Here is a 217,638-nt window from a genome sequence, read left to right as displayed (position 1 = left end):
CGACCTCTACGCGCATCAGGCCGACGCGGTCGACGCGGTCCGTTCGGGACGGGACGTCGTGCTGGCGACGCCAACGGCCTCGGGAAAGTCGCTCGCGTACACGGTGCCCGCGTTCGAACGCGCGATGGACCGCGTGGCGACGACGCTGTACGTCGGCCCGCAGGTCGCACTCATCGACGACCAGCGGGAGACGCTCGCCGACCTCGCCGGTGGACTCGGGTTCGGCTCGCGGGTCACGGTCGACGCGTACACGGGTCGGCTGAGCCGTTCGGAGAAGGAGGCGGTACGCGACCGCCAGCCGACGGTGCTTCTGGTGACGCCGGACATGCTCCACTACGGGATTCTCCCCCACGCGAACCGCCTGTGGGACTGGTTCTTCCAGCGGCTCGAAACGGTTGTCGTCGACGAGGTCCACGCCTACCGGGGCGTGTTCGGCAGTCACGCCGCGCTCGTCTTCCGCCGGCTCAACCGACTGTGCGAACGGTTCGGCGCCGACCCGGAGTACGTCTGCTGTTCGGCGACCATCGGCAACCCCGTCGAGCACGCCGCGACGGTGACGGGCGGCGACGCCGACTCGTTCGCGCTCGTCGACACCGACGCCTCCGCGTCCGGACCGCGCCACTGGCTGTTCTGGAACCCGCCGACGTACGACGACGGGCCCGGTGGTTCGCCCGGCAGGGAAGACGGCTCGCGCCGCCGGTCGTCGCACGTCGAGGCGAAGCGACTGTTCTGTGACCTCGTCGCCGACGGCCACCAGACGGTCGTGTTCACCGCCTCCCGACAGACGGCCGAGCGGTACGCCACCGAGTCCTCGAAACGGCTCCGCGAGCGCGGCGAACACGACGCCGCGGGCGCGGTCCACGCCTACCAGGCGGCGCTCGGAGACGAGCGGCGGGGGGACATCGAGTCGGGGCTGAAATCCGGCGACGTTCGAGGCGTCTGGTCGACGAACGCGCTGGAACTCGGGGTCGACATCGGGGGGCTCGACTGCGTCATCCTCGACGGCTACCCCGGGACCCGGATGAGCGCGTTCCAGCAAGCCGGCCGCGCGGGCCGTGGGACCGACCCCGCGCTCGTCGTCCTCGTCGGCGGCGAGGACCAACTCGACCAGTACCACATGGCGAACCCCGACGCCTTCTTCGAGGGCGACCCCGAGCGCGCGGTGTCGAACCCCGAGAACGACCAACTGCTTCCGGACCACGTCCGGTGTGCCGCCCGCGAGAACTGGCTGAAGCCCGACGACGACGCTCACTTCGGAGGGTCGTTCCCCGACCTCGTCGCCGAGATGGAGGCCGACGGACAGCTAGAGCGGCGGTCGACGGCCGACGGCACCCGCTGGCTGGCCGGCGGCGGCGGCAGTCCCCACCACGAGATGAGCCTGCGGACGATGTCGGACCGCGACATCGACCTCCGGGACCGGCGGAGCGGCGAGACCATCGCCTCGCTCCCGTTCGCCGACGGCCTGCGTGACGCCCACCCCGGCGCCGTCTACCACCACCAAGGAGGGACGTACGAGGTGGTGAGTCTGGACGTCGACCACGGCGTCGCCGAACTGGAGCCGACGTGGGCCGACTACTACACGCGGACCCTTCACGAGAAGACGATGACCGTCGAGCGCGACCTGCGCGAGCGGACGCTCCCGGGCCGCGAGGACGTGCCCGTCCGGTTCGCGGACGTGACTATGCGCAAGCAAATAACCGGGTTCGAGCGGCGCGATTCGGGGTCCGGGGAGACGCTCGGCCGCGAGGAACTGGAGCTACCGGAGACGACGCTCCGAACCCGCGCGCTGTATTTCACGGTGCCCGAGGACCTCGAACGCGCGCTCCGGGACGGTGGCGACCTGCCGGGCGGCATCCACGCCGCCGAGCACGCCATGATAGCGATGTTTCCGGCGGAACTGCTGTGTGACCGCCGCGACATCGGAGGGCTGTCGACGCCGCTTCATCCCCACACCGGGCGGCCGACGATATTCATCTACGACGGCTACCCCGGCGGCGTGGGACTGGTCCGCGACGGCTACGAGTCGGTCGGCACCCACCTCGAGCGGACGCTGTCGATGCTACGGGCCTGTCCCTGCGAGGCCGGCTGTCCGGCCTGCGTCCAGTCGCCACACTGCGGGAACGCGAACGACCCGCTGGACAAGGAGCTCGCGACGACGCTTCTGGACGGCCTGTCCTAGAGGGCCGCGCCGCCGTGGTCGTCGTCGTGGTCCTCCGGTTCGCTCAACACGTCGCGCATGTAGTGGATGCCCGCGACGGTGAGAAGCACCATCCCGACCACCGACACCGCGATGAGGGCGAGGGCCGCTGTCTGTGTCATATTCGAGGTTGGTACGTACCTCGACAAGTAACTGTCCATCCCGGCCGCGAATCCGCGGCTCAACGCTTTAGGCCGCGTCGGCGGACAGAACGGCCGTGCGCCGACGCCGACTGCTTGCGACCGCGGCGCTCGCGGCGACGGCTGGCTGTAGCACGTCCCGGACTCCGACGGCGACACCGACCCCCTTCGACTACCGCGGGCGGTTCGAGACGACCCTCGCGTTCCGCGACGTGGAGCCGACGCGGCTCGTCGTCGACGGCGGCGTCGTCCGCCTCGCGTACGGCGTCGACGATGCGACCGAGGAGCAGGTCCGCGAGACGGTCCGGGCCGTCGCCAACGCCTACGCCATCACCGTCGGCTACGGCTGGGAGGTTGACCGACTGCGGGCGACGGTGACAGTGGAGGGCGACCCCGTGGTCCGCTACCGGGTCGAGACCGAGTGGGCCGAGCGGTTCAACCGCGGCGGCACCGCCGGCGAGTTCGGCGAGAAGATAGCCGCGACCGTCGAGCGGGTGGCGCCCGAGGGGTGACGCCGGCTACTCCGACGTGCCGGCGCCGTCCCTGAATCGCGCGGCCAGCCCGGCGGCGCGGTCGGCCGCACGCGAAGCGTGCCCGACTGCGGCGGCTGTCCCCTCGCGGACCGTCGCCGCGGTACGACGGAGTCCCGACAGCAGGCCGCCGCCGGCGCTTCGCGCGCCGACGTTCGCCACTACCAGCGCCGCGATAGACATCGCGGCCACCGCGGTGCCGTAGCGCCGGCCGCCACGGGCCACACGGGCCGCCGACCGACGGAGACGACCGATGCCGGCCGCGAGCAGGCGCCGCGTCTCGCGGCCGAGAGCACGACCCCGGACCGCTACCGCACGCAGGGCGGCCCCGCACGCCGCCGCCGCGACGACGGCCCGGTCCGCGACCCGGCGTCTCCCCCGGTCGACGCGAGCGACGGCCCCGGCGTCGCTCCCGGTGGCGTCGGAGCCGGCCGCCGCGCCGGAACCGGTGGCGGCCCGCCCGGTCGCGGCCGGCGGCTCGGTCCGGAGGTCGTCGAGCACCCGGTCGGCGACCGCGTCCGCGCCGTTCTCGAACGCCGGAGCCTGGGGTGGCGACGCCACGGCCTCCAGCACGTCGAGCGGCTCCTCGGCGACGGTGAACCCGGTCACGTCGAAGCGGTCGAGCCAGTCCGCGACCGCGTCCTGCTCGTCCGTCGCGGGGTAGACCACGCAGGGCGTCCCGGCGACAGCCGCGTCCATCACCGTCGAGTAGCCCGAGCAGACGACGACGTCGGCCGCGCGGAGATACGGGAGCAACGCGGGGACGGTCTCCCACTCGTCGCTTCCGACATCGAGCACCTCGTACCCCTGTCGGGCAAGGTGGTCCGCGATGCGACCGAGTTCCGAGTAGGCGCTCGGCACGACGACGACGTCGGCCGGCGGCCGGTCGGTCGCGTCACCGTCGAGCGCCACCGGCGGCACGTGGGTCACGCCGTCGGGGTCGTCCTCTGAGGACGGCCACACGGTCGGATAGAAGAACTCGCGGGCGGCCGACAGCTGAAACGAGGTGTGGAACGCCGCGCCCGCCCGCTCGATGCGGTCGCGGTACAGCGCGGGTACGTCGTGTTTCAGCACGTACAGCGGCACGTCGGTCCGGGTGGCGGCTATCGCCGCGAACATGTCGTCGGTCACGAGCGCGTCCGGTTCGGTATTGCGGAGCCACGCGACGTACTCGGCGACGCGGGCGGCCGTCGCGGGCACGCTCTCGGCGAGCACCTGGCGGACGGAGCCACCCTGGTACGTGTCGATGTAGTCGACCGCGGTCGGTTCGAACTCGTCGTAGCCGTTGAGCGCGACGAACGCGGTGCCGGCGCCGCCGCCGGCCATCTCGACGCTCGCACCGCGCTCGCGGAGGGCGTTGGCTATCGCCAGCATCCGTGTCGCGTGGCCCGCTCCCTCGGGGTAGTGGGCCACCGCGACGGTTGGAGGGCCTGTCATCGGTGAGACACGTTCGACGTGAACCGGCCATAGAATCAGTGTTTCGGTGCCGAGAGCGGCTCGCTACGCTCGCCGTTCGGCTGTCCGAGGCCCTCCCGGCGGTCGGGCCTCGTCGAGCGTCGGGTGGGATTTGTACCACGGTCGGAGCGAAGCTCCTCCCTGGTTCAAATCCTGCCGCGCTCTCTGCTCGCGGTGCTCGCAGAAGAGCTGCGGGTGGGATTTGAACCCACGAATTCTCGATTACAAGTCGAGTGCTTGAACCGCCCAAGCTCCCGCAGCGCAGGCGTCCGTTAGCCGCCGTCCCTTGTATCGGTTTCGCGTTCGAGTTCCACCCGATGCGGCTCGTAGCCGTGTCGGCGGTAGAACCGCCGGGCGCGCTCGTTGTCGGCCATCGCCTCCAGGGCCAGCACCTCGACGCCGTCCGCGATTAGTTCCTCCTCGGCGGCCTCCAGAAGCGTCGAGCCGATGCCCTCGCCGCGCCGCTCGGGGACGACGTAGATGTTCTCGACGATGCCGCGCTGGACGTCCTGCTCGAAGCTCCCACCCTCGGGGTAGAAGCTCACGAACCCGAGAACGTCGCCGTCCTCGCGGGCGACGAGCAGACCGCCGGTCAGGGCATGGCGCAACAGCGACTCGCGGGCCTGTTCGCGGTTCTGTGCGGCCAGCAGATGCGAGCCGTGGTCGCGCTGGCCGGTCGCGAGGTCGACCCACAGGTCGGCGAGCGCGTCCGCGTCGTCGAGGTCCGCGGTGTCGACGTTCACCGCCCGAGCGCGTCGACGGCCGGTAGCGGGTCGCCCGTCAGCATCCGCAGGGCGGCGCCCCCGCCGGTCGAGACGTGGCTGAACCCCTCGATGCCGAGCCGCCGGAGCGCCGCCGCGGTGTCGCCGCCGCCGACGACGCTGTACTCCGCACGGAGTGCGGCCTCGTACAGTTCGCGGGTGCCGTACTCGAACAGGTCGTCCTCGAACACGCCCGCCGGACCGTTGAGGATGGCGGTGCCGGCGTCCTCCAGCACGTCGGCGTACGCCGCGACGGTGCGGGCGCCCACGTCCATCGCCGGCTCCTCGGCCGGAAGCTCGCCCACGTCGAGTTCCATCCGCTCGCCGCCGCGCTCGACGGCCACGTCGCGCGGGAGATAGATGCGGTGGCCGTAGTCGTCGAGCAGTTCGCCCGCGCGCTTGACCGCCTCCGTCGACCGCTCGTTGACGACCTGTGCGGAGGCGGCCCCGAGCGTGACGCCGTCGGCCAGGAGGAAGGCGTTGCCGACGATGCCGGCCGTGAGCACCGAGTCCGCGAGCCCCCGTTCGAGTACCGAGCGGGCCACGTCGATGGAGTCGACCACCTTCGCGCCTCCGAGCACGTACACGCGGGGCTCGGGCGACTCCTCGATGCTTCCGAGCACGTCGAGTTCCCGCTCCATCACCCGGCCGGCGTAGCCGTCGAGCCGCTGGGGGAACCCCACGAGGGAGGGCTGGGAGCGGTGGGCCGCCGCGAACGCGTCGTTGACGTACGCGTCCAGAACCGGCGCGAGTTTGGCGACGAGATGCGTCTCCGCGGCCTCCGCGGGCTCCCACTCCATGTACTCCTCGCTGTAGAACCGGGTGTTCTCCAGCACGACCGCCTCGCCGTCGTCGAGCCCCCGGACGGCCTCGCGGGCGTCCGCCGAGAAGGTGCCGTCGCAGTAGTCGACCGGAGCGTCGAGCAGGTCGTCCAGCAGGGCCGCGTGTGCCTCCAGCGTCTCGAACTCGTCGCCGCCCGGGCGGCCCTGGTGGGCCAGCACCGCGACGCGGGCCCCGCGGTCGAGCAGTTCCGAGAGCGTGTCGACGTGGGCTCGTACCCGCGCATCGTCCGCCAGCCCACCGTCGTCCAGCGGGCTGTTGATGTCCACTCGGACCCCGAGTGCCGCCCCCCGGGCCTCGAGGTCGTCGAGCGTCCGTATCATACCCACGGCTCCCGGTGGTTCGTCCATAGGTGTTTCCTTTGCGGCGTCGCATCGCGCCGGTCATGGCGGGACGTTGAAACTACCGAATCGGGCAAGGAGCGACACTTCTTTTACCACCGTCACCCCACCACTCCGTGAACAGTACTCATGGGCGTAACTGAATCACAAACGGGTGACAAGATACGGGAGGTGCTCGGGAGCCCCGCCGTGGCGCTTCTGGCGTTCGCGTGCGTGTATCTGCTCGCTGACCTGATCGCCAAACTGGCGGGATTCTCGATCTCCGTCGCCAGCGTGCAGGTGTTCGGGGGCAACATCGCCGTCTCCCAGGTGTTCACCTTCGTCATGGACGGGCTAATACTCGGGCTCATCGTCGGGCTGGCCGGGGTCGGACTCTCGATGACGTACAGCATCCTCAACTTCGCGAACTTCGCACACGGCGACTACCTGACCGCGGGGGCGTTCTCCGGGTGGGCGACCGCGTACGTCATCGCGTTTCTCACCCTCAGCATCGACGCCTCGTTCGGGAGCATCATCCTCCTGAACTCGCCGTCGCTGGTGTCGGTCGCACAGACGCCGATAGCGGTCGCCGCCGGCCTCGTCGTCTCGGCGGTGTTCACCGTCGGACTGGTGCTCGCGCTCGACCGGGTCGTCTACCGACCGATGCGCGACAAGGAAGGCATCTCGTTGCTCATCGCGTCCATCGGGGTCGCGCTCGCGCTTCGATACAGCATCGTGTTCATCTGGCAGACGAGCACCCGCGGGGTCACCTCGACCAACCCCGCGTCGCTCCCGTCGTTCACCTTCCCGGTCGTCGACGGCCAGTACACGCTGAACCTCCACGAGGTGACGATGATCGTCGCCGCGGTCGCGCTGATGCTCGGCGTCCACTTCCTGCTACAGCGCACGAAACTCGGGAAGGCGATGCGCGCGATGTCCGACAACAAGGCGCTCGCGCAGGTGACGGGCATCCCGACCGAGCGGGTCGTCCGCGCGACGTGGGTCATCGGCGGCGGCCTCGCCGGCGTCGCCGGCTTCCTCATCATCCTCGAACGCGGCGTGCTCTCCTTTAACTTCGGCTGGCGACTCCTGCTTTTCATCTTCTCGGGCGTCATCCTCGGGGGCATCGGCTCGGTGTACGGCGCCATCGGGGGCGGCATCATCATCGGCGTGGCCTCGCGGCTGGCACTGGTGTGGCTCCCATCCGGGTTCCCCCGGGTCGCGGCGTTCTCGGTGATGATACTCGTACTGCTGTACCGGCCGTCGGGCCTGTTCGGCGGGGTGACGACCGCATGAGCCTCACCCAACGCGCCTGGAACGCGGTGCCCGAGTCCATCAGGAACGACGACACCCGGATGATCGTCGCCCTGCTGGTCTCGCTGTCCGTACTGTACGCGCTCATCGGGGCGGCACAGGCGGTGCTCGCGAACGCGGCCGTCGTCAACGCCGCCGCCCAGACGGTCCAGTCGGTCATCTTCCTGTCGGGCGTGTACGCCATCCTCGCGCTCGCGTTGAACCTCCACTGGGGGTACACCGGGCTGTTCAACATCGGCGTCGCCGGCTTCATGGCCGTCGGCGTCTACACGATGTCCATCCTCGCGGGCGACCCGAACGGCCTGCCGCCGGGACTCGGCCTCCCGGTTCCGGTCGCCATCGTCGGCGGCGTCGTCATGGCGGCCATCGTCGGCGGCATCGCCGCGCTCCCGGCACTGCAACTGGACGCCGACTACTTCGCCATCGTCACGGTCGGCTTCTCGGAGATAATCCGGCTGACGCTGACCGCCGACACGTTCTCGGGCACCGTCACCGACCCCAGTTCCGGGAGCTACAACGTCGTCAACATCTTCGGGCTCTCGTTCGGTACGGGCGGGGGGCGGGGGATAACCACCGCGCTGAACTCACCGCTCAACTTCCTGTTCGAGGGGCCGCTGTCGTTCATCGGGGAGACCCTCATCGCAGTGGGCGGTGCCATCGGCATCAGCGGCCCGGTCGTGCAGGCGATGACGTACACGGCGTTCATCCTCGTCGTCGTGCTGACCGGCTACTACGCGCTGGTGAGCCGCATCGGTAACTCGCCGTTCGGCCGCGTGCTGAAGGCCATCCGCGAGGACGAACTCGTCGCCCAGTCGCTCGGCAAGGACACGCGTATCTTCAAAATCAAGGTGTTCATGGTCGGGAGCGCGATGATGGGGCTCGCGGGCATCCTCTGGCAGGGGACCCGCGGCTACGTCAACCCGAACACGTTCAAGCCGCTCATCACGTTCTACGTGTTCACCGCGCTCATCGTCGGCGGTTCCGGCTCCAACACCGGTAGCGTCGTCGGCGGGGCGGTGTTCGCGTCCCTGCTGTTGCAGGGTCCCCGACGGCTCGCGGGGCTCATCAACGCGCTGGCGCAGTTCATCACGGGCGGCTCGTTGCCGGCGCCGAGCAACTTCTGGGTCGCGCTCACCTCGCTCGACCCGGCGGCGTATCTCGGCTACGCCATCGCCAACATGCCGAACCTCCGGTTCATCTTCCTCGGGGTCGTGCTCGTGTACCTGATACAGAACCGCTCGCAGGGGCTGTTGGGCCACCGCAAGGAAATCGCCTCCAGCATCGACCTCTCGAAGCGGACCGACGGGGAGGAGACCGACACGTTCGGCGGCCGCCCCGCCACCGACGGGGGGAACGGAGGTGAGACCGATGAGTGAAGCCGACGACGCGCCCGTCCAGACGAACGCCCCGGACGACGTGGACGTCGAGGACGTGGAACCCGAGTCGGGCGACTCCGACATCGAGGAGAGCGCCAAGGAGACGCCGCGGGGGCTCCCGCTTCGCGTCCGAAACCTCGAGAAGCATTTCGGGGGTATCACCGCCGTCGACGGTGCGAGCTTCGAGGTCGAGGAGGGGTCGCTGACCGGCCTCATCGGCCCGAACGGCGCGGGCAAGTCGACGACGTTCAACTGCATCACCGGCGTCCACGAACCCGACGGCGGCACCGTCCTGTTCGAGGGCGAGGACGTCACCGGCCTGAAACCCCACGAGATAGCCAACCGGGGGCTGGTCAGGACGTTCCAGATAGCCCGCGAACTCGAGGAGATGACCGTGCTGGAGAACCTGATGCTCGCCCCGCAGGGACAGGAGGGCGAGAAACTGGTGAACGCGGTCACGCCCGGCCTCCGCGACGGCGTCAAGCGCGACGAGGAGGCCATCCGCGACGAGGTGTGGGACACCCTGGAGTTCTTCGAAATCGACCACCTCGCCGAGGAGCACGCGGGCAACCTCTCGGGCGGCCAGCGCAAACTGCTGGAGATGGCCCGTGCGCTGATGACCGACCCCGAGATGATGCTTCTCGACGAGCCGTTCGCCGGCGTCAACCCGACGCTGGAGGAGAAACTGCTCGACCGCATCCACGACCTCCGCGAGCAGGGGTACACGTTCCTGCTCGTGGAACACGACATGGACCTCATCATGGAGCACTGCGAACACATCATCGTCATGCATCAGGGCGAGGTGCTCGCCGAGGGAACAGCCGACGACATCCGTAACAACGAGCAGGTCGTCGACGCGTACCTGGGTGAGGACGTATGAGCGCCGAACAGGAAGACCGCCATCCGGTGACGCTCTCCGATGGTATCCTCGAGGTGCGGGACCTCGATGCCGGCTACGGCGACCTCCAGATACTGGAGGACGTCGACCTCGACGTCGCGGACGGCGAGTACGTCACCATCGTCGGTCCGAACGGTGCCGGCAAGTCGACGCTGATGAAAAGCGTGTTCGGGCTGACGAACTACATGGGCGGCTCCATCGAGTTCGACGGCAAGGACATCGCCGGCAACAAGCCGGACGAGATAATCCACGAGGGGCTCGGCTACGTCCCGCAGAACGACAACATCTTCGGCACGCTCACCGTCCGCGAGAACCTCGAGATGGGCGCGTACATCCTCGACGAGGTGCCCGAGAGCCGCATCGAGGAGGTGTACGACTACTTCCCCATCCTCGAGGAGCGACAGGGACAGAAGGTCGGCTCGATGTCCGGCGGCCAACAGCAGATGGTGGCGATGGGCCGGGCGCTGATGCTCGACCCCGACCTGCTGATGCTCGACGAACCGTCGGCGGGGCTGGCGCCCGACCTCGTCGACGAGATGTTCGACCGCATCGACCGTATCAACGACGACGGGACCGCCGTGCTGATGGTCGAGCAGAACGCCAAGGAGGCGCTCCGTCGCTGTGACCGCGGCTACGTGCTCGTGCAGGGACAGAACCGCTACATGGACGCCGGCGACGCCCTGCTCGACGACGAGCAGGTCCGCCAGGACTTCCTCGGCGGCTGAGCCGCCGGCCGTTCTCCTCGCTCGCTCCGCTCGGGAGCGGTCGCTATCGGACGTCGAAAGAAACGAAGGTCGGGGTGTTACCCGCCGAACTGGACGCTCTCGGTCTCGGTGAAGTCGCGGTCCTCGACCTTGAAGATGCCGTAGGAGACTGCCTTCATGTCGCCCACGTCGTCGAAGTTACACGCCGAGGAGGCGCCCTGGTAGTTGATGTCGTCGCCGGCCGCGGCGGCCTCGAACGCCTCCGCGAGGTTGCTGGCGTTGAACTTCTCGCCCCCGGGGTTGGCGGCCTTGCGCATGTTGTCGCGGACGGTCGACCCGGAGTTCTCACCGGCGTAGACGTTCGCCAGCAGGCAGATGGCCGTCGCGTCGTAGGCGTGAGCGTTGAACACGCCGGGCGAGCGGCCGTACTCGTCCTGATACATCTGGTCGAACGCGTCGCGACCCGGACCGGACGCCTTCGGCGCCGTGCCGGTGACGTTGGCCATGTCGTTGTCGACGTTGTCCGGAAGCTCGTTGTCGATGAGCCCGTCGGTGACGACGATGTCGTGGCCGGCGTCGTAGTTGCTGTAGTAGTCGCGGAACAGCTGGACGCCCGACGCCGGATAGCCGATGACGACGAGCATACCGGGGTCGCCCGCGAGCGCCTCCTCCAGCTGGGAGCTGTACGAGGACTGCTCCTTCTGGAAGGCTATCTGCTGGAGCACCTCCCCGGAGAACGAGTCCGCGAACGACTGGGACAGTGCCTGGCCGTACGAGTTGTTGACGTACATCGTCGCGGCCGAGGAGTTGCCGAGGTTGTCGCTACCGACCTGCGCGATGACCTGCCCCTGGAGGGCGTCCGACGGCGCCGTCCGGAAGACGTAGTCGTCGTCCTCGAGGTCCGTCACCGCCGGCGACGTCGACGACGGCGAGTTGCCGACCGCGCCCTTCGGGATGAGCGACTGGCGGGTCACCTGGAGGTTGACTCCCGAGGATGCCGGCCCCGTCACGGACGGGTAGCCGTTGTTGATGAGAGTGTTCGCCCCCTGGATACCGGCCTGCGGATTCGTCTCGGTGTCCTCCTCGCGGAGGTCGATAGTGAAATCGATGTTCCCCTCGAGCTGGGAGCGTGGGAGGATGGCCCCGTCCCGGATGAGCTTCCCGAGCGACGCGAGGTCACCCGTGAGCGGGAGCAGTACACCGTGTTTGAGCGTGCGGCCGCCGCCGCCACCGCCACCGCCGCCGATCATGTCGGTACAGCCGGCGAGGCCAGTGAGCCCCGCGACGCCGGCACCCTTGAGCATGGTCCGACGGTTGAGTTGTTGTGACATACCGGGCGACGCTTACGCACCAGTGAACATAAAGCTGACTTACCGCGCGAAGCGGGTTTCACGTAAAAGCCGGAGTGTGCCGTCTCAGGCGAACTCCACGTCGGTCCCCTCGTACCGGCAGTCTTCCAGCGCGTGCTTGGCGGCCATCCCCGCGTCCTGTGCGGTGCGGGCCTGCCCAACCCCCACCTTCAGTTCCACGTCCACCTCCTCGCGGACGTGGGCGATGGCGTCGTGGTAGCCGTCGGCGTCCATCGCCGGACAGACCGCGATGATGTTGTCCCCGCCGACGAAGAACGACAGCGCGTCGTGGGCGCGGCGCATGTACCGCATCAGCGAGGCGTACCCCTGCTCGATGTGGATGAACGAGTCGAACGCGTTCAGCTCGTCGGTGTACTTGCCGGTGGCGTCGTTCACGTCGAAGTGGGCTATCTGTACGTCGTCGGCCGCGCGGTCGCTCTCCGCGAGCGGGTCGCCTTCGAGTATCTGGGTGCGGTCGGCGTCCTGTGCGGAGCCGGCTTCCTGCAGATAGTCGGTCGCGCGTCCCAGCGCCGCCGCCGGCGAGGGGTCGACCGCGACGCCGAGCGACAGCGTCACCGGGTAGCGGTTCGCCACCGACTCCTGGATGAGCGCGTGGGCCTCGCGGTCGAGGCCGTTGGTCACCGCGACCATGTTGTCGAACCGGGTGAAGAACACGTACCCCTCGCGGTTGCCGAACAGTTGCGAGAGGTCCGCGTACAGCCGCGACTGCAGCGTCTGCAGGTCCACCTCGCGGCGGGGTTCGGGCTCGACGGTCCACGGCCCGTAGTTGTCTATCTGGATGAGGGTAACCTGCGTGTTGGTCACGCTCGCGGCTTCGGGTCGCCCCGGTAATTGCGTTTCCATGTCGGCCGGCGCCGCCGTCAGCCGGGGACGACGTTCAGCCCGGTTGCCGTCTCGAACGCGAAGACGCCGCCGAAGAAGTAGCCGAACACGACGACCGCGGGGACGGCGGCGGCGGCGGCCGCCCGCGGGAGCGAGACGTCGTGGACGGTGGCGATGCCGACGACCAGTAGGGCCGTTCCCCACAGCGCCAGCAGGAGTCGCCACACGGCGACGACCGTCTCCATCCCCCCGACGCCTGCGAGCGCCGGGGAGACGCCCACGCCGGCGAGCACCATCGGCGCCGTCGCGTACGCGATGACCTGCACCGTCTCGGAGACGCCCGCGCGGTCGGGGACGAACAGCATCAACAGCACCACCTCGAGAGCCGCGACGAGATGAAGCGCCAGCGGCGCTATCAGGAACGCGGCGACCAGCAGGCCGAACGCCACGGAGGCGGCCTCGCTGGCGAAGAACTCGGGGCGCGTGGACGGCACGAACAGGAATCGCGAGGCGACGTACGCGACGGCGACCGCGACCGCGAACACGAGCCCCGGTGCCTGGTCGCCCGGAGCGATGCCGTTGTGGAAGAACCGCCGCGGTCGCACCAGCACCTCGACCCACGCGCGCACCAGTCCGCGGGGGCCACGGTCGCGGCCACCCGTCGGGTTCTCGACCCACGTCGTCACTACACGGGGTAGGGCATCGACCGCTTTCACGGTTGCGACAGCGGCGTCACTCCTCCAGCAACGGCTTCAGTTCGGTCACCGTCACGGCGTAGGTACAGCCGCAGTCACACTCCAGGCGGTCGTTGCCGCCGTCTATCTCGTGGGTCCGGCCGCAGTCACAGGCGATGGTTATCGAGTCGGCAGACATCGTGTCTCTCTGTCGGGCGTGGTGGCCCTCCACCGACGGTCCGTGCCTCGGTCACTAATACTCCCGACCGCGTTTTCCGTTCCTGAGAACTCGCCCCGAATAAAACGGTGGCCGCCGGACGCGTCAGTCCCGCCGGACGACGTGGCAACTGCGACACCGCGCCTCGTACGACTCCTCGGCGCCGACCATGATCGTCGGGTCGTCGTAGTGGGCCGGGTCGCCCTCGATGAGCCGCTGGTTCCGCGTCGCGGGCTCCCCACACTGCGAGCAGATGGCCTGGAACTTCTCGACGTACTCCGCGGTAGCCATCAGCTCCGGGATGGGACTGAACGGCTCGCCGCGGAACGTCTGGTCGGTGCCCGAGACGATGACACGCCGGCCCTCGTCGGCCAGGTCGCGGCAGACCTCGACCAGCGGCTCGGAGAAGAAGTTCGCCTCGTCGACGGCGACGACCTGCTCGCCGTTCAGGTCCGCGTGGATGTCCGGGGCGGGGTCCTCCGGGTCGACCACCCGTGCCTCGATGCGGCGGCCGGCGTGACTGCCGATGGTGGCTGTCCCGTACCGGTCGTCGATGGCCGGGGTGAACGCCGCGACGGACTGACCCGCGATTTCGGCACGACGGACGCGACGGAGCAGTTCCTCGGTCTTCCCCGAGAACATACAGCCGGTGACCACCTCGACCCACCCGCTGTTCGTGATGGCGTGCACGCCGGGTCGGGTACGGGCGCGGGATTAACGGTTGCGGTCAGCGGTCGCCGCCGGCGACCCCGACTCACTCGGCCCCGACGTTCGATGCCGCCTCGAACGTGCGCGGGTCCGGTTCGATGTTGGCGTACTCGACGCACCGGCGGCCGAGCGTCTCCACCCGGTCGCGGAGGTCGTCGTCGACCAGTTCGCCGCCCTCGAAGTGGGAGCCGACCCGGGGAAGCGCCGCCTGATGCGGGAGCACCCACGCGTTGAGCGCGCGCATCACCACCCGCAGGTGGTCGAGCGTCGCCGTCGGGAACGAGCCGCCCGCGACCGCGAGCAGGCCGACCGTCTTCTCCTCGAACTCGTCGAAGCCACAGTAGTCGAGCGCCGTCTTCAGCGGCGAGGCGTACGAGCCGTGGTAGACGGGCGTGCCCAGGACGACGGCGTCGGCGGCCCGGAGCCGCTCGCGGAGGTCGGCCGCGTCGCCCGCGTCGTCGTCGTCGCCGTCGTACACCGGGAGGTCGAGCGCCCGGAGGTCGACGAGGTCGGTCGTCACGTCCCGGTCCGCCTCCGCGGCGTCGAGCGCGACCCGGACCGACGCGCGGGTGTAGCTCTCGTCGCGGAGACTGCCGGCGATGGCGGCGACGTGTACGTCGCTCATACCGGACCGAGAGCCCGCCCCCGTATATGCTCCCCGCTGTGACGGCTCAGTTCGGGGGCCGGCTCCGCCGGTGCTCGATGAACAGGTTGCCCGCCGCGAACAGGACGCCGACCAGCGCCGCCAGCGGCAACAGCGCCGCCAGCGGCATCCCCTGTACGAGGCCGACGGCGAGGGTGCCAAGCGCCGCGGCGACGAACCCGATGAACGCCGGCCGGAGGTCGACCGTCATCGCGCCAACCGGGCGCGGTCGCCCTCGACGGCGACGAGGCCGTCGGATTCGAGGTCACCGAGCAGGTCGCGGAGCCACTCGCGGCCGTACTCGCCGTCCGGCGCGTAGTCGACGCGGACGCGGTGGCCCAGCGCGTCCAGGTCGAGTTCGCCGTGCTCGCGCAGGGCCGACAGGACCCGGCCGCGCATCTGCCGGCGCGACCCCTCGAACGCCGGCTGGGTCGGCACGTCCGGCGCGGTGAAATCGCCCGTCTCGTAGGCGTGACACCACGCCCGCCACGGGCAGTCCTGCTCGTCGCAGGCGGGCGTCTTCCCGCAGGCGACGCCGCCCAACTCCATGACGGCGTTGTTCCAGACGCGGGACTCACCGTCGGGCATCAACTCGCCGGCGAGACGCTCGAACTCGGCGTCGTCGTCGGGAGCGTCGAACGCGCGGTAGAGGACGCGCTTCACGTTCGTGTCGACGACGGCGTTCCCCTCGTTGAACGCGAAGGAGGCGACGGCGTTCGCGGTGTAGGGACCGACGCCCATCAGCTCCGAGAGCCCCTTCGGAGTGCGGGGGAACTCGCCGCCGTGTTCGTCGACGACCTGTCCGGCCGCCTCGTGGAGGTACGTCGCCCGGTTGTTGTAGCCGAGCGAGTGGTCGGTCCAGAACCCCACCACGTCGGCGCGGTCGGCGGCCGCGAGCGCCTCGACGGTCGGCCACCGGTCGAGGAACGCGTGCCACGCCGACTCCACGCGGTCGAGTTGCGTCTGCTGGCTCATCACCTCGCTCACGAGAATCGGGTACGGGTCGGTCGTCTCGCGCCACGGGTACGAGCGATGGTCGGCCTCGTACCACGAGACGAGCGCCTCGCGGACCGCATCGACGTCTTCGGGCAACTGCGCGGCCTCGCTCATTACCCGGTGTAGGGCGGTCCCGCGCTTAGTGGTGGCGTTCCCGCCGGCTCACTCCACCCACTGCATGACCGTCAACCGCGACCGCTCGCCGTCGACACGGACGTACCAGCCGTCCGCGGGGCCGGGGAGCCGCGCGTCCTCGGGCAACTGGTCGAGGAGTGCGTCGAGCCCATCGGGCGCGGGTTCGCAGGCCTCGTAGCCGGCCTCGCCGCCGGCCCGCTCGTACGCGTCGCGTGCCGCCTCCGACAGCGAGAGGTCGACGACGAACTCCTCGCCCGCCCACGCCCGCAACCCGGCGTCGTCGTCGGCCACCTGCTCGGCGGCGTACCGGTAGGTGTGCCGCTCCGTCGACGTCCGCTCGCCGGTCGAGACGCGGTACTCGCGGTCGTTCCAGCGCACCCAGACCGTATCGCGGGCGAGCAGTTCGGAGTCGTCGCCGCCCTCCGGGTACGGGACGGGACGCTCCCTGATGGTCAGCGACTCCGAGGGGTGGCGTTCCCCCTCCTCGCTTCCCTCCGGGGCGACGAGCAACTGCATCGCCTCGCGGTCGCTCTCCGGGAGGTCGGCGTACGCGATGACCGTCGCGTCGGCCGGAGCCTCCCGTCCGTACTCCCACGAGCAGTCGAACAGGTACGCGGGTACCTCGGTCGCGCTCGCGGCGGTGATGGAGAGCCAGTAGTACGTGTCCTCGTGGGCGACGACCCCCTCGTCGAGCGGCTCCTGGCCGTACGTCTCGTAGGTGGTCTCGCCGTCCGCGACGGCCGCGGCGACCACCTCGCGTTCGACCGCCCGGTCGAGCGTCGCGGGGAGGTCCTCGACCGGTGTGAACGGGTAGCGGTCGACGTAGTAGCCGGCGGTACAGTCGTCGGGTGTCCCGGTCCCGGGGTCGGTACCGTCGACGGGCGACCCCTCGGAAGCGGCGTCGTCCGACAGCACCGACGTACAGCCGCCGAGCCCCGCGGCCGCGGCGACGACGAACGCTCTGCGCGTGGAGGGCATACTCTCACCTGTGACGGTCCCCGATAAAGCTCTTGTAGTGGCACAAAGAGCCGCTGTATCTCCCAAAGGCCCTTGCCCGTGCGGACCGACTCGGCGACCGTGCACCCCCGCTCGCTGGCGCTTCTCGGGGCCAGCCTCCTCGTCCCGGCGCTCGCCGTCCTGTTCGGGGCGCTGTGGCTCCCAGTGGGTCTGCTGTGTCTGGTCGTCGGCACGGCGCTATGGGCCGTCAAACGCTACTACGTCGACCCTCGGACGACGCCCGGGGAGCCGTAAGCCGTATCCGCCCCGCTCCCCCACCGGCGGATATGAGTCTCGACCACCTCACGACGGACGTGGAGGACGCGTACGCCGACCTCGGCGAGGACCTGGACGTGTCGCTGGACCGCGAGACGCGCAACGAACTGGCGATGCTCGTCTCCGCGTACGACCCCGACGACGCGGACGAACTCGTCCGGCGTGCGGTCCACGAACTGTTCCAGCGGGCCGTCGAGACGGGCAACCTCGACTTCCACCTCCGCTCGTCGTACGACTGCACCTACGACGAGTATCTCTCGGGGATGACGTTCGAGGAGATGACCGGCCAGGACCAGTACCCCGACATCGAGGACGACCGGCGCTACCAGTTCTGAGCCGTCAAAGCGGCGTAAGAGCCCTCAGGCGACGCTTTCGACGGCCTCGGCCAGCAGGTCACAGCCCAGCCGTATCTCCCGTTCGGTCACGTCCAGCGGCGGAAGCAGGCGGAGCGTCTCGTGGCCACAGCCCAGCGTGAGCAGGCCGCGCTGGAAGGCGGCGTCCATGACCGCGTTTCGCCGCTCCTTGCTGTCGAACTCGACGGCCAGCATCAGCCCCTGGCCCCGTACGTCCACGGCGTTCGGGAGGTCGGCGTCGCGGAGCAGTTCCTGTGCCTGCCGTCCGCGTGCGGTGGCGTTGTCCAGCAGGTCCAACTCGTGGATGGCGTCGATGGTGAGCGCACCCTGCATCGACGCGACGAGGTCGCCCGCGCCCCACGTCGAGGAGAGCCGCGACTCCTCGGCGGGAAACACCTCCTCGCTCGCGATGGTCGCGCCGACGCGGGCACCCTTCGCGGCCGCGATGACGTCCGGGTCGAGCGCGGAGTGGTCCGACGCCCAGAACTCGCCGGTGCGGCCCATCCCCGACTGTATCTCGTCGGCTATCAACAGGAGGTCGTGCTGGTCGCAGACCGCCTGCAGTTCGTCGGTGAACGCGTCGCTGGGGAACCGGTAGCCGCCCTCCCCCTGGACGGGTTCGACGACGACGAACGCCACCTCGTCGCCGTTGACCCACCCCCGCTGGGGGTCGAGCATCCGCCGGAGCTGTGAGACGCCGTCCGCGAAGAAGCCACACGAGCAGGTGTCGGGGTCACAGGTCCGGTCGTCGCAGTAGGGGACGTCGTGGACCGACGGTATCTCCGGGAACTCGCGTCGGTATATCTCCTTCGAGCGGTTGAGCGACAGCGCCCCGAGTGTCCGCCCGTGGAACGCGCCGTGGAACGTGACGCCGTACTTCCCGCCGGTGTCGTCGTAGCAGATTTTCAGGGCGTTCTCGACGGCCTCCGCGCCGGAGTTCGAGAGGAACACGGTGTCCATGCCGTACTGGCTCGACACCTCGGTCAGCCGGTCCATCAGCTCCGCGGGACCGGGAAACTCCGGGTCCGCGGGGTCGCCGGCGGTCGTGTAGAAATCCTGGCCGGCGATCTTCAGCGGGTCGACCAGGTCGAACGCCTCCATCCGCTCCAGCAGATAGGGGTGGTTGTAGCCGAGCGGCGCGGCGCCGACGTGGCTGGTGAAGTCCATGAGGACGTTGCCGTCCGCATCCGTGCAGAACGGCCCCGTCGCGTCCTCGAGGACGTCCCAGACGAACTCGTAGACGTAGGTGCTCGGTGCCGCGAACTCGCCGTGGTACTCGACCCGTTCGGCCGCCTTCGGTCCGGGGAGGCTCCGGACCGTCGGCTCGGCCGTGTCTCGGTCCATGAACCGGCGTAGGGAAAGCCATTAGTTAAGAACACCGATGGTAACGGCAACACTTACATCGCGCGTCACAGCGCCAGAAGCGCCGTCGCGCCCGCCGCCGCCAGCAGCGCGAGGCTGTAGCCGGCGACGCGAGTGGTGAACTCCCGGTTGGGGGCGACGGTCGTCAGCCCGGCCTTCACCCCGATGCTGGTGGCCGTCCCGAGCAGGATGGCGATGGCGGCCACCTCGCCGGTGACCGCGCCGTCGCGGTACAGCAACACGACCGAGGTGGTCGCACCCGCGGAGGAGACGAGCCCCGCGAGGGCGGCGGTGACGTACAGTCCGAGGGTGCCGAACTGTCCCTGGGCGACCCCCCCGACGGCGACGATGACCAGAAACACCGCGCCGAACCCCAGCGCGTAGCGCATCCGGAACGGCGTGTCGAGGTCGAACTCCACCTGCTCGTCCCAGTCGGCCGCGACGAAGGCGACGACGGCGCTCCCGACGACGACCGTCCCGAGCGGCAGTATCACCTGCGTCAGCAGGCCCGCCCCGAGCGTAAAGGCGAGCGCGATGGCGAGGTTGCGGGCCGCCATCGCGGCGTTGGCAAGCAGGACCGCCGCCACCGCGTAGGAGGCCGCTTCCGGCCGCTGGCGGACGTGGTCGAGCATCGTCCCGACGACCGCCGTCGAGGACGCCAGGCCGCCGAAGAATCCAGTGACAGCGACGCCACGACCCCCGTACGACTTCACGATGGCGTAGTTGACGATGCCGATGCCCGCGACGGTGACGACCATCAGCCAGACGACCCGTGGCTCGACCGAGAGGCGTATCTGGCCGACGTTCACCGCGACCGACTCGGCGGGCAACACCGGGAACACGACGAACGCGAGGATGGCGAACTCGCTGGCCGACCGTACCTCCTCCCGGGAGAGTTCGTGTGCGACGGAGTGGAGTTCCCGCTTCAACACGAGCAACAGCGAGGAGACGACGGCGACGGCCACCCCCTCGACGAGGAGGCCGCTCCCGACGAGCGCGCCGACGCCGTACGCCACCAGCATCGACGCGCCGGTCGTCAGCGACAGCCCTGCGCCCTCGTCGAGTAGACCACGCGCGGCCAACAGCGCTCCCTGGACGACGACGAGGACGCCGCCGACGACGAGCAGGGGTTCGCTGTCGACCACGACGAACACCGCACCCAGCAGGCTGACCAGCGAGAGAGTTCGGATGCCCGCCGCCTTGTCCGACCACTCCCGCTCCAGCCCCAGAAACAGGCCGAGTGCGGCGGCCAACACCAGCCGAACGACCTGGGCGTCGAGGACACTGCTCACCCCACCGCCTACAGGGCACAGCCGGATAATACTTCGTTCCTCGTTTTCTCTCACCGTGAAGTGTCTGCAAGATACTTATGTGGCTCGTCCCCGTGGCCCACGCCATGAGCGAGGCTCCGGAACGGGCGATTCGACCGGCGGCGTCGGACGAGCACGTCGTGCTCTCGGAGCGACAGCTGTTCGAACTCGCCGGGGGCGATGCAGTCACCGTCGAACTGGACGGCCCGACGGGGCCGGCGGAGCTCACCCTGACCGTCGAACCTGCCGCCGGGAGAGCGACTCCGGAGTGAAGCGGAGATTTATACCGGGTCGCGCGGACCTTCGAGTATGCTGACGAGCGACGTGGACCGGGGACGGGCGACCTGGTGGGTCATCGGTGCGGTGCTGGGAGCGGCACTGCTGTTCGTCGCCTACTCGTTCGTCGGGACGCTCGTGCTCGCGGCGTTCGTCTACTACGCGACCCGGCCGGTGTACACCCGGCTCAAGCGCCGAGTCCGCCCCCCGTCGCTCGCCGCCGCCGCCTCGTTGCTCACCGTCGCGCTCCCGATTCTCGCGCTCGTCGCGTACGCCATCGCAATCGGCCTCCAGGAGTTCAACAAGGTGACGAATCGGGTCGACCTCGGCAGTTACGAGGCCGCACTGGCCCCGTACGTCGACGTGTCGACGGTCGTTGACGACCCGAGTTCGTTGCTCGACGACCCGAACGTGGTCGACACGCTCGGCACCGTCGGGTCGGACGCGCTGACGTACGCGGGCTTCATCGGCAACGGCCTGTTGCACGCGTTCGTCGTGTTCGCCATCGCGTTCTACCTGCTCCGGGACGGCCCGCGGCTCGCCCGCTGGCTCCAGAGCCGGTTCGCCGACGACCGGGGCGTGTTCGTCGCGTACGCACGGGCGGTCGACCGCGACCTCTACAAGGTGTTCTCGGGCAACATCCTCAATGCGGTGTTCACGGGCGCCATCGGTGCCATCGTCTACTCGGTGCTGAACTTCTTCGCACCGGCCGGTTCGGCCATCCCGTACCCCGCCCTGGTCGGCCTGCTGGCGGGGGCGGCGTCGCTCATCCCCGTGGTCGGGATGAAACTCGTGTACGTGCCGGTCGCCGCCTACCTGTTCGGCACCGAGTATCTCGCCGCCGACCCCGTCTACTGGTTCCCCGTGGCGTTCGTCGCCCTCTCGTTCGTCATCGTGGACACCATCCCCGACCTGATACTGCGGCCGTACGTGTCGGGCCGGAACCTCCACGTCGGGCTGGTGATGTTCGCGTACATCTTCGGTCCCCTCCTGTTCGGCTGGTACGGCATCTTCCTCGGACCGATGATGCTTGTGGTCGTCGTCCACTTCGCCCGACTCGTCCTGCCGGAACTGGTCGGCGGGGCCGACATCAGACCGTTCGCCGTCGACCCCGGAACGCTGACGGAGCTACCGATGGAGCAGTCGGAGCCCGTCGACGCGCCCGCGGCCGAGGAGGCGCCCGCCGAAGATTAATCGAGTTCGGTGCCGTCACGAGGGCAGTAGTTGACCGACTCGTCGGTCGGCTCGAATCCACAGGCCGGACAGCGTCGCACCGACTCGTCGCCGCGGTCCCACAACAGGGGCACGAACGGGACGAACAGGAACACCAGAACGGAGTCGGTGAGCAGATACAGCGCGACGCTGACGGCGAGACTGGCGAGCAGTCCCGCCGACGCGACGGCCCACCGCGGAACCCCGCTCATGGGCCGGTCGCTACTCCAGGTCGACGTACTGGTTCTCCCACTCGCGGCGCGCCTCTATCTCCCGGCGCCCGCGGCGGGTCAGCGTGTAGTAGTTGGTCCGCCGGTCGCGCTCGCCTTTGTCAACGAGCCCCTTGTCAACGAGCGTGTCGAGGTTGGGGTAGAGGCGTCCATGATGGATCTCCTTCTCGTAGTAGTCCTCAAGTTCCTCCTTGATGGCGAGACCGTGCGGCTCGTCACGCCCGGCGATGACGTACATCAGGTCGCGCTGGAACCCGGTGAGATCGTACATCCTTGTCTAAACTATCCATTTCCGACCGAATAAATATATCGACCCTGTTACATCCACGGACGGTGGGTCGTCGATCTTCGACCGAAACCACTGGAGTGCAGTCGTTCAGGCCGGGAATCTCGTGACATACCCCATCGTCAACGACCGGTCACTCCAAAGGTCCTATCACGCACGTGTCGTGACCGACAACGGTTTGCCCTCGTGCGGTGTAGCTCCCGTATGGAAGAGATACTGTTCGAATCCGAGCGCCGACTTCCCCGAACCGAAATCGCCAGCCTGCTCCGCACGGTAGCGGACAACCTCGACGCCGGCGAGGCAATCTCGCTGTCCGCGGGCGAGAGTAGCTACTCGGTCGAGGTGCCCGAGAATCCGGAGTTCGAGGTGAAGGTGGAACGCGAGACCGGCAGTTCGGGGTCGGAACTGTCCATCGAGTTCGAGATGGAGTGGGACGAAAACGGCGGCGACGGCGGCGCTCTCGACATAGAGTAGTCACGCCCGACGCCGATTTTTCCCGGTTCGGTCAACGTGTATCGATGGAGCCGTGGCTACTGCGTGTATCTCATGGACGCCACGGAGCCGTCGCTGTGTCACGTAGCAACGAGAGGAAAGCGACCCGGCCGGCGAAAATCCGGCCGGGCGCTTGCCGCCCTGAATTGGTCCCCGCTGACGCTTCGGCCCTCCAAAGCGAAGCGTCACCTGAGCCAAGGAGGTGGTTTCACTTAAAGATACCGCCCGCGGAACCGCCCGACAGGGAACCGCTCGTCCGACCCGGTCTAGATGTACTCTTCCTCCAGCACCCACCCCAGCGCGCGCTTGTAGTAGGTGAACATCTCTCTGACCCCCTGATGGTTCATCTCCTCGTGTTCGAGTTGCTCCTTGAGGAACTCGTACTGCTCGCGTATCTCCGCTTCGTCACGCATACCCGCGCTTCGGCCGCGAGGTCCCTAAAACCCCGGCGAGGCGGCGAGGCTACCGACGCTCCAGCCGCGAGAGCCCGTGCCAGATGGCGTCGACCAGTCGCTGTTCCCCGGTGGCCTCGGTGTCGTCCCAGCCGCGCGCGAGCGCGTCCTCCAGCATGTCGAGCGAGTGGTTCTCGAAGTTGTTCATCCCCCGGAACGCCTCCAGCGCCTCGCGGGCCTCCTCGTCGAACTCGCCAGAGGGCGACCCCTCGTAGAACCCCAGGTCCGCCAACACCGCCTCGACGGCCTCGGCCGTCTCCCCCGACAGCTCCCGGGTCTCCTCCGGCGGGACGCGCTCCAACAGCGTCACGTCGTACAGTTTGAACACCCGCTCCAGTTCGTCGATGGGCGCGTCGTGGTCGTCGACGCGCACGTCGACCCAGCGGTCGTTGCCGCCGTCGTAGCCGCCCTCGGGCTTGGCGACGTACAGCGCCGCGGACTGCTCGCCCCGGGAGTCGCCGCCGGCTTCGTTGCCCGCGTGCAACGCCGCTATCAGCCGCTCGGGGAGCCCTCCGTCGGTGTCCTCGAACGTGTCGGCCATCGCCGTGAGCGTCGCCTCGTTCTCGAGGATGTTCCCCTGGACGGTGTAGTTCTCGCCCTGGACGTCGCCGGCCACATCGAAGCAGTCGTCGCCCGTGAACGCGGCGACACTCCCGTCCCGGCCGACGACGCCCACCTGCCGGGAGTCCGCCTCCGCGTCGCGGGCGGTGAGCGTGTTCACGACCGCCTCCGCGTCGTGGCCTCGGCGCAGGAGGTCCAGCCCCTCGGGGCCGTACTCGACGTTGGCGAACGACTGGGTGGCGACCGCGCCCGCGTCGGCCGACACGAACGGGACGACGCTGCCGACGCTGACGAACTTCGACTGGACGGCGACGCCGACGGCCCGCGTCTCCGGGTCGCGGGCGACGATGGAGAACGTCATGCCCGGAGCGTGGGCCGCCGCCGGCTAAAAGCTACAGTTTGCGGACGGTCAGCGGCTGGCGGCTGGCGAGTTCGCAGTCGAACGCCGGATGCTCGACGACGTGCCGGAGCACCATGTGGCGCCGCCCGCCGGTCAGCCCCGTCCGGCCCAGCGCCTCGGCGGTGAACTCGTCGGGCAGTCGCTCGTACAGTCGCTCCAGCCGGTCGAACGAGTCGAACACCTTGCGGTGGCCGGAACTGTCCGCGCCGCGGCGCGCGACGACGTAACTGCCGTCCTCGCGGTGGGTGCCGCTGGTGTGGACGAACGTCTCCTCTCTCGTCAGCGCGTCGCCGAGCGCGTCCCGCAGGTGGGCGGCCTCCTCGCGCTCGAGAACGTACGACTCGTGGCCGACGTGCAGTACCAGGTCCCCGGACTCGACGGTGACGGAGCTATCGGGGGAGAATTTCTCGACCAGTCGCCTCGCGGCGACTTACTCTATCCTCGTGAGAGGGTGCGGATGACGACATCGCATCCGATCGTTGCCGCGACAGGGGCATAAACCCTGCCGGTCGTGCAGGATCGACTGCCGAACCTCAGTCGTTGCCCGTCGCGCGTATCCAGTCGACGAGGTCCGCGACGACGTGCGGTTCGACGTTCCCACCGAAGTACAGCGCGTCCATCGTGGTCGGCGTCGGCCCCGCCTGGAAGTAGTGGTCGACCGTCTCGTAGAAGACGACCCGGCCCCCCGCCGGGAGGTCGACATCGCGCCACGCCTCGACGTTCTCCTCGAGGAACGCGACAAGTTCCGGCTGACGGGCCTCGTCGGCCCGGCCGGTCTTGGCGACGAACGCGGGCGCGTCGAGCCCCGCGGCGGTCTCCGCGGGCTCACAGTCGTGCATGCTCCGGTGCCAGATACCCGGTTTGCCCATGAGCGTCTCGCTGTCCTCGAACTCCTCACTGGCGATGCGCCGGAACGTCTCGCGGCGCTGTTCGAGCTGTTCTGCCTGCTCGTCGGTCAGGTCGCCGTCGGGGTCGAAACTGTACCGCATGAACGCGACGTCGTCCGGTTCGACCATCGGGTCTGCCGGCGCGTCGAGCAGGAGGACGCCCGCGAGTCCGCCGTGGCGCTCGGCGATGCGGGGCGCGGCCATCCCGCCCTGGCTGTGGCCGGCGACGAACAGGCGGTCGGCGTCGACGGCCGCCACGTCGGCGAGTTCCTCGACGGCGGCCACGGCGTCGTCAGTGACGACCGTATCGAGGGTGTACGACTCGTCGGGCACCTCGTGGTCGTGCAGGCGCTTGGCGTACCGGAGCGTGGCGATTTCCTCGGTGGCGAACCCCCACGCGAGGTCCTTCAGTATCTTCGAGGTGCCCGCCGTCCCGTCGGGGTCGTGGAGTCCCGCGCCGTGGACGAGCACGACGCCCGGGAACGGCCCGTCGCCGTCGGGCATCGCCAGCCGGCCGTCGAGAGCCACGTCGCCGGCATCGACCGACAGGTCGCGCTCGGTGATGGCGTCCCGGTCCACGTAGTCGGGCGTCTCGTACGAGGGGTTGAACGCGACGCCGGCGACGCCGTCGTCGTCCAGTTCGAGCGTCGCGGTCTCCGTGGCACCGCCGAACGCGAACGTCGCGGTCGCCTCCGCGCCGTCGACGCTCACCTCCACGTCCTCGGGAGGCCCGTACTGGCCGTACAGCCCCCACCAGTACCCTTCGATGGCGGCCTCGGCGTCGAACGGCGGGTCCCGGAACGCCTCGGGGTACGCGTCGACGACCCGCTCGCGGCCGGCCTCCGAGAGCAGGTCGGCCGCCTCGGTGGCGGTAGCGGCTTCGCTCGCGGCGAACCTGCGCGCGAACTCGCGTGCCGTCTCGGGGTCGCGGCTCATGGCCGTGCGTTCCCGCCCGCCGGCAAAAGGATTGAGGTCCGGGAAAGGGTCGCCCGCCCGGGAGCCGCGGGAGTTAACCACCGAGCGCGCCAACCGGCGGCCATGAAGGTCCGCGGGACCCGCGAGTGCCAGTCGTGCGGCCAGCGGTGGTCGTACTACGAGACGGGGAGCGTCGAGTGCCCGAACTGCGGGAGCATGCGGAGCGTCGGCGTCGAGGAGGAGCGGCGCCTCCACACGGCGTCGCCCGCCAGCCTCGACCTCTCTGCGGCCCGCAACGCGCTCGACGAGGGGGAGAGCCTCCGCCGGGTCGCCGAACGGGCCGCCGAGGAGACGCGTCCGTTCACCCGCCAGCACGGCTTCGTCGACGGCGGCGACCTCCGACCGCTCGACGACACCTACCTCGCGGCGACGGAACTGCTTGCGGTCGCCGACGCCGTCGGCCGCGCGACCCGCGTCACCGACGACGAGGAGGTGTACTTCCTGTCGCTGTTGCGCGGCGCCGACCACGGCGAGCGACCGGCCGTCGCGGAGGTGCCGAAGTCGTTGCGCGACTCGCGGGGGCTGGCGTACGCCGACGCCGTCGACGCCTACCGGAGCGACCTGCGGGCGTATCTCGACGAGCACCCGGACCCGCTTGCCGCCGAGCCGCTGGCGACGCTCCGCGACCACGTCAGGCGCGTGCAGGCGCTCGACGGCGACGTGCCGGTCTCGGAGTCCGAGCAACTGGTGACGGCGGCCCGCGACCTCGGCGAGTATCTCGTCGCCGACGACGAAGGGGCGCTCGCGGACGCCCGCGACCGCCTGGACCGGCTGGGCTGAGGTCACTCGGGGAGCGGCGGCCACGTCGTCGCCACCGTCTCCTCGACGAGGTGGGTCTGCGCCCGGCGCAGACGCTCGGAGAGCGCGGACGCCGACACCTCCAGTTCCGCCGCGACGGCCTCCAGCGACGCCTGCCGCGGCACCTCGAAGTGGCCCATCTCGTAGGCGGTCCGGAGCGCCTCGCGCTGGCGGTCGGTCAGCCCGTCGCCCGGCGGTTCGGGCTCGCCGTCGCGCGTGAGCCGGTGGAGGCGGAACCCCGCGTTCCGTTGCCAGAACGTCCGGAACTCGTGGAACGTCGCGCGGTCGGCGAACCAGCCGGTCTGCGTCCAGCCGTCGGCGCGCACCTCGATGCGCTCGATGATGGCGTCGGCGCCGGCCAGCGCCTCCAGCCCCGACAGGTCGTCGAGGTGGTCGCCCAGTTGCTCGTCGAGGCTGAGCGCGGGCGTCGCCTTGTACCGGCGGACCTCCCCGGCCTCCCCGACCAGCGTCCAGCCGTCGACGTCGCGCGTCTCCGACAGGGCCGCCTCCACCGTCGGCGGGTCGCCGTCGGTGACGGTGGCGACGAACATCGGTCGCTCGCCGTGGTTGAACTGCAGGTCGAGCCGTATCGACGCCGACTGGGCGGCCGCCGCCACGTCGGTCAGCGGCAGCGCCGCACAGTCGACATCGTACTCCGCGACGAGACCCATGCGCGTGGCTGTGCCGGCGGAGGGAAATGTCGGTCGGTTCAGCCCTCCAGCACCGTCTCGACCATCTCGCGCTGGAAGACGTCGGCGGGGAGGGCGTCGTGCCACGCCGCCGTCTCGATGGACTCGTCCGCGAGCCCCGGGTCGTCGTCGACTCGGGTGTGTTCGGGCGTCGCGCGGAACGCGGCGAACGCGAACGGGAACGTCTCGCCCGTCTCGGCGTGCTCGAACGTCTGCTCGACGACGGCCCCGAGGTCGGTCACCTCGACGGGCACGCCGGTCTCCTCCTCCACCTCGCGCGCGGCGCCCGCGGCATGGCTCTCCGTCGGTTCGAGCATCCCCCCCGGGAGCATCCACTGGCCACGCTGACGGACCAGAAGCACCCGCCCCTCGGCGTCGGTGACGGCCGCGCCCACCCCCCAGCGAGCGAGGTCGTCGCGGCTCCGGCCGGCCGCCCACTCGGCGGCCGACAGTTCGTGTGTCTCCTCGAAGCGGGCCGCCCCGTCCCACTCGGCGAGGAGTTGCTCGGGCGTCACGGCATCTCGACGTCGACGCCCGTCTGCTCGCTGGCCGCCTTCACCGTGTTCCACAGCAGCATCGCGCGGGTCATCGGACCGACGCCGCCCGGCACGGGCGTGATTTTGCCCGCCACGTCTTTCGCGGACTCGTACTCGACGTCGCCGATGAGTTCGTACCCCTTCTCGGTGTCGGCGTCGACGCGGTTGATACCCACGTCGACGACCGTCGCACCCTCCTTGAGCATCGACCCGTCGATGAACTCCGGGACGCCCGCCGCGGCGACGACGATGTCGGCCTCGCGGGTGTGCGCCGCCAGGTCCCCGGTGCGGGAGTGACAGACCGTGGTGGTCGCGTTGCCGAGGTCGGACTTCTGAATCAGGAGGTTCGCCATCGGCTTGCCGACTATCATCGACCGGCCGACGACGACGGCCTCCGCGCCCTCCGTCTCCACGTCGTAGTGCTCGAACAGTTTCTGGATGCCGTGCGGGGTACAGGGCTTGAACCGCTCGTGGCCCGCAACCATCCGGCCGACGTTTTCGGGGTGGAAGCAGTCGACGTCCTTCTCCGGGGCGACGGTCCGGAACGCCTCCCGCGAGTCCACCTGCTCGACGAGCGGACTCTGGACGAGGACGCCGTGGACATCGTCGTCCGCGTTCAGGTCCTCGATGGCGTCGTACAGGTCGGCGGCGGGCGCGTCGGTGTCGAGTTCGACGTGGACGCCGTCGATGCCGACCTCCTCGCAGTCCCGCTGTTTCATCGACACGTACGTCTCGCTTGCGGGGTCGTCGCTCATCAGCACGGTCGCCAGCCCCGGCGTGACGCCCTCGCGTTTCAGCGTCTCGATAGCGTCCCCGAGCGAGTCCCGAACGTCCGCGGCGACGGCGTCGCCGTCGATGACCTCGGTCATTACCGGAGCGTCGGGCGTCGGCCGTAATCAACCCCACGAATCCGTGCGTACATTCGGCCATATCAACCACCAGAGTATGCACGGACATGGCCATCGACTGCGTCGAGCCACGGGACAGGAGCTAAGCGGAGCGACGTGGACGATTCCCCCATGTCCGTTCCGCGCGTCGGTCGTGCGAGCCACCGGCGGTCGCCGGACGACTGATGGCAGACGGCGACCTGCGGACCGAGCCACGCGGCGGGCCAGCGGGGGCTCCCGAGTGGCACGCGGCGCCGCTGGAGACGGTGTACGACCGCCTCGACACCGACGCGACGGGGCTGTCGAGCGCGGAGGCGGGGCGTCGCCTCGACGCGTACGGCCCGAACGAACTCGCGGGCGAGGACGGCGTCTCGCCGCTCGCGCTGTTCGTCACGCAGTTCCGCGACGCGCTCATCGCCCTGCTCGTGGTGGCGGCGGCGCTGTCGCTGGCCGTCGGTCTGCTCCCGGGCGAGTCGCCCAACTACGTCGACGCGGGGCTCATCCTGCTCATCCTGCTTGGCAACGGCGTCTTCGGGTTCGTGCAGGACTACCGCGCCGAGAAGTCGATGGAGCGGTTGCGGGAGATGGCGACGCCCGAGGCCACCGTCCTGCGCGACGGCGAGCGCGTGGCGGTGCCGGCAACTGCCGTCGTGCCCGGCGACGTACTCCTGCTCGAACAGGGCGACGCGGCGCCCGCCGACGCTCGCCTCGTCGAGGCGACGGAGCTGTCGACGATGGAGGCGGCGCTCACCGGCGAGAGCACGCCCGTCTCGAAGTCGGTCGACACGCTCCCCGAGGAGACGCCGCTGGCCGAGCGGACGAACACCGTGTACGCGGGCACGACCGTCGTCGCCGGTCGCGGGCGGGCCGTCGTCGTCGCCACGGGGATGGACACAGAGATGGGCGAGATTGCGGCGACGATGGCCGCCGCCGAACGGGAGACGACGCCGTTCCAGCACGAGATGGACGACCTCGGGCGACGGGTCGGCTCCGGCGTCGTCGCGCTCGTCGGCCTGCTCGCCGTGGTCCAACTGCTGTTGACCGCCGCCGGCCCTGTCACCATCGCGCTGACGGCCATCACCCTCGCGGTCGCGGCCGTGCCCGAGGGCCTGCCGGCCGTCGTAACGCTGACGCTGGCGCTTGGCGCCCAGCGCATGGCCGACCGCAACGCGCTCGTCCGGCGGCTGTCGGTCATCGAAAGTCTCGGCGCCGTCGACGCGATACTGACCGACAAGACCGGCACCCTGACCGAGAGTCAGATGACTGTGACCCGACTCTGGTTCGGCGGCGAGCAGTTCGAGGCGACCGGGACGGGCCTGCGAGCCGAGGGGACGTTCCGGCAGGACGGCACGGAGGTCGACCCCGCGCGGCTCGAGCCCCTGCTCCGGTGTGGCGCGGTCTGTAACAACGCCGAGCGGGCACCCGAGAACGACGACCGGGATTACTTCGGCGACCCGACGGAGGTGGCGCTCGTCGTCTCGGCGGCGAAGGCCGGCGTCGACGGCGACGCCGAGCGACTGCGGGAGGTGCCGTTCTCGTCGGCCCGCAAACGGATGAGCGTCGTCGTGCGCGAGGCTGACGACGCAGTCTGCTACACGAAGGGCGCACCGGAGACGGTGATGGAGCGGTGCGGCTCGGTGCTGGTCGACGGCGAGCGCGAGCCGCTGACCGACGACCGGCGCCGCGATATTCTGGCCGCAACGGAGTCGTTCGCGGGCGACGCGCTCCGGGTGCTGGGGTTTGCCCGCCGGGAGGGCGTCGACCCGGACGCCGACGCCGACCGGCTGGAGTCGGGGCTGACGTTTCTCGGCCTGCAGGGGATGCTCGACCCGCCCCGCGGAGAGGTGCGCGAGGCCGTCGCGGACTGCCGGGACGCTGGCATCCGGGTCGTGATGGTCACCGGCGACAACCTCGCCACCGCCCGCGCCGTCGGCAGGGAGGTGGGGTTCGACCCCGCGGGCGCGCTGACCGGGCCGGACCTCGATGCGATGGACGACGCGGAACTGCGCGAGGCCGTCGAGGAAGTGGAGGTGTTCGCCCGCGTCTCGCCCGACCAGAAGGTGCGCGTGCTGGAGGCGCTCCAGGCGAACGACCGCACCGTCGCCATGACCGGCGACGGCGTCAACGACGCGCCCGGCCTCCGGCACGCCGACGTGGGCATCTCGATGGGCGTCCGCGGGACGGACGTGACGAAGGAGGCGTCGGACATGGTCCTTCAGGACGACGACTTCGCCACCATCCGCGACGCCGTCGCCGCGGGCAGAGGTATCTTCGACAACATCCAGACGTTCGTCAACCTCCTGTTGTCCGCGAACGCGGGCGAGGTGCTGACGGTGTTCGTCGGCGTCCTGCTGGGGAGCCTGCTGTTCCCCCAGGCGTTCGCAGGCGACCCGGAGGCGCTAGTGTTGACGCCGGTGATGCTACTGTGGATAAATCTCGTCACCGACGGCCTGCCGGCGCTGGCGCTGGGCGTCGACCCAGTCGCGGAGGACGTGCTCGACCGGCCGCCCCGCGAGGCCGGCGCCTCGGTCATCGACCGCGAGGTGGCCGTCTCGGTGCTGACCATCGGGGCCACCGTGGCCGTCGCGGGGCTGGCGCTGTTCTTCGACACGCTCGCCGCGACGGGGTCGCTCCGCCGCGCCCAGACCCTGCTGTTCACGTTCTTCGTGGTCGCGGAGATGGGCATCATCCAGGTCATCCGCCACCGGTTCGGCCAGTCGGCACTGTCGAACCGGTGGCTCCTCGCGGCGGTCGCGTCGTCGCTCGCGCTTCAGGCCGCGCTCCTGTACACGCCGCTGTCCGGCCCGTTCGGTCTCGTGGCGGTCGGGCTCTCGGGGTGGGTCCGCATCGGGGCCGCCGTCGCGGCCGTCCTCGCGGTCAACGCCCTGCTTGCCGCCGCCGCGGGCCGCCTGCTCGACCGACCGAACCATTAGGGCACCGGACGGTGACGTTGCGGCCGATGCTGGTCGAACTCCTGCTGTTTCTCGGGGGGCTTGCGGCGCTTGTCGCCGGAGCCGACCGCGCCGTCACCGCGGCCGGCGACCTGGCGCTGTTCTACGGCGTCTCACCCTTCTTCATCGGCGTCACGCTCGTCTCCGTCGGCACCTCCGTCCCCGAGATGGTCACCTCCGTCTACGCGGCCTACTACGGCGCGGGCGAGTTGGTGGTCGGCAACATCGTCGGCTCGGAGACGGCCCAGATAACGCTCGCGGTGGCCGTCGTCGCGTTCGTCGCGCCGTTCGTCACGCCGCGCCGGAACGTGCTCGTCTACGGGACGGCGATGGTGCTGGCGATGATAATCATGGTGCTGACGCTCGACGACGGCGTCGTCGGCCGTGGCGAGGGGTTCCTGATGATGCTCGCGTACGCCCAGTTCGTCTACACGCTCTACTCGAACGAGGGCGGCGAGGAAATCGCCGAGGAACTCATCGAACCCGGCACGACGCCCCGGGAGGCGGTGCCCTGGATAGTCGGCGGCCTCGCGCTCGTGGTCGTTGGCGGCCAACTGATGGTGACCAACGGCGTCACGCTCGCACGGCTGTTCGGCGTCCCCGAGTATCTCGTCGGCCTGCTGACGGGTCTCGGGACGACGATGCCCGAGATAGTCGTCGCGGGCATCGCCGCCCACGAGGGACAGGGCGGCATCTCCGTCGGCTCCATCCTCGGGAGCAACATCACCGACCCCGTCTTCTCGCTGGGCGTCGGCGCCCTCTTCTTCGACGTGGTCGTCGCCGACGTGGCCGCGCTGGAGGCGTCCATCGCGTACATGTTCGCCGCCTCGCTGGTCGTCCTCGGGCTGTTCTACTGGCGTGAAGGCATCGACCGCCGGGCCGCGGTCGTCTGTCTGTTGCTGTATCTGCCGACGTTCCTGCTGGTGTGACGCTCGTCGGCGTCCGCACCACCGCTTTTGGGCATCGGCGTTGAGAAGGGACGCATGGCTCAGGTCCGGCGACTCGTCATCGACGTGTTGAAACCCCACGACCCGCCGCTTTTGGAGTTCACCGAGCGCGTGGCCGACCTCGGCGGCGTCGCGGGCGCCAGCGGCTCGCTCATCGAACTCGACCAGGAGGTCCAGAACGTGAAGCTCACCGTCGAGGGCGACGAACTCGACTACGACGCCGTCCGCGACAGGGTCGAGACGCTCGGCGGCACCGTCCACTCGGTCGACCAGGTGGCCTGCGGCGAGTACGTCGTCAAGGACCGCCGGACGCCACAGGATTAGGGATGAGTTCGACCCGCGACCGACTGGCGGACGTGCTCGGGCGGGGCGACGTCCGCTCCATCGCGCGCCGTTACTTCATCTCCAACGGGTTCGACGGCACGCTCACCTGCATCGGCGTCGTCGTCGGCGCGGTGCTGTCGGGCGTCCCCGACGGTGCGACGGTCGTGAAAATCGGCCTCGGGGCGGCGGTCGGGCTCTGTACTTCGGCGGTCTGGAGCGTCTGGGAGATAGAGCGAGCCGAGACCCGCGCGGAGATACGCCGCATCGAGCGGGCGATGCTCACCGACCTCGACGACACCCGCATCCAGCGCGAGGGTGCGAGCGCCCGCCTCCTGCACGCGCTCGCCAGCGGCGCCGGCCCGCTCGTCGGCATCCTCGTGCCGCTGAGCCCGTTCCTTCTGGAGGGCTCGCTTCTCGGGATGGTCGAGGCGGCCCTCGTCGCGGTCGCGCTCGGCGTCGGCGTGCTCGGCACGTTCGGCGCGTACATGGGCTCCATCTCCGGCCAGCGCTGGTACGTCGCGGCCGCACGGATGGCGCTCGCGGGGCTGGTCGTCGCCGTCGTCAACGTGTTCCTGCCCGCGTGAGGCTACTCGAGGCGTTCGGCCGCCTCGCGCTCGACCAGCGGCTCCGCGTTCGCCGCCGGGAGCGTCACCACCTCGTCCGAAGAGAGGTCGTACGTCCGCTCGTCGACGCCGAATATCTCGCCGACGTCCTGCAACACCTGGACGGTGGTGCGCTCGACGTCCGTGCCGTCGTTCGCGCCCGACTCGTCGCCGCGGCCGTCGTCGCGGCCGTCGTCGCGGTCGTCCGGCCTGGAGTCAGCCGTCGAGCCGCCGGCGTCGAGCGCCTCGGGCGGGGCGTCAGGCGGCACCTCGGTCCGGTCGGCGGCCGCGGCCGACTCCGCGGGTGTCGGGTCCGCCGGCGTCGCGTCGGCGCTGGCGTCGTCGGCGCCCGGCGTGGCCGCCGCGGTGTCTGTCGGCGGCGATTCGGGGCCGTCGCGGGCCGAGTCCGGTGCCTCGTCGCCACTGCCCATCATGTCGGCGGCGTCGACGGGCGCGTTCACCCCCTCGTCGGGCGTCGGGTCGATGCCGAGTTCCTCAGCGGCGCTCGCGGCGGCGTCGGGCGTCTGTTCCGTCGGCTCGTTCGCGTCGGCCGTCGACCCGTCGCGCCCCGCGCCGCGTGCACACGAGAGGTCGGAACCCTCGCCCTCGAGTACCTCGTCGAGGACGTGGGCGCGGTTGGCCTCTATCTCCGCGACGAGCGTGTCGAACAGTTCCCGCTCCTCGGCGGTGAGTCCCTCGTCGTCGGTGGGCATGTCCGCGGCGGCGATTGAGGCCATCTTCACCACCTTGCCGACCCGGCGCTCGTAGATGGCCTCGACGGTGCTCTTTGCGGTCTCGACGTCGTCGGTGAGCCGCCGCACCTCGGGCGATGCGAAGGGGTCGTCGGCGCGCTCGGCCGTCCGGTCGCGCTCGCGGATGAGTTGCTGGATGAACTCGCCGGCCTCCTGGTAGAACGACGACCGGAGGTTCTGCAGGCTGGTGGCCTGCCGCTCCCGGCTCTGTACGCTCTGTAGTTCGTCCAGGTTCATCGTTTGGCCTTCTCCGCTCGCCCCCGTGCCATCATGAACACGCCCAGGGCTTCTCGGACCTGATGCTCACCCGCCGAGTAAGTAAGGGTTTCGCCGTCGAACTCCACCTCGCCGGGCTCCGTCACCCGCACCGCGATGTCGTGGTCCGCGAACGTCCCCGGTACTGCGTCGACCAGCGGGTCGAACGCGTCGACGGCGTCGCGGTCGATGCGGGTGACCTCGAGGCCGGAGCCGCCGTGGAGACTCCCCGGCAGGCGAATCAGCCGGTTGATGTCCGTCGTCACCGGTTCGTCGATGGGCGCGCCGTCGCGTTCGAGCGTCCGCTCGAACAGCAGTTTGGCGATGCTCACGACCGCGGGGTGGACGTCGACGTTGCCCGCCGCCAGTTGCTCGTAGTTCTCCGTGGCCGCGCGGTACGCCGCCGAGGCCTTCCCCTCGCCGATGCGGGGGAACTCCCGCAGGCGGTCGAGCGCCTCCTGCTCGGGCAACTCGCGCACCTGCTCGACGAGTTCCATCAGATGTCGGTGGGTGCGGCCGCCCCATCCGCCGTCGGTCGGGAGCGTGCGCTTCTGTGTGGGGTTCTCCAGCCCCATCCCGGCGACGGCCTCGGTCCGCACGACGTCCTCGAACGCGATGTCCGGGCCACGAACGTACTCGACTATCTCGTTTCGCTGTTCGCGGTCCAGGTCGCGGACGCCCTCGTCGCGGACGTGGACGTGGTAGCCGCGCCCGCCCGAGAACACCACCGTCAGGTCCTCGAAGCCGAAGTCGTTCTCGAGGAAGTCGAGCAACCGCAGTAAGGCGTCCTTACACGTCTCCAGCATCTCCGCATACGAGTCCGCCTCGGGGTCGACGGCCGGCAGGTGGTCGGCATCGAGGTCGAAGACGAGGTCGGAGGCGCGCCACCCCTTCTCGCTCATCCGGCCGGCGCCGGGGTCGCGGTACCGGCCCGCCGAGAAGTAGACGTGGCGCGGTGCCTCCCGCGCGAGGAACTCCGAGAGCGACGACCCGCCGGTGACGTCGAGCCACGACTGGTGGCGCACCATCGTCGTCCCCGACCCGGCGGTAAAGGGGATGTGGCCCCACTCTCGCTCGTTGGCCGCGGGCGGGCCCTCGATGTCGCTCCGGCGGTAGTGGTCGCCGAACCGCCCCCGAAGGTACTCGCGCGTCCGCTCGTCCATGCTGTGGTAGCCACGGCGTACCAGCGGAAAAGGCTATCCTTCCGCTCGACCCGGACCGGTACGCCGCGCTTACGCCCCGGTCACTCCCAGAGCGCGTACATCTGGTCGCGGCCCGGCTCCGTGACCGTCTCGCCGTCGAGCCTGACGCGGGGGGAATCGGCCGCGCGGACCGTCCCGACGACGTTCGCCTCGACGCCCGCCTCGTCGAGCGCCGACAGCGCCGCCGCGGTGTCCTCGTCGGGCACGGCCGCGACGAGCGCACCCGACCCGAACGTCCGCAGGGGGTCGACGCCGACGGCCGCGCAGAGCTTCGCCGTCGCCCCCCGCACGGGGACGGCGTCGCGGTCCACGTCGAGTTCGACGCCCGCGGCGGCGGCCATCTCGAACAGGCCGTCCACGAGGCCGCCCTCGGTCGGGTCGTGCATCGCACTCGCGTACGGCGCGAGCGTCCGGCCCGCGAGGACGACGCTCACGTCGTCGAAGCAGGCCTCGCCCGCCGCGAGCGTCTCGGCGCCGACGGTCTCGGCCACCTGCTCGCGGAAGTCCGTGGCGATGATGGCGGTGGCCTCGATGCCCGCGCTTCCCGCGAGGACGAGGCGGTCGCCGGGGCGTGCGCCGCCGGTCGGGACGTACCGGTCGGCGAGGCCGAGACAAGTGACGACCAGAAGCGGCGTCGACAGCGCGGGCAGAAACTCGGAGTGGCCGCCGACGATAGCCACGTCCAGTTCGCGGGCCGTCTCGTCGAGCTGTCGGGTGATTTCGTCGAGCGGGTCGGCGTCGCCGGGGAGGAACACGGCGCAGGTCAGCCACGCCGGGACGCCGCCCGAGGCGGCCACGTCGTTGCAGGCGACGTTGACCGCGAGCGTGCCGACCCGCTCGACCGCCAGCGACAGCGGGTCGGTGTTGACTACCAGCGTCTCCTCGCCCAGCGAGACGGCCGCCGTGTCCTCGCCGTACGCCGGCCCCTGCAGGACCCGGTCGTCGGGCGCGCCCGTCCGAGACAACACGAGTTCCCGGAGCGCGTCCGGGGGAACCTTGCCGAGCATGCCCCCAGTACCGGGGGAGGGGTATTGGCTCCCGTGGTCGCGGGAGATTTACGCCGGCGGCCCTCGAACTCGGCGTATGACCGACGGACGACTGCGGATGACGCCCGGGCCGACGGCGCTCCCCCCGGAGGTTCGGGAGGCGCTGGCCCGCGAGCCGGTGAATCCGGACGTGGAGGCCGCGTTCACCGACGACTACCGCCGACTGCTGGAGAAACTCGCCGACGTGTACGGTACCGACGACGACGTCGTCGTGCTCGGTGGCGAAGGGATGCTCGGCCTGGAGGCGGCCGTCGCCTCGCTCGTCGCGCCCGACGAGACGGTGCTGTGTCTGGCCAACGGCGTCTACGGCGCCGGGTTCGCCGACCTCGTCGAGACCCACGGCGGCGACCCCGTGGTTCACGAGGTCGACCCCGCGGAGGAGTTCGCGGCCGACGACGTGGCACGACTGGTCGACGAGCACGACCCCGCGGTGGCGACGATGGTCCACTGCGAGACGCCGACCGGCCTGCTGAACGATCTCGGCGCCGCGCTCGACGTGCTGGACGACGCCGGCGTCGTCACCGTCGTCGACGCCGTCTCGTCGCTGGGCGGCGCACCCGTCCCCGTCGACGCCATCGACGTCTGTCTCGGCGCCTCCCAGAAATGCTTCAGTTCGCCCCCCGGCCTCGCCACGCTGTCGGTCAGCGACCGCGCGTGGGCGAGAGTCGACGAGACGCCACAGGACAGCTTCTACCTGAGTTTGGAGCCGTGGCGAGAGGTCGAACTCGAATCAGGCGAGCCGACGCTGCTGCCGTACACGCCGCCAGTGTCGAACCTGAACGCGCTCGAGGCGTCGCTGGACCGCCTGCTCGACGAGGGGCTCGACGCGGTCCACGACCGGCACGCGCGCGTCGCCGAGCACTGCCGGGCGCGGGGCCGCGAGATGGGGCTGGAGCTGTTCCCGCCGGCCGCGCGCGCGTCGCCCACGGTCACCGCGTTCCACGTTCCCGGGGAGGCCGAGCGGCTCCAGCGCACCCTTGCCGACGAGCACGACGTGGTGCTGGCGACGGGTATCGGCGAGCACGCCGACGACGTGCTCCGGGTCGGGCACATGGGGTACAACGCGGAGACGGAGCGGGTCGACCGCGCGATGGACGCGCTCGCGGCCCTCCGGTGAGTCAGCGGACGACCATCACCGGGCAGGGGGCCCGCCGGACGACGCTCTCTGAGACGCCCCCCAGCAGTATCCGGGCGGGCAACGACCGGCCGTGGCTCCCCATGATTATCAGGTCCACGTCGTGCTCTTCGGCGTACTCGACGATACTGCGGGCGTCCTCGCCGACGGCGGTGGCCGTGTCGATGTCGACGTCGTGGTCGGCCGCGATGGCCCGCGCACGCTCGAACAGGCGGTCGGCGTGCTCGTGCGACTCCGCGAGCCAGTCGTCCCACGTGGTCGGCGACTCACCCCACCCCCCGGGGCCGAGGTCGCTGGTCCGGAAGTCGATGACGTGGAGGACGGTCACCTCGGCGTCGGGATGCAGCGAGCAGGTGGTCTCCAGCGCCCGCTCGGACAACTCCGAGTAATCCATCGGGACGAGGACGTGCATGCCCGCGGCTTCGACGCGGAGCTACGTCGCTTTATCGGCCGTAGAGAGGCGTTACCGCCGCATGAACCGAGAAAGCTTCTCCTTCAGCGAGTTCTCGCCCAGCCGAAGATAGTAGGCGTCGCCGTTGTCCTCGTAGTAGTTGTCGACCCGGCGCTGGATTTCGAAGCCGACCTCCTCGTAGAAGTCGAGCGCGGCTTCGTTCGTCGTGCGGGCGTGGCAGGTGACACTGCTGTAATCGTCTGCCACCTCCGCGACGAGTCGACGGCCGAACCCCTCCCCGCGGTAGTCCGGATGGACGGCGAGAAACAGGATGTAGCCGTCGCGTCGCGTGGCGGCGAACCCGACGAGCGTGTCGCGGGCGCCGGGTTCGATCAGCGCGTACACCGTGGAGCGCCGATAGGCGTCGGTGAAGAAGCCCCGCCGCTGGCGCAACACCCCCTCCTCCGCGCGGATGCGCTCCTTCAGGTCCCACGCGTCGCCGACCAGGTCCTCGTCCCCCCGGCCGATGACGCGCAGTTCGATGTTGACACTCACTACCGTACCGGTAGCGAGGCGGCGAATATAGTTCCTGCGCCCCGCTCGTGGCTCGAAGCGCCGGCCGCCGGCCGCAACGCTTTCACGAATCCGCCGTGAGCATGGAGTATGGCAGGGAGGCCAGAGGAGTTCGAGGGGGCCGACGCGGACGCCGAGCCGGTCGCCAGACGTACCCCGACGGAGCTGGTCCGACAGTCGCTCATCACCGGCACCGCGATAATCCTCCCGCTTGCGGTGACGCTTCTCATCCTCGGGTTCGTCCTCAACTTCATCTCCTCGCGGCTGGGGTTCGTCACGAAAGCCATCAGGGGACTGCCGTTCGTCGCCGACACCACGCAGACGGCGCTCATCCAGGCGGTCACGATGCTGATACTCGTGGCCGTCATCTTCGTGCTCGGGTTCCTTGCGGAGTTCTCCGCGCGCGGCGACGGTCTCAGCGAGACGTTCGACGACCTGATGGCGTCGGTACCGGGCATCGGTGGCGTCTACAGCTCGTTCAACGAGATGTCGGAGATAATCCTCGACTCCGACACCGACAGCTTCCAGGAGGTGAAACTGGTCGAGTACCCAACCGAGGACTCGTACGTCGTCGCGTTCAAGACCACCGAGACGCCCGGCGTCATCGAGACCGACACCGGCCACGAGGACATGGTGACGCTGTTCATGCCGATGGCGCCGAACCCGGTGATGGGCGGGTTCGTCATCCACGTCTCGAAAGACCGGGTGACCGACGTGGATATGAGCGTCGAACAGGGGATTCGCTCCATCGTCACCTCGGGGGTCGCAATCGGCGAGGACGACCCCGAGTTCCGCGGGCTCACGCCCGGCGAGATGAAACAGATCGGCGAGGTCGAACAGGTCGGCCAACAGCTCTCGCGGGGAGAGAGGACGGCCGCGCCCCACGACCCCGACGACAGACTCGACGAGTACGACCGCAACGTCTCGCCGGAACACGCCGACACGGCCCAGAAGATAGCCGACCGACAGCGCGACGACCCCGCTCCCGACGTCTCCGAGACGGTCCCCGCCGAGGTCGGCCGTGACGCCGACGACCGTGGCGCGACCGAGACCACCCCGGCGGAGGCGTCGGGACGGGAAGAGCGGGTCCGAGAATCGACCGCCGGCACGCCCGCCGAGGAGGCCGGGCGCGACGACGATGACGAGTAGCTACCGACTCGTCGAGCACACCGCCGACGTGGCCGTCGAGGCGCGCGGCGACAGCCTCGGTGCGGCGTTCGCGGCCGTCGCTGACGGCCTGACCGCCGCGATGTGTGACGACGTCCCAGCGGCCGGCGAGCGGTTCCCCGTCACCGCGCACGCCGAATCGCGGGAGGCGCTCCTGTTCGAGTATCTCGACGAACTCATCTACCAGCGCGACGTCCGCGAGGTCCTGCCCGCCGACCACGAGGCGCAGGTCCACTTCCGCGGCGAGTGGATACTGGAGGGGTACGCCCACGGCGTGCCCCTAGACGCCGTCGACGCCCGCGAAGTGAAGGCCGTCACCTACTCCGAGATGCGCCTCGACGAGACCGACGAGGGGTGGGAGGCGTACGTCGTGTTCGACGTCTGACCCCGCAGTAGCGAAAGCTATTCCGGCGCGGCTAGCCCACCTTCGGGCATGAGCGACACCTTCGAGGCGGGCGAGTTCACCCTGCACCGCGTCCGCGAGCACGTCTGGGAGATGCCACAGGAGGGCGACATGCGCGTCCCGGCGCGCGTGCTCGCCAGTCGCCCCCTGCTGGAGGAGATAGCCGAGGACAAGACGCTCCAGCAGTTGCGCAACACCACGCACCTCCCGGGCATCCGGAAGTACGCGCTCTGCATGCCCGACGGCCACCAGGGGTACGGGTTCCCCGTCGGCGGCGTCGCAGGCATCGACACCGAAGACGGCTGTATTTCGCCCGGAGCGGTCGGCTACGATATTAATTGCGGCGTCAGAATGATGAAAACTAATCTCGTCTACGACGACCTCCGGGGCCACGAGGAGGAACTCGTCGACGCGCTGTTCGAGGCTATCCCGTCGGGGCTCGGCGGCGGTGGCGTCGTCGAGGGCGACCGCCACACGGTCGAGCAGGTGCTCGACAGGGGGATGGACTACGCGCTCGAACAGGACTGGGCCATCGAGGACGACCTCGAACACTGCGAGGACGAGGGCTACCGCCCCGAGGCCGACCCCGGCGCCATCTCGAAGAAGGCGAAGGACCGCGGGATGAACCAGTTGGGGTCGCTCGGGTCGGGCAACCACTTCCTCGAGGTCCAGCGCGTGACCGACATCTTCGACGAGAGCGTCGCGGACGCCTACGGCCTCTCGGAGGACCAGATAGTCGTGCTCATCCACTGCGGGTCGCGGGGACTGGGCCACCAGACGTGCAACGACTACCTGCGGGAGATAGAGCAGGCCCACCAGGGACTGCTCTCGCAGTTGCCGGACAAGGAACTCGCCGCGGCACCCGCCGGCTCCCAACTCGCGGACGAGTACTATCGCGCGATGTGTGCGGCCATCAACTTCGCGTGGGTGAACCGCCAACTCATCATGCACCGGACGCGGCACGTGTTCGCCGACGTGTTCGACCGCTCGTGGGAGGAGATGGAGATGCATCTGCTGTACGACGTGGCTCACAACATCGCCAAGAAGGAGGTCCACGACGTTGGCGACGAGGAGCGCGAACTGTTCGTCCACCGGAAGGGCGCGACACGGGCGTTCCCCGCCGGCCGGCCCGAAGTCCCGGCCGCCTACCGCGACACTGGTCAGCCGGTCATCATCCCCGGGTCGATGGGGGCGGGCTCGTACGTCCTGCGGGGCGGCGAGCAGTCGATGGCCGAGACGTTCGGGTCGACGGCCCACGGTGCCGGTCGGCTGATGAGCCGGACGCAGGCGAAAAACGAGTTCTGGGGCGGCGACGTGCAGACGGACCTGCGGGAACAGCAACAGGTGTACGTGAAAGCGCAGTCGGGCGCCACTATCGCGGAGGAAGCGCCCGGCGTCTACAAGGACGTCGACGAGGTGGTCCGCGTGAGCGACGCGCTGGGCATCGGCGACAAGGTGGCCCGGACGTTCCCCGTCTGCAACATCAAGGGCTGAGCGCCGGGACGCTCTGAGCGGTCGTGGCCGGCCCGAGGCGTCGATTTCCCACCAAAGAGTGATGTGAACGCCGCGTGAGCGCGGGGTATGGGACACCGCGCGTCCGAGGAGTCCGCGACCGCACCGGGCGAGGAGGCGACCGGCCGGGAGCCGTCGCGGTGGTACCGCTCGCCGGCCGTGGTGGCGACCCTCGTCGTCGACGTGCTGGTGCTGATTGTTGTGGCGGCCGGAACGACTACGCTGTTCAGGGGCGCGTTGCCGGACGGCCTGCTGACCGCACTGGACACCGGCAACGCGTTCGACGTGGCCGTCCCCTGGCAGGTGTACGCGTTCGGCGTGCTCGGCGCGTTCGGCTTCGTGTTCACGGCGCTCATCCGCGAGTTCGACCGGACGCCGCTCACGGTGGTCCAGTACCACCTCCGGGTGCCGGCGGCGATACCGCTGTCGACCGGCACCTATCTCCTCGCGGACCTTATACTGGGCGGGGCCGAATCCACACCGGCGCTGGTCGCGGGGCTGGCGTTCGTCTCGGGCCTGTACGTCAACCTCGCGTACGAGCGACTCGCGGCGCTGGCCGAGCGACTGCTCCCGGAGCGGGAGGACGCCTCAACCGGCGGCTGACGGGCGTCGAGCGAACGCGGAAAAACGGTCGGAACGTTACTGCTGGCGGGGCGCGCGCGCCTCCCGGACGCCGTTGCCGTCGCGCATCTTGTCCTCACAGTGGGGGCAGACGCGGACGCTGTCGTAGCCGTCGGGGGCGAACACCTTCACGTACTGTTCCGACACGTAAGATTCGCAGTTGAGACAACTCGCCATGTTCGGACGTGACGACGCTCGCTTCTTATGCCTTCTGACTTGACCCCGCTCGCGTCCGGCGTTTTCCGTGAACGTTCGTGTACGTTCACGGTTCCACATCCGTCCCGCGACCCAGAAGGATTTTGGCCGCCGCGAGCGAGCGCCCGGGTATGATCGACGAGACCGTCGCGGAGATCGAGGAGATGCAGACCCACTCCTCGTCGGTGGTCGCGGTGAAGGCCGCCGAGGCGCTCCGGGAACTGCTCGACCGCGAGTATCCGACCGTCGAGGAGTACGTCCGCGACCTCGAGCGGAACTCCAACGCCCTGCGGCGAGCTAACCCCTCCCACGCGTCGCTCCACACCACCCAGCACGACATCGTCAGTACCGTGAGCGAGGCCGACCCCGAAGACGTGGCGGCGGCCAAGCAGTTGACCGACGACACCATCGACGCCGTCGTCGAGCAGGTGGAGACGGCCAAACGCCGCGCCGCCGAGCACGCTAGGGAACTGTTCACCGACGGCGCGACCGTGCTCACGCACGACTACTCGACGACCCTGCTGGAGGCCATCGAACTCGCGGCCCGCGACGGCGCACACCTCGACGTGTACGTGACCGAGGCGCGGCCCCGCTATCTCGGCCGCAAGACCGTCCGGACGCTGGCGGGCGTCGACCGCGTGAACGCCACGCTCGTCGTCGACGGCGCGGCGGGCCACGTGCTCGACGACTGTGACTTCGCCGCCTTCGGGATGACCTGCATCGTCGACGACACCTACTACAACCGCATCGGCACGTTCCCCATCGCCGCGACGGCCAGCGAACTCGCGGTGCCGGTCCACGTCGTCGGCTCCTCCTCGAAGGTCATCGAGAGCGGCGGCTTCGCGTTCGAAAACGAGTTCCGCAGTCCCGCGGAGGTGATGCGCGAACCGGCGGAGGGGTTCGCCGTCGAGAACCCCGCGTACGACGCGACGCCGGTCCACCTCGTCGACAGCGTCGTCACCGACGAGGGACGGGAGACGCTCTAGGCGGGCACGCCGAAGGTGGGCTGGGCGACGACGACCGCACCGCAGTCGGGACAGACGAGCGTACCGCCTTCGACCGCTATCCAGTCGCCGTCGAGGCCGCTCTCGTGGCCACACGTCGGGCAGAACAGCGTACCCTTCGGTCGCGCTGGCCTCGACGGAGATTCAGGTCGGCTCATCGACGGTGGTAGGGGTTCGGGCCCGATAGCGCCTCCGGCCTCTTGTGCCGGGTGGTTTATGTGTTCGAGCAGTGCGGCCGGGGGGCCATCCCCCGAGTTCGTCAAGACGGGCCGGGATTCGTCGAACGTCCCGGGCGGACCACACGAGATCGGCCACGAGGACAGTACGTCCACGCCCTATATATAGGAAAATTTTTATATGAGTGATGATTCGTCCGCGTGTGTCAATATCTACCAAACCGCCGTTCACGTGGCTGGAACCGTGGCGTTCGACGCTGTTCCTCCTCGCGGGGGGGTTGTTCGTCGTGTTCGCGGGGTTCTGGGCCGTCTTCGCCTTCACTGAAACGAGTTCGGAAGTCGTGCAGGACGTGGTCGGTCCAGCCGGATGGGCCCTCTCGTTCGCCGGTCTGCTCGGACTGTATCCTGCGCTCTCCGACGGGAGTCCACGGCTGGCCGACGCGACTGCCGTCTTCGCTGCGCTCGGGTTCGTGGGAGCCACGATAACGACCGCGGGGAATCTCCTTCCGCTCGTCGGCGTCGCGGGCGAGCCGCCAGCGTCGCTGGCTCCCCTCCAACTGCTCCTGCTTCTCGGAATCGTCCTTGGATTCCTCACCGCCGGAGGTACATGCCTCAAGACATCGACGTGGTCCCGGCGCGTCGGTGTCCTGCTGCTGGCACCTGCCGGCGTATTCGTGGTGAACATGGTTCGGGTGGCGACACTGGGCTCCACAACCCCGACGTGGGCACCATTCGTCCTCGGCGGCGGGCAGGCCCTTGCCCTCCTGGCGATCGGCTATACGCTCCGAGCCGAAGCGTCCCCAGCCGACGGCGAGTCCCCGCCCGCTGATATCACTGTCCAGTGATCCTGCCTCATCCCTCCGATTCCGCTAAGTCGACCACTACACGCTCCGTACGCGAGACGGCATCCGCCGGGGGAAGGTAGTGAGCGCCGAAAGGAGCAGGCGCTGTTTTTCGCACGCCCTTGCCGGAGTCGAGCCCAGTGGGACCCCCGCGTACCGTCACATGTACATCCGGTCGTCCGAGAGCGGTCGCTCCTCCTCCTGGTCGGCGAGTCGTTCGGCGAGTTCCTCGTAGTAGGTGGACACCTCCGCGGCGAACGTCTCCAGCGGGCCGGTGTCGAGACCGAGTTCGTACACCCGGTCGACGGCACCGAGCAGGCGGAGCGCGGCCTCCGCGTCGGGCGCCTGCGGGTGTGTCGGCGTCGTGAACACACAGGTCCGGAGCGGCGAGTCGATGCCCCGGCCCGCGACGGCACCCTTCACGCCGTCGAGGAACCCGCCCATCATCGGCGTCACGTCGGCGGCCGCGAGGTCGTAGGTCGACTGGTAGTCGGGCGAGGCGATGTAGAACGGTCGGTGGTCGTCGGGGCCGTGGGCGATGGGGACACCCGAGAGGACGACCACCTCCTCGGAGCCGGCGTCCTCGGCCCACTCGAGCACCGCGTCGCCGAACGGGTCGGCGGCGAACGGCGGGACGAACAGTTCGCCGACGAGCACCGTGAGGTCGACCGCGTCGCTGGTGAACAGCCGCGTGTGGTGTCGCGGCGTGCCGTTCTCGAACGGCGTGATGGTCGGTAGCTGGTCGACCGTGATGTGGCCGACCTTCTCCAGTTCCAACTGCTCGACGAGGTAATCCGCGGCCGTGAGTCCCGCGAGGCCGTACTCCGCGAACCCACACAACAGCGTGTTGGAGGCGGTCGCGTCGTGGCTCACCCGGAACGATGGGTCGGCGGCCATGCGGCCGTGGTCGACGTACAGCTACTTAGCTGGTCGGCCCGGTGCAACGCAACCCTTTTTCACGGGGGCCGCGACGAGGCGGATATGCTTCAGGCGGGCAACACGACGGCGGCCGGAACGGGGCTCCCACGCCCTGGCTGGCTCCCCGGTGCGGTGCCGACGGCCGCCTACCGGCTGGTCGCGGCGGTCGTGTTGCTGGTCGTCGCCTACTACGTCTCCAGGCTCGCCCGGCAACTGCTCGGCAGGCGCATCGCCCGCCGGTTCCGCCGGCCGAGCGTCACCCGGACGGTCCTGCGGGCCATCCAGGGACTGATAGTGGTCTCCGCGGCGTTCGTCGGCCTCGCCTTTTTCGGGGTCGGCATCGGCGACCTCGCCATCTCGCTGTCGGTGTTCTCGCTGGTGCTCGGTTTCATCCTCGCACCCATCATCGGCTCGGTCATCAACGGCCTGTTCGTGCTCTCGGAACGCCCCTACGAGGTCGGTGACATGATACATCTCTCCGAGCGGGGCGTGTTCGGGTTCGTCGAGGACATCACGCTCCGGTACACGAAGATATTCACGCTCGACAACACGTTTCTCATCGTCCCGAACGGCTCGATGCGGGACCGGGACGTGGTGAACTTCTCGGCGGAGGACTCCCGGACGCGGCTGGAACTCGACGTGCTCGTCACCTACGAGTCGGACATCGCGGAGGCGCGCGACGTCATCGAGCAGGCGGCCCGGCGCGTCGACACCGTCATCGAGGGCGGTCCGGACATCCGCATCGGGGGGGCCCGCTACCCGGCGGCGCCCACCTGCTACATCGAGAGCTACGCGGACCACGGCGTCAACCTCCGGCTCCGCTACTGGGTGACGGAGCCGTACAAACTGCTGACGGTCCGGTCGGCCGTCCAGACGAACCTCTGGGAGTTGATGGAGGACGCCGACGTGGAGATAGCGTACCCGCACTCGCATCTCTACTTCGACGACACGAGCGGCGAACTGCAGGTGTCGATGCGCGACGCGGACGTGGAGGGACCGCGGGGCCCGGTCGACCCACCCGACGGCGACCCTACGAGGGAGTGACCGTCACCACCTTCGCGTCGAGTTCACGCCGCAGGAACGCCTCGACGTCGGGGTCGTCGACGAGGCGACGGACCATCCGCCGCCAGCGCGAAGCCTGCTTCCGCCCGATGACGACGTAGTCGGCCCCCTCGGCGGCCACCTCGTCGAGGATGGTCTCCTCGACGAGAAAGCCGGCTCGGACGACGTAGCGCACGCCCTCGAGGTGGCCGAACTCCGACTCGACGGCCCGCTTCAGTTCCGCACGGCTGACCCGTCGGTCGTTCTGATAGAGGTTGACGTGGAGCACCGTCAGGTCGGCGTCGTGCTCGCCGGCGAGGTCGATAGCCTCCGCCAGCGTCGCCTGCGAATGCTCGGAGAGGGGGTAGCGGACCGGCACCACGACGAGGCTCATTACCGGGAGTGGGACGGCCGCCCGGGTGAAGGTTACTATGTCGGCTACGTGTGTCGGATGCGGCCGTCGAGCGACGGGTCGATACCCGTCTCGCGGGCGTAGTCGGCCAGCACCTCGTACTGGGTCTCGAGCGCCTCGGCGCGGTGGCTCTCCTCGAGGACGGGAAACTCGTCGTCGCTGTGGAGCAAGTAGTCCGCGAGCGCGACCCGGTAGGTGGCGTCGGGGTCGATAGGGTCGCCCCCGACCGTCGCGGCGACGAGTTCGCCCGCCGAGAGGTCGTACTCGATGGTCGCCCCGGAGACGTGCGCGTGCCACCACTCCGGTTCGCCAAACGAGAGGCGGGCACCCTCCCCCTGCGCGAACGCCGCGGCGAGTTCCTCGCCCGTCATCTCGGCGACCGACAGCGGTTCGTCGAACGGGATGAGGCTGATGAGGTCCCCGACCGTCACGTCGCCCGAGAGCGACGGCCCCGAGCGGATGCCCCCGGAGTTCTGGAGGCCCACGTCGGCGTCGGCGTACCAGCGGTAGGCGTCCGCGACGAAGTTGCCGACCCTGGATTCGCCGCGGAAGCAGGCCGTCTCCGTCCGCTCGATTGGGTCGTCGACGTGCGCGACCACCTCGTCGACGCCCGCCTCGGCCATCCGCGCCTCGAACCGCTCGCGCACCGACTCGTCGACCGGTCCCTCGGCGACGACGTGACGGGTGACCTCGCGGTCGGGCAGGGTCACCTCCAGCAGTATCTCGCCGTTGACGCCCGGCCGCGTCAGTAGCGTGTCGTCCAGCCGTTCGACCCGCTCGGCGTGGTTGTGGCCGCCCAGCACCACGTCGACGTCGACGTTGGCCGCGAGCGTCTCGTCGGTGCGACCGAGATGCGACAGACAGACCACGTAGTCGACGTCGCGGGCCCGCAAGGCGGCGACGGCCTCCTCGGCGGCGGCGACGGGGTCGGTGAATCGAACGTCGCCCGTGTTGGGGTTGATGGAGGCGGTCCGGGGCGTCACCAGCCCGAACGCACCGACGCGCGTGTCGCCCCGCTCGAACACCTGCCACGGGCGGACGCCGACGCTCGCGCCGAACGTGTCGCCGTCGCGGACGACGTTCGCACAGAGCCACGGCTGGGGGGCCGCCGCCACGAGTTCGAGCGCGCGGTCGGGCCCGTAGTCGAAGTCGTGGTTACCGAACGTGTCGGCGTCGGGGTCGACCGCCTCGAAGAAGTCGAGCGCCTGCCCCCCACGCGTGAGGAGGGGGAGCACGCCCGGCGAGGTGTTGTCGCCGGTGCCGAAGACGAGCGTGTCGGCGTCGCGGCGGGCGTCGATGGTGCCAGCCAGCCGACCGAGTCGGTCGGGGTCGTCGTAGGCGTTCTCCACGTCGGAGTAGTGGAGGAGACGGAGGGTCATACCCGGAGGTCGGCCGGCCGGTGAAAAACGGTGTCGGGTTCGACCGGAGCCTTTTCGCCGGCCGGGGAGCTACCGGGGGTATGAGCGAACTCGACGCCGTCGAGGGGCCGGACGGCGACACGCTGTACGTCGCCCACGACGAAGCCGAACGGGGGTCGAAGGCCCCGTTCTTCGTCGCGTACCGCGACACCGACCGCGAACGGCGGTGGGGCTACTTCTGTGGCAACTGCGAGTCGTTCGTCGACGCGATGGACTCGATGGGGCGGGTGCAGTGTGACCACTGCGAGAACTTCAAGCGCGCCGACGAGTGGGACGCCGCACACGAGTAGAGCGTGGCGCGAGCGACGCAGGGAGGCGAGCGCCACGTGGATGCGAGCGACCCGAGAGTGAGCGCGCGGCGCGGACGTGACCGCGGCACTGCGCGGGGCTCTGCCGCCAAACGTCTAACACGAACGACAGGTGCAAACTGTTATTCCACCTCGGGTGGAACGTCACTCCGAATGGGAGCCGTTAGCACACCACTCATCGACAGGGCGGGAGACATCTTCCGCGACCTGGGATACGAGGTGGAGCCCGATGGGGACGAACTGCGTGCGACGCGGAAGTGGCGGGTCGTGCAGGTCACGACGGCCGAACCGGACGACGCCCGCGAGGACGGCCGTCTTCGGTGTTTCGTGGCACGCTCCGACCGTGCGAAGCGACTACAGGAAGAGCTCCGGTCGGCGACGCCGCCGTACGACTGGGCCGTCGTCTCCGTGGGAGACGAGGGGTACGAGGTGTTACATCCCGACGCCGACGTGTTGCCAGCACCCTGAGGAACTTTTGACCCGGGGGCGCGACAACCCCCCACATGATGCAAGACGTGGTCCTGACAGCGTTGCGTGCGTTCGTCGACGGGGTAGTGGCGGCGCTTCCGACGCTCGTCGCCGGGGTCGTGTTCCTCGTCGTCGCCACGGTCGGCGTCAAACTGGTGATGGTTGGCGTGCGGTTCGCGCTGGCCCGTGCGCTCCCCACCGAGTCGGCCGTCTACCGGCAGTTCGTCGCCACCATCGTCCTCGTGTTTCTCGGGTTCGGCGTCGTGCTCTCGTTTCTCGCCATCGTCGGCCTCGAGGGTATCGCCGCGTCGCTGGGGACCGCGACGGGGTTCGTCGCGCTGGGCGTCTCCTACGCGCTCTCGGGGATGATAGCCGACGCCGTCGCCGGCGTCTATCTCCTGCGCGACCCCGACTTCAACCCCGGCGACCGGGTCGACGCGGCCGGCACCGTCGGTACCGTCCGCGCCATCGAACTCCGGAAGACCCGCTTCGACGTCGACGGCGACACCGTCGTCCGTGCGAACGCCGAGATAGAGAAGAAGTGGACCAAACTCGACGGGGAGTCGGGCTGACACGCCACACGGCGGCCGCGCGACTTTTATTCGCGCGCCGGCTACGAACGGTATGTTCGTCGGCCACGGGCTTCTCGCGTTCGCGTTCGCGGCGGCGGCCGCCCACCTCGCCGGCTGGTCGCGCGAGCGGGCGCTGTTGGTGGGGGCGCTGGCGGGCGGGTTCGCGCTCGCGCCCGACGTTGACATGCTGTACGCGCCGGTGGGGCTGGTCGGTGCCCACGGGCCGCTCGACGCCGCGGCGGGGTTCTGGTCGGCCGGCAACCGCATCCACCGTGCGGTGACCCACTCGCTTCTCGTCGGGGGTGTGGTCGCCGTCGCCGCCGGCGCGTGGGCGACGGGGACCCGTTCGGGCAGGGGGGTCGCCGTAGCGGTGCTGGCGGCAGTCGTCGCCGTCGCCGCGGCCGCGTCGGGCGTGCTCGCGGCGGGGGTCCTGCTCGTGCTCGCGGCGGCGGCGCTGGGGCTCGCGACGGCCGGCACACGACGCGGACTCCGGGCGCGGACCGTCGCGGGGGCGGCGGCGCTCGGCCTGCTGTCCCACCCGTTCGGCGACCTGTTGACCGGGGAGCCGCCCGCGTTTCTCTACCCGCTGGACGCGGCACTCGTCGCCGCTCGCCCGGCGGCGTTCGCGGACCCGACGCTGAACCTGCTCGCGCCGCTGTACCTCGAGTTGGCGACGATGTGGCTGGCGCTCGGCGTCTATCTCTGGGTCGACGGCGCGCGACTCGCCGACTACCTCGCCGGCCGGGCGACGTTCGGCGTCGGGTTTGCGGCCGCGACCGTGCTGTTGCCCGCGCCGACGCTGGAGGTGTCGTACCACTTCGTGCTCCCGCTTCTGGCCACGGGCGCCGTGCTGTCGGCGCCCCTACCGGGGCTCGAAGCGCGGTCGCTGGCCGACCTGCGGGACCACCCCCTCCGGGCGGCGACGACGGGGCTGGCGGCGGTGTCGATTGCGGTCGTCGGCTACACCGTCGCGTACCTCGGCACGGCATTCTAAGGCAACGGGGGTGGAAGGGCCCGCATGAGCGCGTCAGGTATCGGTTCGGTGCTGGAGGACGCGGAACGGAACGCGGTGCTGTCGTGGCTCCTCGTGGGATTCGTCGTCGCCGTCGCCGGCGGGAGTTTGCTCGCCGGCGACCTGCTGTGGGCCGGCTTCGCGCTTTCGGTCGCCGCCATCGCCGTCGTCCCGGCGGTGACGTTCCGCGACCCGACGGCGATGCTCCCGTGGGAGGTGTTGCTTCTCGCCGTGTTACCGCTTCTGGGCAGAGTCGTAACGACCGAACTCACCGCGTTCCGGGGGAACGTCGCCTCGTACCTTTCGGTCGCGGCGCTGGCACTGGTCGTCGCCGTCGAACTCGACCTGCTGACGCCGGTGGAGATGAACCACCGGTTCGCCGTCGCGTTCGTGGTGGTGACGACGATGGCGACGGCCGGCGTGTGGGCCGTCGTCCGGTTCGCCTCCGACCTGCTTCTGGGGACGACGCTACTGCTCCCGGCTGGGGGGTTGGGCGCGCCGGAAGCGGCGCTGTCAGCCGCCGAGGAGGCACTGATGCTGGAGTTCGTCGCCTCCTTCCTCGCGGGCGTGGCCGCAGGCGCCGTGTTCCAGCTCTACTTCCGCCGACGCCGCCGGGGCGAGGAGACGCTCCCCGTCGAGGAGGTGATGCCGTGAGGCTCCGCGACCGACTCGGGCTGTCGGCCGAGCGCCAGCGACGGCTCGTCTGGCTGATGGAAGTGGGGCTGGTCGGTCTGCTGTTCGTCGGTATCGAGCGCGGCAACACCGGCATCATCGTCAACTGCGCCATCGCGCTCGGGGTGGCACAGCTCCCCCCCATTCTGGAGCGGGACTACGGCATCCCGCTCGACGCCGGGCTGACGCTGTGGATTACCACCGCCGTGTTCCTCCACGCACTCGGCACCGTCGGCGTCCCGGGCGGGGGCGGGTCGTTCTACGCGAACACGGGCTGGTGGGACCACATGACCCACGCGCTGTCGGCCAGCGTCGTCGCCGCCGCCGGCTACACCGTCGCGCGGGCCGTCGATGTCCACTCCGAGGAGGTGCGCCTGCCGCCGAAGTTCATGTTCGCGTTCATCCTCCTGTTGACGCTCGCGTTCGGCGTGTTCTGGGAGGTCATCGAGTTCGCCATCGGCGAGGCCGCCGCCCTGCTGGGAACCGGGTCGGTGCTCACACAGTACGGGCTCGAGGACACGCTACTGGACCTGGTGTTCGACACCGTCGGTGCGGTTATCGTCGCCGTCTGGGGGACGGCGTACCTCAGCGACGTGGTGGGGGCCGTCGCGGCCCGACTGGAGACGCGGACGGGGTAGCGTCCGGACCTGGGCGCCTCGGGGATTTATGCGGGCCGGAGCCCTCCAGCCGGTATGTCCGTCGAGTTCGACTTCAGCGAGGAGGTGGTGCTGGTGACCGGCGCGAGCGGAGCGCTCGGGAGCGCCGTCGCGGAGGCGTTCGCCGACGCGGGCGCGACGGTCTGTGCCGCGGACGTGCGGGCGCCGGACGACGAGGACGCACTGCTCGACCCCGAGACCGTCGAGTTTTACGAGGGCGACTTCACCGACGAGAGCGACGTGCGGGAGACGATAGACGCGGTAGTCGGCGCGCACGGCCGTCTCGACTACCTCTGTAACGTCGCGGGTACGTGGCGCGGCGGCGACCCCGTCGACGAGACGGACGCCGACCAGTTCGACATGCTGTTCGACGTGAACCTGAAGACGGCGTTCCTGGCGTCGAAACACGCCCTGCCGCATCTCCGGGAGACGGAGGGAGCCATCGTCTCGGTGTCCGCACGGTCGTCGCTGGAGGGCGGCGAGGGCGACGCGCTGTACCGCGCCTCCAAGGCCGGCGTCCGCCTGCTGACCGAGAGCATCGCCGAGGAGAACCGCGGGACAGTGCGGGCGAACGCGGTGATGCCGTCGGTCATCGACACCCCCGCGAACCGCGAGATGATGCCCGACTCGGACCACTCCAAGTGGGTCGACCCCGCCGACATCGCCGCGACGTTCATGGCGCTGTGTTCGGAGGCCACAAGCGTGACGAGCGGCGCCGCAGTGCCCGTGTACGGCGAGGCGTGAGCTACCCGGTGTGCCATTTCATCGGCCCGCCGTAGCGAACGCCGAGGGAGAGGCGTGAGCTACCCTGTGTGCCGTTTTATCGGCCCGCCGTAGCGAACGCCGAGGGAGAGGCGTGAGCTACCCGGTGTGCCGTTTCATCGGCCCGCCGTAGCGAACGCCGAGATAGCGGCGTGACGCACATACGGGCGACCGCCGTGTCGGGGTCGTGGCGGACAGCCGCCCAGTCCGTGGACGCCCTGCGTTAGCATTCCTACGGCAGTTCCGCGCCGTTTATCCGGTGCCCCCGGATACGCCTGACAGCATGGCAGACAGGGAGACGTGGGCGACGCGACTCGGGTTCATCCTCGCGTCGGTCGGGAGCGCAGTCGGTCTCGGGAACATCTGGCGGTTCCCGTTCCAGACCGCGACCAACGGCGGTGCGGCGTTCCTGCTGGTGTATCTGGTGGCGGTAGTCGTCATCGGCCTGCCGGCCATCCTCGCGGAGTTCGTGGTCGGCCGCCGGGCCGAGCGGAGTGCCATCGGCGCGTTCGACCGTCTCGGCCGTCCCGGCTGGCGGGCCGTCGGCGCGCTGGGGGTGTTCGCCGGCTTCTGGACGCTGTCGTACTACAGCGTCGTCGGCGGGTGGGTCATCCGGTACGTCGGCGCCAGTTTCACCGGCGCGTACTTCGGCGCCCCCAACGAGTACTTCGGCGCCATCTCCGTCGGCCCCGAGGCCGTCGCGTTCCACGCAGTGTTCATGGCGCTGGTCGTCGGCATCGTGGCGTTCGGTATCGAGGGCGGCATCGAGCGCGCGACGAAACTGATGGTGCCGAGCATCGTGCTCATCCTGCTGGGCCTGGCGGCGTACGGCGCGACGCTGTCGGGCGCCGCCGAAGCGTACGACTACTTCCTCAGCCCGGACGTGGGCGCCATCGTGGCGAACGCACCGAGCGTCGTCCCCGCGGCGGTCGGACAGGCGCTGTTCTCGCTGTCGCTCGGGTTCGCGGTGATGATAACGTACGCCTCCTACATCGGCGACGACGAGAGCCTGGGCGTCGACGGCGTGACCATCGCGGCGACGAACACGTTCATCGGCGTGCTCGCGGGCCTCGTCGTGTTCCCGCTACTCTTCACGCAGGGCGTCTCGCCGGAGACGTCCGGGCCGGGTGCGGTGTTCGTGGCTATGCCGACGGCGCTGTCGGCGCTGGGACTTCTCGGGCGCGTGCTCGGTCTGGCGTTCTTCCTGGTCGTCCTCACCGCGGCGCTGTCGTCGGCCATCTCGCTTCTCGAGGTGGTGGTGTCGTACCTCGTTGACAACCACGGCACCGAGCGCAAGCGGACCTCCGCGGTGCTCGGGAGCGTCGTGTTCCTCCTGGGTCTGCCGTCCGCGTGGGCTGAGGGCTGGCTCGGCTGGTTCGACAGCGTGGCGGTCGGGCTCCTGCTTCCGGTGGCGGTGCTTCTGGTCGTGTTCTTCGTCGGCTGGGTGATGGCCGAGGACGCCGTCGACGAACTCCGGACGGGGGCGGGCGACCGGATGGACGACCTGGCGCCCGCGTGGCTGTGGGCACTCAGGACGGTCGTCCTGCTGGCCGTCGTCGGGACGGTCGCGCTCAGCCTGTTCAACCTCACGGGTGCGCCGGTGTAGCCCGGAGCGTGCTATCGACTTTCGTGCGTGTCGTTTCCAACTGAACACTTATTGCTACGTAGCGCGTCTGGAACTCATGATTCCGGACAGCCCGATAACCACGGTCCACCTCGACGACGACGCCGACCTGCTGACCCTGTCTCGCGAGTTCGTCGAGCAGGCCCACGAGACCATCACGGTCGAGGGGTACACCGAGCCCGACGCCGCGCTGGCGCGCGTCGAGGAGGGCGGCGTGGACTGCGTCGTCACGGACTACAAGATGGCGACGATGGACGGGCTGACCGTACTCCGGCGGGTTCGCGAACTCGACGAGGACCTCCCAGTGGTGTTCTTCACGGGGAAGGGGAGCGAGGAGATAGCCAGCGAGGCCATCTCGGCGGGGGTCACCGACTACCTCCGGAAGACGACCGGAACGGAACAGTACCGGCTCCTGGGAACGCGCATCGCGACGCTCGTGGAGCGTCGCCGCGCACAGGAGCGGGCCGCCGAGGCGGACCGCCGCATCCGGGAGATATACGAGCGCATCACCGTCGCCTTCGTCGCGTTCGACGAGGCGTTCCGGTTCACGTACGTCAACGAGCACGCCGAGCGGCTCCTGGGGCGCCCGGCGATGGAACTGGAGGGGGCGGTGCTGTGGGAGAAGTTCCCGAGCGCCGAGGGGACGGCGGCGGCCGACGCGCTCCGGACCGCACTCTCCGACCAGCGGGAGACCCACGTCACCGACGAACTCGACATCGGCGACGAGCACGTCCACGTCGAACTACACGCCTATCCGAGCGAGGACGGCGTGAGCGTGTTCGTCGAGGACCGCACGGAGGCGGTCCACCGCGAGGCGGAACTGGAGTCGCTCCGGGCGGACCTGGAGATGACCGAACAGCAGTTCCGTACGCTCCACCAGAAGCTCTCGCGGCCCGCCAGCCCGTTCCGGTGACCGTATACCGGCAGACCCGGTGAATGCCGGAACGCCTTTTGGACACCGGGGCACACTCCAGCGTAATGAGCGTACGGTGGTCGCCGTGACGATGGACGAGAAGCGCGACGAACTGCGCGAGCGCAAGGCCGACGCCCGCAAGGGTGGCGGCGAGGAGCGGATCGAGAAACAGCACGAGAAGGGGAAGATGACCGCCCGCGAGCGGGTCGAGTACTTCCTCGACGACGGTACCTTCGAGGAGTTCGACATGCTCCGGAAGCACCGCTCGACGAACTTCGACATGGAGGAGAACCGGCCCGCGGGCGACGGCGTCGTCACCGGCTACGGCGACGTGAACGGCCGCAAGGTGTTCGTGTTCGCCCACGACTTCACCGTGTTCGGCGGGTCGCTCGGCGAGGTGTTCGCCGAGAAGGTCTGTAAGGTGATGGACCGCGCGCTCGAGACGGGCGCGCCCATCGTCGGCCTCAACGACTCCGCCGGCGCGCGCATCCAGGAAGGCATCGACTCGCTTGCGGGCTACGCGGACATCTTCCACCGCAACCAGAAGGCGTCGGGCGTCGTCCCCCAGATATCGGCCATCATGGGGCCGTGTGCCGGCGGCGCCGTCTACTCGCCCGCGATTACGGACTTCATCTTCATGGTCGAGGAGACGAGCCACATGATGATCACCGGCCCGGAGGTCATCAAGACGGTCACGGGCGAGGAGGTCACCTTCGAGGAGCTCGGCGGCACCAAGACCCACACCTCCAAGTCGGGCGTCGCCGACTTCGCCGAGCCGGCCGAGGAGGAGGCGCTCGACGACATCCAGCGGCTCCTCTCCTACTTGCCGCAGAACAACGTCGAGGACCCGCCGCGCGTCGAACCGTGGGACGACCCCGACCGCGACGCTGACGTGGCCGGCGTCGTCCCCGACGAGCCGCGGAAGCCGTACGACATCGTCGACGTGGTCGACGGCGTCGTCGACGAGGGCTCGTTCTTCGAGTGTGCGGAGAACTACGCCCGCAACCTCGTCACCGGGTTCGCGCGTCTGGACGGGCGCTCGGTGGGCATCGTCGGCAACCAGCCCCGCGTCAACGCCGGCACGCTCGACATCGACGCCTCGCTGAAGGGCGCGCGGTTCGTCCGCTTCTGCGACGCGTTCAACATCCCCATCCTGACGTTCGTCGACGTGCCCGGCTTCATGCCCGGCAAAGACCAGGAGCACGGCGGCATCATCAAACACGGCGCGAAACTGCTGTACGCCTACAGCGAGGCCACCGTCCCGCTGGCGACCGTCATCACGCGGAAGGCGTACGGCGGCGCGTACGACGTGATGGCCTCCAAACATCTGGAGGCGGACGTCAACTACGCGTGGCCGACCGCCGAAATCGCCGTGATGGGACCGAAAGGTGCGGTCAACATCCTCTACAGCGACGAACTCGAAGCCGCCGACGACGTGCAGGCGCGGCGCGAACAGCTCATCGAGGAGTACCGCGAAGCGTTCGCCAACCCGTACACGGCGGCCGAACGCGGCTTCGTCGACGACGTGCTCGAACCCGAAGACACCCGCCGGCGTCTCATCTCGGACCTCGAGATGCTGGAGACGAAACGCACCGACCAGCCCGACCGCAAACACGGCAACATCCCGCTGTGATTCCCGACGACGCCGACCCCGAGGAGGCCGCGGCCATCGTCGCGGCGCTGTCAGCGTACCTCGAGGAGGACGAGGCGGACGACGCGGCTCCGGACTGGGACGGCAAGCGGTGGGCCTTCGCCGGCCGGGTCGACGCCCTGCAGAACCGGACCGTCCGCGTCCCCCGCGAGGCGCCCACCGACGCCTGGGCCGCCAGCGGCCGCACCGACCGGTACTGAGCCAGCCGAGGCCCGCGTAAACTTCCCCGTCCGGCACGGTAAACGGCAAAAACGTCAAACTGGTTGTCTGTTGAAAATAGGCCGGTACCGACAGAATAAGGTGGACCGCGGGGCCAGTCGTCGGCAGGAATGTTCGACAAGGTACTCGTCGCCAACCGGGGCGAGATCGCGGTCCGCGTGATGCGGGCCTGTGAAGACCTCGGTGTCGACACCGTCGCCGTCTACAGCGAGGCGGACAAACACGCCGGGCACGTCCGGTACGCGGACGAGGCGTACAACATCGGCCCCGCGCGCGCCGCGGACTCGTATCTCGACCACGAGGCCGTCATCGAGGCCGCCCAGAAGGCCGGTGCCGACGCCATTCACCCGGGGTACGGCTTCCTCGCGGAGAACGCCGAGTTCGCCGAGAAGGTCGAAGACGCCGAGGGCGTGACGTGGGTCGGTCCGTCCAGCGAGTCGATGGAGCAGGCCGGCGAGAAGACCAAGGCGCGGACCATCATGAACGCCGCCGACGTCCCCATCGTCCCGGGGACGACGGACCCCGTCGACACCGCCGACGAGGTGAAGGAGTTCGGCGAGGAGCACGGCTATCCGGTCGCCATCAAGGCGGAGGGGGGCGGCGGCGGCCGCGGGATGAAGGTCGTCCGCGACCCAGAAGAGGCCGAAGACCAACTCGACGCCGCGAAACGCGAGGGGGAGGCGTACTTCGACAACGACTCCGTCTACCTCGAGCGCTATCTGGAGAACCCGCGCCACGTCGAGGTGCAGATACTCGCGGACGAGCACGGCAACGTCCGGCATCTCGGCGAGCGTGACTGCTCCCTGCAACGGCGGCACCAGAAGGTCATCGAGGAGGGGCCGTCGGCGGCACTCTCCGACGACCTGCGCGAGGAAATCGGCGAGGCCGCGCGCCGCGGCGCCGACGAGGCCGACTACTACAACGCCGGCACCTTCGAGTTCCTCGTCGAGGAGGACCCCGACCGCGAGCCGGGCGAACTGCTCGGTCCGGAGACGAACTTCTACTTCCTCGAAGTCAACACCCGCATCCAGGTCGAGCACACCGTCACGGAGGAACTGACGGGCATCGACATCGTGAAGTGGCAGATTCGGGTCGCCGCCGGCGAGGAACTCACCTTCTCGCAGGACGACGTGGACCTGGAGGGCCACGCGATGGAGTTCCGCATCAACGCGGAGGACGCCACCGACGAATTCGCCCCCGCGCAGGGGGGCTCGCTGGAGACGTACGACCCGCCGGGCGGCATCGGCGTCCGCATGGACGACGCGCTCCGGCAGGGCGACGACCTCGTCACGGACTACGACTCGATGATAGCGAAGCTCATCGTCCACGGCGAGGACCGCGAGGAGTGTATCGCCCGCTCGAAGCGCGCGCTCGAGGAGTACGACATCGACGGCATCGTCACGGTCATCCCGTTCCACCTGATGATGCTGGAGAACGACGCGTTCGTCGGGAGCACGCACACCACGAAGTACCTCGACGAGACGCTCGAGGAACTCCCCACGGAGGAGTACCAGCAGGAGTACGGCTCCGAGACCGCGGCCGGCGACGACGACGAGGAGACGGTCACCCGCGAGTTCACCATCGAGGTGAACGGCAAGCGGTTCGAGGTCGACTTAGAGGAGAGCGCGCTCCCCCAGCAGGCCCAGCGACCCGCCGGCGGCGGTGGCGGGGGCGGCGGAGGCGGCGGCTCATCCGGTGGCGGGGGCGGCGGTGCCAGCCCCTCCGTCTCCGCGGAGGGCGAGGTCGTCAACGCCGAGATGCAGGGGACCATCCTCGAACTCAACGTCGCCGAGGGCGACGAGGTCGGGTCGGGCGATGTCCTGCTCGTGCTGGAGGCGATGAAGATGGAGAACGACGTCGTCGCGGAGTTCGGCGGCACCGTCACCGAGGTGGCCGTCGAGGAAGGTCAGTCGGTCGACCAGGGCGACCCGCTGGTCGTGCTGGACTGACGCGGGACCTGCCCGGACGTAACCCACGTCGGTTTCTTCTCGCGGAGTTATTCACTTATTACTCCTTTAGGAGGATATTTGAACAGCGTTATACGCTACTGAGTGTCACGCGCTGTCATGGACGACACGGCGGTAACGCACGTCGAGAAAGCCTGCGCGTACGTCACCCGGAACGGCTCCGAGTTGCTCGTCTTCGAGGGGCCGGGTCACGAGGGGCTCCAGATACCGAAAGGCACCGTAGAGGGCGGCGAGTCGCCGCGGGAGGCACTGTACCGGGAGGTCATCGAGGAGAGCGGGCTGGCGACGCTGGGCCGGGTGCGGCATCTGGCGACCGACGTGTGGACGCGCAGGCGGTCGCCGCCAAAGCGGTACGTTCGGAGCTTCTATCACGCCCCGGTCCACGAGCCACGCGACGAGTGGACGCACGTCGTCACCGGGGAGGGCGACGAGCGGGGCGTGGAGTTCGCGTTCTCGTGGGTCGAACTCCCGGCCGACCGGCAGTTCGCGCTCGACCTGGACGACCACATCGGGTCGCTGACCGGGCGCCTCGATGGCACGCTCGCGGGCGCGGTCGTCGCCGACTGACGGCCGTTCAGTAGCCGGGGATGTCCGTCAGTTCGTAGCCGACGATGAGCTTCTGTATCTCGGTGGTGCCGTCCGGGATGGTCATCGTGCGGGCGTCGCGGTAGAACCGCTCGAGCGGGTAGTCGGTCGAGAGGCCGTTGGCGCCGAACACCTGCATCGCGTTCGAGGCGGCGTCGACCGAGCGTTCGCAGGCGTGGCCCTTCGCCAGCGACGACATCAGCCGCGCCTCCTCGTCGCCACGGTGGACGAGGTCCGCCGCGTGGTACGTCAGCAGTCGCGATGTCTCGAGGTCGCGTTTGATTTTGTACAGCAGGTCCTGAACCAGCTGTTTGCCGGCGATGGCCTCGCCGCTTATCTCCCGCCCCTTCGCGTACTCCAGGGCCTCGTCCATCGCGGCCTGCATGATGCCGACCGACATCGCGGCCATCCCGGTCCGCATGTACGAGAAGATGGCGTTGAGCGGCTTGGCGGTCTGGAACATCGGCGCGTCCGCGAGGTCCCCGTTCCCCTCCGCGACCATGTTGCCGACGGCGGTCATCAGTTTGTTCTCGGCGGGCACGCGCACGTCGTCGAAGAACATCTGGCCCGTCGGGGAGGCGTTCCAGCCGAGTTTGTCGAGCTTCCGGGTCTCGAACCCGCCAGTCTCCTTGTCGACGATGAAGAAGTCGCGGGCGTCCGCCTCGACGTCGTGGGCGACGACCAGCGCCATGTCCGCGATGGGCGCGTTCGACACCCACGTCTTCTCCCCGTTGATGACGTACTCGTCGCCGTCCTTCTCGGCCGTGGTGTTCGGGTTCGCCGTGTCGCTACCGCCCTCGGGCTCGGTGACGGCCATACAGCCGATACAGGAGCCCTCGTCTATCTTGTCGCCCAGCGCATCGCGAGTGCGCTCGCCGGCGTAGGCCGCGAACTGCACCGGGAACGACATCGAGAGCGTGACGTTCAGCGACGGCCACACCCTCGACAGCTCCTCGCTGGCGAGCGTGTACGTCATCGGGTCCGCGAACCCCTCGTCCGGGGAGCCGGGGCCGATGCCGAGTTCGCCGAGTTCCTGCTGGTAGGCGATGGCCTCCGCCTTGGTCAGCGGCTCCTCGTCGGCCTCGGGGAGGTCCGGCCGAATCTCGTCTTCGAGATACTCGCGCAACGACCGCTGTATCATCTGTTGCTCGTCGGTGAGCTGCATGTCCACTCCTGACGGTTCCGCCCCCATCTCGTGTTCGCCGCCGGTCTGCGGGCATTTATCAGCTTTCGGCGGACAACGGTTTTGGCATGCGAGCCGCTACGGCAACTGTGCGCGCGCTCCTCGACTCCGGACCGACCCGTGCCGGCGTGTTCTTCCTGGCGGCGCTCCTGACGGCGACGCTGTTCGGACTCGCGCTCGGCGACCCCCGCCAGGGCGTGACGACCGGCGTGACCGTCGGCCTCGTCATGGCGGCGTTCGGCTGGCTGTTCGTGCGACCGACCGACGACAAGGCGTGACCGACCGCGAACGCTATACCGACCCCGTGCCAACGAGGGGCATGACGACGCCGACCGAGAACGACCTCCGCGAGCGGGTGACGCGGTTCGTCCAGCGCGAGTTCCCACAGATAGCGGCCCACGGTGGGAGCCACGCCATCCAGCATCTCGACGCCGAGGCCGGCGAGGTGACCATCGCGCTCGGTGGCGCGTGTTCGGGCTGTGGCATCTCCCCGATGACGGTGCAGGCGCTGGAGACGCGGCTCACCCGCGAGATACCCGAAATACGGCGGGTCCGCGCCGAGGCCGGGCTGGGCGGGGACCCCGAACCGCGGCTCGACGGGGGCGACGCACCGTTCTGAGGACGGGATGGCCCGGCTCCCGGTCCCCGCCGTCGTCGCGGTACTCCTGCTTGCGGGCTGTAGCGGCGCGGTCACGGAGCCGTCGCCGGCGACGCCGTCGCTGACCCCGGTCGCGGTGCCCGCCGACCGGACGCCGTGGCCCATCTCGCATGCGGGCGTCCCGGACGCGGCCGCGCTGGTCGCGGCCCACGAGCGGACGCTACGGAACCGAACCGTCGCCGTCTCGGTGTACGAGCGAGCCTACGAGGACGGCGTGACCGACCACGACTACGACGCCGTCACCGACGGGAGGAACGTGTCCGCACGGCTGGTCGTCGAGCGGTTCGAGCGCCTCGACGGGGGCCGAGTCAACGAGTCGGTGACCGTCACCGAGCAGTACACCGCGTCCGGCCGCACGCTCAGTCGCGTCACGTGGCCCGACGGGAGCGTCTCGTACGACCAGCGGGTGGGCGAGGCGGCGCGGCCGGTCGACCCGACGCGGGCGGCACAGTTGCACGCGCTGTTTGCGGCCGGCGACGTGAACGTCGCCAACTCGCTGAGCTACGGCGGGAACTACCGAGTGTGGGCCGAGTCGTTCGGGGTCCGGCGGCTCCCGACGGTCGCGGGCCCGGTGACCGACGCCACAGTGACCGACCTCTACGCCACGGTGACGCCACGGGGGCGCGTCGTCGGCTACCGGTTCGACTACGCCGGCGTGCGGAACGGGAGCGACGCTCGCGGGTGGGTGACCGTCGCGTTCGAGTCGTCCGGGCCGGTCGCCCCGCCCGACTGGCACGACGAGGCGCTGGCCGCGACCGGTGGGAACGCTGAAGGAGTGACTGTTCGAACGCCCCGGCATGACCGGGTGGAGCCGTCTCGGGCGAGGGGTCGTTGTGGCGCTTCTGCTGTCGGTGGCTGGCTGTAGCACGGCCGCCCCGGTCGACGACGGCACGGCGACGCCGACGCTCACCCCCGCCGAGGTGCCCGAGGAGCCGCGAGGACCGGTCGTGGGGCCGTCGGGAGTCGGCGACGCGGCGGCGCTGGTTGCGGCTCACGAGCGGGCGCTCGCGGCCCGCGCGAACGCCACCCACTCCTACGAGGTGACGGTGCTGGGTGGCCGCTACCGGAACCCGCGGGTCGAGTATCTCCGGGCGGCGACGCGCAACGGGTCGGCCTACACCGCGCGGGTCGTCGACGCCTACTCGAACGCCACCGACGGGGGCGCGCCCCACTACGACCGATACGAGCGGCGGTTCCACACGGTGGCGGACCGCACCTACGTCCGGGTCGAACACGGCCCGAACGTCTCCTACCGGACGCGCTCCCGGGTCCCGCCTCCGTTCGAGACGACCCGCGGGTCGCAGTTGCGGGCGCTGTTCGGCGCGGCCAGCGTCACCGTCGCCGAGGGCTCCCCCGAGACGGGCGACTACCGCGTCGTCGACGAGTCGTTCGAGGCGCGACGGCTTCCCGTCCGCGGGCGCGCCGTCGCGGACGCCGAGGTGACGGAGTTCGTCGCCACGGTGACCGACGAGGGCGTCGTCCGCTCGTACAGGTTCAACTACGAGGGGTCGGTCGACGGCACGCCCGTCGCCGGGTGGGTCCGGGTGGAGTTCACGACGCGGGACGACCCCCCGAGGTCGCCCGACTGGCTCTCCGAGGCCCGGGCGGCGACGACGGCCGACGACCGGCCGGGGACGCCGACTACGACGGCCGGCGGGTGAGAACGCTCAAGGGTCGGCTCTCCCAACCGGGGGGCATGCAGGAGACCCGACGCCGCGTGCTCGCGGCGCTGTCCGACGGCCCCGTCACCGGGCCGTCGCTCGCCGACCGGCTGGACGTCTCACGGGCGGCGGTCTGGAAGCACGTCGAGGCGCTTCGCGAGGAGGGGTTCGAGGTGGAGGACGCCGGCGACGGCTACCGGCTCGTCTCGGTCCCCGAGTACGGCGAGGCGGCCGTCGCGTTCGGCCTCGACGCCGACGTTGACGTCGAGTTCCACGACGCGCTCGACTCGACGAACGCCCGGGCCCGGGACCTCGCCGCCGAGGGCCGCGAGGACGTGGTCGTCGTCGCCGCCGAGCAGACCGGGGGGCGCGGCCGCCTGGACCGCGACTGGAGTTCGCCGCCCGGGGGCGTGTACGCCTCCCTGCTCGTGCGCCCGGAGGTGCCGCCCACCAGCGCCCCCGCGTTCACGCTTGCGGCGGCCGTCGCCGTCGCCGAGACGGCCCGCGAGGTCGGCGTCGACGCACACATCAAGTGGCCCAACGACGTGCTCGTCGACACCGGCGAGGGGGAGAAGAAACTGTGTGGCATCCTTACCGAGATGGAGGGGGAGGCCGACCGGGTCTCGTGGGTCGTCGTCGGCCCGGGGGTCAACGTGAACGTCCCGGCCGAGGACCTACCCGAGACGGGCACGAGCGTCCAACAGCTGGTCGGTGCGGTGTCGCGCCGCGCGTTCCTGCAGGGGGTCGTCGAGCGGTTCGACGACCTGCGCGGCGACCTCGATGCGGTGTTGCCCCGCTGGCGCGAGCTATCGGGGACGCTCGGGCGCGAGGTCAGGGTGGAGACGCCCGGCGGCACGGTCGAGGGCGAGGCCGTCGACGTCGAGTTCCCCGGGACGCTGGTGGTCGAGACCGACGACGGCACCGAACGCGTGACCGCGGGCGACTGCGAGCATCTGCGGCCGCAGTAGTCACGCGGCGACGACCCTGTAGGCGAACGGGACGGCGGCGAACAGCGCGAGGACGCCCAGCCAGATGTTGAACAGGAGGACGGCCCCGACGAGCGCGCCGAGGGTGGCGAGCGCGACGGCCTTTCCTGTCAGCGTGAACATACGTGTGCGTCGGTACGGGGTAGCGCGAAACGGTCGGTCACTCCTCGCCGACCCGGACCGTCAACACAGGCACCTCCGAGGAGCGGACGACCCGTTCGGCGACGCTTCCGAGCAGGAGACGACTGACGCCGCCGCGGCCATGGGTGCCCATACAGACCAGCGAGCAGTCGCCGCGGTCGGCGTAACTGACTATCTCGTGGGCCGGGTTCCCCTCCAGGAGCACGCGCTCGATGGGAACCTCGGCCTCGGTCGACCGTGCCCGCTGTTCGGCGGCGTCGAGCGCGCCCTCGCCTTCCTCGCGGAGCATCTCGGAGACGCCCTCCCAGGAGGTCTCCATCGGAAGGTTCGCCACCGCGGCGGTGTTGACGACGTACACCAGTTCCAGGGTCGCGCCGTGGACGGCGGCGAGTCGCGCCGCGTGCGCGACCACCCGCCCCATCCCCTCGGACCCGTCCGTCGGGACGAGTATCCGGTCGTACATGCTACCGAGTGACACGGGGAGCCCGGATTAACCTCTTTCGGGAGCCGCGACGTTCGCGAGCCGACCAGTTCCACTTTCGGGCCGGTCGTGGCCGAGATTTTTCTTGAGGGCTCGTGTCCAGACTGACATGGACCCCCGCATCAGCCGCCACGCCGAGATACTGGTCGACTACTGTACCGACGTCGGGGCCGACGACGACGTGCTCGTGACGGCGCCGCCCGCCGCCGAGGACCTGGTCGTCGCACTGTACGAAAAACTGGGCGAGCACGGTGCTCGCCCGAAGACGGCGATGTCGAGCAGTCGAGCGGGCCGGGCGTACGCCCGGGCGATGGACGTCGACCAGTTCCGCACGAAGGAGCACGCGCTCGCGGAGATGGAGGCCACCGACGTGGCCATCTTCGTGCAGGCGGGCCGCAACGCCAGCGAGACGAGCGACGTCGACCCCGGGAAGTCGACGGCGTCGCGGCGCGCGGACCAGCCGATACTGGAGGAACGGCTCGACTCGACCCGGTGGGTCATCACTCAGCACCCCACCCCGGCGGACGCCCAGCGCGCGGAGATGTCGACGGCCGCATGGACCGACTACGTGTACGACGCCATCGACCGCGACTGGGCCGACCTGCGGGCGTTCCAGGAGCGGCTCGCGGCCGTGCTCGACGACGCCAGCGAGGTCCGCATCGTCGCCGACGGGACGGACGTTCGGATGTCGGTGGAGGGGATGGCCGCCGCGAGCGACCACGGGAAGCGGAACATGCCCGGCGGCGAGGTGTTCACCTCGCCCGTCGTCGACAGCGTCGAGGGCGAGGTCACGTTCGACGTGCCGCTGTACCGCGACGGCCGCGAGATACGGGACGTGCGACTCGTGTTCGAGGACGGCGAGGTGGTCGACTACGGCGCGGCGGCGGGCGAAGCCGTCGTCGAGGGCGTCCTCGACACCGACGCGGGCGCACGCCGGGTCGGCGAACTCGGCATCGGCACCAACCAGGGCGTCGACACCGCGACGGGAAACCTGCTGTTCGACGAGAAGATGGGCGATACGGTCCATCTCGCGCTGGGGACGGCGATGGAGGAGTGCGTGCCCGACGACCGCGAGTTCAACCAGAGCGCGGCCCACGTCGACATGCTCGTGGACGTGAGCGAGGACGCCCGCGTCGAGGTGGACGGCGAGCCGTTCAAGGTGGACGGCGAGTTCGTCGTCTAAGCGTCGAGGACCGTCTCTTTCACGTCGCTCACGCCCGCACGCCGAACGACCGCCCGGACGGTGTCGCGCGCGCCGGTGAGGTTGTGGGAGTCGCCGTCGAGCACGAGCAGGCGGGCCCGCTTCCCCTCCTCGACGACGCCGTACTCCAGCCCCGCGATGTCGGCGCCGTTGACCGTCGCCATCCGCAGGATTTCGTCGGCCGGGAGGTCGGAGTGTTTGGCCGTGAACTCCATCTCGCGGAACATGGACGGCGAGTTGAGCATCACGTTGTCGGTGCCGAGCGCCAGCGTCGTCGCCTCGCTCAGGCGCTCGAACGGGGGCAGACCGACCTTCGTGACGAGGTTCGAGCGCGGACAGCAGACGACGGGAATGTTCGCGTCCGCGACGCGTTCGAGATGTATCTCCTCGGGGTGGACCATGTGGACGAGGAAATCGGGGCCCAAATCGAGCGCGCCGTTGATGTCGTGGGGGTCGCGCTCGCCGGCGTGGATGCCGAACAGTTTGCCGGCGTCGCGGGTGCGGTTGCGCTCGCGGTCGAAGTCGCCGTCGCGGGCGCCGCTGGCACCGAACCCGTCGCCGGCCTCCATCGCTTCGACCTCCTCGCGCCCGAGGATGACGGGGTCGACGGGCACGTCCTCGGTGGCGTCGCGCAACTGCTCGACGCCTTCCACGCCGCCCTCGCGGAACTCGATGAACGCCGCGGTGCCCGACTCCTCCATGAACCGGACGGTGCGGTACATCGCGCTCACCAGTTCGGCGGGGCTGGCGTCGCGCAACAGTCGGTGTTTGAGGCCGTCCGGGGGCGCGACGAGTTCGTCCAGCGAGAGGCCGCCGCCCGCCTCCTTGGCGATGGAGTCCCCGATGTGGGTGTGGGCGTTGACGAACGCGGGACAGACGATGTCCGTCGAGTCCGTCGGCGTCTCCTCGATTCCGGCGACGCGGCCGTCCTCGACGACCACGCGGCCCTCGACCGGGTCCATCTCGCGACCGCGGAGTATCGTCCCTTCGAGTTCGCGCGTCATGCGCCGTACTCGTCGAGCGTCTGGTGGAGCCCCTTGCGCACGTCGACGACGAGCGCGTCGAGGTCGAGTCCGAGCACGCGCTCGGCGACCTGCCCCACGCGGTCGGTGGCGTCGTCGGGTGCGTACACGCCGAGGCGCCACTGCTCGTGTTGGGCGGTGCGGAGCGCCCCCACGAGCGTCGACTGGGAGCCGAGCCGTCGCACCTCGCCGTTGACGACCACCTGCGTCGACGACTCGGCCATCGCCGGTCGCCCGGGGATGTCGAGGATGACCTCGCGCTCGTCGACGCCCGCCGCCTCGGCGATGTCACCTTCGAGGTCGAGCACGCGCTCGTGGTCGGCCTCGATGAGCTCCTCGGGCACGTCGGCCCACTCCGCCCAGACGGCCCGCTTGAACAGGTCGCGCCCGTCGAGGCGGCGGGCGTAGTCGGCCGTCGGCTCGTGGTTCCGGAGCGCGACCATGAGGTCGTGGTCGTCCATCCGGCGGAACCGTTCCGGGCTCACCGCGTCGCCGACCAGCGCCTCCGTCGCGCGTCGGAGCATCCCCTTCGAGATGCGCGCGACGTGGTGCGAGTAGACGGTGGGGTTCATCAGCGCCCGCGCCAAAAGTAGCGACTCGGCGCTCTGGACGTTCCCCTCCCCGAGCACGAGTTCGCCGCCGACGACCCGGAGCGCGCGGACGAGGCGGCCGTGGTCGATGGTGCCGTAGGGGACGCCAGTGTGGTGGGCGTCCCGCACCAGGTAGTCCATCCGGTCGACGTCCAACTCCCCCGACACCAGTTGCCCGAGTTCGCCGTCGCCGGCGATGAGGTCGGCGACGCGCTCGGGGTCGAGGTCGTGTTTGATGAGCACGCGTTCGACCTCGCCGCCCTCTAGCAGGTCGTGGACGTCGTCGTGTTCCTTCCCGGTGTGGCGCTCCAGCACCGCCTCGGTGTTGTGCGAGAAGGGGGTGTGGCCGATGTCGTGCAGGAGGGCGGCCGCGCCGACCCGCTCGGCCTGCCGCCCCTCGATGCCGAGGTGGTCGAGCGCCTGCCGCGCGAGATGGTAGACGCCGAGCGAGTGCTCGAACCGGGTGTGGTTCGCGCTCGGATAGACGAGTTCCGCCGTCCCCAGCTGTTTGATGTTGCGGAGCCGCTGGACCGGCGGCGTGTCCAGCAGGTCCGCGGCCGCCCCCTCGACCGTGATGTGGTCGTGGACGGAGTCCTTGATGGTCGGCATTGGGGGGCCGTTCGGTCGGCCCCGGTAAAAACTGCTTGACGCCCGTCAGGCGAGCGTCGCCCGCAGGTCGGCCGTGGAGACGAGACCGACGATGTCGCCGTCGCCGTCGCGCACCGGGAGGTGGTTGAACCCGTACGTCTCCATCATCGCGGCCGCCTCCCCGAGCCGCAGGTCGGCGTCGACGGCCTCGACGGGCGCTGTCATCGCGTCCGCGACGGTCGCCGCGTCGGGGTCGTCGCCGGCCGCCAGCGCGTCCAACACGTCGGTGCTGGTGACGATGCCCGTCTCCGCGCTCGTGACGAGCAGGGAGTTTATCTCCTCGGAGCGCATCCGCTCCGCGGCCGTCCTGAGGCTGGCGTCCGCCGACACCGTCTCGACGGGGCTCGTCATCAGTTCCTCGACCCGGGTCTCGCCGCTGTCATCCATACCCCCACGTACCACGCTCGGCCGCTTGGGTCTTCCTCCGGTCGCAGTATTCGCGCGGCGGAGCCAGCGCGACCCGTGGACCGTCGCTGGCCGTTGGTACAGCGTGCCCTTGTGCCACCACGAACTATTCATCCGCGGCACGACTCCGCCGGGACGATGAACAGGCGCTCGTTGCTCGCGGCCATCGGAACGGTCGGACTGGCCGGCTGTCTCGGCGACGACGGCTCGACGCCGAGGGGGTCGGCATCGTCGCCCACAGCGACCGAGACGTCGGTAACCGGACCCGCCACGCCGTCGACGCCCGCGAGCGTCGAGTCGTCGTGGCCGCACCCGACCCACGACGCTGGCCTGACCAACGCCGCGCCAGCGGCGACGGCTCCCGCCGACCCCCCGAGTGAACTGTGGCGCGCGTCGACCGAGGCGTCGCTCTCGGCGCCGGTCGTCGCGGACGCGACGGTGTACGTCGGCGGCGACGACGGCACTGTCCACGCGCTCGACGCCCGCACCGGCGCGATGCGGTGGCAGGCGTCGGTCGGAGCCCCGGCGGGTACCCCCCGAGTGGTCGACGGGCGGCTGTACGTTCCGACCGCCGGGGCCGTCGTCGCGCTCGGGGCCGACGGCGCCGAACGCTGGCGCGTCGAGACGCCGGACCGGAGGGGCTTTCTCGCGGCCGGTCACGGCCTCTACTACGTCTCGGCGGGCGAGGACCCGGCGGTAGTCGCGCGAACCCACGGCGACGGGAGCGTGCGGTGGCGGGCGTCGATACGCGACCCGTGGCAACCACCGGTGTTCGCCGGCGCCGGGCAGGTGTTCGTGACGACCGGTGGCTCGTGGGACCGGCCCTGGCGGTTCGCCGCCGACACCGGCGAGTACCTCGGCACGGAGCGGCCCCCGAGCGGCGGCGCGGACTTCGTCGTCTCGCAGTGCTACCGCGACGGGACGGTGTTCGGCGCCACGGAACTGTTCTCGACGGTGAGCGCCGAATCCGTGACCGACGGCGGCCACGACTGGTCGGAGTCGGTGGACGACGCCGCCTGCTTCGGCCTCGCGGCCGGCACGGACCGCCTGTACGCCCACGCCGAGTGCGTCGACCGGACGGGGCTGTTCGCGCTGTCGCCGTCCGACGGGCGCGAACTGTGGTACAGCGACGCCGCCACCGGCGTCGTCGCCCGTCCGGTCGTCACCGGCGACGCCGTCCTCGCCCGCACCGAGGACGAACTCGTCTGCGTCGACGCGGCGGACGGCACCGAGCGGTGGCGCCGCTCGGCCGCCGACGTCGGGACCCGGGTCGTCGCGGTGGACGACCTGCTGATAACGGCGCGTGGCGGCACGGTGCGGGCACTGCGGTAGGCGTCAGTCCTCGCGGCCGAGTCGCATCGTCCACTTGCCCGTCGAGAGGACGAGGTCGGTCGCGCCGTCGCGGAACTCCGCGCGCCAGTCGACGCCGCCACCCGTCCGGAACGAGAACACGTATGGCTCCGTCTCGACGGCCTCGGGGGTCGCGGTGAACGACGTGAACGGGAGCGACACGTCGACAGTTCCCGCGGGGCCGCGCTCGACGGAGACGGTCACGGCGTCGCGGTACGCGGTGTACGTCCCCGTCACGGCCTCGATGGCGTCGTTCACGTCGAGTAGCGGCACCGCCTCGCGGGGGTCCGCGCCGGCCGCCAGCGCGAGCGCCCCCTGGCCGTACGGGACGGTCGGCTGGCCGACCGTGTTGTACGCGAGCGCCACCCCGAGACCCCGCTCGCGCAGGAGGCCGATGTAGCCGCCGCCGACGCCGATGCCGCCGCGGTGGCCGACCAGTCGCTCGCCGAGCAGGGCGTCGAGTTCCCAGCCGTAGCCGTACGCTTTCGTCTCGTCGCCGGGGAGCGTCGGGGACTGGCGGCGACACATCGCGTCGACGAGGGCAGAGGAGAGGAGCCGCTCGCCCCCGTGGCGGCCGTCGTTCAGCACGCACCGGAGCAGGGCACCGAGGTGGCGAACGGAGGCGACGAGGCCACCCGACGCGCCCGCGCCGTGGTCGACCTCCGCCGGCTCCAGGCCGTCGTCGGTCCGGCGATAGCCCGTCGCGGCGTCGGGGTCGCCCAGCGCGTCCGGGCCGACGCCCGCGCGCTCCAGGCCCAGCGGGTCGAACACCTCCTCGGCGACGTAGCGGTCGTAGGGGCGGCCGTCGACCGCCTCCAGTATCTCCGCGAGCAGGAAGTAGCCGCTGTTGGAGTACATGTAGCGGGGCCGGTCGGTGAGCCGCTGGTCGGCCGCGCCGTCGATGTACGACCAGCGGTCCTCGTCGGTCTCGTCGGCCTCGAACTGCGCCACGAAGTCGCGGGGCATCCCCGAGGTGTGCGAGAGCAACTCGCCGACCGTGATGGGGTCGCCCGGCACGTCCGAGAGCGGGTCGACGTACTCGCGAACGGGGTCGTCGAGCGCGAGGTCGCCGCGGTCGACGAGCTGGAGGACGGCGACGGCGGTGACGGGTTTGGCGACGGAGCCGACCGGAAACAGCGTGTCGGGCGTCGCTGGCGCGCTCATCTCCCGGTCGCGGACGCCGTACCCCCGTTCGTGGACGACGCCGTCGGCGTCGACGACGGCAAGGCTCACGCCGGGCACGTCGTGGCGCTCACGCCAGTCGGTCACGAGCGCGTCGATGTCGGCGGGGACGGAGTCGGACATCGTCCCGGCTTCCACCAGCGGGCCGAAAAGCGTTGCCGTCAGGGGAGACCGAGCACGTCGCGGGCCGCCTCGTGGACGGCGTCCTGCTCGTCGACGGGTGCGTACACGCCGAGGCGCCACTGCGCCCGGCGGGTGGCTCGGAGTGCCCCCACGAGTTCCGAGGCCTGTTCGAGCCGCTGGACGACGCCGTCGACGACCACCCGGGTGCGCGACTCCTTCAGGTCGGGACGGGCGGGCGCGTCGACGAGGACGTGCTCGCGGTCGACGCCCGCGGCGTCGGCTATCTCCCGGGCCGCGGCACGCTCGTCGTCGCGGTCGAGTTCGGTGACGGCGTCGGGCACGCGGTCCAGCCCGGCCCAGACGGCCCGCTTGTAGAGGTCGCGGCGCTCGACGCGGCCACCGAGCTCCGGCACCGCCTCGCGGAGTTCGACAAGCAGGTCGTGGTCGGCCATCCGGCGGAACTCGGCGACGTCGGTGCCGGCATCGAGCAGGCGCTCGCAGGCCCGCTCCAGCATCGACCCCGCGATGCGGGAGACGTGGTGGCGGTAGACGATGCCGTCCATGAGCGCCCGCGCCAAAAGCAACGACTCGGCCGTCTGGACGTTTCCCTCCGCGAGGACGAGCCGGCCGTCCCGGTAGCGCAACTCCCGGACGAGGCGGCCGTGGTCGATGGTGCCGTAGGGGACGCCGGTGTGGTGGGCGTCCCGCACCAGGTAGTCCATCCGGTCGACGTCCAACTCCCCCGACACCAGTTGCCCGAGTTCGCCGTCGCCGCGGACGAGTGCGACGACGCGCTCCGGGTCGAGTCCGTGGCGTTCGAGGACGCCGGGGAGGTCGGTCCGGTACAGGAGGTCGCCGAGTTCGTCGTGGTCGGTGCCGGCGTGCCGGCGGATGACCTCCTCGGTCTGGTGGCCGTACGGCCCGTGTCCGACGTCGTGGAGGAGCGCGGCCGCCCGGACGTGGGCCGCACGGTCGGCGTCGACGTCGAGGTGGTCGAGTGCCTGCCGAGCGAGATGATAGACGCCGAGCGAGTGCTCGAACCGGGTGTGGGACGCGGAGGGGTAGACGAGCCGCACCGTCGAGAGCTGTTTGATGTGGCGGAGCCGCTGGACCGCCTCGGTGTCCAGCAGGTCCGCCGCGACCGGGTCCAGGGGAATCCAGTCGTGAACGGAGTCCTTGATGGCGTTCATGCCCCCGGGTTCGGCCACCGCCGGCAAGTCGGTTCGGGTTGCCCACCGTGAAGTCGCCCCACCAGTTTATTACGGCCAGCGTGGCATGATTATCCAACGTCGAATCTCATGTCGACATCGCAGGAACCGATCCGGGTGCTTCACGTCGACGACAGCACCTCGTTCGTCGACCTCACTGCGGATTACCTGCGACGCGAGAGCGACCGGTTCGAGATGACCGGCGCGGCCGGCCCCGGCGCGGGGCTGTCGGAACTGGACGACGACACCGACTGCGTCGTCTCCGACTACGAGATGCCCGGGCGCGACGGCCTCGAGTTCCTCGAATCCGTCCGCGCAGACTACCCCGACCTCCCGTTCGTGCTGTTCACCGGGAAAGGTAGCGAGGAGGTGGCGAGCGAGGCAATCTCGGCGGGCGTCACCGACTACATGCGGAAGCAACCGGGGAGCGAACGGTTCGAACTGCTCGCGAACCGCATCGAGAACGCGGTGGAGGCGTTCCGGGCCCACCGGCATCTCGAACAGCGCAACCGTCGACTCGAGACGCTCATCAGCAACCTCCCGGGGATGGTGTACCGGTGTCGCAACGCCCCCGACTGGCCGATGGAGTACGTCGAGGGGGAGTGCGAGTCGCTCACCGGCTACGCCGCCGACACGATAGAGAGCGGCGGGGTAGCGTGGGGGTCCGAGGTCATCCATCCGGACGATAGAGACGAGACGTGGGCGACGATACAGGAGGCCGTCGACGCCCGCGAGCATTTCGAAGTGACCTACCGCATCGTCACGCGGGAGGGCGCCGAGCGGACCGTGTGGGAGCGGGGACGGGGCGTGTACGAGGACGGCGACGTGGTCGCTCTGGAGGGGTTCATCACGGACGCCTCGGGCTTCGAGTGACCGGTGCCGGCGACGAAACCCACAAACCCCACCGCGCGTACGGTCGGGTATGGTTACGTTCCTCGCCGGCGGGACGGGCACCCCGAAGCTCCTGTGGGGCGCCGAGGCGGTGTTCCCGCCCGCCGACACGCCCGTCGTGGGGAACACGGGCGACGACGTCGAAATCGCGGGCCACCTCGTCTGCCCGGACCTCGACACGCAACTGTTCCTCGACGGCGGCGTCCTCGACACCGAGACGTGGTGGGGCATCGACGACGACCCCCACCGGACGCACGACGAACTCGGCGCGCTCGCCGAGCGGGCGGGTCTCGACTCGGGCCCGCGCTACCTCCCCGCGGACGCACAGACCGACGGCCGAGAAATCGCCCGCTGGCGACGGTTCTCCGGCGTCGCGGAGTTCATGCACATCGGCGACCGGGACCGTGCGGTCCACCTCACGCGGACGGGGCTCATCGACGAGGGACACACCCTGACCGAGGCGACCCGTCGCCTGTGTGCGGCGTTCGGCGTCGACCGCTCCATCCTCCCGATGAGCGACGACCCCGTCGCCTCGCTGATTCACACCCCCGACGGCGTCCAGCATTTTCAGGAGTGGTGGGTCCACCGGAACGGCGACCCCGCCGTCGAGCGCGTGGAGTTCCGCGGCGCCGACGACGCCGACCCGACGCCGGCGGTGCTCGACGCGCTGGACGACCCCGTCGTCGTCGGTCCCTCCAACCCCGTCACGAGCCTCGGGCCGATGCTCGCGGTCGACGGGATACGGGAGGCGCTCGATTCGACGCCGGTGGTCGCCGTCTCGCCGTTCGTCGAGGACCGGGTGTTCTCCGGGCCCGCCGCGAAACTGATGGCGGCGACCGGCCAGGAGCCCTCCACGGCGGGCGTCGCCGACGCCTACCCGTTCGCGGACGCGTTCGTGCTCGACAGCGAGGACGGCACCGACCTCGACCGGCCGGTCGTCCACACCGACACGGCGCTCGACTCGTCGGCCGACAGCGAGCGGGTCGCCCGCGCCGTCGACGCGGCGCTCGCGGAGGTTGCGTGATGTTCGAGCCGCGTCTCGCTTTGGCGTCGCTGTCGGGCGAGTCCGACGCCGAGTGGGCGCTCGCGGGCGCCGAGTGGGCAGGCGCGGCGTTTCTCGGCGGCGTCGCGCTCGACGCCCCGACCCGGCGGGCGGCCCGGGAACTGGTGGCCCGCGACCGCACCGAGTTCCTGCCCGAGGACCCGGTCGCGTTCGTCGACCGCGAGTTGGGGAAACTGGACGACGCGCCTCTTCGCCCGGGGGTCAACGTCCGAACCACGTCGACCGACCCGCTCCGCGAGGCGGCGGTGGTCTGTGCGGACCACGGCGCGATACTGGAGGTGAACGCCCACTGCCGACAGACGGAGATGTGCGACGCCGGCGCGGGCGAGACCCTCCTGCGGGACGACGACCGACTCGCGGAGTACGTCGCCGCCGCGAGCGACGCCGGGGCCGACGTGAGCGTGAAGCTCCGCACTGAGGTTCCGGGCGTCGACCTGCCGGCGCTCGCGGCGCGACTCGAGGCCGCCGGCGCCGACTGTCTCCACGTCGACGCGATGGACTCCGAACCCGTCGTCGCCGACGTCCGCGAGCGGTTCGGCGGCTTCCTGCTAGCGAACAACGGCGTCCGCGACCGCGCGACGGTTCGCGAGTATCTCGAGTACGGCGCGGACGCCGTCTCGGTCGGCCGCCCATCGGACGACCCGCGGGTGCTGGAGCGGGTCCGGCGCGCGCTCGACGCGGAGGTGCCGGCATGAGGTCGCCGGCGAACAACGCACAGCTCGCGCTCCTGCTGGAGGTGGCGGGCACGCCGAAACCGGGCAACGTCGACCGCCACCGCGACCACCCCGACCTCCACTTCGACCACTTCCTCGCGGGGGCGGTCGGGTCGTTGTCGGGCCTGCGGCGCGCCGAGTCGGGTGCGCCCGTCGGCGAGGCGTTCGAGGCCGCCGTCGAGGGGATGAGCGACCAGCGCGGGGGCAACACGCAGTTCGGCTGTCTGCTGTTGCTCGTGCCGCTCGTGCGGACGGCCGCGACGGGCGACCTCACGCGGGAGCGCGCCCGCGAAACCTGCGAGGCCACGACGGTCGCGGACGCCGCCGACTTCTACCGGGCGTTCGAGCACGTCGACGTGGCCGTCGACGACCCGCCCGAGGGGATGGATGCGCTGGACGTTCGCCGTGGTGCGGACGCGGTGCCCGCTCTGGAGGAGCGGGGGCTGACGCTGTACGACGTGATGGGCCGCTCGGAGGGCGACGGTAACGCCGACGAGTGGACCGATGGCTTCCCTCGCGTGTTCCGGGAGGCCGAGCGGATGCTCGACGACGCCGGCCTCGCGAGCGAGCGGGGCGCGCGGGCGTTTCTCCGCCTGCTGGCGGAACGCGAGGACGGGTTCGTGCGGACGACGTCGGGCCCCGAAGCCGCACGCGAGGCTCGCGAGCGCGCGGCGGCGGCGCTCGACGGCGCCGAGGACCCCGAGGACCTGGCCGAGGAGTTCGTCGAGCGGGGAATCAACCCCGGGACGACCGCGGACCTGACGTGTGCGGCGCTGTTCGTCGCGCTGGAACGGGGGCTGGACGTGTGACCGACGCGCTCGCGGAGTGGCCGGCCGACTGGGACGGCGTCGCCGAGTCGGTGGTGACGACCCGCGGCCCGAACGACCGCTGGAACGTCGCCGCGCTTGGCCTGCACGCGCCCGACGGCGACGGTCCCGTGACCGCGCGGACCTGGGGCCGCACCCGGACGTGGCACAACTTCGGCGACCGCGGGGAGGGCTACGTCCAGTTCACACGCGACCCCGTCGACTTCGTGGAGGCGGCCTGTGCGGTGCGCGAGGAGGCCGGCCCGGTGCTCGACTCGGCGGACGCGTGGGCGCGGGTCCGGGTCGAGGAGCGCGATTCGGGCACCGAGGACGGCACCGGGTGGGTCGAGTGGGCGCTTCACGTCGAGGACTCGTCCGTCGAGCGCGAGACCGTACCGGTCGTCTCGCGGGCCCACGGCGCCGTCGTCGAGGCCACGGTCGCGGCCTCGCGGCTGGACGTCGACCGGTACGACACCGAGCGCCTCCGTGAGCGCATCCGTCACGCCGAGTCGGTCGTCGACCGCGCGGGCGGTGCCCGCGACCGGGAAGCCTGGGACCGCTTCGAGGCGCTCGTCGACTGGCGCGGGGCGTGATTCGAACGCTTTTTAGGTCGCGGTCGAGACGTTTCGGGTAACATGGCTATCAAGCCGGCCTACGTCAAGAAGATCGCCCGCACCCTCATGGAGCGGTACGACGACGCGTTCAACACCGACTTCGAGCACAACAAGGACGTCGTCGCCGAACTGACGAACGTCGAGTCGAAGGGCGTCCGCAACCGCATCGCGGGGTACATCACCCGCAAGAAGAGCCGCCCGACCGCGTAATCCGGCCTCTCCTCTCCGCTCTCTCCACCGGTGAACGGCGCCCGTCGCCTCGACAGTCGCTACGGATCCCAAGCCATTTGACTGACCAGTTAGTCAACTACGACAAGGAATGGGAGACACGTCCGAAGACATCATGGCGGCCACCTACTGCGCGCTCTGTGAACACGGCTACGCCGACCTGACGATGCAACGCATCGCCGACGAGTCGGGCAAGTCGAAGGCCGCCCTCCACTACCATTACGACACGAAGGAGGAGCTACTGAACGCCTTCCTCGAGCATCTGCTGGACCAGTTCGAGTCCCGCCTCGCGTGTGAGGCGGCCGACCCCGACGAGCGACTCGCCACCTTCCTCGATGCGGTGTTCGAGCCGGCGACCGACGACAGCGGCGAGTTCCCGGTCGCCCTGCTCGAAATCAAGGCACAGGCGCCGTACCACGACGCCTACCGCGAGCGACTGACCGCGATGGACGACCGGATGCGCGCCATCGTCGCCGACGCGGTCGCGGACGGCGTCGAGCGCGGCGAGTTCGACGACTGTGACCCCGACGAAGTCGCCCGGTTCGTCGTCACGCTCATCAACGGTGCCCACGCCCGCGAGGTGGCGCTCGGCGAGCCCCCCGCCGAGAGCCGCCGCCGCGTCGAGGCGTATCTCGACCGCACGCTCGGCCGCCGGGAGGTGTCCGCCTGATGTTCAAGGGCCAGGAGGAACTGGAGTTGACCGAGGGCGGCATCGCCAAACCGCTCTTCTTCCTGTCGTTGCCCATCGTCGTCACGAACCTGCTTCAGACGGCGTACAACCTCGCGGACACGTTCTGGCTCGGCCAGTACTCGACGGAGGCGCTGGCGGCCATCTCGTTTGCGTTCCCGATGGTGTTCCTGCTCATCTCGCTGGGGCTGGGGCTGTCGGTCGCGGGGTCGGTGCTCGTCGCGCAGAACACCGGCGCCGGCGACGAGCGCGCCGCCGAGTACGCCGCCTCCCAGACGGTGACGTTCTCGTTCGTCGCCGCCATCGTCCTCGGGATTGCCGGCTACTTCTTCGTCGACGACCTGCTGGCGTTCTTCGGGGCCAGCCCCGGCGTGCTCGATGCCGCGACCTCGTACATGCAGATCGTCTCGCTGGGTCTGCCGCTGATGTTCGGCTTCTTCATCTTCATCTCGCTGATGCGCGGCTACGGCGACACCATCACGCCGATGCTCGTGATGCTGGGCACCGTCGTGGTGAACATCGCGCTGGACCCGTTCCTCATCTTCGGGTGGGGCGTCGGCCCGCTGACGCTCCCGTTCGTCGGGTGGACGGTCGGCCCCGTCGTGTTTCCCGAACTCGGCATCACGGGCGCGGCGTACGCGACGGTGTTCTCGCGGGGGCTGGCGATGGTCGTCGGGATGGCCATCATGCTGTCGGGCACCCGCGGCGTGAAGATACGGCTCGCGGACATGCGGCCCGACCCGGTGTACCTGCGGAAGATACTCCGCATCGGCGTCCCCGCCTCCATCGAGGGGACGGGGCGTGCGCTGTCGGTCAACCTCCTGCTCATCGTCGTCGGGATGTTCCCGAAAGTGGTCGTCGCCGGCTTCGGCATCGGCATCAGGGTGTTCTCGGTCATCTTCCTGCCCGCTATCGCCGTCGCCCGCGGCGTGGAGACGATGGCCGGGCAGAACATCGGCGCCGACCAGCCGGACCGCGCGGAGGCGAGCGCGGACTTCGCCGCGAAGGCGATGTTCCTCGTGCTCGGTGCGGCTGGCGTGCTCATCTTCCTCGTCCCCGAACCCATCGTCAGCGTGTTCACGCCGGACCAGGCGGTGGTGGACGTCGGCGCCGAGTTCCTCCGGTACGTCGCGCTCACCTTCGGGTTCATCGGCGTCATGCGCGCGTACACCGGCGCGTTCCGCGGTGCGGGCAAGACGCTCGTCGCGGCGGCCATCGCCATCACGTTCCTGGGGTTCATTCGCCTCCCAATCGCGTGGCTCCTCTCGCAGGGCATCGGCGGCGCGGTCACGCTGTTCGGCTACACCGTGCAGGTGCCCCAGCTTCTCGCGCCGATGGGGCCGCCCGGCATCTGGTGGGGGTTCGTCGTCTCGAACGTCGCCGGCGCGGTCATCGCCCTCGCGTGGTACAAGCGCGGGACGTGGCGCGACGCCGACGTGCGCGGCGGCCCCGGCCCCGCCCCGGGACCGGAAGCCGACGACGTGGAGGCGGCCGCGACCGACGACGACTGACTCGGGGCGAGCGCCGCCGCGAGCACAACCGGTAACTCCCCCCGTCCGCAATCGCTCCCCGTGAGTTCCGAGCCGTCGGACGACGACCCGGCCGTTCCGGGGATGAGTCGCCGCCGGGTCGTCGGGACGCTGTTCCTCGTCGTGTTCGTCGACCTGCTCGGGTTCGGCATCCTCATCCCCGTCATCCCGCTGTACGCCAAGTTCTTCGGCGCAAACGAGTTCGTCGGGAGCCTCCTCATCGCCACTTACTCGGCGTTCCAGTTCGTCGGCGCGCCCCTGCTGGGTCGCCTCTCCGACGAGCGGGGCCGCCGGCCCGTCCTCCTGCTGTCGCTTCTGGGGAGCGTCATCGCGTGGACGCTGTTCGGCCTCGCCGGCGAGTTGGGGTCGCTCGTCGGCGCCGCCAACGGGCTTGTCGTCCTGTTTGCCGCCCGCGCGCTCGCCGGGGCGATGGGCGGCAACATCGCCACCGCCAACGCCTACATCGCGGACATCACGCCGCCCGAGGACCGGGCCCGGGGGCTGGGCATCCTCGGGGCGGCGTTCGGCCTCGGGTTCGTGTTCGGGCCCGCCATCTCCGGGCTGGTGTCGAGCGGCGTCGCGCTGTCGCTGTTCCGAGACGTGTTGCCCGCGGCCGTCCCCGTCTCCGAGTTCACGATGCCGTCGTTCACGGCCGCGGCGCTGTCGGCGGCGAACCTCGCGCTGGCGTTCGTCGTCCTGCCCGAACCGCGCCGCCGGTCGACGTCGACCGGCGCGACCGCCGCCTCGCGGCTCCGCCGCCTCTACGAGGCCGTCCGGTCGCCCGCCATCGGCTCGCTCGTCGTCGCCTTCTTCGTCGCCTCCTTCGCGTTCTCGGCGTTCGAGAGCCAGTTCATCTTCCTGACGAACGACCGCCTCGGTTACGGCACCGCGGAGAACGCCGTCCTGTTGACGTACATCGGCGTCCTCATCGCCGTCGTGCAGGGCGGCCTCATCGGGCCGCTGACCGAGCGGTTCGGGGAGTACCGGCTGGCGCTGGCGGGTGCGGCCATCCAGGTGGTCGCGCTCGCGGCGGTACCGTTCTCGCTGTCGTGGACGTTCGTCCCGTCGGTGGGGCCCGTCGAGTCGGGGGCAGTCGCGCTCGCGGCCGTCTCCACGCCCCTGGCGTTCGGCAACGCTCTGACGAACGTCTCGCTGAACGCGCTCGTGTCGCTGAACGCCGACGCCGACGAGCAGGGCGGGGCGTTCGGGCTCACGCAGTCGGCCGGGAGCCTCGCGCGGACGTTCGGGCCGGCGGGCGCCGGCCTGCTGTACGTCGCCGTCGCCTACTGGTCGCCGTTCGTCGTCGCCGGCCTGCTGTTCGTCCCGGTGCTGGTGCTGTTGGGTGGGGTCGCCCGCGAGCAGGTCCGGGCGACTCCGGAGTGACTACAGGTACGACACCGTCGTCTCCTCGACGAACACCGGCACAGAACGGGTGTGCTCGCGGCCCTCGAGCGTCACCGTCGCCCGGACCGTCCGTGGCGTCCGGGCCACGAGGCGGTCGAACGCCACGTTCGGCTCGCTCACCACCTCGCCTTCGCGGTTCCGGGTCGTCGTCGCCATCACCGAGATGACCAGCCCCAGGTACTCGCTCTCGACGCCCTTCCCGATGCCCTCCAGTTCGGTGTCGAACCGCTCGTCGAGCGCGGGCAGTACCGCCTCGGAGCCGACGCTTGCACACCGTCGCCTCGCCCACCGCTCGAACGGTTCGGTCTCGTATGCTTCGGGACCGTCGGCGCCGACGCGGGTCGGGTATCTCACTGCGTCCTCTTCGGGGAGATACTCGACCGCGTCGTCCGCGACCGCTCGCCGCGTCGAAACAGGCTCCCCCTCGCCTCTCGGGGCACCGACCACGAGTTCCGGCTTCCCGACCGCGACGCCGCCGGCAAGCGTCACGCCGCACCCGCCGAGCGCGCCGAGGAACGTCCGTCGGTTCATATCTCCCAACACGGTGCCCGGGGGAGGAATACCCTCGCTACGGTCAAACGGCCACTGAAACGGTTCCGGTCGCACCGGTCGTTCGCCCGTCTCGCGGTAATCCGTCGATACCGGCGTCGCCCGCCCGGTGAACGGACGACGCCTATTTCGCGGGGAACGTGGTGGTCGCCGGCATGGTCCCTCCGACACGACGTGACCTGCTCGGGAGCGCGGGACTCGCGGCGGCGCTCGCGCTCGCTGGCTGTACCGACGGCGGTGGCGGCGACGGGACGCCGACCGAGACACAGACAGCGACCCCGACGGCGACGACCACCTCGACGCCGACCGACGCGCCGACCGGAACCGGCGGGGCCGGCGCTGTCACCGGCGACGACTACCCCGCCATCGACCGGTGGCTGACCGAGACCGACGTCGGGGCCGCGGACGACAGCTACGACGGCACCTTCGTGGACCGGCGCGGCGACGACACGGTGACGATAGACGTGGGCGCGGAGGGCAACGGCGACTTCTTCGCGTTCGCGCCCGTCGCCGTTGTCGTCTCGACGGGCACCGAGATACGGTGGCGGTGGACCGGCAAGGGCGGCGCACACAACGTCGAGGCGCTCCCGTTCGAGCAGATCGGCGAGAGCGACTACGAGTTCAGTTCCGGCGAACCGGTCGACGCGACGGGCGTCCAGCACACGCGGACGCTCGAGGACGTGGGCATCGTCAACTACCACTGCGAGCCACACCTCGCGCTCGGGATGAAGGGCGGCATCGCGGTGGAGTGACCCGGGGAACTACGCCGGATGTGGGCGTCCACGGCCTCAACGACTGACGACGGCGACCTCAACCGCTACCGGACCAACCGACAGGACGAGGTGGACAGCGCCGCGGTGTACGCCGCGATGGCCGACGCGGAGACGCGGCCACAGCTCGCGGAGGTGTACCGGCGACTCGCGGCCACCGAGGCCGACCACGCCGAGTTCTGGGCCGGGAAGCTCCGCGAGGCCGGCGTCGAGGTGTCCGACGTGCGCCCCTCGTGGCGCGCACGGGTACTCGCGTGGGTGGCACGTCGGTTCGGCCCCGACGCCGTCGTCTCGACGATGCAGGCCGGGGAGGAGGCCGGCGGCTCCGGCTACGCCGACCAGCCGGAGACCGACGGCACCGGGATGGTCGCGGACGAGCGCTCGCACGACCGGTTGCTCGCGACTATCTCGGAGACGTCCGGCCGCGGCGCCGAGGGGAGTGTCCTCGCTCGCCTCGAAGGGCGCCACCGGGCGACCAGCGGGAACGCGCTCCGTGCGGCCGTCCTCGGCGCCAACGACGGCCTCGTCTCGAACCTGAGTCTCGTGATGGGCGTCGCGGGCGCGGCGCTCGACGCGACGGCCATCCTCGTCACCGGGCTGGCGGGCCTGCTCGCCGGCGCGGGGTCGATGGCGATGGGCGAGTGGCTCTCCGTGCAGAGTTCACGGGAGCTGTACCAGCGGCAGATAGCCGTCGAGGCGGCCGAACTCGCCGAAGCGCCGGCCGAGGAGCGGGAGGAACTCGCGCTCATCTACGAGGCGAAGGGGCTATCCCGCGAGCAGGCCGAGTCGCTGGCCGACCGCCTCGTCAGCGACGAGGCGACGGCGCTCGACACGCTCGCCCGCGAGGAACTCGGCATCGACCCGGAGGAGCTCGGTGGGTCGGCGTGGGAGGCCGCCGCCACCTCGTTTGTCCTGTTCGCGCTCGGCGCTATCGTCCCGGTCCTCCCGTTCTTCGCGCTGACGGGGCTGACGGCCGTCGGCGCCAGTCTCCTCGCCAGCGGCGTCGCGCTGTTCGCCGTCGGTGCCGGCATCACGCTGTTGACCGGGCGGAGCGTTCTCTACTCCGGCACGCGGCAGGTCGCCATCGGGCTGGCGGCCGCCGCGCTCACTTACGGCGTCGGGTCGCTCATTGGCGTGTCGCTCGCCGGCTGACTCCCGCCCGGCGAACGGTGCCGTGGGCGACACGGTTTTCCACGGTCCCGCCCCACCCCCGGTAATGGTACGAGTCGGCATCCTCGGCGCGACCGGCGCGGTCGGTCAGCGCCTCATCCAACTGCTCGAACCGCACGACGACTTCGACATCGCGGCACTCACCGCCTCCTCGGACTCCGCGGGCAGACCCTACCGCGAGGCGGCGAAGTGGCGCGTCGACACCCCCATCCCCGAGTCGGTCGCGGACCGCGAGGTCGCCGCGACCGACCCCGACGCGGTGTCGGACGACGTCGACCTCATCTTCTCCTCGCTCCCCTCCTCGGTCGGCGCGGAGGTCGAACCCGCGTTCGTCGAGGCGGGCTACGTCGTCTCCTCGAACTCCTCGAACGCGCGGATGGAGTCGGACGTCCCGCTCGTCATCCCCGAGGTGAACCCCGACCACCTCGACCTGCTGGAGGTCCAGCGCGACGAACGCGGCTGGGACGGAGCCCTGGTGAAGAACCCGAACTGCTCGACCATCACGTTCGTCCCGACGCTGGCGGCGCTCACCGACTGGGAGATCGAGACGGTCCACGTCGCCACCCTCCAGGCAGTCTCCGGCGCGGGCTACGGCGGCGTCACGTCGATGGAGATACTCGACAACGCCATCCCCCACATCGGCGGCGAGGACGAGAAACTGGAGACCGAGTCGCGGAAACTGCTCGGCGCGTTCGACGGCGCCGAACTGACGCTCAACGACATGGCGGTGTCCGCGTCCTGTAACCGCATCCCGACGCTCGACGGACACCTCGAGAACGTCTGGGTCGAGACGGCCGACGACCTCTCGCCCGAGGACGCGGCCGCGGCGATGGAGTCGTACCCGAGTCTCGACCTCCCTTCCTCGCCCGACCCGTTCATCCACGTGATGGAAGAGGAGGGCCGCCCCCAGCCACGGCTCGACCGGATGCTCGGCGACGGGATGGCCGTCGCCGCGGGCGGCATCGAGTCGACGCACTCGGGCCTGCAGTACGACTGCCTCTCGCACAACACCATCCGCGGTGCGGCGGGCGCGTCGGTGCTGAACGGCGAACTCCTGCTCGACCGCGGCTACCTGTAGCCCCGGTCGGCGTCGACCGACTCCTCGCCGCCGTCGACCGGTCAGTCGTCGACGGACTCCTCGCCGCCGTCGGTCTGTCCCAGCGGCGCCGACTCGCCGCCGGTCGCCCCGCCGGGGAGCCAGTCCCCGATGTTGGCGGCCACGTAGTCGCGAGCGCCCAGCCCGAACGACAGCCCGATGGCGAGCGCGACGCCGAGCCCCAGGCCGCCCGCCACCGCCGCGGAGAACAGATACAGGATGTCCACGTCGACACCCATCGTGTCGAGGCCGACGACGACGGCGATGAAGTAGAGGAACACGCGGAGCCCGTCCGCGAAGTACTCGGTGTAGCGCACGTCCGTCAGCGTCTGGGTCGTGCCGACGAGGTCGGCCAGCAGGTCCGCAAGCACGAATCCGAGGACGATGATGAGCACGCCCGCGACGAACGCCGGAAGGTACGACATCGCCTCCGCTATCCACTCCGAGAGCAACTCGATGGCGAGCGCGTCGGCGGCCGCCAGCACCGCCAGCGCGTAGACGAAGTACGCCGTGACGCGGCCGAGCCCACGCGAGACGGCCGTCTCGGTGCCGCCGAACATCCGACCGATGGGCGTGTCGGCCACTCGCCTGTCTATCTGCGACCGGTCGACCACCCGGCGGACGACGCCGCCGAGCACGCGGCCGAGTATCCATCCGACGAGCAGGATGAGCAGTGCGCCGACGAGCTGTGGCAGGAACGCGATGACGGCGTCGACGGTCGCGCCCACGGAGTCTGGAACCCCAAGCTGTGCCGGACCGAGCGAGTACCAGCGGTACATGACGAGGGTCGTATCGCACCGCGAGCGCATTGTTACACGCTACGTATCCCGCTCCAGCCGCGCGTATCGCTCGCCGCTCCAACCGCCGGTCCGACCGAATCGGTTCTCCGGGCGTCTCAGCTGGTCTTACCAGGTAGAAACGCCTACTTTCCGTCGGTCGTCCGTCGGTTCCGCGGTCGCGCCACTCATTCCTCTATGACGTGGTACGTCTCCCGCAACGGGGCGAGCCGCCCCGCTACCAGACCCAGCGCCGCGATGCCGGCCCATCCGGCGCCGGCGAGGCCCGCGACCACCAGCCGGCCGTGCGTGGCGACGACCGGGAACTGGCCCGCCGAGGCCGCGAGCACGTAATTGAGCCCGTGGAACACGCCGAACGGGACGTTCGCGGCGAACACGTACACGAGCGTGGCGGCGAACAGCGCGCCCGCGAGGCTCCCGGCCAGCAGGCCGTGCCACGCGCCGGTTTCGGGACCCCTGTCGGCCGCGAGGCCAGCGGCCGCGCCCGCGACCAGCCCCGTCCCGAGCAGGAGCGGCACGCCGGTCAGCCGAAGGCGGTCGAGCCCTGGGAGGAAGGCGAGCGTCCCCAGATACGCGGCGGCGGCAACCGCCCCGACTGCGACGGCGCGCCAATCGGTCATACCCGACGTTCGACGCGTGCCCTCTTGGGGCTGACGGGGGCGAACGTCGCCGGCGTCGCCGGCTACTTGCCCGTCGCCGCCCGAGCGCCGACATGGAGATACTCCACACCTGCCTGAACGTCGCGGACGCCGACCGTTCCATCGAGTTCTACGAGCAGTTCGGCTTCGAGGAGACGTGGGGGTTCGAATCCGGCGACACCGTCAACCGCTACGTCGCGGACGACGACGGCGTCGAACTCCAGCTGTCCGAGACGGCGGGCGAGACCGAGTTCGACCAGGGGACCGCGTGGGACCACCTCGCGCTCCGCGTCGACGACGTCGACGCCACCGTCGAGCGGGTCGACCACCACGGCGTCGTGAAGGAGCCGGGGCCACAGCCGGCCGCCGACGCCTACACCGCGTTCATCGAGGACCCCGACGGTCACCACGTCGAACTCATCGAACCGCTGGACGACTAACCCGGGACGACGAACACCGGCGCGTCGACGGTGGCGAGCACCGACCGGGTCGTGGAGCCGATGCCGGCATCGCCGCCGCGGTTCGGCCCGAGAACTATCTGGTCGACGCCCCGCTCGCGAGCGAACGCGACGATGACCCGGTCGGGGGTCCCGGTTTTCCGGTAGGTCCTGACTGTCGCCCGGCCGGCCAGTCGGTCCTGTGCGACGCCGGAGACTGCGGCGCGCCCCTCGACCGGGCGGGCCTCCTCCTGGACCGTCAGCACGAACACCTCGTCGCCGTCCTCGACGGTCCCGTCGAGGTAGTCGCAGGCCGCCGTCGCCGTCTCCGGCGACGCCGCGGCGACGAGATAGCGCGTCATGCCCGACCCCAACGGTCACCGCACCTAATCGCTTTCGGCCACAGCGACGCGGTTGCGGAGGCCGCGGCCGCCGGCCAGCCGCTCCACGTTCTCGGCGACGAGGTCGGCCAGTCGCTCGTAGTAGCGCGGCGTCGCGCCCGCGAGATGCGGCGTCACCTGCACGTTCTCGAACGTCCACAGCGGGTGGTCCGGGGGGAGGGGTTCGGGATCGGTCACGTCGAGCGCCGCGCCGCCGACCTGGTTCCGACGGAGCGCCGACACCAGCGCGTCCGTGTCGACGACGGGCCCGCGGGCGACGTTCACGACGACGGCGTCGCTCGGCAGGGTCACGAGCGCCGACTCGTCGACGAGCCCCCGGGTCCCGTCGGTCAGCGGACACGCGAGCACGAGGTAGTCCGTGTCGGCAAGCGCCCCGGAGAGGTCGTCGGGTCCAACGACGCTGTCGGTCGGGCCGCCCTTCTCGGGGGAGGCGCGCACCCCGATAGTGTCGACGCCGAACGGTGCAAGCCGCTCGACGACGGCCCGCCCGATGTGGCCCAGTCCCACCACCGTCACCGTCGACCCCCGTAGCTCCCCGACGGGGTAGGGCCGCCACTCGCTCCGCTGTTCGCGCCGCCAGCCCTCACGGAACCCGCGCTCGAAGGCGAGCACGGAGCCGACGACGTGCTCCGCGACGTTGGGCGCGTGGACGCCCGCGGCGTTCGTCACCGCCACGTCCCGGTCGGCGAGTGCCCAGAGCGGCAGGTGGTCGTGGCCGGCGTACGCGCAGGCGAACAGCTCCAGGTGGTCGGCGTCTCCGAGCAGTTCGGCGTCGAGCCGCGGCCCGGTGGCGATTCGCGCGTCGGTCAGTTCGTCGGCCTCGGCCGCGCGGGTCCGGGCGTGGACCACCTCGTGGTCGGGAAGTCGCTCGCGGAGGGCGGCGGCGTAGTCGGCGGCGTCGTAGCCGTGGACCCCCTCGCGGCAGACGAGCAGTTTCATACTCGCGCGTCGCGGGGCGGGCGCAAAAACCCGGGCGCTATCGCACCGCTCAAGTCCCGCCCGCTCGGAGTGCGGGCGTGCGCAGGCAGTGGTCGCTCATCGGGCTCGCGGCGGTGTCGCGGTTCTCCGGCGGCATCCTCATGGGGACGGCGCTGGCCGTGTTCGTCGAGTCGCAGGGGTCGCCGCTCCTGGCCGGCGTGCTCGCGGCCGCCTACTTCGCGGGGCTGATGGTGTTCTCGCCGGTGTGGGGCGCCGTCGCCGACGTGACCGGTCGCCGCCGGGCCGTGATGGTGGCGACGGGCTTGCTGTCGGCGGCCGCGGTCCTCCCCCTGCTCGTCGTGCGGGGCGTGTGGGCCGCCATCGGCGTCCGCGCGCTGTTCGCCGTGTTCGCGGCGGGGTACGCGCCGGTCGTGCTCGCCATCGTCTCCCACCACGGCGGCGCCAGCGGCCGGGGCCGCTCGGTGGGCATCTACAACTCCACCCGTTCCGGCGGGTTCGCGCTCGGGCAACTCGGCGCGGGGGCCCTGCTCGGGGTGGTCGCGCCCGCCTCGACCCCGGTCGTGCTCGCGGTGGCGGCGCTGTCGGTGCTGTGTGCCCTCGCCGCCGTCGGCATCCGGGACCCGACGCCCACGCCGCCGAAGGCGTCGTGGCGCGAAGTCGGTTCGGAGGTGCGCCGCCGCCTCCTGCCGGCGCCCGAAAATCGCGACCATCTCCGGACGAACGGGCTGGGGTGGCTCTACGTCGCGCTGGCGGCGCGCAACCTCTGTGTGCTGGGCGTGATGGCGCTGATGGGGCCGTACCTGCTCGGCGAGGTGGGCGTCTCCGGGCCGGTGATGGGTGGCCTGCTCGCGGTCAACCACGGCTCGCAGGTGGCGTTCATGTTCCTGCTCGGGGTGGTTGCTGACCGCACCGGCCGCAAGCCGCTCATCGCCGCCGGCATGGCCGGCTCCGGCCTCTTTGCTGTCGTCGCCGCCGGGATGACCCTGCCCGCCGCGGGCCTTGCGCGGGTCGCGGTCGCCGCGTTCGGCTTCCTCCTGCTGGGGTTCGTGTTCTCCGCGATGACGACCGGCGCGGTGGCGTTCATCGGGGATGTGGCGCCCGACGAGCGCGAGTCCGAGTTGATGGGGCTTCGCGGGACGGCGAAGGGGCTCGGCGGTGTGTTCGGCCCGCCGCTGGTGGGGCTTGCGGCCACGGCGTACAGCTACGAGACGGCGTTCGCCACCGCTTCCCTGCTCGCGTTCGGCGCGAGCGCGCTCGTCGCATTTCGACTGACGGAGTCGCGGCCCGCACGCGGGGTCGGCTCCCCCGCCGACGACTGACTCACTCCGGCGTGACGGAGTCCCCGGCCGCTATCTCCCCGCCGTCGAGGACCGTCGCCCGGAGGCCGCCCCGGTGGACCAGCGCCTCCCTGACGCCCTCGCGTTCGAGGTGCCGCTCCAGATACGAACAGGGTTCGCAGAGTTCGACGCCCACACAGAGCGCGTCGCCGACGCGGAACCGCTCGCCGACGAGGTGGTTGAGTGCGACGCCGCGGGTCGTCACGTTCCGGCGGTGGACGCCCGGGTCGAGGTCGACCCCGTAGTCGGCCTCGACGGCGTCGAGCGCCTCCGCCTCGATGAGCGTGAGGTTCGACCCCTCGCGGTCCGCGAACGTCCCCGACTCGCGGAAGTAGCGGTCGCCACGCAGGCCGCGCTCGGCGACGGCCTCGACTGTCTCGACCCGCTCGGGCGGCGCACCTTGTTCGGGCGCGACGTGGACGCGCTCGACCCGTCCCTCCTCCGCGGTCATCGACCCTGGAAGTCGGGGTCGCCGTCGGCGAAGAACGCGTCGACCCCCTCGGCGAAGTCGTCGGTTCGGGCGAGCTTCGAGATGCGCTCGGCCTCGCGTGCGAGCTGTTCGTCGAGCCCGTGGTCGAAGCTCGTGCGCAACAGCTCACGGGTCTCGGCGTACGCCCGCGTCGGCCCGCTCGCCAGCCGCTCGGCCTCCTCGCGGACGCGCTCGTCGAACTCCTCGTCCGGCACGGCCTCGGTAGCGAGGCCGACGTCGGCGGCCTCCGTCGCGCCGACCGGCTCGTCGCGGAACGCTATCTCCTGAGCTTTGCGCAGGCCGACGAGTCGCGGCAGGAAGTACGAGGAGCCGCCGTCGGCCGACAGGCCGATGCGCGGGTAGGCGAACTCCCAGCGCGCGGAGTCGGCGGCCAGCACGACGTCGCCACACAGCGACGGGCCGATGCCGCCGCCCGCGACGACGCCGTTGACCGCACAGACGACGGGCTTGTCGGCCCGGGCCAACTGTGAGACGAACTCGTGGAGCGACGCGGCGAGCCGGCGCAGGCGCGTCTCGTCGCTGTCGTCGGCCTCCAGCGTCGTGAGGTCGGCGCCGGTGTTGAACGTCGCTCCCGTCCCCGTGAGGACGATACAGCGCACGTCGTCGTCGGCCACGAGGTCGACGGTGCCGGCACGTAGCGCCTCGGCGGTCGCGGCGTCCATCGCGTTGTTCGCCTCCGGTCGGTCGAGCGTCAGCGTGCCGACCGCCCCCTCGCGGTCGACGTTCACGGAGTCGTCCATATGCGTCGGGTCGCCGGCCGCGACCTTAGGTGTACTTCTCGACCACGGTGGCCCATATCGGGTCCAGTTGGCCACACTCCGCCTGCCAGTACGGCTCTCCGTCGGGCGAGAGCTTCGCCTTCTTGATGACCCTGAACTGGGTCTGCCCGACGAACACGCGACACGTCGGCGGGTCGACCGCGTGCCAGAACAGGTACTGGCGCTCGGTGCGGTTGTGCAGGAAGTCCGTCTCCATCTCCTCGGTCGTGTTGTACGTCGCCGGCGAGGTGAGGTCCGTGCGGCCGGTGCCGAACCCGCCCATCGTCACCACCGACAGCAACACCATCGCCGTCACGGCGACGCCGAGCACGCGCCGGCTGTCGCCGGTGCCGCGGCCGACGGCGAGGCCGACGCCGATGGCGACGACCGCGAACCAGACGTAGGAGTCCGGCAGGGTGTCGAAGTCGATGAACACCATGACGAACGTGAACCACGCGGCGACGGCGACCAGCGGCCACTCGCGGCGAATCCGGTCGTCGGTTAGCGACGCGCCCAGCCCCGCGAGGCCGACCAGGATGACGGGCAACTGCCGGCCAAGCACCCGCAGGATGAACTGGACGCGGTCGCGGAACGTGGCGTTCTCCGTCGACAGAAGCGGCGTCAACACTGCCTCGGCTATCATCGCGGGGAACGACCCCATCACCACGACCGGCAGGAGGATGGCGACGCCGGCCGCCACGCCGGTCGCGACGTACCGCTTTGCGCCCTCGCCGCGCTGGAGGAACACCGCCAGCGCCGCGAGCGGGAACGCGAACGACAGTTGCCAGAAGCCGATACAGCAGGCGCCGGCGACGCCTGCCAGCCGCGGGCGCTCTCTGAGCGCCAGCCATACCACTGCGATGCCCAGCGCCGCGACGAAGTACTTGCTCTTGAACCCGATGAGCGCCCGCCAGTAGAAACTCGGGAGCGTGAACACCGCCAGCCCGCCGACGACGGCGCCGAACGTGTCGTCGGTGAGTTCGTGGACGACGGCGGCGATGGCGACGCTGGTTGCGACGATGGCGCCGCCGGTCAGCGCCAGCGCGAGCGTGTGGTAGACGGCGACGCTCCCGCCGGAGAGCGCCGCCACCACGCCCAGCAACTCGAACGCGAGCGGCGGCTTCACCTCCCAGATGCCCGTGTAGAGGTCGGTGCCGTGGGCGAGATGCCAGCCGATGTACTCGAAGATGACTGAGTCCTTCAGCACGGGCCACTCGTTGGGCCCGAGCGGGGCGTACACGCGGTAGGCGGCGTACGCTTCGAGGACGAGTGCCAGCACCGCGGTCACCGCGAGCGGGTGGTCGTCGAGGCGGGTCAGCGCGCGGTCGTACCCTGATTCGAGGGCCTCGCGATCGACCGGGAGCGCGGGGAGGGCGTCGGTGTCGGGGGCCATCCACGGGAGGGGCGAGCCCCCAGCGGCATAAGTTTCCCCGTCCCGGGCCGCGAGGTCAAGCGATTTAAGAGCGAACGGGACGCCCCACGGGTATGGACTACGACGTCGTCATCGTGGGCGGGGGGCCGGCCGGCTCCTCGGCCGGGCAGGCGGCCGCCGCCGCGGGCGCGGACGCGGTCGTCGTCGAGAAGGGCGTCCCCCGCGCGGACCGCGAGGGACTGGGCCCCGACTCCACGGACGCCGCGGGCATCCTCGACTACTGGGTCGACATGATGGACCTCGACGAGTCGGTCCCGGAGTGGGTGAAACACCGGGAGCTGTCGGGGGCGGACTTCGTCGGCCCCTCCGAGACCGTCAACCTCGACTCGACGGGAATGGAGTCGACGTACCCGAACTTCGGGTTCACGATGCACCGGGCGCGGTTCGACGACTGGCTCCGCGAGCGCGCCGAACAGGCAGGCGCGGAGTACCGCGTCGGAACGGGCGTCCGCGAGGTGGAAAGCGAGTTGACGGGCGAGCCGTCCCACACCGTCGTCCTCAAGGACGGCACCGAACTCGACTGTCGGTACCTCGTGCTCGCGGACGGGCCACAGCGCACCATCACGGGGAAGGTGCTCGACCCGCTCCTGCCGGACGGCCAGTTCGAGCAGATGGCGTCGACGCGGGCCAACCACATCGCCTACCAGGAGTACCGGGAGATACCCGACGACGTGTACGAACCCGACCGCATCAAGTTCTGGTGGGGGTACATGCCCGGCCACACCGCCTACCCGTGGGTGTTCCCGAACGACGGCAACGTCGCCCGCGTCGGCCTGACGATGCCCATTAACCTCGACCTCGATTCGGTCGAGAACCGCGAGCGGTACCGTCTCCTCCACCCGGACGACGAGCGCGTCCCACAAGGGAAGACGTACATCGAGCGGCTCATCGAGGATGCGTACCCGGACCACTCGCTCGACGAGTTCCCGCTCCAGACGGACCGCGGGAAGGCGAAGGGGACGGAGACGTACCCCATCTCCTCGACGCGGCCCATCGAGTCGCCCACCGACGCGAACGTCGCCGTCGTCGGCGGCGCGATGGGCGCGACCTCCGCGTTCCACGAGGGCGGCGACCACGTCGCCGTCCGCACGGGAAAAATCGCGGGGCGGCTGGCGGCGCTTGGCGCACTGAAGGCGTACAACAGCGAGTGGCACCGCGCCGTCGGCGACGAGGTGCTTCGGAACGTCGCCATGGCCGACCTCGTCCGCGAGTACGGCCCCGACGACTGGGACCGCGTGTTCGGCGTCGTCAACGACATCATGCCCGACGACGGCATGTACGACACGAAGGACGCGGCGTTCGCCGGCCTCACTGGTCTCAAGTACTACCTCCAGTACAAGTGGACGAAGTTCGGCTATCGGAGCGGTCGGTACGCGCAGATACGCGAGGACGACTACGCGCTGTGAGTGTCGCCGGTCGGTGCACCCTCCGGCGTTGTCCCGCCCGTCGCCAGGAACCGGTCGCGTAACCCCTTCTCGGGCACCATGCACTCCTCCTTTTTCCCGAACAGACGGTAGCGGACCGCGGCGAAGGCGTCGTAGGCGGCGTCCCGCACCGGCCGGGGAACGACCCGGAGATGCCACGCCCACCGGTACGGCGCGTCGAGGTGGCGGGCGATGCGGACGGCGCCGTCGCTCTTGGTGTACGCGCCCGAGTCGTCGAGGTAGACCAGCGAGTCGAAGTAGTCGGCCTCGAGGCCGTGGGCCGCGAGCAACTCGGCGGCGACGGCAGACTGGAGCGGGGCGAACCGCATCTCGCCGTCGTCGTGGGCGTGGATGAACCGGACGGACCACGAACAGACGTTGCAGACGCCGTCGAACAGCACCACCGGCCCCTCGTCCATACCGGCGATACGGTCCGACCGGACAAAACCGTTGGTCCGCGCCGAAAGGCGTTTGTCCGCGACCCACCGAGTACGGGGTGCACACCCCTAGTCCCCGCCCCGAGGCCGTACCAGCGCGCGATGAGGCGGCGGAGAACCCGGGTGTGCGACACGCGTTGCGCGTCAGCGCAACGGAACGTGGAACCGGCGTCAGCCGGTGACACGGGTCGCGCGTCAGCGCGACCGACCGTGGAGTCGGCGTCAGCCGACGACACGCGTTGCGCGCAAGCGCAACGGAACGTGGAGCCGACACGAGTCGGCTCCCGGATGGCACACGAGACGGGCCCGCCCCCCACGAGGGTTAGCCAGCCGACGCGGCACGCCGCCAGGGACGAGGCTGGTCGTTAGTGTCGGGGGCGACATCTCCCGAGTCCGCGTAGCGGTCGCTGGGTCCCGCACGCGGTCGCTGGGTCCCGCACGCGGTCGTCAGTGGGTGTAGCGTCGGATTACTCGGCCGACGCACGAACGTCGCGGCGACGAGGACGCCGGTAACCCGCTACTGGGTCTCGTTCGGCGTTCATAACGAAGTTCGGGTGGCGCGTCGCCCCGGTCGACGGGTGCAGACGAACAAGGAGCAGGTACGACACACATGACCGACAACAGCCACAGCCAGCACGTACAGGCGGTCGACCTCCACCGGTTCGAGGGTGCAGACGTCTGGGTCGAGGGCGAGGAGCACGCCCGGTTGCGCGGCTACTTCCCGCTGTCGCCGGGAACGCCGAACGCCAGCGAGGTAGCCGGCGAGGACCTGATGGTCGTCAGCATGGAGATAGAGCCGGGGAACCACCTGCCGAGCCACCGGGACAGCAACGAGGAACTGCTCGTCGTGACGGACGGAACCGTCGAGGTGACGGTCGGCGACGAGACGGTCCGACTCTCGTCCGGCGAGTGTGCCGTCGTCCCCGAGATGATACCCCACGGGGTCGAGAACGTCGGCAACGAGACGGCACGCATCATCGGGGTCTTCCCCGACGACGAACTGACCGCCACCTTCGAGCGGCCGCTGATGCCGTTCGAGTCGAACGTCGTGACCGTCGGGAAAGGGACGGACCCCGAGCGGGAGTAGCGACCGACCACCGCGGACGACGACGCCACAGAGACCGGGCATTCGTCTCTCCCCTGGTTCTCGCCCGCGTCCGGTCCGGAACCACACTTATACCGACCCGGGATAGCCGGCACAACGCTGAACGAGGCTACTGACCTACCGTGGCACGCTATGGCAGACAAGGAAGACCTCCGCCAGCAGTTCACCGACGCGTTCGAAGGCGCCGACTACCCGGTCAACAGCCCGATGGACCTCGTCCCCGCGCTTCCGAACGGGCCGGCGACGACGTTCGAGTCCGGCGACTTCTCGATGACCGCGATGGAACTGAACACGCAGGCCGGCGGCTCCCAGGAGTTCCCCTACGACAACGTCGACGACCTCGTCGACGACATCATGGACGGCCTCGAAGAGGAAGGCTACATCTGACGGCCGCTCGACGCGCACAGTTCTCCCGGGGGCGACGGCACCCCCGGCCACGTACCGCCGTGAGCGACGGCCCGGACCGACGACTTTATTCCGGACGATTCGATACTGCAACGTAGGATGAGCGACGACCGAGCGGCCGATTCTCCGGCGGACGTCTCGCGGCGCGCGCTGCTCGCGACGGGCGCGGCGGCGCTGGCCGCCGGCTGTCAGGTGGGTCCCCTCGAGGGCGACGACCCCGGGCGGACCGTCGCCGTCGACTGCGACCGGTCGACCGGCTGGCGCCAGTACCAGACCGACGCCGCGAACTCGGGGGTGCGGGCCGCCCGCCCGCCGAGCCTCGACGGCGACATCGAGCGGCTGGCCCCCGTGGGCGAGCGCAACGGCGGCGTCGCCGTCGGCGACGACGGCGTCTACTTCGGCGACCAGCAGTCGGTGCGAGCGCTCGACGTCGCGGGCCGGGAGCGCTGGCGCCGCGAGTTCCGCTCGCTCGTGTACGCGACGCCCGTGCTCGTCTGCGACGCCGTCGTCGTTCAGGCGTCGACGCGGACCGTCGCGCTCGACCGGGGCGACGGGACCACGCTGTGGGAGGCCGACGCAGGCGCCCAGTTCTCGGAGCCGCTGTTCGACGGCGAGCGGCTGTTCGTCGCGGGCGGCGTGACGGCCGCCGTCGACGTCGCGGACGGCACGGTCCGCTGGTCGACCGACCTCGACGTCGACCCGTGGGGCTGCTGTCTCGGCGACGGGACGCTCGTCGTCGCCGGACCGACCGACGACGGCGGCGCGCTCGTCGGCCTCGACGCCGCGTCGGGCGAGCGGCTGTGGCGGACGGACCTGTCGCGGGCGCTCAAGGCCGCGCCGACGTTCCGGGACGGCGTCGCCTACGTGCCCGACGAGGGGAACGGCGTCCACGCGGTCGACGCCGCGACCGGCGACCTGCTGTGGCAACGCCGACCCTACGACGAGATCCCGGGCGACCGGCGAGCCAGTTCGCCCACGGCCACCGGCGAGTCGGTGGTGGTCCCGAGCGGCAACGGCGGGACGACCGTCGGGGTCGACCCCTCGACGGGCGAGCGCCGGTGGTCGGTCGAGACTGGGCCGACGCTCGCGCCGCCGGTCGCCACCGGGGCGGGCGTCCTCGTGGGCACGATGAACGAGGGGCTGTTCCGTGTCGGTCCCGACGGCGACGTGCGGGGGCGGCGTTCCGACACCCGCGCCGGCTCGCAGATGGCGCTGACCGACGCCGGGCTGTTCTACAAGACCGCCGGCCTCGACCCGGGACTCGTTCGTTTCACCGAATAGAAGTATTTAACAAATCCTATTATTACTAGCTAATATGGGCGAAAACAACCGCCCGGCAAGTGAGCACGGCGAGTCGAGCGACGGACGACAGACCGGCGGCACCCGCCGCGATATGCTGAAGACCGTGGCCGCGACCGGCTTGGCCGGCGTCGGTCTCACGGGAGCGTCGGGGTCCGTGGTGGCGAGCGACCCCTGGACGGGCACGACGGTCGCGGCCTACCGCGACCGCTCCCGCGCGCTCTCGGAGGCGGACGTCCGGGACCTCCAGGACCGCGCGCTGGAGGCGTACCGCGCGGCGACCGGTGCCGAGGCACCCAGGGTCGTCGGCACGCCCGACGCCTGGTCCGACGAGGTCGAGACCGACGTCGAGGTGGTGTCGTACGCGCTGAAGCTCTACCCGGACGGTACCTCCGAATACCACGCCGGCATCGTCGAGAAGGGCAAGCCAGCGGCGAACGTGTCGCGGGCCCACGACGCGACGCGCTCAACGGCTGCCGCGCTGAAGGACGCGGACGCGGCCACCGCCACCAGCTCCGGGGTGTCGACCCAGTCGGACGACGCCAACTACGAGTACGTCGCCGGCGGTACGACGACCAACCCCGGCTGTCCGGAGGGGACGCTGTCGGTCTCCTCGGAGGTGTACGAGTTCGTCGCCGAGGGGTCGAGCCGGACGCTGTTCTCCACGCAGGCGGACTTCCAGGCGATTCCCGGCAACAAGGACCCGGACTGCAACGGCGCCTGGTACAACGGCTACACCGACCAGGCCGCCCACCAGTGGGACAAGTCGGAGCTCTCGGGCGCCCAGCAGGTCGACCACGAACCCCAGGGCGCGAAGAGCGGCACCCAGAGCGCCACGTTCTCGCTGTCGACGCAGGGGGCCGAGATATCGTGGTCGTACGACCAGCCGAACGTCGAGCGTGACGACAACAGCACCCTCGACCAGGCGAACTGGTACTACGACTACAACTCACAGGACGCGGCCGGTGCGACCTGCGTCTGGGAGACCGGTAGCGAGGCGGAGTTCGACCGGTACCAGGACCCCGACTACGGCGACAAGATAAACAAGGGCTACTTCAAGCATCGGTTCTTCGACAAGCTCAACTACGGCCGCGAGATGAAGGACCTGGCGTACGACTACCGCTACGGCTACAAGTAGGGCCGCTCGTCAGCCTTTTGTCCCCGCTCGCGAACGTCACTCCGTGAACCGCGACACGTTCGTCACCGTCGCGCTCGTCACGTTCGGGCTCGTGCTCGTGAGCTTCGTCGTGATGGGCTTCTCGCGCATCGTCCTCCCGTACCGGACGGCGCGGCTCCTGGCGGCCCCCACGACCCTGCTCGCGGCGCTTGGCGCGGCGTTCCTGTTCGTGCGGTCGCTACTCGCGGTGACCGGCATCCGCCCGCTCGAATGACTCAAAGGCCCGGTTGATGTACCGGAACAGGCTTTTCACGTCCGGCGACTACTCGCACACGATGGGACTGTTGCCGTCGCGCGTGTTCGCCGATCCCGACCCCGACGAGCCACGGGTGCTCGACATCGAGGGTGCGGACGCCGACCGGGCGTTCGAGGCGCTCTCCTCGGAGACCGCCCGCCGCATCCTCGCGGCCATCTACGACCAGCCGCGCACCCCGACCGAGGTGCGCGAGGAGGTCGGAACCTCGCTCCAGAACGTCCACTACCACCTCGACAAACTCGAATCCGCGGAGCTCATCGAGCCCGCGGGCACCGGCTACTCGGAGAAGGGTAACGAGATGACCGTCTACGCGCCCCGCAACGAGGCGCTCGTCCTCTTTGCGGGCCACGACCACGACCGCTCGCGCATCGAGTCGCTACTCCAGCGGGTCGCGTGGGCGTTCGTCGCGCTCGTCGCCGTCACCGCCGCCATCGAGTTGTGGACCCGCCGGCAGGCACAGCGGGCGACCGAGTCGGTGTCGCTGACGGCCGACGCGGTCGCCGACCAGTCGTATCAGTCACAGAGCCAGCCCGGACTCATCGAGGCGCTCGCCTCGGACCCGGCGGTCGTGTTCTTCCTCGGCGGCCTGCTGATGCTCGCGGTGATGTCGGCGTACTGGTACTGGCGGGGTTAAGCGGGCGCCTCCTCCCGCTCCTCGGCGGGCACCGTCTCGATGAGCCGCGCGATTTCCTCGGGGAGCGACTGTTCGCCGTTCTCCGTCTCGACGGTCACCATCCCGAACGGCGCGATGTCGACGACGCGGACGACCTCGCCGGGTTCGACGCCCGCGTCCGCGAGATACCGGAGTTCCTCGTCGCCCTGATGGCGGATGCGCCGCACGCGCAGGCGGTCGCCCTCGCCCGCGCTCGACAACCGCGCCGTCTCCTCGGCGTCCGGCAGTTCGAGGTCGCGGTCCGGGATGGGGTCGCCGTGTGGGTCCGAGACCGGGTTGCCCAGCGCCTCCGCGATGCGGTCGGTCAACTCCTCGGAGACGTGGTGTTCGAGGCGGTCGGCCTCGTCGTGGACGTCCGCCCAGTCGTAGTCGAGCGCCTCCGTCAGGAACGATTCGAGCAGGCGGTGGTGCCGCAGAATCTCCAGCGCGACCACCTCCCCCTCGTCGGTGAGCGTCACGCCCTTGTACTCCTCGCGGTCGATCAGCCCCCGCTCCTCCAGTTTCTTCAGCATGCTCGACACCGTGGGGGACGTTACGTCGAGGTAGTCGGCCAGCGCCGACGTGGAGACCCGCTCGCCGGTCTCGTTCTCGATGGTGTAGATGGCCTTGATGTAGTCCTCCATCACGGCGCTGAGCATCGTTGTCCCTCCTTTCGGCCCCGCGAGGATAGTTCTTTACACCGCCCCCGGTCACACACCCTCGTCCGGGTCGTACTCCCCGCGCATTCGCTCTGCCTCGGTCGCGTACCGCTCGCGGGTCTCGGGGTCGTCGACGGCCTCGAGGTTCTCCGGGGCGGCATCCACCGCGGCCGTCGTCGTCCGCGCCGGCCCGGTAAAGGAGGTGAGCGCCCGCTCCTTCCGGAGCACCTGGCGACCGTCCGGCGTCGCGTACAGCAGGATGACGATGTTCTGTTCGTCGTCCGAGAACGTCCGCTCCACGAGCCACGCCCGGACCGTCCCCTGTTCGGTACCGTTCATGTCCGGCGTACGGGACGACGACCCAAAACGTTCGCGCCGGTATCTGCGGAGGCCCGGCAAGGGACCGCTGATGGAAACCGTTTTTCGCGGCCGCATCCACGTCCGGGTATGAACGTACGAGCCGTCGCGGAGCTCTCGCCGGAGGAGCGAGCGGCGCTGTTCGAGCGGGACGCCGGCGTCGACGACGCCCGCGAGACGGCCCGCGAGATACTCGACCGAGTCCGGGAGGAGGGTGACGTCGCGCTCCGGGAGCTGTCCCGCGAGCACGACGACGTGGAGGTCGGCACCCTCGATGTCACCGACGAGGCGGAACGCGCCTACGACCGCCTCGACCCGGACCTGCGCGGGCATATCGAGCGCGCCGCCGCGAACGTCGAGGCGTTCCACGAGGCCCAGTTGCCGGAGAACTGGACCCGCGAGTTCGAGGGCCGCGAACTGGGTCGGCGCTACCGCCCGCTCGAACGGGTCGGGGCGTACGTCCCCGGCGGGACGGCCGCCTACCCCTCGTCGGCGCTGATGACCGTCGTACCCGCGACCGTCGCGGGCGTCGACCACGTCGCCGTCGCCACGCCGCCCGCCGACCAGTTGAACGACGCGACGCTCGCGGCCATCCACGTCGCGGGCGCCGACGCCGTCTACCAGGTCGGCGGCGCACAGGCCGTCGCCGCCCTCGCGTACGGCACCGAGACCGTCTCGCGGGTCCAGAAGGTGGTCGGCCCGGGCAACCGGTTCGTCACCGCCGCGAAAGCCGAGGTGCGGGCCGACTGCGACATCGACTTCCTCGCGGGGCCCTCGGAGGTGCTGGTGGTCGCCGACGACACCGCCGACCCCGAGTTGGTCGCGTCGGACCTCGTCGCACAGGCGGAACACGACCCCAACGCCGCCGTCGCCGCGGTCACCGACGACGAAGCGACCGCGGAGGCCATCGCCGAGGCGGCCGTCGAGCAGGCCGCCGAGCGCGAGCGCCGCGAGGTCATCGAGGCCGCACTCGACAACGACGCCTCCGGCGTGTTCACCGCCCGCTCGATGTCGGAGGCGGTGCTGTTCGCCGCGGAGTACGCCGCCGAACACCTCTCCATCCAGGCCGCGAACGACGAGGAACTGCTGGAGCGCATCGAGGTGGGCGGGAGCGTGTTCCTCGGCCCCTGCTCGCCCGTGGCGGCGGGCGACTACGCCGCCGGCCCGAACCACGTGCTCCCGACCGGGGGGCTGGCGCGGACGCAGGGCGGACTGTCGGTCGACGAGTTCCTCGTCTCCCAGACGGTTCAGCGACTCGACCGCGAGGCGCTCGACGACATCGCCGACACGGTGACCGCGCTCGCGGAGGCGGAGGGGCTGGAGGCGCACGCCGAGAGCGTCCGGAAGCGGTTCGAGAAGTAGCGTGGCCGACCGCAGAGAGGCCACGGAGACCGAGCGGAGGCGACCGGAGCGAGCGACACGCCAGTAGCGTCGCCAACGTTTTGTCGGTGTAGCCGAATCCAACGTACATGAGCACCGCCGACGCCACGGAGGACGCCACGGACCCCGTCCGCGCCACCGAGGACGCCGCCTCGCAGGCGCTCGAGTTGATGGACGGGGAGGGGATGGACGCCGACGTGGGTGGCCTCCGCCTGTTCGTCCAGCAGGGGGGCTGTGCGGGTCTCTCCTACGGGATGCGGTTCGAGCACGAACCCGAAGACGACGACCACGTCTTCGAGCACCACGGCCTCCGGCTCATCGTCGACCCGTCGAGCATGAACTACATCGACGGCTCCGTCCTCGAGTTCGAGGGCGGCCTCCAGGGCGCGGGGTTCCACGTCGAGAACCCGAACGTCGAGACCGAATGCGGCTGTGGCGAGTCGTTCCGGACGTAGCCGGGGCTGTCCAGTTCTCTCGCGGGGGCGATACGCTCTCTCCCCAGAGAGCCCCCGCTGGGGCGACGGCCCATCCCGCACGCGCCGTGCGGTCTCCGAGAGGTCGCTCGCGGTAGCCGGTGGCCGGCCGCGCGATGCTCCCTCGTTACTCCGCGAGTTCGAAGGCGACGGTCACCTCGGCCTGGTACTCGCGTCCCTCGACGGAGGCCACCTCGACGCCGAGTTCGTCCACCTCGACCCATTTCAGGTTGTCGAGGGTGCGCTCGGCGCGGTCGATGGCGTCGTCCGCGGCGGCGTCGAAGCTCTCCGAACTCGTCCCGATTAAGGTAATCTTCTTGAAGACCATCGCATCCGGCGGTTCGACCGCCTCGCTCGTAAAGGTATGCCCCGTGCTAGCGGGTGGGTCCCCCGTCGACCACCGGTCGCGGGCACCGTTCCGCGCCCGGGGACGGCGCCGGTGAGGCTGGTCGGTGCGTTGTCCCTTCCGACAGTCATTTATCCGCGGACCGTTGCTGGCGACGTGGATGCGACTCATCGCGCACCGCGGCTTCGCCGGGCAACACCCGGAGAACACCCTCCGTGCCGTCCGGAGCGCCGCCGAGTGCGCCGACGAGGTGGAGGTCGACGTCCGGCGCTGTGACTCCGGAGAGTTGGTCGCCATTCACGACGCCTCCGTCGACCGGGTGACCGACGGCTCCGGGCCAGTCTGTCGCCACAGCCTCGCCGAACTCCGCGACCTGCGGGTGCTCGACACCGACGAGACGGTGCCGACGCTGGAGGAAGTGCTCGACGCCGTCCCGCCGACGGTGGGCGTCAACATCGAACTGAAGGAGGTGGGGCTGGCCGACGACGCCGTGCGGCTCGCGCGCTCCGCGGAGCCGCAGGTCTGCGTCTCCTCGTTTCACGCCAACGAACTCGAGGGGTGTCGCGGTGCCGATTGCGAGGTCCCTCGTGCGTACCTGTTCGACGAGGCGTCGGACCAGGCGATGGAGTTCGCACGCGACCTCGACTGTTCGTTCGTCCACCCGAGCCTCGACTGCTGTACCGAGCGGCTGGTGGGCGATGCCCACGCCGCCGGCATGAGCGTCAACGTCTGGACGGTGCGGGAGGCCACAGAGGCCGAACAGCTGGCCGACCTCGGCGTCGACGGCGTCATCGCCGACTTCGCGGACGTGCTTCCGGAGGCCGAACCTCCCCGGTGAGGCTCAGACGTTCGTCTGCGGCCCGAGGACGTACTCGGTGCTGGTCGTCCCCGACACGGCGACGAACCCGTCGTCGGCGGTCTCGCTCGATTTCACCTCGACCGGCCCGAAGTCGTACGGCCCGGTCTGCTGGGGGCCGCTCGGCGCCTCGACGAAGTAGGTGAACTCGGCGGTTCCGTCGCCGGTCGCCGCGTTCACCTCGCTCGCGGTGAACGTGACCGTATCGCCCGCCGCGTTCGTCGAGCAGTCGTCACCGGTCGCGACGACGCTCCAGCCGTCCGGCATCGTCTCGCGGGCCGCCGACACGTCGTGGCTGAGCGTGTCGACCGTGACGGTCACCTGATTCGTCTGCCCGCCGGTGAACGCCGAGCCGTCGTCCGACCGGCTCCCGGTCGCCGAGATGAACTCCGGCTGGCTCACCGACGCCAGCCGCGTGTTCGCGGGCGCGGGGTCGTCACCTTTCTCGGCCAACTCGACGGCCGCGACGGCGTCGACCAGCCCGGCACCCGCGTTGAACGGCGTGTAGTCGGCCTCAGCGTTCGCCGTGGCCGCCTTCTCCATGATGTGGATGACCTGCTCGGGGCCGGGGTAGGTGCCCCCGTTGTTCCGGTAGTACGCCTCGATGACCTGCGCGGTGACGCCGGAGGTGACCGGACACGACATCGACGTGCCCGACAGCGCGGCGTACAGCGCGCCGGTGTCGGCCGGCGAGGCGCCGTACGTCGCCTCCGTCGCCTTCAGCGCGGAGACGCCCATCGTCGAGACGACGGCGCTCCCGGGCGCGATGACGCTCGGCCGGTAGACGCCGTAGGGGCCGGAGACGTCCGCGCCCGTCGCTTCGCCCTTCTCGGTGACCGAGACGGTCGCCTGCGTGACGACGTTCGCCCACGGGTTGATTTCGAGGACGTAGCTGTTCGCGGGGTCGGCGGCCGTCCGGATGCGCTCACCGGGACTCCCGCTCGTCGAGGAGGCGACGACGGGGCCGTCCTGGCCGCCCTCGTGCAGGTAGACGTCGAGGTCCTGCTGGCCCGTCGTCCACGACACCTCGATGTCGAGGAACTCCGTCTCGCCGGCGAGTTCCTTCAGCGACACGAACGTCGAGGGGCCGGCGCCCGGCGCGCCGGCGATGCCACCGGCGTCGGTGCCCGGCGTCACGACGGTCGACTTATCGTAGGAGTTCACCGTCGGGCGGGAACTACCGCCCGCGTGGTACGCGCGGACGTTGTCCAGCGCCGTATCGCGGTCCTCGGTCGTGTAGCCGCCGTTGGCCTCGAACTCGTCCCACCGGGCGCCCTCGCCCTGCTCGTAGTCGGCCGTGCGGCCACGCGAGGAGAACTCGGTGGGGCGTTTCGTCGCGTCGGCGCCCGACCCCTGTCCGTCGTGGCTCGCGGCCACACAGAGGATGTACGGCGCGGTCTTGGCGCCGCCGAGCGTGTTCGGGGCCGGCCCGGAGTTGCCCGCCGAGGAGACGACGACCATGCCGGCGTCGAACGCTCGCCACGTCGCCGTCTCCTGGGCGCCGGCGGGGTTGAAGTCGTTGCCGCCCGCCGAGCCGTAGGAGTTCGAGGTGATGCGGATTATCTCGTCCTCGCTGGGTGCCGTGCCGGGTGCGTGGTTCGCCAGCAGGTGGTTGTACGCGGCCACCGACTGGAGGATGGAGACCGCCGCGCCCGTCGAGTACACCGTCAGGTCCGCGTCGGGCGCCATCCCCTCGTAGTCGGGGTTGCGGTTCCCCTCGCCACACACCGACCCCGCACAGTGGGTACCGTGGCCGATGTCGTCGGTGTCGGCGACGCCGGCGTCGACCCACGAGGTGTCGTTGCTCAGCGGATTCGTGAACTGGTAGTTGTGCCGCAGGCGGTCCTGCAGGTCCGGGTGGTAGGCGTCGACGCCCGAGTCGATGACCGCGACGTGGACGCCGTCGCCCGTGTAGCCCAGGTCGAACCGCTCCTGGACATCGTCGGCGTTGGTCGCGGTCTGGGCCTCGCCGTTGTGCCACTCCAACTCGCGGTTCGCCTCGACGTAGCGGACCTGCTGGAGCTCCGCGATGCGTTCGAGGACGCCGCCCGCGGCCTTCGTGTACACCACGTCGAGCATCTCCATCTCGAACGTGCCCATCGGCAGGTCGAACCGGTCGAGGACGCCGTAGTCGGCGCCGGGTTCGAACACGACCAGCGCGCCCTGCAGGTCGTCGCTGTCCACGTCGAGCGCGTCGTCGATGTCGGGCGCGGCCGCCGCGCCGGTCGTGGCGAACAGCGACGCGCCTGCGGCCGCTCCAGTCCCCTTCAGTACCGTCCGTCTGTTCACGTCCATCTGTACGTACACGCTTCGAGTGCCCCCTAAAACGGATTCTGACAAAACCGTCAAAACGAACGTTCAGCCGAATGGTACCACATGACACGGCCCGGGTCGCAGTTGGGTCTGACGGGGGCGACGCCCGAGGGAAGCGGGCCGCGGGTGTGAGGGTCGTGCGCAAATATAGCGGGATTTAAGCGGGGTGCGAGGGTCCTTCGAGATGGAATGAAACTGCACGAGTATCAGGCGAAGGGTGTCTTCGCCGACGCCGGGCTCCCGGTCCCGGACTCGACGCTCGCGTCCACCGTCGACGAGGCGGTGGCGGCCGCGGGCGACGTCGGCTACCCCGTCGCCATCAAGGCCCAGGTACAGGTGGGCGGCCGCGGCAAGGCGGGCGGCATCAAACTCGCCGAGAACGAGGAGGAAGCCCGAGAGGCCGCCGACGCCATCCTCGGAATGGACCTGAAGGGGCTCCACGTCGACCAGGTGCTCGTCGAGGAGGCCGTCGACTTCGTCAACGAACTGTACGTGGGCGTGACGATGGACCGCGGCGAGGGCAAGCCCGTCGCCATGGTCTCCACCGAGGGCGGCGTCGACATCGAGGAGGTGGCCGCCGAGACGCCGGAGGCCATCGCCCGCGAGCACGTCGACCCCGCGTTCGGCCTCCAGCCGTATCAGGCGCGCCGCGCCGTCTTCGAGGCCGGCGTCGACCGCGACGTGGCGATGGACGTGGCGAGCGTCCTCACCACGCTGTACGACCTCTGGGCGTCGAAGGACGCGACCGAAATCGAGGTCAACCCCGTGATGATAACGGCCGAGGGCGACGTGGTCTGTGCGGACGCCGTCATGAACATCGACGACGACGCGCTGTTCCGCCACGAGGACCTCGCGGCGATGGAGGACGAGGCCGCCGAGGACGAACTCGAGGCGAAGGCCAACGAGTACGGCTTCGACTACGTGCGCCTGTCGGGTAACGTCGGTATCATCGGCAACGGCGCGGGACTGGTGATGACGACGCTGGACCTGGTCGACCACTACGGTGGCTCCCCGGCCAACTTCCTCGACATCGGCGGCGGCGCGAAGGCCGAACGGGTCGCCAACGCGCTCGACATGGTGTTCTCCGACGAGAACGTCGATTCGGTCGTGTTCAACATCTTCGGCGGTATCACCCGCGGCGACGAGGTGGCGAAGGGCATCAACGAGGCGCTCGAACAGTTCGAGGAGATACCCAAACCGGTCGTCGTCCGCCTCGCGGGCACCAACGCCGAGGAGGGGATGGAGATACTGAACACGGACCTCGTGACCGTGGAATCGACGCTGGAGGACGCCGTCCAGCGTGCGGTCGAATACTCCGAGGAGGGGAACTGACATGTCCATCTTAGTCGACAACGACACGCGCGTCGTGGTACAGGGCATCACCGGCGGTGAGGGCCGATTCCACACCGAGCAGATGATGGAGTACGGGACGAACGTCGTCGCCGGCGCGGTGCCGGGCCGCGGCGGCCAGGAGGTCGCCGGCGTCCCCGTCTACGACACCGTTCGCGGCGCCGCCCGCGAGGCGGACGCCAACGCCAGCGTCGTGTTCGTCCCGCCCGCGTTCGCGGCGGACGCGCTGATGGAGGCACTCGACTCGCCGGTCGACCTCGTGGTCGCCATCACCGAGGGCATCCCCCAGCAGGACATGGCGAAGGTGTACAAGCGCCTGAAGGAGACCGACACGGTGCTCATCGGGCCGAACTGCCCCGGCATCATCACGCCCGGCGAGGCGAAACTCGGCATCCTGCCGGGCAACATCTTCTCCGAGGGTGACGTGGGGCTGGTCTCCCGGTCGGGGACGCTGACGTACCAGGTCGTCGACAACCTCACCCAGCGGGGCATCGGCCAGACCACCGCCGTCGGCATCGGGGGCGACCCCATCATCGGCACGGACTTCGTCGACGCCCTGGAGTTCTTCGAGAACGACCCCGACACGAAGGCCGTCGCCATGTGCGGCGAAATCGGCGGCGAGGACGAGGAGGAGGCCGCCCGCTACATCGCCGAGTACATGGACACGCCCGTCGCCGGCTTCATCGCCGGCCGGACCGCTCCGCCGGGCAAGCGGATGGGCCACGCCGGCGCCATCGTCTCCGGGTCGGGCACCGGCACCGCCGAGTCGAAGATCTCGGCGCTCAACGACGCCGGCGTCCCCGTGGGCGACACCCCCGACGAAGTCGCCGACCACATCGAGGAGTTCCTGTAACCCCACTCCCCTCTCGTTCTGCCGCTCGACGACACCGACGCCGACCGTCACGACCGGCACCGACATCCGATTCACGACCGGCACCGACATCCGATTCACGACCGTCGGGTGCGGAGACGCCACTGACGAACTGACTGGTCAGCGGCGAGAAGAGTGGGAAAGCGAGCGTCAGCCGAGCAGGCCGCCGTCACCAAGCAGGCCCCCGTCCGGCGTGGGCGTCGGGGTCGGACTCGGCGTCGGCGAAGCCGTCGGCGTCGGGGTCGGAGTTGGCGTCGGCGTGGGCGACGGCGTCGGGGTGGGCGAGGCCGTCGGACTCGGCGTCGGCGAAGCCGTCGGTGTCGGCGTGGGCGAGGCCGTCGGACTCGGCGTCGGCGAAGCCGTCGGCGTCGGGGTGGGCGAGGCCGTCGGACTCGGCGTCGGCGTCGAGGCAGGTGCGGCCGGCTCGACCCGCTGTGGTCCCTGGAAGCCGAACAGGCCGGCCGTCGACGCGACGGAGACGCTGGCACCGATCATACCGACGGCGAACAGCGCGAACAACGCGAGCTTCAGGTTCGGCGCGTCGAACGTCGGGAGCACGACCCCGGGCTCGAACTCGGGTGTGTCGCCGGCCGTCTCGCCCGCGGCCTCGCTCGTCGCGGCCGCGCCGGCCGACGGCTCCGGCGAGGCCAGGTCGGCGGCCGCGCTCTCGCCGAGCCAGCCGCCGATGTCGAAGCCACCCGCCTCGAGTTCGAAGGCGGCGGACTCGGCCGTCTCCTCGACCGGGTCGGCCGACGGCTCGTCCAGCGGCTCGGTCGCGCCCTCGCCGAGCCAGCCGTCGAAGTCGAACCCCGCGACGTCGACCTCCACGTCGTCGGCCTCGGCTGTCGGCTCCTCGTCGATGCTTTCTCCCGTGTCGTCGCCGGTTATCCAGTCGGCGAAATCGAAGGCACGGTCCCCCGTCTCCTCCTCTGGAGCGTCGGCGGTGTCGTCGTCGGTGTCGTCCCACTCTGGTATGTCTGTCATGTGGCCCGTAACTGCCTCCTGGGTGGAGACCGCCGGTGCGTGCCCGACGGTCGAGCCCCTCTTGTGCGCCTCTGCTTCCGGGTCCCCCATCAGTGTGACGCCGTGCACATCGGGGTCTTTAATTCGGGAACCGGCGGACGGGCCGGGAGAGCTGAACGTTTTAGCGACTGCAGGCCCTCAGTACGGGCATGCGAGCCAAGCCGCCGGGACCGAAGGGCGTCCCCTTGCTCGGCAACACCCACCAGTACGCCCGCGACCCGTTCACGTTCATGACGGCCGTCGGGCGGGCGTACGGCGACGTGGCGCGGTTCCAACTTGCCGACCGCGAGACGTTCATGCTGACCGGACCGGACGACATCGAGCAGGTGCTCGTCGCCGGCGAATCCCAGTTCCGCAAGCCCGTGTTCGGCGACGACGCGGTCCAGGAACTCCTCGGCAACGGGCTGTTGCTGTCGGACGGCGAGTTCTGGCGCGAACAGCGGGCGCGGGCGGCCCCGGCGTTCGACCCCCGTCGAATCACGGGCATGGCCGACCGCATGGTCGCCCACACCGAGCGACACGTCGCCGACTGGGAGGCCGGCGACGTGGTCGACATCCGGTCGGAACTGGCTGAACTGACGGTGAAGATAATCGCCGACGCGATGTTCGAGACGACGCTCGACGACGACACCACCGAGCGCATCCAGACGGCGCTGGAACCGCTGGGCAAGCGGTTCGAACCCGACGCCGTCCGCTTTCTGACGCCGAACTGGGTTCCGACCCGCGAGAACCGCGAGTTCCACGACGCCGTCGGAACGCTCGAGGACGTCCTCGACGACGTGGTCGCCGAGCGCCGCGCCGCGGGCATCGACGACGACGCAGGGGACCTGCTGGCCATCATGCTCCGGGCGGCCGAAGCCGGCGACATCGACGATGCCGTCCTGCGTGACGAACTGATGACGATGCTTCTGGCGGGCCACGACACGACGGCGCTGGCGCTCACCTACGCGATGTACCTGCTCGACGAGAACCCCGAGGCCCGTGACCGGCTCAACGCGGAGATAGAGGAGGTGGTGACGGGCGACGCGCCGACGGCCGCGGAGGCCCGAGAGATGGCGTTCGCCTCGCGCGTGCTCAACGAGTCGATGCGGCTGTATCCGCCGGTGTACGTCATGTTCCGTCAGCCACGGACCGACGTGGAACTCGGGGGCTACCGCGTCCCCGAGGAGTCGATGGTGATGCTCCCGCAGTGGGTCGTCCACCGCGACCCGCGCTACTACGACGACCCGGAGACGTTCGACCCCGACCGCTGGACGAGCGAGCGGAGCCGCGACCGGCCGAACTACGCGTTCTTCCCGTTCGGCGGCGGCCCCCGCGTCTGCATCGGCAAGCAGTTCTCGCTGCTGGAGGCGCGGCTCATCCTCGGCGTCGTCTGCCAGCGGTTCGAACTCCACCGCACGACGGACGACCCCCTCGAACTACGGCCGTCGCTGACGATGCATCCCCGCGACCCCGTCGAGATGAAGTTGGTCGAGCGCTGAACCAGGCGTAGTCAGCGCCGCCGCCACTCCCCGTCCGGGCCGAGTTCGCGCACGTCGTCGAACAGGCTCCGGAGCGTGGCGACGGTCTGGTCGTCGTGCGCGTTCGGGTCCATGTGGAAATGTGCGCGGGCGCCCGAGGCCTCGACCCGCTGGGTCAGCAGGTGGACGAACTGGAACACCCGTTCGAGCTCCGCGAACTGCAGCAGCGTCGTCAGCGAGCGGAAACACAGCGCCAGTTCGCCGTCGGCGTCGTCCCACGAGGTGAGACACTGGCTCACCTTGATGCCGAGGCCGGTCAGGTCGCCGGGACTGGAGACGGAAGTGACCGACACCGAACTGCCGGGCAACGACATCGACTCACCGCCCGCGGCGGCCGCGGCGCTCCGCGTCGACTCGCCGGCCGTCACGACGGCCGTCCGCGCGGGCGTCCGCCCACAGTGACGGTCCCAGCGGCCGACCACGTCGTCGACCGTCCCGTCCAACTCGACCGCCAGGAGGTTCGCGTCGGCGGGGTCCTCCCGACACGCGAGGCCCACACAGCACGCGTCCACGTCCCGTGACATGGACGGTGCTAGCACCAGCACGCTCGCACCCTCGTCGGGCAGTGGCGGCGAGTCGGTGTCGCCGGTGCACGCCTCGGTCGTCGCAGGTCCCATCGCTTACCCAACCGTAGGAGCCGGCACCCCATAAGAGCCCGACCGTGTTATCACACGCTGAGAAGGGCGTCGGACACACGTCGAACGACCGATAGGTCGGCTACTCGTACGCCAGCCGAGTGAGCCTGTAGCGGTACCGGCGCCCGTCAGTCTCGACGACCAGCGTCAGGGTCCCGCCGTCGCGTTCGAGCCGTTCGAACACGTCCCCGAGGCTCCCCGGGTTCAGCGACGACGGCCCCGCCACGTCGAACTGGAGCCTCGCCGAGCGCCGACGCACGTCGTCCGTCTGGACCGCTCCGAGCGACACGACGGTGCCGCTGTCCCGGACGGTGACGTCGCCGGTGAGTTCCCAGGTGTGGTCACGGTACCGAACCTCCCGACCGCGGAGCGCATCCCAGTGGGTCTCGACCATAGCGGTAGCTCAACGAACCCACGTATCGGTGTTTCGCCGACGCACCCCTCACGCGAGACCCACGACCCGACCGATACAGCTATGCTACAGCGTAGCGTACCACGACGGTTGGTGACCGACATGGCGACTACCGACGACCGTCCGGGACAGACCGCCGGCGGCGAGCGACTCGTCGAGACGTTCCTGACGGCGTTCGTCGGCGGCGACCCGGACGCCGTCGCGGCGCTCGTGACCGACGACTGCGTCCTTCACCGGCCGCGCTGGCCGCTCGACACCGTGGGCCGGGAGGCCGTCGTCGAGACGACCCGGGAGATGGCGGGCACGTTCGCGGACGTCACCGTGACCGTCGAGGAGACGGTGGTCTCGGGCGACCGCATCGCGGCGTTCGTGACCGCAAGCGGGCAAAACGTCGGTCCGATGCGGGTCGAGGACCGCGAGATTGCACCGACCGGGCGGACGTTCGAGGTGCCGCAGTTCGGCATCTACCGCATCGAGGACGGACGCGTCGCAGAAGCGTGGCTACTCGCGGACGCGCTCGGCATCGTCGAACAACTCGGCAACCTGCCGACCGGACCGGGCGCGATGGTGGGTATCGCACTCCGACAGTTGCGGTGGCGACTCGGGGGCAGAAAACGGGTGGAGTGGGCAGAAAACGGGTGGAGTGAGCCACGATGGGGACCGAACGGAAGCGAGTTCGAACCGGACGACTCGGTCGTCGAGCGACGGCGTCAGAAGTGGGTCGGGGCGGATTCTCTCGCTTCGCCGTCTTGCGGTTTCCACCGCGACGACGGCTCCGCTCCCGCCGGCTCGCTCGCGCCCTTCGGACGCTCCCGTCGGCCCACCGAGGGCCGCGCCGTGTGTGGAGACCGATAACACATGGCGACCACAGACCCGCAACGACTGGCCGAACTGTTCATCAAAGACCGAACCGGCGAGAAGACCGCCTCGACCATCTACAACAATCGAGGTCACCTCAAGACATTCTACGAGTGGTGCGACGAGAATGGAATCGAATCCGTGCGCGACCTCGACGGCGAGACCTTCCTCGAATACAAGTTCTACCTCCGGCAGTCCCGTCGAGATACCACCATCCGAAACCACTTCTCGACCCTACGGACGTTCTTCCGATTCTGCGACCGTATCGACGCGACCGAAACCGACCAGAACCTCGCCACCAAACTGGAATCTCCCGACTTCTCGAAAGGCGACCTCTCCCGAGACGTGATGATGGATTTCCACGAAGTCGAACGGTTGCTGGAGTACCTACAGAAATTCGAGTACGCGACCACCCGCCACGCGATGTTCACCGTGTTCTGGCATACTGGCTGTCGGTGCGGGGCGCTCCGGGGACTGGACCTCTCCGACTACAAACCCCTCAAGCAACGGGAACACGGGCGGTACGCACTCATCCAGTTCAAGCACCGCCCCGAGACAAGGACACCGCTCAAGAACAAGTACGACGGCGAGCGGGAAGTCATTATCTGGCCCGAGTACGCCGAAATCATCGAAGACTACATCCAGATGAAACGCCCTGACCGGGAGGACGAATGCGGCAGGAAGGCGCTGTTTCCCAGTCCGTCCGGCCGGTACTCCAAGTCGAATATCCAAGCCATCATCTACGCTCTCACCCGGCCCTGCCACTACACCAACGAGTGCCCCCACGACCGGGACCAAGACACCTGCGAAGCCGCCTACTATGAATCCGCCTCGAAGTGCCCTTCCTCGCTCTCGCCGCACCCCATGCGGCGGACGGCGATTACCTACCACTTAGAGGAGAAGAACTGGACCTACGAGGCCGCATCGGGTCGGTTCGACGTATCCGGTGACGTTCTGCGGAACCATTACGACGAATCCACCGCGGAAGGCCAGCGGAAGACCCGAGCCGCGCACTTCTTCGACGGTGACCAAGGGGTCTTGTAGAAATCACTCGAAGCCGTCATGAGATTACTCTGATACATCGCCCAATGGGGTGAGTCTCTGCCTGCCGGCTACAGCAAGTACGCGGCCACCGCCCTAGACGTTACCCGAGCCGACTACCCAGATAGCCGCGGCGTTCTTGCCGAGTTCGAGATATTCAGTATCTTCGCCTGCGGACGACACTCGTTGAATCAATATTGGACCCCCGATACGTCCGTGGAAACCGAGCCACCCACTACGAAAACCCGATAATTGACAGAATTATTTAATACCCAGAAAGTTGTTATATCCTCCAAAATTCGGTCGGTTCAGAAGTCATGGAGATGCACCCTGAAGTATCCCAAAATAATACGAAAAACTCACGGATGCCCTGAGAGCGCCTGTGCGGCCCGTGGAGCCATTTCTCCCTCTGGATGATGAATCCCCTTCAGCCGATTCAAAAGTGGCTCAGAACGCATCCTCGTGCGTCTGGTAGGACATGGAGAGGGATGCAGAGTGTTCGTCAGCGAATCAGACATACTACTCCACATCTTCGGGCAGTTCCAAGGGCCGGCCTGAGGGGAGAAGGGGGAAACCCTACGGAAGGGGGTAGTGGGGAGTCCTAATAGGAACCCTCCTGTTTGGGATAGTCCTTTCTGGCAAGAACGACCCCTCCTAATGGGATAATCCTTTCTGGCAAGAACGACCCCTCCTGAACAGGGTATCCCGGGAATAGGATAAGCCTGGATAGGACTCCATTGTCTGGTTAGGGTCCCTTCTGGCAAGAACGAATCCCTTGACCTGGGCAGACGTAGTCGGGAGTTGCCTGCATGTATAGCCAGGGAGTGCTTCTGGCCAGCCTGGGTGTCTTCCTGAACAGAATCCGAATGTCACCAGGCTTGAGCAAGCAATTTATCACGGTTCCTAATATGTGACCCAAACGGTCATCAGGGTTCTGAGCAGAACTATAATTGGTCTATTTCCTTACCTATTGGCAATTGGGTAAACTTTGTGTTATAATATCGCAACGGTTCTCGTTACCAACATTACCATTCCAGTCCTCGCTACTCAGAAGCCGGCTTCCAGAAGACAACGGCCCGCGCCCCGACCTTCTTCCGGCGCAGGTCACCACGCTCGACCAACTCGTCCAACTTGTTCAGGGCCGTCCTGCGGGCCACCTCAAGCGTCTCAGCGACTTCCGTGGTCGTTCTGGGTTCGTGGTCGGAAAACACCGCTAACACGTCCTCCGGGCGGACCTGCTCGGCGTAGCGCCCTCCCTCCGTCCGCTCGCGGTCGTCTTCATCCATACGCGCACCTTCTCGCCGCAGACGAATAACCGTTGCCTTCGAAGGCACCCGGCAACTATATTACCTCTGCCTTCGTAGGCAAAGGTGAGAAGTTCGGGTCCCTCGGGGCGTTCGAAAGCGTCCGGGTGGTGGCACACCCGGAGCCGGCTTCTCGGATAGGAGAAAGCCAATGCAATCCAACACCGACGAACGCAAAAAGTGTGCCGTTGCCGAACCGGAGGCCGACAAACTCCGGGCTGACGGCGGCTGTGAGTGCGACAAAGGCGACTTCCCCTGCTTCGACTGCTTCCGGTCGGGCCGGCGGGACCTCCCCGAGTAGACCCCCGCCCCGGCGTGGGGCGGCGTCCGGGGGAAAACGGGCGGCCACCTTCTCGCACCACAAGGCCCCGTACACGTTCTCGGCTTCGTTACATCTCCCGGGCATAAGCATCGTGGAGGCCCACTTCAATCCCATCGACCATGAACGCACGTATCTATGCGTCGGAGGGGCATACGTGCAGTATGAGCACGGATAGTGAACCAGTGACGAAAGAGGAGTTGCGAACGGCTCTTGACGAACTCATTCTTGTCGCCTACGAGAATGGGGTGGACGTAGACAACGGTGGATACGCACTGCGCCACGAGGACCCGGAACTCCCTGACTGGGAAGTTGTCGTCACAAAGACAACAAAACAGGGTACCCCAGACAACTAAACCCTCTATATCGAGCCTCCGGTAGCCGGGACTCCCGACGAAACGATGAGCGCCTACCTACCGGAAGACGGCACTACGGAGCGGGGTCCGCCGGCTGTGGCTGGATAACTATGTCGTTTGGCCCGGCGACGACGACGCGGTCACCCTCATACGAGAAGGAGACGGTTGGATGCGACTCGGTGGTGGCATCGAAATCAGCCCGGTACAGTGCCTCCAGCGCATCAGGGTCGATTACCTCATACAGCGGCGTGGACAGGTCCGTCCGGTCCACCCCCCGATGAGATGCAATCGCCTCGACAACTGCATCAGGAACCCTATCCATATATTCAGTCACTACCTCCACCTCCGCCGCCTGTCTGAAAAAGTCTTGGCCTCCCAGCGCGTTATTCCCCAACGGCATCAGGCAACCGTTCGTAGCAAGTTCGATTGATAGACGTTCTGTATCGAGCCTCGGCGATAAGCAGCAAAAACCGGCAGAAGGCACTGGTTCTGGTAAGGAGAGGATTTATTTGAACGTCCTATCATGTCCAAGCCGGATGAACTGGAAGCCGGTAGTCGTCTGTGTACTGGTGCTGACGACGGCTCCGATGGTGGTGGGGGCCAGCGAGGACGAAATAGCAGAAAACTGTGACTACACAGGATACAACGTAGAGGAACAAGAGCAGAACTACGAGGCAGATGCAGTCGGGGTCGGAGGGGCAATCAACTCCCCGGGAGATAGCGATGCGATTCCGTTCATCGCGGAGGACGGCGATTACTTCGCTATCACCTTCTTCGGTGACAATATTGGGGACAACGAACGGGAGATGGTCATCGACATCGGTGTCGGCCCCTCGGCAACCGAGTTAGTCAACATGCGGTCGGTCCCCGGGCGTTCGGGGGCGTACACGATTCCCGACCTGACGAGAAACGCATCGTTCAAGGTGTATTCCGAAAGCGACGACCAACTGTGTATCACCATTTACGAAGGCGGGCCGTTCCAGGGGGAGTATAACTGGTCGTACACGATAAGCGAAAACAACGAACACCAGTGGTATCCCGCGGAGGCAGAGGCGACACCGACGCCAACGCTGACCGACACCCCACAGCCGACGGAGACACCACAAGCGACAGATACGCCCGCAGAGACGCGGACCGAAACCACGGCCCCCACCTCGGAGCCGGAGGAGACGACAGGCGAGACCGCACAACCCGACCCAGAAGATGAGACCCCAAGCGACGGGTCCGGCCCGGGGGTCGGTGTCCTCGGTGCCGTCATCGCATTACTGCTGGTCGCGGGGGGCATCCGCCACCGCTCGTAACGATACAACGTCCACCCCGTGGTCGTCGTCCGAAGCCTGTATATCAGGACTCGGTCGGCCGACTCCCAGCCCCGGGAGGTAACCGACAAGCGGCCTTACGCGCCTACGAATCCGGCAGAAATCTTCGAGTCGGGTAACGTCCCACGAAGGCCCGCCGGGAAAGTAGTGTCAAAACCGGCCCTGACTGGAAGCCGAGAGGTGCGAGAACGCGAGCGTCCCCTCCACCGTCCGACGACCCGCCCGCGAACGCGACAGGCTGACTTCGGGCGCGGCGCTTCTCGCCGTGTTGGGCGGCTGACAGCGGAGTAATACTTATGTATTCACCCGTCTCCTTCACGAAACACGCACACGGCGCGACCCCCAATCCGCCGACTTGACGGGTCCACCGACGGTGAAACCAGGTGTGGTTAAATACGCACCACTCCCGTCTGTGGGTTCACGCGAACGAAGTGAGCGAGTGGGTCGGGGCGGATTTGAACCGCCGGCTTCCTCCGTGTGAAGGAGGTGTCATAACCGGACTAGACCACCGACCCGGCGAGCAATCGTACCGCAGGCCGACGCTTAAGGGCTACGCTTCCCGCCGCACCCGGTACTCCCCGAGTCGCTCGCGGGCCGTTGCGATGGCCTCCCGTCCTTCGCCTTCCGCGCGTTGCTGTAGCTCCAGCAGGTCTGCCCGCAGTTCCTCGATGCGGCCGGGGTCGGGGGGCTGTTCGCGCCCCGCCAGTTCTCGGAGCCGGCGCTCCACCGCCCCGAGTTCCTCCGCGAGGCCCGCCTTCGCCGTCTCGCCGGCACGCTTCAGGTAGTACGTCGTATCTTCGAAATGCTTGTTCATGGTTCCGATACGACTACGCCGACAGAAAATAAAGCTATTGCGGCGACAACCTGACGATTCGTGTTCTGATATCCATACGCCGAATCAGGCAGTCGCCTTTCGGCCGAGCTAAACATAGCAAGATTTAACCCGGTTTAGGCAAACCTAAAACCACGGTCGCGTGCTGGCCATCCCCGGCCCTTCCGTGGTCCCGATGAGCGGGGTCGGGGCGCCGTCGCACGTCGGCCGCGTGGGCATCCCGTCCGGTCTGTCCCGACCGGCCTTTTCGTGTGGCTCAGTCGTACTCGGGTGCGTCCTCGGTGACGCCCTCGCGCTGGTTCACCACGCGCGCGAGCGTGAACAGCGCGTCCGACAGCCGGTTGAGGTAGGTGACGACCGCCTCGTTTATCGGGTTGTCCGCGGCCAGCGCGACGGTGCGGCGCTCGGCGCGCCGGCAGATGGCCCGTGCCTGGTGGAGCTTCGCACCCACCTCGCTACCGCCGGGGAGGATGAAGTGGTCGAGCGGGTCGAGTTCGTCGTCGAACCCGTCCATCATCGCCTCCAGTTGCTCGACGTGTTTCTCGCGGACGTGGGGAGTGTCCTCGTCGTCGGCGTCGGGCGTCGCCAGTTCCGCCTGCACGACGTGGAGGTGGTTCTGGATGCGACGGAGCTGTTCGTCGACGTCGTCGTACCCCGAGGGGCGGAGCACGCCGACGGCGCAGTTCACCTCGTCGACGGTGCCGTACGCTTCGATTCGGGGGCTCGTCTTCGACACGCGCGACATGTCTCGGAGGTCGGTCATCCCCTCGTCGCCGCGGCCGGTGTATATCTTCATACCACACACTCGTGCCGGGCGGTCTTATAGTCGGTCCCCGAGACGTTCGCCCGGGGGCCGACTCGACGCGAACGGTGGGTTACTCGACGCGCTCGATGATGGTCGCCACGCCCTGTCCGAAGCCGATGCACATCGTACAGAGCCCGTACTGGCCGTCACACTCCTCGAGCTGGTAGGGGAGCTTGCCGAGCAGACCCGCACCGGTCGCACCCAGCGGGTGACCGTGCGCGATGGCGCCGCCCCAGACGTTCGTCTTCTCCCAGTCGGCACCCGTCTCCTCGAGCCACGCCGTGATGACGGAGGCGAACGCCTCGTTCACCTCGAACCGGTCGATGTCGTCGACGGTCATGTCGTTCTGTTCCAGGATCTCGTTCGTCGCCGGAATCGGTCCCGTCAGCATCGTCACCGGGTCGACGCCGACGACGTGGGTATCGACGATGCGGGCCATCGGTTCCCAGCCGTGCTCCTCGCAGGCCTCGCCCGAGGCGACGAGCGTCGCGGCGGAGCCGTCGACGATGCCCGAGGAGTTGCCGGCGTGGATGACGCCGTCGTCGGGGGCGCGGAACGCCAGCGGTAGCTGTGACAGCGTCTCCTTGTCCGTGCCCGGCCGCGGGTGTTCGTCCTCCTCGACGACGACGCTCTCGCCGTCCAGTTCCGTCTCGACCGGCACGACCTGGTCGTCGTACTTGCCTGCGTCGGCGGCCTCGCCCCATCGCGACTGCGAGTCGGCGGCGATGGAGTCGACGTCGTCCCGGGAGAACCCCCACTGCTCGGCGATGCGCTCTGCGCCCTCGCCCTGCGTGGTCAACTCGTCGAAATGTTCGAAGTACGTGTCCGTGATGGAGTTGCCGGCCGACCCCATCGGGACGCGGCTCATGTGCTCGACGCCGCCCGCGACGATGACGTCGTGCATCCCGCCGCGAATCTGGCCGGCCGCGAAGTTGATTGCCTGCTGGCCGGAGCCGCACATCCGGTCGAGTTGGACGCCCGGCACGTCGTCGCCCCAGCCGGCGACCATCGGCGCGAGCCGGCCGATGTTGTTCGCCTGCTCGTCGCTCGGCGTCACACAGCCGTAGATGACGTCCTCGATGTCCTCGCTCCCCTCGAACCCGTTGCGCTCCTCGAGCGCCAGCAAGGGTTCGGCCGCGAGGTCCTGCGGGTGCGTGTCGGTAAACGAGCCGCCCTCCTTGCCGAACGGCGTGCGAACGGCGTCGACGATGTACGCGTCCTGCATGGTGTGTGACGGATTAGCGAGCGCCACCTTTTGCCTTCCGGTTGCCATGACCGGCCGGTTTACGTGGGGGGCCGTGACCGGCCGGAACTCCGCGTCCGATTCAGTATCGTAAGATGTAGTTTATCATCGCCAGTTCCAGCGAGCGCCCGGTCGTCGGGGCTCGTCTCCCGGGCCGAACCAGTAAGTTGAACCACGGCCAGGCGGTACCCCGAGCCATGAGCATGGAACTCGACCACTACTGTCCGAACTGCGACGACACGAAGACGTTCTATCGGTCGGCCTCGACGACGATGCATCTCGGGACGAAGGTGAAGTGGCACTGCCCGGACTGCGAGTACGGGTTCGTCCGCATCGACGGCGACGTCGACACCGGCGCCGCCGTCGACACGAGCGCGTAACGCCACCTGAGCCCCCGCGGTCGCGGACCGGCATTCCGACCTGCACCGACCCGACCGTGCGACCTCTGTGTCGTACGGTGCTTCCCCATCTGGGGAGCGACGACTCCTACCGGGCCGCTCGCACCTGCTCTGTCACCCGAGTGGGCCGCTCGTTCTTCCCGGGGCCGCTACGTTCCAACGTCCCCGCGCACCCGACTTTGCCACCGTTCTCTGCACTCCGTACGGCCGTCTGCGCTTGCCACCTCTACCTCCACCTCACCCCCGGTGTGATATTCAGCCCGCGCTCGCTCGCGCCCCTGCGCGCGAATCTTCCGCCACGCCACACGATACCCGCCCCCCCGTCACGACACACGGGGACCCGGACCCGCGTACCCCGCCACTCTGAGTCCGATACCACCCAGACACGGCTTCGGCCCCCGTCCTCGACGCCATCTATAAATCACATACTGCGATAGCAAATTCGCCGGTGAGCGAACGGACGCGACACAGCACCGTACGGATATAGACGGGCGAGCGTGTCGAAAACGGCGATTCGCTACTCGTCCCCGAGCGCCTGCCAGGAGAGCCGTGGGTTGCGGGCGGCCGACGCCTGGTCGATGCGGCGCGCGGCGGTCCGTTCGGGAGCGGCTTCGAGCGTCTCGGTGTCATCACGGCGTGCGGCGTTGAACGCCGCCGCCAGTTGGTCGAGCGTGCGCTTGCTCTCCACCTCGGTCGGCTCGGTCATCAGCGCCTCCGGTACGATTTCGGGCCACTTCGTCGTCGGCGGATGCACCCCGTAATCGAGCATCCGTTTGGCCACGTCGGCGGCGTCCTGCTCGCCCGCGCTGGCGACGAACTCGTGGTGGAACGGGCCGAACGGCACCTCGTACTCCACCTGCTCGGCGAGGTAGTTGGCGTTGAGGACGGCCTTCGCGCTGGCGTCTTCCAGCCCCGAGTCGCCCAGCCGCGCGATGTAGGCGTGGGCCTTCAGCAGCACGAGCCAGTTGCCGTAGTGGCCGTGGACCTTGCCGATGGACCGCTCGGGCGTGTAGAACTGGTATCCCTCCGGAGTCTTCTCGACGTGCGGGTCCGGCAGGAACTCGCGGAGGTCCGCGACGACGCCGACCGGCCCTGCGCCCGGTCCGCCGCCGCCGTGGGGCGTGGCGAACGTCTTGTGGACGTTGTAGTGCATGATGTCGAACCCCATGTCGCCGGGTCGAGCGCGCCCGAGCAGTGCGTTGAGGTTCGCGCCGTCGTAGTAGAGCAGGCCGCCCACGTCGTGGACCATCTCGGCTATCTCGCCGATGTCGCGCTCGAACAGGCCGAGCGTGTTCGGGTTCGTCAACATCAGGGCGGCCGTCTCCTCGGTCAGCGCCGCCTCCAGCGCCTCCAGGTCGACCCGCCCGTCGTCGTTCGAGGGGAGCGACACCACGTCGTAGCCCGCCATCGCGGCGGTGGCGAAGTTCGTGCCGTGCGCGGAGTCGGGGATGACGACCTCGCTACGGGCGTCGCCGTTCGCCTCGTGGTACGCACGCGCGATGTGGATACCCGTGAACTCGCCCGCCGCGCCGGCAGGCGGCTGGAGCGTCACCGCGTCCATCCCGCCGATGTCGCCGAGATACTCCTGGAGTTCGTACATCACCTGCAGGGTACCCTGGGCGGTGGACTCGGGCCGGTCGGGATGGATGCCGGCCTTCGGGTGGGCCGCGAGGTCCTCCGTGAACTTCGGGTTGTACTTCATCGTGCACGACCCGAGCGGGAACGGACCGCTCTCGACGCCGTAGTTCATCTCCGACAGCCGGGTGTAGTGCCGGGCGACCTCCGGCTCGGAGACGTCCGGCAGTTCGAGCGTGTCCCGCGTCAACTCGTCGGGCAGGTCCGACTCCACCTCCACTTCGCGGTTCCCCTTCTCCGACAGCAGGGGTTCGTAGCGGTCGTCCGAGCCGTCGGTCCAGCGGGCCTGGTCGAACTTCATCGGGCCACCTCCGCGACGGCCTCGACGAACCCGTCCAGTTCCGGCTCGGTCGTCTCGGTCACGCACACCTGGAGTTCGTGCTCGCCGACGACGTGGACGGCGTACCCCTCCGCGAGGAGGTCGTCGGCCACCGCCGCGGCCGGCTGGTCGGTGTGGGCGACGAACTCGCGGAAGTGGTGGCGGTCGTGGACCGGCGCCCGCATCCCGACGACGTCGTCGAGGCGGTCGGCCGTCTCGTCGGCCAGTCGGACGCAGTCGTTCGCCACCTCGACCAGTCCGTCCGGGCCGAGCAACGCGGCGTGCATCGCCGTCCGGAGCGCGACCCACGCCTGGTTCGAGCAGATGTTCGAGGTGGCCCGCTCCCGACGGATGTGCTGTTCGCGCGTCTGGAGCGTCAGGGTGTACGCGCGGCGACCCGCGGCGTCCTCGCCGGCGCCGACCAGTCGGCCGGGCACCTGCCGGAGGAACGCCTCGCGGCACGCGAACAGGCCGCTCCCGAACCCGTAGGCGCTCCCGGTGCCGAGCGCGCCCGCGTCGCCGACGACGACGTCCGCGCCGACGCTGGCCGGTTCCTCCAGCAGGGACAGCGCCACGGCGTCGGTGCCGAGGACGAACAGCGCGTCGTGGTCGTCGGCTATGGCGCCGATGTCGCCGAGTCGTTCCTCGATGGTGCCCCGGACGGTCGGGTTCTCGGCGTACACCATCACCACCTCGTCGTCGACGCGCTCGGCCAGCGCCTCGACGTCGGCGTTGGCGTCGGCCGTCGGGTACGACTCGACGGTGAGGTCGGTGCCGGCGACGTAGTTCTCGAGGACGCCCCGGCGGCCCTCGCGGAGCAGTTCCGGGACGAGCACGCGCGTGCCCGAGGTGTCTCGCACCCGGTCGGCCAGCGTCGCCGCCTCCCCCAGCGCGGTGGCGGCGTCGTACATCGAGCAGTTCGCCACCGGCAAGCCGGTCAACTCGACCAGCATCGACTGGTACTCGAACAGCGCCTGCAGGAACCCCTGTGCGACTTCGGGCTGGTACTGTGTGTACGAGGTGAGGAACTCCGAGCGGTCCGCGAGGTGGTCGACCGCCGAGGGGACGTAGTGGTCGTACGTGCCGCGGCCGAGCAGTTCCACGAGGTCGGCGTTGCGGTCGAGCGTCGCCCCGACGTCGGTGCGGACGCGCCGTTCCGAGCGCGCGTCGATGCCGTACGCACCGTCGAACCGGACTGGCTCCGGAATGTCGAAGAGGGCCTCCTCGCTGTCGGCGCCGACCGCGTCGAGCATCGACGCCGTCTCGGCGGCCGTGTGCGGCGTGAATGGACTGCCGTCGTCTGTCATGTGTAGGAAGGACGTGCGGCAATCTTGCGACGAGAGGGCCTTGAGTCCCCCGGTTCGACTACACGAATCTGGGCTTGCGGACCGGGTAGCGTGGGCCAAGTGTACACGGACATGGATTCTTCAGCCTCGAGCGAGCGAACAAAACCAACGGTTATACGGGAGACACCCGCAACCCCGTCCATGGACCGGTTGACGCCACAACGAGTCGCCGCCGTGGGGTCGATGCTCGGGGTGGGCGCCGTCGGGGTGGCGCTCGTGGTTCTGGGTGGGGGCCATTACGTCAGTTACGGCCGGACGACCATGCCGACGGTCGCCGTCGCCGCCGGCGTCCTACTGCTGTTTTGCGGGAGCTATCTCCTCGGGAGCGACGTGTCGCGCGGCAACTACCCGTACGTCGCCGCCGGCACCGGGGGTGGGGCGCTGGCGTTCGGCGGCGGCGCCGCGCTACTGTTCGCCGCGAGCGGGGGCGTCACGTTCCGGGAGGAGGGGGCACTGCTGGGTGCGCTCGCGGGCGTCGGGGCCGTCGCCGGCTTCGCCGTCGGCCTCCAGACGGCGAGGGTGCGCGACGCCGAGTCCCGGGCCGACCACGCCGCGACCATCGCGGAGCGACTCTCGGAGGAACGGGGACGGTTCGCCGTCCTCAACGAGACGACCCGGAGCCTGCTGGACGCCGCCGACCGGGAGACGGTCGCCAGCCGCCTCGTCGAGGACGGCCGCGTCGGCATCCCCGGACCGTTCGCGGGCGTGTGGCTCCACGAACCCGACCGCGACCGCCTGGTCCCCTCGGCGACCACTTCGACGGCCGTCGACTGGGAGCCGCAGCAACTGTGGCCGGACAGCGAGGCGATGGCCGTCTTCGAGGCGGGCGCCCCGACGACCCTCGAGGGCGACGAGTTTCCCGACCTGGGCGTGCTGTACGCCCTGCCGCTGGGCGAGCACGGTCTGCTCGTCGTCGGCGCCTCACAGGGGTTCGACGAGAAGGCCCGCGACATCGCGGAAGTGTACGCCCGGACCGCGGAGGCCGCGATGGACCGCATCGAGCGGGAACAGGAGCTACAGCGGCAGAACGAACGGCTCGAATCGTTCGCCAGCGTCGTCTCCCACGACCTCCGTAACCCGCTCAACGTCGTTCGCGGGCGCGCGCAACTCGTGAAACAGACCGGCGATATCGAGCACGTCGAGTCGATGTTCGAGTCGCTCGACCGCATGGAGACCATCATCCAGGACGTGCTCGCGCTGGCGCAGGGCGGCGACACCGACATCGACCCCGAGCCTATCGACCTCGTGGAACTGGTCGACGACGCCTGGGGCCAGGTCGACACCCGAGACGGGGACCTGGAGATGGGCTTTCTCCAGACGGTCGAGGCCGACCGGGACCGACTGGCCCGACTGTTCGAGAACCTGTTCCGCAACGCCGTCGAGCACGGCGGCGACGACGTGACCGTGACGGTGTCGATGCTGGAGGACGCCGACGGGTTCTACGTCGCCGACGACGGCCCCGGCATCCCCGTCGATGAGCGCGAGGAGGTGTTCGGCCAGGGGTACACCGGTGGGGACGGCACGGGCATCGGCCTCGCCATCGTGAAGCAGGTCGCGGACGCCCACGGCTGGACGGTCGAGGTAGCCGGGAGCGACGAGGGCGGCGCTCGCTTCGAGTTCAGGTTCTGACTGGGCGGCTCCGGACCGCACTGCTCGCGGCTCCACCGCTCGCTATCACGTGGCCTCCCTCCGGTCGGCCACGCTGGCCACGCCCCCTACGCAATCTGGTTCTCGTACTCCTCGGGCGACAGCAGGTCGTCGAACTCCGCGTCGTCCGCGGGGTCGAGTTCGAGCATCCAGCCGTCGCCGAACGGGTCCTCGTTGACGAGTTCCGGTTCGTCGACGAGCCGGTCGTTCGTCGCCGTCACGGTGCCGGAGACGGGGGCGTACAGGTCCGAGACGGCCTTGATGGACTCGACGACGCCGAACGCGGCCTCGCGCTCGAGTTCGTCGCCCTCGTCGGGCAGTTCGACGAACACCACGTCGCCGAGTTCGTCCTGTGCGAAGTCGCTGATGCCGACACGCACGGTGCCGTCGGTGTCGAGTGCCCACTCGTGCGATTCCAGGTAGCGCCGGTCTGTTGGAACGTCGAAGCTCATTGTCGTTCGTAGAAGGGGAGCGGTTGGACGCGCGCTTTCTTCTGCTGGCCGCGGACGACGACGCGCACCGTCGTCCCCGGGTCGGCGTACTCCGTCGGGAGATACCCCATCCCGATGGGCTGGTCGAGCGTCGGGCTCATCGTCCCCGACGTGACCTCGCCGATGACGCGGTTCTCCGTGTTGACGATGTCGTACCCGTGCCGGGGGACGCCCCGCTCGGTGAGCCGGAAGCCGACGAACGTCTCGTCGACGCCCTCCTCGTTCGCCTGCTCCAGAGCGTCCCGGCCGACGAACTCCGTGTCGAGTTTGACGACGAAGTCGATGCCCGCCTCGTACGGGTTCCGGGGGTTCGACTCGTGGTCGAAGTCCTGGCCCGACAGCAGGAATCCGGCCTCGATACGGAGCGTGTCGCGGGCACCCAGCCCGCAGGGCGTCGCCTCGGGGACGAACGCCTCCCAGACGGTCGCCGCCTCGTCCCAGGGGACGAGCAGTTCGACGCCGTCCTCGCCGGTGTAGCCGGTGCGCGCGACGAGCGTCTTCACGCCCGCGAACTCGGCGTGGCGCGCCGAGAACCGCGACAGCGAGTTCAGGTCCGTGTCGGCCACGTCGCTTGCCAGCCCCACCGCCTCGGGCCCCTGGAGCGCGAACATCGCGTACTCGTCGGTGGCGTTCTCGACGACGGCCTCGAGGTCGTTGTCGTCGCGGTAGTCGATCCACCGCTCGTGCATCCAGTCGTCGTGGCCGGCGTTGGGGACGAACAGGTAGTCGGCGTCGGCGTCCTCGGGGAGCCGGTAGACGACGGTGTCGTCGAGCATCGCGCCCGACTCGTCGGTGATGGCGCTGTACTGCGCTTCGCCGGGGTCGAGCGCGCCCGCGTCGTTGGTCGTCAGCCGGTTCATCAGGCGCTCGGCGTCCGGACCCGACACCTCTATCTCGCCCATGTGGGAGACGTCGAAGATGCCCGCGCCGGTCCGGACGGCCTCGTGTTCGGCCCGGATGGAGTCGAACTCGACGGGCATGTCCCACCCGCCGAACTCAGTGAACTTCGCCCCGCGCTCGGCGTGCGCCTCGCGCAGCGGCGGCTTCCGAAGGGCCATACCGACGCCTCCGCCCCCGGGGAGTAAAGCCCTTAGGTTCCCGACCGGGTCATCGCCCCGCGTATCTCGCGGACGATGGCGGCCACCCGGTCGGGGTCGTACGTCCAGAACCCGTAGAACTCGCCGGGAGACCGCTCCTCGGCCAGCAGTGCACAGCTGTCGAGGCGGTCGGTCCCCTCGAAGACGACGAACCACGTCCGCGCGATGTCGGGGTCGTCGCTGGGGTGGACGGCGACGGTCTCCATCGGCGGCGGCTCCCAGTCGGGTTCGCCGAACACGTGGACATCCAGCCCGGGCTTCGTTGCGAGCCGGCGGTAGACGCCGACCTGGTCGCGCATCGCAGAGAACGACTGGAACCCCGTGTAGAGGCGGCCGCGGCCGACCCGCCACGCGCGGTCCTCTATCTCCCGTGAGGTGGCGAGCATCTGCCGGCGGTCCAGCGACGTGTACGCCACGTCGTCGAGCAGTTCCAGCAACCGCTCCATCGCGACGCTGTCCAGGCGCCACTCGACCGGCCCGTCGAGGCCGCCGGAGCCGTCATCGGAGCGAGAGCGAACCGGCGCGAGCCCCACCGACCCGACGAACGCCCCGTCGCGGGAGACGACGACGAACGCCTCGTCGTCGACCGCCGGCAGGCGAGTGTACTCGACGGTGACGTTTCGCGCCCCGAACCGGTCCGCGATGCCCGGGAGTTCGGCCGGCGCACACACCCGCAGGTGGGTCGGCGTCGCCTCGGCCGCGGCGATGACGTCACGGAGCGACACGCGGCATCACGGCTCGCCGTCGGCGGTCGCCAGCCACTCCTCGGTGACGCCGGGTTCGAGGTCGAACGCTTCGTCGAGTAGCCGCGCCAGCGGCTCGGAGAGCGGCGCGAGCCGTACCCGTTCGGCGTCGGCGTCGAACGTCACCATCGATGAATCCGCCAGCCGCGGGACGTGGACGTGATACAGGCGTGCGTACAGCCGGTCCCGGTGCTCCGTCGTCGGCTCCCGGTCGTCGCGGACGGCACGCCACCCGGTCAACACGTCCGCGAGCGTGTCGAGCGTCGCGGTCTCGTGTTCCCGGAGGAAGTAGAGGAGTAGTCGGCGAGTCTCGTCGGCGAGCGCATCGAAGGTCGCGTCGATGTCACCCCGTTCGTGCGCGCCCGGTCCGGTGTCCGAGGACATAGTGCCACACTAATACGACACCTCGGACCATAATTGTACGGTTCGTGCTACCGTCACACACGGGACGGTCGTTACGACTCGAACGGCTCCTCGTCGCGGTGGTTGTCCTTGTTCTCCTGGTCGACGGCCTCACGGTGTTTCTGGTCCTCGGCCTCGGGCTCCTGCAGGTCGTCGTCGAGCGCCTCCTCGCGGGCCTCCTCGGCCTCGTGGGTGTCCTGTTCGTCGTCGGCCTCGTCGAGGTCGGGGTCGTCGCTCATGGCACCACGTGTGTTCACACGAGCGCGGCAAAAAGTTGGGGGGCTACGCGCCCTCGGCGTCCTCCTCGCCCGGCAGGTCGAACTCGGGGTCGAGGTCGAGGTCCGCGTCGGCCACGCGCTGGCGCCAGAACTCCTCGTACCCCTCGCGCTCGCCGCGGACCGTCGACTCCCCCGACGACACCTCGTCGAGCTTGAAGTTCACCTCGCGGATGAGCGCGTCGCCCACGTCGTCGCCGACGATGCCGCGCCGTTCGGCGTCCATGATGGCGCTTTTCTCCTCCTGGAGGATGCGGCGCTCGCTGGCGAGCAACTGCTCGTTTCGCAGTTCCGGCTGTTTCCCGAGCAGGGAGGCGATGGCCTCGTTGAGGTCCTCCTTCTCGCGGCGGTACTCCGCGGTGAACTCGTCGTACACCTCCGCGGGAATCTCGCCGCCCTCCTTGAGCCGTTCGGCCGTGTCGAGCGCGGAGTCGACCGCGCGGGCACGCCCGACGAGGAGTTCGTACAGCTCCTCGGCCTCCGACCGGGTGACGACCCCCAGCCTGTCGAGCAGGTTCCCCATCGTCAGCCCCTGAACGACCAGCGAGAAGGCGGCGACGCCGAACACCATCGCCTTCAGTTCGGCCGTGGGGAACGTCGGTGGGAGCGCGGCCGCGTCCAACCCGAGCGCGAGCGCGATGGGGATGGAGCCGTGGAGCCCACCCCACACCAGGACGTGCTGGTAGGTGCGCGGCACCTCGTGGGCGACGCCGCGGTTTATCAGTTCGGTGATTGGGTAGACGACCAGCGCCCGCGCGGCCAGCACCAGCGGGATGGCGATGAGGATGAGGTGGGCGTTGGCCGCCAGGTCCGTCACCGGGGTCGCAACGCCAATCATCACGAAGATGAACGTGTTGACGAGGAACGCGGCCGTCTCGAGGCTGTTGAAGATGCTCACCTTCGTCTGCGGGCTCATCGCGTACTCGGCGCCGCGGTTGCCGATGAACAGGCCGGCGACGACGGTGGCGATGACCCCGGAGACGTGGAAGCCGAGCAGGACCGGGAGGTAGTGTTCCGCAAGCAGGAAGGCGCCGTACGCGAGGATGAACGTGAGGACGATTTCGGTCATGTGGTCGTCGAGGTTGACCATCACGCTGTAGACGGCATAGCCCGCGACGAACCCGACGACGACCCCTCCGACCGACGACAGCAGTATCTCGACGGTGATGGTCCCGAGTTCGGCCGGGTCGAGCAGGTCGGCGGCGGGCGTGTCCGCCTCGACCAGCGCGATGAACGTCGAGAACAGCACGACTCCGACGCCGTCGTTGATGAGCGACTCGCCCTCGACGAGCACCGAGAGCCGTTCGGGCGCGCCCAGTTCCTCGAACAGCGCGAGCACGCTCACCGGGTCCGTCGGGAGCACCATCGCCGCGAACAGAAGCGCCGTCAGGAGCGGGAAGCCGAACGCCCGCGCGCCCACGATTCCCAGCAGGACGACGGAGACGATGAGCCCCACGACGGCGAGCGCGAGGATTGGCCAGAGGTTGCGCCGGAGGCGTTCGAGGTCGGTCGTCGCCGCCCCCTCGAACAGCAGGGGCGGAAGCAGGACGAGGAAGATGAGGTCGTGGGTCAGTCGGATGTCGATGAGCCGACCGCCCGCGTCGGTCGTGACGCCGACGATGGAGACGGCAAAGCCCGCCAAAAGCAGTGCGATGGTGTACGGGAACCGCCCCACCTTGGCGACGAAGATACCGACGGCCGCGGCGATGATGAACACCGGTAGCACCTCGACGAGCACCTGCTCGGTGCCGCTCGCGGCGGCTACCAGCGCGGTCGGGTCCATACCGGGCGGACTCACGAACGGGAGAAAAAACCCACCGACGCGGCGAGTGAACGCGCGGAACGCCGGGACTCCAGCACTACCGCCACCGCTATCCCGGTGGCGCCACAACCGGACGTATGAGCGGACTTCTCGCGGGACTTCGAAACGGGGAAAGCGAGTCGCGCGTCGGGGTGTACGTCGACGGGCCGAACGTGTTCCGCGAGGAGTTCGACGTGGACCTGGACGACATCCGCGAGGCGGCCGCGTCGGAGGGTAATCTCGCCGTGAAGCGGCTGTATCTCGACGACGGCGCGCCGCCGGAACTCATCCGGGCCGCCGAGGCCCGGGGGTTCGAGGTCGTGGTGACCAGCGGCGACGTGGACGTGAAACTCGCCGTGGACGTCACCGAAGCGGTCGTCGACGACACGGTCGACACGCTCGTGGTCGTCTCGCGGGACACCGACTTCAAGCCGGCCCTGGAGGTGGCGAACCGGCGGGGGGTCCGCACCGTCGCGCTCGCGCCCGGCGAACACGGCCGGTCGGACGCGCTCCGCAACGCCGCACAGGCCGACCTCACCCTGGAGTAGGCCCCAGGGTTTTACCCCCCGCTCCGGTACTGGAGGTATGCACCCGGTTCTCGACGACCATCTCCATCTCGACCCGGTGAACGGTCGCGGCGCCGACGCCGCCGCCGAGTTCGCGCGCGCCGGCGGCACGCATCTGCTCGTGTTGAACAAACCCTCATGGTCGCTCGTCGGCGACGTGGACGACGAGGCGGGGTTCCGCGAGACGTTCGACATCACCGTCGAGGTGACCGAGGCCGCCGACGACCACCTCGACGGCCGGGCGTGGCCCGTCCTCGGCGTCCATCCCGCCCTGATATCGAAACTCGTCGAGCGGGGCTACACCCCCGAGGAGGCCCGCGACCTGATGCAACGGGGCCTCGACGTGGCCGGCGAGTTCGTCGCCGACGGGCCGGCGCTGGCCATCAAATCCGGGCGGCCACACTACGACGTGGACGACGACGTCTGGGCGGCGTCGAACGCGGTGATGCGACACGCGTTCGAGGTGGGCGCGGAAGTGGGCTGTGCCGTCCAACTCCACACCGAGGGCGGCGACGACTTCTCGCAGGTCGCCGAGTGGGCCGAGGACGCCGGCCTCCCCCGCGAGCAGGTGGTGAAACACTACGCCGACGGGCCCGTCGAGGGACCGATTCCGAGCGTCATCGCGCGCAAGGAGTCGCTCACGGCGGCGGTCGATGCCGGCGTGCCGTTCATGATGGAGACGGACTTCATCGACGACCCCGACCGCCCGGGCGCGGTGCTCGGTCCCAAGACGGTCCCCCGGCGCGTCGAGTGGCTCCGAGAGGCGGGCCACGACGAGGCGCTGTACCGCGCACACGTCGAGACGCCGGCCCGCGTGTACGGCATCGACACCGAGGCGACGCTGGACGAGTGACCGGCGCGGGTGCGACGGCTGCTGTGCCCCAGAAGGCCTTTACCGGGGTAGTCGAAACCGACGCGTATGTCACGCCCGGACCCCGTTGTGGACCCCGACTCCGACCGCGGGGGGGTGGAGGCGGTCGACGCCGACGCCGTCGCGCTCCCCGGCGAACATATGGAGTTCCGCAACGACGGCGCCACCGCCACCGAACTGACTGTCGTGCGCCGCCGGGGCGGCCGACGGCACCGCGACAGACTCGGACTGGCCCCCGGCGACACCATCAGCCTCCCCGTGCCCCTCGGGTCGGGGGCGGTCACCGTCGAGGTCCACGCGACGGACACGATGGCGACGACGGCGTTCACCCCGAGCGAGCGGCCGCCGCTGTTCGCCTACGACGACGGCGCACTGCTCGTCGCCCGCGACTGATTTTTCCCGCTCGCCGCTGAAGGGGAGATATGAAGGAATCGGGGTTCAAGGAGGTCACCCGCGTCGCCGCCGCCCGCGAGCGACTGCGCGAGGCCGTGGCGCCGGTCAAGTCGACCGACCGCCTCGACCTCGTGCGCGCCGACGGCCGTGTCCTCGCGGCGTCGGTCGACGCCGCCCGGGACGTCCCGCATTACGCCCGCGCCGCGATGGACGGCTACGCCGTCCACGCGGAGGACACGTTCGGCGCGTCGAGTCGCTCGCCCGCGGTCCTGCGGGAGAGCGAGGGCCGCGTCGGACCGAACGAGGCCGTCAGGGTCCACACGGGGAGCGAACTCCCCGAGGGCGCGGACGCCGTGGTGATGATAGAGGAAACAGATACGATAGCCGGCGAGGTCGAGGTGATGGACGCCGTCGCCGGCGGCGAGAACGTCGCACCCGAAGGGGAGGACGTGACCGAGGGACAACGGCTGTACGACCCCGGCCACCAGTTGCGCCCCTCTGACCTCGGCCTGCTGAAGTCGACGGGCGTCGAGCGCGTCGAGACGTACCGCCGGCCCGAGATAGCGGTCGTGCCGACGGGCGAGGAACTGGTGCAGGCGGACCCCGACCCCGGCGAGGTGGTCGAGACGAACGGGCTGACGGTGTCGGCGCTCGTCGAGCGGTGGGGCGGCGCCGCCACCTACCGGAACACCGTCACCGACGACGAGCACGCGCTCCGGGCGGCCATCCAGCGCGACCTGACGAAGGACGTCGTCGTCACGACCGGCGGCTCGTCGGTCGGCGACCGCGACCTCGTCCCCGAGGTGGTCGACGAACTCGGCGAGGTGCTGGTCCACGGCGTCGCCCTCAAGCCGGGCCACCCGTTCGGCTTCGGCGTCGTCGAGGAGACGCCCGTGCTCATGTTGCCGGGCTACCCCGTCGCCTGCATCGTCAACGCGGTGCAGTTCCTCCGGCCTGCCGTGAAGTGGACCGGTCGGTACCCCCTTCGCGACGTGCCGACGACCGAGGCACGACTCGACCGCAAGATACCGAGCGAACCGGGGGTGAAGACGTACGCCCGGGTGTCGCTCGACCGGTCGGGCGAGGCGCCGACGGCGACGCCGACGCGCGCCTCGGGGTCGGGCGTGCTGTCGAGCGTCGCGCTCGCGGACGGCTGGGTCGTCGTCCCCGAGGAGTCGGAGGGCATCGCCGAAGGGACCACCGTCGACGTGGAGGACTGGGAGCATGTCGCGTAAGGAGTTCCGCGACCTCGCGTCGCCGGAGCGAGCCCACGAGGTCGTCGACTCGCTGGACCTCGACCCCGGGACAGAGACGGTGCCGCTCGACGACGCGCGGGGCCGCGTGCTCGCGGAGCGGGTCGACGCCGCCCAGGACGTACCGGGGTTCGACCGCGCGAGCGTCGACGGCTACGCCGTCCGTGCGGAGGACACGTTCGGCGCGGACGAGGCCGACCCCGCCCGTCTCGAACTCGTGGGCCGGGTCGACGCCGGCGAGCGGCCCGAGGCCAGCGTCGGCTCCGGCGAGTGCATCGAGATTTCGACCGGCGCGGTCGTTCCGGAGGGCGCAGATGCGGTGGTGATGGTCGAGCGGACCGACACCGACGGCGAGGACGTGCTCGTCCGCACGTCGCTGGCGCCGGGCGACCGCATCATGTTCGCGGGCGCCGACATCGCCGCCGGCGAGCGGGCGCTCGGCCCCGGGACGGAACTCACCGCGCGCGAAATCGGCCTGCTGTCGGCGCTGGGCGTCGACGGCGTTCCCGTCCGCGGGACGCCGACGGTCGGCATCGTCTCGACGGGCGACGAACTCGTCCGCCCGGGCGAACCCCTGGATTCGGCGGCCGGCGAGATACACGACGTGAACAGCTACACCATCGCCGCCGGCGTCGAGGAGGCGGGTGGCGACCCGCGGCTGTACCCCCACGCCGGCGACGACATGGCCGAGATGGAGCGCGTGTTGCGGGAAGCGGCCGACGACTGTGACCTCGTGCTGTCGTCGGGGTCGACCTCCGCGAGCGCGGTCGACGTCATCTACCGGGTCATCGAGGAACGTGGCGACCTGCTGTTGCACGGCGTCGCCGTCAAGCCGGGGAAGCCAATGCTCGTCGGCACTCTGGGCGGGAGCGCGTACGTCGGCCTCCCCGGCTATCCGGTGTCGGCGTTGACCATCTTCCGGACGTTCGTCGCGCCCGCAATCCGACGGGCGGCGGGCCTGCCAGAGCCGCGGACCGCCACCGTCGAGGGGAAGATGGCCGTCGAGGAGCGGTACGCCGAGGGTCGCCACCGCTTCATGCCCGCCGGCCTCGTGGAGGACGGCGACGGCGACACGCTCGTCTACCCCGTCGACAAGGGGTCGGGCGCGACCACGTCGCTCGTGGAGGCGGACGGCGTCGTCGAGGTTCCCGCCGACACCGAGTATCTGGAGCGCGGCGAGACGGTCGCCGTCCAGTTGTTCTCGCCGGACGTGCGCGCCCCGGAACTGTTCGGCGTCGGCGAGGACGACCCCGCGCTCTCCCGACTGCTGGACGAGATACGGCGGCCTCGCTACCTCGGACTCGGCTCCCGGCAGGGGCTCCGACGGTTGCGGGACGGGGTGCCCGACGTGGCGGTGACGTGCGCGCCCGGCGACCCCGGAGTCGACGCCGAACGGCTGGGCGCGTGGACCCGCGAGTGGGGGCTAGTCGTCCCCGCGGGCAACCCCGAGGACGTGTCGGGGCTCGCGGACCTCGTGGACCGCGAGTTGCGGTTCGTCAACCGGACGACCGACTCGGGGTTGCGCACGTCGCTGGGCAACGCGGTGGCCGACCTCGCCGACGAGCGGGGCGTCGAGCGCCACGCGCTCGTCGACGCCATCGACGGGTTCGAGCGCGCGGTACGGGCCCACGAGTCGCCCGCCCGCCGGGTCCGGGACGGCACGGCGGACGCGGGGCTCGGCCTCCGGGCGACCGCCGACGCACTCGATATGGGGTTCGTCCCGGTCGGCGAGGAGGCCGTTCGGGTGCTCGCCAACCCCGACCGCGTCGGCAAGCCGGGCGTCGAACGCCTGCGGGAACTGCTCGAGGACGACGGCGCGGTCGACTCGCTTCCCGGCTACAGCAAAGAGTGAAAGCCGCGGGCGTCGTACCTCCGGTATGGCCTGCGACCACCCGCTCGACGCTGAGTATCTGTACCGGAGCGACGTGGAAGTGCTGGAGTTCGTCGACGACGACGGACCGATGTTGCGCGTCGCGTTCCCCTGCCCCGAATGTGGCCACGCACTGGAGGCGGACCTGGCGGTCGAGGAGGTGAGCGAGTCGCATCTCGAACTCCCGCTCGAAGACACCGAGGAGCAGTACGACTAGTCGCCGAACAGTTCGTCGAAGCTCTCGACCCGGTGGTCGCCGCGGACGCACATCCCGCGGCGCTCGTGGCCGTGTCGCTCGACGTGGACGCCGTCGAGGCCGGCGTTCCAGGCCGCGCCCACGTCCTGTGGCCCGTCGCCGGCGAGGACGCCCCGGCCGTCGGCCTCGATGCCCGCGAGCGCACGTTCGACCGGCTCGGGGTCGGGTTTCCAGCCCGTCTCCTCCGTACAGCAGACGACCGCGTCGAACCAATCGCGGATGCCGAGATGGTCGAGCACCGGGTCCGCGAGATACTGCTGGGAGTGGGTGACGAGACCCAGCGGGGTCTCGATGTCGGCGAATCGCGCGGCGTCGTCGTAGAGATACGTCGCCTCGGCGCGGGCTTCGGGGTCCTCCTCGGCGTGGAACGCGTCCCAGAACGCGTCGGGCTCGATGTTCCACCGTTCGAGCTGGTGGTTGCGGAACCCGCCGAGCCCGTGCCAGAGGATGTCCGCCTGCTCCTGGGAGAAGTCGTAGCCGATGCGGTCGCCCACGCGGTCGAACACGTCGTACGTGTACCAGTCCTCCACGTCGACGAGCGTCCCGTCCAGGTCGAGTAGCCAGTAGTCGTACTCGTCGGCGACCATCAGGACCGGACGGTAGGCGGCTGTCCGATAAGTGCCTTCCGGCGGCGTGCGGCTCGGTGTGATGTCGTCGTCACACGGGGCTCGGAGCGGGGGTAACGGATGTCGTCATCGCCGCACGGGCGACGGTTACGGCTCCGAGTGCAAGGGGTTTCCGGGTCGTCAGACCAAAAGCTGGACGTCGGCGTCGGCCATCCGCTGGAGAGCGGTGGCGGCACCGACGCCGACGGTGACGCCGTCGTAGAACTCGTCTTCGTCGTAGTCCATCAGGTCGATGGTCATCTGACAGGCCTGCATCTCGACGCCCATCTCCAGGGAGGTGTCGACGAGCTCCTCGATGGTGGCCGTCTCGTTGTCGTCGATGCGCTTCTCCATCATCGCAGTCGTGACCCGGTCCATCCCCGGGAGCGCCGCGATAGCGTTCGGGACGGGCATGTTGGGATTGCCGACGGAGCTGAGCTTCAGGTTCTTCGACCGCTCCTCGTGGAGGATGTCGAGCCCCCAGAACGTGTGGAACAGGGTGACGTCCCAGTCGAAGGCGGCGGCCGTAGACGCGAGTATGAGCGGCGGGTACGCCATGTCGAGCGTCCCCTTCGTGGCGATGATGACCATCGACTTCCCGTCGTCGGCGTCGTCGCTCTCGACGGCCGCGAGCCGCTCTTCCAGCTCCTCGACGCGCGCCTGCAGTTCGGCGGCGGACGCGGCCGTGGGCTCACCGCCCGCCTCGTCGGTGTCGGTGCTCATTCCTCGACCTGCACGTAGTGGACGTACACCGTCTCACCGTCCTCCTCGCGTTCGGTCTGGTCGGCAAGCGACACGCCGGGGGTGCCGCCCGCCCAGCCGTCGATGTCGCTCACGCTACCGGAGTCGGTCGCCAGCACCTCCAGCACGTCACCGGCCTCGAGGTCGTCGACCGCCTGCTTCGTCTTCACGACCGGCATCGGACAGGAGGCACCTTTCACGTCGAGCGTCTGCGTCGGTTCGGCTTCCAAACTCATTGTTGCTTACACCGTGCAATACTGGGTGCGGGGTTGATAACCCTATCGATTATTGTGCGACTCGCGATATACGACAATTGGATACAGTAGGTAACAGAGGTTTGAGCCACCAATAGCCGTTTGTCGACGAAATAGTGTTGTGCAAAGTGTGGTATTCTATGCAAACTCTTTTGAGCGTCTGGTGGATAGGGTCGCATGACTCATGAGAGACGACCTGCGGACGACGCGGTCGGGCGAGGTGGTCCGGCCGTGATGGAGGCGCTGTTCCCGAACGGCATCGCACGCTACCTCGTCGGGGGCCTGTTCATCGGCGCCGGGGTGGCGTTCATCTACCTGGCGACGGGCATCAAGGCGGGCGCGAGCACGTTCCTCGAGAGCACGCTCTCGTACGTGTCGAACCTCGGTCGGCTCAACCAGACCGACTACCTCGAGTCCCGCGACTGGCGGCTGGTGTTCACGCTCGGCATCGTCGGCGGCGCGGCCGTCTACGCGCTGTTCGTCCGTGGCGGGACCTGGACGACCGACGTTCAGCCGTGGCGGCTGTTCGTCGGCGGCATCCTCGTCGGCGTCGGCACCCGCCTGGGCAAGGGCTGTACCTCCGGGCACGGCGTCTGCGGGGTCGGGTCGGTGTCACGCACCTCCATCGTCAACGTGGCGACGTTCATGCTCGTCGCCATCGTCACCGCGCAGGTCGTCCAAGCACTGGGGGTGATGCCGTGAGCGACCGGAGCCTCGCGTTCTACGCGAGCATCCTCGTCGGCGGGCTGATATTCGGGTTTGGGCTCGGCTACAGCCACATGGCCCGCCCCGAGGTGGTCCTCAACTTCCTGCAGTTCGACGACCTCGGTCTGCTGTTCGTGATGGGCGGCGCCGCGGTCGTCAGCGGGGCGACGATGACGGTCGCCTCGCGGCTCTCCGACCGGCGCGCGCCCCTGACCGGCGCGTCGTACACGCGTCGACTCAAGGAACTCGACCGCAACGTCGTCGTCGGCGGGACGGTGTTCGGCGTCGGCTGGGGGCTGTCGGGCATCTGTCCCGGCGCCGCCTACGCCAGTCTCGGCGTCGGCAACTGGCCCATCCTCTGGGCCATCGGCGGGATGTTCATCGGCGCGTACCTCCAGGGTCGCTGGCGGTCGCGTCGCGCTGACGCCGGCACCGACGCGACGACCGCCGACTGACCGTCGACCGTCCGTTCCTTCTTCGACGTCCACCGTCGAGCGGCGCAACTCCGCCAGTTCGCGGAGGCTCGCGCGCGCTACCGTGATCGTCTCAACCGGATTCCCCACCCTTCGACGCTCGTAGCCATCCATAACTTATCAATCACCACCCGTTCGTTACCGCGATATAGTATTGCACGCTGTGTCCAAAACCGTTATTAGCCCCATTCGTCTACACTCGTCCGTGCAGATGTTCGAGAAATTCACAAGACTATCGCGACGCGACATCAACAATGTTCGGGCTTGAGAGCCTCGGTGGGGTCGGCCAGGCGGTCGAACTCATCGGCATCGTGCTCGTCGAGGCCATCCTGCTGTACGTCGGGTACGGCGCCCTCGAGCGGTATCTCGGGCCGAAAGTGACCGACGCACTCCGGGGTGACTGACCGTGGAACTGTTCGGAATCAGCGCGATGTTGCTCGCGACGTTCACCGGGTTCGGACTGCTCATCGGCATCCTGTTCGGGTTCTTCGGGATGGGCGGGTCGTTCCTGGTGACGCCCGCGCTCCTGGTCATGGGGTACAAGCCGGACGTGGCGGTCGCATCCGGGCTGGCGTTCGTGTTCGGAACCAGCGTCATCGCCACGCTGAAACACCGCGACCTGGGCCAGGTCGACTACAAGTTGGGAGTGCTGATGATAGCCGGCACCACGGCCGGCATCGAGGTCGGCAAGCAAGGGCTCCACTGGCTCCAGCGGATGGGGTACGCCGACACCGTCGTCAGCGTCGCCTACGTGTTCCTGCTGGGTGCCATCGGACTGTTCGTCACCTACACAGCACTGAAGGGCGGTGACGGGGGTATCAGCCACGACGTCGAGGAGGACGCCGACGTGGACCCGGACGACATCCCCGACATCGCCAAGAGGATACAGTCCGTCCACCTCCCCCCGATGATCAGCGTCCGTGGCGGCTTCACCGTCTCGCTGTGGATGATTCTCGCAGTGGGGTTCGCCACGGGTCTGCTGTCGGGACTGCTCGGCGTGGGTGGCGGATTCATCCGCATGCCCGCGCTGTTCTACCTCATCGGGGTGCCGGTTCCCGTGGCCGTCGGCACCGACCTGTTCGAAATCGTGTTCTCGGGCGGCATCGGGAGCTTCCTGTACGCGCTCGACGGCGCGGTCGACCTGACTATCGTCGCCCCCCTGCTCGCGGGGAGCGCGCTCGGCGCGCGTCTCGGCGCGGGCGCGACGAGCCTCGTCGACGAGGACGACATCAAGGTGTACTTCGGCGTCATGCTACTGCTCGGTGCGCTCGCCGTGGCGGTTCGCAAGGTCGGCGGCGCACTCGACGTGCCGGTGCTCGACACCGTCAGCCTTGCCATCATCCTCGGGGCGGCGCTACTGGTCAGCGCCGCAGTCACGGTCAGCGCCGTCCGGGAGCTCCGTGCGGAAGCCCCGGAGAGCCGCTCCGTCAGCGCCGACTGACGCGATACTCGATTTTCCGTACGCACCGCGCTCTCCCCAGCCACGGCTGACGAGATGATATTGTGAGAATTGCGCAATTCTTAACTTCCCTAGTCACCAAGCAGGGAGTGACGCATGGATGCAGACGCGTTTCCGACTCCGGACGAACCGGTCGAATCGCTCGCCCCCGAGGACCTGAAGGCCCGTATCGACGCGGGCGACGAGGTGACGATACTCGACGCCCGGATGGAGGGCGACTTCCAGGAGTGGCACATCGACGGCGAGGGCGTCGAGATAGCCAACGTTCCGTACTTCGAGTTCCTCGACGGCGTCGACGACGACGCGCTCGAGCGCGTGCCCGAGGGCGACCCGCTGGTCGTCCTCTGTGCGAAGGGCGGCGCCAGCGAGTACGTCGCCGGCACGCTCGCCGAGGAAGGGTACGACGTGGTCCACCTCGCGGAGGGGATGAACGGCTGGGCGCGCATCTACGAGCGCCACGAGGTGACGCGCTACGACGGGCCCGGCACCGTCTATCAGTACCAGCGACCGTCCAGCGGCTGTCTCAGCTACATGGTCGTCGACGGCGACGAGGCGGCGGTCATCGACCCCCTGCGCGAGTTCGCGGACCGCTACCGCGCGGACGCGGCCGAGGAGGGGGCCGACCTCGTGTACGCGCTCGACACCCACATCCACGCCGACCACGTCTCGGGCGTCCGCACGCTCGACGACGAGGCGACGACGGGTGTCATCCCGGCCGCGACCGAACAGCGCGGCGTCACCTACGCCGACGATCTGGTCACCGCGGGGGACGGCGAGACGTTCGCTGTCGGCGACGCCACCGTCGAGGTGGTTCACACGCCCGGCCACACCTCGGGGATGACCTCGTATCTCGTCGGCGGGAGCCTGCTGGCGACCGGCGACGGGCTGTTCGTCGAGAGCGTCGCCCGCCCGGACCTCGAGGAGGGCGACGAGGGCGCGGCCGACGCGGCCCGACGGCTCCACGACTCGCTCCACGAGAAGGTGCTCCCCCTCGAGGACGACGTGCTCGTCGCGGGCGCGCACGTAAGCGACGCCGCCGACCCGGCCGACGACGGCACCTACACCGCGCCGCTACACGCGCTCGTCGACCGGATGGACGCGCTCACGATGGAGGAGGACGCGTTCGTCGAACTGGTGCTCGCGGATATGCCACCCCGCCCGGCGAACTACGAGGACATCATCGAGACGAACCTCGGAAAGCGGTCCGTGGACGACGAACGGGCGTTCGAACTGGAGCTCGGTCCGAACAACTGCGCGGCCAGCCAGGACGCGTTGACCTCCGACTGAGGACCGTGCCCGACCGACACGACCATCCGGAGCGACCGTCCGACGCCCGCGACGCCGAGCGGCCGGTCTTGGGCCGGCACGACACAAGCGTTATTCCGCGCCGGCGCGTACAGCCCGGTGAGATGGGCGATTCCATCGGCGAGATGCTCCGGGAGGACATGGCCTGCGAGGGCCTGCTGGAGTGTTTCCACGGCCTGAAGGCGCTCGACCGGGAGGTGTTCGCCGTCCTCGTCGACGCCGAGGAACCGCTGACGGTCGACGAGATCGCGGAGGCAGTCGACCGCGAACGCTCGACCGCCTACCGCTCGGTCCGGCGGCTCAAGGACACCGGGTTCGTCCGGAAGGAGCAGGTGAACTACGACCAGGGCGGCTACTACCACGTGTTCACCCCTGCGGACCCCGACCAGGTGGCCGACGAGATGCAACGGATGCTCAACGACTGGTACGCACAGATGGGTCAACTCATCGCGGAGTTCCGCGAGAAGTACGAGGACGCCGACGCGCTGGCCGTCGCCGCACAGGACTAGCCGTCGATTCGGACGCTCGACCCCAGGTAGTTCCGCACGACTTCCTCGGCGTTCCCCGCGTTGAACAGCCCGAGGTTCGCCTCGATTTCGGCGTTCAACGCCGCGAGATACTCCGCGTCACACGTCAGTTCGCTGAACGACACCGACGCCACCTCGACGCCCAGCGTCTCCGATGCCGTCTCCCGGAGATGTCGCTCGTCGTTCACCTCGCCGCGCCACAGGTTGTCGCGGAAGAACAGCCACCCCTCGTCGCCGGGCGGTGCGGCCCGCTTTCTGAGTACCGTCTCGAACGTCGCTGGCTCGAGCGACACGTCCGGGTCCGACGAATCGACCCGGAACCGCACCCGAAACACGTAGGCGGCCACGTCAGTCGGCCAGTTCGTTGAGCCGGCCCGCAAGCGAGATGTCCTTCCCGGTGATGCCGCCCGCGTCGTGGGTCGTCAGCCGGACCTCCACCTCGCGCCACTCGACGGTCATCGTCGGGTGGTGGAACGCCTCCTCGGCGAGTCCGCCCGCGCCGGCGGCGAAGCCGACCCCTTCGAGATACGAGTCGAACTCGAAGGTACGAACTATCTCGTCGCCGTCGCGCTCCCAGTCGTGGGGTAGCTGTGCGTCTATCTCCTCGTCGGTGAGTAGTTCGGTCATGCCTCAACGAACGCGGGGCGCGAGGATAAAAACTCGGGGGCGCGTCACCGACCCGTGGCAACTCCTTTCGGTCGGACCCGCTCAGTCGTCCGAGTCGGCGAAGATGCCGGTCGACCGCTTCACGGCGATTTCGGCTTTCGCCCACCGGGAGGCGACGAGCGAACAGACCAGCACGAGTCCGAGCGCGACGACGGTTCCGAGCGCGACCGTCCGGCCGTAGTTCTGTCGGCCGAGCACGAGCAGGCCGGCGACGACGAGCGTGGCCAGGCCCGTCACCGCGCGAGTCCGCTCGGCGCGGAGCCACACCGTCGCGGACAGAAGCGCCGCAAACAGCGTCAACAGTAGCGCGTAGTACGCCACCTGGACGGCGGAGCCGAACTCGAACACGAGTCGCGGCGAGACGACGGCCGCGAGCGGCGCCAGTCCCGCGCCGACGAGCGTGGCGGTCCGGGCCCGGACCGCGGTGCGCTCCATCGACCCGGCGTACGCGCGGGCGGCGGCGTACACGACCGCCGCGAAGATGAGCGTCGCCGTCGCGAAATGCGCCACCAGCACGAGCCACTCGTAGGTAGTCACGGTGAACATCCCGAGCACGACCTGCACCGGGAGGACGACCAGCGCGAGCGTCGATGCGTAGCGAACGCCCGCCGATTGGCCGGTGCGCCACGCCTGCACGGTCTGTCCGAGGATGACCAGCCCGGTGACGGCGGCGACGACGCGGTGGAACCACTCGACGCCGCTCAGATAGTTCGCGGGGAGCAACCCCCCGAGCGGGCCGTCACACAGCGGCCAGCGCTGTGCGCAGGTGAGTCCCGCGCCCTCGGCGGCGGTGAACACCCCGAGCAGCATGAGGAACCCGGTGAGGACGGCCGTCGCGGCCGCGAGATTCCGGAATCGGTACTCCATACCGGCGCTCGGGCCGGGGGGAACTTGACCCCTTCTTTTCGGGCGAGGTGACCGGCCCGGCTACCGGCCGCGCCAGCGGGCGATGTCCGTGGCGACCCCGACGTCATCGCGCGTCCACCACAGCCACCCGACGACGAGCGCCAGCGCCACCACCATCTGTGGCTGGCCCGCGCGTGCCGCCGAGCCGACCACGGGCGCGGCGCCGGACACCGAGACGGCGGTAGGACCGCCGGCGTCCGCGGGCAGAAACAGCCAGCCGCCGACGAAGTTCAGGCCGAGGTGGAAGCCGATGGGAACGGAGAGGTCGCCGGTGAGCACGTACAGCAAGCCGAATACGGCGCCGGCGACCCCGAGCGTGCCCACGCGCCCAGCCGGCTCCCCGTGGATGACCACGAAGAACGCGGCGGCGACGACCCACCCCGCGAGGACGGCACGACGCGCCGTCAGCCCGCGACTGCCGGCGCCCTCGGCGGCGTTCCGGAGGACGAGACCGAAGTAGACGGTGTCCTGCACCCAGACGTTGACCGCGAGCGCCACGAACGCCCCCGCAAGTGCGACGGCGAGCGACGCGTCCGCGGCGACGGCGAGACTGGCGACCCCCAGCGCCGCCGCGCCGCCGTACCAGACCACGTAGCCGACGACGACGGCCGAGAAGGCGACGACGGCGTCGCGGAGCCACCCCGTCGAGAGGGTGAGCCCGTAGTTCCGGATTGCCCGCCGGTCCACGTACCGCGCCCAGAGGACGAACAGGAGACCGAACCAGCCGGCCTGTGCGAGCCCCGTCGGCACCATCCCCGGGACGCCGAGCGCGCCCGTGACCGCGCGGGCGACGAACTGCGTCGAGAGGACGAGCGGCACCGCGAGCAGTAGCCGCCACGTCGCGCGGAGCCGCGGGTCCTCGTCGCCGAACAACAGCGACCGGACGCCGCTTGCGGCCCCCGCCGTGCCCCCCTCAGTTGTTTCCCCTGCCATACCCGGGGCGCGTGCCCTTTCATGTTAACTGTTGGCACAGTTTCGCGCGGTCGTTCGGCCCCGGCGTGATACGGCGATACCCCGTCGTTCGGATAGCTTTTTGGTCGCCGGAGCGGGTCATCCGGCATGGGACTCGACGAGGACTCTCTGGAGTATCACGAGCGTGACCCGCCGGGGAAAGTGGAGATATCGACGACGAAGCCGACGAACACCCAGCGGGACCTCTCGCTGGCGTACTCGCCCGGCGTCGCCGCGCCCTGTGAGAAGATAGCCGAGAACGCCGACGACGCCTACCGCTACACCGCGAAGGGGAACATGGTCGGCGTCGTCTCGAACGGCACCGCCGTCCTCGGGTTGGGCGACATCGGCGCGCAGGCCTCCAAGCCGGTGATGGAGGGAAAAGGCGTGCTGTTCAAGCGGTTCGCCGACATCGACGTGTTCGACGTCGAACTCGACCAGGACGACGCCGAGGACGTCATAACGAGCGTGAAGGCGATGGAGCCCACCTTCGGCGGCATCAACCTCGAGGACATCAAGGCGCCGGAGTGTTTCGTCATCGAGGAGCGCCTGCGCGAGGAGATGGACATCCCCGTCTTCCACGACGACCAGCACGGGACGGCCATCATCTCGGGCGCGGCGCTCATCAACGCCTGCGACATCGCCGGCAAGGACATCTCCGAACTCGACATCGTGTTTTCGGGGGCCGGGGCGTCGGCGCTCGCCACCGCCCGCTTCTACGTCTCGCTGGGGGCCAGCAAGGAGAACATCGTGATGTGTGACTCCTCGGGCCCCATCACGCCGGACCGCGATGACATCAACGAGTACAAACGGGAGTTCGCCAACGACACCGCGGCGGACGACCTCTCCGAGGCGATGGCGGGTGCGGACGTGTTCGTCGGGCTCTCCGTCGGTGGTATCGTCAGCCAGGAGATGGTCCGGTCGATGGCCGCCGACCCAATCATCTTCGCGATGGCGAACCCGGACCCCGAAATCGGCTACGAGGAGGCGAAACAGGCCCGAGACGACACGGTCATCATGGCGACGGGTCGCTCGGACTACCCGAACCAAGTCAACAACGTCCTCGGGTTCCCGTTCATCTTCCGGGGCGCACTAGACGTGCGAGCGACCGAGATAAACGAGGAGATGAAACGCGCCGCCGCGGAGGCGCTCGCCGAACTCGCGCGCCAGGACGTGCCCGACGCCGTCGTGAAGGCGTACGGCGACCAGCCGCTCCAGTACGGCCCCGACTACGTCATCCCGAAGCCGCTGGACCCGCGCGTGCTGTTCGAGGTGGCGCCGGCCGTCGCGCAAGCGGCCGTCGACAGCGGCTGTGCCCGCAAGGACATCGACGTGGACGAGTACGTCGAGCGCCTGGAGGCGCGCCTCGGGAAGGGCCGCGAGATGATGCGCGTCGTCCTCAACAAGGCGAAGAGCGAGCCCAAGCGAGTCGCGCTCGGGGAGGGCGACGACGAGAAGATGATACGCGCGGCCTACCAGCTGACCGAGCAGGCCATCGCCGAGCCCGTCCTCATCGGCGACCGCGACGAGATTCGCCGGACTGCCGACGAACTCGGCCTCGAGTTCGACCCCGAGGTGGTCGACCCGGAGGAGGGGAATCTCGACCCGTACGCCGAGCGGCTGTACGAACTCCGCCAGCGGAAGGGCATCACCCGCCGCGAGGCCGAGGAGCTCATCGAGGACGGCAACTACCTCGGGAGCGTGATGGTCGAGATGGGCGACGCCGACGCGATGCTGACGGGGCTGATGCACCACTACCCGGCGGCGCTGAAGCCGCCCCTACAGGTCATCGGCACCGCCGACGACGTCGACTACGCCGCGGGGGTCTACATGCTGACGTTCAAGAACCGCGTCGTGTTCGTCGCCGACGCCACCGTCAACCAGTCGCCCGACGAGGACGTGCTCGCGGAGGTGACCAAACAGACCGCGAAGCTCGCTCGCCGGTTCAACGTCGAACCGCGGGCGGCCCTGCTGTCGTACTCGGACTTCGGCTCGGTCCAGAACGAGGGCACCCGGAAGCCGCGCGACGCCGCCCGAACGCTCCGGGCCGACGACGAAGTGGATTTCCCCGTCGACGGGGAGATGCAGGCCGACACGGCCGTCGTCGAGGAGATGCTCACCGACGACTACTCGTTCTCCGAGTTGGACGAGCCCGCGAACGTGCTCGTCTTCCCGAATCTGGAGGCCGGCAACATCGCGTACAAACTGCTCCAGCGGCTCGGCGGCGCGGAGGCCATCGGCCCGATGCTCGTCGGCATGGACAAGCCGGTCCACGTTCTGCAACGCGGTGACGAGGTGAAGGACATCGTCAACCTGGCGAGCGTCGCCGTCGTCGACGCGCAGGCGGACTGACCGAATCGACCAGTCGTCGCTGGGCGTGTTCGATTTCGCTGTACCTTCCGGCGTTTCCGCGTCGAAACGTTAAAACACGGTTCTGCCGATTGCCACAGTATGGCACGCAACTACTCGATGGACCGTCGCGCGTACCTCTCCGCGCTCGGCGCGGGGACGACCGTAGCACTCGCAGGCTGTACCAGCATCACCGGCGGCGGGTCGGGTACCATCACGCCCGGCACCGCACCCGGGTTCCAGCCGTTCGAGTTCCGCGACGGCGGCGAACTCGTCGGCTTCGACATCGACCTCGTCGAGGCCGTGGTCGCGGAGACCGACTACGAACTCGGGGAGTGGCAGACGTTCGAGTTCGACTCGCTCATCCAGGCGCTCACGTCGGACAAGATAGACATGATAGCGGCGGCGATGACCATCACCGACGAGCGGGACGAGACCATCGACTTCTCGGACCCGTACTACTCGGCGAACCAGTCGGTCATCGTCCGCGAGGACGGCGAGTTCTCGCCGTCGAGCCTCGACGACCTGTCGGGCCACCCCGTCGGCGCCCAGTCCGGCACCACGGGCGAGACGGTCATCCAGAGCCAGCTCATCGAGGAGGGGAAACTGGAGGAGTCGAACTACAACTCCTACGACAACTACGTGCTGGCCGTCGAGGACCTCCAGAACGGCAACATCGACGCCGTCGTCGTCGACGAGCCCGTCGGGGCGACGTTCGCGGACCAGCGTCCGGTGACGGTGGCGTTCGTCTACGAGACGGGCGAGCAGTACGGCTTCGGCTTCCGCACGGACGACGACGACCGGACGGAGGCGGTCAACGCCGGCCTCCAGGCGGTCCGTGACAACGGCACCTACGAGGAACTGCGCAACGAGTGGTTCAGCGGCTGATGCTCCCGTTGCAGGCGGGCCCCTGGGAGTTCATCCTCGCCAATCAGGGGTATCTGCTCGGCGGCGTGCTCGTCACCATCGGGCTGACGGTGGCGAGCATCCTGCTCGGCTTCATCGTCGGCCTCCCGGCGGGTATCGTCGAGGTGTACGGCGACGGGTGGACCCGTCGGCTCGTCCAGCGGGTCGGTGTCGTGTTCCGGGGGACGCCAATCGTCGTCATCCTCGCGTTCATGTTCTTCGTGTTCCCGCTGAATCTCACGGCGTTCGCCGCGGCGACGCTGGGGCTGGGACTGCGAAGTGCGGCCTACCAATCGCAGATATTCCGCGGCACGCTCCAGTCGGTGAGCGAAGGCCAGATGGAGGCCGCCCGCTCGGTGGGGCTCTCGAAGCGGGAGTCCATCCAGCACGTCATCGTGCCGCAGGCGCTCAGGCGGTCGATTCCGGGGTTCCAAAACGAGTTCACCATCGTCCTCAAGGACACCTCCGTCGCGTACGCCATCGGCCTCGGCGAACTGCTGACGCGGGGGACGAACCTGTATCTCACGGAGGCGGGCAACACCGCAGTTCTCGAGATATTCCTCGCGGTCAGCGCCGTCTACTTCGTGTTGACGATGCTGACGAACCGGTCGCTCGACTACGCCGGGAGCGTCTTCTCGGTGCCCGGAGGTGGGAGCCGGTGAGCCTGCTTGAGTTCGAGGAGGTCCACCAGTCGTACGGCGACGAGGAGGTGCTTCGGGGCATCTCCTTCGAGATGGACCGACAGGACGTCGAGGTGGTCATCGGTCCCTCCGGGTCGGGGAAGTCGACGATGCTCCGGTGTGTGAACCGGCTGACCGACATCGACAGCGGCGACATCCTGCTGGACGGCGACTCCATCTACGACCGCAACGTCAACGACCTGCGGCGGCAGGTCGGGATGGTGTTCCAGGACTTCAACCTGTTCGCCCACCTCACGGCGCTGGAGAACGTGACGCTCGGCCTCCGGCGCGTCCGCGGAATGGACAAGGAGGCCGCCGCGGCGGACGCGATGGACCACCTCGACCGGGTGGGACTTGCCGACCAGGCCGACTCCTACCCGGCGGAGCTATCGGGCGGGCAGAAACAGCGCGTCGGCATCGCCCGTGCGCTGGCGATGGACCCCGAGTTGATGCTGTTCGACGAGCCGACGAGCGCGCTCGACCCCGAACTCATCGGGGAGGTGGTCGAGGTGATGCGTGACCTCGCCAGCGAGGGGATGACGATGCTCGTCGTCACCCACGAGATGGGCTTCGCCCGCTCGACGGCGACGACGCTGTCGTTCCTCGACCGCGGCCGCGTCGTCGAGCGCGGCCCGCCCGAACAGCTGTTCGAATCGCCCGAGAACGACCGTACGGCCGAGTTCCTCAGTCGGCTGACGGAGGTCCACGGCGGGAACCGATGAGCGAACGCACCGCGAGCGTCCTCGAACCGGACACGGCGGCCGACCTCACGGGCGGACAGATGCTCACGTACGTCGCCGCCGTCCTGTTCTGGGGCTACTTCGTCGTGCGGTGGCTCTACGAGTGGTACGTCGCGGACCTGCTCGGGATGTCCCCGAGCGCGCCGTTCGCGCCCGTCGGGGCGTTCGAGGCGCTGGCCGGCCAGTACGCGGGCACCCCCGTCGGCGGCTTCTGCTCGTTTCTGGCCGTCGCCGCGTCGTCGATGCCCGCCGCCGCCAGCGGCGCGTGGTTGACCGTCGTGTTGACCGTCGTCTCCATCCTGCTGGGACTGGTCATCGCGGTGCCGCTGTCGGTGGCGCGGGTGTACGGCGGCCGCGTCGTCTCGGGCGTCGCGCTCGCGTACACCGAACTCCTCCGCGGGACGCCGCTTCTCGCACAGCTTTTCGTCCTCTACTTCGGGCTGTCGCTGTCGGCGACCATCCGCGGGTTGCCGTTCGTCGGCGGCGGGTTCATCCCCGGACAGGCCGTCATCGTCGCGCTCATCGGGTTCACCATCAACAGCGCCGCCTACCAGGCGGAGTACATCCGCTCGGCGCTGCTGTCGGTACAGGAGGGCCAACTCACGGCGGGCCGGGCCATCGGCCTCTCACAACTCGACACCATCCGGTACGTCGTGCTCCCGCAGGGGTTGCGGTACGCGATTCCCGGCTGGTCGAACGAACTCGTCTACCTCATCAAGTACAGTTCGCTGGCGGCGTTCATCACCGTCCCCGAACTGTACTACCGGACGCAGGCCATCGCCAGCAACAACTTCCGCTACTTCGAGTTGCTGGTGCTGGCGGCGCTCGTCTACCTCGGGATGGTGCTGACGGCGTCGGCGCTGATGAGCGCGTTCGAGCGGGTCGTCTCCATCCCGGGGCTGGGGCAGACGAACCGCCGGTGACTACATGAAGTCCGACAGCCCGGACTGACTGTCGTCCTCCGCGGCGGCCTCCTCCTTCGACTGCTCCGCGTCGTCGCCGTCGGCCGAGCCGCCACCACCGAGCGTCGCCTGCTGGGGGCCGCTCTCCTCGTCGCCGTCCGCGGCCGGGTCGCCCTCCCCGTCGTCGCTCTCGGCGGCCTCCTCCTCGACCCGTTCGAGGAACGCGTCGCCCGCGTTGTCGACGGCCGCCTGCTCCCGGAGTTCTTCGGCATCTTCGACGATGGACTGCACCTTGTTCGTCGACTTCCCCGACCCGGTGACGAACGCGACGTGGTCGGCATCGAGGTCGTAGCGCGCGGTCATCCTGACCGTCAGCTCGCGGTTCTTGCAGTGGTGGGTCATCACCGCGAGATAGGGGACGATTTCCCGCCGGGCGGTGGCGGTCGAACAGCCAGCCGTCTCGGCTATCTGTCGGGCGACGTAGTCCCGGGTGGAGTCCTTCGTCGACCGGTAGGGTGCACCGCCGTAGCGGGTCCAGCCGCCGCGTTTCGTGTCGCGGGCGGCCGCGACGCCGGCCGCGATGTTGTCGGTCGCGTACCGCCAGTAGGAGTAGTTCTGGGTCGCGCGCACCCGGCCGAGCCAGCGGTCGGCCTTCGAGATGTGGCGGTACGCGCGGGCGAGTTCGTCGCCCTCGTACACCTTCGGCGCCTTGTCCTCTATCCACAGCAGGAGGTCGTCGGGCGTCTCGTCGACGTCGTACGTCAACTGGAGCGCGTCCTGGGGGTCCTCCTCCTTGAGGACGGCGTCGAGGAAGTCGAACACGCCCTTGGTGCGGTCGCGGTCGCCCGTAGTCACGTCCTCGACGTCGACGCGGTCCTTGCCGTTCGCGACCGCCTGCAGGTCCTTCACCGCGCCCCGCAGGTCGCCGTCGTTCCCGTCGGCGATGGCCTGCAGAGCGTCCTCGTCGAACGCGATTCCCTCCTTCCGGCAGAGGTCACGGAGGACGGGGACGATGGAGCGCGCCGAGACGTCGCGGAACTCGATTTCCCGACAGGCGTTCCGGAGGCCACGCGACATCTCGTAGTAGTCGTTGGCGATGAGCACCATCGGCTGGCTGGCCTCCTTGACGAGGGAGGTGACCGCGCGGGCGCCGCCGCGGTCGTAGGTGCCGTGGATATTGTCGGCCTCGTCCATGATGACGAGACGGCGGCCCGGCTCCCCTTCGACGGCCTGCGTGAGCGTCCCCGACTTGGCGGCCTCGCCCGCGACCCGTTCGATGACGTCGGCAGTCCGGGAGTCCGAGGCGTTGAGTTCGATGACCGGCCACCCCATGTCGTTGGCGAGCGCGTGGGCCGCCGAGGTCTTCCCGACGCCGGGCGACCCGTAGACGACGACGGCCTCGCGGTGGTCGTCCCACGTCTCGGCCCACTCCTTCAGTTGGTCGCGGGCCTTGTCGTTGCCCCGCACCTCGGAGAGCGTCGTTGGCCGGTACTTCTCCGTCCAGTCCATTACCGGAAGGGAAGCGCGACCGGCGTTTAGTGGTTGCGGAGCGACGGCCGACCACGAGTCAGGCCGCGGCCGGTCCGCCCGACTCCTCGGAGCGCGCGGCCGCGAGGAGGACCCCCGACAGCAGGAGTCCGAACAGCCCGCCTGCGGCACTCCCGACGGCGTAGCCGACGGGGACGGCGGCGTCCACCGTCCACGCGGTCAGCGCGCCGAGCACGCCCCCGACGAGGAGGCTGAACAGCACCGCCACCGCCAGCAGACGGAGTTCCCATCCGTCGTCGCCGCGGTTCTCGTCGGCGTACCCCCCCGCGAGGCCGCCGACGAGGAGGCCGCCGACCACGCCGAACCCGGCCACGAGGGCCAACTCACCGCTCAGTCCCGCGACGACCGCCGCCGTCGCGCCGATGCCGGCGCCCAGTGGGATGCCAGCGCCCGCGCCGTAGCGTCGAAGTCCGTCGGTCATACCCGAACGGACGACGACCACCCGAATATAGCCGGCTACCGAATCCCGAGATGCGAGACTAGCAGCCCCGGCCAGTCGGCCGTCGGCACGCCGCCGACGCACAGACTTTTGCGCCGTGACGTGCTACTGAGCCCCATGGACGAGACATCCCCGGTCGCACTCGACGGCGACGCCATCACCGAGTTCCTGGGCACCGGCGGCACGGGTGTCATCTCGCTTTCTGCCGGCGACGACCCCCCGGTGTCGCGGCCGGTGTCGTACGGGTTCGACGCGGAGACGCGGAGCTTCTACTTCCGGCTTGCGGCCCCGGCCGACAGCGAGAAGGCCGGGCGTCTCGACGGCCCGGCCTCGTTCGTGGTCTACGGCGAGACGGTCGACGGCTGGCGGAGCGTCGTCGCCACGGGGTCGCTCGCCCCCGTCGGGGAGGAGACCGTCGACACCGAACTGCTGGAGGGACTTCGCCGAGTCCACATCCCGCTTTTCGACGTGTTCGACCACGACACCCGCGACGTGCCGTTCCAGTTCGTTCGCCTCGACCCCGACTCGCTGACCGGACTGGCCGAGACCGACGCGCCGGAGTGACACGGGCCGCCAAGGGTTTTTCCACCCCGGACCGAACGCCCGAGCATGACGCTGTTCCCCGCCGAGATGGAGTCCGAGCGACTCCGCTACGAGGTGGTCCACCCCGACCGGACGGACCCGCTGGAGATGTACGAGGCCGCGAGCCACCGCGCCGACCGCATCGACGAGGCGACCCGCTATCTGACGTGGGACCCCCACGAGACGCCGAACGACTCGTTGGGGTTCGTCCAGCACGCCGGCGGGCAGTACGACGACGGCGAGGCCGCCCACTACGTGCTCCGACCGAAGGCCGACGAGGACGGTGCCGGGGAGTTCGCCGGCACCGCCGCGCTGGAGGTCGACTGGGACCGACGGCTCGGGACGCTGGGCATCTGGCTCCGACCGCGGTTCTGGGGCCGCGGCTACTCCGGCGAGCGCGCGGCCCGCTATCTCGAACTCGCGTTCGACCGTCTCGACCTGGCGTACGTCGTCGTCGAGCACGACGCCGACAACGAGAAATCGAGACGTGCCATCGAGCGATACGTCGAGCGGTTCGGCGGCCAGCGGGACGGCCAGCTCCGCAACGGGGGCGTCCGGCAGGACGGCACCGTCTACGACAGCGTCCGGTACTCAATCGGCCGCGAGGAGTGGGCCGCGGCCCGCGAGTGAGCGCCGTCGGCCACAACCTACTTTCCGGTCGCGGCTGAACCGCGTTCCATGTCCACCGACAGAAGTATGCGGGAGTTGCCGTTCGGCGTCGGCGCCGTCGCCGGCGTCGCCGCGTGGGTGCTGACGTACCTGTTCACCTACGTGCTGACCAGCAGTGACATCGAGAACTCGTTTCTCGCGCAGTTCTCGGACATCCCGACGTGGAAAATCGTCGGCTGGGTGTTCTACAACGCTCACCTCGCGACGACGAACTTCGACGTCGGGTTCGTGAGCGGGACGACCAACACCATCGGCGGCGACGGCGGCTTCACGCCGCTGCTGTACGTCGTGCCGCCGGTGTTGCTGTTCATCGCCGGCCTCGCCGTCGGGCGGTACTCCGGCGCGACCGACGACACCGTCCGAACCGCCGTCGCTGGGGCCACGCCGGTCATCGGCTACGGGGTCCTCTCGGTCGTCTGCGTGTTCCTGTTCGCGACCGAGAACGTGACGCCCGACCCCATCACCGGCATCCTGCTGGCGGGCGTGCTCTACCCCGTCCTGTTCGGCGCGCTCGGAGCCGTGGTCGCCGGGCTGACGGCCGGCCAGAGCGGCCCGCAGTCGACGACCGACCGACTGTAGCTACAGGTCGCGGGCGACCATCTCGCCCCAGCCCTCGAACCCGTGGCGCTCGTAGAACGCCCGGGCGCGCTCGTTCTCGCGGTCCACGTCCAGCACCACCCTGTCGAGCGGCAGGGCCTGCTCGCGGGCGTGGTCGAGCGCCCGTTCGAGGAGGGCGTCGGCCACGCCCGTCCCCCGCTGGGCGGGGCGGACGAACACCTCGTTGACGACGGCGGCGTCCCACACGAACGCGAGCCGTTCGGGCAAAAGAAACACGTAGCCAGCCAGCCCCTCGTCGCCGGGTGCGACGAAGATGCAGTCCTCGTCGCCGGTACAGCGGTCGACCCAGTCGAGCCACCGACGGCGGTAGTCGTCGGTGAGTTTGTCGTCGTAGGCGCTGGCCTTCGCGTCGTCGCCGGTCGCGCCGAGTTCACGCTCGAAGGCGGCCTTCAGCCGCCAGAGCGCGTCGTCGTCGGCCGAGCGGTAGGGGCGGACGGTCGTCACTCCCCGTCGCTGGGACCCGGGGCGCCTTCAGTCCGCCGGAGCCGGACCCAGGTGACCAGCAGGCTGGCGACCAGCAGAGTGAGATGCCACCCCCGGTAGGCGACGGGGAACACGCGCTTGACTCCCTCGGGTTCGGGTCCCTTCGACGGGTCGACCCCGCTCCCGACGTGGACCTCGTCGGTGGAGCCGCGCTGGCCCACGTCGACGCTGGGTGCGCCGCCACCGCCGCCCCCACCACTGCCGCCGTCCGACACCTCGACGAACGTCTGGAACACCCCCTGCGTCGAGGAGTAGCCGGCTTTCCCGTCGAGGCTGACGAACTGGTCGTAGAGGGGGTAGAACACGTTGACGCCCTGCGCGGTGAACAGGTCGAGGCCGATGCCGCCGAACGCGAGTCCCGCCACCGACGCCCACGCAACCTGTACGCCCCACGTCCCGTAGCGGTCACGGAGCCACGACCCGTCGCGGAGACGGGTGTCGTAGTACACCGCGGCCGTCGCGCCGAGCGGCACGAACAGGGTGTGGAGTGCGGCCCGATGCGTCGACTCGACGAGGAGGCTGGCGAACACGTCCAGGTCGGGAACGAGCGCGGCCACCCCCACCACGACGAGCGCGCGACGGTCGTATGCGCTCCCGAGCAGACCCGCCGCCACCAGCAGGGCGACGGCGACGTGGACGACCGTCGACGGCACTCAGACCACCCCCCACGAGCGCAGGCGAGTCCGCGCGGCGACGACGGTGACGCCGGCCAGTATCACGAGCAGTTCCCAGCCGGATTCGACGGCGAAGAACACGCGTTCGAGCCCCTGGTCCGGGCCGGGGGCCGGGTTGAGGAACGTCGGGACCACGTACTGGCCGGCGACGGTGCCGCGGCGCGCGCCCGGGAACAGCGGACCGGGGCCGAGGTTCGGCTGGATGAACGTGAACACGATGCCCTGCTTGTTGTTCACTTCGAACCGGCCGACGACGGAGTAGAAGCGGTCGTGGACAGGGTAGAGGGGCGCGGCGCTCTCGACGTTCAGCAGGTCCAGGAGGATGCCGGGGACGACGTAGGCGGCGACGGCGACCCACGCGACGCGGACGCCCCACGCGCCGTACCGGCCGCGGAGCCACGAGTCGTCGCGGTAGCGGGTGTCCCAGAGGACGAGAGCGGCCGCGAGCGCTGGGACGAACACGTTGTGCAACAGGGCGTTGTGGAGCCCCTCGACGACGAGGCCGGCGAACGCATCGAGGTCCGGCGCGACGCCGGCGGCGACCACGACGGCGACCGACCGCGGGCCGAACGCGTCACCGAGGAGGGCGGCGGCGAGAAGCGCCGCGAGGGCGGCGGCGACGAGCGTCGAGGGCATCTGCGGGGGAGTGAGGACGGCACGGACTTAAGGCGTCCGCCGGGTGAGCCGGGGCGTTCTCGTGGGGACCGCTTTGGGGAACGCTCTTGACCCGCGGCGCGAAAGCGCCGGCCATGCCCGACCGCGAGGCCCGCCGGGAACTGGCCGAGAAGATAGCCGGCGAGGTGGTGTTGAGCGACGACCCCGGCGCCACCCTCCGGAAGTGGCGCGAGGAGTTCGGCGTCGCTGGCACCGACCTCGCGGCGGAACTCGACGTGTCGGCGTCGGTCGTCTCCGACTACGAGTCGGGCCGCCGCGAGTCGCCGGGCATCGGCGTCGTCCGGCGGTTCGTCCGCGGCCTGCTCGCCATCGACGAGCGGCGGGGCGGCGAGCGCGTCCGCCAGTTCGCCCGGGTGCTCTCGGCGGGGTTCGAGTCCGACATCGTCCACGACCTGCGGGAGTATCCGGCGACGATTCCGCTGGAGCGCTTCTACGACGCCGTCGACGCGACCGAAGTCGCGGAGGGGACCGCGACTACCGTCGCGGGCCACACCGTCATCAACTCCATCGAGGCCATCACGCGGCTCTCCTCCGAGGAGTTCTACCGGCTGTACGGCCAGTCGACGAACCGCGTGCTCGCGTTCAGCGGCGTCACCCGGGGTGAGTCACCGCTGGTCGCGCTCCGAGTCGTCACGCCGACGCCGTCGGCAGTCCTGTTGCACGGCATCGACCGCGAGGACCTGTGGGAACACGCACCTAAACTCGCGGGTGCGGACGGCTTCTCGCTGGCCGTGACGACGATGGACCTCGAGGAGATGCTCGAGGGTCTGCGGGAGCTGCCGTAGCTAGTCCGATGTGTGACTAGCTAGTGCCGGTGTGTGAACAGCAGCACGTCGCCGTCGTGCCGGGAGACACAGATGTCGAGCATCCGGCTGAGTTCTAGCGGCGTCTCGTCGTCGTGAACGACGACGAGGTCGTCGAACGGCTCCTCGCAGGCCGGGCAGGCGACGCTGACTGTGTTGCGGTAGCTCGTCACCCCACCCCCGGACTCTTGGGGCGTCAGCGACGAGACGAGTTCGTCGTACGCTGAGTCGTCCATACTGCTACTGACGGGGGGCGTCCCTTAACTCTACCCGCCCGCGTCCGCCGTCGGCACCACGCGGGCCGCTCCGGCCGCGAGCGTCTCCCGGCCGTGGACCGCGACGGCGGCCAGCGCGACGAGCGTCCAGACGCCGAGTTGGACGTACAGCCCGGCCTGGCTGAATCCGGGGGACTGCATCGCCGTCCGCGGGACGGGTGCCAGCACCGTCGCCGTGTTGACCCCGACGTGGAGCAGGACCGCGACGGGCACGACGCTCCCGGAGCCGTTGTAGAGCCACGCGAACACGACCGAAGCGGCGACGACGAACGCGGCGTAGGCGACGGGCGGCCGGCCGGCGTACGCCGGCGAGAACACGAACAGCGGCGCGTGCCACGCCGCCCACGCGAGCCCGACGGCGACCGCGGAGGTGAGCGCGCCGTACGTCTCCTGCAGTTTCGGGAGCATCCAGCCCCGCCAGCCGGGTTCCTCGTTGCCGCCGCCGACCAGGGCGACGAACACGAAGCCGAACAGGTAGCGGACGAGTCGGCCCGGCACCAGCGAGAGGTCGAGCGTCCCGCCGCGGGCGGCCCACCACGCCGTGACGCCGACCGGCACCAGAAGCGGGACGCCGATGGCCGCGGCGTACCAGCGGAGCGGCACCCGAACCCGGAACAGGCCGCGTGCCCACGACCGGAGGCCCGGCCCGACCGTCGATGCGAGCAGGGCGGCCGCGACCGCGGGACCGAAGGAGCCGACGATCTGGACGGCGGTAAACGCGACGGTGCGGCCGCCGAACAGGAGGCCGCCGCCGACCCACCACGCCCACGAGAAACCGTACGCCACCGCGACGAACGCCGCGACCGGATGGTCACGGAGTGCGTCAGGCACCATACTCGGCAGTCGGAGGCGGCGGGTGAAAAGCGATTCCCGTAGCCGTTTGCTGTACGCCAGCCGACAGGAATATGCTCGGTCACGAGCGACTGCCTGCATGGACGATGTCTCGCCGTTCGACCTCGCGGCCAACCGGACGCGGCTGGCCATCCTGCGGGCGCTGGTGGCGGCGAGCCGCGAGGGTGAGGAGCCGTCGTTTTCCGACCTGCGACGCCGGGCGGGCGTCGACGACTCGGGGAACTTCAACTACCATCTAGACCAACTGCGCGGCACGTTCGTCGAGGAGACGGACGGCGGCTACCGGCTCAGCTACCAGGGGCGGGCCGTCGTCGCGCCGCTTCTGGCGGGTGCGTACGACGACTACGAACGCGACCCGACGCCGCTCGACGTGGACTGCCAGTTCTGCGGGGCGGGGCTGTCGGCGGGGTACGCCGACGGCGTCGTCCGCGTCGGCTGTCCGAACGACCACGCGTTCACCCACGAACTCCCGCCCGGAAGCGCCGCCGAGCGGTCGCTGGAGGCGCTACTCGAGTTGACGGCGCTGTCCGTCAGGACCGACGCGGACCACGTCCGCCGGGGGGTCTGTCGGCTCTGTCACGGCACGGTCGAGTTGTCGCTCGGTAGTTCGCCCGCACCCGGCATCGACCACGTGTTCCGGGGCACCTGCGACCGCTGTGGCCGCGCGTATCGCGGGCCGGTGGCGATGTTCGCGCTGACGGTGCCGGAGGTGGCGGAGTTCCTCCGCGCGCACGGCACCGACCCAGCGAGACGGCCGTTCTGGGAGGTGCCGTTCGTCGAAGCGGCGACGGACGTCGAGCGGGAGCCCACCCGGGTCCACGCGACGTTCGAACGGGCGGGAGCGTCGGTGACCGCGACGTTCGACGGCTCCGGACGCGTCGCGACGACGGACTACTCGACGTAGCGGTACTTCCGCTCGCCCATCCGGCCCCAGCCATCGAAGACGAACTCGTCGCTGGGCGCCGTGAACTCCTCGAAGTCACGGTCCTGAGAGTGGTCGTGGGCGGCGTGGACCTGCTCGTACTCCTCGAACGAGAGGTCGTAGCGGGCGGCTATCTGCTCGTCGATGTTCAGCTCCTCGAGTTCGGCCTTCCAGCCGTCTTGGACGGTCTCGTGGTGAATCTCGGCCTGTGCGCCCGACCCGTAGGAGGCCAGCAGGAGGCGCTTGCCGGAAACGTCGCGGCCCTCGTTCAGCGCGCGCCGGAGGCAGGCGACGCGGGCGACGTGGACGCTCCCGGTGTACCAGTTGCCGACGTGACGGGCGATGTCCAAGGTCGGCTCGATGGCGGCGTCGTACCAGTCAGCGTAGCGGTCGGTTCCCTTCAGCGCGTCCGTGTAGTCGCTGAGCGCGTCCTGGTACGCTTCGTAGTCGTCGAACGCCTCCTCGCGTGGTTGGCGGCCGATGTCGGCCGCCAGTTCCTCCTCGATTTCGGTGTCGCGGGTGATGTGCCGGTAGGCGAGCAGGGCGGCGCGGCGCACCATCCCCGGGAACGGGGTGTGGAACGGCGCGTACGCGAAGTCGTCGGGGTGGATGTCGCCCGCGACGGACTCGTAGTCGACGAGCGCCTCGCGCATCCGCGCGAGATACACCTGCACCGACCGCTTCCCGTCGACGCTGGGGAACTGCTGGTTCGGCTTCAGGAAGTCCGTCTCGTCGGCGCTCCCGTACCCCTGCTCCGCGGACAGTTCGACGAGGTCGGGGTCCTCGGAGACGAGCATCGCCACCGCACCGGCCCCCTGGGTGGCCTCGCCGGGGTCGCCCCGCTCGTAGAGGGCCGTGTCCGTGGCGACGACGATAGCCGACCGACCACGATTTCGCCCGGCGCGAATCCAGTTGAACGCGTCGTCGATGGCCTGCGTGCCCGCGACGCAGGCGAACTTCCGTTCGCCCTTGTTGGCGTGGTGGAAGTCGCCGTCGAACACGTCCTCGAGACAGCCCGCGATGTACGTCGAAATCGGCTTGGAGTTGTCGAACGACGACTCCGTGGCCACGTCGATGCGGCCGATGTCGTCGGGTTCGAGCCCCTTGCGCTTCATCAGCCGCTTGCAGGCGTTCGCGCCCATCGTCACGATGTCCTCGTACGTGTCGGGGAACGACGACTCGTACAGCCCCAGCCCCTTCGTGTACTTCTCGGGGTCGTCGCCCTTCTCGGGCGCGAACGTCTCCGCCAGGTCGAGTTTCAGTTTGCCGGTCCAGATGTCGACCGCGTCGATGCCCACGTTCGTCATGGTCGGAGGGTCGCACCACCGGTATAAGTGTTTGACGACGAGAGCTTCGACGCGTGTCGAAATTCAGGCGCCCTGGGCGACGACCGCGTCGGAGACGTACGACGTGCCAGTCGGCGCGTGGACGACCTGCACCCGGACGAGCGAGCCGAACGGAACCGGCGGGTCGAGCGGCAGGGTGACCGCATCACCGGGCACGAACGGGCCGGCGTGGGCGCCGTCGAGGCGCACGCGGTCGGCCGTGTCCCCGTACCGGAGGACGACCACGATGTCACGCGACGGGACGGCGTCGCCGCCGCCGTGAACGACGGTGACGTGCTCGGTGGTGGCCGACACCTCCGCGCCGACGAACGGCGCCGGGTCCGTGTCGACGTCGAGGATGGCGGGGACGGCGAACACGGCGACGACGCTCACGATGAGCGCGACGAGCAGGACGACGCCGACCACCTCCGACTGGGCGCGGTCGGGGGCCTGATTCTGACTTCGGTAAAGTGAATACGGCCATCGAGGTCCGAGGCTCAGCCCCATCACGATCCTCTGCGACAACCACGGAACCCCGTGCTATAGTCCTAGTGGCGAATAGCGCGTGGCTCATCAAAACACGGAATCGGAGAGTTGGGGCCTAGTTGATCGTGAACGTCGCGGTCTCCGTTCCGGAGCCGTCTGAACGGCTGAACTGAATCGTATAGGGACCCCCGTTTTTCGTTTCAGCCTCAATCGAGAGACTCACCTGAGTTCCACCAGGTAAACCAGAAGGCGGAGGCGAGTACGTGATACTCGCCGTCTCTCGACCAGCAGACAGTGTCGCGCTACCTCCGCCGCCGGTGACCGATGGGCCGCTTCCAGACCGGTAATCGACATCGTTTATCTGACCGTTAGTTTTCACGCTCTGGGGGGCATCGAGATTGATGCTGACTGTCTCGCCGGCGTTCAGCGTTTGGTTGATTCTGAACGTGATGGTCTGCGTGTCCATCTGGTTCTTTGCTAAATCTGTCGCTGAAGCGCTACTAAAGCCAGGGACGCTGCCGGCTGTCGTCACAGCGACCGTTTTCGTTACCGTGTCTGTCGCACCAGCGTTATCGGTCACTCGGAGCGTGATGTCGTACGACCCGGAGTTCGTGTACATGTGACTGACGGTCTGTCCGGATGGATCGTACCCCCCGTTACTGGTCCAGTCCCACTCGTAGGTACTGATAGAACCGTCGGGGTCACTACTTGCTCCGCCATCGACATCCACGGTGTTGGGGAAGCTCGTCGAATACGTGAAGTCAGCCGTCGGCGCGTCGTTGCTGACCGTCGTGCCCTGCTTGGGGACGTTGACGAAGTAGTTCGCCTCCTGACCGTCGGAGAACACCAGATTGACGACCGAGATGTCGTCCTGAGCCGGGCTGTAGATGCTCCCGGTCGAGTCCTCGTAGCGCAGGGCGACGGCCGTGACGGACCCGCCGCCGGTGAACGTCAGGTTCGGGGACGGCTCGTCGGGTGCGCCCCGGCGCTGGAGGTCGCTGACGACCGTCGTGCCCACGCTGGTCGCGCCGAGGTCGTACCCCGACAGGTCCAGCTGGTCCGGACCGTCGTCCGTGCTGGCCTGATAGAAGTTGAACCGGGCCTGACTGAGATTCACCTCGTCGCCCGGGTTGGTGAAGCTCAGTACGATGACGTCCTTGGGCGAGGTGTGACGCTCGACGTCGCTCAGGCGCACGTCGCCCGACGCGGAGGGGTTGATGCCGCCGGCCTCGCCTTTCACGTTCGCCGGCTGGTTCGACGGGGTGGTGCCGGCACCGACGACCGGACAGGTGATGTCGTACTCCGCGCTGGCGAGCGCGAACGTCACCGTGTCGCCGTTGTCGGTTATTCCGGTCACGTTCCCGCCGTTCGCCTGCAGTTCGCCCGCCAGCAGGGTCTCCCACTCCCCCTTCCCGAGCGTCGAAGGGACCGTCAGTTCGGTCGCCCCCGTGTTGGCCGTCGTGCCGACCCCGGTCTTCCCCGCGGCGACGTCGACAGACACCATGGTCGTTCCGGCGCGCTGGTACTCACCGATGAGCGCGGGAATCCGTATCTGATTCCCCGTGATGAGCGTCTGTCCGCTGTCGAGGACGACCCCGTCGTCGTTCTGACGATAGACGACGCTGTTCTCGTACACGACGGTCTGTCCGTACTGGTAGACGTGGTAGTTCGGTTCGTACACCAGCGAGCGACTCGGCACCGCGTCGTCGCCGTCCTTATCGTAGCCACAGATGCTCTCGATGTTCGCACCCGGTGCGTCGAGCGATATCTCCCCCGAGCCGACCGACGCTGCACGGAGCGACCCCGACGCCGGGTTCGGGTTAGAGGCGAACGTGCGCGGCGGATACGTCGTCCCGAGTCTGACCGAGGCGGTGCGCGTGGTCCCCGTGGTGCCGGCCTCCACCACGTCGTTGCGTAACTGCTGCATGTCCTCGGCGACGTCCTGACTGTGCTGGAACTCCACCTCCTCGTTCTGCTGGGGGACGATGGATGCCTGATACGCGGAGAAGGCGATGACGAGGAAGCCGAACAGGATGATGGCTCCGACCTGAATCGACTGTCCTCGCGTATCCATTCGGGAAGTTACGAGACGGCCGTATAAATATATCCGGATAGTTGCCACGTATATGCGGCTTTTATATAGAATGACAGGACAGAACCGACCCTCGACGGCGGCGCGAACCGTCACGGTCGAGCGTCGCGGCTACCTGACGCCCTTCGCCTTCACCTTCTGGTCGTACACCAGCCGGACGGTGCCGGTGCCGGGTTCGACCAGTTTGATCTTCTGGTTGTCGTTGCCGTCGATGAACAGCAGTTCGGGCGTGCCGTCGTCGTCCCAGTCGCGGGGCGCGATGGGTGCCTTCTTCGGCTTGGGGGTGGCGCCCTGCTTGAGTATCGTCGACGTCTTTCCGTTGGGTTTCACCAGTTCGATCTGGTTGTTCTTGTTGGTGTTCAGGATGGGCACCCGGGTGCCGCCGTTGTACTGGAACGGTTCACCGACGGACTTCTTCGAGACCTTCGTGCTGCCTTGCATGGAGACGGTTGTGACCGTACCACCGTCGACGTAGCCGAGTTCGGTCTGCGAGGCGATGAAGATCGGTTCGGACGCGCTGTCGCCGTCGAAGTCGGCGTAGCCGACGGCACCGATGAGACTGTCGTCGGCAGCCGTGAGCGGCTGTGCGGTCCCGCCGGGCTTGACACTGTACGGGTCGTTGCTGTTGGACCCGACGTAGTACACCGTGAGCGCGTCGTCGGGGTCGGGGTCACCGACGCCGATGGACGCCTTCTTAGCGCCGCCGCTGAGCGTCGTGTCGAGATCGACGACAGTGCCGTCCGAGTTCATGTACTTCAGGTTGTTGTTGTTGTCGACGTACGGCACCTCGTCCTGCCCGTCGCCGTCGATGTCGGCTTTCGGTCCGAGGACGCTCGGCTGGCCGCTGTCGATGCCGAACGTACTGACGGTCCCCTGGTTGTTCACCGTCTGTATCTTGTTACCGTTGCTGGACGGCGAGAACGCCACCGACGGGACGCCGGGCGTCGTGAAGAACGACGTCTGGCTCTTGGTCCCCCAGTCGGCGGCGCTGTCGTTGTCGAGGTAGCGACCGTCGGCGCGTGTCCGGTTCGCGACCGTCCCCTGGCCGACCTCGTTGACGTGCCAGCCGTTCGTGGTGGTGGGCGTCGTGGAGTCGTTGTTCTCCTCGTAGGCCACCTCGTCGCGGTACTGGTCCTGATCGTCGTACAGTACGAGCACGTCGCTGGCGTCCTCGAGGTCCGTCGACAGCGGGTACACCTTGTCGTCGTTCAGCCCTCGCTCCGTCTCGAACGCCGACTCGTCGGCCGCGAAGTACACCTCGCCCGACAGCGTCGTACTCGGGAGCGAGGTGGTCGAGCCGTCAGAGTCGACGAGTTCCCATCCGTCGGTGTTTGTCGGCGTCTCGAAGTTGACGCGGACGAACTCGTACTGCTCGCCGTCCGACGGCTGTGGCTGAACCGCCGAGAACAGCACCTCCCGCCGGACGGTGACGTTCGCCCGTCCCTCGATGTCGGAGGTTACTATCTTTACGTCGCTGTCGTCCATCGTGGCGACATCCTCGAGGTATCCCGCGAACGTACTCGTGGGCGACTGCCCGGGATAGTTGGTTATGTCGAGGATGTCGGCGCCCTCGTAGGCGGTGTCGTTGAACATCCGGCGAGCCGCTTCGTCCGTCAGCGTCGCGCCCTGGTTGTTGTTGCCGTTCTTGATGGCGACCGACTTGGTGTTCCAGCCGCTGTCCCGGCTGATCGACCGCGAGAGCCTGATTCGCATCGCCAGCTCGCCGGTGCCGTTGTCGAGCCGGAACGACGCCTTGAACCGCTCGACGCCGCTGCTGTAGGCGATGATGTAGTCGGCGTCGTTGACGATGAACTCGTCCGTCGAGGAGATGCCGCTCCACCGGCCGTTCGGAAGGGAGAGCGTCTGCGTAGCGTTCTCGGGCGAGTACGTCGTCGTGCCGCCGCTCCCGTAGCCCAGCGACGCGTTGCCGCCGCCACCCCCGGTCGACCCCTCGGGCGGCTGGTAGGCGGGGTCGGCGTTCAGCCCGAGTGCCGCACAGCTGAGGTCGTACTCGCCGGCGGCGAACGTTATCTCCACCCGCGAGTTGTCGCTCCCGACCGACGAGACGCCGTTCACGAACGAGTAGGTGCTCCCGCTGTCGTCGGTCAGTATCTCGTCTTCCCACGTCGACGCCGACAGCGTGCTCGGGACGACCACGCTGAACGACGAGCCGGGGTCGACCGTCGTCTCGTACCGGCGACTCGGTTCGAGGTCGAGGCTGTACGAGTCCGTCCCCTCGCGGCCCACGTCGCCGGTCAGCACCACGAGGTCGATGCTGGGGGTGCCCGACCCGGGCGTGACGAAGTCCTGCGTGCTGTAACGTTTGCCGCCGTCGAACTCCTGCTCTATCAGCGTGTTCTCGAGCGTGACGTGCTCGGGTTCGCTGTAGACGTGGTAGCCGGGGCGGTACGTCAGCGACCGGCTCTCGACTGTCGTGCTCGTCGTCGCACACACGTCGGCGGCGCTGTCCGACAGGCCACGCAGTTCCACCTCGCCGGCGTTGGTCGTCCGGAGCGACCCGCTGACCGGCGGCGGGTTTACCGCGAACGCCCGCGCCGGATAGCGGAGCCCCAGGTCGACGCCGACCGAGCGGGCGTTGCCGGTGTTGACGGCGTCGAGCGCGTCCGTCCGTAGCTCCGTGAACTCGGTTTCGACCTGCTGGAAGTGGTTGAACTCTATCTGTGCGTTCTGGTCGGGGACCACCGCCGCCTGATACGCGGAGAAGGCGATGATGAGGAAGCCGAAAATGATGATGACTCCCACCTGTACGGACTGCCCCCGCCGGTCCATCGCTCACCCCAACGAAACCCAGTAACAAAAGCCCCGGGGCCAAGCGCCGCCCGAGTTCCCCTACTCGTCGTCTTCTTCGACGACTTCGGGGTCCGCCAGCGCCGTCTGCAGGGAGTCGAGCCCGTTGAGCCACTCCGAGACCAGCCCGTACTCGATGTCCTCCGCGATGTCCATGTCGAGCGTCGCGCCGTCGATGACGAGGGTGCCGGCCTGTGCCGTGTACCCGAGCGCGGCGTCGATGTCCTCCTCGGCCTCGGCGTCGGCCGCGGCGCGGACGTACTCCTCGACGCTCCCCTCGTCGGCCGGCCCCGCGACGACGAACTCCTCGGCGGCGTAGAACACACAGACCAGCGAGGTCTGGACTCCGTCGATGAGCATCAGTTTGTCCTCCTCCTCGAACTCGACCTCGCTGAGAACTATCTCGCGGATCGTCTCCAGTTCCTCGAGCGCGGCGTCCTCGGCGAGCTCGCCGTCGTCGTAGTCGGAGACGATTTTGGCGACGGCGATGGCCGCGTCGTCCTGCAGATTCAACAGCAGACGGGCGGAGTCCTCGTTCTCGGGGTCGATGTCCTCCTCGCGGAGTCTGTCGAGCCAGTTGTTCCAGCGTTCCTCGGTGTAGTACTCGTCGGGGGTCTCGCTCATGTGGCGACGTACGTGGGGGCAAGGTTATGTTTTGTCCCTCGCCGGCGGTGTGACCCGTCGTGACGCGCGAGCCACTTCAGGCCGACCGAATCCGGGAACCGACGGATGAAAAAGCCCTTGCCGACGCTCGTGGACGGACCGGGTATGAAGGCAGTCGTCGGCGGGGGGATAGCGGGGCTGGCCGCCGCCCACCGCCTCCAGCAGGCGGGCCACGAGGTGACGGTGTTCGAGGCCAGCGACGCCGTCGGCGGCCTCGCGGCCACCTACGAGACCCGCGGCGACCGCATCGAGGCGTTCTACCACCACCTCTCGAAGAGCGAGGAGACCATCGTCGAACTCGCCGAGGAGTTGGGCGTCGGCGACCGCGTCGAGTGGCGACTCGGCGAGAACGCCTACTACGTCGACGGCGTCGTCCACCCGCTGGACACCCCCTGGGAGATAGCCGCCTACCCCCACCTCTCGCTGTACGACAAGTTCCGGCTGGGAATGTTGACGCTCGAAATCGACGTGCGCGGCGGGATACCCGATTTCGACACGTACGACGACCTCGAAGCGTTCGAGGAGGTGCCCATCAAGGAGTTCCTGCTCGAACATACGACCCAGGGCGTCTACGACTACTTCTTCGAGCCGTTGCTCGACGCGAAGTTCGGCTCCCGCAAGGAGGACGTGTCGGCGGCGTGGCTCCTCGGGCGCATCAAGTTCCGCGGCGAGCGCGACCTCCTGCGCGGCGAGATACTCGGCTACATCGAGGGCGGATTCGGCGTCCTGCTGGACGCGCTGGTCGACGCGGTCGGCCGCGAGAACGTCGTCACCGGCGCACGGGTCACCGACATCGAGTTCGGCGAGCGGGTCGAGGCCATCACGGTCGAGCGCGACGGCGACGCGGTGGAGCACGCCGTCGACGACGTGGTGGTGGCGACGATGCCGCACCTGCTGGAGCGGTGGACCGGCTACGCTTGCGACATCGACTTCCAGGGCTCCGTCTGTGCGGTCGTCGGAATGGACGAGTCCGTGACCGACACTTACTGGCTCAACATCGCCGACGAGGCGCCGTTCGGCGCGCTCATCGAGCACACGAACTTCGTCCCGCCCGAGCGGTACGGCGGCGAACACCTGCTGTACTGTGCCTCCTACATCCAGGACACCGACGAGGACCTGTGGCAGATGAGCGACGACGAGGTGCGCGACCTGTGGCTCGACGGCGTCGCCGACATGTTCCCCGAGTTCTCCCGGGAGCAGGTGACGTGGATGGAGATAGCGCGCAACCCACGGACGGCGCCCGTCTACGAGCGCGGCTACCTGGAGATGGTCGTCCCCTACGACCTGGGTGAGGCGGTGGCCGAGGGGCTCTACTACGCGGGGATGGCGACCCGCGCGCAGTATCCGGAGCGGTCGCTCAACGGCGCGGTCGTGGCGGGCTACGAGGCGGCCGACCGCCTGCTCGGGCGGGGCGGCGGGACGGTCGAGTAAGCGGGGTCAGTCCGCAGTCGACTCCTCGTCGACCCCCGGCGCCTCGGTCGGGTCGACGTCGTCGGGCTCGGGCGTGTCGCCGCCCTGGTGGAGTTCGCCGTCGCCGTCCTCGACGTACACGTCGTCCGCGAACCCCGCGATGGCGTTCTCGAACTCGGCGCGCTCCAGTTTCTCCGGGGTGGCGGGCGCGTCGGCCACACCGTCGGCGGGCCGGAACTCGCCGAGCGGGTCGTCGATGGTGACGCCGTGGTCGGTGAAGAACGACTCGTAGCGGCGGTAGTGGGCCTCCAGTTCGTCGGCGGGAATCTCCATCATCTCCGTCCAGCCGTGGTTGAAGAAGTCGAAGTTCGCCTGGACGTGGGTGATTTCGCGGGCCTCCGCCTCGGGGTAGCCCGCCTCGAGGGCGGCGACGTACGCGTCCATCGTCGCGTCGAAGAAGTCGTCGAGGTGGTCGCGACGGGGCCCCCGGTTCGCCTCGTCGGTCTTCCCCAGGAAGATGTCCGTGTGCATGTCCACCAGTTTGTCGTTGACCGCGCCGCCGATGACGGGGGTCGTGAGCGCCTTCTTGGCGGCCCAGTGGCGGACGTTCTGGCGAATCTTCATGCCCGGCCGTTCGGACGCGACGGCCTTGAGTCTCCCGCAACCGGTGGCACGGACGCAACGGCCGGCGCTACCGAACGGTCGTCCAGTGTGACCACGTTTCACACGACGAAAGCGGAGATAGCAATTCACATTAGCCCCGATACCGAACCCGTCGCTATGAGTACGTCGCACGTCATCATCGGCGACGGCATCGCGGGGAGTTCCGCCGCCGAGACCATCCGGGAGGCGGACCCGGACGCGTCGGTGACGGTCATCACCGACGAGGGGGAAGCCCTCTACAATCGCATCCTCATCAAGGAGTTCGCCAAGGGCAAACTGCCGGAAGCGCCCATCTCGATTCACGAACCGGGCTGGTACGAGGAGCGCGACATCGACCTCCAGTTGAACACACACGTCACGACCGTCGACACCGACGCCCACGAGATACACACGCACTCGGGCGACGTCTACGAGTACGACAAACTGCTCGTGGCGACGGGCGGGACGCCGACGCAGTTGCCCGTGGACAACTCCGACGCGGAGGGCATCCACCACTTCTGGACGTTCCAGGACGCCCGCGCCATCAAGGAGAACGCCGAACGGGCCGAGAACGGCGTCGTCGTCGGCGCCGGCCTGCTCGGCATCGACCTCGCGGCCATCTGTGGCGCCCAGGACGTCGAGGCGAACTACCTGATGCGCGGCGAGTGCTGGTGGCGCTACGCGCTGTCGCCGGAGGGTGCCGAAATCATCCACGACGCGCTCCGCGAGAAGGGCGTCACGCCGGTGTTCGACTCCGGCGTCGACCGCTTCGAGACGGACGACGACGGCTGCGTCGAGGCGGCGGTCGACCCGAACGGCGAGCGCTACGACGCCGACTTCGTCGGCGCGGCCATCGGCCTCGATTTCAACACCGAGTTCCTGCAGGACACCGACCTCGAACTCGACGACGGCATCGTCGTCGACGAGCACATGCGCACGAACGTCGAGGACGTGTACGCCGCGGGCGACATCACGCAGTTCTACGACGTCCTCCTCGGCGAGCAGGCCCAGAACGGCGCGTGGGGCTCCGCGAAGGAACAGGGCTCCATCGCCGGCGCGAACATGGTCGCCGACGGGCCCGAAGAGGCGTTCGAGTGGGTCTCCTCGTACTCCATCACCCACTTCGACTTCCCGTTCCTCTCCTTCGGTCACCCGACGCTGGGCGACGACAGCGTCGAGCGAAAATACTCCGAGAACGAGTGGCGCCGCGTCGCGCTCAAGGACGGCAAAGTCATCGGCGGCGTGCTCATCGGTGACCTCTCCCCGCAGTCGAAGCTGAAGAAACTCGCGCGCGACAACGTCGACGTCACGGGCAAGGAGGAACTGCTCCTGTCGGAGACCATCGACGTCGACGACTTCGCGCCCGAGGCCGAACAGTAGCGTACCGTATCCGAAGCGTTTTCTCCGGCCCCTCCCGACAGGCGGGCATGCAAGGCGGCGGCTCTAGCGACATGACCCTGGCCTTCGAGCTGGCGGCGCTGAAGCGGCTCGCCGACCCGGAGGCCGTCTTCGCCAGCGCGCGGACCTGGAGCGAGTACGTCGGTGTGGTGAGCGACAAGCCCACCTACGTCGTCACGAACTTCACGCGGAAGAACCGCATCCGACAGGACTTCTTCTCGGGGCCTCGCGGCCGGAAGGAGTCGCTGGAGAACGTGCAACGACAGTTCGACACCGAGCGCCACGTGTTCATCGGCACCAACGACGACGACGCGGCGCTGGCCGACGAGGTGGGTTGGGAGTTCCTCCACGTCGAGGACGCCGCCGAGGCCGCCGAGTGGGAACTGGGCGACCCCGAGGCGACCCGCAAGGAGCGCGAAGGCGACGACGACCGCGACGACTGGCCGTAGATGGACGCCGGAACCGCACTCGAGGAGGCCGTCGGCCGCCTCCGCTCCAGGGCGGGCCTGCTCCTGCTCGTCGGGTTCCTCGCGGTCGGGACCGCGACCGTCGTGGCCCGGCAGACGCTTCTGGCGACGTCCATCAGCCAGTATCTCGCCGCCGGCGGCGACCCCGCGGCGCTCCCGGTCGACCCGGCGGCGTTCCGGCCCATCGTGCTCGCGTTGCCGGTCGGCTACGGGCCGAGCCTCCTGGTGTTCGGTGCCGTCGCCGTCGTCAGCGAGTATCTCTCCGTGGTCGCGCTCCGGACGGTCGCCGGCGAACCGGTGCGGGAAGCGGCCGGGCGGCGCGTCGGTCGCGCCGTCTTCAGCGGGTTCGTCGTCGGCGTGCTCGTCAAGACGCTGGTCATCGCCGGCCTGGTCGCGCTCGTCCTCCCGGGGCTGTACGCCGCCACGGTGTTGCTGTTCGCGCACGCTCGCGTCGCCATCGAGGACGACGGCGTACTCGCCGCGCTGGCCGAGAGCCGGCGAGTGGCGAGCGGCCGTCTCCTCCCCGTCGGCGTCGTCGTCGGCACGCTCGGCCTGCTGTATCTCGCCCCCCGGGTCGCCGGCGGGCTGTTGCCCGCCGAATCGGTCGGCCTGCTCGTCGGTGGGCTACTCGTCGGCGCGGCGAACCTCCTTTCGTCGGCGCTGGTCGCCCGCGCGTACGTGGGGTTCCGCGACGAGACGCCGACCGACGACGAGAGCGAGGATGAGGAGGACCCTTACGACGCACCGCTGGGTCCCGATGACCTCCCCGAGCCCTGACGGGACGAACCCGAGGACGGCGCGGACCCGGCTGACGACGACCCCCCGCGGAGCGAGCCCGACGTCCGGGTGGTCACCGCTGGGCGCATAGAGAACGACTTTTCCGGGCGCGACACGGAGTGCCGCTATGACCGGACCGCGCGTGCCGGGCGACGGCGACCGCCTCGAGTTGCCCTGCGGGGAGAGCGTGGCCGTCACCGACCTCGACATGGGGATGCGGGAGTTCGACTGCGACTGCGGTGCCGTCCACGCGGTCGTCGTCGACGTCCACCCCCTGTCGCGGTTCGTCCCGGAAGCCATCGTGGAGACGCTACGGGCGACCGTCGAGACGGCCGACGACGCCCCGGAGTTCTCGATGGCCCACCTCATGGGCATCGTCCTCGAGGAGTTCCCCGAGCAGGTGGCCGCCGAGGACGTCAGCGACGACGGCGCTGTCGGCTACGCGATGGTGTGGGTCGCGGAGTTCGACGCCCGGCGCCTCCACGAGATAGCGGTGGAACTCATCGTCGAGTTGATGGAACACGCCGTCTCGCACGCCGAGAACGACGAAGCGGCAAGCCAGTTCGAGGAGCAGATGCTGGAGTTCGACGTGTCGGCGTTCGTCGAGCAGTACCGGCAGGAACGGGAGTTCGAGACGGAGTACGACTCGCCGGCGTGAGCGCGGGGCCGTCGTCACCCGCGACTGTCGGACATCCGCCATCTGTTTCAGCCAGTCGCCGTCTTTCGATTCTCCGGAAACCCGCGTCCGACAGATGTCTGACGGGTGATTATGGTGGTAGGGGTGTTGTGTATGCACATGCGCATACGCCGGGGTGAGTTCGAGCGCATCCGGTCGGTGCTCTCCGAGGCGGAGGCCGAGGAGCCGCTGACCGCCCGCGAAATCCTCGACCTGCTGGAGGAGCACGGCGAGGAGTTCGACAGCGCTCACCGCGTGGCGACGGTGCTGGGCCGCCGCGCCCAGGAGGGCGAGGTCGAGGTCATCGACGGCCAGCCGTACCGCTACCGCGTCGGCCCCAACAACTGAGCCGCTCGGGCCGTCACCGGGGGCCACCTGACCGCCGTAGACGTGTTACGTCAGCCGAACGACGGGCCGGCAGTACGTGGGATATTTATGTAGGGGGGCACTATCCGGCGAGTAGTATGTCACGGGATGTCAACCGTCGACGATTTCTGGAGCTGACCGGAACCGCAGGGGGTGCCGCGATGCTGGCCGGCTGTACGGGTGGCGACGGGTCGCCCACGCCGTCGCCGACCGACGACGAGGGGACCCCGATGGAGAGCCCCACCGACGAGTCCTCCCCGACGCCCGAGGAGCCCGAGACCCGCTCGGGTTACCTCCAGCGTGCCAACAAGGTGCTTCACGACGAGGCGCCGTGGATCTATCTCAACCGCCAGTACTCGGTGTACGGCGTCTCCTCCAGCATCCAGTGGGAGGCGCGCCGCGACGAGCGCATCGACGCCTACTCCATCGAGCCGCAGGGGGACAACTCCTCGGTGGTCATCACGCAGTCACAGCTCGACTCCGGGCTCGACCCCCACGACCACCGCGAGACGCCGACGGACAACATCGTCCTGCAGGTGTACGAGGGGCTGCTCTCCCGCGACCGCAACGGGAAAATCGTCGACGAACTCGCCACCGGCTACGAGCGACTGGAGCCGGGACGGGTCCGGTTCCAACTCCGCTCGGGCGTGTCGTTCCACAACGGCGATTCGCTCACCAAACAGGACGTCGCGTTCTCCATCAACCGCATCGTCCAGTCGGACGTGGGCGGGCTGGAGAGCCCCCAGCGCGACCAGCTTGCGGGCGTCACCGGGGCGACCCCGGCTGACGGCGACAGCGCCGTCGTCGTCAACTCCGACGGCATCAACCCCATCGTGTTCGCGCAGTTCGCGTCGTACTGCGACATCATGGACAAGTCGTGGGTCGAGAGCCACGACACCGCCTACATCAACTCCCACATGAACGGCACCGGGCCGTTCGAGCTGACCGACTACGAGCAGGACGTTCAGGTCGAGTACCAGAGCTACGGCGACTACTGGCGTGACGCCGCGCCCGCCGACACGCTGACCATCCAGGCGGCCGGCGAGTCCAGCACGCGGGTCAACCAGCTGTTGAGCGAGGAGACGGACCTCATCGTCAACGTCCCGCCGCAGGACGCCGCTCGCGTCCAGAACGCGGATAACGCCTCCATCAGCGCGGTGCCCTCGACGCGCATCATCTACAACGCGATGGTGTACAACAAGGAGCCGTTCGACTCCGTCCAGTTCCGGCAGGCGATGAACTACGCCATCGACCTCGAGAGCATCATCCAGAACGTGCTGTCCGGGTTCGCCGACCAGACGGGTCAGCCGACGCTCGAAGGGTTCACCGGCTACAACGAGAACCTCGACCCGTTCCCGTACGACGTCGAGGAGGCCGAGCGGCTCGTCGAGGAGAGCGGCTACGCCGGCGCCGAAATCACGCTCGACACGCCGAGCGGCCGCTATCTGAAAGACCTCGAGATAGCGCAGGCGGTCGTCAACTACATCGACGAGTTGTCGAACGTCTCCGCGGAGGTGAACCAGCGCGACTTCGGGAAGCTGGCCGGCGAACTGCTCGACGGCGACATCTCGACGGGGCCGGCGTTCTACCTCATCGGGTGGGGCAACTCCACGTTCGACGCCAGCCAGACCATCATCCCGCTTCTGACCTCGGACGGAGCGCTCACCTCCTACAAGAACGAGCGGGTGGACGAACTGATGAGTCAGGCCCAGAGCCTGTCCGGGGACTCGGGTAACTGACCCGATGCACGTAACGGGGAGGAACTGAGATGGCCTCGTGGGGTCGGTTCATCACGAAGCGGGTGCTGCAGGGCATCTTCGTCATCTGGGGCGTCGTGACCGTCGTCTTCATCCTCCGCTACGTGACGCCGGGGAGCCCGGTCGACTTCATCGCCCCGCTGGACGCCAGCCAGGCCACCCGGCGGGCCATCGCCGAGAGCCTCGGGCTCGACCGCCCGCTGTACGTCCAGTACGTCGACTACATCGCCGAACTGGTGACCGGGGACATGGGCTACTCCTACCGGTCACGGACCGCCGTCGGCCCGCGGGTGTTCGCCAAGCTCCCGGCGACGCTGGAGCTGGCGATAGCCGCCACGTTCGTCGCCGTGGTGCTGTCCATCCCGCTCGGCGTCGTCAGCGCGACCCGGCGCCACAGCGCGCCCGACTACGCGGCGACGCTGTTCTCGCTTCTGGGCATCTCCACACCGAACTTCTGGCTCGGCGTGATGCTCGTCATCCTGCTGGCGGTCCAGTTCCAGATATTCCCGACCAGCTCCCGACCGGTCGGCTTCCTCGAGGCCATCGGCAATCTCGTGGTAATAAGCGGCCCACAACAGGGGTGGGCGCTCCCGATGAACGTCGACGGGTTCCTCGCGGACGGGAAGAACTGGCTCCTCCACATCTTCCTGCCCGCCATCACGCTGGGGACGTACTTCACGGCGCTCATCACCCGGCTCACCCGCTCGGGGATGCTCGACCAGCTTGGACAGGGGTACGTGCAGGCGGCCCGCGCGAAGGGGCTTCCGGAGACGCTGGTCCGCTACCGGCACGCCCTCCGGAACACGCTCATCCCCGTCATCACGGTCGTCGGGCTCCAGCTCGGGACGCTCATCGGCGGCGCGGTCATCACCGAAGCCGTCTTCGACTGGCCCGGGCTGGGGTCGCTCGTCATCGACTCCATCAACAACCGCGACTGGCCGCTCATCCAGGGCTGTCTCATCGTCATCGGCACCGGCTTCGTGCTCGTGAACATCGTCGTCGACGCGCTGTACGCGAAACTCAACCCACAGGTGATGGATTAGATGGACCTCGATGACCTCATCGGCGTCATCCGCAACGCGGTCGGCAACGCCGTCTCGCCGCGCACCAAGCGGAACCTCCGGAACGAACTCTCGCGCAGTTTCCTGGCGAAACTGGGCATCGTACTGCTGGTGGTCGTCGTGCTCGCGGCGGTGTTCGCCCCGCTCATCGCGCCGTGGAACCCGACGTCACAGGACCTCGACAACAAACAACAGCCACCGCTCGGCTTCAGCCGCGCCGAGACGCAAGTGAGCCAACAGACGACCGCCGACGGTGACATCGAAATCGTCAACCAGACGGTGTACGTGAACGCGACGGCCGAACACCCGCTCGGCACGGACGGGCTGGGTCGCGACATGCTCTCTCGAGTCATCTACGGCGCCCGAACGTCGCTTCTGGTCGGCGTGTTCGGTACCGTACTGGCCATGCTACTCGGCGTCCCGGCCGGCCTGGTGTCCGGCTACTACAGCGGCCGGGTCGACGACGCACTGATGCGGTTCGCGGACGTGAGCCTCGCGTTCCCGTCGCTGGTGCTCGCCATCGCACTCGTGGGGCTGTGGGGCCAGGCGGCGGTGTCGATAACCGACCCGCTGGTCGCGCTCGGCATCGCGCCGGCGATACGCGGGGCCATCTCGCTCCCGTGGGGGCTGACGTACCCGACGGGGATGCCGGAGTCGTTCACCCTCCCGGGGACGGTCATCGTCGTCGTCGGCCTCGTCAACTGGGTGTGGTTCGCCCGGGTCGCCCGCGGCGAGTCGCTGGCACTCCGGGAACAGGAGTACGTGAAGGCCGCCCGGTCGCTCGGCGGCTCGGACGGGTTCATCATCCGCAAACACGTGCTCCCGAACAGCCTCACGCCCATCCTCGTGCTCGCCACCATCCAGGTGGCGGCCATCATCCTGCTGGAGAGCGCGCTGTCGTTCCTCGGGTTCTCCGGGACGACGCTCTCGTGGGGGTTCGACATCGCGCAGGGCCGGCAGTACCAGACGACGGCGTGGTGGATAGCGACGATGCCCGGACTGGCTATCGTGCTGACGGTCATCGGCATCAACCTCATCGGCGACTGGCTCCGGGACGCGCTCGACCCCGGCATCGAAGGTGAAGGGGGTGGTGTCTGAATGAGCGACGCCGACCCCTCCCCCACGGACGCCGTCGCCAGCGACGCCGGCACCGCCGAGGACCTGCTCCGGGTGCGCGACCTGACGACCCGCTTCTTCACCGAAGAGGGACAGGTCAACGCCGTCGAGTCGGTCGACTTCGACGTCCGGCAGGGCGAAATCCTCGGCATCGTCGGCGAGTCCGGCTCCGGCAAGTCGGTGACCGCGCTGTCGCTCATCGACCTCGTGGAGTCGCCCGGTCGGGTCACCGCCGGCGAGGTGTGGTACCGCGACGCCGACCTCGCCGAGGAGCATCCCGACGCCGCCCGCGACGGGATGGTCGACCTCCGGCAGGTTCCCGAGCGCGTGCGCCGGTCGCTTCGAGGACCCTCGTTCTCGATGATCTTCCAGGACCCGATGAGCAGTTTCAACCCCTCGATCACCGTCGGCGAGCAGATAGCCGAGGCGGTCGAGGTCCAGCGGCGGGCGAGTTCCCGCCCGCGGTCGACCCGCTCGCGGACGCAAGGGTACGGGCTCGGCTCGTTCATCGTGGACGGCCTCATCCCGAACCGCGACTACACGAGCGAGGCGAGCCACGCCCGCGCGGTCGAGTTGCTCGAACAGGTCGGCATCCCCGACCCCGCCGAACGCGCCGACGAGTTCCCCCACCAGTTCTCCGGCGGGATGTTACAGCGTGCGATGATAGCACAGGCGCTGGCGGGGGAACCCGACCTGCTCGTGGCCGACGAGCCGACGACGGCGCTCGACGTGACCATCCAGGCGCAGATACTGGAACTGCTCCGGGAGATTCAGGCCGAGCGGGACATGAGCATCCTGCTCATCACCCACGACCTCGGCGTCATCGCGCGGATGTGCGACCGCGTCTGCGTGATGTACGCGGGCGAGGTGGTCGAGCGCGGGACGCTCGCGGACGTGTTCGAGGACTCGGTCCACCCGTACACCCAGGGGCTCATCGGCTCCATCCCAGACCTCGACGACCCGGCGCCGCGACTCCAGCCCATCGAGGGGAACGTCCCCTCGCTTCACGCCGAGGAGATGGCGGACCGCTGTTACTTCGCGGACCGCTGTCCGAAGGCGATGGAGGACTGCCTGACGAAGCCGCCGGAGTTCGACGCCGGCGGCGAGGAGCACGCCGCGAAATGCATCCTCGCGGAGCGCTCCTACGACGAGTCGCAGGCGCTTCCGGACGACTACTTCGAGGAGGGGATGAGCGATGACTGACGGCGACCGCGGCGACGGCCCCGGACGGGGCGACCCCCTTCTGGAGGTCGAGGACCTGCGCAAGTACTTCACGGAGAACGACACGCTCGTCGACACCCTGTTGCGCAACGAGGAGCGGAGCGTGAAGGCCGTCGACGGCGTCTCGTTCACCGTCGAGAAGGGCGAGACGCTGGGGCTGGTCGGCGAGTCCGGCTGTGGGAAGTCCACGACCGGCGAGACACTGCTCGGCTTGCAGGAGCCGACCGACGGCGACGTGCGGTTCGACGGCGAGAGCGTGTTCGAGATGGAGGACGCGGCGCTCGACGAGTTCCGCCGGCGGGCGCAGATAGTGTTCCAGGACCCGTTCTCCAGTCTCGACCCGCGACAGACCGCCGGCGCCATCATCGCGGAGCCGCTGGTCATCCACGGTCGGCCCGCCACCGACCCCGGGGTGCGGACCGAGGCCGACCTGCAGGTCGAGGGCATCGACCGCTCGCGGGTCACCGTCACCGTCGAGGACGACGTCGACCGCGTGGTCGAACCCACCGAGGGCGTCGCCACCGTCCACCTCACCGTCCGCCAGGAGGGCGGTGCGGTGCGCGCGACCGTCGAGGAGAACCTCGAGACGCGGATGCAGGTCGACGACGACGGCTCGGTGTCCGTCCGGGTGCGGGTCGGACGGTCGGTGAGCGACCTCCGGCGCGAGCGTGCGAAGGAACTGCTCGAACGGGTGGGGCTATCCGCGGACCAGGTCGACCGCTACCCCCACGAGTTCTCGGGGGGCCAGCGCCAGCGCATCGGCATCGCCCGCGCACTCGCGCTCGAACCGGAGTTCCTCGTGCTCGACGAACCGGTGTCGGCGCTCGACGTGAGCGTACAGGCGCAGGTGCTGAACCTGCTCGACGACCTGCAGGAGGAGTTCGGGCTGACGTACCTGTTCATCGCCCACGACCTCTCGGTCGTGCGGCACATCTCCGACCGCGTCGCGGTGATGTACCTCGGCGAAATCGTCGAGCGCGGCCCGGTCGAGTCCATCTTCGAGGACCCACAGCACCCGTACACGGAGGCGCTACTGGAGAGCGTCCCCCGCGCGGACACCAGCGAACAGGGGCGCCGCGTCGACGCGCTGGCCGGCGACGTGCCCTCGCCCCGGGACCCCCCCTCCGGCTGTCGGTTCCACACCCGGTGTCCGCACGCGCGGGAGGCCTGCCGCGAGGAAGCGCCCGACGACTACGACGCCGGCGTCGAGGGCCAGCAAGCCGCCTGCTTCCGCGCGCTCGAGGACCACCCGTACTGGGAGAGCGACCCCATCGAGGTGACCGCCGGTGCCGACGACGATGGGTCGGGAGCCGCGGCCGACGACGACTGAGTGGTCGCCGTCGTGACAACCGGCGACGACTGACAGGGTCGCCGTCGTGACAACCGGCGACGACTGACAGGGTCGCCGTCGTGACAACCGGCGACGACTGACCGCGAGCGTCGGCACGCGAGCAAGAAGCGTTTTCCGGCCCGCCGTCCCCACTTCGGACATGGACGACGACGAGCAGAGCGACGAGGCCGCCAGTGCCCCGGCGTTCGCGCCCGGCGGGGCGGCGGCGGCCATCCGCGAGCACTGGGAGACGTTCATCGGGGACATGGAAGCGACCGCCGAGGAGTTCCAGGCGGCCGGGTGGGAGGTGCTCGAACTCCATCCGGGCGACGTGACGGCGTTGAGCGGCGAGCAGTGGGGGTTCGACGTGCTCGTCCCCGACGACGAGTTCGAGGAACTCGAGCGGTGGGTCGCCGACGGGAGCTTCGACGACCACGACGTCTACCGGGCGGCGCCGGACCTCGTGTTCGTGCTGGTCGTTTTGAAGGACGCCGACGCCGAGCGAGCAATCTGCTGTCCCATCTACTACGAGCGCGATGCCATGGAGGGGCTCCGGGAACTCGCCGCTCGCGAGGGGCACATCTACACCCACGTCCGCCGGCTCTCCGAGGAGTACGTCCACTTCACCCACGAAGAGCCCGACCTGTTCTTCCCCGACGAGGACTGAGTCGCCCACACAAGACTTTTGCCGGTCGGTTCTGGGAAGCTACCCGATGCGCCCTCCAGTCCGACTCGCAGTCCTCGTAGCGATGCTGATTCTCGCGCCGATGACCGCCACCCCGGTCGCGGCCGACCACAACTACCCCGACGACGTCGACGGCAACGTCACCACCCTGCGAGGCCCCGTCTCGCTGTACGGCCATCTCGACGCTCCGGGCGACGTGCGGGCCGCCCGCGACGACGGGCGACTCGTCGAGAGCAACGTGACCACCGTCAACGAGACGGTGGTGGCCCGGTTCGAGTCCGCGTGGCTGAATCGGACGGTGGCGGACACCGACGGTGCGAACGCCACCGAGCGGTTCTTCGCCGCGGTGAACGCGACGAACGCCTCCGTCGTCGTCGAGCAGACGAACCCGACGCCCGAGCGCCTGCCGTACCGAATCGACCTGCGCGAGAGCGACGTGCGGGTCGTCCACGACCCGGCGAACGCGACGTTCTGGCTCGTCGTCGACACCACCGACCCGGTGTTGCGCCTCGACGACGGCGACCCGTACGGCGACCAGAGCCTCGACCGCGGCGAGGAGCTCGGCGTGGTCGTCAGCGTCCCCGACAGCGACGACACCCGGACGCTCGGCGGGCGCATCCGGGTCGTCGAACTCGAAGCCGGCGTCGAACGGCTCGACGGCGCCGCGGGGGGCGAACCGCTGTACGCCAACGGCGGCACGCTCGGCGTGCGCGCGACGACGACGGCGCTTCCCGGCGAGAACGTCACCGTCACCGCCCGGGACGCGAACGGGACGACGCTCGACAGCGTGGCGACGACCACGCGTGCCGCGAACGGGACGGTCCGCTTCCGCGCGAACCTCTCGGTCGGGAGCCTCGCATCCGGGGAACGGTTCACCGTCACGGCGACGGCGTGCAACCGGACCCTGCTGGAGCGGCGCGGCGTCGTCGGAGCGCCGCCGGCGATGACGAACGTGTCGGCGATGCGTTACGCGAACGGGTCGACACACGTCGCCGCGACGGTCCATTACCCGGACGACGGGTTCCTGAAACTCGTCGACGAGGAGGACGGCGCGTGGCTGGAGACCCGGTACGTCCCCGGCGGCGAGCGGACCCGCGTGACGTTCGTGACCGACTCCGCACGGTTCGGCGTGGACGAACGGGCCACCCTCGTCGGCTGGTGGGACGCTACCGGCGACGGCGAGTTCGATTCCGACGGCCTCAGGCGCGACTGGCGGTGGCGCGTCGACGGCGATATCCTCGAGGAGCGGGCGTACGTCGGGAGCGCGAATCCGACCCCGACGCCGACCGTGACGCCGACGAGCACCGACACGGCTTCCCCGTCCCCGCATCCGCCCTCCACGCCGTCACCCTCACCGACGGCCTCACCCACGCCGACCGACCAGCCCGGGTTCGGGCTCGCGGCCGCGTTCGCCGCGCTGGCGGGCCTACTGGCGGCCGCACGGCGGCGCGGCTGACCCGCCGACGGCCGCGGGCGTCACAGATGTTGCCCGATTCGAAATTCGAAATCCAGTTTCGTCTTTCGTAGCGAGTCGCCGGGCTTATTACGATGTACGAACCAGCCATCGCTAATGAGCGACGAGGCGACCGAGAACCCCGACCTGACGAGCGAGGACCGCACTATCCTGCTCATCGGGAGCGGGCCCATCCAGATCGGACAGGCGGCCGAGTTCGACTACTCCGGCGCGCAGGCGTGCCGGGCGCTCCAGGAGGAAGGCGCGCGAGTCGTCCTCGTCAACTCCAACCCCGCGACCATCATGACCGACTCAGAGATGGCCGACAAGGTGTACGTCGAACCCATCACCCCGGACGCCATCGCCGAGATAATCGCCGAGGAGGACCCCGACGGCGTCATCGCCGGCCTCGGCGGCCAGACCGGGCTGAACGTTACCGCGGAACTCGCCGAGGAGGGCGTCCTCGACGAGTACGACGTCGACGTGATGGGGACGCCGCTGGACACCATCTACGCGACTGAGGACCGCGACCTGTTCCGCCAGCGGATGGAGAACATCGGCGAACCCGTTCCGGCATCGACAACCATCGAACTCGACGACGACGAGGCGGTCACGGACCTCACCGCCGAGGACCTGCAGGACCGCGTCGACGACGCCGTCGAGGAGGTCGGCGGCCTGCCGGTCATCGCACGTACCACCTACACGCTCGGCGGGAGCGGGTCGGGCGTCGTCCACGAGATGGACGAACTGTACGAGCGCGTGCGCAAGGGCCTGCGCCTCTCGCGCAACAGCGAGGTGCTCATCACGGAGTCCATCGAGGGCTGGGTCGAACTGGAGTACGAGGTGATGCGGGACGCCGACGACTCCTGTATCATCATCTGCAACATGGAGAACATCGACCCGATGGGCATCCACACCGGGGAGTCGACCGTCGTCACGCCCTCGCAGGTCATCCCCGACGAGGGCCACCAGGCGATGCGCGACTCCGCGCTGAAGGTCATCCGCGAACTCGGCATCCAGGGCGGCTGTAACATCCAGCACGCCTGGCGCGACGACGGCACGCCCGGCGGCGAGTACCGCGTGGTGGAGGTCAACCCCCGCGTCTCCCGCTCCTCGGCGCTGGCCTCGAAGGCGACGGGCTACCCCATCGCCCGCGTCACCGCGAAGGTGGCGCTCGGGAAACGGCTCCACGAAATCCAGAACGAGATCACCGGCCAGACGACCGCGGCGTTCGAGCCGGCCATCGACTACGTGGTGACGAAGGTGCCGCGGTGGCCGAAGGACAAGTTCGGCGACGTCGACTTCGAACTGTCGACGGCGATGAAGTCGACGGGCGAGGCGATGGCCATCGGGCGGACGTTCGAGGAGTCGCTTCTGAAGGCGCTCCGCTCCTCGGAGTACGAGCCCGCGGCCGACTTCGACGAGGTGGACGACGACACGCTCGAAGAGGAGTATCTCGTGCGCCCGTCGCCTGACCGCCCGTACGCGATGTTCGAGGCGTTCCGGCGCGGCTACACGGTCGAGGACGTCGTCGAGTTGACCGACATCCACGAGTGGTACGTCGAGCGGTTCGAGAACGTCTCCGAGGCCGCCGACGCGGCGATGGCCGGCGACGTGGAGGCCGCCACCGAAATCGGCTTCACCAACCAGGAGGCCACCGCGCTCGCGGGCGGGGAGTTCAACGACACGCACGCCTCGTGGCTCCCGGCGGTGCTGGACGTGAGCGCGGGCGAGTCGGACGACGAGGTGGCGGCCGACGGAGCGGGCGTCTCCGTCGAGCAGGTCGAGGAGCGGTCGGTCGACCGCCGGTTCAAGCAGGTCGACACCTGCGCCGGCGAGTTCGAGGCGTCGACGCCGTACTACTACTCGGCGCGCGAGCGGTGGTCGGACATCTCCCGCAACGAGGTGCAGGTCGACCGCGACGTCGACAGCGTGGTCGTGGTCGGCGGCGGCCCCATCCGCATCGGGCAGGGCGTCGAGTTCGACTACTGTGCGGTCCACGCGGTGCGTGCGCTCCGCGAGCAGGGCATCGACGCCCACGTCATCAACAACAACCCGGAGACGGTGTCGACGGACTACGACACCTCCGACGGGTTGTTCTTCGAGCCCATCACGGCCGAGGAGGTCGCGGACGTCGTCGAGGAGACGGACGCCGACGGCGTGATGGTGCAGTTCGGCGGCCAGACCTCGGTCAACGTGGGCGAACCGCTGGAGGAGGAACTGGAGCGCCGCGGGCTCGACGCCGAAATCCTGGGCACGAGCGTCGAGGCGATGGACCTCGCGGAGGACCGCGACCGGTTCAACGCGCTGATGGGCGAGATGGGCATCAGCCAGCCGGAGGGTGGCACCGCCACCAGCGAGGACGAGGCGCTCGAACTCGCGGGCGAGTTGGGCTACCCGGTGCTCGTCCGCCCGTCGTACGTGCTCGGCGGCCGCGCGATGGACGTCGTCTACTCCGACGACGAACTGAAGGAGTACATCGAGGAGGCGGTGCGGGTCTCGCCGGACAAACCCATCCTCGTCGACCAGTTCCTCGCGGACGCGGTCGAACTCGACGTCGACGCCGTGGCCGACGGCGAGGACGTCATCATCGGCGGCATCATGGAACACGTCGAGAGTGCGGGCGTCCACTCGGGCGACTCCGCCTGCATGATTCCGCCCCGCTCGCTGTCCGACGACACCCTCGCCCGCGTGCGGGAGGTGACCCAGGACATCGCTCGTGCGCTCGACACCGTGGGCCTGCTGAACGTCCAACTCGCCGTGAAAGACGGCGAGGTGTACGTGCTGGAGGCGAACCCGCGCTCCTCGCGGACGGTCCCGTTCGTCTCGAAGGCGACGGGCGTCCCCATCGCCAAACTCGCGGCGAAGGTGATGGCCGGCGCCTCCCTCTCCGAGTTGAAGGCCCACGAGCAGGTGCCGGAACACGTCTCCGTGAAGGAAGTCGTGCTCCCGTTCGACCGCCTGCCGGGGTCGGACCCCCGGCTCGGCCCGGAGATGAAGTCGACGGGCGAGGTGATGGGTACCGCCCGCTCGTTCGGGAAGGCGTACCTCAAGGCCCAGTCCTCGACGGGCAAACCCATCCCGACCGAGGGCACGGCCGTGGTGGACCTCGACACCCTCCGCGGGATGAGCCAGAAGACCGAGGACCTCTCGGACATCGAGGAGGGCGTCGCCCGCAACTTCGAGGTGACCCACAAGGACGACTACGACGACCTCATCGCGGCCATCCGCGCCGGCGAGGTCGACCTCATCCTCTCGCGGGACCGCGACGTGCTGGAGGTGGCCGTCGAGGAGGAGATAACGTACTTCTCGACGGTGCCCTCCGCGCGTGCGGCGCTGGAAGCCATCGAGACGGTCGAGGAGCCGATGGACGTGATGGCGCTCTCCGAGCGGCCGACGGAGCGGCGCAACTGGGGAGAGTAGGGAGGCCGAGCGGTAGCGAGGCCTCCTTGATGCGAGCGGTGAGCGGAGCGAACCGCGAGCGGCGTCGTCGACCGGAAGGGAGACGACGGGACACGCGAGCGGGAGCGACCGAAGGGAGCGACACGAGAGAGTAGGGAGGCCGAGCGGTAGCGAGGCCTCCTTGATGCGAGCGGTGACCGCAGGAAACCGCGAGTAGCGTGGCTCGACCCGAAGGAGAGCCGCATTACGTTCGAACGGCGACCGTCTTCTTCAGTCTAACATCGCGGCGACGACCCCCCGTATCTGCGTCGGCGCCTGACTCACGACCGCGCGCGGCAGGTTCCGACGGGCGTCATCGAGCGCGGCGTCGAGTGCCTCTGCCGCGTTCTCCGAGATGCCGCGCCCGTGGCCGAGCAACACCCGCTCGGGGTCGACGTCCGCGAACGCGTCTTTCGGGGGCGCAAAGCGGTGGGCGAAGTAACAGCCCAGTCGCTCGTCCGCGACGGTCATCTCGGAGGTCGACGACACCATGTCCGGCACCCGTAGCGTCCCGTCCGCCGCCCGGTAGGCGACCATCTCCCGCCACCCTGTCGTGGGGTCGACCGTCCGCACCGAGATGCCCGAGTCGGCCAGCGGCACCCACTCGCCCGTCGGCGCGTCGTAGCGTTCGACGGGAGCGTCGACCTGCTCGGCCACCCGGTCCATCCACGACGCGAGATGGACCGACACGCCGTGGCGGTCAGCGAACGCCGCGGCGTCCCGTCCGTGGAAGTTCGACAACACCGCGACGCCGGCCACTTCGCCCAGTTCCGCGAGGTGGTCGTCGACGGCCGGGCCGTCGAGCGGGTCGAACACCCAGACGCCGTCCTCGCCCCGAATCGCGTGGCTCGCCCGCGTGGCTCGCTCTTCGGGGTGAGCCAGCCAGCCGAATCCCCCGTCCCATCGGTCGATGACTTCGATTTCGGTCGAAGCCGACCGCTCGTACATCGGCATGTCAACGGGTAACAGGTTTCGATTATTTCTATTTTCCGCCGACCGACGAAGCGAACGGCGCCTGTCACCGAGACGCCCGGGCACAAAACCTATTCCGGGTATGTCTGAATCTCCCCGCGATGCTGGACCGCGTCGGCCGCTCGGTTCGGTTCGCGTTCCTGGCGCTCGCCATCGGCGCGGCGCTCGTCGTGGCGGGACTCGGCGGTGCCTCCGCCGTCGCCGCGACACCGGTTCCGGAGACGCTCGCGGTCCCACTCAGGTGGCTCGGCCAGGTCGGCGCGGCGCTCGTGTTCGTCGGCCTGTTCGTCGTCGGGGCGAAACTCGTTCTGGAGTTCGCCTGAACGGGGCCTGGACATCGGAGTTATCTCCCGGGGGCACACAGGCGACAGCATGCCCGACGTGCTCGCCGCGTTCCCCGAACTCGCCGACGTCGACGACCCGGACCTCCGCGAGGGCGTCCGCGACTGCTGGGCGACGGCCTGCGAGGAGACCGAGACCGACGACCTGACTGTAGTGCCGTGGTTCCCGCCGGCACAGCGGAAACACGGCATCGAGGGGGAGACGCTCGTGGCCCACGTCCGGGACGTGGTCGCGGGGGCGCGGGCGCTCGCCGACGCGCTCGACGCCTCCCGTGGGACGACGGTGGACCGCGACCTCATGCTCGCGTCGGCGCTGGTCCACGACGTGAGCAAGCTGTACGAGTTCGACGGCCACGAGGAGACCGCCGTCGGCGACCTGCTCGGGCATCCGTACTACGGCGTCTACTGCGTCGCGGCCGCGGGCCTCCCGGTCGAATGTGCCCACGTCGTGCTCGCACACACCTCGCGGACGACCGTCGAGCCGGCGTTTCTGGAGGCGGAACTGGTCCGGCGGGCCGACGAGGCGGCCGCCGCCGCCGTTCGCACGAGCGAACTCGACGACCTGCGAGACGCGTAGCCCCGGAACCGCTTTACGCACGGCCTCACACCCACGGAGTATGGCAGACGTGGACGACATCGTCCCCGACAGGGAGACGCCCGAGGACGGTGGGAAGCGACAGCTCCGGCTCGTCGGCGTGGGGTTCGTCGTCGCGGGGCTGGCGACGCTCGGGCTGGCGAACGCCAGCGACCCCCGGGGGATGCTCGTCGCGGTGCTCGGGTTCGCCGGCTTCGCGGTGCTCGTGCTGGAGGCGACGCAGGGGTACACCCACGGGCTCTCCTTCGGCCTCCTGACCGGCGGCATCGGCGTGTGGCTGTGGCCGCTCGTCCGCGCCGGGAGCGCCGGCTACGACTATCTCGGCGTGCTGATGGTCGCCGTCGGGGTCGTGAACGTCCTGCTCGCGCCCGTCGGCCTCTACTTCCGGCGGCTGGGCCAGCGGCTCGGGGAGCGGACGAGCGGGAAGAAGTAGCCTGCACGCGGTCGGCGTCAGTCGTCGGCGGTGGGCGCCCGACGCTCCGCCGCGAGGTCGAGCACGTCGTCGAAGAAGCCGAGCGAGTCGTGGGGGCCGGGGTGGGCCTCGGGGTGGTACTGACGGGTGATGACGTCCAACTCGTCGGATTCGAGCCCCTCCGGCGTGTCGTCGTTGACGTTCACCTGCGTCACGTCGAGGTCGCCGGGCTCGGAGACGGTGTAGCCGTGGTTCTGCGTCGTCATCACGACCTTGTCGGTGCGGAGGTCACGCACCGGCTGGTTGACCCCGCGGTGGCCGAACGCCATCTTCTCGGTGTCGCCCCCCAGCGCGCCGGCGATGACCTGCTGGCCGAGACAGATGCCCGCAAGCGGTACCTCGCCGACGAACTCCTCGACCAGCGCGGCCGCCTGGCCGAAGTTCTGCGGGTCGCCCGGCCCGTTCGAGATGAACAGGACGTCCGGGTCGACGTGGCGCACGTCGGCGACGGTGGCGTCGTACGGGAGCACGTCGACGACGGCGTCCCGCTCGGTCAGCGACTCGATGATGGAGCCTTTCGCGCCGCAGTCGATAAGCGCGACCCTGGGCCCGTCGCCGTCCCCGTTGAACGTCTCCCGGGCGTCGACGGAGACCTGCGCGCCGATGTCGGTGTGCTCGCTCATCCCTTTGCACTCCGCGAGTTCCTCCTTGGCGGCCTCGGGGGTCGCGTCGGGGCCGGCGGCGATGCCGCATTTCATCGCGCCCTCCTCGCGGATGCCCACGACGAGGTCGCGGGTGTCGAGGTGGTCGACGGCGGGGACGCCCTCCTCCGTGAGCCACTCGGCGACGTCGTCGGTCAACTCCCGGGCGACGACGGCCCGCGGGTGGACGCGGTCGGACTCCATCCGCTCGATCCGGACGCCGTAGTTGCCGATGAGCGGGTACGAGAAGGTGAGCACCTGTTCCTCGTAGCTCGGGTCGGTGAGCGACTCCTCGTAACCCGTGTACGCGGTGGTGAACACGAGTTCGCCGCGGGAGCGGCCCGGAGCACGGGCGCGCGCCTCGACGACGCGGCCGTCCTCCAGCGCCACGTAGGCCCCTGTCATTACGAGTATCGTATCTCCCCTCGGTCCTTAACGGTTCGGTTCGAAGCGAGATTACGAAATTCGTAATCGTCAAGTGCGGGCGGACAGAACCCTCGCATCTCGATGGACGACCTGGACCGGCGCATCCTGAACATCCTGCGGCGCGACGCCCGGACGCCGTACACGGAGATTGCCGACGAGGTGGGCACCTCCGAGGGCACCGTCCGCAACCGGGTCGAGCGGATGCTCGAAGAGGGAGCCATCGAGCGGTTCACCGTCGCCACCCGCACCGGGAACGTGAAGGCGATGATAGAGGTCGGCGTCGCCGTCGACGTGGACACGCGGGCCGTCTCCGACGAGATGGCCGACTGGGACGCCGTCGACTACGTCTGGCAGGTCTCCGGCGAGGAGGACATCGTCCTCGTGGTCGACGCCGCCGACACGACGGCGCTCAACGACCTCATCACCAAAGCTCGGGAGCGCGACGAGGTGGTGTCGACGAAGACGCGGCTCATCCTCAACGAGATGCTCGGCTAAACGGTCGCGGCCACCGCGCCCGCGGCGACGGCACAGCCCACGAGCGCGACCGCACCGATGAAGTTACCGAAGCCGCCGAGGCCGAGCGCGACGAGAAGCAGGACGACCGGGACGAGCGCGAACGGGTTGGTGAGCGCGGCCGTGAGGTCGGTGCTACTGGTGACGATGGCGCCGACCGCGAACGCGCCGACTGCGGCCGCATCGAGATAGCCGATGCGACCAGCGGCGGCGAGACCGACCGCCAACAGCGAGGCCGCGAGACCGAGTCGCTTCGCGGTATCGGGGGGGACCATAACCGGTCGTCGGCCCGAGGTGTGAAACGTCTTACCGTTCCACCGAGACGCCGTGACCCGGTCCCTCGATGTCGATGACCGGCCCGCGCTCCCGCTCTGTCACGTCCTCGGCGAGCAACTGGTTCCCGTCGAGGTCCACGTGCGAGAACGTGCCGACCCCGGCGACGAGGTGTGCCGAGGTGTGGATGCCGACGGCGCTTTCGAGCATACAGCCGACCATCAACTCCCGGTTCGCGGCCGTCGCCACGCGGGCGATGTCGGCGGCCGCGAGCACGCCCGACTTCCCGAGTTTGACGTTGAACACGTCGGCCGCTTCCTCCCGGACGAGGCGGACGGCGTCGGCCGGCGTGAACAGGCTCTCGTCGGCGGCGACGGCCACGGGCAGTCGCTCGCGGGCGCGGGCCAGCCCCGTCACGTCGTCGGCCGGCACCGGCTGTTCGACCAGCGCCACCTCGACGCCGCGCTCCGTGGCGGCGGTGACGAACCGCTCGGCCTCCTTGGGCGTCCAGCCCTGGTTGGCGTCGACCGCGAGCGTGGCGTCGGGCGCGGCCTCCCGGACCGCGACCAGCCGTTCGAGGTCGGCAGACACCTCGGTCCCGACCTTCAGCTTCAGGTGGTCGAACCCCTCCTGGGTGGCGCGGGTGGCCCGTTTCCGGGCCTCCGCCGGCTCGCAGATACCGATAGTCAGGTCCGTCTCGACGGTCTCCGGGGGTCCCCCGAACAGTTCCGAGAGCGGCATCGCTCGCTCCCGACAGTACGCGTCCAGTATCGCGGTCTCGACGGCGAACACCGCCGACACCGCGCCGGGGAACGTCCGGTGGAGCATCCGGCCCAGTTCCCGGTAGTTCCGGAGGTCCCGCCCCTCGATGAGGTCCGCCGCCGCGCGACAGGTCGCCAGCGTCGCCTCGCGCGTCTCGCCCGTGACCGGCGGGTCGGGCGACCCCTCGCCGACGCCGACGACACCCGAGTCGGTCTCGACCCTGACGAGGACGTTCTCGGCGGCGTGCTGGGTGCCGAGGGCGATTTCGAACGGCTCGCGCAGGGGGAGGTCGAGCGGCTCGACGGCGACGGCGTCGACGTTCACAGCGCCCCCCGGACGGCGGCCAACAGGTCGGCGGGGCCGTCCTCGTGGTAGACGTTCGCGGCGGGCATATCGTAGCCGGCCGCCGCGGGGTCGTCGGCCCACGTCGAGACGGCCGCGACCGTGGCCTCCGAGAGCTCCTCGACGAGGCGGCGCTCCGCGTCGACGCCCGCGACCGAGAATCGGTCGAAATCCTCCCGGCCCGTCCGGCCGGGGTCGTCGACGAGCACGACGGCATCGGGCCATGCCCCGTGGAGAAGCGCGAGCGTCACCCCGGAGTACGCGCGGTGGGTGAGCGCGGCCTGGCCCTCGACGAACACCACCTCGTGGTCGCGGGCCACGTCACACACCATGTCCTCGACGGCGCCGGCGGCGAAGTCGGCGGGCACGCAGTCGACCACGACGCCGCGGTGGGCGCCCACCATGATGCCGGTCTGGCCGGTCGCCACCCAGCCGGCGTCGACGCCGGCCGCGCGGGCCGCACGGTACAGTTCGAACGTCGTCGTTCGCTTCCCGACTGCACAGTCGGTGCCGGCGGTGAGTACCACGTCGGCGTCGGCGTCGTCTACGCGACCGTCCGCTACCCGCAACTCGTCGTCTGCAGGCGGTTTCCGTACGTCGAACAGCCGAACGCCGTGCTGGTCGGCCCGACTCCGCCACGACTCGTCGGCCGAGAGGAACGTGTGGAGCCCCGAGACGACGTCACAGCCGGCGTCGATGGCCGTCTCGATGTCGGCGACCCACGACTCGGGGAGTGCGCCCCCGGCGGGCGCGACGCCGATGACGAACGCCTCGGCGTCGGCCGCGAGGTCGAGCGCGCGCTCGGTCGAGTCGACGACGGGCACGTCGGGGGCGTCCGGCCGGCCGAGACAGTCGGAAGCCGCCCGACCGGCGGCGGTCGAATCAACGACCGCGCGCACGTCGAACAGTTCGCTGTGCATGACGATCCCGTTGGCGGTCTTCCCGTGGGGTGTTCCGAACTCCCCCTCCGCGAGGACGACCGCGGGTGCCGGAACGTCGAACGCACTCCGGAGGTCCATGCTCACAGGACACACGCGACGGCCGAAATCCCCCTCCCTCTCATGTGAGGGGTGGGTAAACTTTTGGTAGCATGTGTCGAGGGTGGTGGTATGGGAACTCGAGGGGACGAGAAGCGACAGACCGACACGGGCGTTCGCGTGACCCTCGACATCTGGCACCCCGACTGCTGGACGCTGGAGGTGACCGAGGAGACGGACGGCGGGTTGCTCGGGCACGGCGTCCACACCATCGACGGGCAGGCGACGGGCCGGTTCACGGCGTACGGCGAGAGCCAGGGCGTCGTGGACGACCTCATCGCGGCCATCGACGCCTCGCGGTTGACCGACTCCGTCTGGGAGACGGACGCTCACGGCGGTACCCCCGACCTCGCGGAGGGGAACGCGACCCGGGGCATCGTCGTCGAGTACGACATCGAAAACAGCATCAACGACGCGCTCGTCTCGCGGGGGTTCATCCCGGACGAGCCGGTCCGGATGTACGACGGTCGCGAGTACTGGACCGTCCTCGTCCACGAGGACCGCGGCACCGTCCACGAGCGGCTGGAGGAGGTCCGCGAGGCAAAAGGCGCCGACATCAACGTCGAACTCATCACCGCGCCCTCGTCGGGAACGGGCATCTTCAACACCGACGACCTCTCGGAGCGGCAACGCGAGGTGTTCGAACTCGCACAGAGTCACGGCTACTACACCTGGCCACGGGAGACGAGCGCGGGCGACCTCGCGACGGAACTCGACATCTCGAAGGCCACGCTTCTCGAACATCTCCGGAAGGCCGAGGCGAAACTGCTCGGACAGTGACCCCTTTCATGTTAGGTACCGGCCCTTTGTGGTAGATAGTGGCATGTTCATCCATGTCGTCCGCACAAGGGAGAGACAGCAACAGTCTCTCGCGTGACATCGGGCTGTTCGGAGCGGTAAGCACCGTCGTGGCCGGGACGCTCGGAGCCGGGCTGTTCGTCACGCTCGGCACCGCGTCGTCGACGACCGGGCCGTCCGTCATCCTCGTCGTCGTGCTGTCGGGGGTACTCGCGATGAGCATCGCCACCAACTACTCGTGGATGGCGACCATCTTCCCCGCGGCCGCGGGGTCGTACGCGTACATCTCGCGGACGTTCGGGAGCCGCCTCCCCGGGTTCGTGGTGACGTGGTCGAAGTGGCTCGGCTACATGGCGGCCGACGCCGTGCTGGCCATCGGCTTCGGCTCGTACCTGCAGGTGTTCTACCCGAGCGTCGACGCCAAGCTCGCCGGGTTCGCCCTGCTCACGGTGCTTTTCCTCATCAACCTCGTCGGCTCGAAAGGGTACAGCGTCTCGCAGAACGCCATCTTCGGCGTGCTGATGGCCTCCATCCTCGTGCTCGTCATCCCGGGGTCGTTCAGCGTCGACGCGTCGAACTACCAGCCGTTCTTCACGGGTGGGTTCGACGGCTTCCTCGCCGCGGCGGTGCCGCTGTTCTACGCGTACATCGGCATCGCCGTCGCCGGGCAGATGGGCGCCGAGGTGAAGAACCCCTCGCGGAACCTGCCGCTGGCGATGGCCGGCGGGACGGCCATCCTCATCGCGCTGTACGTGTGGACCTCCGCCGTCATCTACGGCGTCGTCAGCGACTACACGGTGCTCGCTGACTCCGCGCGGCCGCTGGCGACCGCGGCGGAGGCGTTCCTCGGCGACATCGGCATCTCCATCGTCGCGTTCGGCGGCCTGCTCGCCACCGCCTCCAGCGTCCACGCGGTGATGGCCGCGGGCATCAAGATGCCGTACTCGTGGGCGTGGGACGAGGTGTTCCCCTCGTTCTTCGTCTCGGTCAGCGACCGGTTCGGGACGCCCCACTTCTCGCTTTTCACGCTGTACGCCGTCGCCGCGTTCCTCACGTTCTGGAGCACGGGTCTGAGCCAGGCCATCGCCATCGCCACGTTCAGCTACCTCATCGCGTACTTCACCGTCTCGGTGACGGTGCTGTACATCCTCGTGAGTGACACGGGGCTCGAACAGCGGGCTGGCTTCGACATCGGCTACGGGCTGTTCGCCACCGCCGTCGTCGCCATCGTCGGCTCGGGCGCGCTGTTGACGCAGGCGTACCAGGGGTCGCTCACGGTGTACGTCCCGTGGATGGTCGTCGGCCTCGTTATCTTCGGTATCTACTGGTATCTCGGACAGCAGCGCGAGAAGGACATCGAGGCAATCCTCGACACGCTTCCGGGCGTCCACTCGGACGACCACGACCCCGACGTGGGACTCGTGAACGATGACTGAGACCACCGTCGACCGGGAGGCGACCGTCGGCCTCCTGCAGGAACTCGTGCGGATTCCGAGCCCGTACTTCGAGGAGCACGACTGCGCCGAGTTCGTCTACGAGTGGCTCGACGACCGGGGACTCGACCCCGAGTACCACCACGTCTCGGAGCCCGACATCACCGAGTACGAGGGCGACAACGTGATTGCGCGGCTGGAGGGGAGCGACCCGGACGCGCCGACCCTGCTGTTGAACGGTCACATCGACACGGTGAAACTGGTCGAGGACTGGGAGGAGGACGCCTGTTCGGGCCGCATCGAGGACGGGAAACTGTACGGGCAGGGAGCCTGCGACATGAAGGGCGGCGTCGCGGCCGCGATGGTCGCGTTCGAGGCGCTCGCGGAGCGTGACCTCGCCGGTGACGTCCTGTTCACCGCCGTCGTCGACGAGGAGGGGCCGTACGGCCTGGGGACGGACAGACTCATCCGCGACGGCTACACCGACGACGTGGACATGGCCGTCGTCACCGAACCCGGCCCGATACTCGCACAGGAGGACGTCGACAACCCCGCGCTCCTGCTCGGAGCGCGGGGCCGGTTCCTCTACGACATCACCGTCAAAGGGAGGGCGGCCCACGGCTCCCAGCCGTACAAGGGGACCAACGCCGTCGTCGACGCCGGCAAGGTCGCGGCGGCGCTGGACGACCTCGACGTGGGCTCGCACCCGCAACTCGGCGACGGCTCCGTCTGTCCACTGCTGCTCGAAGGCGGGAGCCAGACGCTGTCGGTGCCCGAGCGCGCCCGGCTGATGGTCGACCGCCACGTCGTCATCGGCGAGACCGAGGACGACGTCCGGGAGCAGGCGGAGGCCGCCGTCGACGCGCTCGATATCGACAGCGACGTCGAGTTGGGGTTCCGAGAAGCGCCCGACCCGGGCATCACGTACGGCCCGTACGTCACGGACGAGGACCACCCGCTCGTGGGGGCACTCCAGCGGGCCGCGAGGACCGTGACCGGAACCGACCCGGCGCTCGGCTACTTCGCCAGCGTCGGCGACTTCAACTACCTCGGCGACCGCGCGGACCTGCCGACGGTCATCGTCGGTCCGGACGGCGAGAACATCCACGGCGCCGGCGAGTTCGTCTACACCGACGAGGTGGTCGAGGTGGCGGAGATGCTCGTCGAGGCGGGCGAGGACCTGCTGGCGTGACCGACACCCAGCAGGACCCGGCGTGAGGCGAGTCGAAGAGTAATTAACGCACGTCGTCGTTCTCCGGGGTATGAGCACGGATACGGACCCCGAGGGTGCCGTCGGCGAGGGGGCCGACCACGAGAACGCGGCCCAGTCGGTCATCGCTGTCGACGAGTCCGACACCGAGCAGGGCATCGTCAATCGACTGGAGGCCCACACCGGCGACGGTATCCGCCACCGGGCGTTCACCTGTCTGGTGTTCGACGAGGAGGACAACATCCTGCTGGGGCAACGCGCTCCGGGGAAACGGCTCTGGGACACCCACTGGGACGGCACCGTCGCCTCCCACCCGATACAGGGGCAGACCCAGAAGGAGGCGACCCGCCAGCGCCTCGAAGAGGAACTGGGCGTCACGCCCGACCAGTACTCGGATCTCCGGGTCACGGACAAGTTCGAGTACAAACGCTACTATCTGGAGGAGGGCCTGGAGTGGGAGGTGTGTGCGGTCCTGAAGTGTACGCTCACCGACCGCTCGCTCGACCCCGACCCCGAGGAGATAGCCGGCGTGATGTGGGTGCCGTACGAGCGCCTCCACGAACACCCGAAGTGGTACCGACAACTCCGGCTCTGTCCGTGGTTCGAAATCGCGATGCGACGGGACTTCTAAACCACGTTTTCACCGGAGTCTCGCTCCGCTCGCACCGCCGTCGTCCGCGGACGCCTCCCGATCTCGACCGCCGGACTCTTTCCCCGAGGCCGCCTGCCCCGGCTATGGACCTCTACGACGACCTCTCGGGACAGGTGGCGCTCGTCACCGGGGCGAACCGCGGTCTCGGTGCGGAAATCGCGCGGAATCTCGACGAGTTGGGTGCGACCGTCTACGCGGGCACCCGGTCGATGACCAACGAGGTACCCGACGGCTGTGAGCGCGTCCTGCTCGACGTGACACAGGAGGGCGACGTCGAGGACATCGCCGACGGGGTGTTCGGGGAGGTGGGGCGCCTCGATATCCTCGTCAACAACGCCGGCGTCATGGACGACGACGCGGACATCGTCGCTACCCCGACCACGGAACTCGACCGGACGCTCGCCACGAACCTCCGGGGACCGATGGTGCTGTGCAAGCATCTCGTCCCCCTCCTCGTCCAGCAGGACGGGGGCCGCGTCGTCAACGTCTCCTCGCGGATGGGGGCGCTCCACGAGATGGGCGACGGGAGCCCCGCCTACCGCGTCTCGAAGGCCGGACTCAACGCGCTGACGACCTACCTCCACGCGCAGTACAACGACCAGGGCCTCATCGCCAACAGCGTCTGCCCGGGGTGGGTCCGGACCGACATGGGCGGGGAGAACGCCGACCGCTCCGTCGAGGAGGGCGCCGAGACCCCGACCTGGCTCTGCCGGTTCACCCCGGACAGCGAGTCGGGGAAGTTCTGGCGCGACAGGAGCGTTATCGAGTGGTAACGGCCATCGGGCGAGCGGCGCGCGGTTCGAACCGGTGGGCGGGCCGGGGGCTCACGACCGAACGAGGCGAAGAAACCGGGGGCGAAAAGCGCGTTCAGACCGTCTGGCCGCCCTGCTCGGAGGTGCCGAGCAGGAGCGTCCCCGTCACCATCGTCATGACGGCGAAGAACGCGATGGCCACCTGCATCGGCAGGGAGGTAATGCCGGCGAAGGTGAGCGCGCCGATGAGCGCGACGCCGATTGCCATGCCGGCGACGCCGCCCAGCACCTTCTGCTGTTCGGTGAGGCTCCGGTCGAACGCTGCGAGTCGGTCGAACATATCCGGGAAGTAGCACTCGTCCCTAATAACGCCATCCGTTTGGGGCGATATTTCCGGCGCCGTACCGTGATATTAGTGAACTCGTGACATATATACGAATACGTATATTATTCGGCGCGGCTTCGGCCGGAGCGGTCGCTCTCCGGTCGCTCGCCCGGGGGCCTACTCCCGCGACAGCGAGATGTTCTGCAAGGCGCCGCCGCATTTCGGGCAGTCGCCGCCCGCGGACCCCATCAGGTAGCGGGCGCCACAGCCCAGACACTCGCGGTAGTGCATGCTGGTACCACGCCACACGACGAAATAACCGCATCGGAACCCGTCGGCGGGTCTGACAGTCGGGAACGTCGAACGGTCCGCGCCAACGGCGTCGGCGGCGAAGGTGGCGACTACGGGCGGGTCGTCGCCCACACCGCCAGCGCCCCGAGCACGAGCGCCGGCAACAGCGGCACGAACAGATACGTGTCGCGGAACCCGAGTCCGAACAGCTCGAGCGTCTCGCTGGCCCGCGGGAAGAAGAACAGGTACGCGGGGACGACGACGAACGCGACGAGTATCCAGCCGACGAGTATCCAGCCGCGGAGGCCGAACTCGCGGTCCTCGCCGCGGGGTTTCGCATCGGCCGCGTCGTCGGCGTCGAACGCCGCGGGGTCGTGGACGTACCCGTCCTCGTCCTCGCTGTCGCCCGCGCGGCCGTGGCCGCCGTCGGCCACGGTTACAGTTCGCTGTCGGGGACGACGACCACCTTGCCGAACCCTTCGCGTTCTTCCAGCAGACGGTGGGCGTCGGCGGCCTCGCTCATCGGTAGGACCTCCCGGATTCGGGGCTCGAACGTGCCGTCCCACACCAGTTCCAGCACCTCGTCGATGTCGGAGTTCGACCCCATCGTCGACCCCATGATGTCGTACTGGTTCCAGAAGAGGTCGGAGATGTTCACTTCGACCTCCGGGCCGGCGGTCGCCCCGCAGGTGACGAGTCGGCCACCCTTCGCCAGCGAGTCGATGGAGTTCTCCCACGTCGGGCCGCCGATGTGGTCCAGGACGACGTCGACGCCGCGGCCGTCGGTCGCTTCGGCGATGGCCTCCGAGAAGTCGGTCTCCTCGTAGTTGATGACGTGGTCGGCGCCCAGCTCCGTGGCGTACTCCAGTTTCTCCTCGGTGCTGGCGGTTGCGAACACCTCGGCGCCCGCGTGGTCGGCTATCTGGACGGCGGCGTGGCCGACGCCGCCCGACGCGCCCAACACCAGACACGACTCGCCGGCTTCCAGTTCCGCCCGGGAGTGGAGCATCCGCCAGGCCGTCTGGAACACGAGCGGCGCCGCCGCGGCCGTCTCCCAGTCCACGTCGTCGGGGACGGCGACCAGATTCTCCTCGGGGAGGCAGGCGAGTTCGGAGTGGACGCCGGTAGAGTGCTCGCCGATGATGGTGTAGCGTTCACACAGCGACTCCTCGCCGGCGCGACAGAACTCGCAGTCGCCGCAGTACGACCCCGCGGCGACGGCGACGTGGTCGCCTTCCTCGAACCGCGTGACGGCGTCCCCCACCTCGGCGACGACGCCCGCGGCGTCGCTCCCGGGGATGTGGGGGAACTCGCCGGGCGACGGGAGCCCCTTCCGGGTCCAGACGTCGAGGTGGTTGAGCGCGCCCGCCTTCACGTCGACGAGCACGTCGTCGCGCCCGACCTCCGGGTCGGGGAGTTCGCCGTACTGGAGGACTTCCGGACCGCCGTGCTCCTGGTAGAATACGCCTTCCATGTGAGGGGCCTGCGGGTGCGTGACCCAAAACCGTACCGGTGGGGGAAGAGTCGTGGATGCAGAAGGCCCATAGTCGCCGACTCCGAGACACGACCGTGAGCGCCGTCACCCGGTGGACCTACCTGGGGCTTGCCATGCTAGCCGTCGGGTTCCTCGCGGCCGGGAGCGGCGCCGCGACTCACCTCCACGAACAGCAGTGTCAGGGCGTCCAGTTCACCACCGTAACCCCGGTGAACGGGACGAACGCCACGGCCGGCGAGGCCGTCGCTTATCGGAGCCTCTCGGAGACCGAACGGGAGGTGTTCCGCGAGGCGCTGGCGGCCGACGGGCAGGTGCTCACCCGGCGGGGCGCGCTCACGGAAGGAGTGGTCAGCTACGACGGCCAGCGGTACCGCGTCCGCACCCGCACCGACCGTGGCTGTACCCCCTGGCACCCCACCCGGGTCGTGGGGCCGCTCGCGGGCGGCGTCGCCCTCCTCGTCGTCGGCACGCTCCTCACCCGAGGACGAGGAGGCGGCGAGCGACCGCGCGGCGACTGACGGAGTTTTTTGCCCGCGGGCGTCGACGCGCACCCATGAGCGACCATCACGACCACGACGACCACGAGCACCACGACCACCATCACCACGACGTGGAGACCGTCGGCGCGGCCGTCGTCACGGTCTCCTCCTCGCGGTCGCTGGACGACGACCCCGCGGGCGACGCCATCGGCGCGGCGTTCGAGGCGGAGGGCCACGACGTTGTCCAGCGGGAACTCGTCCCGGACGACTACGACACCGTTCAGAGCATCGTCGACCGGCTGGTGGACCGCGACGACACGGGCGTCGTCGTCACGACCGGTGGGACGGGGGTCACGCCCGACGACGTGACCGTCGAGGCGGTCCGACCGCTCTTCGACAAGCGGCTCCCGGGGTTCGGCGAGTTGTTCCGGCGACTCTCCTACGAGGAAATCGGTAGCCGCGTCGTCGGTACGCGCGCCGAGGCCGGCGTCGCCAGCGGCGTCCCGGTGTTCTGTCTCCCCGGTAGCGAGAACGCCGCTCGGCTCGGGAGCGCGGAGATAATCGTCCCGGAGGCGCCACACCTCGCAGGGCTGGCGAACCGCGACGACGACGAGGAGTGAGTCAGCCGCTCCCCGGCATCGGGGCGAGCGACGCCGTGAACACGGCGACGGCGTCGGTCTCGTTTCGCGCGCCGTGGTCGACGCCGCGGGCGTGGTGGACGACGCCTGGCGCGGCTACCGTCTCCTCGTCGCCGTCCTGCACGACGACCACCTCGCCGCTGAGGACGTGGAACACGTTCGTAGAGTCGGCGTGCTCGTGGGATGCGAGTTCCGCACCCGGGCCGAGGGCGAACGCCTTCACCAGCACGTCGTCGTCGACGACCAGTTCCTCGGTGACCACCTCGCCCGCGTCGGGGTCGAGATTCGGGTAGAGGTCCATACCGGACGTGGGGCGGCGACGGACTTAGTTCCCGACCCGGCCGGTGCCGACACGCCGAAGTACCCACTCCGCCAACCCGGACCATGAGCGAGGACGTGCTGGTGCCGGGCGGCCGCGACGTGCGCGCGTCGCTCGACAACCCCGACGCCGACGCCTGCGTCGTGGCCTGCCCGCCCCACCCGCAGATGGGCGGCCGGCGAACGGACGCGCGACTGCGTGCCGTGAGCGACGCGCTGGCGGGTGCGGCCGCTACCTTGCGGTTCGACTACGGCGACTGGGACGAGGGGTACGGCGAACTCGCCGACGCGCGCAACGCCCTCGCGTGGGCCCGCGAGGAGTACGAGACGGTGTCGGTGTTCGGCTACTCGTTCGGCGGCTGTATCGCCCTGCTGACGGCGGCCCGCGAGTCCGAGGCGGGGACGCCCCCGGCGGCCGTCGCGGCGCTGGCCCCCGCCGCTCGGCTGAACGAGGAGCTCGACGCGGCGGCGGCACTCGACGCCGTGACGTGTCCGGGGCTGGTCGTCTACGGCGAGCGCGACACCACCGCGGAGTGGGAGCCGGTCGTCGAGCGCGCTCGCGACCTGAACTGGTCGGTCGAGGAAGTTCCGGCCGACCACCACTTCGTCGGGCAGGCGGAGAAGGTGGGCGAGCGGGTGGCGGCGTTCCTGCGCGGCTACTGATTGCCGAACAGCCGGTCGAGAAGCGAGCGGTCCCGCGCCTTCTCCGCGAGCAGGACCGAACAGTCGATGTCGTCGACCACGTCGAGCGCGAGCGAGCCACGGACGAGCCGGCTCAACAGCCCCCGCTCCGTGGCGCCGATGACGACCAGCGTCGCGTCCCTGGCGGCGCGTTCGATGGCGTCTTCGACGTCGCCCGTCTCGACGCGGAACTCCGCGTCCGCGAGGTCGTGGTCCGCGGCCCAGTCCGCGAGGAACGTCTTCCCCTCGGCCTCGTCCTCGGCGACGTGCAGCAGCGTCACCTCGGAGTCGAACGCCGACCGGAGGTAGCGGGCGACGGTCGCCGAGAGGTCCGAGTCGGGACCGCCGGCGGTCGGCACGAGCACGCGCTCGGGGTCGAGGCCGCGGTCCTTCAACACGAGGAAGTCACACGGCAGGTCCTCTGTGAGGTCGTCGTAGGCGGACTCGACGCGGCCGGGCGAGCCGTGGCTGTCGGGCCCCCAGCCCATCACCACGAGGTCCGCCTCCTGGGTCTCGGCGGCGTCGAACACCTCCTCGAACGACTGGTGCGAGAAGATGGTGTGAGTCTCGACGGGGACGCCCTGCGCCTCCGCGTCGGCCTTCGCGGAGGCCAGCAGGTCCTCGGCACCCTCGTCGAACTTCTCGACGTTGTCGGCGGCGTACTGGAGGCTGGTCTGGTCGGGGACGGAGACGATGTGGACGGCATCGACGGTGCCGCCGCGCTGTTTGGCGATGGCGGTCGCCAGCCGAACGAGGTCACCCTCGTGTTCGGGGTTGGCAAGCGGCACCATCACCCGGTAGTCGCCGCCGTCGGGTTGCGCGGAGGCGGCCGCCTCGACGGCGGCGTCGGGCATCGCCTCCTGTCTGTCGAGCACGAACTCCCGGGAGCGTGTCAACAGCAGTTCCCCGAGCACGCCGCCCTCGGTGACGCGGCTTCGGGCGTAGCCGGCGTACCAGACGGCCGCGAACAGGACGAACCCGGCGCCGATGAGGATGACCGTGAAGTCGATGAACGCGATGAGCGCGATGGAGACGACCGCTCCGACTACCGGCGTCACCGGATAGAGCGGGACCGTGTACGACGGGTCGTAGTCGGCCACGTCGGCCTCCCGCATCACGACGAGCGCGACGTTGAGAAGCGCGTAGATGACGAGATGCAGGACGCTCCCCAGCGTCGCCAGCGTGTTCACGTCCGCTATCACGATGAACGCCAGGATGAGCCCACCCGTGATGGCGATGCTTCGGTACGGGGTGCCGAACCGTGGGTGAATCTCGTTCAACTCGGGCGTGACGATTCGGTCCCGGCCCATGGCGAAGTTGATGCGCGAGGAGGCGAGGATGGAGGCGTTCGCGGAGGAGGCGGTGGCGAGCAGGCCGCCGAACAGAAGCGCCGCCCCGAGCGGGCCGAATATCAGCCGCCCGACCTCGACAACCGCTATCTCGGTCGACGGGAGCGCGGCGATGAACCCGGGTTCGACGGCGGCGCTCATCACCACCAGCACCAGCGCGTAGATGACCGTCACGATGACGACGCTCCCGATGACCGCCCGCGGGAGATTCTTGCCGGGCTCCTTTATCTCCTCGGCGACGGAGGTTATCTGGACGAACCCGAGATAGGAGACGAAGATGAGCCCCGTCGTCGACAGGAGGGCGCTGGTCCCCTTCGCGGCGGGGAGGTTCGCGGGGTCCGCGCGGGTCGTCCCCCAGGCGGTGAACACCGCGAGGATGACGACGAGCACGATAACGATGACGTTCTGGAGGCGGCCGGTCTCCTTGGCGCCGACGTAGTTGACGAGTACGAACAGCGCGGCGGCCGCCAGCGCGACCACCTTTATCCACGGGAACGTGGCGACGCCGAGGTCGACGCCGCCGGAGAACCCGAAGATGTTGGCGGCGTACTTCCCGAAGCCGACCATGTAGAACGCGGAGGCGAACGCGAGCCCCATCCAGTTGGCCCAGCCGGCGATGGAGCCGAACAGCGGCCCCATCGCCCGATTGACGTAGTAGTAGGCACCGCCGGACTTCGGCATCGCGGTGCCGAGTTCCGACGCGGAGAACGCCGTCAGGATGGCGATGCCGCCCCCGAGCACGAACGAGACGACGGCGAACGAGCCGGCGTCGGTTATCGCCTGCCGCGGGAGCACGAAGATGCCGGCGCCTATCATCGTCCCGACGCCGATTGTCAGCGCGGCCAGCGGGCCGAGGTCCTTGGCGAGTTCCTCGTCGCTCATCGCTGACCCGGAAGCGCGATGACCGGCCGGTCGGCCCGGTCGATGAGGTCACGCGTCACGTCGCCCGTCAGCAGACGGGCGAACAGGCCGCCGCCCCGCGGCGCGAACACGACGGCGTCGGCGCCGACCTCCCGGGCCGCCTCGAGGATGCCGTCCGCCACGTCGGTCGCGTACACGATGTCCGTCTCGACGGTCGCACCGTCGAGCGCGTCTCGGAACGCCGCGAACCCCTCTTCGGCGGCCTCCTCGCGCTGTTCGACGCCGGCCTTGTCGGGCGCGCCGCCGGCCTTCTCGACGACGTGGACGACCGTGACGCGCTCGGGGATGCCGAGATGTGCCTTCAGCGACGCGGCAGTCGCCGTCGCGTCGTTCTCCGAGGCGATGGCGACGAGCAGGTGGTCGAACTCAGCCATCCGGCGTCCCTCCCGGCCCCGCGTGGCCGACTGTCGGTGGCGGTCGCTGACGGTCGAGTCGGTTCATACAGGGGTCGAGACGTGCACGCCGCTTAAGCGTTCACGTACCGGACGGCGGTGGCAACCCACATCACGACACGGCTCGGCGGGGCGGACGACCGACGCCGGGTCACGCTCACATGCCGCCGAGAAAACCGCACGACGCCGACCCTGTCTCGGGGTAGCACGCGGCGGAGCGTTGAGCGGTCCGCAACGGTTTTACCGCCCCCTCGCACACACTCGGTATGCCGACGGAGCCCGTCACGGAGTACGACCCTTCCCTGGGGCGGAAGTTCATCTTCGTCACCGGCGGCGTGATGTCAGGACTCGGGAAAGGCATCACCGCGGCGAGCACCGGGCGACTGCTCGCCAACGCCGGATTCGACGTCACCGCCGTCAAGATAGACCCGTATCTGAACGTCGACGCGGGGACGATGAACCCCTACCAGCACGGCGAGGTGTACGTGCTGAAAGACGGCGGCGAGGTGGACCTCGACCTGGGGAACTACGAGCGCTTCCTCGACATCGACATGACGTTCGACCACAACGTCACCACGGGGAAGACGTACCAGCACGTCATCGAGAAGGAGCGGGCCGGCGACTACCTCGGGAACACGGTCCAGATTATTCCCCACATCACCGACGACATCAAGCGCCGCATCCGGGAGGCCGCGGAGGGCCACGACGTCTGTATCGTCGAGGTCGGCGGCACCGTGGGCGACATCGAGGGGATGCCGTATCTCGAAGCCCTGCGGCAGTTCGCCCACGAGGAGGACGACGGCGACATCCTCTTTACCCACGTCACCCTGGTCCCCTACTCGAAGAACGGCGAGCAGAAGACGAAACCGACCCAGCACTCCGTGAAGGAACTCCGCTCCATCGGGCTCCAGCCCGACATTCTCGTCGGGCGCTGTGAGGACAAACTCGACCCCGAGACGAAGGAGAAAATCGCGCTGTTCTGCGACGTGCCGACCGAGGCGGTGTTCTCGAACCCGGACGTGGAGGACATCTACCACGTCCCGCTGATGGTCGAAGACGAGGGGCTCGACCGGTACGTGATGGAGCGACTCGACATCGCCGACGAGGCGCTCCCGCGCGACGAGCGGGCCAACGACTGGCGGGAACTCGTCACCCGCGAGACGACGGGTACGGTAGACATCGCGCTGGCGGGCAAGTACGACCTCGAGGACGCCTACCTCTCGGTCCACGAGGCGCTGAAACACGCCGGCCTCGAACACGGCGTCGACGTGAACGTGCTGTGGGTCGACACCGAGGAGATGACGCCCGAACACCGCGAGCGCCTCGAAGGCGCCGACGGGCTCATCGTCCCCGGCGGGTTCGGCGCCCGCGGCACCGAGGGGAAACTCGAGGCGGTGCGGTACGCCCGCGAGAACGGCGTCCCGTTCCTCGGGCTGTGTCTCGGCTTCCAGATGGCCGTCATCGAGTACGCGCGCGACGTCTGCGGGCTCGACGGAGCGAACTCGACGGAACTCGACGAGGAGACGCCCCATCCGGTCATCGACATCCTGCCCGAGCAGTACGAGGTAGAGGACATGGGCGGGACGATGCGGCTCGGCGCCCACGAGACCGCGATTCAGGAGGGGACGCTCGCGGCCGAGCTGTACGGCGGCGACTCCTGTACCGAGCGGCACCGCCACCGCTACGAGGTCAACCCCGAGTACATCGAGCGACTGGAGGAGGCGGGGATGGTGTTCTCCGGCACCGCGGCCAACCGGATGGAGATACTGGAACTGCCCGACCACCCGTACTTCATCGGGACGCAGTTCCACCCCGAGTTCCGGTCGCGACCCGGGCGGGCGTCGCCGCCGTTCGTCGGGTTGCTCGACGCCATCCTCGACGACGAGCCCACCGACCGGGCCGAGGAGGTGAGCGCCTGATGGTCGACGCGGAGTCGTTCATCGAGGAGGCGAAAGCCGAAATTCGCGAGCAGGTGGGCGACGAGGAGGCCATCATCGCCCTCTCCGGGGGCGTCGACTCCTCGGTCGCCGCGGCGCTGACCCACGAGGCCATCGGGGAGCATCTGACGGCGGTGTACGTCGACACTGGCCTGATGCGTAAAGGTGAGACCGACCAAATCGAGGAGACGTTCGCGTTCATGGACGGCCTGCGCGTCGTTCACGCCGAGGAGCGGTTCCTCGGCGCGCTCGAGGGCGTCACCGACCCCGAGGAGAAGCGCCACGTCATCGGCGAGCAGTTCATCCGGGAGTTCGAGCGCGAGGCCACGGAGGCGGGCGCCGACTACCTCGTGCAGGGGACCATCTACCCCGACCGCATCGAGTCGGAGGGGAACATCAAGTCCCACCACAACGTCGGCGGCCTGCCCGACGTGGTCGACTTCGAGGGCATCGTCGAACCGGTGCGTGACCTCTACAAGGACGAGGTGCGCGAAGTCGCGCGGGAACTCGGTCTCGAAGACATCATCTCCGAGCGGATGCCGTTCCCCGGGCCCGGCCTCGCGGTGCGAGTCATCGGCGAGGTGACCGAGGAGAAGGTGGAGGTGGCGCGTCACGCCTGTCACGTCGTCGAGGAGGAGTTAGAGGAGTACGAGCCGTGGCAGGCGTTCGGCGCCGTCATCGGGAAGGCCACGGGCGTCAAGGGCGACAACCGCGTCCACGGCTGGGTGGTCTCGGTCCGGTCGGTCGAGAGCCGCGACGGGATGACCGCCCGCGCCCAGGAGATAGACTGGGAGACGCTCCAGCGCATCCAGTCGCGCATCACGGGGGAGAACGACAACGTGGCGCGGGTGGTGTACGACGTGACCCACAAGCCGCCCGCGACCATCGAGTACGAGTAACGCGTGGCCGAGCGGTGCGTGGTCGAGCGGTGCGTGGCCGAGCGAAGCGAGGCCACGGGAGCGAGCGGCGAGGGGAGCGAGCCGCGAGCCGTCAGCCGCGAACGGAGTGAGCCCTCGAATCGAGCGCGGGCCCGGGCGTCTGACGCCTGACCGACGCGTCTTTTTGTAGGTGGACCGCTTCGAACCGCTGTGAGCAGCGTGGACCGCGCGACCATGACTGAGAGCCACGTCCCCATCGACCTCATCGTGCCCGACGGCGGCGACGAGCGGCCGCCCATCGCTCCCGACACGCGCATCGACGTGGTCGTCAACGGTCGGATGTTCCCGACCGTCGAACTGGAGGACGGCCGCTACGTCGCGTGGTGGCACGACACCGACGCCCCGGACCCGCACGACGACGCCACCGAGGAGTGGGTCGCCGCGCCGACCCGCTTTCTGGCGGCGGCCACCTTGCGCGAACTGTGGGAGAACCCCGTCGCCTTCGAGTCGCTCCGTGACGGGGGCACGACCGCCGCGACGCCGGAGTAGCTACTCGAGTGTGGCGTTCGTCGCCGCGACGCCCGCACCCGTATCAACGTCGACGCCCTGCGCTTCGAGCGACCGGCCGAGCGCGCCCACGGTCTCCAGCACGTTCGAGGGGCGCGCGGAGTGGCCCATACAGCCGACGCGGACGATGGCACCCGAGAGGTCGCCGAGCCCGCCGGCGATTTCGATGTCGTGCGCTTCGAGCATCCGGTCGCAGAGCGCGTCGCCGTCGGCGCTGTCGGGAATCGAGACGGCGTTGAGACTCGGCAGGCGGTCCGCGGGCGCGGGCCGCAGGTCCAGCCCCATCGCCTCGACGCCCGCCACGAGCGCCGCCGACATCCGGCTGTGGCGGTCCCATCTCGCTTCGATGCCCTCCTCGGCGACCAGCCGGAGGGCCTCGCGGGCGGCGTACAGCGTCGAGGTCATCCCCGTGTGGTGATAGGAGGGGTCGTCGCCCCAGTAACTCCAGAGGCCCTCAAGGTCCAGATACCAGGAGTCCGAGGGCGCGTCCCGCGCCCGAATCTTCTCGACGGCCCGCTCGGAGAAAGTGATGGGGCTGGCGCCCGGCGGTGCCGAGAGGCATTTCTGCGAGCCGGAGTAGACGACGTCGACGTCCCAGTCGTCGGTGCGGAACTCGACGCCGCCCAGCGAGGCGACGGTGTCGACGACGACGCAGGCGTCGTGTTCGTGAGCCGCCGTAGTGATTCGGTCGACCTCCCCCTGCCGGACGCCCGTGGATGTCTCGCCGTGGACGAGGCCGACGACGCTGGGCTGGTAGTCGTCGAGCGCGGCCTCGACGTCGGCGGCCGCGAGCGGTTCGCCCCACGGCGCCGACACCGGGACCACCTCGCCGCCCGCGCGCTCGGCCATCTGTCCCATCCGGGCGCCGAAGTAGCCGTTGTCGGGGACCAGCACCGTCTCGCCCGGTTCGACGAGGTTGCCGAACGCACACTCCATCGCCGCCGACCCGGTGCCGGAGACGGCCAGCGTGTGCTCGTTGTCCGTCTGGAACAGGTAGCGGAGGCCTCGCTGTACGTCGTCCATCACCTCGACGAACGAGGGGTCGAGGTAGCCGACCAGCGGCGTCGCCATCGCCCGCAGTACGCGGGGGTGTACGTCGCTGGGACCCGGACCCATCAGCGTCCGGTCCGGCGGCGTCAGTTCGTCGATGTCGGGCGCGTCCATACGGGGAGGAGGACGTGCGGGGTCAAAAAAGGACCACCGCCCACGGGAACTGCTGACACGGGTGAGACAACCCTTAAGCCCGCGGGTCGGCAGAGTCGAGATATGACGCGAGCAGTCATCGCCGGGGCCGACACCGAGGGACTGGGCGAGGCCCTGACCGACGAGGGGGTCGACGTTGCGCGGGCGGAGGGGACGGCCGACCGGCCGGCGCTCGAGGAGGCCGGCATCGTCGACGCCGACGTGCTCGTGGTGACGGACGTGGGGCTGGCCACCTCGATTCCCGTCGCCAAGGACCTGAACCCCGGCGTGCGCGTCGTCGTGTACGCCCACGACTCCCTGCCGGAGTTCGCCAAGGGGCAGGCCGGCCACATCCTCGACCCCGAGCTACTGGAGCCGTCGTTCGTCGCCGAGGAAGTCGCCGACGCGGCGGCTTAGTCGGTCGCCTCGATTGCCTCGCCCAGTTCTGCGAGCCGCACGGCCCCGTCCGTCACGAACGGCGTGCCGTGGCCCATCCCCAGCACCTCCACGGCCGGTTCCGCGTCCGCCAGGTAATGGATGGACTCGCGGACCCGCTCGGTGTCGTAGCTGAGGTGCCACGGCGACGGCTCCAGTCGACCGCCCGACTCCCGGACGAGGTCGCCCACGAACGCGACGCTCAACTCCTCGCTGACGTACGCCGTGTGTCCGGGCGTGTGGCCGGGCGTGTGGTAGGCCGTGAACGAGCCGATTTCGTCGCCGTCGCTGACGCTCTCGACGCTGACGCCCGGCCGCGTGACGAGCAGGCCCGCGAGCCGCTGGAACGCCCCCTTGTGGTACGCCAGCGGCGGCTTCTCGTCGCCGACGTAAAAGCCCACGTCGCCGGCACCCATGTAGACGGTGGCGTCGGTGCCGAGTTTCCCGAGCGCGCCGACGTGGTCGAGGTCGTAGTGCGTCAAGAGGACGCGCTCGATGTCCCCGAGAATGAAGCCGGCGTCCTCGACGGCGCGCCGGATGGTGCCGGCGTCGCGGGGCGTGCCCGCGTCGACGAGCGTGAGCACGCCGTCGTCGTCCGCGAGGTAGGCGTTGACCATCCCGCAGTCGATGCGCCACACCCCCTCCCGTAGTTCGGTGACCATACGCCCGTTTCAGCGCGGATACACTTATACGGTCACACCGGGAGCGAGCCGCGGACCATCCCCCACAGCGCCTTCCCCTTGTTCGGTCGGCGGACCCGACGCATCTCGGCCGGCGTGAGTTCGAAGTCGAACACGTCCAGGTTCGCTTCCAGATGCTCGCGGGAGGTGGCCTTCGGGACGGTAGCGACGTTCGGGTGCTGGAGCACCCACCTGAGTGCGACCTGTGCGGCCGTCTTGTCGTAGCGGCGGCCGACCTCCGCGAGGACGGGGTCGTCGACCAGTCCCCCGTGCGCGAGCGGGCTGTACGCAGTCAGCATGACGTCGTGGATGTCACAGTAGTCGAGCAGTTCTGTCTGGAGCCAGTACGGCGAGAACTGCACCTGGTTCGTCAGCACGGGCGCGTCCGACAGTTCGCGGGCGCGGTGGAGCCGGTCGACGTCGAAGTTCGAGACGCCGACGTGGTCGACTTTGCCGGCGGCGACGAGGTCGTTCATCGCGTCGAGCGTCTCCGCGAGCGGCACCGTCGGGTGGGGCTGGTGGATGAGAAGCAGGTCGACGTGGTCGGTGCCGAGCCGCGCCAGCGACGCCTCGACCGAACGGCGGACGTCGTCGTAGCGGCGGTTGCCCCAGTCGAGTTTCGTCGTCAGGAACACCTCCTCGCGGGCCACCTCGCTGTCCCCGAGCGCGTCGCCCACCTGCCGTTCGTTGCCGTACGCCTGCGCGGTGTCGACGTGGCGGTAGCCCGCCTGCAGTGCCGCCGAAACGGTGGCGTAACACTGCTCGCCGGTGAGCCGCCACGTCCCGAGGCCGAGCGCGGGCACGTCGACGCCCTGCACGGTAACCGAGTCCATGGACGGCGTTCGGCCGCCGCCGGAAAGTAGGTACGGGAGCCGGCCATCCGCGTTCGGTCACGCGAACCGCGTCGCCCTCGCGTTCAGGTGCGCCAGTAGGTGGGCGTGAACACGACGAGCACCGAGAGAATCTCCAGGCGACCTATCCACATCAGAAACACCATGTAGAGCTTCGCGACGTCCGAAAACGGCCGGAAGTTGTTCATCGGGCCGGTGAGCCCGAAGCCCGGGCCGACGTTGCCGAGCGTGGCGATGGTGGCGCTCGTGGCCTCCAGCGCCGAAAACTCGAGGCCGACCCGGAGCGCGTCGAGATACAGCAGGACCGTCGAGACGACGAACAGGAACCCGAACAGCAGGACGAAGGCGAGCACGTCACGGACCGTCTCCTCGTCGATGACGGCGTCGGACATCCGTATCGGCTCGACGGCCTCGGGGTGGACGGTGGTGAACAGCTCCCGGCCGACCGCACGGGTCACGACGTACCAGCGGATTATCTTCACGGACCCGGCCGCCGAACCCGCGGAGCCGCCGAGAAACATCGCGAACAGCAGGACCAGTTTCCCCACCTCGCTCCAGGCGTTGAAGTCCATGCTCGCGTAGCCCGTCGTCGTGACGATGGCGAGCGTCTGGAACAGCGCGTGCCGGAGCGCGTCTTCGGCCGCGCCCTGGATGGGCGCGACGTTCGCCGGCGTCGTCGCCAGCCCGACGCCCGTGTACAGCAGGGCGGCCAACAGCACCCCGACGACGCCCATCGCGAGCAGGTAGCTCCGGAACTCGCTGTTCTCGACCAGCCGCCGGGGCTGGCCGACGCGGACGTACCAGAACAAAGCGAAGTTCGTCCCCGCGACGAGCATGAACAGCATGACGGCCCACTGGACGGCCGGCGAAAACGCCTCGACGCTACGCGCTTCCGGCGAGAAGCCGCCGGTGGGAAGCGAGGTGAGCGCGTGCGCGACGGCGTTGTAGAGGTCCATGTTCGGCGCGACGCCGAGGAGGTGGAGCCCGTAGTAGACGAGCACCGCGAGCAGGGTGAACCCGAGGTAGATTGACCAGAGCACGCGGGCGGTCTCCTGGATGCGCGGGCGAAGCTTGTCGATTGAGACGCCCGGCGCCTCCTCGTTGATGAGCTGTGCGCCACCGACCGCCAGCTCCGAGAGGATGGCGACCATGAGAACGAGGATGCCCATCCCGCCGAGCCACTGGGTGAACTGCCGCCACATCAGTATCGAGCGGGAGTGGCGCTCGAAGGAGATTTCCTGGAGGACGGTCGCGCCAGTCGTCGTGAACCCGGACATCGACTCGAACAGCGCGTTCACCGGGTGCGCGACGGTGCCGTTTCCGGCGACGAGATACGGGACGGTCCCGAGCACGGGGACGAGAAGCCACGTCAGACTCACCAGAAGCAGTGCCTCGCGGTGGCCGAGTTCCCGGTCGTCGCGGAGCCGTTCGAGCCCCACCCCGACGACGGCGAAGACGGCGCTGGCCGCCAGGAACGGCACCACCGATTCGCCGTAGCGGACCGCTACGGCGAGCGGGAACAGCGGCGCGAGCGCCAGGTGTTTCAGCACCGTCCCGGTGAAGCTCAGACTCGACGGGACGTCGACTGGCGCGTCCCGGCCGGCGTACGCGAAGTCCATGCGGTCGTTCGACGTGTCGACCACCAGACGGCGACGGCAAAAGTGTTCCCTCCTGCGACTACGCCACCGTCAGCGCGTACCCCTCACCGTGGCCGTACACCTGCCGGAAGCAGTCCTCGAGGAAGTCAGCCAGATGTTTGGGGTCGGCGATGGCGGCGACGAACACGGTTCCGTCGGGCGCCGTCCGCGTCTCCGGCTGTTTGAGCTTGAACACGGGGTAGTCGTCGAGCAGGGCGTCGAGCCGCTCGCGCTGGGCGTCGGAGACCCCGAGTTCGAGCAGGCGGTCGTCGTAGCGGACGCGCTCGTCGCACGCGTGGAACGCGACGGGGTCGCCGGCCTCCCGCCGGTGGGCCATCACCGCGCGGACGATGGCCGTCCGGCGGGCGTCGGGGTCGGTCGCCGGGTCGGACATGGTGGAGACTCAGAGGCGGGTGGGCAAAACACCTCGCGTCTCACGCGGTGGCCGACAGCCGGAACCAGTCGGCCTCGACGTCGAGGCGGTCGACCGCGAAGCCAGCGTCGCGCACGCGGTCGGCGAACGTCTCCGGGTCGTGGAACACGAAGTAGCGGCCCTCGTCGGTGCCGTAGCCGTGGGTGAGTTCGTCACCGTCGCCGGGCTTCAGCGACGCGAACAGCGCGCCGCCGGGGCGGGTGACGCGGTGGAGTTCCGACAGCGCCGCGTCGACATCTTCGCGGGGGACGTGGAGGAGGGAGGCGGCGGCCCAGACGCCGTCGACGCTGTCGGTGGCGAGCGGGAGCGCCCGGAGGTCCCCTTGCGCAAATCGGGCGCCGGGGGCCTCCTCGCGGCCGAGGTGCAACTGCGCGGCCGCGACGTCAAGGCCGACGACGCGGGCGCCCGCGTCCCGGAGGTGGGCGGCGTCCCGTCCCGGGCCACAGCCGGCATCGAGCACGCGCGGCGAGTCGGGGAGCCGCTCGCAGAGCCGCTCGACCTCCGGGACGAGCGCGTCGATGTCGCCGGTGCGTTCGTGGTACCGTTCGGCGACGGTCTCGTAGGTGCGGCGCGTGCGCCGGGCGGGGTCGTCGACGGCGGACGTCTCGCGGCTGTGAGCGTCGTCCCGGTCCGTCGAGTCCTCGGGGTTCGGCATACGTCCGCAAGTCGGGCCCGTTTCTTCAAAGCTTTAGGTCGGGGCGGTGAAGCCGCCGGTATGAGCCAACCGCACGTGCTGCTGCTCGGCGCCCCGGGCGCAGGCAAGGGGACACAGAGCAAGCGAATCGTCGAGGAGTACGGCGTCGACCACATCACGACCGGCGACGCGCTCCGCGCGAACAAGGGGATGGACATCTCCGACCTCGGTCTGGAGTACGACACGCCGGGTGCGTACATGGACGCCGGCGAACTCGTGCCCGACGAGGTGGTCAACGAAATCGTCGTCACCGCGCTCGGAGAGGCCGACGGGTTCGTCCTCGACGGCTACCCCCGGAACCTCGAGCAGGCGGAGTTTCTCGACGAGCGGACCGACCTCGATGCTGTGCTCGTGTTCGACGTGAGCGAGGCGGAACTGGTCGACCGGCTGACCGGTCGCCGGGTCTGCCCGGAGTGTGGCGCCAACTACCACGTCGAGTTCGACCAGCCGGAGACCGAGGGCGTCTGCGACGAGTGTGGCGCCGACCTGATTCAGCGCGAGGACGACACCGAGGAGACAGTGCGCGAACGGCTCCGGGTGTTCCGCGAGAACACCGAGCCGGTCATCGAGTACTACCGCGGGAGCGACGCGTTCGCGGAGGTCGACGGCGAGGGCACTCCCGACGAGGTGTGGGACGAGGTGGAGGCGGCCATCGACGAGCGGGTCTGAGACGCCGGGCCGGGAGACGGGGCCCGGGCCCACCGCGACAGGTTCTTGTACCCCCACCGGCGAGTGCCGGGTATGCACGACGAGGAGTTCGGCGAGTTCGACGACAGCGGTGGGGAGTTCGGCGGAAACGCCGGCGAGTTCGACGACGAGGTGCCCGGCGACGAGGTGTTGCAGGTCGTGGAGCGTAGCGACGGCCTCACGACCCGGAGCGTGGCGGCGGCCGTCGGCCTCCCCGAGGACGAGGCCGAGGACCGACTGGAGGCGCTCCGGGCCAGCGGCGAGGTCGAGCGCGACACCGACGACGAGTGGTTCGTGCCCGAGCAGGCGGGCGCGGACGACCCCTACGTGTTCTGAGGATGCGTCCCGAGGAGGGCGAGACGGTCACCGCGACCCGGACGTTCGAGAAAGCGGACGTCGAGCAGTTCGCCGAGACGACGGGCGACCGCGGCGACCACCATCTGGAGGCCGACGAGCAGGGGCGACTGCTGGTCCACGGGCTGTTGACGGCGAGTCTCGCCACGGAGATCGGCGGCCGGTACAACGTGCTCGCGCGGACGATGACCTACGAGTTCCGTCGGCCGGTGTACACGGGCGAGACGGTGCGGTGCGAGACGACGTTCACCTCGGTCGAGGAACGCGACGGCGACCTGGAGGTGGCCGCCGACCTGACGTACGTCCGCGAGGACGACGACGAGACGGTGCTGACGGGGTCGTGGGACGGGCTCATCCGGGGCGGCGAGTAAAAGGCTTCAAGAGCGCAGGGTTGCTAAACGGGGTAATGGCACGCACAGCCGCGAAAGTGGAGGACCTCGTCCGCGAGGACCCCGAACTCCGGGACGTCCTCGAGCGGCTTCTCGAGCGGGACACCCCCGTCGAGTGGGGCGAGGCCTCCGACGAACTCTCCAGCGGCCAGTGGGGACGGCTCATCGAGAAGGGCATCCTCGTGGACGCCGACGACGGCGAGGGGTTCGAACTGGCCGACCCCGAGGGGGTCCGCGAGGCGCTGTCGGACGACGACGACGCGGACCTCCCCGAGGTGGAGGGCGACTCCTCGTGGTCGACGTACGACAAACTGGCCGCGCTGGCGGCGGTCGGGCTGTTCGCCGGCTACTCCATCGGACAGATACGCAACGCCATCGGCTCGGCCATCGACGTCCTGCTGGGGCCGCTCGACGCCGCGCTCCCGTTCTACGTCGTCATCATGGTGCTTGCGGTGTTCACGGGGCTCTACTCGACGCTACTGCAGGCGAACCTGATGGACATGGACAAGATGTCCGAGTACCAACAGCGGATGCAGGACATCCAGGAGCGCCGCAAGGAGGCGAAGGAGCGGGGCGACGACGAGGCGCTCGACCGCATCCAGGAGGAGCAGATGGAAGCGATGGGCGACAACCTCGGGATGTTCAAAGAGCAGTTCCGGCCGATGGTGTGGATCATGCTGCTCACCATCCCGGTGTTCCTGTGGATGTACTGGAAGATACTGTCGCCCCAGACCATCGTCCCCAACACGATGACGATGCCGCTCATCGGCACGCTCGAGGAGGGCTGGCAGACGGGCGTGCTCGGCCCGCTCCAGGCGTGGATTCTCTGGTACTTCGTCTGCTCGATGAGCTTCACCCAGCTCATCCGGAAGTCGCTGAACATCCAGACGACGCCCACCTGAGGGCGCGTCAGGGGTCCACACGGACCCCGCGAAGAGAAATTCCTTTTAGCCCGACCCCCCGAGAAGGAACATGCTGATTACCATCTCGGGCCCCGCGGGGAGCGGGAAGTCCACGGCCGCGAAGGCGCTCGCCGACCGGCTGGGGTACGACCACGTCTCCGGGGGCGACATCTTTCGCGACCTCGCGGACGAACGCGGGATGACGCCGCTGGAACTCAACAAACAGGCCGAGACCGAGGAGGGCATCGACCGCGACCTCGACCGCCGTCTGCGGGAAATCGCCGCCGAACGTGACGACCTCGTGCTGGAGTCGCGGCTCGCGGGCTGGATGGCCGGCGAGCACGCCGACTTCCGCGTCTGGCTCGACGCCCCGCTTTCGGTCCGCGCCGAGCGCATCGCGGAACGCGAGGGGAAATCCTCCGAGGTGGCCCGCGAGGAGACGAAGGAGCGCTCCGAGAGCGAGGCCCGGCGGTACAGCGACTACTACGGCATCGACATCCACGACCTCTCCATCTACGATTTGGTGTTGAACACCTCGCGGCTCGACCCCGACGGCGTCGTCGCGGCCATCGCCACCGTCGTCGAGGCGTACAACCCCGCGGGCGACGAGGGGAAGACGCCCGTCACCGTCGACTACGAGTTCTGACCATGCGCGGCGACCCCACCGAGCGCACGCCCGAACAACTGCTCGCCTTCGGGGTCGTCAACCTCGACAAGCCGCCCGGCCCCTCCGCCCACCAGGTCGCCGGCTGGGTCCGCGACGTGACCGGCCAGGAGCGGGCGGCCCACGCGGGGACCCTGGACCCGAAGGTCACCGGCTGTCTGCCCACCCTGCTCGGGGACGCGACGCGGGCGGCGCAGGTGTTCGACGACGCCGTCAAGGAGTACGTCGCCGTCCTCGAACTCCACCGGCCCGCACCCTCGGACCTCGAATCCGTCGTCGGGGCGTTCGAGGGCGACATCTACCAGAAACCCCCCCGGAAGAGCGCCGTCTCGCGGCGCCTGCGCACCCGCCGGATCCACAACCTCGACGTGCTGGAAACCGAGCGGCGGCGCGCGCTCCTCCGGGTCCGGTGTGCGTCGGGCACCTACGTCCGGAAACTGTGTCACGACCTGGGGCTGGCGCTCGGCACCGGCGCGCACATGGGCGACCTCCGGCGGACCGCCACGGGGACGTTCGACGACCGGACGCTCCACTCGCTCCACGCGTTGCAGGACGCCGTCGCGGAGTGGCGCGAGACGGGCGACGAGACCTGGCTCCGCGAGGTGGTCGCACCCGCCGAGCGCGCGCTGGAGGGGATTCCCCGGGTGACGGTCGCACCGTCGGCCGCCGAGCAGATTGCGGAGGGCGCACCGGTCTACGCGCCGGGCGTCCTCGACTGCGAGACCGCGAAGCGCGGCACGTTCGTCGCCTGCTACACGCCCGACGGCGCGGCCGTCTGTCTCGGCACGCTCGTCGGCGACTCCGACGCCGACTCGGGGGAAGTGGTCGACCTGGAGCGAGTGCTGGTCTGAAGCGAAGCGCTTAACCCCGGAACCCTCCTCGCTTCGCATGCAAGGGACCGTGGGGTAGTGGTATCCTCTGCGGATGGGGTCCGTAGGACCCGAGTTCAATTCTCGGCGGTCCCACTCTCGAAATAAACACACAGAGCAGTAACAACGCTCTGCTGTTCTCTCCACCCGTAACCGCAAACCCCCGGGGGTGGTCTCAATGAAGGAAGCGTTCGGGTCCATCCACCCGGACTGCGACCACCCCGTCACCGAGACCGACAGCCGCGGCCGACGCTACTGCGGGAAGTGCGGCGCGGACCTCCAAGCCGAGAGGTGGTCTCCGTGACCGACCGCCTCCGCTTCCTCGACGCGCTCCACGCGGACAGCGGGAGCGCCGAACGGGCGCGAGACAGCGAGGTCGCTGTCGCTCCCGTCGAGCCGACGGGGCCGTTCATCGTCGCCTTCGAGGACTCCGACAGCGTCCACGAGGTGACGCTCCGGCGCGACGGCGAGGCGTGGCACGGCGACTGCTGGGCGCTTCACGAGGACGGCGACCGCCACGGCCGCTGTAAGGGCCTCACCTACTCCGACGGCCCGTGCGCCCATCTGTTCGCCGTCCGGTCGGCGGTGGCCGACGACGACCGGCCCGGCGTCCACGTCCGCGACGCCGCCCAGGAGCGCGCCGACAGCGTCGTCGAGCGTGTCCGCGCCGACGGTGGCCGGAGGTGGTCGCGGTGACGGACAGCCCCGTCAACAGCCTCGCCGGACTGGCGAAGCACACCGTCTCCGAGGTCGTCGTCGCCTACCTCGTCGCGTTCATCGCCTCCGGTGGCGACCCGCTGACGCTGGGGCGCGTCCTGCTCGCCGTGAAGCTCAACCTGTTCGCTGTCCCGCTCTCGTGGACGCCCGTGCTCCGGCTCCCGCCGTGGGCCTGGTACGTCGTCGCCGTGCTCTGGATACGCCAATGGCTGTATCTCAGCCAGTACACGACGGCCGACATCGTTCGAGAGGTCGAGGCCGGCGTCGCCGGCATCACCGCGAGGTGGTCGGCGTGACGCGCTGTGCCGTCAACGGATGCGACCGTCGTGCTGTCGGCGAACTGTACGCGCCACCGACCGGTGAGTCGTCGCCACGGTGCCGCGACTGCATCGCCACCGACCTCGACGGCGAGCGCTTCGTCTCGGGTGGTCGTCGATGAGCGACCTGCTCGTTGCCGGTGTCGCCGTCGGGACGATGCTCGCCGTCGTCGGGAGCTTCGCCGCGTTCCTCGCCTGCGAGGTGGTCGACCGATGACCCCGCGCCGCGAGGCTCGTTTTGAGCGGAGTCAAATCATGTCCCGGGGGCGCACGCACGAAGCCGCCTCCGCACCGGCACAGGGGGGGTGCGACTACGGGTTGTCCATCGCCGCGCCGTGTGCGTATTCACCGCGTAGTCGGTCGCGTAGTCGCTCGGGGTGGTCGGCATGAGCAAGGACATCGCACAGAACCCGACCCGCATCTCGTTCAACCCGAAGGGCGTCGACGTGGCCGCCCTCGACGAGGTGGCCGACCAGCGAGATGTGAGCCGTGCGGAACTTATCCGCGAGCAACTCCGCGAGGTGGTCGCCCAGCACGCCGAGGCCGACGGCGGGAGCGCCGACCTCCACCGCCCGGCCCACGAGGAACTGGCGGAGGCGTACGACCGCCTGTTGGCGCTGTCGGACCACCCGACCGGCACGCGGCGGGTGAGCGTCGACGAGGCGAAGGACAAGCTCCACCACAGCGAATGCCCGAAGGAGGCGGTGAAGTCCCGTCTGCTCAAACCGCTGGCCGACCAGGGGTTCATCTCCGTGCGGACCGGGAAGATTCGCGTCCACCGCCGGACCGAGAGCGCAGTCGAGCGGGCCGAGGCGGAGGCCGACGCCGCGTTCGACCGGCTCACGGCCGCCGCGGAACTGCCCTCCCAGCACGACCTCACCGAGGAGCAGAAGCGACTCCGGAAGTTCCAGCGCGCCGACCTCGACGTGCCGTTCGGTCTGACTGCGTGGGTCGCCACGGAGACCCTGTGGCGCGACGAGACGGCTCCGGAGGTGGAGGCATGACGGAGCGCCTCGTCGCGGAGTGGAGTGAGCGCCCGTTTACCAGCGTCAAGCGTCGCCGCGCCACCGTCGAGCACCGAGTCCTCGTCGAGCATCACGGCGGTGTCGGCGTCGACGTGCGCCACGAGGTGCGGTGTCCCGACGTGGACGGGCTCCCCGACGAGTGGACGCCCGCCGAGGTGTTCGAGGCCCGACAGCACGGTCTCGACAAAGTGACCGCGGCCGCCGCGGGGTGGTGGGCATGAACTTCCTCACGTTCACGGCGTTCGCCCTGGGTGCGTGCTCGCTCGCGGCCGGTGCGGGCGCGCTCGCCGGCTGGGTCTCGCTCCGCATCTGCCCGCCCGACGGAGGTGACGACGATGCCGAGTGAGGACCATGCGAACGGTTCAGATTCCGTTGATTCTTCGCGTGATAGTGAGCAATCCACGCTGCTCGCGTCACCCGAGTTGCAGGTTGTAGAGGCCGAGCGGGACGGGTTTTCGGCCATCTGCCCAGACTGCGGCAAGGCAATCGGAAAGAGTCGTGGCGGTCACGAACTTCCCGACGGGCGGCGCGTCCACGGCTTGGCCTGCTCGGACTGCAACAACGTCATCCCTGGAACCTGCCACGCAGAGGACGCACCCCACTGGACGGACCGAATCCGCGGCATCCCAGTCGAGATGCGGGACGGCTCGACTCGGCTCGCTGCCGGTATTCGGGGTGAGAAGGCGTGACTGACAACTCCGCACCCAGTACCGACCACGAGAGCGGTGAGAGTGACCGCCGCCAGGGGTTACGTATCGGTCATTTCTTTGCGGATACGGGAGTCGAGAGCGAACCACTCTCGGCATACGGTGAGGTGCATCGGTTCGGACTCGACCCGAGTGACACACGGTTCACGGCCGCGACGTATGCCGTGGACCTGTCCACGGAGACGCCGGACGTGGACACGTTCGACTTGGCGTTGTTTCATCCGCCGTGTCCGCGGTGGTCAACGGCCACCCGCGACCGGGACGCGGACAGCCACCCGAACCTTATCCCACGAGCACGGGAACTCGGCCGCTTTCTTGCCGACGACTGGATAATTGAGAACGTGCCGAACGCCCCGCTGAACAGCCCCGTCAGGTTGAACGGGCGGATGTTCGGCCTCCCGATTGATTACGAGCGGGCCTTTGAAACGACGTTTCACGTCGAGCAACCGCCCGCCTATCAGAACCTCATCGCAGACGGCGGCCCGTTCGCCGCGCACCAGGAGACGGGCGGTTGGCAGGGGAGCGCGGCCCTCTGGCGGTCCGTCAAGCAGGTGTCCGGCGACTACCGCGCGGAGGACCTGAAGCGGTCCGGGATGCCCTCGCCATACATCCACTACCTAATGAGGTGGTTCCTCCGTGCCCAGTGACGAATACAGCGACAGTACCGAACGCTGTCGGTTCTGCGGCCGCGACCTCACCACCGTCGCGGAGAAGCGGCTCGAACAGATGGGGGAGTGCCCGCATGGCGAGTGAGCGCCGCGCCTGCTGGGTCCTGACGTTCGCCACGGTCGCGGCGGTCGCGGTCGTGCTCGACAACCTGCGGCGCGGCCGGGCGACCGTCGCCATGCAGGTCGCGCCGTTCGCCGCGCTCGGGCTGACGACGCGGGGCGCGGTCGCGCCGTTCGTCGACGCCTGAGGCTGGCGGCCAGCGGAATCTTACGACCTTCTCCTCACTCTCCCATCCCTGCCGACTCGACGCGCCGACCCCAGCCGAACCCCCCTTTCTTCGGATTCGGTCCCCCCGTGATTCCAGAAACCCCCCGAGATACGCGCATATAGTATAGAAGTAAGCTCACTCCCCGGCACCGGAATCGGAGAAAATCGCCCGCCGGCTCGCTGGTCAGTCGTCGGCAGATTCCGCCCGGTTTCCGGGCTTCTCGGTGTTGTCGTACACCCACGTCTTGCTCATACCGACGACCTCGGCGATGTCCGTACCACTCATGCCCTGGTCGCGGAGCCGCTGGGCCGTCCGTTCCTTCTCGCTCTTGCGGGCGTCCTCGGCGCTCTCGTCGTCGCCGTCGTCGAGCGCACCGCTCATGTCAAACACGGGCTCCTCGGTCGTGTCGAACGTCCACCGGGCTTTCGGGAT

The 217,638-nt window shown here is 69.3% G+C and carries 256 protein-coding genes and 3 tRNA genes (2 of these 259 running past the window's edge); 147 read left to right on the top strand and 112 right to left on the bottom strand.

The features are described 5' to 3' along the window. A protein-coding gene (locus tag NL112_RS12880) for a DEAD/DEAH box helicase (protein WP_255149246.1) crosses the window boundary here: on the top strand, positions 1-2,179 show its 3' portion. Its footprint begins 149 nt before the window's first position; 2,179 of the gene's 2,328 nt are visible here — the last part of the coding sequence; the start codon falls outside the window, past its left edge; the stop codon is at positions 2,177-2,179. On the opposite strand, the gene NL112_RS12875 is transcribed toward NL112_RS12880, so the two are convergent. Further along, entirely contained in the window at positions 2,176-2,319 is a 144-nt protein-coding gene (locus NL112_RS12875) for a hypothetical protein (protein WP_255149245.1), read from the bottom strand. The genes NL112_RS12880 and NL112_RS12875 overlap by 4 nt on opposite strands. Before the next feature lie 95 nt (positions 2,320-2,414). On the opposite strand from NL112_RS12875, the gene NL112_RS12870 reads away from it, so the two are divergent. Next, a complete protein-coding gene (locus NL112_RS12870) occupies positions 2,415-2,849 on the top strand; it encodes a DUF8159 domain-containing protein (RefSeq protein ID WP_255149244.1) in 435 nt (144 codons plus the stop codon). 6 nt (positions 2,850-2,855) lie between these two features. On the opposite strand, the gene NL112_RS12865 is transcribed toward NL112_RS12870, so the two are convergent. The 4 genes from NL112_RS12865 to NL112_RS12850 all read right to left on the bottom strand — a co-directional run bounded on the left by NL112_RS12865 (position 2,856) and on the right by NL112_RS12850 (position 6,246). Then, the gene (locus NL112_RS12865; RefSeq protein ID WP_255149243.1) at positions 2,856-4,304 is read right to left on the bottom strand and encodes a glycosyltransferase; all 1,449 of its coding nucleotides are present in this window, start codon (positions 4,302-4,304) and stop codon (positions 2,856-2,858) included. 205 nt (positions 4,305-4,509) lie between these two features. Next, a tRNA-Thr gene (locus tag NL112_RS12860) sits at positions 4,510-4,583 on the bottom strand. 11 nt (positions 4,584-4,594) lie between these two features. Then, on the bottom strand, positions 4,595-5,065 hold the full coding sequence (locus NL112_RS12855; RefSeq protein WP_255149242.1) for a GNAT family N-acetyltransferase: 471 nt from the start codon (positions 5,063-5,065) through the stop codon (positions 4,595-4,597). After that, positions 5,062-6,246 (bottom strand): phosphoglycerate kinase, encoded by a 1,185-nt coding sequence (locus tag NL112_RS12850; protein WP_255149241.1) that lies wholly within the window; start codon positions 6,244-6,246, stop codon positions 5,062-5,064. Before NL112_RS12850 ends, NL112_RS12855 begins: the two co-directional genes overlap by 4 nt. Positions 6,247-6,393: 147 nt before the next feature. Here NL112_RS12850 and NL112_RS12845 point away from each other — a divergent pair, with 147 nt between their 5' ends. Genes NL112_RS12845 through NL112_RS12830 form a run of 4 tightly spaced genes read left to right on the top strand, consistent with a single transcriptional unit; the run spans position 6,394 to position 10,556 of the window. After that, entirely contained in the window at positions 6,394-7,539 is a 1,146-nt protein-coding gene (locus NL112_RS12845; protein WP_255149240.1) for a branched-chain amino acid ABC transporter permease, read from the top strand. Continuing rightward, positions 7,536-8,933, top strand: coding sequence for a branched-chain amino acid ABC transporter permease (locus tag NL112_RS12840; protein ID WP_255149239.1), 1,398 nt, complete (start codon positions 7,536-7,538; stop codon positions 8,931-8,933). Before NL112_RS12845 ends, NL112_RS12840 begins: the two co-directional genes overlap by 4 nt. Continuing rightward, complete coding sequence (locus NL112_RS12835) at positions 8,926-9,813, top strand: ABC transporter ATP-binding protein (RefSeq protein WP_255149238.1); 888 nt, start codon at positions 8,926-8,928, stop codon at positions 9,811-9,813. The genes NL112_RS12840 and NL112_RS12835 overlap by 8 nt, the downstream gene beginning before the upstream one ends. Continuing rightward, positions 9,810-10,556 (top strand): ABC transporter ATP-binding protein, encoded by a 747-nt coding sequence (locus NL112_RS12830; RefSeq protein ID WP_255149237.1) that lies wholly within the window; start codon positions 9,810-9,812, stop codon positions 10,554-10,556. Before NL112_RS12835 ends, NL112_RS12830 begins: the two co-directional genes overlap by 4 nt. Before the next feature lie 77 nt (positions 10,557-10,633). Here the strand turns inward: NL112_RS12830 and NL112_RS12825 are convergent, their stop codons facing one another. From NL112_RS12825 to NL112_RS12785, 9 genes are all read right to left on the bottom strand, one after another. After that, positions 10,634-11,866 (bottom strand): ABC transporter substrate-binding protein, encoded by a 1,233-nt coding sequence (locus NL112_RS12825; protein ID WP_255149236.1) that lies wholly within the window; start codon positions 11,864-11,866, stop codon positions 10,634-10,636. Positions 11,867-11,950: 84 nt separating this feature from the next. Continuing rightward, positions 11,951-12,709: a GTP cyclohydrolase III gene (locus NL112_RS12820; protein WP_255149235.1), complete on the bottom strand. Its 759-nt coding sequence runs from the start codon at positions 12,707-12,709 to the stop codon at positions 11,951-11,953. Between the two features lie 56 nt (positions 12,710-12,765). Next, entirely contained in the window at positions 12,766-13,413 is a 648-nt protein-coding gene (locus NL112_RS12815; protein ID WP_255149234.1) for a YIP1 family protein, read from the bottom strand. Between the two features lie 46 nt (positions 13,414-13,459). Beyond that, positions 13,460-13,600 carry a hypothetical protein gene (locus NL112_RS12810; RefSeq protein ID WP_255149233.1) on the bottom strand — a complete coding sequence of 47 codons (141 nt, stop codon included), beginning with the start codon at positions 13,598-13,600 and terminating at the stop codon, positions 13,460-13,462. 123 nt (positions 13,601-13,723) lie between these two features. Beyond that, entirely contained in the window at positions 13,724-14,308 is a 585-nt protein-coding gene (locus tag NL112_RS12805; protein ID WP_255149232.1) for a thymidine kinase, read from the bottom strand. A gap of 64 nt (positions 14,309-14,372) precedes the next feature. Continuing rightward, positions 14,373-14,951 carry an NADPH-dependent FMN reductase gene (locus NL112_RS12800; RefSeq protein ID WP_255149231.1) on the bottom strand — a complete coding sequence of 193 codons (579 nt, stop codon included), beginning with the start codon at positions 14,949-14,951 and terminating at the stop codon, positions 14,373-14,375. Between the two features lie 46 nt (positions 14,952-14,997). Further along, positions 14,998-15,180 (bottom strand): hypothetical protein, encoded by a 183-nt coding sequence (locus NL112_RS12795; RefSeq protein ID WP_255149230.1) that lies wholly within the window; start codon positions 15,178-15,180, stop codon positions 14,998-15,000. Continuing rightward, on the bottom strand, positions 15,177-16,079 hold the full coding sequence (locus NL112_RS12790) for an HhH-GPD family protein (RefSeq protein WP_255149229.1): 903 nt from the start codon (positions 16,077-16,079) through the stop codon (positions 15,177-15,179). The genes NL112_RS12795 and NL112_RS12790 overlap by 4 nt, the downstream gene beginning before the upstream one ends. 48 nt (positions 16,080-16,127) lie before the next feature. Continuing rightward, positions 16,128-17,078, bottom strand: a complete 951-nt coding sequence (locus NL112_RS12785; protein WP_255149228.1) for a hypothetical protein — start codon at positions 17,076-17,078, stop codon at positions 16,128-16,130. A 99-nt stretch (positions 17,079-17,177) separates the two neighbouring features. Here NL112_RS12785 and NL112_RS12780 point away from each other — a divergent pair, with 99 nt between their 5' ends. Continuing rightward, the gene (locus tag NL112_RS12780; RefSeq protein WP_255149227.1) at positions 17,178-17,351 is read left to right on the top strand and encodes a hypothetical protein; all 174 of its coding nucleotides are present in this window, start codon (positions 17,178-17,180) and stop codon (positions 17,349-17,351) included. Between the two features lie 32 nt (positions 17,352-17,383). Next, positions 17,384-17,707: a ribbon-helix-helix protein gene (locus tag NL112_RS12775; RefSeq protein ID WP_255149226.1), complete on the top strand. Its 324-nt coding sequence runs from the start codon at positions 17,384-17,386 to the stop codon at positions 17,705-17,707. 24 nt (positions 17,708-17,731) lie between these two features. On the opposite strand, the gene NL112_RS12770 is transcribed toward NL112_RS12775, so the two are convergent. Together NL112_RS12770 and NL112_RS12765 are read right to left on the bottom strand one after the other, a co-directional pair. Then, positions 17,732-19,069, bottom strand: a complete 1,338-nt coding sequence (locus NL112_RS12770; protein ID WP_255149225.1) for an aminotransferase class III-fold pyridoxal phosphate-dependent enzyme — start codon at positions 19,067-19,069, stop codon at positions 17,732-17,734. 65 nt (positions 19,070-19,134) lie between these two features. Beyond that, on the bottom strand, positions 19,135-20,379 hold the full coding sequence (locus NL112_RS12765; RefSeq protein ID WP_255149224.1) for an MgtC/SapB family protein: 1,245 nt from the start codon (positions 20,377-20,379) through the stop codon (positions 19,135-19,137). A 104-nt stretch (positions 20,380-20,483) separates the two neighbouring features. Here NL112_RS12765 and NL112_RS12760 point away from each other — a divergent pair, with 104 nt between their 5' ends. Next, a complete protein-coding gene (locus NL112_RS12760) occupies positions 20,484-20,669 on the top strand; it encodes a hypothetical protein (RefSeq protein WP_255149223.1) in 186 nt (61 codons plus the stop codon). A gap of 37 nt (positions 20,670-20,706) precedes the next feature. Beyond that, entirely contained in the window at positions 20,707-21,867 is a 1,161-nt protein-coding gene (locus NL112_RS12755; protein ID WP_255149222.1) for an AI-2E family transporter, read from the top strand. Here NL112_RS12755 and NL112_RS12750 read toward each other — a convergent pair. Both NL112_RS12750 and NL112_RS12745 read right to left on the bottom strand, forming a co-directional pair. Then, complete coding sequence (locus tag NL112_RS12750; RefSeq protein WP_255149221.1) at positions 21,864-22,097, bottom strand: zinc ribbon domain-containing protein; 234 nt, start codon at positions 22,095-22,097, stop codon at positions 21,864-21,866. The two genes, NL112_RS12755 and NL112_RS12750, sit on opposite strands and share 4 nt — an antisense overlap. A 10-nt stretch (positions 22,098-22,107) precedes the next feature. Next, positions 22,108-22,386, bottom strand: a complete 279-nt coding sequence (locus NL112_RS12745; RefSeq protein ID WP_255149220.1) for a PadR family transcriptional regulator — start codon at positions 22,384-22,386, stop codon at positions 22,108-22,110. A gap of 219 nt (positions 22,387-22,605) precedes the next feature. Between NL112_RS12745 and NL112_RS12740 the strand changes: the two genes are divergently transcribed. Then, entirely contained in the window at positions 22,606-22,875 is a 270-nt protein-coding gene (locus tag NL112_RS12740) for an amphi-Trp domain-containing protein (protein WP_255149219.1), read from the top strand. A gap of 284 nt (positions 22,876-23,159) precedes the next feature. On the opposite strand, the gene NL112_RS12735 is transcribed toward NL112_RS12740, so the two are convergent. The 3 genes from NL112_RS12735 to NL112_RS22905 are packed head-to-tail and all read right to left on the bottom strand — an operon-like array spanning position 23,160 to position 24,670. Continuing rightward, positions 23,160-23,306 (bottom strand): DUF8555 family protein, encoded by a 147-nt coding sequence (locus NL112_RS12735; RefSeq protein ID WP_255149218.1) that lies wholly within the window; start codon positions 23,304-23,306, stop codon positions 23,160-23,162. A 49-nt stretch (positions 23,307-23,355) separates the two neighbouring features. Continuing rightward, positions 23,356-24,267: a DUF1028 domain-containing protein gene (locus tag NL112_RS12730; RefSeq protein ID WP_255149217.1), complete on the bottom strand. Its 912-nt coding sequence runs from the start codon at positions 24,265-24,267 to the stop codon at positions 23,356-23,358. A gap of 31 nt (positions 24,268-24,298) precedes the next feature. Further along, positions 24,299-24,670, bottom strand: a complete 372-nt coding sequence (locus tag NL112_RS22905) for a DUF7528 family protein (RefSeq protein ID WP_350356172.1) — start codon at positions 24,668-24,670, stop codon at positions 24,299-24,301. Between NL112_RS22905 and NL112_RS12720 the strand changes: the two genes are divergently transcribed. Next, positions 24,563-24,805, top strand: a complete 243-nt coding sequence (locus NL112_RS12720; RefSeq protein ID WP_255149215.1) for a hypothetical protein — start codon at positions 24,563-24,565, stop codon at positions 24,803-24,805. The two genes, NL112_RS22905 and NL112_RS12720, sit on opposite strands and share 108 nt — an antisense overlap. A 34-nt stretch (positions 24,806-24,839) precedes the next feature. Here NL112_RS12720 and NL112_RS12715 read toward each other — a convergent pair whose 3' ends face one another. Next, positions 24,840-26,129 (bottom strand): alpha/beta hydrolase, encoded by a 1,290-nt coding sequence (locus NL112_RS12715; RefSeq protein ID WP_255149214.1) that lies wholly within the window; start codon positions 26,127-26,129, stop codon positions 24,840-24,842. A gap of 102 nt (positions 26,130-26,231) precedes the next feature. Here NL112_RS12715 and NL112_RS12710 point away from each other — a divergent pair, with 102 nt between their 5' ends. After that, a complete protein-coding gene (locus NL112_RS12710) occupies positions 26,232-26,948 on the top strand; it encodes a DUF7117 family protein (RefSeq protein WP_255149213.1) in 717 nt (238 codons plus the stop codon). Positions 26,949-26,950: 2 nt separating this feature from the next. Here NL112_RS12710 and NL112_RS12705 read toward each other — a convergent pair whose 3' ends face one another. Genes NL112_RS12705 through NL112_RS12695 form a run of 3 tightly spaced genes read right to left on the bottom strand, consistent with a single transcriptional unit; the run spans position 26,951 to position 29,060 of the window. Further along, positions 26,951-27,637, bottom strand: a complete 687-nt coding sequence (locus tag NL112_RS12705; RefSeq protein WP_255149212.1) for a helix-turn-helix domain-containing protein — start codon at positions 27,635-27,637, stop codon at positions 26,951-26,953. Between the two features lie 38 nt (positions 27,638-27,675). After that, positions 27,676-28,170, bottom strand: coding sequence for an NUDIX domain-containing protein (locus tag NL112_RS12700; protein WP_255149211.1), 495 nt, complete (start codon positions 28,168-28,170; stop codon positions 27,676-27,678). Continuing rightward, entirely contained in the window at positions 28,167-29,060 is an 894-nt protein-coding gene (locus tag NL112_RS12695; protein WP_255149210.1) for a tetrahydrofolate dehydrogenase/cyclohydrolase catalytic domain-containing protein, read from the bottom strand. The genes NL112_RS12700 and NL112_RS12695 overlap by 4 nt, the downstream gene beginning before the upstream one ends. A gap of 203 nt (positions 29,061-29,263) precedes the next feature. Here NL112_RS12695 and NL112_RS12690 point away from each other — a divergent pair, with 203 nt between their 5' ends. The 4 genes from NL112_RS12690 to NL112_RS12675 are packed head-to-tail and all read left to right on the top strand — an operon-like array spanning position 29,264 to position 33,884. Further along, positions 29,264-32,011, top strand: a complete 2,748-nt coding sequence (locus NL112_RS12690) for a cation-translocating P-type ATPase (RefSeq protein ID WP_255149209.1) — start codon at positions 29,264-29,266, stop codon at positions 32,009-32,011. A gap of 26 nt (positions 32,012-32,037) precedes the next feature. Then, positions 32,038-32,958, top strand: a complete 921-nt coding sequence (locus tag NL112_RS12685; protein ID WP_255149208.1) for a sodium:calcium antiporter — start codon at positions 32,038-32,040, stop codon at positions 32,956-32,958. A gap of 54 nt (positions 32,959-33,012) precedes the next feature. Further along, a complete protein-coding gene (locus NL112_RS12680; protein ID WP_255149207.1) occupies positions 33,013-33,300 on the top strand; it encodes a DUF211 domain-containing protein in 288 nt (95 codons plus the stop codon). Positions 33,301-33,302: 2 nt separating this feature from the next. After that, positions 33,303-33,884 (top strand): VIT1/CCC1 transporter family protein, encoded by a 582-nt coding sequence (locus NL112_RS12675; RefSeq protein ID WP_255149206.1) that lies wholly within the window; start codon positions 33,303-33,305, stop codon positions 33,882-33,884. Positions 33,885-33,886: 2 nt separating this feature from the next. Here NL112_RS12675 and NL112_RS12670 read toward each other — a convergent pair whose 3' ends face one another. The 3 genes from NL112_RS12670 to NL112_RS12660 form a co-directional block, all read right to left on the bottom strand. Beyond that, positions 33,887-34,891, bottom strand: a complete 1,005-nt coding sequence (locus tag NL112_RS12670; protein WP_255149205.1) for a hypothetical protein — start codon at positions 34,889-34,891, stop codon at positions 33,887-33,889. Continuing rightward, positions 34,888-36,072 (bottom strand): DNA primase small subunit PriS, encoded by a 1,185-nt coding sequence (gene priS / locus NL112_RS12665; protein ID WP_255149204.1) that lies wholly within the window; start codon positions 36,070-36,072, stop codon positions 34,888-34,890. The genes NL112_RS12670 and priS overlap by 4 nt, the downstream gene beginning before the upstream one ends. An 80-nt stretch (positions 36,073-36,152) precedes the next feature. After that, complete coding sequence (locus tag NL112_RS12660) at positions 36,153-37,118, bottom strand: AIR synthase family protein (RefSeq protein ID WP_255149203.1); 966 nt, start codon at positions 37,116-37,118, stop codon at positions 36,153-36,155. A gap of 76 nt (positions 37,119-37,194) precedes the next feature. Here NL112_RS12660 and NL112_RS12655 point away from each other — a divergent pair, with 76 nt between their 5' ends. Further along, positions 37,195-38,274 (top strand): pyridoxal-phosphate-dependent aminotransferase family protein, encoded by a 1,080-nt coding sequence (locus NL112_RS12655; RefSeq protein ID WP_255149202.1) that lies wholly within the window; start codon positions 37,195-37,197, stop codon positions 38,272-38,274. A gap of 1 nt (position 38,275) precedes the next feature. Here the strand turns inward: NL112_RS12655 and NL112_RS12650 are convergent, their stop codons facing one another. Together NL112_RS12650 and NL112_RS12645 are read right to left on the bottom strand one after the other, a co-directional pair. Further along, a complete protein-coding gene (locus NL112_RS12650; RefSeq protein WP_255149201.1) occupies positions 38,276-38,704 on the bottom strand; it encodes a universal stress protein in 429 nt (142 codons plus the stop codon). A gap of 51 nt (positions 38,705-38,755) precedes the next feature. Further along, positions 38,756-39,238, bottom strand: a complete 483-nt coding sequence (locus NL112_RS12645; RefSeq protein ID WP_255149200.1) for a GNAT family N-acetyltransferase — start codon at positions 39,236-39,238, stop codon at positions 38,756-38,758. A 108-nt stretch (positions 39,239-39,346) separates the two neighbouring features. Here NL112_RS12645 and NL112_RS12640 point away from each other — a divergent pair, with 108 nt between their 5' ends. The 4 genes from NL112_RS12640 to NL112_RS12625 all read left to right on the top strand — a co-directional run bounded on the left by NL112_RS12640 (position 39,347) and on the right by NL112_RS12625 (position 42,941). After that, positions 39,347-40,405 carry a DUF502 domain-containing protein gene (locus NL112_RS12640; protein WP_255149199.1) on the top strand — a complete coding sequence of 353 codons (1,059 nt, stop codon included), beginning with the start codon at positions 39,347-39,349 and terminating at the stop codon, positions 40,403-40,405. Then, positions 40,395-40,808, top strand: coding sequence for an archease (locus NL112_RS12635; protein WP_255149198.1), 414 nt, complete (start codon positions 40,395-40,397; stop codon positions 40,806-40,808). Before NL112_RS12640 ends, NL112_RS12635 begins: the two co-directional genes overlap by 11 nt. Before the next feature lie 48 nt (positions 40,809-40,856). Continuing rightward, positions 40,857-42,320 carry an RtcB family protein gene (locus tag NL112_RS12630; RefSeq protein ID WP_255149197.1) on the top strand — a complete coding sequence of 488 codons (1,464 nt, stop codon included), beginning with the start codon at positions 40,857-40,859 and terminating at the stop codon, positions 42,318-42,320. Between the two features lie 87 nt (positions 42,321-42,407). Beyond that, a complete protein-coding gene (locus NL112_RS12625) occupies positions 42,408-42,941 on the top strand; it encodes a hypothetical protein (RefSeq protein ID WP_255149196.1) in 534 nt (177 codons plus the stop codon). A 36-nt stretch (positions 42,942-42,977) separates the two neighbouring features. On the opposite strand, the gene NL112_RS12620 is transcribed toward NL112_RS12625, so the two are convergent. Further along, complete coding sequence (locus NL112_RS12620) at positions 42,978-43,136, bottom strand: DUF7563 family protein (RefSeq protein ID WP_255149195.1); 159 nt, start codon at positions 43,134-43,136, stop codon at positions 42,978-42,980. 149 nt (positions 43,137-43,285) lie between these two features. Between NL112_RS12620 and NL112_RS12615 the strand changes: the two genes are divergently transcribed. Further along, positions 43,286-44,140 carry an eIF2B alpha/beta/delta subunit family protein gene (locus NL112_RS12615; RefSeq protein ID WP_255149194.1) on the top strand — a complete coding sequence of 285 codons (855 nt, stop codon included), beginning with the start codon at positions 43,286-43,288 and terminating at the stop codon, positions 44,138-44,140. Here NL112_RS12615 and NL112_RS12610 read toward each other — a convergent pair. After that, complete coding sequence (locus NL112_RS12610) at positions 44,137-44,316, bottom strand: phage terminase large subunit family protein (protein ID WP_255149193.1); 180 nt, start codon at positions 44,314-44,316, stop codon at positions 44,137-44,139. The genes NL112_RS12615 and NL112_RS12610 overlap by 4 nt on opposite strands. Positions 44,317-44,537: 221 nt before the next feature. On the opposite strand from NL112_RS12610, the gene NL112_RS12605 reads away from it, so the two are divergent. Next, a complete protein-coding gene (locus NL112_RS12605) occupies positions 44,538-45,179 on the top strand; it encodes a hypothetical protein (RefSeq protein WP_255149192.1) in 642 nt (213 codons plus the stop codon). Positions 45,180-45,335: 156 nt separating this feature from the next. Here NL112_RS12605 and NL112_RS12600 read toward each other — a convergent pair whose 3' ends face one another. Continuing rightward, a complete protein-coding gene (locus NL112_RS12600) occupies positions 45,336-46,073 on the bottom strand; it encodes a proteasome assembly chaperone family protein (protein ID WP_255149191.1) in 738 nt (245 codons plus the stop codon). An 84-nt stretch (positions 46,074-46,157) separates the two neighbouring features. Between NL112_RS12600 and NL112_RS12595 the strand changes: the two genes are divergently transcribed. Further along, a complete protein-coding gene (locus NL112_RS12595; protein ID WP_255149190.1) occupies positions 46,158-47,138 on the top strand; it encodes a mechanosensitive ion channel family protein in 981 nt (326 codons plus the stop codon). Here the strand turns inward: NL112_RS12595 and NL112_RS12590 are convergent. Next, positions 47,125-47,529: a universal stress protein gene (locus NL112_RS12590; RefSeq protein ID WP_255149189.1), complete on the bottom strand. Its 405-nt coding sequence runs from the start codon at positions 47,527-47,529 to the stop codon at positions 47,125-47,127. The genes NL112_RS12595 and NL112_RS12590 overlap by 14 nt on opposite strands. Positions 47,530-47,573: 44 nt before the next feature. Then, a complete protein-coding gene (locus NL112_RS12585; RefSeq protein ID WP_255149188.1) occupies positions 47,574-48,926 on the bottom strand; it encodes a bifunctional metallophosphatase/5'-nucleotidase in 1,353 nt (450 codons plus the stop codon). Positions 48,927-49,006: 80 nt separating this feature from the next. On the opposite strand from NL112_RS12585, the gene NL112_RS12580 reads away from it, so the two are divergent. The 13 genes from NL112_RS12580 (at position 49,007) to NL112_RS12520 (ending at position 60,356) form a co-directional block, all read left to right on the top strand. Further along, on the top strand, positions 49,007-49,255 hold the full coding sequence (locus NL112_RS12580; protein ID WP_255149187.1) for a DUF5816 domain-containing protein: 249 nt from the start codon (positions 49,007-49,009) through the stop codon (positions 49,253-49,255). Positions 49,256-49,426: 171 nt separating this feature from the next. Continuing rightward, positions 49,427-49,741 (top strand): DUF7116 family protein, encoded by a 315-nt coding sequence (locus NL112_RS12575; protein ID WP_255149186.1) that lies wholly within the window; start codon positions 49,427-49,429, stop codon positions 49,739-49,741. Positions 49,742-49,776: 35 nt separating this feature from the next. Next, on the top strand, positions 49,777-50,313 hold the full coding sequence (locus NL112_RS12570; RefSeq protein ID WP_255149185.1) for a mechanosensitive ion channel domain-containing protein: 537 nt from the start codon (positions 49,777-49,779) through the stop codon (positions 50,311-50,313). 52 nt (positions 50,314-50,365) lie between these two features. Beyond that, positions 50,366-51,307, top strand: a complete 942-nt coding sequence (locus NL112_RS12565) for a metal-dependent hydrolase (protein ID WP_255149184.1) — start codon at positions 50,366-50,368, stop codon at positions 51,305-51,307. Positions 51,308-51,331: 24 nt separating this feature from the next. Continuing rightward, complete coding sequence (locus tag NL112_RS12560; protein ID WP_255149183.1) at positions 51,332-51,979, top strand: hypothetical protein; 648 nt, start codon at positions 51,332-51,334, stop codon at positions 51,977-51,979. Further along, entirely contained in the window at positions 51,976-52,635 is a 660-nt protein-coding gene (locus tag NL112_RS12555) for a DUF2238 domain-containing protein (RefSeq protein ID WP_255149182.1), read from the top strand. Before NL112_RS12560 ends, NL112_RS12555 begins: the two co-directional genes overlap by 4 nt. 54 nt (positions 52,636-52,689) lie before the next feature. Then, the gene (locus tag NL112_RS12550; protein WP_255149181.1) at positions 52,690-53,397 is read left to right on the top strand and encodes an SDR family oxidoreductase; all 708 of its coding nucleotides are present in this window, start codon (positions 52,690-52,692) and stop codon (positions 53,395-53,397) included. Positions 53,398-53,698: 301 nt separating this feature from the next. Further along, complete coding sequence (locus NL112_RS12545) at positions 53,699-55,021, top strand: sodium-dependent transporter (protein ID WP_255149180.1); 1,323 nt, start codon at positions 53,699-53,701, stop codon at positions 55,019-55,021. Between the two features lie 76 nt (positions 55,022-55,097). Beyond that, positions 55,098-55,952, top strand: coding sequence for a response regulator (locus tag NL112_RS12540; RefSeq protein WP_255149179.1), 855 nt, complete (start codon positions 55,098-55,100; stop codon positions 55,950-55,952). 91 nt (positions 55,953-56,043) lie between these two features. Beyond that, on the top strand, positions 56,044-57,585 hold the full coding sequence (locus NL112_RS12535) for an acyl-CoA carboxylase subunit beta (RefSeq protein ID WP_434084187.1): 1,542 nt from the start codon (positions 56,044-56,046) through the stop codon (positions 57,583-57,585). Then, a complete protein-coding gene (locus tag NL112_RS12530) occupies positions 57,582-57,803 on the top strand; it encodes a DUF8022 family protein (protein ID WP_255149177.1) in 222 nt (73 codons plus the stop codon). Before NL112_RS12535 ends, NL112_RS12530 begins: the two co-directional genes overlap by 4 nt. A gap of 129 nt (positions 57,804-57,932) precedes the next feature. Then, positions 57,933-59,771 carry an acetyl-CoA carboxylase biotin carboxylase subunit gene (locus NL112_RS12525; RefSeq protein ID WP_255149176.1) on the top strand — a complete coding sequence of 613 codons (1,839 nt, stop codon included), beginning with the start codon at positions 57,933-57,935 and terminating at the stop codon, positions 59,769-59,771. Positions 59,772-59,888: 117 nt separating this feature from the next. Then, positions 59,889-60,356, top strand: coding sequence for an NUDIX hydrolase (locus NL112_RS12520; RefSeq protein WP_255149175.1), 468 nt, complete (start codon positions 59,889-59,891; stop codon positions 60,354-60,356). A gap of 7 nt (positions 60,357-60,363) precedes the next feature. Here NL112_RS12520 and NL112_RS12515 read toward each other — a convergent pair whose 3' ends face one another. After that, a complete protein-coding gene (locus tag NL112_RS12515) occupies positions 60,364-61,539 on the bottom strand; it encodes an acyl-CoA dehydrogenase family protein (RefSeq protein WP_255149174.1) in 1,176 nt (391 codons plus the stop codon). Between the two features lie 107 nt (positions 61,540-61,646). Here NL112_RS12515 and NL112_RS12510 point away from each other — a divergent pair, with 107 nt between their 5' ends. From NL112_RS12510 to NL112_RS12490, 5 genes are read left to right on the top strand one after another with little or no spacing between them, the layout of a single operon-like run. After that, complete coding sequence (locus NL112_RS12510) at positions 61,647-61,835, top strand: hypothetical protein (RefSeq protein ID WP_255149173.1); 189 nt, start codon at positions 61,647-61,649, stop codon at positions 61,833-61,835. 41 nt (positions 61,836-61,876) lie between these two features. After that, positions 61,877-62,176: a NifU family protein gene (locus NL112_RS12505; RefSeq protein ID WP_255149172.1), complete on the top strand. Its 300-nt coding sequence runs from the start codon at positions 61,877-61,879 to the stop codon at positions 62,174-62,176. Between the two features lie 7 nt (positions 62,177-62,183). Further along, positions 62,184-63,080: a hypothetical protein gene (locus NL112_RS12500; RefSeq protein ID WP_255149171.1), complete on the top strand. Its 897-nt coding sequence runs from the start codon at positions 62,184-62,186 to the stop codon at positions 63,078-63,080. Further along, entirely contained in the window at positions 63,013-63,876 is an 864-nt protein-coding gene (locus tag NL112_RS12495) for a hypothetical protein (protein ID WP_255149170.1), read from the top strand. The genes NL112_RS12500 and NL112_RS12495 overlap by 68 nt, the downstream gene beginning before the upstream one ends. A gap of 35 nt (positions 63,877-63,911) precedes the next feature. Further along, positions 63,912-64,844, top strand: coding sequence for a biotin--[acetyl-CoA-carboxylase] ligase (locus NL112_RS12490; RefSeq protein ID WP_255149169.1), 933 nt, complete (start codon positions 63,912-63,914; stop codon positions 64,842-64,844). Here the strand turns inward: NL112_RS12490 and NL112_RS12485 are convergent, their stop codons facing one another. Continuing rightward, positions 64,845-64,985, bottom strand: a complete 141-nt coding sequence (locus NL112_RS12485; protein ID WP_255149168.1) for a hypothetical protein — start codon at positions 64,983-64,985, stop codon at positions 64,845-64,847. 37 nt (positions 64,986-65,022) lie between these two features. After that, positions 65,023-65,466: a universal stress protein gene (locus tag NL112_RS12480; RefSeq protein WP_255149167.1), complete on the bottom strand. Its 444-nt coding sequence runs from the start codon at positions 65,464-65,466 to the stop codon at positions 65,023-65,025. 127 nt (positions 65,467-65,593) lie between these two features. On the opposite strand from NL112_RS12480, the gene NL112_RS12475 reads away from it, so the two are divergent. Continuing rightward, complete coding sequence (locus NL112_RS12475; RefSeq protein ID WP_255149166.1) at positions 65,594-66,667, top strand: aminopeptidase; 1,074 nt, start codon at positions 65,594-65,596, stop codon at positions 66,665-66,667. Here NL112_RS12475 and NL112_RS12470 read toward each other — a convergent pair. From NL112_RS12470 to NL112_RS12460, 3 genes are read right to left on the bottom strand one after another with little or no spacing between them, the layout of a single operon-like run. Continuing rightward, the gene (locus NL112_RS12470) at positions 66,664-67,689 is read right to left on the bottom strand and encodes an amidohydrolase family protein (protein WP_255149165.1); all 1,026 of its coding nucleotides are present in this window, start codon (positions 67,687-67,689) and stop codon (positions 66,664-66,666) included. The genes NL112_RS12475 and NL112_RS12470 overlap by 4 nt on opposite strands. Beyond that, entirely contained in the window at positions 67,686-68,906 is a 1,221-nt protein-coding gene (locus tag NL112_RS12465; RefSeq protein ID WP_255149164.1) for an HD domain-containing protein, read from the bottom strand. The genes NL112_RS12470 and NL112_RS12465 overlap by 4 nt, the downstream gene beginning before the upstream one ends. 45 nt (positions 68,907-68,951) lie before the next feature. Continuing rightward, positions 68,952-69,332: a CBS domain-containing protein gene (locus NL112_RS12460; RefSeq protein WP_255149163.1), complete on the bottom strand. Its 381-nt coding sequence runs from the start codon at positions 69,330-69,332 to the stop codon at positions 68,952-68,954. A gap of 156 nt (positions 69,333-69,488) precedes the next feature. Here NL112_RS12460 and NL112_RS12455 point away from each other — a divergent pair, with 156 nt between their 5' ends. Continuing rightward, the gene (locus tag NL112_RS12455; protein WP_255149162.1) at positions 69,489-70,682 is read left to right on the top strand and encodes an outer membrane protein assembly factor BamB family protein; all 1,194 of its coding nucleotides are present in this window, start codon (positions 69,489-69,491) and stop codon (positions 70,680-70,682) included. 3 nt (positions 70,683-70,685) lie between these two features. Here the strand turns inward: NL112_RS12455 and NL112_RS12450 are convergent, their stop codons facing one another. Together NL112_RS12450 and NL112_RS12445 are read right to left on the bottom strand one after the other, a co-directional pair. Further along, entirely contained in the window at positions 70,686-72,005 is a 1,320-nt protein-coding gene (locus tag NL112_RS12450) for a serine hydrolase domain-containing protein (RefSeq protein ID WP_255149161.1), read from the bottom strand. A 38-nt stretch (positions 72,006-72,043) separates the two neighbouring features. Next, a complete protein-coding gene (locus NL112_RS12445; RefSeq protein ID WP_255149160.1) occupies positions 72,044-73,195 on the bottom strand; it encodes an HD domain-containing protein in 1,152 nt (383 codons plus the stop codon). A 108-nt stretch (positions 73,196-73,303) separates the two neighbouring features. Here NL112_RS12445 and NL112_RS12440 point away from each other — a divergent pair, with 108 nt between their 5' ends. From NL112_RS12440 to NL112_RS12400, 9 genes are all read left to right on the top strand, one after another. Beyond that, complete coding sequence (locus NL112_RS12440) at positions 73,304-74,086, top strand: PAS domain-containing protein (protein WP_255149159.1); 783 nt, start codon at positions 73,304-73,306, stop codon at positions 74,084-74,086. 49 nt (positions 74,087-74,135) lie between these two features. Further along, complete coding sequence (cofD, locus tag NL112_RS12435) at positions 74,136-75,128, top strand: 2-phospho-L-lactate transferase (protein WP_255149158.1); 993 nt, start codon at positions 74,136-74,138, stop codon at positions 75,126-75,128. Beyond that, the gene (locus NL112_RS12430) at positions 75,128-75,862 is read left to right on the top strand and encodes a tRNA-dihydrouridine synthase (protein WP_255149157.1); all 735 of its coding nucleotides are present in this window, start codon (positions 75,128-75,130) and stop codon (positions 75,860-75,862) included. The genes cofD and NL112_RS12430 overlap by 1 nt, the downstream gene beginning before the upstream one ends. Further along, positions 75,859-76,689 carry a triphosphoribosyl-dephospho-CoA synthase gene (locus tag NL112_RS12425; RefSeq protein ID WP_255149156.1) on the top strand — a complete coding sequence of 277 codons (831 nt, stop codon included), beginning with the start codon at positions 75,859-75,861 and terminating at the stop codon, positions 76,687-76,689. Before NL112_RS12430 ends, NL112_RS12425 begins: the two co-directional genes overlap by 4 nt. Then, on the top strand, positions 76,686-77,279 hold the full coding sequence (locus tag NL112_RS12420; RefSeq protein WP_255149155.1) for a DUF447 domain-containing protein: 594 nt from the start codon (positions 76,686-76,688) through the stop codon (positions 77,277-77,279). Before NL112_RS12425 ends, NL112_RS12420 begins: the two co-directional genes overlap by 4 nt. 42 nt (positions 77,280-77,321) lie before the next feature. After that, complete coding sequence (locus tag NL112_RS12415; RefSeq protein WP_255149154.1) at positions 77,322-77,510, top strand: 30S ribosomal protein S17e; 189 nt, start codon at positions 77,322-77,324, stop codon at positions 77,508-77,510. A 109-nt stretch (positions 77,511-77,619) separates the two neighbouring features. Continuing rightward, positions 77,620-78,198, top strand: coding sequence for a TetR/AcrR family transcriptional regulator (locus tag NL112_RS12410; protein ID WP_255149153.1), 579 nt, complete (start codon positions 77,620-77,622; stop codon positions 78,196-78,198). Next, the gene (locus NL112_RS12405) at positions 78,198-79,727 is read left to right on the top strand and encodes an MATE family efflux transporter (RefSeq protein WP_255149152.1); all 1,530 of its coding nucleotides are present in this window, start codon (positions 78,198-78,200) and stop codon (positions 79,725-79,727) included. The genes NL112_RS12410 and NL112_RS12405 overlap by 1 nt, the downstream gene beginning before the upstream one ends. Before the next feature lie 102 nt (positions 79,728-79,829). Further along, complete coding sequence (locus NL112_RS12400) at positions 79,830-81,128, top strand: MFS transporter (RefSeq protein ID WP_350356171.1); 1,299 nt, start codon at positions 79,830-79,832, stop codon at positions 81,126-81,128. On the opposite strand, the gene NL112_RS12395 is transcribed toward NL112_RS12400, so the two are convergent. Then, positions 81,129-81,680, bottom strand: a complete 552-nt coding sequence (locus NL112_RS12395) for a hypothetical protein (RefSeq protein ID WP_255149150.1) — start codon at positions 81,678-81,680, stop codon at positions 81,129-81,131. 173 nt (positions 81,681-81,853) lie between these two features. Between NL112_RS12395 and NL112_RS12390 the strand changes: the two genes are divergently transcribed. The 3 genes from NL112_RS12390 (at position 81,854) to asd (ending at position 84,716) form a co-directional block, all read left to right on the top strand. Beyond that, positions 81,854-82,450 carry a halocyanin domain-containing protein gene (locus NL112_RS12390; RefSeq protein ID WP_255149149.1) on the top strand — a complete coding sequence of 199 codons (597 nt, stop codon included), beginning with the start codon at positions 81,854-81,856 and terminating at the stop codon, positions 82,448-82,450. 18 nt (positions 82,451-82,468) lie between these two features. Further along, complete coding sequence (locus NL112_RS12385; RefSeq protein ID WP_255149148.1) at positions 82,469-83,620, top strand: VIT1/CCC1 transporter family protein; 1,152 nt, start codon at positions 82,469-82,471, stop codon at positions 83,618-83,620. A gap of 64 nt (positions 83,621-83,684) precedes the next feature. After that, positions 83,685-84,716, top strand: a complete 1,032-nt coding sequence (asd, locus tag NL112_RS12380) for an aspartate-semialdehyde dehydrogenase (RefSeq protein WP_255149147.1) — start codon at positions 83,685-83,687, stop codon at positions 84,714-84,716. Between the two features lie 41 nt (positions 84,717-84,757). On the opposite strand, the gene NL112_RS12375 is transcribed toward asd, so the two are convergent. Beyond that, positions 84,758-85,543 (bottom strand): mechanosensitive ion channel family protein, encoded by a 786-nt coding sequence (locus NL112_RS12375; RefSeq protein ID WP_255149146.1) that lies wholly within the window; start codon positions 85,541-85,543, stop codon positions 84,758-84,760. 155 nt (positions 85,544-85,698) lie between these two features. After that, positions 85,699-86,151 (bottom strand): hypothetical protein, encoded by a 453-nt coding sequence (locus NL112_RS12370; protein ID WP_255149145.1) that lies wholly within the window; start codon positions 86,149-86,151, stop codon positions 85,699-85,701. Positions 86,152-86,243: 92 nt separating this feature from the next. Between NL112_RS12370 and NL112_RS12365 the strand changes: the two genes are divergently transcribed. Next, on the top strand, positions 86,244-86,609 hold the full coding sequence (locus tag NL112_RS12365; RefSeq protein WP_255149144.1) for a VOC family protein: 366 nt from the start codon (positions 86,244-86,246) through the stop codon (positions 86,607-86,609). Here the strand turns inward: NL112_RS12365 and NL112_RS12360 are convergent. Together NL112_RS12360 and NL112_RS12355 are read right to left on the bottom strand one after the other, a co-directional pair. Beyond that, a complete protein-coding gene (locus NL112_RS12360) occupies positions 86,606-86,968 on the bottom strand; it encodes a universal stress protein (RefSeq protein WP_255149143.1) in 363 nt (120 codons plus the stop codon). The two genes, NL112_RS12365 and NL112_RS12360, sit on opposite strands and share 4 nt — an antisense overlap. Positions 86,969-86,992: 24 nt before the next feature. Next, on the bottom strand, positions 86,993-87,946 hold the full coding sequence (locus NL112_RS12355; RefSeq protein WP_255149142.1) for a D-2-hydroxyacid dehydrogenase: 954 nt from the start codon (positions 87,944-87,946) through the stop codon (positions 86,993-86,995). 77 nt (positions 87,947-88,023) lie between these two features. Here NL112_RS12355 and NL112_RS12350 point away from each other — a divergent pair, with 77 nt between their 5' ends. Next, a complete protein-coding gene (locus NL112_RS12350) occupies positions 88,024-89,265 on the top strand; it encodes an MFS transporter (RefSeq protein ID WP_255149141.1) in 1,242 nt (413 codons plus the stop codon). A 1-nt stretch (position 89,266) separates the two neighbouring features. Here NL112_RS12350 and NL112_RS12345 read toward each other — a convergent pair whose 3' ends face one another. The 3 genes from NL112_RS12345 to NL112_RS12335 are packed head-to-tail and all read right to left on the bottom strand — an operon-like array spanning position 89,267 to position 91,924. Next, positions 89,267-89,734, bottom strand: a complete 468-nt coding sequence (locus NL112_RS12345; RefSeq protein ID WP_255149140.1) for an MOSC domain-containing protein — start codon at positions 89,732-89,734, stop codon at positions 89,267-89,269. Beyond that, on the bottom strand, positions 89,731-90,513 hold the full coding sequence (locus NL112_RS12340) for an enoyl-CoA hydratase/isomerase family protein (protein WP_255149139.1): 783 nt from the start codon (positions 90,511-90,513) through the stop codon (positions 89,731-89,733). The genes NL112_RS12345 and NL112_RS12340 overlap by 4 nt, the downstream gene beginning before the upstream one ends. Before the next feature lie 25 nt (positions 90,514-90,538). Then, on the bottom strand, positions 90,539-91,924 hold the full coding sequence (locus tag NL112_RS12335; protein WP_255149138.1) for a DolP-mannose mannosyltransferase: 1,386 nt from the start codon (positions 91,922-91,924) through the stop codon (positions 90,539-90,541). Between the two features lie 92 nt (positions 91,925-92,016). On the opposite strand from NL112_RS12335, the gene NL112_RS12330 reads away from it, so the two are divergent. Further along, positions 92,017-93,369, top strand: a complete 1,353-nt coding sequence (locus NL112_RS12330; protein ID WP_255149137.1) for an NAD(P)/FAD-dependent oxidoreductase — start codon at positions 92,017-92,019, stop codon at positions 93,367-93,369. On the opposite strand, the gene NL112_RS12325 is transcribed toward NL112_RS12330, so the two are convergent. Further along, entirely contained in the window at positions 93,357-93,806 is a 450-nt protein-coding gene (locus NL112_RS12325; RefSeq protein WP_255149136.1) for a thiol-disulfide oxidoreductase DCC family protein, read from the bottom strand. The two genes, NL112_RS12330 and NL112_RS12325, sit on opposite strands and share 13 nt — an antisense overlap. Before the next feature lie 628 nt (positions 93,807-94,434). On the opposite strand from NL112_RS12325, the gene NL112_RS12320 reads away from it, so the two are divergent. The 6 genes from NL112_RS12320 to NL112_RS12295 all read left to right on the top strand — a co-directional run bounded on the left by NL112_RS12320 (position 94,435) and on the right by NL112_RS12295 (position 98,700). After that, a complete protein-coding gene (locus tag NL112_RS12320; protein ID WP_255149135.1) occupies positions 94,435-94,911 on the top strand; it encodes a cupin domain-containing protein in 477 nt (158 codons plus the stop codon). 150 nt (positions 94,912-95,061) lie between these two features. Further along, on the top strand, positions 95,062-95,316 hold the full coding sequence (locus tag NL112_RS12315; protein WP_255149134.1) for an MTH865 family protein: 255 nt from the start codon (positions 95,062-95,064) through the stop codon (positions 95,314-95,316). 117 nt (positions 95,317-95,433) lie between these two features. After that, positions 95,434-96,615 carry a PQQ-binding-like beta-propeller repeat protein gene (locus NL112_RS12310; RefSeq protein ID WP_255149133.1) on the top strand — a complete coding sequence of 394 codons (1,182 nt, stop codon included), beginning with the start codon at positions 95,434-95,436 and terminating at the stop codon, positions 96,613-96,615. A gap of 34 nt (positions 96,616-96,649) precedes the next feature. Next, positions 96,650-97,771: a hypothetical protein gene (locus tag NL112_RS12305; protein ID WP_255149132.1), complete on the top strand. Its 1,122-nt coding sequence runs from the start codon at positions 96,650-96,652 to the stop codon at positions 97,769-97,771. Positions 97,772-97,814: 43 nt separating this feature from the next. Beyond that, positions 97,815-98,024: a hypothetical protein gene (locus NL112_RS12300; protein ID WP_255149131.1), complete on the top strand. Its 210-nt coding sequence runs from the start codon at positions 97,815-97,817 to the stop codon at positions 98,022-98,024. Positions 98,025-98,085: 61 nt separating this feature from the next. After that, positions 98,086-98,700 (top strand): ArsR/SmtB family transcription factor, encoded by a 615-nt coding sequence (locus tag NL112_RS12295; protein WP_255149130.1) that lies wholly within the window; start codon positions 98,086-98,088, stop codon positions 98,698-98,700. Here NL112_RS12295 and NL112_RS12290 read toward each other — a convergent pair. After that, positions 98,697-99,377, bottom strand: a complete 681-nt coding sequence (locus NL112_RS12290; protein WP_255149129.1) for a metal-dependent transcriptional regulator — start codon at positions 99,375-99,377, stop codon at positions 98,697-98,699. The two genes, NL112_RS12295 and NL112_RS12290, sit on opposite strands and share 4 nt — an antisense overlap. A gap of 51 nt (positions 99,378-99,428) precedes the next feature. Further along, complete coding sequence (locus NL112_RS12285; RefSeq protein WP_255149128.1) at positions 99,429-99,716, bottom strand: DUF7967 family protein; 288 nt, start codon at positions 99,714-99,716, stop codon at positions 99,429-99,431. Positions 99,717-99,824: 108 nt separating this feature from the next. Here NL112_RS12285 and hisD point away from each other — a divergent pair, with 108 nt between their 5' ends. Both hisD and NL112_RS12275 read left to right on the top strand, forming a co-directional pair. Then, positions 99,825-101,096, top strand: coding sequence for a histidinol dehydrogenase (hisD, locus tag NL112_RS12280; protein WP_255149127.1), 1,272 nt, complete (start codon positions 99,825-99,827; stop codon positions 101,094-101,096). A gap of 107 nt (positions 101,097-101,203) precedes the next feature. Beyond that, positions 101,204-101,569 carry a HesB/IscA family protein gene (locus tag NL112_RS12275; protein WP_255149126.1) on the top strand — a complete coding sequence of 122 codons (366 nt, stop codon included), beginning with the start codon at positions 101,204-101,206 and terminating at the stop codon, positions 101,567-101,569. A 145-nt stretch (positions 101,570-101,714) separates the two neighbouring features. Here the strand turns inward: NL112_RS12275 and NL112_RS12270 are convergent, their stop codons facing one another. Beyond that, on the bottom strand, positions 101,715-101,915 hold the full coding sequence (locus NL112_RS12270) for a dodecin (protein WP_255149125.1): 201 nt from the start codon (positions 101,913-101,915) through the stop codon (positions 101,715-101,717). Between the two features lie 178 nt (positions 101,916-102,093). Here NL112_RS12270 and NL112_RS12265 point away from each other — a divergent pair, with 178 nt between their 5' ends. After that, positions 102,094-102,771: a glycerophosphodiester phosphodiesterase gene (locus NL112_RS12265; protein ID WP_255149124.1), complete on the top strand. Its 678-nt coding sequence runs from the start codon at positions 102,094-102,096 to the stop codon at positions 102,769-102,771. Positions 102,772-102,774: 3 nt separating this feature from the next. Here NL112_RS12265 and NL112_RS12260 read toward each other — a convergent pair whose 3' ends face one another. Further along, positions 102,775-105,084 carry a S8 family serine peptidase gene (locus NL112_RS12260; RefSeq protein ID WP_255149123.1) on the bottom strand — a complete coding sequence of 770 codons (2,310 nt, stop codon included), beginning with the start codon at positions 105,082-105,084 and terminating at the stop codon, positions 102,775-102,777. A gap of 207 nt (positions 105,085-105,291) precedes the next feature. Here NL112_RS12260 and sucC point away from each other — a divergent pair, with 207 nt between their 5' ends. Both sucC and sucD read left to right on the top strand, forming a co-directional pair. Continuing rightward, entirely contained in the window at positions 105,292-106,434 is a 1,143-nt protein-coding gene (gene sucC, locus NL112_RS12255) for an ADP-forming succinate--CoA ligase subunit beta (protein WP_255149122.1), read from the top strand. Position 106,435: 1 nt separating this feature from the next. Further along, positions 106,436-107,305, top strand: a complete 870-nt coding sequence (gene sucD, locus NL112_RS12250) for a succinate--CoA ligase subunit alpha (protein WP_255149121.1) — start codon at positions 106,436-106,438, stop codon at positions 107,303-107,305. 168 nt (positions 107,306-107,473) lie between these two features. Here sucD and NL112_RS12245 read toward each other — a convergent pair whose 3' ends face one another. Then, a complete protein-coding gene (locus tag NL112_RS12245; RefSeq protein WP_255149120.1) occupies positions 107,474-108,307 on the bottom strand; it encodes a hypothetical protein in 834 nt (277 codons plus the stop codon). 188 nt (positions 108,308-108,495) lie between these two features. On the opposite strand from NL112_RS12245, the gene NL112_RS12240 reads away from it, so the two are divergent. Continuing rightward, positions 108,496-109,827 carry a cytochrome P450 gene (locus tag NL112_RS12240; RefSeq protein WP_255149119.1) on the top strand — a complete coding sequence of 444 codons (1,332 nt, stop codon included), beginning with the start codon at positions 108,496-108,498 and terminating at the stop codon, positions 109,825-109,827. Positions 109,828-109,838: 11 nt separating this feature from the next. On the opposite strand, the gene NL112_RS12235 is transcribed toward NL112_RS12240, so the two are convergent. Together NL112_RS12235 and NL112_RS12230 are read right to left on the bottom strand one after the other, a co-directional pair. Beyond that, the gene (locus tag NL112_RS12235) at positions 109,839-110,483 is read right to left on the bottom strand and encodes a DUF7504 family protein (RefSeq protein ID WP_255149118.1); all 645 of its coding nucleotides are present in this window, start codon (positions 110,481-110,483) and stop codon (positions 109,839-109,841) included. A gap of 100 nt (positions 110,484-110,583) precedes the next feature. Then, positions 110,584-110,895 carry a hypothetical protein gene (locus NL112_RS12230; RefSeq protein WP_255149117.1) on the bottom strand — a complete coding sequence of 104 codons (312 nt, stop codon included), beginning with the start codon at positions 110,893-110,895 and terminating at the stop codon, positions 110,584-110,586. A 120-nt stretch (positions 110,896-111,015) separates the two neighbouring features. Between NL112_RS12230 and NL112_RS12225 the strand changes: the two genes are divergently transcribed. Further along, on the top strand, positions 111,016-111,768 hold the full coding sequence (locus tag NL112_RS12225; RefSeq protein ID WP_255149116.1) for an ester cyclase: 753 nt from the start codon (positions 111,016-111,018) through the stop codon (positions 111,766-111,768). Between the two features lie 3 nt (positions 111,769-111,771). Further along, positions 111,772-112,815 carry a tyrosine-type recombinase/integrase gene (locus tag NL112_RS12220; RefSeq protein ID WP_255149115.1) on the top strand — a complete coding sequence of 348 codons (1,044 nt, stop codon included), beginning with the start codon at positions 111,772-111,774 and terminating at the stop codon, positions 112,813-112,815. A gap of 1,040 nt (positions 112,816-113,855) precedes the next feature. Here NL112_RS12220 and NL112_RS12215 read toward each other — a convergent pair. Next, entirely contained in the window at positions 113,856-114,098 is a 243-nt protein-coding gene (locus tag NL112_RS12215; RefSeq protein ID WP_255149114.1) for a helix-turn-helix domain-containing protein, read from the bottom strand. A 169-nt stretch (positions 114,099-114,267) separates the two neighbouring features. On the opposite strand from NL112_RS12215, the gene NL112_RS12210 reads away from it, so the two are divergent. Both NL112_RS12210 and NL112_RS12205 read left to right on the top strand, forming a co-directional pair. Next, positions 114,268-114,417 carry a hypothetical protein gene (locus NL112_RS12210; RefSeq protein ID WP_255149113.1) on the top strand — a complete coding sequence of 50 codons (150 nt, stop codon included), beginning with the start codon at positions 114,268-114,270 and terminating at the stop codon, positions 114,415-114,417. Positions 114,418-114,599: 182 nt separating this feature from the next. Next, positions 114,600-114,791 (top strand): hypothetical protein, encoded by a 192-nt coding sequence (locus NL112_RS12205; RefSeq protein WP_255149112.1) that lies wholly within the window; start codon positions 114,600-114,602, stop codon positions 114,789-114,791. A 73-nt stretch (positions 114,792-114,864) separates the two neighbouring features. On the opposite strand, the gene NL112_RS12200 is transcribed toward NL112_RS12205, so the two are convergent. After that, positions 114,865-115,191 carry a HalOD1 output domain-containing protein gene (locus NL112_RS12200; RefSeq protein ID WP_255149111.1) on the bottom strand — a complete coding sequence of 109 codons (327 nt, stop codon included), beginning with the start codon at positions 115,189-115,191 and terminating at the stop codon, positions 114,865-114,867. 136 nt (positions 115,192-115,327) lie between these two features. Here NL112_RS12200 and NL112_RS12195 point away from each other — a divergent pair, with 136 nt between their 5' ends. Then, positions 115,328-116,092, top strand: coding sequence for a PGF-CTERM sorting domain-containing protein (locus NL112_RS12195; RefSeq protein WP_255149110.1), 765 nt, complete (start codon positions 115,328-115,330; stop codon positions 116,090-116,092). Positions 116,093-116,550: 458 nt separating this feature from the next. Here the strand turns inward: NL112_RS12195 and NL112_RS12190 are convergent. The 4 genes from NL112_RS12190 to NL112_RS12175 form a co-directional block, all read right to left on the bottom strand. Further along, positions 116,551-116,625, bottom strand: a tRNA-Val gene (locus tag NL112_RS12190). Positions 116,626-116,660: 35 nt separating this feature from the next. Beyond that, entirely contained in the window at positions 116,661-116,924 is a 264-nt protein-coding gene (locus NL112_RS12185) for a DUF7553 family protein (protein ID WP_255149109.1), read from the bottom strand. A 274-nt stretch (positions 116,925-117,198) separates the two neighbouring features. Next, on the bottom strand, positions 117,199-117,738 hold the full coding sequence (locus NL112_RS12180; protein ID WP_255149108.1) for a cob(I)yrinic acid a,c-diamide adenosyltransferase: 540 nt from the start codon (positions 117,736-117,738) through the stop codon (positions 117,199-117,201). A 79-nt stretch (positions 117,739-117,817) separates the two neighbouring features. After that, positions 117,818-118,972 (bottom strand): thiolase family protein, encoded by a 1,155-nt coding sequence (locus NL112_RS12175; protein WP_255149107.1) that lies wholly within the window; start codon positions 118,970-118,972, stop codon positions 117,818-117,820. 215 nt (positions 118,973-119,187) lie between these two features. On the opposite strand from NL112_RS12175, the gene NL112_RS12170 reads away from it, so the two are divergent. Beyond that, positions 119,188-119,370: a DUF7838 family putative zinc beta-ribbon protein gene (locus NL112_RS12170; protein ID WP_255149106.1), complete on the top strand. Its 183-nt coding sequence runs from the start codon at positions 119,188-119,190 to the stop codon at positions 119,368-119,370. A gap of 535 nt (positions 119,371-119,905) precedes the next feature. Here NL112_RS12170 and gcvPB read toward each other — a convergent pair. Together gcvPB and gcvPA are read right to left on the bottom strand one after the other, a co-directional pair. Continuing rightward, complete coding sequence (gcvPB, locus tag NL112_RS12165) at positions 119,906-121,324, bottom strand: aminomethyl-transferring glycine dehydrogenase subunit GcvPB (protein ID WP_255149105.1); 1,419 nt, start codon at positions 121,322-121,324, stop codon at positions 119,906-119,908. After that, entirely contained in the window at positions 121,321-122,649 is a 1,329-nt protein-coding gene (gene gcvPA, locus NL112_RS12160) for an aminomethyl-transferring glycine dehydrogenase subunit GcvPA (RefSeq protein ID WP_255149104.1), read from the bottom strand. The genes gcvPB and gcvPA overlap by 4 nt, the downstream gene beginning before the upstream one ends. A gap of 180 nt (positions 122,650-122,829) precedes the next feature. Between gcvPA and NL112_RS12155 the strand changes: the two genes are divergently transcribed. Further along, positions 122,830-124,317: a receiver/sensor box histidine kinase gene (locus tag NL112_RS12155; RefSeq protein WP_255149103.1), complete on the top strand. Its 1,488-nt coding sequence runs from the start codon at positions 122,830-122,832 to the stop codon at positions 124,315-124,317. 86 nt (positions 124,318-124,403) lie between these two features. On the opposite strand, the gene gcvH is transcribed toward NL112_RS12155, so the two are convergent. From gcvH to NL112_RS12125, 6 genes are all read right to left on the bottom strand, one after another. Then, positions 124,404-124,787 carry a glycine cleavage system protein GcvH gene (gene gcvH, locus NL112_RS12150; protein ID WP_255149102.1) on the bottom strand — a complete coding sequence of 128 codons (384 nt, stop codon included), beginning with the start codon at positions 124,785-124,787 and terminating at the stop codon, positions 124,404-124,406. Then, on the bottom strand, positions 124,784-125,884 hold the full coding sequence (gene gcvT, locus NL112_RS12145) for a glycine cleavage system aminomethyltransferase GcvT (protein WP_255149101.1): 1,101 nt from the start codon (positions 125,882-125,884) through the stop codon (positions 124,784-124,786). The genes gcvH and gcvT overlap by 4 nt, the downstream gene beginning before the upstream one ends. A 32-nt stretch (positions 125,885-125,916) precedes the next feature. Further along, complete coding sequence (locus NL112_RS12140; protein ID WP_255149100.1) at positions 125,917-126,648, bottom strand: DICT sensory domain-containing protein; 732 nt, start codon at positions 126,646-126,648, stop codon at positions 125,917-125,919. Between the two features lie 6 nt (positions 126,649-126,654). Continuing rightward, positions 126,655-127,050 carry a DUF7344 domain-containing protein gene (locus NL112_RS12135; RefSeq protein ID WP_255149099.1) on the bottom strand — a complete coding sequence of 132 codons (396 nt, stop codon included), beginning with the start codon at positions 127,048-127,050 and terminating at the stop codon, positions 126,655-126,657. A 71-nt stretch (positions 127,051-127,121) separates the two neighbouring features. Continuing rightward, positions 127,122-127,307, bottom strand: a complete 186-nt coding sequence (locus NL112_RS12130; RefSeq protein WP_255149098.1) for a hypothetical protein — start codon at positions 127,305-127,307, stop codon at positions 127,122-127,124. Positions 127,308-127,350: 43 nt separating this feature from the next. Continuing rightward, entirely contained in the window at positions 127,351-129,126 is a 1,776-nt protein-coding gene (locus NL112_RS12125) for a cation:proton antiporter (RefSeq protein WP_255149097.1), read from the bottom strand. Positions 129,127-129,242: 116 nt separating this feature from the next. Between NL112_RS12125 and NL112_RS12120 the strand changes: the two genes are divergently transcribed. The 6 genes from NL112_RS12120 to NL112_RS12095 all read left to right on the top strand — a co-directional run bounded on the left by NL112_RS12120 (position 129,243) and on the right by NL112_RS12095 (position 134,314). Continuing rightward, on the top strand, positions 129,243-129,692 hold the full coding sequence (locus tag NL112_RS12120; protein ID WP_255149096.1) for an NYN domain-containing protein: 450 nt from the start codon (positions 129,243-129,245) through the stop codon (positions 129,690-129,692). A 37-nt stretch (positions 129,693-129,729) separates the two neighbouring features. Next, a complete protein-coding gene (locus NL112_RS12115; protein WP_255149095.1) occupies positions 129,730-130,563 on the top strand; it encodes a TatD family hydrolase in 834 nt (277 codons plus the stop codon). A 66-nt stretch (positions 130,564-130,629) separates the two neighbouring features. Next, the gene (locus NL112_RS12110; protein ID WP_255149094.1) at positions 130,630-130,974 is read left to right on the top strand and encodes a hypothetical protein; all 345 of its coding nucleotides are present in this window, start codon (positions 130,630-130,632) and stop codon (positions 130,972-130,974) included. 29 nt (positions 130,975-131,003) lie between these two features. Next, positions 131,004-132,209 (top strand): molybdopterin molybdotransferase MoeA, encoded by a 1,206-nt coding sequence (locus NL112_RS12105; RefSeq protein WP_255149093.1) that lies wholly within the window; start codon positions 131,004-131,006, stop codon positions 132,207-132,209. Beyond that, complete coding sequence (locus tag NL112_RS12100) at positions 132,199-134,079, top strand: molybdopterin biosynthesis protein (RefSeq protein WP_255149092.1); 1,881 nt, start codon at positions 132,199-132,201, stop codon at positions 134,077-134,079. Before NL112_RS12105 ends, NL112_RS12100 begins: the two co-directional genes overlap by 11 nt. 25 nt (positions 134,080-134,104) lie before the next feature. After that, a complete protein-coding gene (locus NL112_RS12095; RefSeq protein WP_255149091.1) occupies positions 134,105-134,314 on the top strand; it encodes a hypothetical protein in 210 nt (69 codons plus the stop codon). On the opposite strand, the gene NL112_RS12090 is transcribed toward NL112_RS12095, so the two are convergent. The 3 genes from NL112_RS12090 to NL112_RS12080 all read right to left on the bottom strand — a co-directional run bounded on the left by NL112_RS12090 (position 134,311) and on the right by NL112_RS12080 (position 135,935). Continuing rightward, complete coding sequence (locus NL112_RS12090; RefSeq protein ID WP_255149090.1) at positions 134,311-134,940, bottom strand: HAD family hydrolase; 630 nt, start codon at positions 134,938-134,940, stop codon at positions 134,311-134,313. The two genes, NL112_RS12095 and NL112_RS12090, sit on opposite strands and share 4 nt — an antisense overlap. A 159-nt stretch (positions 134,941-135,099) precedes the next feature. Continuing rightward, positions 135,100-135,681: a DsrE/DsrF/DrsH-like family protein gene (locus NL112_RS12085; RefSeq protein ID WP_255149089.1), complete on the bottom strand. Its 582-nt coding sequence runs from the start codon at positions 135,679-135,681 to the stop codon at positions 135,100-135,102. Continuing rightward, positions 135,678-135,935: a sulfurtransferase TusA family protein gene (locus NL112_RS12080; RefSeq protein ID WP_255149088.1), complete on the bottom strand. Its 258-nt coding sequence runs from the start codon at positions 135,933-135,935 to the stop codon at positions 135,678-135,680. The genes NL112_RS12085 and NL112_RS12080 overlap by 4 nt, the downstream gene beginning before the upstream one ends. A 252-nt stretch (positions 135,936-136,187) precedes the next feature. Here NL112_RS12080 and NL112_RS12075 point away from each other — a divergent pair, with 252 nt between their 5' ends. The 6 genes from NL112_RS12075 to NL112_RS12050 all read left to right on the top strand — a co-directional run bounded on the left by NL112_RS12075 (position 136,188) and on the right by NL112_RS12050 (position 140,404). Then, positions 136,188-136,655, top strand: coding sequence for a YeeE/YedE family protein (locus NL112_RS12075; protein WP_255152605.1), 468 nt, complete (start codon positions 136,188-136,190; stop codon positions 136,653-136,655). Next, positions 136,652-137,113, top strand: a complete 462-nt coding sequence (locus NL112_RS12070; protein WP_255149087.1) for a DUF6691 family protein — start codon at positions 136,652-136,654, stop codon at positions 137,111-137,113. Before NL112_RS12075 ends, NL112_RS12070 begins: the two co-directional genes overlap by 4 nt. Before the next feature lie 272 nt (positions 137,114-137,385). Further along, entirely contained in the window at positions 137,386-137,535 is a 150-nt protein-coding gene (locus NL112_RS12065; RefSeq protein WP_255149086.1) for a DUF7512 family protein, read from the top strand. A gap of 26 nt (positions 137,536-137,561) precedes the next feature. Continuing rightward, complete coding sequence (locus NL112_RS12060; RefSeq protein ID WP_434084199.1) at positions 137,562-138,572, top strand: sulfite exporter TauE/SafE family protein; 1,011 nt, start codon at positions 137,562-137,564, stop codon at positions 138,570-138,572. Positions 138,573-138,686: 114 nt separating this feature from the next. Further along, entirely contained in the window at positions 138,687-139,877 is a 1,191-nt protein-coding gene (locus NL112_RS12055; RefSeq protein WP_255149084.1) for an MBL fold metallo-hydrolase, read from the top strand. 122 nt (positions 139,878-139,999) lie between these two features. Beyond that, a complete protein-coding gene (locus NL112_RS12050; RefSeq protein WP_255149083.1) occupies positions 140,000-140,404 on the top strand; it encodes a helix-turn-helix domain-containing protein in 405 nt (134 codons plus the stop codon). On the opposite strand, the gene lwrS is transcribed toward NL112_RS12050, so the two are convergent. From lwrS to NL112_RS12030, 4 genes are all read right to left on the bottom strand, one after another. Then, a complete protein-coding gene (lwrS, locus tag NL112_RS12045) occupies positions 140,401-140,802 on the bottom strand; it encodes an LWR-salt protein (protein WP_255149082.1) in 402 nt (133 codons plus the stop codon). The genes NL112_RS12050 and lwrS overlap by 4 nt on opposite strands. Next, positions 140,771-141,049, bottom strand: coding sequence for a 4a-hydroxytetrahydrobiopterin dehydratase (locus NL112_RS12040; protein WP_255149081.1), 279 nt, complete (start codon positions 141,047-141,049; stop codon positions 140,771-140,773). The genes lwrS and NL112_RS12040 overlap by 32 nt, the downstream gene beginning before the upstream one ends. A gap of 81 nt (positions 141,050-141,130) precedes the next feature. After that, positions 141,131-141,955 carry a COX15/CtaA family protein gene (locus NL112_RS12035; RefSeq protein WP_255149080.1) on the bottom strand — a complete coding sequence of 275 codons (825 nt, stop codon included), beginning with the start codon at positions 141,953-141,955 and terminating at the stop codon, positions 141,131-141,133. Between the two features lie 60 nt (positions 141,956-142,015). Next, on the bottom strand, positions 142,016-142,927 hold the full coding sequence (locus NL112_RS12030) for a CPBP family intramembrane glutamic endopeptidase (RefSeq protein WP_255149079.1): 912 nt from the start codon (positions 142,925-142,927) through the stop codon (positions 142,016-142,018). Between the two features lie 126 nt (positions 142,928-143,053). On the opposite strand from NL112_RS12030, the gene NL112_RS12025 reads away from it, so the two are divergent. The 5 genes from NL112_RS12025 to NL112_RS12005 all read left to right on the top strand — a co-directional run bounded on the left by NL112_RS12025 (position 143,054) and on the right by NL112_RS12005 (position 148,543). Next, complete coding sequence (locus tag NL112_RS12025) at positions 143,054-145,297, top strand: NADP-dependent malic enzyme (protein ID WP_255149078.1); 2,244 nt, start codon at positions 143,054-143,056, stop codon at positions 145,295-145,297. 99 nt (positions 145,298-145,396) lie between these two features. Further along, positions 145,397-146,182 carry a basic amino acid ABC transporter substrate-binding protein gene (locus tag NL112_RS12020; protein ID WP_255149077.1) on the top strand — a complete coding sequence of 262 codons (786 nt, stop codon included), beginning with the start codon at positions 145,397-145,399 and terminating at the stop codon, positions 146,180-146,182. Then, complete coding sequence (locus NL112_RS12015; RefSeq protein WP_255152604.1) at positions 146,182-146,862, top strand: amino acid ABC transporter permease; 681 nt, start codon at positions 146,182-146,184, stop codon at positions 146,860-146,862. The genes NL112_RS12020 and NL112_RS12015 overlap by 1 nt, the downstream gene beginning before the upstream one ends. Continuing rightward, complete coding sequence (locus NL112_RS12010) at positions 146,859-147,602, top strand: amino acid ABC transporter ATP-binding protein (protein ID WP_286672164.1); 744 nt, start codon at positions 146,859-146,861, stop codon at positions 147,600-147,602. The genes NL112_RS12015 and NL112_RS12010 overlap by 4 nt, the downstream gene beginning before the upstream one ends. Beyond that, positions 147,599-148,543: an amino acid ABC transporter permease gene (locus tag NL112_RS12005; RefSeq protein WP_434084186.1), complete on the top strand. Its 945-nt coding sequence runs from the start codon at positions 147,599-147,601 to the stop codon at positions 148,541-148,543. The genes NL112_RS12010 and NL112_RS12005 overlap by 4 nt, the downstream gene beginning before the upstream one ends. Here NL112_RS12005 and NL112_RS12000 read toward each other — a convergent pair whose 3' ends face one another. Both NL112_RS12000 and NL112_RS11995 read right to left on the bottom strand, forming a co-directional pair. Beyond that, positions 148,544-150,031 (bottom strand): replication factor C large subunit, encoded by a 1,488-nt coding sequence (locus tag NL112_RS12000; RefSeq protein WP_255149076.1) that lies wholly within the window; start codon positions 150,029-150,031, stop codon positions 148,544-148,546. Between the two features lie 58 nt (positions 150,032-150,089). Further along, on the bottom strand, positions 150,090-150,491 hold the full coding sequence (locus NL112_RS11995) for a hypothetical protein (protein ID WP_255149075.1): 402 nt from the start codon (positions 150,489-150,491) through the stop codon (positions 150,090-150,092). Positions 150,492-150,626: 135 nt separating this feature from the next. Here NL112_RS11995 and NL112_RS11990 point away from each other — a divergent pair, with 135 nt between their 5' ends. The 3 genes from NL112_RS11990 to NL112_RS11980 are packed head-to-tail and all read left to right on the top strand — an operon-like array spanning position 150,627 to position 152,339. After that, positions 150,627-151,073, top strand: coding sequence for a pyridoxamine 5'-phosphate oxidase family protein (locus NL112_RS11990; RefSeq protein WP_255149074.1), 447 nt, complete (start codon positions 150,627-150,629; stop codon positions 151,071-151,073). A gap of 45 nt (positions 151,074-151,118) precedes the next feature. Next, a complete protein-coding gene (locus NL112_RS11985) occupies positions 151,119-151,721 on the top strand; it encodes a GNAT family N-acetyltransferase (RefSeq protein ID WP_255149073.1) in 603 nt (200 codons plus the stop codon). 48 nt (positions 151,722-151,769) lie between these two features. After that, on the top strand, positions 151,770-152,339 hold the full coding sequence (locus NL112_RS11980; RefSeq protein WP_255149072.1) for a DUF7978 family protein: 570 nt from the start codon (positions 151,770-151,772) through the stop codon (positions 152,337-152,339). Here the strand turns inward: NL112_RS11980 and NL112_RS11975 are convergent, their stop codons facing one another. From NL112_RS11975 to NL112_RS11965, 3 genes are read right to left on the bottom strand one after another with little or no spacing between them, the layout of a single operon-like run. Continuing rightward, entirely contained in the window at positions 152,340-152,822 is a 483-nt protein-coding gene (locus NL112_RS11975; protein ID WP_255149071.1) for a GNAT family N-acetyltransferase, read from the bottom strand. After that, positions 152,819-153,514 (bottom strand): metal-dependent hydrolase, encoded by a 696-nt coding sequence (locus NL112_RS11970; protein WP_255149070.1) that lies wholly within the window; start codon positions 153,512-153,514, stop codon positions 152,819-152,821. Before NL112_RS11970 ends, NL112_RS11975 begins: the two co-directional genes overlap by 4 nt. Further along, positions 153,515-154,171 carry a metal-dependent hydrolase gene (locus NL112_RS11965; RefSeq protein ID WP_255149069.1) on the bottom strand — a complete coding sequence of 219 codons (657 nt, stop codon included), beginning with the start codon at positions 154,169-154,171 and terminating at the stop codon, positions 153,515-153,517. Between the two features lie 113 nt (positions 154,172-154,284). Here NL112_RS11965 and NL112_RS11960 point away from each other — a divergent pair, with 113 nt between their 5' ends. Further along, a complete protein-coding gene (locus tag NL112_RS11960; RefSeq protein ID WP_255149068.1) occupies positions 154,285-154,995 on the top strand; it encodes a helix-turn-helix domain-containing protein in 711 nt (236 codons plus the stop codon). Between the two features lie 20 nt (positions 154,996-155,015). Here the strand turns inward: NL112_RS11960 and NL112_RS11955 are convergent, their stop codons facing one another. Beyond that, positions 155,016-155,249: a DUF7385 family protein gene (locus NL112_RS11955; RefSeq protein ID WP_255149067.1), complete on the bottom strand. Its 234-nt coding sequence runs from the start codon at positions 155,247-155,249 to the stop codon at positions 155,016-155,018. A 30-nt stretch (positions 155,250-155,279) separates the two neighbouring features. Next, positions 155,280-156,122, bottom strand: a complete 843-nt coding sequence (locus NL112_RS11950) for a CPBP family intramembrane glutamic endopeptidase (RefSeq protein ID WP_255149066.1) — start codon at positions 156,120-156,122, stop codon at positions 155,280-155,282. 97 nt (positions 156,123-156,219) lie between these two features. Between NL112_RS11950 and NL112_RS11945 the strand changes: the two genes are divergently transcribed. Continuing rightward, a complete protein-coding gene (locus NL112_RS11945) occupies positions 156,220-157,044 on the top strand; it encodes a winged helix-turn-helix domain-containing protein (RefSeq protein WP_255149065.1) in 825 nt (274 codons plus the stop codon). Here the strand turns inward: NL112_RS11945 and hmgB are convergent. From hmgB to NL112_RS11920, 5 genes are all read right to left on the bottom strand, one after another. Beyond that, positions 157,032-158,369, bottom strand: a complete 1,338-nt coding sequence (hmgB, locus tag NL112_RS11940) for a hydroxymethylglutaryl-CoA synthase (protein WP_255149064.1) — start codon at positions 158,367-158,369, stop codon at positions 157,032-157,034. The genes NL112_RS11945 and hmgB overlap by 13 nt on opposite strands. A 63-nt stretch (positions 158,370-158,432) precedes the next feature. After that, the gene (locus NL112_RS11935) at positions 158,433-158,894 is read right to left on the bottom strand and encodes an archaellin/type IV pilin N-terminal domain-containing protein (RefSeq protein WP_255149063.1); all 462 of its coding nucleotides are present in this window, start codon (positions 158,892-158,894) and stop codon (positions 158,433-158,435) included. Positions 158,895-158,988: 94 nt separating this feature from the next. Next, the gene (locus NL112_RS11930) at positions 158,989-160,947 is read right to left on the bottom strand and encodes a PKD domain-containing protein (RefSeq protein WP_255149062.1); all 1,959 of its coding nucleotides are present in this window, start codon (positions 160,945-160,947) and stop codon (positions 158,989-158,991) included. Between the two features lie 129 nt (positions 160,948-161,076). Further along, complete coding sequence (locus NL112_RS11925) at positions 161,077-163,755, bottom strand: hypothetical protein (RefSeq protein ID WP_255149061.1); 2,679 nt, start codon at positions 163,753-163,755, stop codon at positions 161,077-161,079. Positions 163,756-163,815: 60 nt separating this feature from the next. After that, positions 163,816-164,397: a DUF2150 family protein gene (locus NL112_RS11920; protein ID WP_255149060.1), complete on the bottom strand. Its 582-nt coding sequence runs from the start codon at positions 164,395-164,397 to the stop codon at positions 163,816-163,818. A 144-nt stretch (positions 164,398-164,541) separates the two neighbouring features. On the opposite strand from NL112_RS11920, the gene NL112_RS11915 reads away from it, so the two are divergent. Next, on the top strand, positions 164,542-165,867 hold the full coding sequence (locus tag NL112_RS11915) for an NAD(P)/FAD-dependent oxidoreductase (protein WP_255149059.1): 1,326 nt from the start codon (positions 164,542-164,544) through the stop codon (positions 165,865-165,867). 6 nt (positions 165,868-165,873) lie between these two features. Here the strand turns inward: NL112_RS11915 and NL112_RS11910 are convergent, their stop codons facing one another. Then, positions 165,874-166,470 (bottom strand): DUF6149 family protein, encoded by a 597-nt coding sequence (locus tag NL112_RS11910; protein ID WP_255149058.1) that lies wholly within the window; start codon positions 166,468-166,470, stop codon positions 165,874-165,876. A 156-nt stretch (positions 166,471-166,626) separates the two neighbouring features. On the opposite strand from NL112_RS11910, the gene NL112_RS11905 reads away from it, so the two are divergent. The 13 genes from NL112_RS11905 to carB all read left to right on the top strand — a co-directional run bounded on the left by NL112_RS11905 (position 166,627) and on the right by carB (position 182,218). Further along, entirely contained in the window at positions 166,627-167,868 is a 1,242-nt protein-coding gene (locus NL112_RS11905; protein ID WP_255149057.1) for an NAD(P)/FAD-dependent oxidoreductase, read from the top strand. A gap of 47 nt (positions 167,869-167,915) precedes the next feature. Beyond that, positions 167,916-168,335 (top strand): DUF7124 domain-containing protein, encoded by a 420-nt coding sequence (locus tag NL112_RS11900; RefSeq protein WP_255149056.1) that lies wholly within the window; start codon positions 167,916-167,918, stop codon positions 168,333-168,335. Next, complete coding sequence (locus NL112_RS11895; RefSeq protein ID WP_255149055.1) at positions 168,336-169,130, top strand: hypothetical protein; 795 nt, start codon at positions 168,336-168,338, stop codon at positions 169,128-169,130. It abuts the gene before it with no gap. Positions 169,131-169,257: 127 nt separating this feature from the next. Continuing rightward, positions 169,258-169,788 carry a DUF5815 family protein gene (locus NL112_RS11890; protein WP_255149054.1) on the top strand — a complete coding sequence of 177 codons (531 nt, stop codon included), beginning with the start codon at positions 169,258-169,260 and terminating at the stop codon, positions 169,786-169,788. A 138-nt stretch (positions 169,789-169,926) separates the two neighbouring features. Continuing rightward, positions 169,927-170,154, top strand: coding sequence for a hypothetical protein (locus NL112_RS11885; RefSeq protein ID WP_255149053.1), 228 nt, complete (start codon positions 169,927-169,929; stop codon positions 170,152-170,154). 116 nt (positions 170,155-170,270) lie between these two features. Then, entirely contained in the window at positions 170,271-171,911 is a 1,641-nt protein-coding gene (locus tag NL112_RS11880) for an ABC transporter substrate-binding protein (protein ID WP_255149052.1), read from the top strand. 29 nt (positions 171,912-171,940) lie between these two features. Then, positions 171,941-172,972, top strand: coding sequence for an ABC transporter permease (locus NL112_RS11875; RefSeq protein WP_255149051.1), 1,032 nt, complete (start codon positions 171,941-171,943; stop codon positions 172,970-172,972). Beyond that, positions 172,973-174,088 carry an ABC transporter permease gene (locus NL112_RS11870; protein WP_255149050.1) on the top strand — a complete coding sequence of 372 codons (1,116 nt, stop codon included), beginning with the start codon at positions 172,973-172,975 and terminating at the stop codon, positions 174,086-174,088. Next, entirely contained in the window at positions 174,089-175,309 is a 1,221-nt protein-coding gene (locus tag NL112_RS11865) for an ABC transporter ATP-binding protein (protein WP_255149049.1), read from the top strand. Continuing rightward, positions 175,302-176,657, top strand: coding sequence for an ABC transporter ATP-binding protein (locus NL112_RS11860; protein ID WP_350356128.1), 1,356 nt, complete (start codon positions 175,302-175,304; stop codon positions 176,655-176,657). Before NL112_RS11865 ends, NL112_RS11860 begins: the two co-directional genes overlap by 8 nt. A 160-nt stretch (positions 176,658-176,817) precedes the next feature. After that, a complete protein-coding gene (locus NL112_RS11855; RefSeq protein WP_255149048.1) occupies positions 176,818-177,324 on the top strand; it encodes a DUF7529 family protein in 507 nt (168 codons plus the stop codon). A gap of 46 nt (positions 177,325-177,370) precedes the next feature. Next, positions 177,371-178,798: a hypothetical protein gene (locus tag NL112_RS11850; RefSeq protein ID WP_255149047.1), complete on the top strand. Its 1,428-nt coding sequence runs from the start codon at positions 177,371-177,373 to the stop codon at positions 178,796-178,798. Positions 178,799-178,912: 114 nt separating this feature from the next. Next, complete coding sequence (gene carB, locus NL112_RS11845) at positions 178,913-182,218, top strand: carbamoyl-phosphate synthase large subunit (protein ID WP_434084185.1); 3,306 nt, start codon at positions 178,913-178,915, stop codon at positions 182,216-182,218. Positions 182,219-182,467: 249 nt separating this feature from the next. On the opposite strand, the gene NL112_RS11840 is transcribed toward carB, so the two are convergent. Continuing rightward, a complete protein-coding gene (locus tag NL112_RS11840; RefSeq protein WP_255149046.1) occupies positions 182,468-183,190 on the bottom strand; it encodes a hypothetical protein in 723 nt (240 codons plus the stop codon). A 119-nt stretch (positions 183,191-183,309) separates the two neighbouring features. Here NL112_RS11840 and NL112_RS11835 point away from each other — a divergent pair, with 119 nt between their 5' ends. From NL112_RS11835 to NL112_RS11825, 3 genes are read left to right on the top strand one after another with little or no spacing between them, the layout of a single operon-like run. Beyond that, entirely contained in the window at positions 183,310-183,531 is a 222-nt protein-coding gene (locus NL112_RS11835; protein WP_255149045.1) for a hypothetical protein, read from the top strand. 49 nt (positions 183,532-183,580) lie between these two features. Beyond that, entirely contained in the window at positions 183,581-184,126 is a 546-nt protein-coding gene (locus tag NL112_RS11830; RefSeq protein ID WP_255149044.1) for an HD domain-containing protein, read from the top strand. Between the two features lie 40 nt (positions 184,127-184,166). Further along, complete coding sequence (locus NL112_RS11825; RefSeq protein ID WP_255149043.1) at positions 184,167-184,577, top strand: hypothetical protein; 411 nt, start codon at positions 184,167-184,169, stop codon at positions 184,575-184,577. Between the two features lie 17 nt (positions 184,578-184,594). Here the strand turns inward: NL112_RS11825 and carA are convergent, their stop codons facing one another. Then, a complete protein-coding gene (gene carA, locus NL112_RS11820; protein WP_255149042.1) occupies positions 184,595-185,662 on the bottom strand; it encodes a glutamine-hydrolyzing carbamoyl-phosphate synthase small subunit in 1,068 nt (355 codons plus the stop codon). Between the two features lie 102 nt (positions 185,663-185,764). Between carA and NL112_RS11815 the strand changes: the two genes are divergently transcribed. Beyond that, positions 185,765-186,178 carry an Lrp/AsnC family transcriptional regulator gene (locus NL112_RS11815; RefSeq protein WP_255149041.1) on the top strand — a complete coding sequence of 138 codons (414 nt, stop codon included), beginning with the start codon at positions 185,765-185,767 and terminating at the stop codon, positions 186,176-186,178. Here the strand turns inward: NL112_RS11815 and NL112_RS11810 are convergent. The 3 genes from NL112_RS11810 to NL112_RS11800 are packed head-to-tail and all read right to left on the bottom strand — an operon-like array spanning position 186,175 to position 188,592. Next, positions 186,175-186,471 (bottom strand): hypothetical protein, encoded by a 297-nt coding sequence (locus NL112_RS11810; protein WP_255149040.1) that lies wholly within the window; start codon positions 186,469-186,471, stop codon positions 186,175-186,177. The two genes, NL112_RS11815 and NL112_RS11810, sit on opposite strands and share 4 nt — an antisense overlap. A 31-nt stretch (positions 186,472-186,502) precedes the next feature. Further along, the gene (locus NL112_RS11805) at positions 186,503-187,555 is read right to left on the bottom strand and encodes a dipeptide epimerase (RefSeq protein ID WP_255149039.1); all 1,053 of its coding nucleotides are present in this window, start codon (positions 187,553-187,555) and stop codon (positions 186,503-186,505) included. Continuing rightward, complete coding sequence (locus tag NL112_RS11800; protein ID WP_255149038.1) at positions 187,552-188,592, bottom strand: DUF1611 domain-containing protein; 1,041 nt, start codon at positions 188,590-188,592, stop codon at positions 187,552-187,554. The genes NL112_RS11805 and NL112_RS11800 overlap by 4 nt, the downstream gene beginning before the upstream one ends. Positions 188,593-188,682: 90 nt before the next feature. Here NL112_RS11800 and NL112_RS11795 point away from each other — a divergent pair, with 90 nt between their 5' ends. The 5 genes from NL112_RS11795 to NL112_RS11775 all read left to right on the top strand — a co-directional run bounded on the left by NL112_RS11795 (position 188,683) and on the right by NL112_RS11775 (position 193,476). Continuing rightward, positions 188,683-189,390, top strand: a complete 708-nt coding sequence (locus tag NL112_RS11795; protein WP_255149037.1) for a helix-turn-helix domain-containing protein — start codon at positions 188,683-188,685, stop codon at positions 189,388-189,390. A gap of 53 nt (positions 189,391-189,443) precedes the next feature. Beyond that, positions 189,444-190,844, top strand: coding sequence for an APC family permease (locus NL112_RS11790; RefSeq protein ID WP_255149036.1), 1,401 nt, complete (start codon positions 189,444-189,446; stop codon positions 190,842-190,844). Continuing rightward, positions 190,837-192,033, top strand: a complete 1,197-nt coding sequence (locus NL112_RS11785; RefSeq protein WP_255149035.1) for a M20 family metallopeptidase — start codon at positions 190,837-190,839, stop codon at positions 192,031-192,033. The genes NL112_RS11790 and NL112_RS11785 overlap by 8 nt, the downstream gene beginning before the upstream one ends. 70 nt (positions 192,034-192,103) lie before the next feature. Further along, positions 192,104-192,682, top strand: a complete 579-nt coding sequence (locus NL112_RS11780) for an NUDIX hydrolase (protein ID WP_255149034.1) — start codon at positions 192,104-192,106, stop codon at positions 192,680-192,682. A 104-nt stretch (positions 192,683-192,786) separates the two neighbouring features. Continuing rightward, positions 192,787-193,476: an SDR family NAD(P)-dependent oxidoreductase gene (locus NL112_RS11775; protein WP_255149033.1), complete on the top strand. Its 690-nt coding sequence runs from the start codon at positions 192,787-192,789 to the stop codon at positions 193,474-193,476. A 94-nt stretch (positions 193,477-193,570) separates the two neighbouring features. Here the strand turns inward: NL112_RS11775 and NL112_RS11770 are convergent, their stop codons facing one another. From NL112_RS11770 to NL112_RS11755, 4 genes are all read right to left on the bottom strand, one after another. After that, on the bottom strand, positions 193,571-193,795 hold the full coding sequence (locus NL112_RS11770) for a hypothetical protein (RefSeq protein ID WP_255149032.1): 225 nt from the start codon (positions 193,793-193,795) through the stop codon (positions 193,571-193,573). A 162-nt stretch (positions 193,796-193,957) separates the two neighbouring features. Further along, a complete protein-coding gene (locus NL112_RS11765; RefSeq protein ID WP_255149031.1) occupies positions 193,958-194,071 on the bottom strand; it encodes a rubrerythrin-like domain-containing protein in 114 nt (37 codons plus the stop codon). A 110-nt stretch (positions 194,072-194,181) separates the two neighbouring features. Continuing rightward, positions 194,182-194,505, bottom strand: coding sequence for a DUF7977 family protein (locus NL112_RS11760; RefSeq protein ID WP_255149030.1), 324 nt, complete (start codon positions 194,503-194,505; stop codon positions 194,182-194,184). Between the two features lie 2 nt (positions 194,506-194,507). Further along, positions 194,508-195,545 (bottom strand): zinc-binding dehydrogenase, encoded by a 1,038-nt coding sequence (locus NL112_RS11755; protein WP_255149029.1) that lies wholly within the window; start codon positions 195,543-195,545, stop codon positions 194,508-194,510. A 95-nt stretch (positions 195,546-195,640) separates the two neighbouring features. On the opposite strand from NL112_RS11755, the gene NL112_RS11750 reads away from it, so the two are divergent. Further along, positions 195,641-196,084, top strand: coding sequence for a DUF7979 domain-containing protein (locus NL112_RS11750; protein ID WP_255149028.1), 444 nt, complete (start codon positions 195,641-195,643; stop codon positions 196,082-196,084). A gap of 35 nt (positions 196,085-196,119) precedes the next feature. After that, on the top strand, positions 196,120-196,665 hold the full coding sequence (locus NL112_RS11745; RefSeq protein WP_255149027.1) for a MogA/MoaB family molybdenum cofactor biosynthesis protein: 546 nt from the start codon (positions 196,120-196,122) through the stop codon (positions 196,663-196,665). A 1-nt stretch (position 196,666) separates the two neighbouring features. On the opposite strand, the gene NL112_RS11740 is transcribed toward NL112_RS11745, so the two are convergent. Next, complete coding sequence (locus NL112_RS11740) at positions 196,667-196,984, bottom strand: cupin domain-containing protein (RefSeq protein WP_255149026.1); 318 nt, start codon at positions 196,982-196,984, stop codon at positions 196,667-196,669. Positions 196,985-197,067: 83 nt separating this feature from the next. Here NL112_RS11740 and NL112_RS11735 point away from each other — a divergent pair, with 83 nt between their 5' ends. After that, entirely contained in the window at positions 197,068-197,664 is a 597-nt protein-coding gene (locus NL112_RS11735; RefSeq protein ID WP_255149025.1) for a thioesterase domain-containing protein, read from the top strand. On the opposite strand, the gene NL112_RS11730 is transcribed toward NL112_RS11735, so the two are convergent. Both NL112_RS11730 and NL112_RS11725 read right to left on the bottom strand, forming a co-directional pair. After that, on the bottom strand, positions 197,658-199,913 hold the full coding sequence (locus tag NL112_RS11730; protein ID WP_255149024.1) for an amino acid permease: 2,256 nt from the start codon (positions 199,911-199,913) through the stop codon (positions 197,658-197,660). The two genes, NL112_RS11735 and NL112_RS11730, sit on opposite strands and share 7 nt — an antisense overlap. After that, entirely contained in the window at positions 199,910-200,326 is a 417-nt protein-coding gene (locus NL112_RS11725; protein WP_255149023.1) for a universal stress protein, read from the bottom strand. The genes NL112_RS11730 and NL112_RS11725 overlap by 4 nt, the downstream gene beginning before the upstream one ends. A gap of 284 nt (positions 200,327-200,610) precedes the next feature. Between NL112_RS11725 and pyrG the strand changes: the two genes are divergently transcribed. The 3 genes from pyrG to NL112_RS11710 all read left to right on the top strand — a co-directional run bounded on the left by pyrG (position 200,611) and on the right by NL112_RS11710 (position 203,708). Next, positions 200,611-202,263 (top strand): glutamine hydrolyzing CTP synthase, encoded by a 1,653-nt coding sequence (gene pyrG / locus NL112_RS11720; RefSeq protein WP_255149022.1) that lies wholly within the window; start codon positions 200,611-200,613, stop codon positions 202,261-202,263. After that, on the top strand, positions 202,263-203,180 hold the full coding sequence (gene guaA, locus NL112_RS11715) for a glutamine-hydrolyzing GMP synthase (RefSeq protein WP_255149021.1): 918 nt from the start codon (positions 202,263-202,265) through the stop codon (positions 203,178-203,180). Before pyrG ends, guaA begins: the two co-directional genes overlap by 1 nt. Before the next feature lie 189 nt (positions 203,181-203,369). Further along, positions 203,370-203,708, top strand: coding sequence for a hypothetical protein (locus NL112_RS11710; protein ID WP_255149020.1), 339 nt, complete (start codon positions 203,370-203,372; stop codon positions 203,706-203,708). Here NL112_RS11710 and NL112_RS11705 read toward each other — a convergent pair whose 3' ends face one another. Then, on the bottom strand, positions 203,709-204,890 hold the full coding sequence (locus NL112_RS11705) for a pyridoxal-phosphate-dependent aminotransferase family protein (RefSeq protein WP_255149019.1): 1,182 nt from the start codon (positions 204,888-204,890) through the stop codon (positions 203,709-203,711). 102 nt (positions 204,891-204,992) lie between these two features. Between NL112_RS11705 and NL112_RS11700 the strand changes: the two genes are divergently transcribed. Beyond that, the gene (locus NL112_RS11700) at positions 204,993-205,325 is read left to right on the top strand and encodes a DUF7126 family protein (RefSeq protein WP_255149018.1); all 333 of its coding nucleotides are present in this window, start codon (positions 204,993-204,995) and stop codon (positions 205,323-205,325) included. On the opposite strand, the gene NL112_RS11695 is transcribed toward NL112_RS11700, so the two are convergent. The 5 genes from NL112_RS11695 to NL112_RS11675 form a co-directional block, all read right to left on the bottom strand. Continuing rightward, entirely contained in the window at positions 205,322-206,005 is a 684-nt protein-coding gene (locus NL112_RS11695; protein ID WP_255149017.1) for an MBL fold metallo-hydrolase, read from the bottom strand. The two genes, NL112_RS11700 and NL112_RS11695, sit on opposite strands and share 4 nt — an antisense overlap. 32 nt (positions 206,006-206,037) lie before the next feature. Further along, positions 206,038-206,856, bottom strand: a complete 819-nt coding sequence (locus tag NL112_RS11690; protein WP_255149016.1) for an aldo/keto reductase — start codon at positions 206,854-206,856, stop codon at positions 206,038-206,040. Between the two features lie 83 nt (positions 206,857-206,939). Beyond that, positions 206,940-208,493: a TrkH family potassium uptake protein gene (locus NL112_RS11685; protein WP_255152600.1), complete on the bottom strand. Its 1,554-nt coding sequence runs from the start codon at positions 208,491-208,493 to the stop codon at positions 206,940-206,942. Between the two features lie 58 nt (positions 208,494-208,551). Continuing rightward, positions 208,552-208,905, bottom strand: coding sequence for a DUF7975 family protein (locus NL112_RS11680; RefSeq protein ID WP_255149015.1), 354 nt, complete (start codon positions 208,903-208,905; stop codon positions 208,552-208,554). Positions 208,906-208,945: 40 nt separating this feature from the next. Continuing rightward, positions 208,946-209,599 (bottom strand): class I SAM-dependent methyltransferase, encoded by a 654-nt coding sequence (locus NL112_RS11675; protein WP_255149014.1) that lies wholly within the window; start codon positions 209,597-209,599, stop codon positions 208,946-208,948. A 60-nt stretch (positions 209,600-209,659) separates the two neighbouring features. Here NL112_RS11675 and NL112_RS11670 point away from each other — a divergent pair, with 60 nt between their 5' ends. From NL112_RS11670 to NL112_RS11595, 16 genes are all read left to right on the top strand, one after another. Further along, entirely contained in the window at positions 209,660-210,307 is a 648-nt protein-coding gene (locus NL112_RS11670) for an adenylate kinase (RefSeq protein ID WP_255149013.1), read from the top strand. 72 nt (positions 210,308-210,379) lie between these two features. Next, a complete protein-coding gene (locus tag NL112_RS11665; RefSeq protein WP_255149012.1) occupies positions 210,380-210,661 on the top strand; it encodes a hypothetical protein in 282 nt (93 codons plus the stop codon). Between the two features lie 2 nt (positions 210,662-210,663). Further along, a complete protein-coding gene (locus NL112_RS11660; RefSeq protein ID WP_255149011.1) occupies positions 210,664-211,050 on the top strand; it encodes an FAS1-like dehydratase domain-containing protein in 387 nt (128 codons plus the stop codon). Positions 211,051-211,085: 35 nt separating this feature from the next. Further along, the gene (locus NL112_RS11655) at positions 211,086-211,970 is read left to right on the top strand and encodes a DUF106 domain-containing protein (RefSeq protein WP_255149010.1); all 885 of its coding nucleotides are present in this window, start codon (positions 211,086-211,088) and stop codon (positions 211,968-211,970) included. 70 nt (positions 211,971-212,040) lie between these two features. Next, positions 212,041-212,616 (top strand): (d)CMP kinase, encoded by a 576-nt coding sequence (gene cmk, locus NL112_RS11650; RefSeq protein WP_255149009.1) that lies wholly within the window; start codon positions 212,041-212,043, stop codon positions 212,614-212,616. Next, positions 212,613-213,485 (top strand): RNA-guided pseudouridylation complex pseudouridine synthase subunit Cbf5, encoded by an 873-nt coding sequence (locus tag NL112_RS11645; protein WP_255152599.1) that lies wholly within the window; start codon positions 212,613-212,615, stop codon positions 213,483-213,485. The genes cmk and NL112_RS11645 overlap by 4 nt, the downstream gene beginning before the upstream one ends. 43 nt (positions 213,486-213,528) lie before the next feature. Beyond that, positions 213,529-213,599 (top strand) — tRNA-Pro (locus NL112_RS11640). A gap of 82 nt (positions 213,600-213,681) precedes the next feature. Next, a complete protein-coding gene (locus tag NL112_RS11635; protein WP_255149008.1) occupies positions 213,682-213,807 on the top strand; it encodes a hypothetical protein in 126 nt (41 codons plus the stop codon). Next, the gene (locus NL112_RS11630; RefSeq protein ID WP_255149007.1) at positions 213,804-214,199 is read left to right on the top strand and encodes a hypothetical protein; all 396 of its coding nucleotides are present in this window, start codon (positions 213,804-213,806) and stop codon (positions 214,197-214,199) included. The genes NL112_RS11635 and NL112_RS11630 overlap by 4 nt, the downstream gene beginning before the upstream one ends. Next, complete coding sequence (locus tag NL112_RS11625; protein WP_255149006.1) at positions 214,196-214,516, top strand: hypothetical protein; 321 nt, start codon at positions 214,196-214,198, stop codon at positions 214,514-214,516. Before NL112_RS11630 ends, NL112_RS11625 begins: the two co-directional genes overlap by 4 nt. A 407-nt stretch (positions 214,517-214,923) precedes the next feature. Then, positions 214,924-215,541: a ribbon-helix-helix domain-containing protein gene (locus tag NL112_RS11620; protein ID WP_255149005.1), complete on the top strand. Its 618-nt coding sequence runs from the start codon at positions 214,924-214,926 to the stop codon at positions 215,539-215,541. Beyond that, the gene (locus NL112_RS11615; protein ID WP_255149004.1) at positions 215,538-215,783 is read left to right on the top strand and encodes a hypothetical protein; all 246 of its coding nucleotides are present in this window, start codon (positions 215,538-215,540) and stop codon (positions 215,781-215,783) included. Before NL112_RS11620 ends, NL112_RS11615 begins: the two co-directional genes overlap by 4 nt. Further along, positions 215,780-215,908 carry a hypothetical protein gene (locus NL112_RS11610; RefSeq protein ID WP_255149003.1) on the top strand — a complete coding sequence of 43 codons (129 nt, stop codon included), beginning with the start codon at positions 215,780-215,782 and terminating at the stop codon, positions 215,906-215,908. Before NL112_RS11615 ends, NL112_RS11610 begins: the two co-directional genes overlap by 4 nt. Beyond that, positions 215,898-216,251: a hypothetical protein gene (locus tag NL112_RS11605; RefSeq protein ID WP_255149002.1), complete on the top strand. Its 354-nt coding sequence runs from the start codon at positions 215,898-215,900 to the stop codon at positions 216,249-216,251. The genes NL112_RS11610 and NL112_RS11605 overlap by 11 nt, the downstream gene beginning before the upstream one ends. Then, on the top strand, positions 216,248-216,916 hold the full coding sequence (locus NL112_RS11600; protein ID WP_255149001.1) for a hypothetical protein: 669 nt from the start codon (positions 216,248-216,250) through the stop codon (positions 216,914-216,916). Before NL112_RS11605 ends, NL112_RS11600 begins: the two co-directional genes overlap by 4 nt. A 95-nt stretch (positions 216,917-217,011) precedes the next feature. After that, positions 217,012-217,185, top strand: coding sequence for a hypothetical protein (locus NL112_RS11595; protein ID WP_255149000.1), 174 nt, complete (start codon positions 217,012-217,014; stop codon positions 217,183-217,185). Positions 217,186-217,389: 204 nt separating this feature from the next. On the opposite strand, the gene NL112_RS11590 is transcribed toward NL112_RS11595, so the two are convergent. Continuing rightward, positions 217,390-217,638, bottom strand: partial view of a hypothetical protein gene (locus tag NL112_RS11590; RefSeq protein ID WP_255148999.1) — the end only. 864 nt of this gene lie beyond the right edge of the window; only the last 249 of its 1,113 coding nucleotides appear in the window; its start codon lies off the right edge, out of view; the stop codon is at positions 217,390-217,392.

It is taken from the genome of Halorarius halobius, assembly GCF_024298865.1.
Classification (GTDB): Archaea; Halobacteriota; Halobacteria; order Halobacteriales; family Haloarculaceae; genus Halorarius; species Halorarius halobius.
Note: the sequence above shows the minus strand (reverse complement) of the source record. Positions and strands in the feature narration are given on the sequence as shown.

Coding starts and splice junctions, on each gene's coding strand:
- NL112_RS12345 (WP_255149140.1), bottom strand. CDS start 89,734: ATGACCGCGGAGGAGGGACGGGTCGAGCGCGTCCACGTCGCGCCCGAA.
- NL112_RS12735 (WP_255149218.1), bottom strand. CDS start 23,306: ATGCGTGACGAAGCGGAGATACGCGAGCAGTACGAGTTCCTCAAGGAG.
- NL112_RS12710 (WP_255149213.1), top strand. CDS start 26,232: ATGAAGGTCCGCGGGACCCGCGAGTGCCAGTCGTGCGGCCAGCGGTGG.
- NL112_RS12040 (WP_255149081.1), bottom strand. CDS start 141,049: ATGACCGAACTACTCACCGACGAGGAGATAGACGCACAGCTACCCCAC.
- NL112_RS12055 (WP_255149084.1), top strand. CDS start 138,687: ATGGATGCAGACGCGTTTCCGACTCCGGACGAACCGGTCGAATCGCTC.
- NL112_RS12065 (WP_255149086.1), top strand. CDS start 137,386: ATGTTCGGGCTTGAGAGCCTCGGTGGGGTCGGCCAGGCGGTCGAACTC.
- NL112_RS12525 (WP_255149176.1), top strand. CDS start 57,933: ATGTTCGACAAGGTACTCGTCGCCAACCGGGGCGAGATCGCGGTCCGC.
- NL112_RS12745 (WP_255149220.1), bottom strand. CDS start 22,386: ATGTACGATCTCACCGGGTTCCAGCGCGACCTGATGTACGTCATCGCC.
- NL112_RS12790 (WP_255149229.1), bottom strand. CDS start 16,079: ATGAGCGAGGCCGCGCAGTTGCCCGAAGACGTCGATGCGGTCCGCGAG.
- NL112_RS12275 (WP_255149126.1), top strand. CDS start 101,204: ATGAGCACCGCCGACGCCACGGAGGACGCCACGGACCCCGTCCGCGCC.
- NL112_RS12030 (WP_255149079.1), bottom strand. CDS start 142,927: ATGGCAGGGGAAACAACTGAGGGGGGCACGGCGGGGGCCGCAAGCGGC.
- NL112_RS12120 (WP_255149096.1), top strand. CDS start 129,243: ATGAGCGGACTTCTCGCGGGACTTCGAAACGGGGAAAGCGAGTCGCGC.
- NL112_RS12575 (WP_255149186.1), top strand. CDS start 49,427: ATGGGAGCCGTTAGCACACCACTCATCGACAGGGCGGGAGACATCTTC.
- NL112_RS12840 (WP_255149239.1), top strand. CDS start 7,536: ATGAGCCTCACCCAACGCGCCTGGAACGCGGTGCCCGAGTCCATCAGG.
- NL112_RS11925 (WP_255149061.1), bottom strand. CDS start 163,755: ATGGACCGGCGGGGGCAGTCCGTACAGGTGGGAGTCATCATCATTTTC.
- NL112_RS11700 (WP_255149018.1), top strand. CDS start 204,993: ATGACGCGAGCAGTCATCGCCGGGGCCGACACCGAGGGACTGGGCGAG.
- NL112_RS12465 (WP_255149164.1), bottom strand. CDS start 68,906: ATGCCGACCATCAAGGACTCCGTCCACGACCACATCACGGTCGAGGGG.
- NL112_RS12085 (WP_255149089.1), bottom strand. CDS start 135,681: ATGAGCACCGACACCGACGAGGCGGGCGGTGAGCCCACGGCCGCGTCC.
- NL112_RS12440 (WP_255149159.1), top strand. CDS start 73,304: ATGTCGACATCGCAGGAACCGATCCGGGTGCTTCACGTCGACGACAGC.
- NL112_RS12615 (WP_255149194.1), top strand. CDS start 43,286: ATGATCGACGAGACCGTCGCGGAGATCGAGGAGATGCAGACCCACTCC.
- NL112_RS11865 (WP_255149049.1), top strand. CDS start 174,089: ATGAGCGACGCCGACCCCTCCCCCACGGACGCCGTCGCCAGCGACGCC.
- gcvH (WP_255149102.1), bottom strand. CDS start 124,787: ATGAGCTTCGACGTTCCAACAGACCGGCGCTACCTGGAATCGCACGAG.
- pyrG (WP_255149022.1), top strand. CDS start 200,611: ATGCCGACGGAGCCCGTCACGGAGTACGACCCTTCCCTGGGGCGGAAG.
- guaA (WP_255149021.1), top strand. CDS start 202,263: ATGGTCGACGCGGAGTCGTTCATCGAGGAGGCGAAAGCCGAAATTCGC.
- NL112_RS12865 (WP_255149243.1), bottom strand. CDS start 4,304: ATGACAGGCCCTCCAACCGTCGCGGTGGCCCACTACCCCGAGGGAGCG.
- NL112_RS12770 (WP_255149225.1), bottom strand. CDS start 19,069: ATGGACCGAGACACGGCCGAGCCGACGGTCCGGAGCCTCCCCGGACCG.
- NL112_RS12310 (WP_255149133.1), top strand. CDS start 95,434: ATGAGCGACGACCGAGCGGCCGATTCTCCGGCGGACGTCTCGCGGCGC.
- NL112_RS11775 (WP_255149033.1), top strand. CDS start 192,787: ATGGACCTCTACGACGACCTCTCGGGACAGGTGGCGCTCGTCACCGGG.
- NL112_RS12835 (WP_255149238.1), top strand. CDS start 8,926: ATGAGTGAAGCCGACGACGCGCCCGTCCAGACGAACGCCCCGGACGAC.
- NL112_RS11950 (WP_255149066.1), bottom strand. CDS start 156,122: ATGGTGCCTGACGCACTCCGTGACCATCCGGTCGCGGCGTTCGTCGCG.
- NL112_RS11735 (WP_255149025.1), top strand. CDS start 197,068: ATGAGCGAGGACGTGCTGGTGCCGGGCGGCCGCGACGTGCGCGCGTCG.
- NL112_RS11665 (WP_255149012.1), top strand. CDS start 210,380: ATGCACGACGAGGAGTTCGGCGAGTTCGACGACAGCGGTGGGGAGTTC.
- NL112_RS11870 (WP_255149050.1), top strand. CDS start 172,973: ATGGACCTCGATGACCTCATCGGCGTCATCCGCAACGCGGTCGGCAAC.
- NL112_RS12635 (WP_255149198.1), top strand. CDS start 40,395: ATGACGAGTAGCTACCGACTCGTCGAGCACACCGCCGACGTGGCCGTC.
- NL112_RS12535 (WP_434084187.1), top strand. CDS start 56,044: ATGGACGAGAAGCGCGACGAACTGCGCGAGCGCAAGGCCGACGCCCGC.
- carB (WP_434084185.1), top strand. CDS start 178,913: ATGAGCGACGAGGCGACCGAGAACCCCGACCTGACGAGCGAGGACCGC.
- NL112_RS12625 (WP_255149196.1), top strand. CDS start 42,408: ATGGGACACCGCGCGTCCGAGGAGTCCGCGACCGCACCGGGCGAGGAG.
- NL112_RS12270 (WP_255149125.1), bottom strand. CDS start 101,915: ATGGTCTTCAAGAAGATTACCTTAATCGGGACGAGTTCGGAGAGCTTC.
- NL112_RS12050 (WP_255149083.1), top strand. CDS start 140,000: ATGGGCGATTCCATCGGCGAGATGCTCCGGGAGGACATGGCCTGCGAG.
- NL112_RS12320 (WP_255149135.1), top strand. CDS start 94,435: ATGACCGACAACAGCCACAGCCAGCACGTACAGGCGGTCGACCTCCAC.
- NL112_RS12425 (WP_255149156.1), top strand. CDS start 75,859: ATGAGGTCGCCGGCGAACAACGCACAGCTCGCGCTCCTGCTGGAGGTG.
- NL112_RS12105 (WP_255149093.1), top strand. CDS start 131,004: ATGAAGGAATCGGGGTTCAAGGAGGTCACCCGCGTCGCCGCCGCCCGC.
- NL112_RS12695 (WP_255149210.1), bottom strand. CDS start 29,060: ATGACCGAGGTCATCGACGGCGACGCCGTCGCCGCGGACGTTCGGGAC.
- NL112_RS12550 (WP_255149181.1), top strand. CDS start 52,690: ATGTCCGTCGAGTTCGACTTCAGCGAGGAGGTGGTGCTGGTGACCGGC.
- NL112_RS12610 (WP_255149193.1), bottom strand. CDS start 44,316: ATGAGCCGACCTGAATCTCCGTCGAGGCCAGCGCGACCGAAGGGTACG.
- NL112_RS11825 (WP_255149043.1), top strand. CDS start 184,167: ATGGCAGACGTGGACGACATCGTCCCCGACAGGGAGACGCCCGAGGAC.
- NL112_RS12395 (WP_255149150.1), bottom strand. CDS start 81,680: ATGAACCGACGGACGTTCCTCGGCGCGCTCGGCGGGTGCGGCGTGACG.
- NL112_RS12845 (WP_255149240.1), top strand. CDS start 6,394: ATGGGCGTAACTGAATCACAAACGGGTGACAAGATACGGGAGGTGCTC.
- NL112_RS12685 (WP_255149208.1), top strand. CDS start 32,038: ATGCTGGTCGAACTCCTGCTGTTTCTCGGGGGGCTTGCGGCGCTTGTC.
- NL112_RS12295 (WP_255149130.1), top strand. CDS start 98,086: ATGGGACTGTTGCCGTCGCGCGTGTTCGCCGATCCCGACCCCGACGAG.
- NL112_RS12080 (WP_255149088.1), bottom strand. CDS start 135,935: ATGAGTTTGGAAGCCGAACCGACGCAGACGCTCGACGTGAAAGGTGCC.
- NL112_RS11965 (WP_255149069.1), bottom strand. CDS start 154,171: ATGCCCTCGACGCTCGTCGCCGCCGCCCTCGCGGCGCTTCTCGCCGCC.
- NL112_RS12580 (WP_255149187.1), top strand. CDS start 49,007: ATGAGCGAACTCGACGCCGTCGAGGGGCCGGACGGCGACACGCTGTAC.
- NL112_RS11875 (WP_255149051.1), top strand. CDS start 171,941: ATGGCCTCGTGGGGTCGGTTCATCACGAAGCGGGTGCTGCAGGGCATC.
- NL112_RS12570 (WP_255149185.1), top strand. CDS start 49,777: ATGATGCAAGACGTGGTCCTGACAGCGTTGCGTGCGTTCGTCGACGGG.
- NL112_RS11910 (WP_255149058.1), bottom strand. CDS start 166,470: ATGAAGATTCGCCAGAACGTCCGCCACTGGGCCGCCAAGAAGGCGCTC.
- NL112_RS12875 (WP_255149245.1), bottom strand. CDS start 2,319: ATGACACAGACAGCGGCCCTCGCCCTCATCGCGGTGTCGGTGGTCGGG.
- NL112_RS12135 (WP_255149099.1), bottom strand. CDS start 127,050: ATGTCCTCGGACACCGGACCGGGCGCGCACGAACGGGGTGACATCGAC.
- NL112_RS12220 (WP_255149115.1), top strand. CDS start 111,772: ATGGCGACCACAGACCCGCAACGACTGGCCGAACTGTTCATCAAAGAC.
- NL112_RS12185 (WP_255149109.1), bottom strand. CDS start 116,924: ATGAACAAGCATTTCGAAGATACGACGTACTACCTGAAGCGTGCCGGC.
- NL112_RS12475 (WP_255149166.1), top strand. CDS start 65,594: ATGGACCCCCGCATCAGCCGCCACGCCGAGATACTGGTCGACTACTGT.
- cofD (WP_255149158.1), top strand. CDS start 74,136: ATGGTTACGTTCCTCGCCGGCGGGACGGGCACCCCGAAGCTCCTGTGG.
- NL112_RS12680 (WP_255149207.1), top strand. CDS start 33,013: ATGGCTCAGGTCCGGCGACTCGTCATCGACGTGTTGAAACCCCACGAC.
- NL112_RS12775 (WP_255149226.1), top strand. CDS start 17,384: ATGAGTCTCGACCACCTCACGACGGACGTGGAGGACGCGTACGCCGAC.
- NL112_RS11800 (WP_255149038.1), bottom strand. CDS start 188,592: ATGGACCTCCGGAGTGCGTTCGACGTTCCGGCACCCGCGGTCGTCCTC.
- NL112_RS12100 (WP_255149092.1), top strand. CDS start 132,199: ATGTCGCGTAAGGAGTTCCGCGACCTCGCGTCGCCGGAGCGAGCCCAC.
- NL112_RS12650 (WP_255149201.1), bottom strand. CDS start 38,704: ATGCACGTCCTCGTCCCGATGGATTACTCGGAGTTGTCCGAGCGGGCG.
- NL112_RS12415 (WP_255149154.1), top strand. CDS start 77,322: ATGGCTATCAAGCCGGCCTACGTCAAGAAGATCGCCCGCACCCTCATG.
- NL112_RS11695 (WP_255149017.1), bottom strand. CDS start 206,005: ATGGTCACCGAACTACGGGAGGGGGTGTGGCGCATCGACTGCGGGATG.
- NL112_RS12205 (WP_255149112.1), top strand. CDS start 114,600: ATGAGCACGGATAGTGAACCAGTGACGAAAGAGGAGTTGCGAACGGCT.
- NL112_RS12115 (WP_255149095.1), top strand. CDS start 129,730: ATGCACCCGGTTCTCGACGACCATCTCCATCTCGACCCGGTGAACGGT.
- NL112_RS11730 (WP_255149024.1), bottom strand. CDS start 199,913: ATGAGCGACGAGGAACTCGCCAAGGACCTCGGCCCGCTGGCCGCGCTG.
- NL112_RS12400 (WP_350356171.1), top strand. CDS start 79,830: ATGAGTCGCCGCCGGGTCGTCGGGACGCTGTTCCTCGTCGTGTTCGTC.
- NL112_RS11890 (WP_255149054.1), top strand. CDS start 169,258: ATGACCGGACCGCGCGTGCCGGGCGACGGCGACCGCCTCGAGTTGCCC.
- NL112_RS12005 (WP_434084186.1), top strand. CDS start 147,599: ATGAGCGAACGCACCGCGAGCGTCCTCGAACCGGACACGGCGGCCGAC.
- NL112_RS12305 (WP_255149132.1), top strand. CDS start 96,650: ATGGGCGAAAACAACCGCCCGGCAAGTGAGCACGGCGAGTCGAGCGAC.
- NL112_RS12290 (WP_255149129.1), bottom strand. CDS start 99,377: ATGCTCAGCGCCGTGATGGAGGACTACATCAAGGCCATCTACACCATC.
- NL112_RS11790 (WP_255149036.1), top strand. CDS start 189,444: ATGTCGTCCGCACAAGGGAGAGACAGCAACAGTCTCTCGCGTGACATC.
- NL112_RS12750 (WP_255149221.1), bottom strand. CDS start 22,097: ATGAGCGGGGTTCCGCGGTGGGCCGTCGCGTCGGCGGGACTGCTCGCC.
- NL112_RS11680 (WP_255149015.1), bottom strand. CDS start 208,905: ATGTCCGACCCGGCGACCGACCCCGACGCCCGCCGGACGGCCATCGTC.
- NL112_RS12800 (WP_255149231.1), bottom strand. CDS start 14,951: ATGAGCGACGTACACGTCGCCGCCATCGCCGGCAGTCTCCGCGACGAG.
- NL112_RS12405 (WP_255149152.1), top strand. CDS start 78,198: ATGTTCAAGGGCCAGGAGGAACTGGAGTTGACCGAGGGCGGCATCGCC.
- NL112_RS12430 (WP_255149157.1), top strand. CDS start 75,128: ATGTTCGAGCCGCGTCTCGCTTTGGCGTCGCTGTCGGGCGAGTCCGAC.
- NL112_RS12810 (WP_255149233.1), bottom strand. CDS start 13,600: ATGTCTGCCGACTCGATAACCATCGCCTGTGACTGCGGCCGGACCCAC.
- NL112_RS12640 (WP_255149199.1), top strand. CDS start 39,347: ATGGCAGGGAGGCCAGAGGAGTTCGAGGGGGCCGACGCGGACGCCGAG.
- NL112_RS11675 (WP_255149014.1), bottom strand. CDS start 209,599: ATGCCGAACCCCGAGGACTCGACGGACCGGGACGACGCTCACAGCCGC.
- NL112_RS11915 (WP_255149059.1), top strand. CDS start 164,542: ATGAAGGCAGTCGTCGGCGGGGGGATAGCGGGGCTGGCCGCCGCCCAC.
- NL112_RS12225 (WP_255149116.1), top strand. CDS start 111,016: ATGGCGACTACCGACGACCGTCCGGGACAGACCGCCGGCGGCGAGCGA.
- NL112_RS12360 (WP_255149143.1), bottom strand. CDS start 86,968: ATGACGCGCTATCTCGTCGCCGCGGCGTCGCCGGAGACGGCGACGGCG.
- NL112_RS12450 (WP_255149161.1), bottom strand. CDS start 72,005: ATGTCCGACTCCGTCCCCGCCGACATCGACGCGCTCGTGACCGACTGG.
- NL112_RS12075 (WP_255152605.1), top strand. CDS start 136,188: ATGGAGGCGCTGTTCCCGAACGGCATCGCACGCTACCTCGTCGGGGGC.
- NL112_RS12675 (WP_255149206.1), top strand. CDS start 33,303: ATGAGTTCGACCCGCGACCGACTGGCGGACGTGCTCGGGCGGGGCGAC.
- NL112_RS11955 (WP_255149067.1), bottom strand. CDS start 155,249: ATGGACGACTCAGCGTACGACGAACTCGTCTCGTCGCTGACGCCCCAA.
- NL112_RS12025 (WP_255149078.1), top strand. CDS start 143,054: ATGGGACTCGACGAGGACTCTCTGGAGTATCACGAGCGTGACCCGCCG.
- NL112_RS12795 (WP_255149230.1), bottom strand. CDS start 15,180: ATGACGGTCGACCTCCGGCCGGCGTTCATCGGGTTCGTCGCCGCGGCG.
- NL112_RS11990 (WP_255149074.1), top strand. CDS start 150,627: ATGGACGAGACATCCCCGGTCGCACTCGACGGCGACGCCATCACCGAG.
- NL112_RS12630 (WP_255149197.1), top strand. CDS start 40,857: ATGAGCGACACCTTCGAGGCGGGCGAGTTCACCCTGCACCGCGTCCGC.
- NL112_RS12155 (WP_255149103.1), top strand. CDS start 122,830: ATGGACCGGTTGACGCCACAACGAGTCGCCGCCGTGGGGTCGATGCTC.
- NL112_RS12370 (WP_255149145.1), bottom strand. CDS start 86,151: ATGACCGATTGGCGCGCCGTCGCAGTCGGGGCGGTTGCCGCCGCCGCG.
- gcvPB (WP_255149105.1), bottom strand. CDS start 121,324: ATGAAGTTCGACCAGGCCCGCTGGACCGACGGCTCGGACGACCGCTAC.
- NL112_RS12200 (WP_255149111.1), bottom strand. CDS start 115,191: ATGCCGTTGGGGAATAACGCGCTGGGAGGCCAAGACTTTTTCAGACAG.
- NL112_RS12670 (WP_255149205.1), bottom strand. CDS start 34,891: ATGAACCTGGACGAACTACAGAGCGTACAGAGCCGGGAGCGGCAGGCC.
- NL112_RS12210 (WP_255149113.1), top strand. CDS start 114,268: ATGCAATCCAACACCGACGAACGCAAAAAGTGTGCCGTTGCCGAACCG.
- NL112_RS12215 (WP_255149114.1), bottom strand. CDS start 114,098: ATGGATGAAGACGACCGCGAGCGGACGGAGGGAGGGCGCTACGCCGAG.
- NL112_RS11765 (WP_255149031.1), bottom strand. CDS start 194,071: ATGCACTACCGCGAGTGTCTGGGCTGTGGCGCCCGCTACCTGATGGGG.
- NL112_RS12520 (WP_255149175.1), top strand. CDS start 59,889: ATGGACGACACGGCGGTAACGCACGTCGAGAAAGCCTGCGCGTACGTC.
- NL112_RS11860 (WP_350356128.1), top strand. CDS start 175,302: ATGACTGACGGCGACCGCGGCGACGGCCCCGGACGGGGCGACCCCCTT.
- NL112_RS11810 (WP_255149040.1), bottom strand. CDS start 186,471: ATGGTCCCCCCCGATACCGCGAAGCGACTCGGTCTCGCGGCCTCGCTG.
- NL112_RS11985 (WP_255149073.1), top strand. CDS start 151,119: ATGACGCTGTTCCCCGCCGAGATGGAGTCCGAGCGACTCCGCTACGAG.
- NL112_RS12170 (WP_255149106.1), top strand. CDS start 119,188: ATGAGCATGGAACTCGACCACTACTGTCCGAACTGCGACGACACGAAG.
- NL112_RS12755 (WP_255149222.1), top strand. CDS start 20,707: ATGCTGACGAGCGACGTGGACCGGGGACGGGCGACCTGGTGGGTCATC.
- NL112_RS12375 (WP_255149146.1), bottom strand. CDS start 85,543: ATGCGCTCGCGGTGCGATACGACCCTCGTCATGTACCGCTGGTACTCG.
- NL112_RS12180 (WP_255149108.1), bottom strand. CDS start 117,738: ATGAAGATATACACCGGCCGCGGCGACGAGGGGATGACCGACCTCCGA.
- NL112_RS12565 (WP_255149184.1), top strand. CDS start 50,366: ATGTTCGTCGGCCACGGGCTTCTCGCGTTCGCGTTCGCGGCGGCGGCC.
- NL112_RS11895 (WP_255149055.1), top strand. CDS start 168,336: ATGGACGCCGGAACCGCACTCGAGGAGGCCGTCGGCCGCCTCCGCTCC.
- NL112_RS11855 (WP_255149048.1), top strand. CDS start 176,818: ATGGACGACGACGAGCAGAGCGACGAGGCCGCCAGTGCCCCGGCGTTC.
- NL112_RS12245 (WP_255149120.1), bottom strand. CDS start 108,307: ATGACAGACATACCAGAGTGGGACGACACCGACGACGACACCGCCGAC.
- NL112_RS11885 (WP_255149053.1), top strand. CDS start 169,927: ATGCGCATACGCCGGGGTGAGTTCGAGCGCATCCGGTCGGTGCTCTCC.
- NL112_RS12335 (WP_255149138.1), bottom strand. CDS start 91,924: ATGGCCCCCGACACCGACGCCCTCCCCGCGCTCCCGGTCGATCGCGAG.
- NL112_RS12130 (WP_255149098.1), bottom strand. CDS start 127,307: ATGAGCGACGACCCCGACCTCGACGAGGCCGACGACGAACAGGACACC.
- NL112_RS12175 (WP_255149107.1), bottom strand. CDS start 118,972: ATGCAGGACGCGTACATCGTCGACGCCGTTCGCACGCCGTTCGGCAAG.
- NL112_RS12485 (WP_255149168.1), bottom strand. CDS start 64,985: ATGTTCACGCTGACAGGAAAGGCCGTCGCGCTCGCCACCCTCGGCGCG.
- NL112_RS12505 (WP_255149172.1), top strand. CDS start 61,877: ATGACGACGCCGACCGAGAACGACCTCCGCGAGCGGGTGACGCGGTTC.
- NL112_RS12850 (WP_255149241.1), bottom strand. CDS start 6,246: ATGATACGGACGCTCGACGACCTCGAGGCCCGGGGGGCGGCACTCGGG.
- NL112_RS12480 (WP_255149167.1), bottom strand. CDS start 65,466: ATGTACGACCGGATACTCGTCCCGACGGACGGGTCCGAGGGGATGGGG.
- asd (WP_255149147.1), top strand. CDS start 83,685: ATGGTACGAGTCGGCATCCTCGGCGCGACCGGCGCGGTCGGTCAGCGC.
- NL112_RS12705 (WP_255149212.1), bottom strand. CDS start 27,637: ATGGGTCTCGTCGCGGAGTACGATGTCGACTGTGCGGCGCTGCCGCTG.
- NL112_RS12690 (WP_255149209.1), top strand. CDS start 29,264: ATGGCAGACGGCGACCTGCGGACCGAGCCACGCGGCGGGCCAGCGGGG.
- NL112_RS12830 (WP_255149237.1), top strand. CDS start 9,810: ATGAGCGCCGAACAGGAAGACCGCCATCCGGTGACGCTCTCCGATGGT.
- NL112_RS12740 (WP_255149219.1), top strand. CDS start 22,606: ATGGAAGAGATACTGTTCGAATCCGAGCGCCGACTTCCCCGAACCGAA.
- NL112_RS11595 (WP_255149000.1), top strand. CDS start 217,012: ATGGCGAGTGAGCGCCGCGCCTGCTGGGTCCTGACGTTCGCCACGGTC.
- gcvPA (WP_255149104.1), bottom strand. CDS start 122,649: ATGACAGACGACGGCAGTCCATTCACGCCGCACACGGCCGCCGAGACG.
- NL112_RS11755 (WP_255149029.1), bottom strand. CDS start 195,545: ATGGAAGGCGTATTCTACCAGGAGCACGGCGGTCCGGAAGTCCTCCAG.
- NL112_RS12785 (WP_255149228.1), bottom strand. CDS start 17,078: ATGCCCTCCACGCGCAGAGCGTTCGTCGTCGCCGCGGCCGCGGGGCTC.
- NL112_RS11745 (WP_255149027.1), top strand. CDS start 196,120: ATGAGCGACCATCACGACCACGACGACCACGAGCACCACGACCACCAT.
- NL112_RS12595 (WP_255149190.1), top strand. CDS start 46,158: ATGCTTCAGGCGGGCAACACGACGGCGGCCGGAACGGGGCTCCCACGC.
- NL112_RS12825 (WP_255149236.1), bottom strand. CDS start 11,866: ATGTCACAACAACTCAACCGTCGGACCATGCTCAAGGGTGCCGGCGTC.
- NL112_RS12095 (WP_255149091.1), top strand. CDS start 134,105: ATGGCCTGCGACCACCCGCTCGACGCTGAGTATCTGTACCGGAGCGAC.
- NL112_RS11780 (WP_255149034.1), top strand. CDS start 192,104: ATGAGCACGGATACGGACCCCGAGGGTGCCGTCGGCGAGGGGGCCGAC.
- NL112_RS12060 (WP_434084199.1), top strand. CDS start 137,562: ATGTTGCTCGCGACGTTCACCGGGTTCGGACTGCTCATCGGCATCCTG.
- NL112_RS12410 (WP_255149153.1), top strand. CDS start 77,620: ATGGGAGACACGTCCGAAGACATCATGGCGGCCACCTACTGCGCGCTC.
- NL112_RS11960 (WP_255149068.1), top strand. CDS start 154,285: ATGCCCGACCGCGAGGCCCGCCGGGAACTGGCCGAGAAGATAGCCGGC.
- NL112_RS11935 (WP_255149063.1), bottom strand. CDS start 158,894: ATGGGGCTGAGCCTCGGACCTCGATGGCCGTATTCACTTTACCGAAGT.
- NL112_RS12325 (WP_255149136.1), bottom strand. CDS start 93,806: ATGGACGAGGGGCCGGTGGTGCTGTTCGACGGCGTCTGCAACGTCTGT.
- NL112_RS12110 (WP_255149094.1), top strand. CDS start 130,630: ATGTCACGCCCGGACCCCGTTGTGGACCCCGACTCCGACCGCGGGGGG.
- NL112_RS12470 (WP_255149165.1), bottom strand. CDS start 67,689: ATGACGCGCGAACTCGAAGGGACGATACTCCGCGGTCGCGAGATGGAC.
- NL112_RS12365 (WP_255149144.1), top strand. CDS start 86,244: ATGGAGATACTCCACACCTGCCTGAACGTCGCGGACGCCGACCGTTCC.
- NL112_RS12500 (WP_255149171.1), top strand. CDS start 62,184: ATGGCCCGGCTCCCGGTCCCCGCCGTCGTCGCGGTACTCCTGCTTGCG.
- NL112_RS12230 (WP_255149117.1), bottom strand. CDS start 110,895: ATGGTCGAGACCCACTGGGATGCGCTCCGCGGTCGGGAGGTTCGGTAC.
- hisD (WP_255149127.1), top strand. CDS start 99,825: ATGAACGTACGAGCCGTCGCGGAGCTCTCGCCGGAGGAGCGAGCGGCG.
- NL112_RS12125 (WP_255149097.1), bottom strand. CDS start 129,126: ATGGACCCGACCGCGCTGGTAGCCGCCGCGAGCGGCACCGAGCAGGTG.
- NL112_RS12195 (WP_255149110.1), top strand. CDS start 115,328: ATGAACTGGAAGCCGGTAGTCGTCTGTGTACTGGTGCTGACGACGGCT.
- NL112_RS11770 (WP_255149032.1), bottom strand. CDS start 193,795: ATGTTCGACCGACTCGCAGCGTTCGACCGGAGCCTCACCGAACAGCAG.
- NL112_RS12385 (WP_255149148.1), top strand. CDS start 82,469: ATGTGGGCGTCCACGGCCTCAACGACTGACGACGGCGACCTCAACCGC.
- NL112_RS11945 (WP_255149065.1), top strand. CDS start 156,220: ATGGACGATGTCTCGCCGTTCGACCTCGCGGCCAACCGGACGCGGCTG.
- NL112_RS12760 (WP_255149223.1), top strand. CDS start 20,484: ATGAGCGAGGCTCCGGAACGGGCGATTCGACCGGCGGCGTCGGACGAG.
- NL112_RS12540 (WP_255149179.1), top strand. CDS start 55,098: ATGATTCCGGACAGCCCGATAACCACGGTCCACCTCGACGACGACGCC.
- NL112_RS11610 (WP_255149003.1), top strand. CDS start 215,780: ATGAACTTCCTCACGTTCACGGCGTTCGCCCTGGGTGCGTGCTCGCTC.
- NL112_RS12730 (WP_255149217.1), bottom strand. CDS start 24,267: ATGACGTTCTCCATCGTCGCCCGCGACCCGGAGACGCGGGCCGTCGGC.
- NL112_RS12285 (WP_255149128.1), bottom strand. CDS start 99,716: ATGAACGGTACCGAACAGGGGACGGTCCGGGCGTGGCTCGTGGAGCGG.
- NL112_RS11850 (WP_255149047.1), top strand. CDS start 177,371: ATGCGCCCTCCAGTCCGACTCGCAGTCCTCGTAGCGATGCTGATTCTC.
- NL112_RS11920 (WP_255149060.1), bottom strand. CDS start 164,397: ATGAGCGAGACCCCCGACGAGTACTACACCGAGGAACGCTGGAACAAC.
- NL112_RS11830 (WP_255149044.1), top strand. CDS start 183,581: ATGCCCGACGTGCTCGCCGCGTTCCCCGAACTCGCCGACGTCGACGAC.
- NL112_RS12495 (WP_255149170.1), top strand. CDS start 63,013: ATGACCGGGTGGAGCCGTCTCGGGCGAGGGGTCGTTGTGGCGCTTCTG.
- NL112_RS12090 (WP_255149090.1), bottom strand. CDS start 134,940: ATGGTCGCCGACGAGTACGACTACTGGCTACTCGACCTGGACGGGACG.
- sucC (WP_255149122.1), top strand. CDS start 105,292: ATGAAACTGCACGAGTATCAGGCGAAGGGTGTCTTCGCCGACGCCGGG.
- NL112_RS11930 (WP_255149062.1), bottom strand. CDS start 160,947: ATGGATACGCGAGGACAGTCGATTCAGGTCGGAGCCATCATCCTGTTC.
- NL112_RS11835 (WP_255149045.1), top strand. CDS start 183,310: ATGCTGGACCGCGTCGGCCGCTCGGTTCGGTTCGCGTTCCTGGCGCTC.
- NL112_RS11815 (WP_255149041.1), top strand. CDS start 185,765: ATGGACGACCTGGACCGGCGCATCCTGAACATCCTGCGGCGCGACGCC.
- NL112_RS12240 (WP_255149119.1), top strand. CDS start 108,496: ATGCGAGCCAAGCCGCCGGGACCGAAGGGCGTCCCCTTGCTCGGCAAC.
- NL112_RS12655 (WP_255149202.1), top strand. CDS start 37,195: ATGACCGACGGACGACTGCGGATGACGCCCGGGCCGACGGCGCTCCCC.
- NL112_RS11880 (WP_255149052.1), top strand. CDS start 170,271: ATGTCACGGGATGTCAACCGTCGACGATTTCTGGAGCTGACCGGAACC.
- NL112_RS11795 (WP_255149037.1), top strand. CDS start 188,683: ATGGGAACTCGAGGGGACGAGAAGCGACAGACCGACACGGGCGTTCGC.
- NL112_RS11905 (WP_255149057.1), top strand. CDS start 166,627: ATGAGTACGTCGCACGTCATCATCGGCGACGGCATCGCGGGGAGTTCC.
- NL112_RS12590 (WP_255149189.1), bottom strand. CDS start 47,529: ATGAGCCTCGTCGTGGTGCCGGTCCGCTACCCCCTCTCCGAGCATTCG.
- NL112_RS12460 (WP_255149163.1), bottom strand. CDS start 69,332: ATGGATGACAGCGGCGAGACCCGGGTCGAGGAACTGATGACGAGCCCC.
- NL112_RS11605 (WP_255149002.1), top strand. CDS start 215,898: ATGCCGAGTGAGGACCATGCGAACGGTTCAGATTCCGTTGATTCTTCG.
- NL112_RS12660 (WP_255149203.1), bottom strand. CDS start 37,118: ATGCTCGGCAAGGTTCCCCCGGACGCGCTCCGGGAACTCGTGTTGTCT.
- NL112_RS12315 (WP_255149134.1), top strand. CDS start 95,062: ATGGCAGACAAGGAAGACCTCCGCCAGCAGTTCACCGACGCGTTCGAA.
- NL112_RS11995 (WP_255149075.1), bottom strand. CDS start 150,491: ATGACCGACGGACTTCGACGCTACGGCGCGGGCGCTGGCATCCCACTG.
- NL112_RS12585 (WP_255149188.1), bottom strand. CDS start 48,926: ATGACCCTCCGTCTCCTCCACTACTCCGACGTGGAGAACGCCTACGAC.
- NL112_RS12445 (WP_255149160.1), bottom strand. CDS start 73,195: ATGAACGCCATCAAGGACTCCGTTCACGACTGGATTCCCCTGGACCCG.
- sucD (WP_255149121.1), top strand. CDS start 106,436: ATGTCCATCTTAGTCGACAACGACACGCGCGTCGTGGTACAGGGCATC.
- cmk (WP_255149009.1), top strand. CDS start 212,041: ATGCTGATTACCATCTCGGGCCCCGCGGGGAGCGGGAAGTCCACGGCC.
- NL112_RS12620 (WP_255149195.1), bottom strand. CDS start 43,136: ATGGCGAGTTGTCTCAACTGCGAATCTTACGTGTCGGAACAGTACGTG.
- NL112_RS12600 (WP_255149191.1), bottom strand. CDS start 46,073: ATGGCCGCCGACCCATCGTTCCGGGTGAGCCACGACGCGACCGCCTCC.
- gcvT (WP_255149101.1), bottom strand. CDS start 125,884: ATGGCCCTTCGGAAGCCGCCGCTGCGCGAGGCGCACGCCGAGCGCGGG.
- NL112_RS11705 (WP_255149019.1), bottom strand. CDS start 204,890: ATGGACGCGCCCGACATCGACGAACTGACGCCGCCGGACCGGACGCTG.
- NL112_RS12340 (WP_255149139.1), bottom strand. CDS start 90,513: ATGGACGACTCCGTGAACGTCGACCGCGAGGGGGCGGTCGGCACGCTG.
- NL112_RS11980 (WP_255149072.1), top strand. CDS start 151,770: ATGTCCACCGACAGAAGTATGCGGGAGTTGCCGTTCGGCGTCGGCGCC.
- priS (WP_255149204.1), bottom strand. CDS start 36,072: ATGGACGAGCGGACGCGCGAGTACCTTCGGGGGCGGTTCGGCGACCAC.
- NL112_RS12035 (WP_255149080.1), bottom strand. CDS start 141,955: ATGGAGTACCGATTCCGGAATCTCGCGGCCGCGACGGCCGTCCTCACC.
- NL112_RS12265 (WP_255149124.1), top strand. CDS start 102,094: ATGCGACTCATCGCGCACCGCGGCTTCGCCGGGCAACACCCGGAGAAC.
- NL112_RS12715 (WP_255149214.1), bottom strand. CDS start 26,129: ATGAGCCGCGACCCCGAGACGGCACGCGAGTTCGCGCGCAGGTTCGCC.
- NL112_RS12015 (WP_255152604.1), top strand. CDS start 146,182: ATGCTCCCGTTGCAGGCGGGCCCCTGGGAGTTCATCCTCGCCAATCAG.
- NL112_RS11620 (WP_255149005.1), top strand. CDS start 214,924: ATGAGCAAGGACATCGCACAGAACCCGACCCGCATCTCGTTCAACCCG.
- NL112_RS11840 (WP_255149046.1), bottom strand. CDS start 183,190: ATGCCGATGTACGAGCGGTCGGCTTCGACCGAAATCGAAGTCATCGAC.
- NL112_RS11900 (WP_255149056.1), top strand. CDS start 167,916: ATGCAAGGCGGCGGCTCTAGCGACATGACCCTGGCCTTCGAGCTGGCG.
- carA (WP_255149042.1), bottom strand. CDS start 185,662: ATGACAGGGGCCTACGTGGCGCTGGAGGACGGCCGCGTCGTCGAGGCG.
- NL112_RS12355 (WP_255149142.1), bottom strand. CDS start 87,946: ATGAAACTGCTCGTCTGCCGCGAGGGGGTCCACGGCTACGACGCCGCC.
- NL112_RS11690 (WP_255149016.1), bottom strand. CDS start 206,856: ATGGACTCGGTTACCGTGCAGGGCGTCGACGTGCCCGCGCTCGGCCTC.
- NL112_RS11740 (WP_255149026.1), bottom strand. CDS start 196,984: ATGGACCTCTACCCGAATCTCGACCCCGACGCGGGCGAGGTGGTCACC.
- NL112_RS12235 (WP_255149118.1), bottom strand. CDS start 110,483: ATGGGACCTGCGACGACCGAGGCGTGCACCGGCGACACCGACTCGCCG.
- NL112_RS12020 (WP_255149077.1), top strand. CDS start 145,397: ATGGCACGCAACTACTCGATGGACCGTCGCGCGTACCTCTCCGCGCTC.
- NL112_RS11660 (WP_255149011.1), top strand. CDS start 210,664: ATGCGTCCCGAGGAGGGCGAGACGGTCACCGCGACCCGGACGTTCGAG.
- NL112_RS12545 (WP_255149180.1), top strand. CDS start 53,699: ATGGCAGACAGGGAGACGTGGGCGACGCGACTCGGGTTCATCCTCGCG.
- NL112_RS12390 (WP_255149149.1), top strand. CDS start 81,854: ATGGTCCCTCCGACACGACGTGACCTGCTCGGGAGCGCGGGACTCGCG.
- NL112_RS11685 (WP_255152600.1), bottom strand. CDS start 208,493: ATGGACTTCGCGTACGCCGGCCGGGACGCGCCAGTCGACGTCCCGTCG.
- NL112_RS12000 (WP_255149076.1), bottom strand. CDS start 150,031: ATGGACTGGACGGAGAAGTACCGGCCAACGACGCTCTCCGAGGTGCGG.
- NL112_RS12560 (WP_255149183.1), top strand. CDS start 51,332: ATGAGCGCGTCAGGTATCGGTTCGGTGCTGGAGGACGCGGAACGGAAC.
- NL112_RS11785 (WP_255149035.1), top strand. CDS start 190,837: ATGACTGAGACCACCGTCGACCGGGAGGCGACCGTCGGCCTCCTGCAG.
- NL112_RS12515 (WP_255149174.1), bottom strand. CDS start 61,539: ATGCAGCTCACCGACGAGCAACAGATGATACAGCGGTCGTTGCGCGAG.
- NL112_RS11635 (WP_255149008.1), top strand. CDS start 213,682: ATGAAGGAAGCGTTCGGGTCCATCCACCCGGACTGCGACCACCCCGTC.
- hmgB (WP_255149064.1), bottom strand. CDS start 158,369: ATGACGAACGTGGGCATCGACGCGGTCGACATCTGGACCGGCAAACTG.
- NL112_RS12490 (WP_255149169.1), top strand. CDS start 63,912: ATGCAGGAGACCCGACGCCGCGTGCTCGCGGCGCTGTCCGACGGCCCC.
- NL112_RS12260 (WP_255149123.1), bottom strand. CDS start 105,084: ATGGACGTGAACAGACGGACGGTACTGAAGGGGACTGGAGCGGCCGCA.
- NL112_RS12455 (WP_255149162.1), top strand. CDS start 69,489: ATGAACAGGCGCTCGTTGCTCGCGGCCATCGGAACGGTCGGACTGGCC.
- NL112_RS11655 (WP_255149010.1), top strand. CDS start 211,086: ATGGCACGCACAGCCGCGAAAGTGGAGGACCTCGTCCGCGAGGACCCC.
- NL112_RS11725 (WP_255149023.1), bottom strand. CDS start 200,326: ATGGCTGAGTTCGACCACCTGCTCGTCGCCATCGCCTCGGAGAACGAC.
- NL112_RS12330 (WP_255149137.1), top strand. CDS start 92,017: ATGGACTACGACGTCGTCATCGTGGGCGGGGGGCCGGCCGGCTCCTCG.
- NL112_RS11670 (WP_255149013.1), top strand. CDS start 209,660: ATGAGCCAACCGCACGTGCTGCTGCTCGGCGCCCCGGGCGCAGGCAAG.
- NL112_RS11615 (WP_255149004.1), top strand. CDS start 215,538: ATGACGGAGCGCCTCGTCGCGGAGTGGAGTGAGCGCCCGTTTACCAGC.